The sequence below is a fragment of the Acinetobacter sp. CAU_H_S139_7 genome (assembly GCF_058599305.1).
Map to the genome: position 1 here is coordinate 2,595,219 of NZ_CM178651.1, position 230,686 is coordinate 2,825,904.

The window sequence follows — 230,686 nt, forward strand, 5'->3', positions numbered from 1 at the left end:
CTCGCTTCATATAAATGGGCTGCGTTAAAACCCCAGCGTTGGCAAAATGGCTATTTCATTGGTTTAGTACTCATCAGTACCAGTCTCATTGGGATTTTAAAATCACAATCCGCACATGCCTGTCCATGGGACATGACTCTAGCCACGACACATGATTTCTTTTGGGACTTATCCGCCAGCGCAGGACATTGTTTTCCTGGAGGACATGCTGCGACAGGTTTTGCGCTCTTTGTGGGATATTTCGTATACCGTCTAAATGAACCCAAACGGGCGTGGTTTTATTTGCTTGCTGCCCTAGTTCTAGGCTTTGTAATGGGTTGGGCGCAAATGATGCGGGGTACACATTTCCTCAGTCACAATTTATGGACGGCATGGGTGATTTGGCTGGTCAATGTACTGGCATATGCGCTGTGTTATAAGCAATTTACACTGTCCAGCCCAAATCAAGCCGAAACTACAGCTTAAAGATCACTTGAACTTGTAAGCCGCCCAATCCTGTACTTTGTCCAAAGTGCAGTTTGGCGCCAATTTTTTCCGCGGCTTTATCGACAATGGATAAGCCCAGTCCACTGCCGACTTCCAGATGATGATGTACGCGATAGAAACGTTTTAAAATATGATCATAAAGTTCTGGTGCAATGCCCGGCCCACTGTCTTCAATTTGAACAATCGCTTGTTGATCTTGCTGATAAATAGAGACATTAATCACGCCCTGTTCAGGGGTATATTTAATCGCATTATCCAAGAGATTATAAACAATCGAATGTAAGGCTGAACTTTGAGTTTCTATCCAAAGTGCTTCATGCTGTTCTAAGCCCAAATCAATGTTTTTCGCTAGCGCCAGCTCCATCAGTTGCTCCATACATTCAACCGCTACATCACTTAGCCCTAGTCTTTGTGTAGGTTCTAAACTCGGTACAGAAGCATCCTGTTTTGCCAAATTGAGCAGTTGTGACACCAAATGTTGAGTCCGAATTAAGCCTAAACTTAGGTTTTTTAAGGCTTGGTGTTCAGGAAATTCATGCAGCAAAATTTTCATTTGCAAATTCAGTGCTGTAATGGGGGTTCTGAGCTCATGCGCGGCATCGGCAATGAATTGCTTTTGTTCTTGTTGCGACAGCGAAATTCGTTCAAATAAACGATTCATTTCATTAATGGTCGGAAGAATTTCCAGTGGATAACCATCGGGCCGAATCTCACTTAGTTCATAGGGTTCACGCTGTGCAAGTTCCGCTTTAAACTCATCTAAGGGTTTTAGACTACGCCCAATAATCCAACTCAGTCCCCATAAAGCCAAAGGCATAAACAGTAAATATGGAATCAACATATTGGCCGCCAGCTCTAAAGCCAGTTTTTGTCTTACACTGCGCTGCTGGCTGACTTGAATCTGGTACTTCTCTGTTGGCAGCACATAGGTATTCCATAAGCCTTGTGCTGTGTGATGGGTATAAAATCCAGCTTTTTTAACAGGTTGTATTAATAAATCAAACTCATGTTGCCGTTGTTCAGGCAGTCCATACGACCAGACATCTACAAATAAATCTTCTTCGTGATAGTGTCTGTCCGCTTCAAACTCGCTCTTAATTGGAGCGGGATCATGCGCTGCAACACGCTCAGCCAAATTACGCATTTGTGCATCGAGTATCTCATTGGTCTCTTCAAGTGCAATGCGATATGCTGCAATCACCAACAAACAGCCCATCACAATACTAAATAAAGAGGTATAGGTAATCAGTTGACGCTTTAAGGAAACAGGAGTCGACTTCGCCATCGTTATGCTTCAACCTGCCCCAAACGATAGCCTAAACCTCGAATGGTACGGATAAAGTCTTTGCCAAGTTTGGCACGCAAATGGTGAATATAAACTTCAATGGTATTGCTGTTAATTTCCGAGTCAAGGTCATAGAGCTTTTCTTCCAAATTGGTTTTGGAAAAAATTTTATTGGGATGACTGACCAGAGGAATTAAAATAGCCCATTCTCGGTTCGATAAATCAATGGTCTGCCCTTTGTACTTGGCTAAGTGCAAATCTTCATCTAACTCTAGACCTGCATAACTCAAAGTCTGGCTTTGCTTTTGCTGTTTTAACGCGCCACTACGACGTAATAGTGCATGAATACGTGCCAGTAACTCATCAAACTCATAAGGCTTAATTAAGTAATCATCCGCGCCTTGGTTTAAACCATCGACTCGGTTTTGTAACTGATCTCTCGCTGAAATAATCAGCACAGGCAAAGTCGGATAAAGCGAGCGTATATTTTTTAGAACCTGCATCCCATCCATCATCGGTAGTCCCAAATCCAACAACACCACATCAAATGGATATTGTTGCAATTGCTTTAAACCATCAAAACCATTGTTGACCCACACCACATCAAACTGCTGATAACGCAGCAGCGTTTGTGTGGACTCAGCAATCATAAAATCATCTTCAATAATCAATATTTTTGACATGGTCTAAGCGCTCGCTTTGGTCGCAGTGCAGTGTTCTAACATATTATTTTTTGAATCAATCACCATACTTTTTACCCCAAGTAAACTCAATAAGCTTGGGAACAAATGATCTTGGCTTAATTCTTGGCTTTTTTGTTGTCCTAAGCAAGCGATTTGTTGCGGATTCTGCTTTTGCCATGTTTCTGAAAACCACATCAGCATCGGTACGTGGGTCTGTTGGCTTGGTGCAATGGCATAAGGTGAACCATGTAAATACAGCCCGTGCTCACCAGTCGACTCACCATGGTCAGATAAATACCAAAAACCTGTTTCAAAATTTGAGCTTTGCTTCAATACACCAATCAGTTGACTCAACACATGGTCGGTATAAACAATGGAATTGTCATAACTATTTTTCAGCTGTTCAGGTGTACAGGCTTGAATGGCATTGGTTTCGCACATCGGTTGGAAAGGCTGAAACTTAGGCGTTGAACGCTTATAGTAAGCTGGTCCATGACTGCCCATTTGGTGTAACACAATTAAACGTGGCGTTTTATCATCAGCCGCAATACCAGCCATATAGGCTTTTAAGCTATCCACCAAAATTTCATCGGTACATTCGCCATCGGCTGAACACCATTTTTTCTGTATCGGTTCTGGAATTTTATACTGCTCAACCCGATCACAAACGCCTTTACAGCCAGAGTTATTGTCAATCCATGTCACTTTGTAACCAGCACGCTGTGCAAGATCTAATAAACCTTCACGGTGGTGCGCTAACTGTGCATCATAGTTTTCACGTGGCATGCCTGAAAACATACAAGGCACAGAAACCGCAGTGGCTGTCCCGCAAGAACTGACTTGATTAAAGTTGATGACATTGAGTTTTTCCAGCTCAGGATTGGTCTTTTTCGCATAGCCATTTAAAGAAAAACTTTCTGCACGTGCCGTTTCACCGACCACCAAAACCATCAATTTCGGCAAGTTTTGCTGTCCGACTTGCTTCACCAAATGAGCATCTTCACCATAAGTCACCAACGGTAAATGCTGCTGTGGTCGATTCTTTTTATAATACGACAGGGTTGAACTGATCGCATTTTGCGGTGAAATCATCCCTTTGAGATCACGATGCTCACGGAAAATCGCGGCATAATCAACAAAGAAAATAAACAACATGCCTGCAATCAGTAAAATAGAAACTGCACTACCGAACAGCTTGTGCAATAACACGGTTTTAAAAGGATCACGGCGGATTTTGACCTTAAATAAAACCACTAAAGGTAGTACCACCATCGCCCCAATCCACAGCACAAGACGCCATGACAACAAGTCGCGCACTTCATTTCCATCGGTTTGCATCATGTTTTGGATCTGATCTGGTGTGATCGAAACGCCTAAACTGTTGACAAAATAGGCACTCATTCCACCAATGATGATCAATAACGCAGCCAACCCTTTAGCCATCGGTCGCCACTGTAACAGTTGAAAAACCAAATGATAAAAAGCCAACACCACCAAAACAGTAGCGCCGATAAAGGCATACGCTTTAAAACCATGATACGGTGTAAGCAACTGAACTTGCTTATAGAACATCACGTTTAAAACCACGGCTAACCACAGCGCCAAATAGATGTTAAAGCGCGAAAGTGAAACTTCTTTAAAAATAGACTGCAAATTGAACATTTTAAATCATGTCTTGCTGAGCGGATGCCCCAATGTAGTTTTCTAAACTTAAAACTCGCTTAAATAAAAAAAGCGCTGTGGCCGAATATATAAAGTCATACCGATCAGTTAAGCAATCAGATGCCCTTTTTGAGCCGCCCAATATTATTTGATATACGTAAGCGTCATCCGCAACCTGCATGTCCATTTAAAAGGAATGTTTTTGCAAAATGATCATTTAAATGCAGAAAAGCAAAAGATTTTGCGGATGACAAATGTTTTTGGTTCTATTGGCTACGTAAAAGAACGGACGAGCTCCAAATATTGAATTTTAAAATACGAAGATTCCATCGTAAACGACAAAAAATTAAGGAGCTTTTATAAAACTCCTTAACTGATTCACATTAATCTTTAGAGACTTTGCCCTTTCTATCACTTAAACCTTAAAATTTGTACTCGATGCCCGTACCTACTACAGGTTGTTTGGTTTCAAATGATGCTTGTTCAAGCGTCAAAATCCCTGCGTAACCATAAGCTTTAACTTGCTTGGTAAAGGCATAATCAACACCTGCAATAAACTGCTGTGCATCAAAGTCTTCTTTAGATGTTTTAAAACTGGTTGAGTTTTGACTGTACTGCGCTTTCACTGTCCAAGCTTTGGCAGTCGGTAAGTTATATTCAGCCCCAACCAACCAGCCTTGTGCGTTGTCTATGGCAGCCGCGGCAGCATCATTGCCTTGTACATCCGCCACTTCAGAAGTTTGATATAAGGCTTTCAATGCCAAACCATTATTGAGATTTACTCGACCAATAGCACGCAAGGTATCTGCTGCGGCAAAAGCACTGCCTGCTACCCCGCCAGTCACTTCAGGCGCTGACGCATTTAAAGTGCCACGCCCTGCAAAGGTTGACGGAATGGCCTTATCATAACCAACCCCTGCAACAAACTTTTTACTGTCATAGACTACTGATGCTGACCAAGCATCGCCCAGACCACGCCCTGCAACTTTTGCCCCGCCTTTAGATTTTTCAATACCACCAGCTTCACCTGTTGCTAACAGTGCCGCAGCTTTCAGTTTACCTGCGCCCACTCCCCAAGCAGGTGTTTCATAGACCAGCACATTATCAACTCGGTTTTCACCCGTGAAAATCCCCGCCACATCGGCTTTGTTGGCCACATAGTTATTAAAGGTATCTACCACTGAAGACAGTTGTTTAACGGGGGTATCAATTTTACCGACTTTCAATGTTCCCAATTTCTGGTCTTGTAAGCCTACGAGTAAATTACGCGGAACGAAAGTATCGGTGCTACCGCCATTGTCTACATAAAAGGTAAATTCAGCTTGGTATAGTGCATTTAAGCGATCTGTCAGCTTCTCTTCGCCTTTTAACCCCAAAAAGGAGTTGTTAGAATTCAACTCGACCACATCGCGGTCTTTATTTGGCGAAGCATTGTCTTCAGGTAAATAATCGGCCGTGACATCAATTTCACCATAAAAACTAGGTGCTGCGAATGTTACCCCTGCCACTAAACTTAAAGCGATTGCGGCTGCAATTTGTGTTTTCATTATCAAAATATCCTACGGTAAATTTGTTACAAATATTACCGTTCAGACATATATGACAGAACAATTAAAAAATTATTTAGTTATATTTTTTAATTGTTTACGTCACTATTTAGCACTTTTTATGATTTATTTATGAATGAATTATGAAAGGTTTGAATGCATCGCAATGCCACGCCATTTGAAGATAAACCACAGGCTCAACATCGCAATGACTACAATCATACACAGATAATTAAAATAGCCGAGCCAATCTCCCAATAGACCGCTCACACTATACAAACCGCCACTGACCGTGGCCATCAGCGCCACTTGAAAAGTAAAGTCCGTGCCTGCCAGATGTTTGCGACTGTATTGCATTACTAGGGTGAGCATAACCACCAACAGCATCGATGAAGTCATATCTTCAAAGGCATTGATCAGATAAATCAGCCACGGCTGAATACTGTGCTGGTTTTCATATTGAAAGGCTAACCATGTATAAGCCCCCAGACTGAATATTTTTAGCACCGAATACAGTACTAAAGCCGTGGCACGGCGAATCAACTTCAAACTATAGCCCGCAAGTCCTGCGCCTATTAAGGCGGCACATGCACCCAACATGGTGACATAAAGCCCTATCTGAGAAAAACTCAGACCCAAATCGACCATTAAAGGCTTCAAAAGTGGCCCTGCTAAACCATCAGCAATTTTAAAGCTCAATAGCACTGCTAACCATGCTGCAAGCAAAGGACTCTGGACAAAATAAGCCAAATAGTTTTTGATCTGCTGGAGATTAAAAGGTGTGGTCTGAGCTTCTGAAACAGCTCGATGCTTTGGCTCTGGATAAATTAAAATCGGCAGCGTGTTTATAAAGACCATTGCCGCCAGCATCAAAAAAGTGCTCTGCCAGCTCAGCCAATCTAATGCCCACAAGATTGCACCACCACCAACAATAAAACCCAGACGCGATCCAATCACCTGAAAGGTATTGCCCCAGTGCTGTTGTTCCCCTTTTAGAATATTGACCGCCAATCCATCGGTTGCAATATCTTGTGTTGCCCCGAGCAAATTCATACTCAGGAGGCCCACAAAGAAAGCCCATAAATAAATAGGTTGATTTAATCCATCAATCGGGAGGAAAGATAGTCCGATCAGCACCAGCACCGTAAGAAACTGCAATGGAATAATCCAACTACGATAGTGGCCCAAACGGGTGATCCCAAAACGATCTAACACAGGTGCCCAAAACACTTTGATCGACCACGGCAACATCAGCAGTCCGAAGCCCCCAATCTGTGCCAATGACACACCCTGTGCTCTTAAAATGACAGGCAAGGCATGGGTCATAAACCCAACGGGTAAGCCTTGCGCCCAATACAATGAAAACAGCAAAATATATACATTGCGAGTCTGTAGCATGCTGTTCCTATATACATGGATTGGTCAAAATGTTCATCTGAGATCGCTATCCCTTCACTTTTTTTGCCAATGAATTCAAGCCGATCAGTGCTTATGATGAGATCATATACATCTTGGTCGATTGAGTATAATAACAATGAACCAATATTTTCCAGAGCTACCAGATCAAGTTCCAAGTCGTAACTCATCTGCATTCACTCGCGCTATTTTTAAGCAGCTTTATTTGGCGCAAGGTTGGCGCTTTGTTGGCAAATTTCCCAATCTACCTAAAGCGGTAGCAATTATTTCACCGCATACCTCAAATATCGATGCATGGCATGGCTTTACGGCTCTATTGGGCTTAGGCCTGCAAATCACCATTTTTGGCAAGAACAGTTTGTTTCATACCCCACTGAAACCGTTACTTGAGTGGATTGGCGTCATTCCAGTCAATCGTACCCATGCTCAAGGGTTAACCCAAAATATTATCGATATTATTCACAGCAAAGAAAAAATTTGGGTCGGGATGGCACCTGAGGGCACACGTAAGCAAGCCGAATCCATCCGTAGTGGCTTTTATCGCATTGCGTATGGTGCACAGATTCCGATTGTGATGTTTTCTTTTGACTATGCGCAAAAAACTATCCACTGCTTGGGTGTGTTTCATCCTACTGGGGATTTTGAGCAAGACCTAGAACATATTTTAGATCTGTATATCGGCAAATTTTCAGCGAAAAACCCAAAATGGTTGGCCAAGCCTTTACAAAAACGCTTAAAAAATAGCTAGTAAATCAAGATCGAATCTGCTGAGATGTGCACCATTATTTGTTTTGCGTTTTAGTACTTTTGACCATGAATTTTGCTCGTTTATCTCTGATTGGTGCTCTCACACTGACTATGGCAGGATGTGATCTTGCATCAAAGAAAACACCAACAACAACTCCCATTCAAGCTCGTGAACCTGTGATTGCGATTGCACTCGGCGGTGGCGGTGCCAAAGGTTTTGCACACATTGGGGTGCTTAAAGTTTTAGAGTCACATGGTATTAAACCTAAAATTGTCACGGGAACCAGTGCGGGAAGTTTTGTGGGCAGTATCTATGCCAGTGGTAAAACGCCTTTCCAGCTTCAGCAAATTGCCTTGACCTTAAAAGAATCGGACATTCGAGACTTAACCCTCAACTCCCAAGGGTTTGTTCAAGGTCAAAAGCTACAAGACTATGTCAACAAACACGTCGGCAACAAACCAATTCAACAGTTCCCTATCCGCTTTGCTGCGGTGGCGACCCGTCTTGACACTGGACGTAAGGCCGACTTTATCAAAGGCAATGCGGGCCAAGCAGTACGTGCTTCATGCAGTATTCCGAACGTTTTTGTCCCTGCGGTGATTGGTCGAACCAAGTATGTCGATGGCGGTCTGGTCAGCCCAATTCCAGTCAAAACAGCCAAGGACATGGGCGCGGATATTGTGATCGCGATTGATATTTCAGCTCGTCCTGTCGGCAACAAACCCCTCAATATGTGGGGCTTGCTCGACCAGACCATTAATATTATGGGGCAGCAAAGCATCAATGAAGAATTGAGCCAAGCGACTGTGGTGATTCAACCCAAAGTCGGACACTTGGGCACTTTGGACTTAAAATCCAGCAATCAATCTATTTTAGAAGGTGAAAAAGCCGCGCAGCTCAAAATTAAATCGATCGAAAAAGCCATTGTCGATTTTAAAAAGACCCCTGCTGCCTTTAAACCAGTCCCTAAAGCCAAATTCTAAAAAATTTGATTTTTAATATTCAAAGACTTATTCATCTGCTAAATTGATATAGATGCTTCTGCATCTATATCCCTATAACGAATATATGAGTAGATGTATGGAATTTGCTTTTGAACCTTGGCACTGGTTTGTATTGGGCGTTCTGTTAATGTTATCAGAGCTGATTCTGCCTGCTTTTGCCGCATTGTGGTTCGGTATTGCGGCCATTATGGTCGGTATTCTGTACTGGATGTTCCCCATGATGGGTGTTACCACGCAGTTTGTGACGTGGATTATTTTGTCGATTTTATGCACTTTACTTTGGTTTAAATTTATTAAACCGCTTTCGACTGACAAAACCAAGGCAGGACTATCTCGCGAAGCAACCATCGGTCAAATTGGCATGGTGATTCAAGCGAGTCCTGAAAATGAACACATTCGCGTTCGCTTCCCCATTCCAGTACTCGGTTCAGATGAATGGAACTGTCGCACTTTAGATAAAGTCCACGTCGGCGACCGAGTGCGTGTCGTTGAAATACTGGGCAATGATTTAATGGTCAAAGCACATCTCTCAACCAACGAAAATAGATAAAAGTGAGTTAAGCATATGTCTGGTGGATTTATTGTCGTTTTAGCAATTTTGGCTTTTGCCGCTGTCACCATTTTTAAAGGTGTCCGTATTGTTCCACAAGGTTATAAATGGATCGTGCAACGTCTGGGTAAATACCATACCACGTTGAATCCAGGTCTCAACTTTGTGATTCCTTATGTCGATGAAGTGGCTTATAAAGTGACGACCAAAGACATTGTATTAGACATTCCCTCTCAAGAAGTGATTACCCGCGATAATGCCGTTTTGCTCATGAATGCAGTGGCCTATATCAACATCACCACGCCTGTAAATGCCGTCTATGGGATTGAAAACTATACATGGGCCATTCAAAACTTAGTGCAAACGTCACTACGTTCAATCGTTGGTGAAATGGATCTTGATGATGCGCTATCGTCTCGTGATCACATTAAAGCCAAACTTAAAGCAGCCATTTCGGATGATATTTCAGACTGGGGCATTACCCTCAAAACCGTTGAAATTCAAGATATTCAACCCTCTTCAACCATGCAAGCAGCAATGGAAGCGCAAGCGGCAGCTGAACGTCAACGTCGTGCGACCGTGACCAAAGCCGATGGTGAAAAACAAGCAGCGATTTTAGAGGCAGACGGCCGTTTAGAAGCGTCTCGTCGTGATGCAGAAGCACAAGTGGTCTTAGCGGAGTCTTCTCAGCGTGCCATTGAAATGGTCACTTCGGCTGTGGGCGACAAGGAAATTCCTGTGGCTTACTTGTTGGGCGAACAATATGTCAAAGCGATGCAAGACATGTCTAAATCGAACAATGCTAAAACAGTGGTGTTGCCAGCCGATATTTTAAGTACCATCCGTGGTGTTATGGGACGTAAAGACATCTAACTGATGTGTGGTTTGATTGAATGAAGACAGCTTTCGAGCTGTCTTTTTTATTGTGGTTGAGGAAAAACTCAAGCCTCTAAGGAACAAGCATTAAAAAAGAGGACACGCTATGTCCTCTTTTTTTTAATCTAAACACTGAAACTTAGCTTTGGCGAGCCAATAAAAACTGTGAAATCTGATACAGTTCTGCTGCCGCATCAGTTTGGAAATAAGCCAAAGCAGCAAAGGCTTGATCATGCAAAGTTTTGGCATACTCTTGTGCAGCGCCTAGCCCCATCAAGGCTGGATAAGTCGATTTTTCGACTTGCTCATCCTTCCCTGCGGTTTTACCCAGTACATCTGTATTTGAAATGATATCTAAAATATCGTCTTGCACCTGAAAAGCCAAACCAATTGCCTGTGCATATTCGCGTAACTTTGGAATCGCTTGATCGCAACCGTCAAATACAGTCACCGCGGCCATCATCACCGCAGCAGAAATCAATGCACCCGTTTTATTTCGGTGGATATTTTCAAGTGCAGCCTGATCGACGCGTTTACCTTCGGCTTGTAGGTCGAGGACTTGTCCACACACCATTTTAGAGCTCGCTGTCGCTAAAATTTGCATCTGCTTCAGTACAATACCCTGATCAACCACTGGGCCAGCATCAAACAGTCGACTACCTAAAATTTCAAACGCCATGGACTGCAAGATATCTCCCGCAAGCAAAGCAGTATCTTCACCATAAGCCACGTGACAGGTCGGCTGACCACGACGCAAAAGATCATTGTCCATACACGGCAAATCATCATGTGCCAAGGAGTAACAATGAATCAGTTCCACAGCCACAGCGGCACGGCGCACGGCAGCGGCATTATTGTTTGGATTTAAATGTGCCGTGGCATAGCACAGCGCAGGACGCACACGTTTGCCACCTAACATGACCGCATGATGCACGGCACTCTGTAACGGTTCCGGAATTGAAAAAGCATCAAGTGCCGTCAATAAATCATCGTGAATACGTTGTTGAGCCTGTTGGAGTGCATTTGCTGATACGTCGGTTAGTGCTGACACATTCGCCTCGAATAACAATAGGATAAATTAATCTGGTGCTCAGTTTGACTGAGTCGATCATTTGAAGTGATCTGTTGGCATGATACTGCTTTCTGCCCGCTTTCTCTATGCCGAAAGTACAAACAAGGCGCAGTATTCTATTAATTTTTGCAGACGAGGTGATAAGAATGACTTTTCTACTATTTCAAGCAGCCATTACACAAGCAATCAAGCCCTAAAATTCACCTCTCATGCTCTTAGTTATTTTTAGCCTTCTTATCACAGACCTAGAGTTGACATAAAAAAGCCTCTACAGAAAGAGGCTTTTTACATAGCGTTAATCCAAGCTTTCCGCTGGAATACGCACCCAACCCTCCATCAACACGCGAGCACTACGGCTCATGACAGCTTTTTTCACTGCCCACTGACCCTTTTCTTGTATCGCTTGCGCTCCCACACGTAAGGTCCCTGAAGGATGACCAAAACGAACGGCTTCACGTGCTCCACCACCCGCGGCCAAATTGACCAAGGTTCCTGGTATCGCTGCTGCGGTACCAATGGCAACAGCTGCTGTCCCCATCATCGCATGGTGTAATTTACCCATAGAAAGGGCACGAACCAATAAATCGGTGTCTTGCTCTGTAATGGTTTTACCACTCGACGAGACATATTGTTTTGGCTTAGAAACAAAAGCAATTTTAGGCGTGTGTTGACGACTGGCAGCTTCAGAAATATCTTGAATCAGCCCCATCTGTTTTGCACCATAGGCACGAATGGTTTCAAAACGTGCTAAAGCTTTGGCATCGCCATTAATTGCGTCTTGTAATTCACTCCCCGTGTAGCCAATGTCTTCTGCATTTAAGAAAATGGTCGGAATACCTGCATTGATAAACGTTGCTTGAAAGCGACCAATCTCTGGAACCTCTAAAGTGTCAACCAAATTCCCTGTTGGGAACATGGCACCACCATCTTCACCATCATCGGCTGGATCTAAAAATTCAATTTGCACTTCTGCAGCTGGGAACGTCACGCCATCAAGTTCAAAATCACCTGTTTCTTGAACTTGGCCCTGCGTAATAGGTACGTGTGCAATAATGGTTTTTTGAATATTCACCTGCCAAATGCGGACTGTGCAGATGCCATTTTCTGGAATACGTGCAGCATCGACCAAACCATTTGAAATCGCAAATGAACCTACTGCCGCAGTTAAGTTGCCACAGTTTCCGCTCCAGTCGACAAAAGGCTGATCAATCGACACTTGTCCAAACAAATAATCGACATCATGTTCGGGCTGTTGGCTCTTCGCTAAAATCACCGTTTTACTGGTACTCGATGTTGCACCACCCATGCCATCAATCTGCTTTGCATAAGGATCAGGGCTACCAATTACACGGAGCAATAACTGATCTCGAACGCGTCCAGCCTGTTGCGCAGCTTCTGGGAGGTCATCTAATTTAAAGAATACGCCCTTACTGGTCCCTCCACGCATATACGTTGCTGGAATTTTGATTTGCGGTGCAAAACTCATTTTTATTGAATCCTTCATATTTATCATTGTGTTAAGTCAAGCATGCTGATTTAACTTTGGTTCATCATACCTTTTTTCAATATCCATGCGTAACGTACAGGACTTTAGTCTAAGTAAGTATAAAAAAAAACCATTTGTGAACGTCCGGTTTCCAAATAAAATTCCCGATTTTATAATTTAAATAAAATTAATATATTGATTCGTATGTTTTTTATTTACAACTTATTACATATTATTTTTCATATGAATAATAACTTTTTTTCATGAATTTTGAGCTACTATGCGATTTCTTCGCGATCTATTACAATCGGAAACACTTATCCATTGTCGGGCTGAAATAACTTGAATAAAGAGTCGTCTCAACTTCAGCGTGGCTTAAAGAACCGTCATATTCAATTGATTGCCATGGGCGGCGCAATTGGTACTGGCTTATTTTTAGGTTCCGCACATGTGATTGAATCTGCTGGCCCATCCATTATTTTGGGCTATGCAATTGGCGGTTTAATTGCGTTTCTAATCATGCGTCAACTCGGGGAAATGATCGTTGAAGAACCTGTAGCCGGTTCTTTTAGTCATTTTGCAAACAAATACTGGGGCAAATTTGCAGGCTTTCTTGCAGGCTGGAACTACTGGATTCTATATGTTCTAGTAGCCATGACCGAGCTGACCGCTGTTGCGAAGTATATCAACTACTGGTGGCCTCATATTCCTGCATGGGCATCGGTTCTCACCTTCTTTGTGATCATTACCTTAGTCAATTTAGGTAATGTGAAATTTTACGGTGAATCAGAGTTCTGGTTAGCTATCATCAAAGTCACAGCCGTCGTCGCCATGATTGTATTTGGTCTTTATCTTTTGGCTACGGCAGGCGCAGATTCCACGGCTTCATTCAGCAACCTTTGGTCTCATGGCGGCTTCTTCCCGCATGGCGTTGAAGGTCTATTCTATATGCTTGCCTTCCTCATGTTTGCCTTTGGCGGTATTGAATTGATTGGTATGGCTGCAGCAGAAGCTGATAATCCACAAAAATCAATTCCTAAAGCAATCAACCAAGTGGTATTCCGTATCCTCATTTTCTATGTGGGTTCATTAACCATTTTGTTATCGCTTGTACCTTGGAATGAATTACAACTTGGCGGCTTAGATAAGAGCCCATTTGTAATGATCTTCAGTCAATTAGGTATTGGTTGGGCTGCACATTTACTGAATTTTATTATCTTGACTGCAGCACTTTCTGTATATAACAGCGGTATGTATGCTAACAGCCGCATGCTGTTTGGTTTAGCACAGCAAGGTAATGCACCTAAAATATTCAGTAAAACCAATAAGCAAGGTGTGCCAATTCCAGCAGTCTTGTTCTCTGCTTTACTGATTTTCGGTTGTGTACTGTTGAACTATTTTGCGCCAGAAGATGCACTCAGCAACTTAATTTACATCGTTGTTGGCGCTTTGGTATTGAACTGGGCCATGATCAGCTTAACTCATCTTCAATTTATGAAGGCCATGAAAAGCGAAGCGAAAAAACCCTTATTTCCTGCACTTTGGTCGCCTTTCAGTAACTACCTTGTTCTTGGATTTATCGCTGTAGTGCTTTACATCATGTGGACACAAGGTTTAAGCGGCGCTGTGATTATGATCCCCGTCTGGATCGTATTAATGTTCGTTCTATACAAAATTCTGTTTAGAAAAGCATAAAATTTTCATTTTTAAATAGTTATTGTTTCGGCAATAACTATTTTTTTTGATTAAAATCAGCTACATTAACCGCACTTTTGCGCTCTTAGCTTAACTGGATAGAGCAGTTGCCTCCTAAGCGACCGACGTGGGTTCGAGTCCCGCAGAGCGTACCATTTTATGGTTGTTTTCAACCTCTCTAAGCCTAATCATAAACACTAAAAATTCGATTTATCACACTGTGATACTAATAATCCCCTTCAATATTGGACGCTGATTCAACAGCCGCTCAAACTGATGCAAAAAATTCAGCGTGAAGAAACTCGCTCGTGGCGCCACCTACATCTGGATTTTCAAGTCAGGTTTTAGTAAGTCAAACTGTTCTTGATATTTTACAATTAATTTTCGTGCTCAAATCAATTGCTTGGCTGTTTCATTTTCAAATAGCTGTTCTCAATAGATGCACTGAATGAGCCAAATTTCATACCCAATTTTTCCTTTCTATTTTAGTCCTATAACACAGATTTCATCCTGAAATCTTGGTATAACAAAGCCCCCATATTTTAAAAAATATTTTATGAATAATATTAATTTAATTTATAGGTTAATCATTTACCAATTTTATTTATTGCGTAATTAAATTACGTATTGAATAATAATTTAGATCAAGTATGATGAATTAAAACTTCTACACTTGCTCACTCAACATTGAGAATGCTGCTGAACAAGTGCCCCATGTCAGACAAACGGATTTGTCTCTCTCGCTCTAGAATTGTAGCGACCAGTCCGTTAGCTCTGAAAGGAATCGTTAAAAAGATAAGCAATAGGATTGCTTAAAAAAGAAATGAGGACGTTGTATGAATGAATTAGCCAACCCATTAGAATTGTGTGGATTCGAATTTATTGAGTTTGTTTCTAAAGATGGTCAGCTAGATGCGGTGTTTGAAACCATTGGGTTCAGCAAAGTGGCAAAGCATAAGTCTAAAAATGCGTATTTATGGCGTCAGGGCAAAATTAATATCATTCTTAATTATCAGCCTGAATCGTATGCAGCTTATTTCTATAAAGAACACGGCCCTTCTGCCTGTGCAATGGGTTTCCGTACCAAGAATGCGGCAAAGGCATTTAAAAAGGCAATAGAAATTGGTGCAGAACCAATTTACAACCAAGTTGGCCCGATGGAGCTGAATATCCCAGCAATTAAAGGGATTGGCGGCTCTCCTATTTTCCTCGTCGATTGTGACATTTACCAAAATGACTTCATTTTCTTTGATGATGTACCCTCTCATCCTGTCGGCACAGGTTTATATGAAATCGACCATTTGACCCACAATGTGTATAAAGGCCGTATGCAGTATTGGTCTGATTTCTATGAAAAGATTTTTAACTTCCAAGAAATTCGCTACTTCGATATTAAAGGTGAATATACTGGCCTGACGTCCAAGGCACTCACGGCGCCAGATGGCAAAATCCGTATTCCGCTCAATGAAGATTCGGATAAAGGAAATGGTCAGATTGCCGAATTCCTCAATGAGTTTAACGGTGAAGGCATTCAGCATATTGCCTTCATTTGTGATGACCTGATTAGCACTTGGGACAAGTTAAAAGCTTTAGGTGCCAAGTTCATGACACCTCCGCCCAATACCTATTATGAAATGCTAGATGAGCGTTTGCCTAACCACGGTGAACCTGCTGATGAACTACAAAAACGGGGCATTTTGCTGGATGGCAATACTAAAGACGGTAATAAACGCCTCTTATTGCAAATTTTCTCCCAAAATATGCTAGGCCCTGTCTTCTTTGAATTTATTCAACGTAAAGATGACGATGGTTTTGGTGAAGGCAACTTTAAAGCGCTATTTGAGTCGATTGAACGCGATCAAATTAAACGTGGCGTTTTAGATGTATCTAAAGCTTAAACGACTTCTAAAATTTCCCTGTACATATAGTTTTATGTACAGGGAAATTTAACTTTTGCGCAAAAATTATACTCGTAAAATTAAAGTCTGCTCCGATGACAATATAAAAATAAGTACACACATCATCATGGATCAGGGCTTTATCTCACATGGATGAAGAATAAAAATGCAGCACATTGAACAAGGAAACCTGAAAAAAGGTTTAAGTAATCGTCATATTCAGCTCATCGCCCTCGGTGGTTCTATCGGCACAGGGCTCTTCCTCGGCATTTCACAAACCATCAAACTCGCAGGACCTTCTGTTATTTTAGGCTATGCCATCGCAGGTCTTATTGCCTTTCTCATGATGCGCCAGCTCGGTGAAATGATTGTGCATGAACCCGTGAGTGGTTCTTTTAGTCATTTTGCTTATAAATACTGGGGCAAATTTGCGGGATTTATGTCTGGCTGGAATTATTGGGTACTGAATATTTTAGTGTGTATGGCTGAACTCAGTGCTGTCGGCCTCTATATCCATTACTGGTGGCCTGATATTCCAACGTGGGTTTCTGCTTTGGGTTTCTTTATTTTTATTAATGTCATTAATTTACTGCACGTGAAATTATTTGGTGAAATGGAATTTTGGTTAGCTATCATTAAGGTTGTGGCAATTATTGCCATGATTGCTTTTGGTAGTTACTTGCTGGCTAGCGGTAGTGGTCATAGCCAGTCTAGCTTACAAAATTTATGGCAGCTCGGTGGCTTCTTCCCCAATGGTATTACAGGTTTAGTGATGGCTATGGCCATGATTATGTTTGCTTTCGGTGGAATTGAGCTGGTAGGTATTGCAGCAGCAGAGACAGATAACCCTCAGAAAACCCTCCCAAAAGCCGTCAATCAAATTGTTTACCGCGTCTTGTTATTTTATATCTTAAGCCTAGTCGTAATTTTGTCGCTTTATCCATGGAATATGATGGCTGAAGGCGGTAGTCCTTTTGTATTAATTTTCGACTCTTTAGGCAGCCAAACCGTGGCCGCTGTTTTGAATTTTGTGGTTTTGACCGCGGCTGTTTCTGTCTATAACAGCACCAATTACTGTACCAGCCGAATGCTGCTTGGTCTGGCACAACAAGGCAATGCTCCAAAATTTTTAAGCAAAATTAATCCGCGTGGTATTCCTGTAAATGCCATTATGGTTTCAGCTTTCTTTACTTTAATATGTGTTCTGATTAACTATTTATTTCCTGAAAAAGCATTTAACTTACTCATGATGCTGGTCGTAGCGGCTATTGTGATTAACTGGGTCGTGATTTCTTATACACATTTAAAGTTTAAAAAAGCCATGAATCGCATGCAGGTAAAAACTCACTTTCCAAGTGTGGCCTATCCATTTACCAATTATTTATGTATTGCCTTCATGGCGAGTATTCTGCTCATTATGAGTCGTAGCCCAGATATGCAAATTGCAGTTCTCATGATTCCAGTCTGGATTGCAATTTTACTGACGGCTTATCTCTTTAAACGGAAGCAAGAAGATCATGTTGCGTTGCTTGAAAAAAGTAAAATCACTTCCTTACCAGAAGCGTAATATCGTATTTATCATATTAGGATGTATTCATGTTTCAACATATTGATGCCTATGCAGGTGACCCGATTCTTTCTCTGATGGAGGAATTCAGCAAAGATACGCGCCAGAATAAGGTCAATCTCAGTATCGGACTTTATTATAATGAAGATAATATCGTGCCACAGCTACAGTCGGTTCAAAAAGCCTATACTCATTTAATTCCTGACTATGACAAAGTCCGAGTCTATTTGCCTATGGATGGACTCAAGAGCTTTAATCAGGCTGCACAAGAACTCATTTTCGGTCAGGCTAGCCCTGCTCGTCAGCAAGGGCGTGTCGTCACCATTCAGACTTTGGGTGGTTCTGGTGCACTCAAAGTAGGTGCAGACTTCTTAAACAAATACTTTCCGCAGTCCGAGATCTGGGTCAGTCAACCGACTTGGGAAAACCATATTGCGATCTTTAATGGTGCTGGTGTTCAAACCCATTTCTATCCGTATTATGATGCGGACACCCATGCCGTAAATCTAACTGCGATGCTAGATACCTTAAAACAGCTGCCTACTCAAAGTATCGTACTACTGCATCCTTGCTGTCATAACCCGACAGGTGCAGATTTAGCACCTCATGAATGGGATCAAGTGATTGAGGTTCTAAAAGCAAATGACTTGATTCCTTTCTTGGACATGGCCTATCAAGGCTTTGGTCAAGGCTTGGAGCAAGATGCTTATGCGATACATGCGCTAGATCGGTCTGGTATGAACTTTATTGTCAGCCATTCTTTTTCCAAGATCTTTTCCTTATATGGTGAGCGCGTTGGTAGCTTGAACTTTGTCTGCGATGACGCAAACATTGCCCAAAATGTATTGGGCCAGCTTAAAGCGACAGTCCGTCGCATTTATTCTAGCCCAGCAGCTAACGGTGCGTTATTGGTGAGTCAGGTATTAAATGACACAGCATTGTCTCAGCTATGGCAGTCTGAATTAGAAGAAATGCGTCAGCGCATTTTACTGATGCGTCGCTTACTTGAAGACAAACTCAGTCAAGCGCTACCAGATATGGACTTTAGCTATCTGACCCAGCAACAAGGCATGTTTAGTTATACGGGCTTAAGTGCAGAACAGGTCGATTTGCTGAAACACGATTATGGTATTTATTTAGTCCGCAGCGGCCGTATGTGTACTGCTGGCCTAAATTTAAACAATATTGATTATGTGGCTGAGTCGATGGCGACTGTGCTTAAAGCGGCAAGCTCCGCTGAGTCTGTGCTTGCTTAAAAATATATCATGTTCACTTAGGCTTCTCACTCTAGGGTTAGAAGCCTTTTTTATCGTTATTTTTCAGAACTTGAATCAAGGCAACCTAAGTCTACGGGTTTAAGCGTCACTGTCTATTTCCTAATTTCCCCTTTTCCTTTAGACAGCGTGGCAGAAAATGAAATATTTATACTGTCTAGCACGACCGCATCCCATAAAAAAATCCACCAAAGGGCGGATTTAAAACTTAATTCATCTTTTCAATGCAATCGACGCTTTTATATGGCAGCAGCTGGACAAAATAAAGCATCGATCTGTCGCTGTACGCCAAGTACATAATCAATTGCTTGCTGCATTTGCCCTTCGGGTAACTGATCTTCTGTGCCAATACAAGTAATGACATGATCCAGTTGCTGCGTGAAATTAAAGACTGGAATACTAATCGCATTGATCCCAGCCATCATATCTCCTGTGACTGAAGCATAACCTTGACTCAGGATTTTCGCTTTCAGCTCTAAAAAATCTTCCCAATTTGCAGGATACTGCTCTGACTTAACGCTACTTTCCCATTCTTTTTCCAATAATGGCTTGATGATGTGCTCAGACTGATAGCTGGCATGCAAGCGCCCTGTCGCAGATTTCAGCAGCGGCATGCGTGAACCGACTCGGGTAATAATATTAAAGACATGGTTAGATTCTAGAGACTGAACCACGACCGCGCCATCGGCAAACCATTTACTGACATGAATACTGCAATTCAGATGTTGCTGAATGTCCTGAATATAACGCTGGCTTAATTCCAGCATATCTGTTCGTTTGAGTGCATTCACCCCAAAAGCATGTGCACGCTCACCTAAACTATAACGCCCATCCGTTAATTGCTGAGCATAGCCTTTACGAATCAAGCTCACCACATAACGGTGTACTTTGGCCGGATGCATGGATAAAACTTCGGACAGCTCTTTTAACATCATCGGTGCATTATGTGCAGTTAATGCATCTAATACGGTTAATCCAACTTCCAGAGACTGAACCCCTCCCTGTATTTTTTCTTCCTCAACACTCATCGCTTTACCCTGCATAGCTGCATTAGTTGTCATAACTCCATTGGTGAATTGTACTACTTAAATCAAAAATGTGAGCCATCTAAACCTGACTCTCTCATTCAGAGTAGTATAGCTCAATAATTTACACTATTCATAAATAAATTATTTATTGCGTAATTTTAAAATATAAGTATGATTCTATCTAGAACTTAAATTTTCCACGGAAAGGATCAATATCCATGAGCAAACGCTTGAAGTCATTTGTTGAAATTGCTGCACATTCAGATTTCCCGCTAGAAAACCTGCCTTATGGCATTTTTAGTAAAAAACACAATTCGCAGCCTCGTGCTGGCGTAGCACTGGGAGAATGGGTAATTGATCTGGCGGTACTGGAAGCGCATGGTTATTGCAAAGTGGCAGATGGTAAACTGCTCTTTAATCAGCCGACACTGAATTTGTTTATTGAATCAGGTCAAGCCAATTGGTCTAAGGTCCGCGCTGAATTACAAGTTTTGTTGTCCGCAGATAATCCTGAACTTCGTGATAATCAGACCCTGCGTGATCAGGTTTTCTTCAAACAATCAGACGTTAAAATGCATATGCCTGTAAACATCTCAGGCTATACCGATTTCTATTCGTCTAAAGAACATGCCACCAATGTCGGTTGCATGTTCCGTGACCCGAAAAATGCGCTGCTGCCCAACTGGTCAGAACTCCCTGTTGGTTATAACGGTCGTGCCAGCTCGGTCATTGTGAGTGGTACAGACATTGTCCGTCCATCAGGACAAATCAAGCTGCCAGATTCAGAACGTCCCGTATTTTCTGCTTGCCGTAAACTCGACTTTGAACTTGAAACTGGTTTTATCGTAGGCAAGGCAAGTCAGCTGGGTCAACCTGTTCCAATTGAAAACGCTTGGGATCATATTTTCGGTATGGTGCTGTTTAATGACTGGTCTGCTCGTGACTTGCAGCAATGGGAATATGTGCCACTTGGTCCGTTTAATGCCAAAACTTTTGCGTCGTCTATTTCACCTTGGATTGTGACGCTGGAAGCACTTGAGCCATTTAAAACCAGTTCGCCTGAACAAGAGCCAAAACCTTTGGCTTATCTGTGTGAAGACAACAGCAGCAACAGCTATGACATTCATCTTTCGGTTGAAATTCAGCCTGAGAATGACGAAAAAAGTGATGTGATCTGCAAAACCAACTTTAAATATATGTACTGGTCCATGGCTCAGCAGCTGACACATCATACGATTGCGGGCTGTAACTTGCAGGTCGGTGATTTGATGGGTTCAGGGACCATTTCAGGGCCAACTCCAGATTCTTATGGTTCATTGCTCGAAATCACTTGGAATGCCACCAAACCTTTAACGCTATCAAATGGCGAACAGCGTAACTTCATTCAAGACGGCGATACCGTCATTATGAAAGGCTATTGCGAAAAAGATGATTTGCGTATTGGCTTTGGTGAAGTCAGCGGCAAAATTCTGCCAGCAGTGGATTTTGGTTTTACCCAATAATTGCAGACCAGGATGTTGCCCATGAAACTGTATACCTATTTTCGTAGTTCTGCGGCTTACCGAGTTCGTATTGGCCTGAATTTAAAAGGTCTGACTGCTGAACATGTACCTGTGCACTTAGTCAATAATGGTGGTGAACATCATAGTGAAAGCTACCGTCAAATCAATCCTAGTGAGCTGGTGCCCACATGGGCAGAGCAAGATTTTGTCTTGACCCAATCGCTAAGTATTCTTGAATATTTAGAAGAAAAATTCCCAGACATGGCCCTGCTCCCTCAAGACTTGCAGCAGCGTGCTTTGATCCGTGCATTTAGTTTGAGTATTGCCTGCGATATCCATCCACTCAACAACCTACGGGTACTTCAGTACCTGACGGGTACATTTGAAATAAGTGATGAGCAGAAAACAGCTTGGTATAAACACTGGGTTTTAATGGGCTTTAAAGCCCTTGAAGCACAACTGGAACAGTCAAATGGCAAATTCTGTTTTGGCAATCAGCCGACCCTAGCGGATTGCTGCCTGATTCCACAAGTCTATAACGCTCTACGTTTTAATCTTGATTTATCCGATTATCCAAAAATTTGTTCGATCTATACCCATTGCAACAGTTTAGAGGCCTTTCAACACGCTGCACCTGAAATGCAACCTGAAGCAGCTTAAGTTTTTTATAAGGATATAAAAATGACCATTCAAATTGAAAAAATTCACCACGTGGCCTACCGTTGTAAAGATGCCAAAGAAACGGTGGAATGGTACAAAAAAAATCTAAATATGGATTTCATTCTCGCCTTTGCTGAAGACCTTGTCCCTTCAACCAAAGCCTTTGATCCCTATATGCACCTCTTCCTAGATGCAGGAAACGGCAATGTGCTGGCTTTCTTTGAACTACCAACCCAGCCTGAAATGGGCCGTGATGAAAACACCCCAAAATGGGTGCAGCACATTGCACTCAAAGTCAAAGACCGTCAGGCACTGATTGATGCGAAAGAACACCTAGAAGCCAATGGTATAGAGGTCTTGGGCATTACCAATCATGGTATTTTCCACTCAATTTATTTCTTTGATCCAAATGGCCATCGTTTGGAACTGGCCTATGACGATGAAAAAGCGCCACAAAAGATTGCCATGATTACTGAACAAATGAAATATGACATGCTGGAAGAATGGAGCAAAACCAAACGCGCACCGCAGCATACGCATTTCCTACATGCAGATGAATTAAGCCAAAACTCTCGTACCGGCAAAGTAGACGCTTAAATCTGGCAATTTGATTTGTGCTGATGGTGAATGCCTTAGAGGCAACTTCAACGATGATAAAAAAACGCAAAGCAGCTTCGGCTGCTTTTCTGATTTCAATAGATAGGTTTTCTTATTTTAATTAGCTACTTAGAGTAGCTTGAATCTCCTATCAATCATCAATAATTGCTTTCCATTTGCTTCACGGCGAATTCTATTTCCGTCCTCCTCCGTATCGAATCAAATCGAATTGTTCATGCATGAAACCTGTCTATGCATCCCTTTAAACTTATACGTTTTAGCTAGTCAAGTAGGCAGCAATTTCATCAGCCGCAGCTCTTGCTGTTCTGGACACTCCAATTAAAGTCGCCGATGCCATGCCTGTCCACTCACCATAGCCAACCAACCATAAATTATTTACTTTCATTGAACGCCCATTATGGACAGCAACCGTTTGATCAGGTTCTACCACATCAAGACTTCTTAAATGATTCAGTGAAGCTTTGAACCCTGTACACCAAATCACAGCATCTACGGCTTGTGTTGTACCATCCGCCCAAACAACTGAATGTTCTTCAAATGCATTAAACGGTTCTCGGCTATGTAATACGCCACGTTCACGGGCCTCTTTGACAGTGTCTATCATGACAATATCACCCAGACCACCAACAGGCTGATTGATCACTTTACCTTCCTGTTGGGCTTTTAAACGCTCCGTTGCCCGAAGAAACAAGACCCGCCCATCAACATCATCCGATAAAAATTGAGGTGGTGTTACTGTGACCCAAGTGGTATCTGCAACTTTTGAGACTTCAGCAAGAATTTGTGCACCAGAGTTGCCACCTCCAACCACGATCACTTTTTTATTGATGAAAGGCTCTGGATTTACGTAATGAGCTGAATGTATTTGTATCCCTTCAAATCGCTCATGTCCTTCATAATGTGGAATATAAGGTTGACTCCATGTTCCTGTAGCACTGACCACCGCTTTAGCTCGCCAATATTGTTCGCCAGCATACACATCTAAATAGTCATCTTTTTGTTCAATATGATCGACATGGACTGGCCGAATGGTCGGAAATTGATAGCGTTGCTCGTATGCCAACAAATACTCGATCACTTCATTTCGCGTTGGGTAGGTGTGTTCAGTCGTTGGCATCATCCAACCCGACAACGAACTCCATGTATGCGGTGAAAAAAGATGTAGCGACTGCCAAGCATGCAGCCATGCACCGCCCGCCTGCGATTGATCATCTAAAATCACAAATGGAACTTTTTTACGTTTGAGAAAATAAGCTGTAGCAAGTGCCGACTGACCACCACCAATAATAACCACATCGACTTGTGCTTGTAGTTGTGCCAAAGCATCTCTCCTCTTGATTATAGTGAAGCCATATTCATAATTAAAAAAGCCCAGTCTATTCAACAAACTAAGTGACTTTTAAAAACTGATCAAATCTGTAATTGGACTTTTCAATTACACAAGCTACTTTTCAACATCTTTGATCATCTAGAGTTTATAAACTCCGTTGATTGACACGCTTAGATAATTCTTCTGCCGACTCTTTTCGCTCTGAATAGCGGTCTGTAAGGTACTGACTTTGCCCACGCGTCAGTAGCGTGAATTTATACAGCTCCTCCATAACATCGACAATTCGATCATAAAAGGCTGAAGGTTTCATTCGTCCATCTTCTTCAAACTCTAAAAAAGCTTTAGGAATAGAGGATTGATTTGGGGTGGTGATCATGCGCATCCAACGGCCTAAAATACGCATTTGATTGACGCTATTAAAAGACTGCGACCCCCCACTCACCTGCATCAAGGCCAACGTCTTGCCTTGTGTTGCTCGAATCGCACCGCCAGCCAATGGAATCCAATCAATTTGCGATTTGAAAATTGAACTCATTGAGCCATGACGCTCAGGCGAGCACCACACCATACCTTCTGACCAAGCGAGTAAATCATGCAACTCTTTAACCTTTGGATGTTCAGTGTCCGCATCTTCAGGTAAAGGCAGCCCTTTAGGATGAAAGATTTTAACTTCTGCACCAAACTGCTCTAAGATACGACCAGCTTCCATCACCGCCAATCGGCTGTATGAACGCTCACGGTTAGAACCATAGAGCAGTAAAATACGGGGTGGATGATCTAGCGCTTTGGCCTGTACCTTTTCTAAAGTCGGTTGATCCAAAAGATTCATATCTACATTTGGGAGAGTCATAGAAATTACACCTCTTCTTTAAAAAACTTTTTTCTAAGCCACAAAGACACACTGACTAAAGCAATCAACACTGGTACTTCAACCAATGGGCCGATCACCGTGGTAAATGCGACTGGTGAAGCTAAACCAAAGGTCGCAATCGCTACGGCCAGCGCCAATTCAAAGTTATTCCCCGCAGCAGTAAAAGAAATGGCTGTGGTTTTAGGATAATCGTTCCCCATCCATTTGCTCATGAAGAAGCTGATGAAGAACATCACGATAAAGTAAATCGTCAATGGAATCGCAATACGCAAGACATCGAGTGGCAAGCTCACTACATCGTTTCCTTTAAGGCTAAACATCGCCACAATCGTAAACAATAAAGCCAGCAAACTCAGTGGGCTAATCTTGGGTAAAAAGGTATTTTGATACCAAGCCAAACCTTTAGCACGAACCAAAATAAATCGGGTCATAAAGCCAAGAAAAAATGGAATCCCTAAATACACCAATACCGCATGGGTAATGGTCCAGAAATCGACATTGATCACCTGTCCTGCAATACCGAAATAAGGCGGTAAAAAGGTCAAGAAGAGCCAAGCATAAGTACTGAAGAATAAAATCTGGAAGATACTGTTAAAGGCCACCAATGCAGCAACATATTGGTTATCCCCACAGGCCAAACCGTTCCACACCAAGACCATCGCAATACAGCGTGCTAAACCAATCAAGATCAAGCCGGTCATATATTCAGGATAGCTATGTAAAAAAATGATGGCTAAGGCAAACATCAAAACAGGTGCAATAAGCCAGTTTTGTACCAAAGACAAAGTTAAGGTTTTTTTGTCTTTAAACACTTGTGGTAGCGCGGCATAATCCACTTTTGCCAAAGGTGGATACATCATCAAAATCAAACCTATCGCAATTGGAATATTGACGGAATCCACACTCATTTTATCCAATGCCACTGAGGCTTGTGGAAAGAACACACCGATCGCAATTCCCAACCCCATCGCAATGAAAATCCATAGCGTGAGGTTACGATCTAAAAATGACAGTCTTTGTTGAGCCATGATGTTCTCATTCAATATCTGAGATGTGATTGATTGCAGCAATCAATTCAGGACGAGACATGTGCGCTGTATCGAGTGCTAACAATGCATCTAAACGACGATTGACATGGTCTACAGTCACTTGGAATGCTTTGAGCTTCTCTTCTTTCGGCAAGTCTAAATGCGAAGGATCAGCCAAGCCCCAATGTGCCTTGATTGCTCCGCCTAAATACAGTGGACACGCTTCTTGCGCTGCCGAATCACAGACCGTAATCACCACGTCAGGTTGATATTGTTCACAATCATCAATGGTTTTACTCCACAAACCATCTGTTGAAAGACCCAAATTTTCTAATGTTTCAATGGTCAATGGATGTACTTGCCCTGATGGCTTACTACCTGCACTGTATGCTTTCCAACCCTCTGGGGCACGACTATTAAACAGCACTTCTGACAGGATGCTACGACAACTATTTCCAGTACACAAAAAAAGGAATTTCATATTGTTCTACTCGCAATAACTATTGATTTGTTGAAATGATGGAGCAACTTTTGGCTGTAAATCAGCATTTTTAAGGGTGTTAAGTACGTCTACGCACCAAGTGGGTAAATTGGGATTGAGACTGTAATAGACCCATTGCCCTTGACGTCGATCTTGTAAAAGACCAGAAGAGCGTAATAAGGCTAAATGCCGTGAAATCTTGGGTTGGCTCAACTCTAATTTTTCAGTCAAATCACAAACACATTGTTCATTATTTCCAAGAACCAACATGACGATGTTGAATCGCGTTTCATCAGCCAAACATTTAAAGAAATTGATTTGATCCATATTTTTTTACTCACTCAAATATATGGATATATCAATATTCACATATATCCATGAAATTTTTATTTCAATCGCTGCCCATTTGCATCCAGTACTTGTTCACCATCTTCTTTAGTGAAAGCACCCTTTTGTGGGAGTGGCAGAATTTCTAAAACCAATTCTGACGGACGACTTAAACGAGTTCCTAACTCAGTCACTACAAATGGACGGTTAATCAAAATTGGATGCTGCAGCATAAAATCTAAAAGCTGTTCATCCGTCCAGTCCTCACGGCCCAACTCGAGATCACGATAAGGATCAACATTCTTACGAATCGCTTCTCTCACCGTTAAACCTGCATCCGCGATCATTTGAATTAGTTCATTTTTAGATGGAGGTGTTACAAGGTACTCAATCACTTCAGGTTCAATATTGGCATTACGAATTAATGCCAATGTATTACGTGATGTACCACATTCAGGGTTATGATAAATCTTAACTTTTGGAGTAGCAGTCATTTGCTCAAACTCAATCGAATCTTTGAATATATTTATATACGAATAAACATATATATGCAATTCCATATTTAAAGAACGAAAAATGATCTTTTTTGAATATATAGTGATCGAATGAGCATGTTAAAATTAGATAAAATCCAAGATTTAGAGGTCAAACTATGGAAACAGTCATGATTACTTTGATCTTAGTTATTATTTTGATTTTACTAGTCATATTTTATAAAAAGAAAAAATAAACTATAGCTTTTGGGTTTACGGATAGACTCAGTAATGTCCCCCAATTACTCATTAATCGGTAAAAAGGTAAGACAGCTTTTCGCTCTCTTCTTACTTAGGAATTTCTGAATTATAGCCCATAAAATCAGCAACGCCCTCTAACGCTGTCATACAGCGTTAGAGGGATAATGATCTCAAGATTGTATTGCTTCGGATGTCAAATTTGCCTTATTAAGCACCATCACCAGCCCAAACCATATCCACTTTTTTAAGCATTGCTTAATGCACTAACTAAATCACCAGTACCCTTCAAGTCAGACACCTGTCCGTCCAAAGGCTGACTAAACTGGATTCGCTGAATCTTTGCTGCACGCTCTGCGGAGAACACAGGGATTTGACTCATCGCAAATTCAGACAGAGCGGTAATGGTCAGTGAGGGATTCACACCTAAATTTCCCGGCACAATTGAACCATCTAATACGCGTAAATTTTGATAACCAAAGACTTGACCGGTGAAGTCTACAACGCCATTCGACTTATCATTACCCATCGCAACACCACTCATAATATGTGCTGTCGTTGGCGTTCCCAGTAGAATTTCAGTAAGTGCAGAACCTGGCTCTCCACCCAACTTTTGTGCAATCATTTTAGTGGCTTCTTCAGCCGCAGGGAATGAAACGGTGAGTGGTGTGTCTCCTTCTTTTTGCACGGCAGTAATACTATTCTGGAACAGTCGATACCACTTTCTACGCCATTCAAAATGAATAAACGCTTCAGACTTTTGCATTACCAATAAAATAATAGAGTCTTTGGCTTTACCCTTATAACGCAGTACTTTAAAGGTTTTTAAGGGATGCAACAGTGTATTAAAAACAAACTTCATAAAGCGCATAAAGCCCTGACCAGTCACCATCGGCACATATGGAATATAAATCCATGAAGCATCTGCACCTTCAGGGAAACGTGTGACCTCGATATTGGTATCTGCATCGACCGAAATAAAAGAGCTGATTGCCACCCCATCATCCAGTTTTTTTCCTGTGTTGTTTACTGTGGTTAGGGTTTCCGAATTCGTCCGAACTTCCTGTCCCAGCAATGAAGAAATATTGGGTAAAGTTTTATGCTGATCACGCATTTTTAACAACATCGGTACCGTACCCATCACCCCTGCAGATAACACTACCCCACGACTGTGCAAACGATACTGACGAACTTGTTTCCCAAGGGTTTCTTTGACTATTACTTCGTAACCTGCGCTACCATCTTCACTCAGTGGTTTAATTTTCACCACTTCTGAACTTGGACGAATTTCAACGCCATTACGCTCAGCAAAATACAGGTAATTTTTCATCAGGGTATTTTTGGCATTATTACGACAGCCCAACATACAACTGCCACAATAAATACAGGAGTTACGATCTGGTCCATCTCCATTGAAATACGGATCTTTCGCTACTTGTCCTTCTTGACCAGCTACTTGAGAAAAGAAGACCCCCGTATTCACCGTTTTAAATGAATTTGCATATCCAATTTCACTCGCAACTTCTTTTAACGTGTCGTCTGCAATATTGGTATAAGTATTATTCGCTGTACCTAACATGCGTTGAGCGAGACCATAAAACGGTTTTAAGGTTTCTTTCCAGTCTTTACGAATCTTGGTCCACGCCTCGGACTCAAAAACAGCATCAGGTGGAATTAAATGTACATTGGCATAAATTTGTGAGCCCCCACCAACGCCTACCCCGTGCAAAATGGTGGTTTTACTGGTGAAAGTAAATTGCATCGTACCTCTGAATCCCAGTTCAGGACGCCACAAATAGTTTTTGGTGTCTAAATTGGTGGTTGGAAAATCCTTATCTTCACGGCGTAAGCCTTTCTCCAAAATCAGGACTTTATAGCCTTTTTCACTAAGGCGTAAAGCACTGACCGATCCACCAAAGCCTGAGCCAATCACAATTTGATCATAATCAAAATCTTTATTATTCATCCTATTAACTCCTTTAATAGTTTTATTTTTCTGTTTTTAAATTTAAGCGCTTATGACTTCATCCGAATCAATAAATTCAACAGCCAATTGGCAAATTTTCCGTAAGGCGGCGCGAGAAACTTCAAGCTTGAAAAACCCGCCTGATAAAACACAGGACGCATTTTGGAAAAAGTCAAAAAGCCTTCATAGCCATGATAGTGCCCCATCCCGCTGGCACCGACTCCACCAAATGGTAAGTCATGCTGCCCGACATGAAATAAGGCATCATTGACCGAAACCCCGCCCGACATAACTCTGCTGATATAAAATTCGACTAAGCTTTTGTTATTGCTAAATGGATAAAAGGCCAATGGACGATCACGCTGAACAATATAGTCAACAACATCTTCAGGCTTTTGGTAGGTTTTGACCATCAAGATCGGGCCAAAGGTTTCACGCGTATCAATTTCCATCTCATCATTACTGTTCAACACCAAAGTCAGTGGAAATTTTCGTGTCGCAGCATCAGGCTCTTGCTGATTTAAATTAATTAAACTAGCCCCTTTGGCTTCAGCATCTGCCAAGCTATGTACTAAGCGCTGAAATGCACGCTCATCAATCACAGAAGTATAATCTTTGCTATGAATATCAGGCACATGTTCCTGCACCCAAACTGATGCCGCTTGAATAAACGCTTGTAACCTCGACTCATGTACAAATAAATAATCGACATTGGTACAAATTTGCCCCGCATTAAACTGTTTCACAAACATAATGCGTTCTACAGCTTTCTCAATAGGGTATTCAGGGTCAATCACCGCAGGAGATTTACCACCCAGTTCCAGAGTCACAGGGGTTAAGTTTTGTGCTGCAGCAGCCATGACTTTACGCCCTGTCGCACCAGAACCAGTAAACATCAGGTGGTCAAACGGCAATTTTGAAAATGCGATACCCACTTCACCAGTCTCATCGAAAATCTGTAATTTTTCCGCTTTAAAATATTTGGGGCTTAACTCAATCAGCAATTCAGCCAAATGTCTTGAATTTTCAGACATTTTAACCATAGCCGTATTTCCCGCAGCAAACACGGCTGACAACTGTGAAAACATCAAATTGATGGGGAAATTCCACGGCACAATAATTCCAATCACCCCCAGCGGCTGCGGAATCACACGGTTTTTTGCACCAAAATACAGGCTATGATCGACATGACGCTTTTGTACTTTGGTCCATTGCTTCAAATGTTTGATGCTGCCGTTAATATCATCTGTGACCGTAATAATTTCTGCCAGTAAGGTTTCATGACGTGAACGATTGCCATAATCTCGATTCAGGGCTTCAATAATTGCTTCACGGTGATCGTTAATCAGTGCTTTTAAATTCAGTAAATGTTGCTTACGTTGCGCAATCGTTTCAATGCCTTGTTGATGAAAGCTTTTGCGCTGCAATTGAAAACAATCGTGTAATGTCTGTTCTATCACTGTTTGCTCGATATGAGGCTGAACCGTAAGTTGCATATGCTTTTCCTTTCACGGCTAAAAATGGTGATTCAATACTTCTTTTCTATGTTGATTGAGACAATCTCTTATCCTACTTTAACAAATGACTTGAATTATGCTTGACTTTTTAGGACACTAAATTGATCTTTTAGGACAACACGGAATGTTGTAATGGGAAGTTATATTCGTGCAGCCAGCCTCGGCGGTTTTGAAGACTTAGTCCGTAGTTATGGCGTAAACCCTATAGAAATCTTGAAAGAGATCGGGATTTTACCTGCTTTACTCCGTGATCCAGATTCATTTATTCATTATGATCATTATTTAAATTTATTGGAAAAAGCGGCCTTAGCTTGTCAGGATGATTGCTTCGGTTTAAAACTCGGTGCACTCCAAAATATTAGCACAATCGGTTTGATTGGCGTCTATATGTCCCGACAAATGACCATACTTGAAGCCTTAAGCGTGGCGCAAAAATATGTCTATTTACATGCTGAAGGCATTGTCTTCCACGTCTCGCAACATAATGCTCTGCTCTGTAAGCTGAACTTTGTGCGTTTAAGTGAATACAACACCGATGTACCACAAAAATCACAACTGGCCATTTGCCTTGTCGCGAATATTTTAAAAGATTTGATTGGCCCGCAGTGGCATGCAGAAAAAATTTGCTTCAAGCAAAAAGCACCACAAAAAGGTGCTCAAACTTTCCAAGCACATTTTTCATGTCAGGTAGAGTTTGAAACCGATGAAGATGCACTTTATTTTCCTGCAAGCTTTTTAAGCTATAAACCCTATAATTTTAATGAAGATGCCATCAATCAGCTGATCGTACAGCAGCTTGAAACACAAAGCAGCACCAAAACTGAAGACAATACCGCACTGATAGAGAGTTCAGTCCGCATGCTGATGGCGACAGGAGACTGCAGCATTGAAAATATCGCACTCTGTATGGGCATGCATCCGAAAAAGCTTCAGCGCGCTTTAAAAATGCAAGGAACAAGCTATCGAGATATACTCGAAAATGTCCGAAAAAAAGAAGCACTGCGTATGCTTGATGCAGGCAATGTGAATTTGACGGATATTGCTCTACAGTTGGGCTATGCAGAGTTATCTATTTTTAGTCGCAACTTTAAAAGTTGGTTTGGCGTTCCTCCAACCGAGTTAAGAGACAAAAGTCGAAGCCATATTGTATGACTTCTGGTTTTGCTACTTTGTTCAATAATGAGCATACCTCTGAGTTTCAAGATCAAACCAAATGGCAATATTTCCACGATTAATGAGAACTCGGTTATATGAGGAGCAATTGCTTGTACGGTCAATTTTAGGTGCTGGCTTCTTCATTCGGAAATTATATTGCTAAAGATGGCTTTAAGAATAGGTTTGTACAACAAAGCCCATCCTTCTAATCATTTATGGTTCACAGTAGAGCGATAGCGAACTAAAACTCTAAATTTTTTAATAAATTATGCTTTTAACGGTATAACAAAACTACAGCTTAATTTAAGTCAAGATTGAGTGCTGATTACACCGCTTAATAACCACCTGTATTCATTCATCTATATTTAAAACTAAAGATTTTTGTTCTTAACATTTGTTTCAGCTTTTATATATTTTTTATAACACAACGCAATATAACCGCAACAATTATCATTGTCGCTGTAGACAATATTAATCATGTAAAAAACAATAACTTGATCTTCTAAATAAAAATAATCGATAAATGATCTACGAAATATAATTTTGTATTATAAATACAGTAAAGAAAAAAGTGATACGAATCACAAAAAGGATTTATTTTTACGCTTAATTGAGTAAATTTTAACCAAAAAATAAATTTTATATTTCAAATTATATATTTATATTTTTCATTAACTTAAGTTGAAAAAAAGTGTTTTTTTAGTGTAAAAACTCTATTGCGATCACTTTTTGAACTGATTAGTTATGTCTAGAGCATTTACTCTTATTTTAATTGTGCTATTTTTGTGACACGGAGTAACAAATGATTTCGGTTAACCGACTTCTCCAAAAGCCAAAAAACATAAACACAAAATGAGCAATAAACATTTGCATTTGCACCTCAAGGAAAGACGTAGAATGAAATTAAAGACATTAACGACAGCAATGATTTTAGCAACTGTACCAATGACGGGGGCATTTGCCGCTGCTCTAGATCGTTCAGGTCAGTCAATCTCTGCATTCTTGCAACCTGGTAATTACTTTGAAGCAGGTATTTCTGTATTAGATCCAGATGTATCTGGGAAGGCTATTTCAACTGCTGGTGGCGGCAATCTTTCTGACATGGGAGATGATTACTACTTCCCCTCAGCTGCTCTTAAATTACAAGTAACAGACCACTTCTCATTTGGTTTGATCTATGACCAACCATTTGGTGCTGATGCTGCATACTCAACAAGTGACCCACTTGTTGGTCTCAATACAGGTTTGTTACACTTAAACGGTGAAGCAACTGAAGTAGAAGTTGACACTCAAAGTTTGTCTATGATTTTTGGTTTCCAGCCAAATGAAAATTTCAACATTTATGCTGGTCCTGTTTATCAAACAATTAAAGGTAATGTTCAATTACGTGGTGCGGCATATGGTTCAGCTAACGGCCTTGGCTTATATAATGCTGATTTAGATGAAGATGGTGCAGTTGGCTGGTTAGCTGGCTTTGCTTATCAAATTCCTGAAATTGCTTTAAAAACATCTATCACTTATCGCTCTGAAATTGACCACAAAGCATCTGCTCGCGAATATGGTCAAAGTAACGTATTAGCATTTGTTGGCAGTAGCCCTGTTTACGATGTAGCAACAGATGCAAATATTACAACTCCCCAATCTGTTAACCTTGATTTCCAAACAGGGATCATGGCAAATACAGTTGCCTTTGCAAATGTACGTTGGGTGAATTGGAAAGACTTTTCTATTGACCTAAAACAATTCGGAACTGTTGCAGATACTCTAGGTGCGCTAGGCCAGACTCCAGACAACCCAAATGGCTTTGATATTGTTGGTTATACTGATGACCAATGGTCAGCAAACGTAGGTGTAGGCCGTAAATTTAATGATCTATGGGCAGGTAATGTCTCAGTAGGTTGGGATTCTGGTGCAGGTAATCCTATATCAACTCTTGGCCCAACTGAAGGTTACTGGAATGTTGGCTTAGGACTTCAATATAGTCCAACACCTGCAACCTTTATCGCTGGTGGTGTTAAATACTTCTGGTTAGGCGATGCAAAAGCGCAAGTCGCATCTAACTTTGGATCAGATACTTATGTTGCAGAATTTAATGACAATGATGCTTTAGCTTATGGCTTAAAAATCGGTTACAAGTTCTAATTACTAATACTGAAAAAACCATCTGCAAAGATGGTTTTTTCATTTTCAACAATGACACCTACGCTCTTTTTTATACACTTGTGATTCATTTGAGCAACAAATAAACACTTAAACATTTTGCATAATATTCAATCAGCCACTCAGCATTTAAAAATAAATCCATATAAATCATAAAATTAATATTTTTTTTTAGTGTTTTTACTCTACACAAGTATATTTTTTAACTTTTCAGTTCATTTTACAACCGTAGTTGAGCATTTACTCTTTTTGTATTTATGTTACTTTTCGTGCCAATCACTTACATAAAGCTACAACAAGGAATGTTCCCTATGAAGCTTACAGCTCTTCGCTCGGCTATTTTGCTCAGCTTAATCCCAACAACTTCTGTCATAGCTGGCGGTCTAGATCGATCTGGGCAATCAATGTCTGCTTTTTTTCAATCGGGCAACTATGCTGAAGCTGGTTTTACAGTAATTGATCCAACTGTAGAAGGTACCTCTACAGTTGTTAAAGATGAAAAAATCAGTGATATGGGAGGTGATTACTACTTCCCTTCTGCAGCGATTAAAATACAGCCAACCGATAATATTTCACTAGGATTATTATATGATCAGCCTTTCGGTGCTGATGCAACCTACTCATCAACAGCAGGTACATTTGGTAATGGTACGGAAGGAACTTCTGTTGAAGTTGATACTCATAATCTAACTGCGCTGATTGGTTACCAACCCAACCAAAACTGGAATTTTTATGCAGGCCCCGTATATCAAACAGTTGAAGGAAAAGTTTCATTACGTGGCGCCGCATACGGTGGTACTCGTCTATTAGGTGGCTACGACATAGATCTCAAAGAAGATGATGCTTTCGGTTGGATTGCAGGTGCCGCATACTCTATTCCTGAAATTGCACTTAGAGCTGCTATCACTTATCGCTCTGAAATTAAACATGAACTTGATACTTCAGAAACATTTGCCCTAGGTGCTGTTGTTCGTCCCAACTCAAACACAGAAGTTGTTACACCTCAGTCTGTAAACATTGATTTGCAATCAGGTGTCGCTAAAGATACCTTAGCTTTTGCAAATATTCGCTGGGTACATTGGGATCAATTTGCAGTTAAGCCAACATATTTAGCTGCTGCAACACAAGCTGCAAGAGGTAAAGCACAAAATCTAATCGACTATTCAGATGATCAGTGGTCTATTACAACAGGTCTTTCTCATAAGTTTAATGATAAATGGGCTGGTTCAGCTTCTGTTGGTTATGACTCTGGAGCAGGTAACCCTGTTACGACACTTGGCCCTGTAGAAGGAAACTGGAGTATTGGATTAGGCGCTCAATATAGCCCTGCACAAAGCTATTTCATTGCTGCTGGCGTACGTTACCTATGGTTAGGTGATGCAGATGCACAAACAGGTGGGAATGTTGTTGGTAGCTTTGAAGATAACAGCGCCCTTGCATATGGTATGAAAATTGGCTATCGCTTTTAATTAATCTATGTTAACTAACATTGAATTCAATGAAAAATGGCGCTAATTGCGCCATTTTTTATTATTTTAAAATCAATATATTAAGCAGGAATATCACGAACTGAAGCATTACGAATTGCCTCTTTTAAAGCTGCATAACCATGAATTGCAGGGAATTGTGGGAACTCTTTAATCACGTTTTCTGGTGCATCAAACAAAAAACCTTTATCCGCTTCACCCAGCATAGTGGTGTCATTATAAGAATCACCTGCGGCAATCACACGGTAATTTAGTCCATGCAATGCTTTAACTGCTTCACGTTTTTGGTCAGGTTGGCGCAGCTTATAGGTTGTAATCATACCCTTTTCATCAGTCTCTAACTTATGACAAAAAATCGTTGGCCAGCCCAGCTGTTTCATTAATGGGTGCGCAAACTCATAGAAAGTGTCTGACAAAATAATCAGCTGAAAATGTGTACGTAACCATTCAACAAATTCTTTTGCGCCTGGAAATGGGCCCATCTCAGCAATGACTTCTTGAATATCATTTAAACCTAAACCATGTTCTTTTAATATATTCAAACGCTGCGTCATGAGCACATCATAATCAGGAATATCACGTGTGGTTGCTTCAAGCGCTTTAATGCCTGTTTTTTTAGCAAAGTTAATCCAAATCTCTGGAACTAACACCCCTTCTAGATCAAGGCAAACAACTTCCATGAATACTCCCTTTTATTTACGTGGAAAAATTTTGAACTATCATAGCTTAATATTTGTCTAATGCATTGCTGTTTTTTAAATCTATTTTTTTCATAAGCATTTATTTTTTAGTGATAAGTGGCTTATTTCAACTCTATTAAAATACACAGCAAATAACGTAATATAGGTCTTGTTAGATTCCAAGCCTATTGCCAGGATACTCATGACAACCATTCCAACTATTGATCTTGTTGATGCTCTCGCAGCTGAATATGCAGACAAATCACCAAGTGAAATTTTAGCACTCGCACTAAATCAAGCTGGCGAAATTGCCATCTCGTTTTCAGGTGCAGAAGATGTCGTACTTATTGATATGGCTGCTAACTTAGGTAAACCCTTTCGTGTCTTTAGCTTAGACACAGGACGTTTACATGCAGAAACCTATCAATTTATCGAAACTGTGCGTAATCACTACAACATTAATATCGAAATTTGCTTCCCAGAAGCAGATGCCGTTCAACAACTGGTCAATGAAAAAGGTTTATTCAGCTTTTATCAAGATGATCATAAAGAGTGTTGTGGTATCCGTAAAGTTGAGCCTTTACGTAAAAAATTAGCGACTTTAGATGGTTGGATTACGGGTCAACGTAAAGACCAAAGCCCAGGCACACGAACTGAGATTCCAGTTGTTCAAGCAGATGAAGGCTTTTCAGGCGTAGGCAAACAATTGATTAAATACAATCCTCTTACCAACTGGTCCAGTGCCGATGTGTGGAGCTACATTCGCATGATGGAAGTGCCTTATAACCCATTACATGAACGCGGTTTTATTTCTATTGGCTGTGAACCATGTACACGTCCAGTGTTACCAAATCAACATGAACGTGAAGGACGTTGGTGGTGGGAGGAAGCGACACACAAAGAATGTGGCCTGCATGCAGGTAATTTGAAAAAGTAAAGACCAAAACCACTGCAAAGCAGTGGTTTTTCGCAACCAATGGATACACACAAAGCGCTCCCATTGGTAAAATAAATCGATATACTAGATTTTGTTCTATAATTCTAACAAGATTGCTCATATAGGAGCGGTCAGATATTGCAGGGAGGCAATCCAGACTATGCGTCCATTACATCCGATTGACTTTATTTTTTTATCGCTTGAAAAACGGCAACAACCCATGCATGTGGGTGGATTATTCTTATTCCAAATCCCTGAAAATGCACCTGCCGGCTTCATTCAAAATTTAGTTGCAGATATTCGTAACTCCAAATCCATTCCTATTCCTCCATTTAACAACAAACTCAATGGTTTGTTTTGGGATGAAGATGAAGAGTTTGATCTTGATCATCATTTTCGTCATATCGCACTCCCACAACCGGGGCGTATTCTTGAACTACTCACCTATATTTCACAGGAACACAGTAGTTTAATTGATCGCGCTAAACCATTATGGACCTGTCATATTATTGAAGGGATTGAAGGGAATCGTTTTGCGATGTACTTCAAAATTCACCATGCGATGGTGGATGGTATTGCGGGTATGCGTTTGGTGGAAAAATCATTATCACAAGATCCAAATGCAAAGAGTATTGTGCCACCTTGGTGTGTTGAAGGCCCTCGTGCGAAGCGTTTAAAAGAACCGAATGTTAGCCGCTTTAAGAAAATAATGAATGGCGTAATGGGCCAGCTTGGGTCAACACCACGTGTCATGTATGAATTGTCACAAACCGTCATGAAAGATATGGGACGTAATCCTGATTATGTTTCAAGCTTCCAAGCACCCAGCTCTATTCTGAACCAGCGGGTTAGCTCCTCCCGCCGTTTTGCAGCACAGTCTTTTGAGTTTGACCGTTTACGTCATATTTCTAAAAGTTTGGGTGTCACGATTAATGACATCGTACTGGCGATTTGTTCAGGTGCCTTGCGTGAATATTTATTGTCCCAAGACGCACTTCCTAAAAAGCCTTTAATTGCCATGGTACCTGCCTCTGTTCGCGATGATGATTCGTCTATGTCGAATCGTATCACCATGATTCTGGCAAATTTAGGCACGCATAAAGAAGATCCACTAGAGCGCCTCGCAATTGTTCGTCGTAGTGTGCAAAATGCCAAAGAAAAGTTCAAACGCATGAACTCAAACCAAATTTTGAACTATAGTGCGTTTGTTTATAGTGCTGCTGGTCTCAATATTGCCTCAGGCTTACTGCCTAAGCGCCAAGCGTTTAATCTGGTAATTTCGAATGTTCCTGGCCCACGTGAACCATTGTATTGGAACGGGGCACGACTCGATGCGCTATACCCTGCCTCAATCATTTTAGATGGTCAGGCACTCAACATCACCATGACCAGTTATTTAGATAAACTTGAAGTTGGTTTGACGGCTTGTCGAAATGCGCTGCCGAAGATGCAGAATCTACTCACACACTTAGAAGAAGAGATTCAACGCTTTGAAGCGATTGTGGGCGTCGAAGGCCCAAAGTTGCAAGCGGTCAGTTGATGCCGCAAAACGAATCAGAAATACAAGAATAATCAATAAAACTAAGGGGCTTCGATAAGCCCCTTAGTTTTTAATGCTACGACATTGTTTTAATAATTGATGACACGCAGTACGAATCATGGCAGTTGTAATTTGTACTTCTTTACCCTGATCATCCACAATATACGCATTATGTGTTACTTTCGTATCTAATAAATGTTTCAAACTAGGTTGAATAATTGCTTCTCTAACACCCATATCACACCTCATTTGCTAAACCTATTTGGGAGAATAAGCTTTGGCTATTTCCGTGTTTCTAGTATTAAAAATCTAAGATCGAAAGTAAAATTTCAGTTGTAACAACTATTTAACCATATATTGTTACAATTTCAGCTCAGAATGATATCGTATTGCTCTTGCGTATATAAATTTTCCACCTGAAATTTAATCACACGACCAATGAAATGCTCTAAATCCGCGACTGCTGGCGCTTCCGCGGTTAACAAGCGGTCAATCACCGAAGGGTGCGCAACGACAGTAAAGCCAGTCTGAGATTGATACGCACGTGTATATCTCATGATTTCTCGAAAGATTTCGTAACATACAGACTCAGCTGTTTTCACATAACCCCGTCCCTGACAGGTCGGACAAGATTCACATAATAAGTGCTCTAATGATTCACGCGTACGTTTACGCGTCATCTCGACCAAACCTAACTCAGAAACCTGTGTAATTTTGGTTTTTGCATGGTCTTGCTCAAGCATTCGTTCAAACTGAGTCATGACCTCAGTTCGATGCTCCTGCTCTTGCATGTCAATAAAGTCGATAATAATAATACCGCCTAAATTACGTAGTCTCAGCTGGCGCGCAATGACCTGTGTCGCTTCCATATTGGTTTTAAACACAGTATCTTCTAAAGAGCGGCCACCCACATATGACCCTGTATTGACATCGATAGTCGTCATAGCTTCAGTCTGGTCTATCATCAAATAACCGCCAGACTTCAACGCAACACGCGTCTGTAGAGCTCTTTGAATGTCTTCTTCGACATTATACAAGTCAAAAATTGGGCGCTCACCCGGATAGTGAATGAGACGTTCTTTGATATTAGGGACAAATTCTTCTACGAACTCTTGGAGCTTGCCATGTATTTCACGCGAGTCGACTGAAATTTTAGCGGTCTTTTCACTCGCAAGATCGCGAATAATGCGTTGGGGTAAAGGCAGTTCTTCAAAAATTAACGATGGCACCGCAATACTGATTTGCTTGCGCTGAATAAATTCCCAAAGTTTTGCCAAATAAGCCATATCTTGTGCAATAGCAGCTTCCGCAATCCCATCAGCAGCTGTACGAACAATCACTGAACCCGGAAGTTTATGTTCCGCTTGAATACGCTCAATCATCGAACGTAAACGATCACGTTCAGCTTCAGACTCAATGCGTTGAGACACACCCGTATGATTGCCATAAGGCATCATCACTAAGTAGCGCGAAGGAATAGAAAGGTCGGTTGAAAGCCGAGCCCCTTTGGTTCCCAGCATGTCTTTCATGACTTGAACAGTAAGAATTTGTCCCGGCTGTAAGAGCTCAAAAACATTGGGGGTGGGTTGATTACGTGACCAAACCATATCATTAATATGTAAAAAAGCAGTTCGTGACAGCCCAATATCGACAAAAGCAGCCTGCATTCCCGGAAGAACACGCACCACTTTACCTTTATAAATATTGCCCACTAAACCACGTTTCACCGTACGCTCAATAAATAATTCATTGACCGTGCCGTTTTCAATTAACGCGACGCGACATTCCATAGGCGTGACGTTAATTAATAACTCGTCAGACATAACAAACTCAAAACATTATAAAAAATCTTTTGAGACAGTTAATTTAGTGCCTTAACTGCCTGTAATAACTGTACCGTTTCATGCAACGGTAGCCCCACGACATTGCTATAGCTTCCCTCTATGCGTGGAATATAACGTGCTGCAATGCCTTGTATGGCGTAGGCTCCTGCCTTGCCAAGAGGTTCAGATGTGGCCCAATATGCTTCCATATCATTCGGGCTCAAATGCTGAAATTCGACTTCAGTACGAACTACTATACTTGAAATTTGCGTATTTGTACGAACACAAACCGCAGTATATACATCATGCTTGCGCCCAGAAATTTTTCCCCACATTTCAAATGCATGCTGCTTAGATTCAGGTTTACCTAAAATCTCTTGATCGACTCCTAAACTGGTATCGGCAGCAATCACAATTGCATCAGGATATTGAAGCTGTACTGCCTCAGCTTTGGCACATGCCAGTCGTTCCACATAATGAGCTACCGACTCGCCTGCTTGTACAGATTCATCAATATCTGGACTATAGATATCAAAGACTAGACCGAGCTGCTCAAGCAGCTCACGGCGACGCGGCGAACTGGACGCTAAAATTAAACGCGCCATTTCTTCAACATGAAATAGACCATCGGGAAAGTCAGCACACTACTCAACAGCGGTTGCCAATGACGTGCAAGGGAAAACTGTGCCCCAATCATAATTTGTGCGATCCACGTAATAAACAAATGCGCGACCACAGCCAAGGTGGTGATGACCCAAATATTGGCAAAGGTCATAATCCGACGTTCACGCGTTAAAAAACGGGACACAAAAGTAATCAGAACAAAACTGAGTGCATTTAGGCCCAAAGGTGCATCGAGTAGTAAATCGGTGAAAATCCCAACTGCAAAGGCAAACCAAATCCCGCTCCATGTCGGCTGGCACAGCACCCAAAAAAGCATCACCATCATCATAAACAATGGACGCCAACCAGAGAGCGCATAAGACAAGGGATAAACCATCAACACTGAAGCAATGATCACCGAAAAAATGATTGGAAATAACGGGTCACGCTTTTTGGCAGCACGAAATTTAGCGATCGGCATGCGGTTGCTCCATCGCTAAAGAATCGGAAAATAAGACAACGACATGATGCCCGCCCGCTAACTGCGCAGCAGGAACAACATCAATTTGAGCAAACTCGCCTGAATTATGACGACTGATTTTTGAAATGGTGCCCACCAGATAACCTGCTGGAAAATGCTCACCTAAACCGGAGCTGTACACTTTTTCACCCACTTTAATTTCGGCACTGGTCGGCACGTATTCCATTTTCAAATGACCCAAATCTCCAGTCCCTGAAACAATGGCACGCATTCCAGATCGCTCCAAGCGAACCGAAAGAGAATGTTCTTTATCTGAAAGCAACATGACGCGACTACTATGCGGATAGACATTGATAATCTGTCCCATAATCCCTTTGTCATCGAGCACGGTTTGCCCGACTTTTAACTGACTGTTGGCACCACGGTTTACCACAATAATATGACGCAATGGATCAGCATCTGTCCCAATGACTTCTGCAATCTCCATACGACCATCGATGATCAACGGGGTATCTAACAGACCGCGTAAACGCGTATTTTCCGCAGATAATTCAGATAATTTTTGTAAACGCACCTGCGCCTGCAATAACTCAGCTTGCATCGCGGTATTTTCACGGCGCAATTGAGCTTCAGACTTGGTTTGTTGATTCAGCCACTCTCGCGATAACACGGGATAACTTGCTACGGCATAAATTGGATTATAAGCGGCGTACAAGACATCTCTTGCAGGTTGAATCACATGCGGCATGCGCCAGTTAAAAAACAGCACGACCAAACATGTGATCACTGCAATGATAAATGAGCGAAAAGATGGCGGTTGTCTGGAAAACAGATTTGTTTGCACCCGCCGATTCCTTTATTAGCCTACAAATAACATGTCGTGATTTGGATTATCGAAGAATTCTAAAACTTTACCACCACCACGAGTGACGCAAGTTAGAGGATCTTCTGCAACCACTACAGGTAAGCCTGTTTCTTGCGCAAGAAGTTTATCGAGGTTACGCAGTAATGCACCACCACCTGTCAACACTATACCGCGCTCAGCGATGTCTGAAGACAGCTCAGGAGGCGTTTGCTCAAGTGCAGATTTCACAGCTGAAACAATACTTTGTAAAGGATCAGAAATCGCTTGAGTAATTTCGTCCGAAGTCACAGTGATCGCACGTGGCACACCTTCAGCAAGGTTACGGCCGCGAACTTCAATTTCAAGTGCTTTGGCATTGGCTTCTGGTAAAGCCATACCCACTTCTTTCTTGATAATTTCAGCAGTAGTTTCACCAATCACGCAACCATGTGCTTTACGTACGTAGTTAATGATTTGTTCATCAAATACATCACCACCAATACGTAGTGAGTCAGCATAGACACAACCTTGCAGCGAAATAATCGCAATTTCAGTTGTACCGCCACCAACATCGACCACCATAGAGCCGCATGCTTGTTCAACTGGCATACCGGCACCAATTGCAGCAGCCATTGGTTCTTCAATCAAACGAACATCACGCGCGCCTGCATTAAATACAGCTTCACGAATAGCACGACGCTCAACCAAAGTTGATTTGCAAGGCACACACACCACAACACGAGGTGCAGGTGGGAACAGACGTTTTTCATGTACTTTACCAATAAATTGGTTCAGCATGGTTTCAGTCACTTCAAAATCGGCAATCACACCATCCTTCATTGGACGAATGGCAGAGATATTTGCAGGTGTACGGCCCAGCATTTGCTTTGCATCAAGACCTACCGCGGCAACGATTTTTTGTGAACCACTGTGACGAATCGCCACAACTGTCGGTTCATTTAATATAATGCCTCGTCCTGGTGCATAAATAAGTGTATTTGCTGTACCTAAATCAATGGCTAGATCGGGCGAAAACAAGCCAATTAGTCTTTTTAGAATCACGGAGACGTTCTCGATTAAACTTTATGTGGACGCAAGGTGGCAACTTTAACTAAATGTGATGATTTGAACAAGTCAATCGCTTATTATAACGCACGATATTTTGAAATTTTTTAATACTGACTCAGGTGATGTTATGTCTACATCGGATGCACAGCATTCTGCAGATTTAAATGCACAAACAGTTTCAGCAATCGCCAATCTTGCTCGATTGTCGCTAGATGATACGCAATCTGCTGAATATGCTCAAAGTCTAAATAAAATTTTAGGCATGATGGAAACCTTAAAAGGCATCGACACCGATGGTGTTGAGCCGCTTAAAAGCCCATTTGATCACCCACAACCCTTACGTGAAGATGTGGTTTCAGAAACCAATCATCGTGATGAATATCAAGCCATTGCACCGCAAGTGCAAGACGGTTTGTACCTAGTTCCTCGCGTGATTGAATAATTTCTATTCAGTTAAACCATTATTTTGTAAAAATTAACGTAAAGACATTTCTCATGACAGATTTACATCGCTTATCGATTCGTGAACTCTCTGAGGGTTTAGCTGGGGCTAAATTTTCATCTCGCGAACTGACTGAACATTATTTAAAGCGCATTGCAAAACTGGATACACAAGTTAAATCTTATGTAACCGTGACTGCAGAACAAGCGCTTGCACAAGCCGATGCTGCCGATGCTGCAATTAAAGCAGGCACAGCAACCGCATTGACAGGTGTGCCAATTGCACACAAAGACATTTTTTGCACCCAAGGCATTAAAACCACTGCGGGCTCAAAAATGTTGGATAACTTTATCTCTCCTTACGACGCTACCGTTGTAGCGAAAGGTAAAGCCGCTGGTCTAGTCACTTTAGGTAAAGTGAACATGGACGAATTTGCAATGGGTTCAACCTCTGAGAATTCATTCTACGGCGCTACAGCAAACCCTTGGAACTTAGGTCATGTACCAGGTGGTTCTTCAGGTGGGTCTGCGGCAGCGGTTGCAGCGGACCTTGCTCCATTTGCCACAGGTACAGACACAGGTGGTTCAATTCGCCAACCTGCATCGTTCTGTGGCTTAACGGGTCTTAAGCCAACTTATGGCCGTGTCTCGCGCTTCGGTATGATTGCGTATGCATCATCGCTGGATCAAGGCGGGCCAATGGCACGTTCGGCTGAAGACTGTGCCTACCTCATGAATGTGATGGCAGGTCATGACGCAAAAGACTCAACATCCGTTGAAAAAGACGTTGATGACTATGTGGCGAACCTAAATGGCACAGCGGTTCAAGGTCTACGTATTGGTATTCCAAAGCAATACTTCAATGTCGCTGGTTTAGACGCAGACGTAAAAGCACGCGTTGAAGAATCATTGAAAAAGTTAGAAGACATGGGCGCGACCTTGGTTGAGATTGATCTCAACATGACTGAAGCTTATGTTCCGACCTATTACTTGATTGCGCCTGCTGAAGCATCATCAAACTTGTCTCGTTACGATGGCGTACGTTATGGCTACCGTGCAGAGAACCCTGTTGACCTGATGGACTTATACAAACGTTCACGTTCTGAAGGTTTTGGTGCAGAAGTGCAACGTCGTATCTTGATTGGTACGTATGCGTTGTCTGCAGGTTACTACGATGCGTACTACGTGAAAGCTCAAAAAGTCCGTCGTCTGATTCAACAAGACTTCTTAAAAGCGTTTGAATCGGTTGATGTGATTGCTGCACCTGCTGCTCCAACCACGGCTTATAAAATTGGTGCGAACCTGTCTCCAGTCGAAATGTACTTGGGCGACATTTACACCATCGCAGTTAACCTTGCGGGTCTTCCTGCGATTAACGCACCTGTTGGTTTTGACAAAGACAACTTACCTGTGGGCTTACAGCTGATTGGTAACTATTGGTCAGAATCTCAACTGTTGTCTGTGGTACATCAGTACCAACAAGCGACGGATTGGCATACGAAACGTGCGGCAATTGCTGAGGAGAATGCATAATGGCTCAAGCTCAAAAGAAACCAAAATCGTTATTGATTGATGGTTGGGAAGTCGTTATTGGGATCGAGATTCACACTCAGTTGGCGACCCAATCTAAAATCTTCTCAGGTTCTTCGACTGAATTTGGTCAAGATCCAAACACGCAAGCCAGCCTAGTTGACTTGGCCATGCCGGGTGTACTGCCTGTATTGAATAAAGAAGTGGTCGATTTAGCCATTCGCTTTGGTTTGGGTATTGATGCTTACATTGACCAAGCGTCTGTGTTTGCACGTAAAAACTACTTCTACCCAGACTCTCCAAAAGGCTACCAAATCAGCCAGATGGATAACCCGATTGTGGGCTTGGGTCATATCGACATTCAACTTGAAGATGGTACGGTAAAGCGCATTGGCGTAACGCGTGCCCACCTTGAGGAAGATGCAGGTAAATCGATCCATGACCAGTTTGAAGGTATGTCAGGCATCGACTTAAACCGTGCAGGTACACCTTTACTTGAAATCGTGTCTGAACCTGATATGCGTTCGGTTGAAGAAGCGGTGGCTTATATCAAATCGATTCACACTTTAGTGCGTTGGTTGGGTATTTCTGACGGTAACATGGCGGAAGGTTCATTCCGTGCCGACTGTAACGTGTCGTTGCGCCGTCCGGGTCAACCGTTCGGTACACGTTGCGAGTTGAAAAACCTCAACTCATTCCGTTTCATTGAACAAGCGATCAATGTTGAAATTGAACGCCAAATGGAAATTTTGGAATGGGACGGCACGATTGACCAAGAAACGCGTCTATTCGACCCAGTGAAGATGGAAACACGTTCGATGCGTTCGAAAGAAGAAGCGAACGACTATCGCTACTTCCCAGACCCTGATTTGCTGCCTGTGATTATTTCAGATGCGCAAATTGAAACAGCTCGTGCTGCGTTGCCTGAACTTCCTGCGGCACGTCGTGAGCGTTTCGTAGCGGACTTTGGTATCACTGAGTACGATGCGCATGTGTTGACGCTGACCCGTGAAATGTCTGACTTTTATGAAGTGGTTGTAGCTGCTGCTGGCGGCGCTGCACAAGGTAAAGTGTCTGCAAACTGGGTGATGGGCGAATTCTCTGGTGCTTTAAACAAAGCAGGCTTAGAACTCGCAGACTCTCCTGTTTCTGCTGAAAAGCTTGGCGGCATGGTTGCACGTATCGTGGATAACACCATTAGCGGCAAGATTGCGAAGCAAGTATTCGGCTTTATGTGGGATGAAGGCAAAACTGCGGACGAAATTATTGCAGAAAAAGGCTTGAAGCAGGAAACTGATACAGGCGCGATTGAAGCGATTATTAAAGACGTTCTTGCTGCTAACGAGAAGATGGTTGAAGAGTTTAAATCTGGTAAAGAGAAAGCTTTCAATGGTCTTGTTGGTCAAGTAATGAAAGCGTCTAAGGGTAAAGCCAATCCTGCTCAAGTGAATGAATTAATGAAGAAGTTGATTGGTTGATTTATTCGCTAATCAATTGATTTCGTGTTATAAAAACCTCGCTTAATGCGGGGTTTCTTATGAATCAGACTATTGCATATATATCTACAACTTCATCCTATCTAAAAGAAATAATCGATAAAAAGAGCTTAAGGATTTTTGCTGCTGACTTAATACTTTCTAATGCATCAACCGAACTTCAAATTTTTTATAAAATATTAGATAGTGAAAAACTATCTTGGTTAACTCATATCCCCTTTATAATTACAAATGAATTAGGCGACATCTATTTATGTAAATTGAAAAATGCCCTATATGAAAAAGAAAATTCAATTATAGAATTTTATTTTATAAATACCCAAAAAAAGATTTATTCAAAAAATGATATTATCGAATTAGATTCACTAAATAGATTTAGAAGAGATGAAAGCGATATACTTATTCAAATTGTCACCTTAGATAAAGAAAATATTTATATTAATCATATAAAAAAATTATAGTGATGATTTTTTGTATTTCAATCCCGAACTATTCAGGAAAATAATAGAATATTCCAATGAAACTGAGAAAGAAAGCGTAACAGATTTAGAATCTTTCTTTAGAAAAATGATTAAACTAATAAATATTGAAAATCCAGATTTCAATGAAAGATTTTTTAGAGGGCATTCTTCATTAACGTATAGGTTAGAACCTTCAAATTTTAGATTTTATAATAGATCTCTTGCGAAAGTCATTATTGCAAGTTTATCCGGTTTACGAGTGCAGCAATTAAGTTAATGCGTAAACCGAATCTTTTCCGTCTATTTCGATAGCGTTCACTTAATATTCTAAATGTTTTCAATTGACTATTAATGTGTTCGATCACAACTCGTATTTTTCCAATCATTTTATTGTACCTTTTCTCAACATCAAATAAGGGTAAATTCTTCTTTTTCTTTATTGGCATCAATAATTTAAAGCCATCTTGCTCTAATCCGTAGTACCCTAAATCGGTCATAACATATTCACAATGTTTGAATTTCTTAACCGTTTTTCTTGCCAATTTAATATCATGCTGACTGCCATTCGATATATCTAGCCCTATGATTTGTTTGCTGTTCGGATGATAGATCACTTGTGCTTTTAGCGTATGTTTCTTCTTTTTACCACTGTAGAACTTACTCTGATTTTTTTTTCGGACGTTCTATTGAACATTCTGTCGCATCAATAATGACCCAGTTAAAGTGTTCGTCTGCTGTGGTAATGCTTCGTTTTGGCAGAGTAAAACGTCTTGATTTCATCAATGCATCTTCAACCTTTTTAATGGTTCGATTCACATTACTTTCAGCGATATGGTAATTTGCCGCTAATTCCAGTTGAGTGCTGTAGTTCCGTAAGTAATTGAGAGTTAATAACAACTGATCCTCTATATCTAAAGTATGAGGACGACCTGATTTCTTTTTGAGTGATTCTGCTTTTTCTAAAACCTCTACCATTTCAGTAAAAACTTGTCGAGGTACGCCAACCAAGCGTTTGAATTCAGAATCTGAAAAACGATTTAATTTCTGATATCTCATGAAATTTATATTGAGGTGGTTTTTACTTTCGCAAGAGATCTAATGGGAAAAGAGTTTATCTACATAATGAAGATAAACTTTATAGAGAATTAATTATAAATGAACCCCTCCCATTTAATGACGATAAAAATGCTCTAGAAATTTTGACTAGAATGCAACATTTTGGTTTATATACTAGATTATTGGATATAACTTCTAATCCGTTAACTGCTTTATTTTTTGCTTGTCAGAATAAACATGGTGAAGATGGAGAAGTAATTATTATTAGACCAAACAAAAAAAATATTAAATATTATGACTCTGATACGGTTAGTTGTATAACAAATATTGCTAAACTTAATATAAATGACAAAAATAGCCTTACTTCTTTTTTGCTTAAAAAACCATTTCCTAACAAGCTAAATTATAGCCTAACTTCTCATAAAAAATTCTTACATTTTATTAAAGAGGAAAAACCCTATTTTCAAAATTTAGTTAAACCAAGCGATTTAAACCGTGTTATATGCATTAAAAGCAAACTTAACAATAAACGTATCTTAGCTCAAACTGGAGCATTTTTGTTATTTGGTCTAAAAGCTAAAATGAATGAAAGATCAGATTCAGACTATCAAATTCATAGAATTAGAATCGCTGGTTCTGCTAAATCGAAAATTTTAAAAGACCTAGATCTTATAAATATTAATCTTAGAACAATTTACCCTACTTTAGAAAACACTGCAAAATACTTGCAAGACAAATACAAATGAATATCAAAAAAGTATCCTCTATTACTAAACTTGAAGACTTAGGACGTATCCAACTTTCAAAGTCTTTCATCATGCGCGACTTCCTCTATAGCGAAATCGCCAATTGGTACGGTGTGCCTAACTTTCCAGACTATCCAGAAATTGCCGTTTGTACAGGCATAAAACTCTGCGAAGAATTGCTTGAACCACTTCAAGAAAAATTTGGTCGTGTCACCATTCGATCTGCATATCGTTCTCCAAAAGTGAATCAACTCGGCAATGAAAAAGGACATAACTGCGCTAGCAACGAGAAAAACTTTGCCAGTCATATTTGGGACTATCCTGACGAAAAAGGCTACGGTGCAACGGCGTGTATTGTCATTCCTGCATTTCTAGAACTTTATAAGAAAGACCAAAGCAATTGGCAACAACTTGCTTATTGGATTCATAACCAGCTGAACTATAACCATCTACAATTTTTCCCAAAACTATGTGCTTTCAACATCGGTTGGCATGAACAACCTACTCGGGAAATTTATAGCTATATCCAGCCTAAAGGCTATTTATTACGTGGCGAAGCAGTGAATAGCGAGTTTGAGAAGTTTTATCCTGATTTATTGTAATCCCCCCCTAAATCCCCCTTTTCCAAAGGGGGACTTGCCACGTCATCAATTGGATACGCATAATTCCCTCTCCTTTGGCAAAGGAGAGGGCTAGGGAGAGGATTTTTACTCTGCCCACCATCTATTATTTTAAAACATTAACCAATTTTAAAAATACCGAAGGACAAAAATGAAAACAGTCATCCTCACACTTTCTACCCTAGCCTCCCTCAGCACCACCACATTTGCAGAAACCAAACCCAATGTTCCAGCTAAAGAAGCAAGCCAAATCTTTAAAGCCGCAGGCTTCACAAAAACAAAACATGGCTGGGAAGGTAACTGCGACACAGGTGAAATCACCACCTATAAAGACCTCAATGGTGACGGTCTAAAAGACGCAGTTATTTCAGACTACAGCACCATGTGCTATGGCAACACAGGTGTCGGTTACCACATCATTTCTCAGCAAAAAGCTGGAACATGGAAACTCATTTTTGAAAACATGGGCATCCCTACTTTTCTACAAACCAAAGGAAAAGACGGCTGGCCAGATATTGAAAATGGCGGCCCAGGATTTTGTGTTGCTGTTTACCGCTGGAATGGTCAAAAATATGATGTCAACCGTTATGAATATCAGGGCAAAGCCTGCACATTAGACTATTAACACCTCAGCATAGTAAATTTCATATCAATGAATATATAAACTGATTGATTTATCATGCTTTTCTATACAGTTAAAACGCCTCAATTACTTGGGGCTTTTTTTATAAAAATGACCTCAGTTATACGACTAAAGAGCGCTGAATGACTTAAAAATGACATCTGAACTGTGCTAATTTAGATCAAAATTGAACATAAATATGTACAAACAATAAAGAGGGTTTAAAGATGTCTAAACAAATTTTAATGCTCGTAGGTGACTATGCTGAAGACTATGAAACCATGGTGCCTTTTCAGTTTCTAACAGGTCTCGGTTATACCGTACACGCGGTCTGCCCCGATAAAAATGAAGGTGAAAGCATCGCAACAGCCATTCATGACTTTGAAGGCGAGCAAACTTATAGTGAAAAACGCGGTCATAACTTTGCCATTAATTACAACTTTGAAGCGGTACAGACTGCGGACTATGTCGGTTTAGTCATTCCCGGTGGTCGTGCGCCCGAATATTTACGCATGAATGAACGTATACTTGAAATCGTACGTGAGTTTGATACTGCGAAAAAACCAATTGCAGCAGTTTGTCATGGTGCACAAATTCTTGCGGCAGCCGATGTACTCAAAGGTCGTACTTGTTCCGCTTACCCTGCATGCGCAGCCGAGGTGAAACTAGCAGGCGGGACTTATGCAGACATTGATGTGACGAAAGCTGTAACCGATGGACACTTGATCACAGCGCCAGCTTGGCCTGCCCACCCTGCTTGGATGGCGCAGTTTATTCAAGCTTTAGGGGCGACTGTAACGATTTAATTGTGTTGTTCCTCAAGTGAATCTTTTATGGCATGGTTTATCATCTTTTTAGATTCAAAAATAAAAAAGCTCCTTCGATTCAAGGAGCTTTTTTAATGACTTTTTTATAACATTAATGCTTTCGATTCAGTTTATAAATCGCTCTCACTATTCATAATCTTCAAAGACCGAACTACCTCGTCACACCCAACTTATTCCAAATTTCTGGAGTTAAAAAAGTCGTAACCAATTTATTCAAATCCACATAACGCAGTACGCCTTGCAACTGCCCTTTCACTTCAGGGTTCTTTAAAATTTCCCCACCCGTAATCTGTCCAAGTTCCTGAAAACTATCTCCAACCGCTTGTATACCTTCAGCTTGAATCACTGCTTTGGTCTGCGCTGAACATTGCTCCACCAAAATGCGTTGTAAGACCTGTGCTAAGTTTTTATCTAGCTGTGTACGCTGTGCATCGGTGACATTGCTATACACCTTCAGATCAGGATGTGCAGCCAGTGCCGCAAACGTCCACTGCAACACAGTGGTTTTATCTGTTGCTGTCGTTGACTTCACCAAACAATTACTCAGTTGGTCGACTGTAGTACTAGCCGTAGCAACTTGGACTGAACCACACAATGCTACTGCCAAAACAGCATGATGAAAAAGAACAGAAGATCGACCACGTAAAACGCTTAAAACAGGCTGTGACATAAACTCAACTCCAATCAACAATTGCATTCTTTGTATCACAAAGCCCGTCTATCAGCCTGTTATGGAACTGTAAAATTACCGCCTAGTTGGAGAAAATTAAATCGCTCCATTCAAGCGATTTCCCTATCCAACTCAGCAGTTTCAAATGCAGTGAGCTGTGGGTGTATGGTCGGGCATGCATTCCAAAACCAATAAAAATAACCTTTAGGATCAAGCAAAGTATGCATATGAATCGTAGACTGACTACTTTCGCCCTTCCAACACGCTAAAGCAGCATTACGGTTATTATGTAAATCAATAAATTCAGGAGCGACTTGCTTCGGCATTTCAGGAACATAAAGTGCGTCACCATGTTCCACCCACAAGTCAGCCAAGTAAATTTTTCGGTCTTTTGGAAAATATCGTCCTGCTGAAATCACCAACGGCAAATGATTGAGATCGGTCGAAGCAAACACATGCGGAAAGTCATGATGCTCTAAGTCTGTGACGACAAAGGGGTATAAGGTTTTCGTGGCTAGATTGATTTGAGTTGGGTCATAAGGGAAAAAATGACCCGCCAACATGCCATCATGATATTTAATTTGAGACAACTTTTTCTGCGTAGCCTGCACCTTTATCGCCTGTCCAGCTTTCACCAAAGTCATACCAAAGGCGGCAGCTGTTTCAGGCGTGGCTTTGAGTGGCATAAACTCAAAAGAGTTTCCCGCGAATGCTAACTGAGTCTGCTCTCCCCAATGGGTTTGGATCGTTGCTATTTCTTTGGGTACATCATAAACATGGCCCCTACTCATATGGGCGTTGGTTGAGGATGCTTGGATCAGCTCAATAGCATCTGATACATCGGCTAAATACTTGGGTGTTCCGCCATTGTTGTAAAAATAAGGCTGAGCTGAAATATCAACGTCTATTTCTTGCACGGTCTGATCCAGCAAAGGCGCAGTAAAATAGGTGGCTGGTGTTTGGACATTACTCATGATGTTATTCCTTTGGTTGAGGTGCTCACATGAAGTTGGGTCGCAAACAGCCGAAAATCTTACTTCATTTGCTTGAGCATATTTTTAGCACCTGTGTGGTTATGGTTTTTGGCTAAGTTCTGCAAAACATATTTTGCCTGCCCTTTCGGGTTGGAAAAACGACTGCTATAACTTGGAATACCCGTTAAACAACGTGCAACTAATATGCCCGATTCGGTATAGACATTTGAGGCATCCGACCCCGGCAAACGACCATAGTTATATGCGCGTTGTGCACTGTTACAGGCAGCGACTTGGTTGCGCCCACTGTTAATATCACGGCGTGCAGCCACATACAGTTTGGCCTGTTGCTGCTGCGGTGTTTCTACAGCTTTGGCGACTTTAGGTGGTACTTCCACTTTGTTTTCTTTTTTAGGCTCTACTTCTTTTTTGCTTTCTTCCTCTTTCTTCACCTCTGCCTTGATCGCAGGTGCCTTCGTCACCGCTTTTTTGCTTGGTGTAATAGGTGCCATACTCCGTGGTGCTGGCTCAGTCAGTACTTTGCTTTGTAAATTAACCACACGAGTATCATTTGAGTTAGGCAGTTTACGTTCAGACAATGCCTCAATGCTCACCGACCACTGCTCGCCATTATTGAGCTGGCAACGAAAAGCACCCGTACCCTGTTTTAAACTGTTATAGGTGCGAAGTAATTTTTTCGCCCACAGATCTTTCACTAAGCTAAAACTACTTTTTTGTGTCTGACTAAAACGGCCACCATGTGCTTGGCAATACTGACTGAACATGCTCCGTGGATATAGTGCTTCGATATCTTTTTCATTTTTTACGCCTACCGTGTGATACACGTATTCTTTGCTGTTTTTATCGGTATCATTAATTTTTCGTTCTACGATTAGTTCTTGTGGTGATGCAATATTTGTAAAAGCTGTTTGTGCTATATTTCCCAGACTGGTACAGCCCTGCAACACACTCACCAAAACCCCAAATACACATAAAATTTTATAATTCACTACGACTTTACTCTTAAACACCCGCATAAAAACATTAGCGGAAAGCACATAAAATAACAAACTTAAATAACTGTTTTTATTATTTATTTTAGCTTGACGCACACATCATTCTGCTTTGCTTTATGACAACCTCAACAACATTTCATCAATTTAATTTGACCCATATAACAAAAGTTACAGACAAGATGATGCTTGAGCACATAAAAAACCTGCCGTGAAAGGCAGGTGAGATACATCAAAAATATTTAGTCATCCAAAGTCGATTCAAAAGCTTTTAGACGCTTATAAATTGAGAGCAGTTCGATAATGGTTGGCCATGATGCAATCAAATACTGAAATGACTCCCTAACTTTGCCAAAAACATTTGCGATTTGCATCATCAAACCTAAGGTAATCGCACCCGCAGCAATACTTGGAAATAAAACAAATAAACCATAAATATTATCGAGTTGCATATACCAAATACGCACTAAGTTAAAATAAGCATAGTGGAAATATAGGCGAAAATAGTTAAGACGTACTTTGCTAAACAGCTCTTTTAAACTCACTGGATCAGCACGTTCAGCATGATCTTCGCCATACACCAACTCTTTACGGTAAGCCGCTTCTACTTTTTGATTGTTAAATTCTAAACCTGGTAATTTAGCACCGACGACCATTAGCACGACTGTACCAAACACCGCCCAACCTACTGCTGCCCAAACCAATGCATGCGGAATTTCACCTACCACAGGCAAAGCTTTGACATGCACAGATAAGCTAAATAACACTGGTAAAAATGCAATGAGGGTCATTAACGCTTCAACCAAGTTTACCCCCAAACTTTCAGTGGTTTTGGCAAAGCGCATGGTGTCTTCTTGAATACGCTGTGATGCCCCCTCAATGTGTCGTAGTTTTTCCCAATGCTCAGTGTAATATTCATTCATTGCAGTACGCCAACGGAACACATAATGGCTGACGAAAAATAAATTTAGCACCATTAAAGTCACGGCCACCATTGCCACATACAAAAAGGTCAGGACACCTGTATAAAGGGTGTTGACGTCTCCGCCCCCATTACTCAACATTTCTTGGATTAAGTCATAAAAAGGGTTATACCAAGCATTTACAACGACACTGACCTGTACACCAAACCAAATGTTAAACAAGATGAATGCTGATCCCCATACCGACCAACGCTGCCATTTATTGTCAGAAAAAAAACGCCAAAATAAGGCAAACAAGCAGGTCGAAACAAAGAACCACAAATAAAACCATAAAAAAGCGGGCGACCAAAAACGGCTTACTCCAATGACTAAATCAGCTTCAGCATAACCTGCAGGAAAGCCAATCCAACTACCCCATCCACTGCCACCCGAATACCATAAAGAAAGATTGACAATAAACCACACAATCAATGAGATAAAAAACCATCTAGGGTTTGGGAAAAATGACTTAAACATGAACGATCTATATCCCTTTTATATTTCAGGTATGCAATCCGTGCATACTAATCCTTATTTCTTAATTTAGTACAATCGCATTACAGCAAGTTTGTACACTTTACTTATCCTTATTGGGTTATACGTTATTTGATTTGTATGCCTCTTCACAAGAGCTCAGGACATTATTTTCCGACTTGATCAGTCACAGCACAATCAAAATAAATTATTTCAATAACTTATAAAAATAAGAACGGGCTTTCCCAGATTTAAAATAATATTTTATTGTTTATAACTTTTGGGTTTCAAACTAAAAAATTGCTTAGGATTTAAAGCGAATACACTAATGGTATTTCTATGACAACGATACGATTACTTGTTGATTTTATGTATAAAAGAATGAAGTTTGCACATTTTAAAATGACTTCATGCTACTATCTTTTCATTAAAAACTATTGGATCTATGACATGGAAACCCTAGTACTTGAACTGATCAAACCACTCACACTGACAAAAGAAGACTTTCCACCCATTAATTTTGAAGAAGGCACTGTGCTCAAAGTTCTCATGAAAACACCTACAGGTTACTTGGTAACAGCGGACTCTCGTTTTAATTTTACGGTGTCTTTTGATGATGAAAATCAAGTGTGGCAGAAGCTGTAATTTGCAATGCTCTTTAATAAAAGAATAATCCATTCAATAAGATAAAAATAAAAATCCATCTTTTTTTATTGATTTAAAACTGATTATTTTTATTAAAATTTAGTTTTTTATACCCAATCAGCAAATGAATACCGTGCTGAGAGTTCTCTGTACCTATTGATTTTGTGATTTCTGGGGCTCATTTGTATCGTCGTTATGCATCCATTTTATCCTTAATCTCTTGATTTAATTGATCTACATTAAATCCTTCATCCTTGTTAAGTAAAACTTTGAACTATAAATCAGAAAAAGAGAAAGGATTTGAAAATCTTCAGTCTATAACTCTATATTTACCGAGTCATTCACCAAGCTCACCACTTATTTAAACCTAGGTCTTTCTGCAAAACTTCTCGCTATAAAAAAGCCTCAGATACGAACATCCAAGGCTTTTCAATTTTTAAACGTGTGCTGAGCTAAGTTATTGCGCGGTATAACCACCATCCATCACCACGGCTTGACCCGTTACACCACCCGCCTTATCACTGGCAAGGAAGATTGCATAATCCGCAATTTCTTCGACACTGAGTAAGCGTTTTTGCGGCACCATCGCCAAAATCACATCTTCTAATGCACTTTGTTCACTGACATTTCGGGTTTTAGCCAAGTCATGAATTTGACCGCGTACCAACGGCGTATCGACATAGCCTGGACACAGAGCATTCACAGTGATGCCATCGCGCGCGCACTCTAAAGCCGCAACTTTGGTCAAACCAATCACACCATGCTTAGCACTGTTATAACCAGCCTTTCCAGCAAATCCAATCAGACTGTTAATCGAAGCCATATTAATCACGCGACCAAACTGCTGTGCTTTCATGATTGGAAATGCGTACTTAATGCCAATGAACGACCCCACCAACATGACATTAATCAACTTTTGATAGACTGCAGTTGGAAAGTCTTCAATCACTGCAACATGCTGAAAACCCGCATTATTGATGAGGATGTCCAACCGCCCATAGGTTTTCTGAGTCAGTTCAATCGCTGTTTTATATGCCTCTTCATCGGTCACATCGCAAGGCGCAGACAATGCTTCAAAGCCTTGCTTTTGAAGTGCCGCCACCGTTTCAGCACACTTCTCTGCATTCATATCAGAAATGACAACTTTTGCACCTTCACTGGCAAATTTCTTTGCAATTTCATGTCCAATACCACTCGCTGAACCTGTAATAAATGCAACTTTATCTTTTAACAGTTGACTCATGATGTACTCCGTTGTCTTCTTTTTTCATTCCAAAGTCTTAAACAATACCAAACCAAGTAAAGGCAGCAATGGCAACAAATACCGCGATGGTTTTAATAATGGTGATGGCAAAAATGTCTTTATACGATTGTTTATGGGTTAAACCTGTGACTGCAAGCAAGGTAATCACGGCACCGTTATGCGGTAAGGTATCCATACCACCAGATGCCATCGCAACAATACGATGCATCACTTCGGGTGGAATCCCCATGACTAGAATCGCAGCATTGTATTGATCAGCCATCGCACTTAAAGCGATACTCATACCGCCAGAGGCTGAACCTGTCACGCCTGCCAATACTGTCGTGGTGACCGCACCATTGACCAGTGGATTGGTAAAGGTATTGCCCAATGCATGACTAATGATCGCAAAGCCCGGTAAAGCCGCAATGATCGCACCAAAACCATATTCAGATGCGGTATTCATCACTGCAAGTAAAGACCCGCCAATACTGGCATTAACGCCATCTTTGAAGCCCGTATAGACACGACGGAAATCAAATGAAATTGCCGCGATAATACCCACAATTAAGGCTAAACCCACGGCCCAAATGGCAGAAGTTTTGGCAACATCGACAGTGTAAGCTGCAAGTCCAATGGCATTGAAATCAAAACCGTTTGGATACCATTCTTTAATTGCAGTGGATAAATACTTATTGGTCACGGCAACTAAAATAAGAGGTACAAAAGCCAACCATTGACGCGCGGTAGAACCATTCGAGGTTGTATCTAAGTTTTGCTTCAGTTGTTGTTGCTCGGCTTCTGTCAGCTCAATACCTGTGGCATAACCGTCGCCATTTCGAGCAGCTACACGGCGACGCCATTCTAAATAGCTCAAACCTGTAACAAGAACAAATACACCACCAATCAAACCAAGAAACGGTGCTGCATAAATGTCTGTACCAAAAAAGGTCGTCGGTATAACGTTTTGAATTTGCGGGGTTCCCGGCAAGGCATCCATGGTAAACGTAAATGCACCAAGGGCAATGGTTCCCGGAATCAAACGCTTTGGAATGTTGGCTTGTCTAAAGAGTTGATTTGCAAATGGATAAACTGCAAAGACCACCACAAAGAGACTGACACCGCTATAGGTTAAAATCGCCCCTAAAAGCACAACGGTTAACATTGCATTTTTAGAACCAATCAAATTCACAATGGTTTTGGCAATGGATTCGGCAATCCCTGACATTTCAACCACTTTACCGAAAATGGCACCGAGTAAAAACACCAAGAAATAATCTTTAATAAACCCAACCATTTTGGGCATAAATACGCCTGAATAAAAAGGCAAAACGTTAGCAGGGTTAATCAGTAAAACCGCCAACAGGGCACAAATCGGTGCCATAAGAATGACAGAAAAACCTCTGTAGGCTGTATACATCAGTAGCCCAAGAGACAATAAAATTACACCCAAATCCCACATATTTTTTACTCCATCCTTAAAGAAAATATGTCTTGATGTGCTGTGATATTAATGGCGAATGATGTCAAATCTAGTTGAGTCACAGTGCAATCAGCCTGTGTAGAAAGACCGAATACGCATTCATAGACCGTCTATTTCCCTCATGACGAGATGTCTATTTGCACTCTGATCTATGTACTATATTTATCCATCAGAGCATTAATATTTCAGCTTATGGGTCAGACTATAATGCATATAAACCCATGCATTGTTTGAAAATAATCATTGAGTAAGAAGAAAAATTGATTAATATCCAAACCCTAGTAAGACTGATAAAACTAATTGCATCAAGTTAAAGGTAAAATTTCACAATCGCACGAAATGACTATTTTTTATATTTTTCATTCAGTTAAAACATATTTTTACAGACTATCATGCTCTTCGACTTATACTTCTTTGACGACTTGATAAAAATGCATCCACTTCCATCACTTGATCTGTTTTGACCGTCTGTTGTATTTTTCATGTAAACCATTTGAGAACAACACGTTCATTTTCATTCAACATCGTGTTGCATCATTGCTCAGGGAAGCTCATGACACTCAAACAATTAAAAGCCTTTTTGGTCCTTGCACGTACGCTTAATTATGCCAATGCAGCCAATGAACTGTGTCTGAGCCAATCCGCTCTCAGCTTAAGTATTAAAACATTAGAAGAAGAACTCGGTGGAAAACTGTTTAAACGCAACACGCGTCGGGTAGAAATCACCCTTGAAGGTCAGTCCCTCATTCCCTATGCCAAAAAGCTCTTGGCCAACTGGGAGGATATGGAAAAAGATGTCAAACAGCGCTTTAAACTCAACCGTGGCACTTTAAATATTGCCTCAATGCCCTTCGCCACTCATGCGGTACTCCCCGAAGTGATGCATGATTTTGCACAGCAGCACCCCAACATCAGTTTTTCAATCCATGACATCACCAATGAAAAAATCATTGAAAAGGTTCAAGAAGGCATTTTTGAGATTGGCATTTGTTTTGAACCCAAGGCCAATGACCAACTGATTTTTCAGCCTATATTCAATGAAGATTTTTTAGCTCTCTTGCCCAAACACCACGTCTTAGCCAAACAAAAAAGCGTGACATGGCTTGAACTCTGCTCTTGTCCATTTGTGACCTTACAAAACCCCTCGATTATTCGCCATGTGATTGAGGAACACTGTGCTGCGCATCAAGTGGTGTTGGATTTAAAAGTCGAATGCCACCAGATCAGTTCCCTTTCACACTTTGTCGCCTACGGCATGGGCGTCAGTGCTATTCCACGACATTTCCAAAAATTCATCGACCTTGAAAAAAATGTGTTGGTTGAAATTGAGGACAACCAAGCGCAACTCGCGGTGGGCATTATTTATAAGAAAGATTATGAACTGTCTAACATGTCGTCTCAATTTATTGAAACCACACTTTGGCATCATTTCTAAGCTAAGTTCTCTCCCCCTTCTCTAAGCGAAACTGAAGCTAAACCTTGATAGTTCAAAATAAGCAGTACGATTATTTGCATAGCTTTGGCTATTCTTTTATCTATTTTTCTTCGTAAATATTCTGCATTAATGAGTTTTTCTTATTATACGTTAGAAAGATTCAATTTCTAAAAAGTGCAGCGCAATGCTAAAAAAATAACAAGCAAGGAAGATCAGGAAATAAAAGATGAATAAAGTCGTCGCAAATGCAGCCGAAGCATTGGCTGATGTGGTTGCCAATAATCAAACCGTTGCCGTGGGTGGTTTTGGCCTCTGTGGTATTCCAGAAGCATTAATTGATGCCTTAAAAGATACAGGTGTCACAGGTTTAACCTGTATTTCGAATAATGCAGGTGTGGATGGCTTTGGTTTAGGTAAATTATTAGAAACCAAACAAATTAAAAAAATGATTGCCTCTTATGTCGGTGAAAACAAAGAGTTTGAGCGTCAGTATCTCAATGGTGAACTTGAAGTTGAGCTCACCCCGCAAGGTACACTCGCAGAAAAACTACGTTCAGGCGGCGCAGGTATTCCTGCATTTTTCACCCAAACTGGTGTAGGCACCCTCATTGCCGAAGGCAAAGAAGTCCGCGACTTTGATGGTCGTCCGCATATTTTAGAAATGTCCCTTACTGCGGACATTGCTTTAGTGAAAGCCTACAAGGCTGATAAAGCGGGCAACTTGGTATTCCGTAAAACAGCACGTAACTTTAACCCTGACTGTGCCATGGCAGGCAAATTCACCATTGCCGAAGTTGAACAAGTGGTTGAAATTGGTGAAATTGATCCAGATGACATCCATTTACCGGGTATCTACATCAACCGTGTTGTGCTAAATGCCACCCCCCAAAAGCAGATCGAACAACTGACCATTAAAGCAGAGGAAGCTTAATCATGGCTTGGACACGTAATGAAATGGCGCAGCGTGCTGCCCTTGAACTCGAAGATGGTTTTTATGTCAACTTAGGTATTGGCTTGCCGACTTTAGTGGCCAATTATCTGCCAGAAGGGATCAATGTTTGGTTACAGTCAGAAAATGGCTTGCTCGGTATTGATGAGTTTCCAACCCATGATGCAGTCGATGCAGACTTGATTAATGCAGGAAAACAAACCGTCACCGCACGTAAAGGTGCTGCATTTTTCTCAAGCTCAGAATCTTTTGCCATGATTCGGGGTGGTCATGTCAATATTGCTATTTTAGGCGCAATGGAAGTCTCTGAAACAGGCGACTTGGCAAACTGGATGATTCCGGGTAAAAAAGTCAAAGGCATGGGCGGTGCAATGGACTTGGTCTCTGGTGTACAAAAAGTTGTGGTTCTGATGGAACACTGCGCCAAAGATGGCACGCCAAAAATCGTGCCCCAATGTACCCTACCACTCACGGGTAAAGCTGTTGTCAGCCGTATCATTACTGACTTAGGCGTGATGGATATCACTGCTGAAGGTATAAAACTGGTTGAACTGGCACGCGATGTGAACCTAGAACAAATCCAAAAAATGACTGGATTAGAACTCATCATCAATGACTTTAAAGCCGCTTAGTACAAAACGACATCATTCAAAGCAGCTTCGGCTGCTTTCTTATTGGGCTCAATCAAAAAGATTTTCAGTTAGAAAGAGACTTCTTTATAGCCTTTGAATCAAGCATAAAAACCATCATCAGCTTGATTAAGAGTATCTTTATACTCCCGAATTTAGCGAATGATGACTCCCGCGCACATCTTTTCAACCCAAATACCTGATGAAAAACCAAACCGCTCGGCTACTATATTTGCACTCCACATTCAGAGGTTTCCATGTCACAACAAGATTATGAAAATGGTTTAAAAGTTCGCACAGAAGTCATGGGCGAATCTTTTGTTAAACGTGCTCAGGACAATACTGTACCTTTCACCCAACCTTTGCAGGACTGGATTAATGAACATGCTTGGGGCTCAACATGGCAACGTGAAGGTGTCTTACCACGTAAATATCGCTCGTTAATTACCATTGCATTTTTGACGGCACAAAAAAGTCCAACTGAGCTGAAAGGTCACGTTCGTGGTGCGTTGAATAACGGTGCAACGGTTGAAGAAATTCAAGAAGTCCTTTTACACAGTTTGCCTTATTGCGGCGCACCTGCGACTCAAGAGGCGTTCCGCGCTGCGCTGGAAGTGATTCAGGAATATCAAAGCCATTCATAAATAGATTATGCGCCATACAAAAGCGTTTTTTGCAGTCGCATGGCGCGATTCATCTGGTTTGGCTATGCAGCATTTTTCCCTAGCCAAACCATTTCCATTAAAAGGCTTTGGTTACACTCATGCCAACGCTAAAGTTTCGACCATCGGCAGGTTCAAAGAAGCGACTATTGCTGTCATTCACAATCACTGAGCCAACATAGTTACGGTCAAACAAGTTATCGACTCGGGCATAGCTGTTTACTTTCCAGTCACGGTTTACCCATAAGTAGCCGACATTTGCAGCTACAACGGTATAACTTGGCGCAGTATCCGAATTGATATCATCGACATAAATTTTATCCATATAGCGTGCTTCTAAGCCAGCTTGAAAGCCCTGTTCAGGTTGCCATGCAATACGGGTAAACACTTGGTTTTTGGCAATTCCGGGAATCTTATTTCCTTTATTAATGGCTTTCGCATAAGGTTTCGTTGAATCCTTTGGATTCGCTATTTCTGCTGTATAACTATCAAATTCAGCATCAATATAACTAAAGCTCGATTGTATGTTGAGTTCTTTCCAAATCGTTTGTTGCCATGAAAGCTCTAAACCTTGTCGTGTGGTTTGATCTGCATTACGAAAAGTCGCACGACCATCACGTGTTCCCGCTGTCACTATATCGTTTTCTGTATCTGTCTGGAAAATAGCAAAAGTGAAGAGCCCGAATGGATTCTGCGACTTTAGACCCAGCTCATAGTTATCACTACTTGCTGCTTTTAACGCAAAATTTATACCCGATTTCGTAGGATCAGTGTTATAAGCCATTTCAGTAAAGGTTGGTGTTTCAAAGCCTTTGCCATAACTGGCATAGGTATAAAGTTCCGGTAAAATTTCCCAGCCTAAAGCCACAGAAGGCAATAATTTTTGATAATCCGTTGAACCACTGTCATCACCATTGCCAGCGACAATGTAATGATCATCTGACTCATAATGCACATTACTATAGCGTAAGCCTGTATCAAGATGCCACGTGGGTAAGAACTGCCATGAGGCTTGTACATACGGATCTAAATTCCACAGGGTATTATTTTCATTACGGCGTAAATCACCTTTAACACCATAAGATTCTTTACCATTTACCATTACAAAATTATTATAGCCTTGACGGTCTTCATCCATATTGTCTAATGCAATACCAGCACTAAATGTAGTATTCGGTAATAATTCTTTACCTGTCCAACGGAAATCAGCACCATAATAATTACGCTCGAAATCAATCACAGCACCGGCATGAGTAGGTAGCTTCTGGGAGGTAGCTCCATTAGGAATTGCCTGATATTGAGTGACTTGGCGGTTGCCTAAATATGCCATGGCATAGAGTTCATTTTTATCATTAATCGGTTTAAACCAAGTCACACCTGTTTGAGTTTGTTCAATATCTTTGCGCGCGTTAAACCCCATATTTTTTACATAAGGAGCGATTTGTTTTGGGTTTGCTTGCCAATCCTTACGCTCTAACCCCATTGGGTCATCGGCATGGATTTTGACATAGTTGGTAACCCAGTTGATTTTACTGCCATCCTCTAAGTTCCACGTCAGTTTGGCATTATTCAGTACTTTTTGTGCTGCACTATGGTCTCGAAAACCATCGGTATCAAAATAAGAGGAACTAATCACATAAGCGGGTTGATTGGCCTGTTCAGAACCCCCTTGTAATTGGATATTGGCTTGTTGCTTATGATGGCTGCCTGCATTTAGACCCACTTGAATTGAGTCTTTCCCTTGTCCTTCTTTGCTCTCAGCTAAAATGGTTCCACCTGATGAGTTACCATATAAAGATGAAAATGGCCCTGTCAGCACTTCGATGTGATCCAAACTATTGAGGTCAATATTGGAACTTTGCCCTTGACCATCAGGCATGGTCGCAGGAATACCATCGACATACATCCGAATGCCACGCACGCCAAAAGTTGAACGAGCGCCAAAGCCACGCATCGAAATCTGTAAGTCTTGCGCATAGTTTTCACGGTTATTAATTTGTAAGCCTGCAACCCCTTGTAAAACTTCGGATAGGTTCACATTGGCATTGTTTTGTACTGTAGCCGCTTGGACTTTTTGAATAGATGCAGAAGTCGATAACAACTCGCTATCGGTATGTACCGCTTGGACAGTGATAATAGGAAGTTGATATTCTGTCGTTTCTGCATAAGCATGCATAGATTGTAAAATAACCGCAGTCAATAAGGCTTGTTTAAAAGGCGCAGGCATCAAATAAGTTAATCGCACAATATTTCCTTGCTTGTTATTACCATAAAAATAGGAAGCCTATCATCTCGACAGGCTTCCCATACAATAAAACGTTTTAATCGGCTAAGCTATACGCAACCACATAATCGCCATGATCAGGCGACTGACGTGCCCCACCCGCGGAAATGACCACATATTGCTTGCCTGTTTTTGGAGAAATATAGCTCATTGGTGTACCTTGGCTACCTACGGGTAAACGCGCTTTCCATAACTCTTCACCATTAGATGAATTGAAGGCACGCAAGTAGAAGTCTTGTGTTGCAGCAAAGAACACTAAACCACCTTGAGTCGCCATTGGGCCACCAATGGTTGGCATACCAATCGGCGCTTTTAAGCCCATTTTAATGCCCATTGGACCAGTATCTTCAACCGTACCTAAAGGCACCTGCCAAGCCACTTGACGGGTTTTCATATCAATTGCCGTCATAGTTCCGAAAGGTGGTTTTTGACATGGAATACCTAATACCGACATAAAGCGGTTTTTATTCACTTTATACGGTGTACCTTTCATTGGCACTGCGCCCATACCTGTGTTGACCTTCTCTCCACCACTGGCTTCAAGTTTTAAATCTTCAGGCGTTTGTTTAATCAGCTGAATCCACAGACCTAAGCGCATGTCGTTGACAAAAATATAACGATGCGTTGGGTCAAATGCGATACTGCCCCAGTTCATCCCACCCAGCGAACCCGGAAAACTTAAAGATATATCAGAACCCGGTGCTGTAAAGAGACCGTCATAACGCATCGATTTAAAGTTAATACGACACATCAACTGGTCAAATGGCGTTGCGCCCCACATGTCCGATTCAGTCAAAGTTTGATTGCCAATCTGTGGCATTTCAACTGAACGTGGCTGAGTTGCACTGTATTGCTCATCAGGAATATCTGCAGCTTTGACAGGTTGCTCAATGACTTTGGTTAAAGGCTTGCCTGTCACACGGTCGAGTACAAAGAACTGACCTGACTTGGTGCCAATGACAACAGCAGGTTTGGTTTGCCCATTTTGCATTGGAAAATCGACCAAGCTTGGCTGCATGGGTAAATCGAAGTCCCAGAGGTCATTGTGAACGGTTTGATAAACCCACTTTTCTTGACCTGTGGTTGCATCCAAAGCCAAAACAGAAGAATTGTACTTATGGTCTACAGGTTGACGATTTCCGCCCCAGACATCGACTGACGAACTCCCCATCGGTAAAAACACCGTGTTCATTTGCGGGTCGTAGGACATTGCCGCCCAAGAGTTTGCCGAGCTACGTTTATAGATTTCACCGGCTTTGTTGCACAAACCTATCTGTAAAGGGTTTTTCAGCGATATAATTTTCAAATGAAGAAGCCTACACACAAAATCTACCGCACAACCAATTGGCCCGCATATAACCGAGCACTCATGAGTCGCGGAAATATTGCCATTTGGTTTGATCCTGCTACGCAATGGTATGCGCCATCAAAAGGCAAACAAGGGCGAAATCAAACCTACTCCGACGCAGCCATCCAATGCTGCTTAATGATTAAATCCTTATTCCGTCTGTCTTTACGTATGGTCACTGGCTTTGTGCAAAGTCTGATTAAACTTTGCGGATTAAATTGGATAGCTCCAGATTACACCACGCTTTGTAGAAGACAAAAGCATATTGATATTGTAATCAGCTACCAAAAAAGTAGCGATGGGCTGCATCTACTCATGGACTCTACAGGCATGAAGTTTCTAGGTGAGGGCGAATGGAAACGCAAGAAACATGGACCTGAATATCGTCGCCAATGGCGTAAACTTCATATTGGTATAGATGCTAAAACCCTACAAATACGAGCAGTTCAGCTTACAACCAATAATGTCAGTGATTCACAGGTGCTTGGTGATTTACTTAATCAGATTCCACAAGATGAGCGGATTGACTCTGTTTATACCGATGGAGCTTATGACACCAAGCAATGCCGTCAGGTCATTGCAGATCGGCAAGGGCATGCGGTGATTCCACCTAGAAAAAATGCGAAACAATGGAAAGATACAAAGAGTAGCTCGCTAGAGCGAAATGAATTACTTCGAACAATTAAACGTTTAGGCAGGACACTATGGAAAAAATGGTCAGGCTATCATCGGCGAAGTTTGGTTGAAACTAAGATGCATTGCATCAAATTATTAGGAGATAAACTCAGTGCAAGGAGTTTTGATAGCCAAGTGAATGAAATCCATGCACGTGTAGCAGTCCTTAACAGATTTACGGAATTAGGTCGACCACTTACCCAAGTTACGCCTTAAATTTAGCTCAATTAGGGGCGCTTTGCATTTCCAATCTTTGTGCAACAAAGCCCATCGAAAATGGCATTATTGTCCCCACAGATTGGTGGGCAATTGTGTTTAACCCATCCTTCCCCTACCGATTTGCCCATATGGCAGCAGCGGCCTTCCTAGTCTCATCACTTTTGGTGGTTGGCACCGCCGCATGGCATTTACTGAAAGGTCGTCGTGATGAGTTGGTGAAAAAGTCTTTTTCTATGGGTTTATGGATGGTACTGGTCACGTCTTGCCTACAAGTTGTGATTGGGGACAACCACGGTTTAAATACCTTAAAACATCAACCTGCAAAATTGGCAGCCATTGAGGGTCATTGGGAAACCAATCGTGATCATGGCATGCCTTTATTACTGTTCGCTTTACCGAATATGGAAACAGAGTCGAATGATTTTGAGATTGGTATTCCCAATCTGGGCAGTTTGATTCTGACGCATTCCCTAGAGGGTCAGGTCACTGGTTTAAAAGACTTCGCAGCTGAAGACCGTCCGAATGCACTGATTGTGTTTTGGAGTTTCCGAGTCATGGTCGGCTTGGGCATGTTAATGGTTTTACTCTCATTAACAGCACTGTGGCTACGTAAAAAAGGCTCTCTATACGAAAGCAGTTGGTTTCATAAATTTGCCATCATTATGGGACCTACAGGTTATATCGCGCTCCTAGCAGGTTGGGTCACTACAGAAGTTGGCCGTCAGCCTTGGGTCGTGTATGGCGTCATTCGGACTAAAGACGGTTTATCGCATACAGTCACCGCAGATCAAGTCGGCTTGAGCCTGATTATTTTTGTTCTGGTCTATACCGTCGTCTTTGGCGCGGGAATTTACTACATGCTGCGCTTGATCAAATTAGGCCCTGCTTTTTCTACGCCTTTAGATGCCGTGCAAGATACTGGTCCGGGGCATTTTAAAACCCCTTTACGTCCACTCAGTGCTGTTGAAGAATCTATCGATACCACTGATCCTTCTGCTCAAAATAGTAAGGAGAAACCACATGATTGATCTCGCTTTGGTTTGGGTTGGTATCATCGGGCTCGGGGTACTCATCTATGTGGTTATGGATGGTTTCGACTTAGGCATTGGCATTCTGTTTCCCTTTATGAACGGAACGCAAGAACGTGATGTGATGATGAATACCGTCGCGCCCGTTTGGGACGGTAATGAAACATGGATGGTCCTGGGTGGTGCTGGCTTATTCGCTGCATTTCCTTTGGTCTATTCAACCGTTTTATCGGCACTGTATTTACCCATTATCTTTATGGTGGTTGCCTTGATTTTCCGCGGCGTAGCGTTCGAGTTTCGCTTCAAAGCCACGCGCACCAAATACCTCTGGGATCTCGCGTTTATCTGGGGCTCTATCTTATCGAGCTTTTTCCAAGGCGTGATTTTAGGGGCTTATATCCAAGGTATTCAGACCACCAATGGTATTTACAGCGGTGGTGGATGGGACTGGTTCACGCCATTTACATGTTTTACCGGTCTAGGTGTCGTGGTGATGTATGCCACTTTAGGCTGTGGCTGGCTCATTTGGAAAACCGAAAAAGAGATACAGCAACGGATGTTTCATCTCATGCCTCGGCTGATTATTGCTTTACTCATTATCTTCGGTGCCGTGAGTTTATATACGCCGCTGACCCATCCTGAAATTGCACAGCGTTGGTTCTCTCTGCCGAATCTATACTATTTTAGCCCAGTGCCAATTTTAGTCTTACTGTTTGTTGGCGTGATTCTATCTGCGTGCAAAAAGCAGTATGAACTAAAACCATTTATCTATACTTTGGCCTTAGTCTTTTTGGCTTTTACTGGCTTCGTCATCAGCTTATGGCCCAATATTATTCCGCCATCGGTCACTATTTGGCAGGCCGCTGCACCTGAGTCAAGTTTGAAGTTTACTTTGGTGGGAGCTGCAATTTTAATTCCAATCATCATTGCCTATACCTTCTTGTCCTATTGGGTGTTCCGTGACAAAGTACGTATAGGGGATCAGGGTTATCATTAATTGAGGAGATAGACATGAAAAAATTTGTTGATCGACTCAGCCCACGATTATGGTTTATTTTATTGTGGTGCTTTGGCTTTATTTCTCTCGCACTGATTGCGGGTTTCTTTAAGCTGTTGCTGAGTTTTGCTTACTAAAGCCAGCCAAACTTTTTTTATGAATTAGGCACGGGACTTTCAATACATGTCCTGTGCCTTTTAATTGCAGCGAACCCATATGTATAAATCAGAAAAACTTGCGCTCAGCCTGAAACATTTGATTGAAAGTGGTTTTTGGAAAGCCAACGATAAACTACCTTCACTCCGTCAACAAGCTGAAACATCGGGTTTTAGCTTAATGACGGTGATGAATGCCTATCAAGAACTCGAAGCGCAAGGGCTGATTTATTCACAAGAAAAACTCGGTTACTTTGTGACAGGCGATGCGCGCTCAGAAAACAACTCCAATAGTGTCATCCTCAACGAAAAAATTGAAATCAACTCTAAAATTTTCAGATACTTAAAATCGATCCAATCTGAAAAAATGGTTCCCTTTGGCATTGCCTTTCCCAATAGTCAACTACTCTACTCTGCCAAGCTGATGCAAACGTTGGGACAACGTGCCAAACACCGTCTCAGTTATGAACAGATGCCAAGTTTACCTCCGGGGAACTTTGAACTGCGAAAACTGATTGCGCAGCGCTACTGCATGCAAGGGATCCCAACAGACCCGTCCGATATCGTAATTACTTCGGGCGGTTTGGATGCTTTAAACCTCTCCTTACAAGCCATGACCCAACCCGGCGACTACATTTTACTCCAAAAAACAATATTTTATGGCGCTTGGCAAGCGGCTGAACATCTGGGTTTGAAAGTCATTAGTATTCCTGAACATGAAGAACATGGTATTGACCTTGAGGCGTTTAAAGATGCAATTGAACGTTATCCAATTAAAGTCTGTTTGCTGATGCTCAACAGTCACAACCCTATTGGTTTTACGGTCAGTGATGACATCAAATACCAACTGGCAAAGCTACTGCACGAACGCGATATTTATTTAATTGAAGACGATGTGTATGAAGAGCTTTATTTTGATCATAAAAAACCGCTGTCGATGAAATACTTTGATCAGAAAAATTTGGTTTTACACTGCTCTTCTTTTTCAAAAACTTTAGGTGCGGGTTTTCGGATTGGTTGGGTCTATGCGGGTAAGTTTTCAGAGCATATTCAGCATCTACAGCTGATGAGCACGCTTTCCGTCAACTCGTTTATTCAAAATGCTTTGGTCGATTATTTATCTCATCGACACTATGAAAAGCACTTAAAAACCTTACGCACCACCTTAAAGCGCCTCAAAAATCAGTATTACACTTATTTATCTGAACATTTGTCTGAAGATTATCAAATTCATTATTATCCATCGGGCTATTTTTTATGGATTACCTTGCCTGAGCAGATCAATGGCAATTTAATTTATGAGCAGCTCTTAGAGAAAAATATCAGCATTGCGCCCGGCTCATTATTTTATCAAACGGACAATGTCCCACATCATATTCGAATCAATTGTTCATTTGAAATCAATGAACGTATTCAAAATGCCTTAGATGCCTTGATCCAATGTATTTACCCAGAAGCCTTTGAGTAAAAGTTGAATGCTTTAAATCCAAACTGATTTAAAGCATCTTTTTATTTGAAGAGACCCACTCCCTCACACTGCAAATATCACCATCCCAGAGATAAAATGACATGATCAGATCTGATCATGTCATTTCTCTCAAGCTAGGTATAGGATTTCTCAGCACTCATATTCTGAAAATAGGTGCGATAGATATAGACACAGCCAAGTGAAAAGCCAGCCATCAGGCCGGATGCAACAGGTAAATGCATCACACTGTCTTGTGGAAAGACAAAAACCAAAAATGGAAAGGCATATACCGCAGGAATGCGCATATCAAAGAGCTTGAGCAAAAGAAACATCAAGGGCATATATATGAGGGTGAGCAAGATCCAATCTTGAATCCACAACTGCATAAACACGGCCATTGAAATCGACAGTGTCAACACAGCAACCTGCTTAAGATACATTTTCAACGAATACATCATCATATTTAATGATTCATAGACCACCACTGTAATCGGCGGAATCAGTGCCATCGCTTCAATCTTGAAAATAGCGGCGAGTGCAAAACCAATTAAAGTAATACTGGCATATACACCTATTTTTCGTCGATCAAAATTGCCTTTTCTTTCTATGCCTTGGTGCAGTTTAAAGAACACAACGCCCAACATTAGGATAAAACTAGTGGCAAAAATCGAAATCAAAAACGATATTTCATAGGCTTGGGTCACAATCGGCAAGAAACCCGTGGCCAGTGCGGGCGGTAATATATAGTTAAACATCCGCATCATGAGCAACATAGCACAGAGAACCAAAACCAGTTTGAACAAATATGAAATTGGCATTAAGTTAATACAGAACCCGATAACAGCAGTCAGACTCGGTAAAATAAAAATTTTATCTGGCTGATTCAGCCACTGTTTATCTCGATAGACCCATAGTCCAACGGCCATCGCCGCTATTTCAGGCAGAATAATTTCACGATCATTCAGTCCATAGGCAGCCGCCACCATAAGACCTATAAAGACAAAGGCCGCGAGATAACTTTTGGGGTTTAAGAGTGCCTTTGCATGTGACATAGGATTCATATTCGATTCCTTATTGATTTAAAACGATATAAAGCCAAGTAAATACTTCGTCACTGCAATCAGCGATGGGGCAAATAGCACCATAATGATTCCTGAAATAATCATCGAGAGACTGGCAATGACGCCTTCCAATTCATGCCGCTGTCTTGCCCGAACTATGCCCATAGCATGTGCGGCATTACCCAGTGCTGCGCCTGAAGCAAAGTGATTTTTATATTTGATCCAAAGCAAGAGGAGGTCTCCCAACAACATACCGACCAAACCTGTAATCACGGTAAATAGCGGAATCAGGCTGATAGAGCCCCCCACTTTTTCGGTAAGCACCAAAGCGAAAGGAATCGAAATGGAACGCGCCAACAGGCTATTTTTAACGATGTCATCAAAATCCAATAGGCTCGCCAAAAACCAACTGCTGAAAATACCCACCAACATGGCGAGGCTAGAACTGAAGAGCAACACTTTAAAATGTTGCTGAATCATGCGGCGATAACGAAAAACAGGAATAGCAAAAGCCACTGTGATTGGACCGAGCATGGCCACCAAATATTGGGTATAAAAGTAATAGTCTTGGAACTGATGCTGTAAAAGAAAGATCAGTACGATGCTCAAGCTAGGAACAACAATAATGGGGGATAAATAGATTTTTTGTGTTCGAACAAAGAGCCTCTTTGCCATGAAATAGCACAGCACGGTCCAAACCAAGTAAAAAATTCCCCAGAATTCAGTCATTCTGATCTTCCAGTTTTGGTTCTTGATTTAGCTCTGGCTGCTTTAACAACAACCGCACGCTATATACAGAAACCATCATCACTAAAGCGGTGCTGATTAAAATCACTAGCAGAATTTTCCAACCACTGGTGATCAATAAATCCTGATATTGAATCACACCGACCACAGGCGGAATGAAAAACAGCAGCAGTTCCGCCAGTAACAGATCTGCACCGCGTTCAACGTAGGCTAATTTCAACCACTTCATTTCAAGTAAGAACAACAGCAGAAAAAAACCTAACACCCCTGATGCCACAGGCAAATTCAACAACTTTTGTAAGACATAAGCACAGCTCCAAACGGCCAAAATGGTCATGATTTGGTAGCTCGCAGTTTTTAACTTCTTCAGCCGAGTTCGGTCATGCAACATCTCAATTTATGTCCGCATATGCCCGCGCTTTAAACGGCTGGATCGAAACACGTTTGTAAGTTTCTAAAAAAGATTCATGTGCTAAACGTAGATCCAGATAAGTATTTAGAATTTCTTCGAGCACATCGGGAATATCTTCTGCAGGAAATGATGGTCCTAAAATATCACCGATGGATGCATCATGATCTGAGTTACCGCCTAAACTAATTTGGTAATATTCAGCGCCTTTTTTATCGACACCTAGAATGCCAATATTGCCGACATGGTGGTGTCCACACGCATTCATACAGCCTGAAATGTTCAGATCAAGCTTGCCTAAATGATATAAAGCATCCAAATCATCAAAACGGCGAGCAATTGCTTCATACACCGGAATGGATTTGGCATTTGCCAAGGAGCAAAAGTCGCCACCCGGACAGCAAATCATGTCAGTCAGAAAGCCAATATGCGCACGAGCCAAATTGCCACGATCTAAGACTTGCCACAGTTCAAACAGATCCTTTTGGCGTACGTCAGTTAAGGCAATATTTTGCTCATGCGTGGTTCGCAGCTCACCAAAGGTATATTGGTCAGCCAAATCTGAAATTAAACGCATTTCATCGGAAGTCATATCCCCCGGTGCTACACCCGCCCGTTTTAAGCTGATCGTAACGATGCGGTAGCCCGCGACTTTATGTGCATGGGTATTGATATTGAACCAGTGTTTAAACTTCGGATACTGTTGGAACAAAGCCTCAAAATTTTCCGCATCTAAAGGTTCATAGGCAAATGGTCGAAATACTGCATCCATTTGCGCTAAAACACTGGGCTGAACTTTGAGCAGTGTTTGAGTATGTGCAAACTCAGCTTCCACTTTTTCCGCAAAGCCCGCTGGAGTGAGGGCTTTCACTAAAATTTTAATACGCGCTTTGTATTTATTATCACGGCGACCATGCAAGTTATATACGCGCATGATGGCATCTAAATAGGCAATTAAATCTTCACGGGCTAAAAATGGCTTAATGACATGTCCCGCTAAAGGGGTGCGTCCAAGACCGCCGCCGACTTTAATTTGATAACCCAACTCCCCCGCTTCATTTTCCACCAGATAAACACCAACATCATGGAAAGTTGTGGCAGCACGGTCTTGTTCAGGGTGTGCACAGACCGCAATTTTAAATTTACGCGGAAGGAATGAAAACTCTGGATGGAAAGTACTCCACTGGCGAATTAGTTCACAGGTGGGACGTGGGTCTTTGAGCTCCCCTGCAACTACACCTGCATACTGGTCTGTGGTGGTGTTTCGAATACAGTTGCCACTGGTCTGAATAGAATGTATGTGTACCGTAGCGAGTTCCTGCAAAATATCAGGAACATCTTCAAGTTGCGGCCAATTCAATTGAATATTTTGACGCGTAGAAATATGCGCATAACCACGGTCATACTTCTGTGCAACCTCAGCCACCTTCCGCAGTTGTGCTGAGTTCATTAAGCCATAAGGCACTGCCAAACGTAGCATTGGAGCATAGCGTTGAACATATAAACCATTTTGTAAGCGTAAGGGACGATATTCTTCTTCAGTCAGTTTTCCCTCTAAATAACGCTGGGTTTGGTCGCGAAACTGTGCGACACGTTCATTTAATAAATTTTGATCAAAGTCTGTATATAAAAACATGGGGATGACCTAGGTATATGCATCAATATGAAAGAAAAGCTGTTTTGAATGGCGCATTAAAAACGTAAATTAGGCAAAAAAAGTCGCCTGCTTTCGGGACACGCCATGTTGTAGACAGGTCTGCATATACTCGGCATAGACCGATAACTTTTCATAAATATGCTCGGCATAGAACATATCTTCAACTAGCTGAATCGCTTGCTGCTGGTTATAACTGCCATAACTCAACAGTAACTGCGCATTCAATGTGGCGAATTTTTCACATAAATCGATATATTGCTGATCTTTGTTTTTAAAGAACAATTTCCGCATATTCCATTCCCTACTGTCGATGATGGCATCTTGTGGATGGGTAGAAATATAATTAATTTTGACTTTAAAAAACTGTTCCAGCTCCGCAAGTTTTTGTGTATTGAGCGCTAATGATGTCACCAAAAAAATCTGAGAGACATCAGTTCGACATAGTGCTTTGATCAATGAAAAATAGAAAAAATCGACATCATTAAATACGCTATCACTCAAATCTAAATAAACATTGAGAGCCTCAAGCATATCATCTATTTTTAGGTTTTGTTTTTGCTCTGCTTGATAGTAACGATTGAGGATATTGAGTACGGTTGGCGTTGCAGGGCTGCTATAAATCACAGGATGGTTCAAATTTGCCAAGATAAAAGGCGCAAATAAAAATGCGACCTCCGCGTGTTCTGCTTGAATGGCAGACTGCACAATATACTGAACTTTAGCGCTTGAAAAATCACGTAAAACTTTAGCACGCAGCAAAGTCGCTTCTAAGTTTAAATACTGCTGCGCAAGTAGATGTTGCAGTTGGTCTGAAAGACCCTGCCCCTCAACCAATTCAGAAATTGTATTTAGTTGCTGTGTTATAAACATTACGCCACCATCAAGATTGTGATCCCTTCTTGAGTCAAATTTTCAGCTAGTTTGGTGTGAATGAGTAGCTACAGTAAGGCTTGAAAAAACTATAACAGCGTGCCTCCTTCTCAAGTTTTACGGGTACAAAGCCATCAAAATTAGAAAATAAATTCGCTATTTAAATAGAAGCCAATCCCCTCATGGCGTTATTTTGAGTGCCTAAAAATTCAGAAACTACTTTTCTCTTTTCCTATTTCAAGCAGCCCCTTTAGCCATTGAATATAAGGTGGAATCTAGAAAGGAGAATAAAAGTTATGGCTGACACGACACCTCTAAAGTTGTTTTGATCCGTTCTAACACAACGGTGGTTTTAAACCATTGCACATTAGCATTATGATGAAAAAGCTGATCACATAAGGCTTGAAACCGACTCATACTTGGCACCAAGAGTACCAACATAAAATCCGCCTCACCTGTTACGTAATAGGACTGCTGTATTTCAGGAATTGAAAAAACTTGCTTTCAACTCGTCGAGGTCTGTCACGTGGGTTTGGTTGACGCGAACCTCGACAAAAATTGTAATCACTTGTCCCAATTTGTCTGGATCAAGCACCGCGGTATTACCAATAATATAGCCACTGTCTCTTAATTTTTGAATGCGACGTTGTACTGAGGCCGTTGATAAATGCACTAAATCTGCCAATTCTCGAAGTGGTGTTAAGCAATCTTTTTGCAGATGCTCCAATAAAGCGAAATCAAATTTATCCAATTGCATGAGCAGCCTCCTACGAGAAATTTTCTCATTCAAACGGCTTTGTTGCACAAACATTCAAAAGCTAAACTTCTTCCAAGTTATCTAAATTTAAGTGGCAACTTGGGTGTGAGGTCGGCCTAAATCTGTAAATTTATTTAATACGGCCACACGTGCATGAATCTCATTGACTTGGCTTTGAAAGTTTCTCGCACGGAGTTTATCGCCTAATAATTTGATGCAATGCATCTTGGTTTCTATCAGACTTCTGCGATGATAGCCTGACCAATTTTTCCATATTGTTCTCCCTAAACGTTTAACTGTTCGAAGTAATTCATTTCGCTCTAGCGAGCTGGTCTTTGTATCTTTCCAAGGTTTCGCATTTTTTCTTGGCGGAATCACCGCATGTGCTTGTCGGTCTGCAATTACTTGACGGCATTGCTTGGTGTCATAAGCCCCATCAGTATAGACAGAGTCAATCTGCTCATCTTGTGGAATCTGATCGAGTAAATCACCAAGCACTTGTGAATCACTCACATTATTTGTAGTGAGTTGAATAGCGCGTATTTGAAGGGTTTCAGCATCTATACCAATATGAAGTTTACGCCATTGGCGACGATATTCAGGTTGGTGTTTCTTACGCTTCCATTCACCTTCGCCTAGAAACTTTAAGCCAGTAGAATCGACGAGTAGCTGGAGACCATTACTGCTTTTTTGATAGTTAATTGCAATATCAATATGCTTTTGTCTTCTACAAATGGTTGAATAATCCGGTGCTGTCCAATCTAATCTACAAAGATGAATGAGACTTTGCACAAAGCCAGTGACCATGCGTAAAGAAAGACGAAATAAGGATTTGATCATTAAACAGCATTGGATGGCTGTATCTGAATAAGTTTGATTTCGACCATGTTTACCTTTGGGTTGAGCGTACCATTGCGTCTTGGGATCAAGCCAAATTGAGAGATTTCCTCGATTTATTAATGCACTGTTATAAGAAGACCAATTGGTTGTACGATAGATTTTAGGTGTGGGCTTATTCATTTGAGAATTATATTGTGGAATAAGCCTTTAGAGATAGGTTTGTGCAACAAAGCCCTTAAATAGTGGTAATTCCTTATCTTTAAAATAGAGAACGCCCGATGAAATTCATTAGGCGTTTAATTTAAATAAGTGTCAGCTTATTTTATAACTAGCTGTACTTGACAATCACGATTCTTTTTCTAAATTGCCTTTAAAAAATCAATCTTGCTATTTTTGTCCTTTCACACCATTTTGTTCAATTTGTACTGCGGCTTGCCAGCTAGGTAGTTGGCTTAAACCTGCTACATAACGTTGGATATGGGGATAATTTTCACCTTGTCCCATATGATAAACTAAAGCATGTAGTCCAAAGCCCATCATAAAGTCAGCACCGGTTAAACGGTCTGCCACTAGAAATTCTTTATCTTTTAAATATTCATTTAAATGGCCAAATACTTTATCGAACTCAACTTGAGTATAATTTTCTAGAAATACCAACTTCGTGCCCTGCTTGGTTTCTATCGTATTAAACGTTTTTAACAAAAATGGCAGCATGGCAGAGCTTTCTGAGAAATGAATCCACTGTAGATAATCGACATAGGTAGGTTCATCCATATCTGGTGCTAAATGCGGCGCAAGTTTCTGAATTAATAACTCAACGATTGCGCCTGACTCTGCAATAACTTTGCCATCCCATTCCAATACTGGAGATTTCCCTAAAGGATGGATGGTTTTTAAAGATTCAGGGGCCAAATGCGTGCTTGAGTCACGATAATAGCGTTTCAGCTCATAGGGCTGCTTGATTTCTTCAAGTAACCACAAAATGCGAAAAGAACGTGATTGATCTAAATGATGTAGTGTAATCATGATAATTCCTATTTTTTTAAAGTTTTACAACCACTTTGCCAAAGTTTTCGCCTTTCAACATACCATTGAAAGCATTGATCGTGTTATCCAAGCCTTGCACCATATGCTCTTTATATTTGATTTTTCCTTCTTTCAACCATTCAGACATTTGCTGATTAAATTGCGGATACTGACTTCCATAATCATCAAAAATAATAAAGCCTTGCATGCGAATACGCTTTCTTAAAAGGGTAGAAATAAAGCCTGGTAAACGGTCTGGCCCTTGTGCCTGTTCGGTGGCGTTATACTGGGAAACCACACCACACACCGGTACACGTGCCGCAGAGTTAAGCAATGGCCAGACTGCATCAAACACTTTACCCCCCACATTCTCATAATAAATATCAATACCGTTGGGAACTGCTTGTTGTAATTGCTCTGCAAAATTTTCATCATGGTGATTAATACAAGCATCGAAGCCGAGTTGTTCTACTGCATAACGGCATTTTTCAGCCCCGCCTGCGACACCAACCACGCGACAGCCTTTAATTTTCCCAATCTGTCCAACCGTAGCACCTACTGGACCAGTTGCCGCAGCAACTACCAAAGTTTCATCGGCTTTAGGCTGACCAATGTCCAACAACCCCATATAAGCAGTAAAGCCCGGCATCCCCAAAATACCCAATGCCCAAGATGGATGTTCAGGCTGCATACCTAAGCTTTGACATGCAGTCCCATCAGAAATTGCGTAGCCCTGCCAACCATTTCCAGAAAGAACCCACTCACCTTCTTTGAATTTTGGGTTTTTAGAGGCCACCACTTGACTGACTGTTCCACCGACCATCACTTCGCCAATTTCAACCGGTGCTGCATATGAAGGAGCATCACTCATGCGACCACGCATATAAGGATCGAGTGACAAGTAAATGGTTTTTAACAATATCTCGCCTTGTTTAAGTTCATTGAGCTCAACTTGCTCAATACGAAAATCGCTGTGTTTTGGCTCACCCACTGGCCGTTTAGCTAAAACGATGCGTTGATTAATAACTGTTCTCACACATATAACTCCATGTTTTATTTAAAAGTATTTCTCTTCACAATCAAAATTATGATTAAAATTTCTTTACATCCATTGTAGATGAGTTATAATAAAAAACAATACGACTGGTCTATTTTTTTACAATAGAGTAAATAATTAATATGAAGCCTACTCCTATTAAAAAGTCTGAAGCGAAGCGCTTACACATTCTTAACACCAGTTCAGACCTGATTTTGCATAAAGGTTTTACCGGTGTAGGATTACAGGAAATTTTACAGAGCTGTGAGATCCCCAAAGGCTCGTTTTATCATTATTTCCAATCCAAGGAAGCTTTCGGATGTGAATTGGTACAGCATTATGTAGATAATTATCAAGTCCGTTTAAATGATGTATGGCGTAGCGATAAATCCCCTTATCAAAAGCTGATTGAGTATTTTAATTTATGGATAGAAGATCCTGAAACACAGTGTGGTTGGGCGGATAGCTGTTTAATTGTGAAACTTGCCGCAGAAGTTGCCGATCTATCTGAAGATATGCGCTCCATTATGTCCGCTGGCGTCGATGATGTAATCGAACGTATTGCTGGTTTAATTGATTTGGGTAAACAGGATCAGTCTATCCAAGCAGATACTGAGGCCTCGACGTTGGCACAAGTACTTTACCAAATGTGGTTAGGTGCAGCATTACTGAGTAAGTTGCAAAAAGATAAAACACCATTACATCAAGCTCTGAGAGCAACTAAATTTCTATTAAAAAGTGAAGATTCATAAAAATTAAATATCAACTACATAATTAATAATTCATGATAGCAGTCCAATGATTACCTATTATTGTGTTGCTATTAGATCAATTTACAATCCATGAGTATAGCGCACAATGAATTCTCCTTCTAAAGGCCTCATGACTCGTATTTTAGTTGGTTATTTAGGCTTATATCCCACACTATTACTGGTACTCACTTTATTAAAGCCAATTACTGAGCATCAAAGTTTCCCGATGATGGTGTTGATTGAAGTCATAGTATTAGTGCCAGTAACGCAACTAATTTCTTTCCCACTGGCAGGTTGGCTCATTACACAGCTAAAAAATTTTAAGAATTTGTTTTAAGAAGAAGTTATGCTGGCAACAGCAATCCTAAGTCCTTATTTTGCCAACCACAAAGGTTGGCAAAATAACTCACTTAGTCAATATTAATCTGCGTAAGCTGGATAATCAATATAGCCTTTTTCCGTCCCACCATACATAGTGCTTGCATCTACTGCATTCAATGGCCAGCCATTGGCGATGCGATCGGGTAAATCTGGATTCGCAATAAATGGGCGTCCAAATGCAATTAAATCGGCCAGTCCTGCCTCTAAAATTCGAGTCCCTCTTTCTGCCGTATATCGACCTGCATAAATAATCCGACCACTGAAAGTGTCTCTGACATCTCTACGAAAATCATGAGGAAGTTCTGGTGCATTATCCCAATCAGCTTCTGCAATCGATAAATAGGCAATCCCAACTTCTTCAAGTATTTTTATGGCTTCAATATAAGTCGCATGTGGATCATCTTCAACCAACCCCATGTAAACACGATCTTCCTCTGTACTTTCAAATAGCGGGGCAAAACGCACTCCTAAACGATCTGCACCAACCACCTCAGCAACTGCCTCTACTACTTCACGTAAAAAACGCAAACGATTGTTTAATGATCCACCATATTCATCTTCACGGTGGTTACTATGTGCAGAGATAAATTGATTTACCAAATAACCATTTGCACAATGAATTTCAACCCCATCAAAACCAGCAGCCAATGCATTACGCGCTGCTTGAGCATAGAGTTGCACTAATTCTTTAACTTCTGCATTGCTTAAAGCACGTGGCATGGAAGGATCAGCCAAGGCCCCTGCATTGGGCCCGGTCTCAATAAAGACTTTAACATTACTATCAGCCCTAATAGCCGAGGGCGCGACTGGTGATGCATGATCGGGTTGCAAAGATGTATGTGAAACACGCCCAACATGCCAAAGTTGTGCAAAAATAATGCCTCCTTTAGCATGCACTGCTTCCGTCACTTTACGCCATCCAGCAATCTGTTCAGAGCTGTAAATACCGGGCGTCCAAGCATAGCCTTGACCACGGGGCTCGATTTGCGTACCTTCGGTGACCATAAATCCTGCACCGGCACGCTGTTGATAATAGGTTGCCATTAATTCATTTGGAATATTCCCTGGCTGACTACTGCGCGACCGCGTTAAGGGTGGCAATACAATACGGTTTTGCAAAACATAAGGGCCTAAGCTTAAGTTCTGAAAAAGTTTGCTGTCTTTCATTTCATTGTATCCAAGTAATCATGACTTAATTGATCTAAATTAAAAAAATACCCTTCCTTCCTGTATATAGAAAAAATAAAGGAAGGAAAGCTATTCACTCAGGCCCTTCACCATTAAATGAGGGTTATTTTGCTTATTGCGCCAGTTGCTCAGAGTCAGAAGTTTTATTCACTGCTAAGCACCACAACAGACACTAGCTACTCTTTATTTCAACAATTGAAGTAATGCTGAGGCAGTTGCAGCAGAAGATGCTGGATTTTGTCCAGTAACCAGCAAGCCATCTACTTGAACATATACTTGCCAATCATCCACTTTAGAATAATGACCACCGTTTTCTTTAAGCATGTCTTCGACTAAAAATGGTACAATTTCAGTCAAACCTACAGCGGCCTCCTCAGTATTAGTGAAACCAGTCACTAATTTACCGCTAACTAAAGGCGCTCCATTACTCGCTTTCACATGACGAAGAACACCTGGGGCATGACACACTGCTGCAACAGGTTTGCCAGACTGAATCGCCTGTTCAATCAGAGAAATTGAAATCGGATCTTCTGCTAAATCCCACAATGGGCCATGCCCGCCTGGATAAAACACCGCATCATAATCAGCTACAGAGATTTCGCTAAGTTTATGCGTCTGTGCCAATGCTTGCATTGCAGTTGGATCAGCTTCAAAACGATGAGTGGTTTCAGTTTGCGCATCGGCTAAATTACTTTTCGGATCTAGTGGGGGCTGCCCACCTTGAGGCGATGCCAGCGTAACTTCAGCACCAGAGTCAATAAAGGTGTAATACGGTGCAGCAAGTTCCTCTAGCCAGAAACCTGTTTTCTTACCAGTATTGCCAAGTTGATCATGTGAGGTTAAAACGATTAAAATTTTCATGTTATTTCTCTGATAATTTTTAGGATTGGGAAACATCGTTGCATGATCACACCTATGTGGGATGACCATGACAGATACTCTTGTTTAGAGGCTCGTCTCGAGAATTTGGCGACTGATCTCTAATGAAACATTTTTATGTTCGCCTAGCTGGGTCAGATTATGTGATTCGAGTTGCGTAATGATGATCTCAATATCTGTCGCCCCCAATTGATAATTGCTAAGACGAGTCGGCAATCCAAGTTGCTCAAAGAAGGCTCGAGTACGAGCAATAGCAGTATCAATACGTTGTTCTTCATCACCTTCGACAATCTGCCAGACTTGAGCTGCATACTGTAGTAATTTTTCTCGCTTCTCTTGACGACGCACTTGTAGATTGGCCGGCAACACAATGGCCAAGGTACGAGCATGATCAATACCATATAAAGCCGTGAGCTCATGTCCAATCAAATGGGTTGACCAATCTTGTGGTACACCAGCTCCAATTAGCCCATTCAGTGCCATGCTAGCAGCCCACATCAAATTCGCACGCGTGTCATAATCTGCTGAATCTTCCAAGATTTTTGGTCCAATCTCAATCAGAGTTTGCAATAGACCTTCGGCAAAACGATCTTGTACTTGTGCATTGACAGGGTAAGTTAAGTACTGTTCCATGACATGAATAAATGCATCAACCACGCCATTTGCTAACTGGCGCGTCGGCAAGCTAAAAGTTTTATTCGGATCCAGTATGGAAAATTGCGGAAAAACATAGGGGCTGCTAAATGACAATTTGGCTTGGGTCGATTTTCTGGTGACTACCCCACCACTATTCATTTCTGAACCAGTTGCCGGAAGGGTGAGTACACTCGCAAAAGGCAAAGCTTGGGTAATTTTATTACCATGGGTTTCTAAAATCTCCCATGTATCCCCTGTATAATTGACTGCTGCTGCAATAAATTTAGTACCGTCAATTACCGATCCACCACCGACAGCCATCAAGAAATCAATCTTTTGTTCACGAATCAGCTCTACAGCTTTCATGAGGGTTTCATAACTCGGATTCGGCTCAATTCCGCCAAATTCATGAATTTCTCTTGCACCTAATGCTTCACGCACTTCAGCTAAAGTACCATTCTTACGTGCACTTTCACCACCAAACAACATTAATACTTTTGCTTCTGTAGGCACATAGTCATTGATTTTAACTATTGTATCGCCACCAAAAATAATGCGGGTCGGATTATAAAAGTTAAAATTCAGCATATTTTTATCCTAGGATGATCAGTTAATTGATTTGAAAAACCACCGTTATTCATCAAATAAACTTTAAAAAATTGGACAACACTGCGGCTTTTGACTGCACCATGTGCTAACTATACATAAAAATAGACCAGTCGTCTATTTTTTTAAAAAAATTATTTCAGCTTGCCAACTTGAGTGATGGTTAAACACATTCAGGGTTGTTCTATACCACTTTGATTATTGATGTATTTTCACGAGCGATTGTTGGATGAAAGGTATCAACACGAATGACTACTGACATGGTCGTGAACGCATTGGCTAAAACAGTGAATGACTTATACAAAACAGAGGTGATTGAATATTTAAAAGCAGATTGGCACGGTTTAGCAGATGTACAAATGCAGCGCTAAATTAGATAGATTGGTTCAATGTAAAGCATGTACATAGGTGCATTCGTTTATTTACCCTGTTTTGGATATTGACCCATGTAAATGGTGAGATTAAGCCATTAAATAAGTAGCCCAACTTGAATAAAAAGCCTCTGACAAACCTCACAGGGTTGAAGTGCTGCCTTTCATTCAAAATTTCAGGCAGCACCCTCATACATTTAAGCGTCGGTATGAGCTGGTAGTTTACTCGCCAAAACATCTACTTTTTCAATAGACGGTGGCTCTGAAAATAGCTCATCGGCCTGAGCCATCAAAGCAGCTGCAACCTTGCCAGATAAATGTGCTTGGCGACCTGCCTCATCAGGAAATGCATCAAATATACCAAATGTTGTAGGTCCAAGACGTAGGCCAAACCACGCAACTGTCGCGGGTTCTTCCATTACAATAGGTAAACCGGCTTTAAGGAAAGCTTCCACTTCGTCTTCTTTACCTGGTTTAGCTTCAAGGCGGACATATAAAGCTGTTTTAAGCATGACTAAAACTCCACAATTGATTAAAATTAAAACTCATACTGACATTGCTAATGTATGCATGTCAGAAAGTTTTGTTGTACAAAGGTTAAAAACAATTTTCCATAGCAGAGCCAAAATTTGGATGTTTATTTCGACATAATGCTATGAATTTATTCAAGTTAAGATCATTAACATTTGAATCAAAAAATCAAGATATGAGATGATTAAATTCAATCTTAGTTATATAAGGATCAATTGATTCGTCCTTAGATTTATAAGCTGACCTCTTCATCTGGAAATTATATTGCTCAAGAAGCATTCAAGAACAACATTGCACATCCTCATATCTATGAAAGTTATTTAGCTAGGAATTTGCTGTGAAACTCTATATGTTTCTCTATAAAGCTCGCAATGAAGTAATAGCTATGGTCATACCCTTCTCTTAGGTTAAGTGTAAGAGGATATTCTTGTTCCAAACACATATCACTAAGAAGCTTAGGTCTTAACTGTTCTTCAAGAAAATCATCAGCTGTTCCCTGGTCGACTAAAATAGGTAAATGAACTTCAGCGTTTTTGATTAATTCAATCGCATCATAGCTTTTCCATAAAGTTTCGGTTTCACCTAGGTAGTGTGTGAAAGCCTTTTTCCCCCAAGGTACTTGGCTAGGTGCAACAATTGGTGCAAAAGCAGAAATACTTTTATACAGCTCAGGGTTTTTTAAACCAATGACTAATGCACCATGACCACCCATGCTATGACCCATAATACTTTGGACTTGATTGGTCGGAAAATTCAGGTCAATCAGATTTCTGAGTTCTTCCACAATATAATCATACATTTTGAAATGCTGTGACCAGGGTGCTTGTGTTGCATTCACATAGAATCCTGCGCCTTGGCCTAAATCATAATCTGCATGATCTGGTACATCCTCTCCACGTGGGCTGGTATCTGGTGCAACAACAATGACTTTATGTTCAGCCGCATACTTTTGTGCTCCGGCTTTAGTAATAAAGTTCTGTTCGTTGCAAGTCAGTCCTGATAACCAATATAAAACTGGCAACCGCTCATCTTTGTCATGAGGTGGCAGATATATTGAGAATTTCATTGAACAGTTTAATGCTATTGACTGATGGCGATACACTTCTTGCGATCCACCAAAAGAAGCATGTTTCTCAATTATTTCCATAATCAATTACCTATGTTGAGCAAGACTTCATGAGAAATCGAGTAAACAAAGAGTCCGACATTCTCCACAGAGAATAGTCATAAAGATTTAAAATGTAGGCAGGTTTGTTGAACCTATACATGATGGATACATAGATAGATCTATTTTACAGATGATGTGCCTTTTTAGAGGATTCCATGCATGTTAATCATGATTCACATGCATGGAAAAGTATAAGGTCTGACGGAATTATTCGTAATGAATTACAGTACGAATTGACTTACCTTCATGCATTAGATCAAAGGCTTCATTGATCTGATCCAAGCCCATGGTGTGTGTCACAAATGGTTCTAATTGAATTTTACCTTTCATGGCATCTTCAACCATTCCTGGAAGTTGCGTACGACCTTTTACGCCACCAAAGGCAGAACCTAACCATTTACGACCAGTAACCAGTTGGAATGGACGGGTAGAGATTTCTTGACCTGCGCCAGCTACACCAATAATTACGGATTGTCCCCAGCCACGGTGTGCACTTTCAAGGGCCGCACGCATTACATTCACGTTACCAATACATTCAAATGAATGATCTACACCCCAGCCAGTCATTTCGACAATGACTTGCTGGATTGGTTTGTCGTAGTCTTTAGGGTTCAAGAAGTCCGTTGCACCAAACTCTTTTGCCAGCGCAAATTTATCTGGATTCATGTCAACCACAATAATACGCCCTGCTTTAGCTTGACGTGCGGCTTGTACGACTGCCAGACCAATACCACCTAAACCAAAGACCGCAACACTATCACCTTCTTGTACTTTAGCCGTGTTGTGTACTGCACCGATACCCGTTGTGACACCACAACCTAGTAAGCAGACATGTTCGTGATTGGCTTCAGGATTGATTTTAGCCAATGATACTTCTGCCACTACCGTGTATTCACTGAACGTTGAGCAGCCCATATAGTGGTAAATCGGTTGACCATTGTAGGAAAAACGAGTGGTGCCATCTGGCATTACACCCCTACCTTGAGTTTCACGAACGGAAATACACAAGTTCGATTTTCCAGATTTACAGAATACGCACTCGCCACATTCAGCAGTGTAAAGTGGAATTACATGATCACCTGGTTTGACGCTAGTCACGCCTTCACCCACCTCAACTACAACACCAGCACCTTCATGCCCGAGAATAGCGGGAAAAACACCTTCAGGATCATCGCCAGATAAAGTAAATGCGTCTGTATGACACACACCGGTATGGGAGATCTTGATTAATACTTCACCTTTCTTCGGTGGTGCAACATCAACTTCAACAATTTGAAGAGGTTGACCAGGACCAAACGCAACGGCAGCACGTGACTTCATGGAATAATTCCTTATACAGATCTATTTTAAATATGATTTTAGAATTTTGGCGATTTCAGCCAATTCTTCTTTTCGTTGTTGTTCTGTGGTTTCACCTGATACTAAAGTGTCCTTTAAATGAACCTCTAACATCTCATTCATTAAACCATTAATAGCACCACGCACAGAGCATATTTGTTGCAGAATTGCACCACATTCCACATTGTCTTCTAACGCTTTTTCAATCGCTTGTGTCTGACCTTTGATCCTTCTGACGCGTAGAAGAATCTTTTTTTTGTCTTCAACCTGATTAGGCATCAGACCTCCTTATTTGCTAGCTTTTATACTATAGTACCCCATAGTATAAAAAAAGCATTTTTTTTATAAATCGAAAATCAAAAAGCTCTTTAGCGAAAATTTTCTATCCCTGTTTTTTAGTTTTTTTTAAATTAACATCGTAGAGCTGATGCTAAAGTCACAAAGAATGGGACTTTTAGCTCCCATTTTTTATTTTGGCTCATGTTCTTTGTGATGCTGTGACCTTTTAGAATTATGTTTCAAATTTTAGCCACTTTGTAGATATTTTGAACGTTTCAAGCCTTGAAAATACTACCGACAGTTTAGATTAAACTGCCTTTACAGACTGTACTAGAATATTTTTAGTGAGCGGATAATATTTATTATTCATTATTTAGGAATTATCAAATCCTATAAATATCATTTATAGGATTAATTTACTTTGGTACTGTGCATACCATCCCCCAGTTAAGAATAAGGAATAACTATGAATAAGATGATGAATGCTCTTATCTTAGAAAATTTTGGTGATCATGAATTTAAACGTGTAGAACTCCCTATACCTCAACCTGAGGCTGGGCAAGTTCTAGTACGTATTCATGCTAGTGGTGTAAACCCTATTGATTATAAAATTCGTCTTGGTGAAGCACCATATGCTATGCCAGAGCTTCCTGCCGTGTTGGGAACAGATATGGCTGGGGTTGTCACTGCTGTTGGTGAAGGTGTCACCCACTTCAACGTCGGAGATGAAGTTTACGGTCTGATTGGTGGCGTTCGTGGTCTTCAAGGATCTTTAGCAGAATATGTTGTAGCAGATGCTGATCTGATCGCATTAAAGCCACGGAATATCTCTATGCGCGAGGCAGCAGTACTACCATTGACGTTCCTCACCGCTTGGGAAGGTTTAGTGGATCATGCGAAGGTCCAACCAGGTCAAACTGTACTGGTTCAGGGTGGTGCTGGTGGCGTTGGTTATATGGTGGTTCAGCTTGCAAAAGCACTTGATGCAAATGTTTGGGCGACTGGTCGTACAGCTGATCAATCACTGATTTCAGAACTCGGTGCAACACCTCTCGATTACACAACAGCATCTTCCGATGACATTATTGCTGCAAGCCCTGAGGGTCAAGGTTTTAACATTGTTTACGACACTGTGGGTGGTCCAGTACTCGAAGCTTCACTTTCCATGACAACTCACTATGGCCACATTACCAGCTGTGCTGCATTTGGTAATCATCATTTAGCGAGTTCATCTCTACGGTGTGCCACACTGTCTGGCGTATTCGTCCTATTGCCGATGTTAACAGGCAATCGCCGTTCTCATCATGGTGATGTCCTTAAGATCGCTACTCGTCTCGTTGAGGAAGGTAAACTGCGTGCTATTGTTGATCCTCGTCATTTTACACTAGACCAAGCGATTGAGGCTCATGATGCTGTTCAAGATCGCTCTGCCAATATTAAGGTAGTTATTGATGTCATTTAACTCACTTCAGGCCAAGACTTGGCGCTTCAATTCTATTGGAGATACAGATGTTCTGACATTAGAAACACTTCCTGTGGCTTTACCAGCCGCAGGAGAAGTTCTAATCCAGATGAAAACGATCGGACTCAACCGGGCTGATGTAATGTTTCGGCGTGGTACTTATATTCAAAAGGCAGTATTCCCCTCTCGTCTGGGATATGAGGGAGCAGGCGTAGTTCTGGCGATAGGTGAAGGTGTACGCCAATTTTCTCCAGGAGATGCAGTATCGATTCTTCCGACTGACAATCTAGCCAAATATGGGACATATGCGGACAAGCTTCTGATTCCAGAAACTTTTTTAGTTCACAAACCCGATAGTTTAAGTTGGGAAGAAGCTTCTTCAATCTGGATGCAGTATTTGACGGCTTGGGGTGGTGTAATCCATGCTGGTGGAGTTTCGAAAGGAAAAACGATCTTGATCACAGCAGCTTCAAGTAGTGTAGGATTAGCTGCGATACAGATAGCTGAAGCAGCGGGTGCTAAGGTCATTGCAAGTACACAAACGATAGAGAAAAAGCAACGTTTACTAGATCTCGGTGTTAAAGATGTTATAGCCAGTGAAGATGAACCAGATTTGTATGAGGCGCTTGTTTCACGTTTGGGTGGAGAATATCTTGATGTCGCCTTCGATGCTGTAGGAGGGCCACATATTGAACAGATTGCAAAAGCGATGTCTGTGGGAGGAACTATGGTTATGCATGGTGCACTTAGCCCGGAGATCACACCATTTCCTCTTAAAGTTGCATTACGCAAGAGCTTAACCATGCGAGGTTTTTTGTTCCTTGAGGTTCTCCATGATCCTGTTCTAAGGGAGCAAGCCAGACGATTTATTCTTAGCAGTATAGGTGCAGGATATCTTCGTCCAGTGATCGACTGTTGCTTTAACTTTGAGGACATGCATGACGCTCAGCGCTATCTTGAATCAAATCAGCAAATAGGAAAAATTGTAGTTACGCTAAATACATGATGGTCTTATTTGATTTCTACTTTCTAGAAAAAAGGTTAGTTCCATCTGATTCAGGTTTCTATATGGCCCAGCACTTCCGCTAAGTAATCAAACAATGCTCGGATTCGCAAAGGTGTCGGGCCCCGCTGTGGACGATATAAATACAGGCGCCAAACGGGAGAGGTTTCCTCATGAAGTATCTGAATGAGCTTACCACTCCTAAGCCACGGCAAAACTAGAAATCCAGGCATGTGTCCGAATCCGACTCCAGCGAGAATAGCTTGAAATTCAGCTTCAAGATCATCTGTAATAAAACGGGGCTTTGATGGCGTAAAGCTTCGACTTTCGGTGAATGTCCATGGCCAGTAACGCCCTGTTTTATGATCGACTAGTGCTGTTAGAGGGTATTTATCAAGGTCAATAATTTTTTTTGGCATTCCAACCTTATCAATTAACTCTGGCGTACCCACAGAATAAAAGTTCACTTTAGCCAATTCCCTTGCCACATATCGATTGTCCGGCAAAAATCCAAATCTGATCCCGATATCTATCCGCTCATCGATCACATCCGAGTGTGAATCTGTTAGCACACAATCCACGACAATATCTGGGTAACGTGTGGCAAATTCTGCTAGTGCAGGTACTACCAATTTACGCCCTAACACTGACGAAACAGTAAGACGGACAGTCCCACGCATTTCATCTCGTTTTTCCTTGGTGTCTTTTACAAGCAGAGCATCAATGGATCCCACCGCAAAACGTGCTTGCTTTGCCAAACGCTCACCATCAGCAGTAATTTTAATTTGTCGAGTACTCCTGTAGAACAGAATCTCTCCGCGCTGCTCTTCTAGCTCTTTTATTGCCCGTGTCACTAGCTGCGGGGAAATACCGAGCTGAGTGGCTGCCTCTTTAAAATTTCGAGACTCTGCTGCGACACAAAAGATACGCATCATTTCCAATTTGTTCTGCATGTCCAATCCTGTGGTCTGGTAATTATTCCGTAAATAGGAATTCTGAAAGATAATATTATTCATTTATTATACCTATCAAGGCTGTAATACTTAATCCATCAAATATGATTGACAGATAGGTTGAAGGGCACTTGTATGAATAATATAGAAAATAAAGTTATTGTTATCACTGGTGCAAGTAGTAGTTTAGGTGAAGCTACTGCTCGCTTACTTGCTAAAAAAGGTGCAAAGGTTGTACTTGGTGCTAGACGTACTGAAAAATTAGAGGCTATTGTTCACGACATTCGTGCTGAAGGTGGTCAAGCTGAATTTATTGGTATGGATATAACCAAACCACATGAAGTACAAGCACTTATTGAAAAGGCATTAAGCGCATTTGGTCAAATCGATGTATTGGTAAACAATGCTGGATTAATGTCTATTGCACCATTAAGTGAGCTAAAAGTTGATGAATGGGATCGTATGATCGACATTAATATCAAAGGTGTTCTTTATGGTATAGCAGCTACCCTACCTGTTTTCCAAAAACAAAACTTTGGACACTTTATTAATCTCGCATCTGTTGCAGGGATAAAAGTATTTAGTCCAGGAGGTACTGTTTATAGCGGTACTAAGTTTGCTGTAAGAGCCATCTCTGAAGGACTTCGTCATGAAGTTGGGGGAACAATTAGAACGACTACTATTGAGCCTGGTGCAATTGAGTCAGAACTAAAATTCGGTTCTTCTCATAAAGAAAGTTCAGAGTTTGTTACTGATTTCTACAAACAAGCCATACCAGCTGACTCAGTCGCTCGAGCAATTGCTTATGCAATTGAACAGCCTGCGGATGTAGATATTAATGAAATTGTTTTACGCCCAACGAGCCAAGAGTTTTAATTATTGAATAACAAAAAATGGGAGCACCTCGCTCCCATTTTTACTATATTTTTAAAGTTAAGGACAAATCTATGAAAGCCGTATCGTATGTTATCAATAACCATGATGATTTTAAAAATTCATTGGTAGATATTGAAAAAGCGAAGCCTACGCTTAAGGAGCGTGATGTACTGGTAAAAGTTCAGGCAATCTCTGTGAATCCAGTTGATACCAAAGTGAGAAAAAATTCGTCTGAAGCAAATAATCGTATTTTAGGTTGGGATGCCGTTGGGGAAATTATTGAAGTTGACTCAAAAGTTACCTCGTTTAAAGTAGGAGATTCTGTTTGGTATGCTGGCGATTTAACCCGAGATGGTAGTAATGCTGAGTTTCAAGCAGTCGATGAACGAATTATCAGTCTTAAACCAATTACAGTATCTAATGCAGAAGCAGCAGCATTGCCATTAACTGCAATAACGGCATGGGAAATGCTGTTTGATCGGTTTCAAATTTCAGAAACAGAAGTTGGCAGTATTTTAATTATTGGTGGTGCAGGCGGTGTAGGGTCAATCGCTATCCAACTCCTAAAAGTAAAAACAAATCTGACCGTTATAGCAACAGCTTCACGTGAAGAAACGAAATCTTGGGTGGAATCACTTGGTGCCGACCATGTCATTGATCATAGCAAAGATTTAAATGCACAAATCGAGACACTAGGTATTGAAAAACCAAAATACGTATTCTCTACAAATCATACAGAAACATATACCAAGCAAATAGTTTCTCTGATTGCACCACAAGGCAAGCTTGGATTGATCGATGATCCACAAACATTTGATATTATGCCGTTTAAGACTAAATCTATTTCTATCCATTGGGAGTTGATGTTCACTCGTTCAATGTATGAAACCGATGATATTGAAAACCAGGGTGATCTGTTGCAACAGGTTGCCCAATTAGTTGACCAGCAAAAAATTAGAAGTACCCTCAACCAAAATCTAGGCAAAATTAACGCTTCAAACTTGGAGAAGGCGCATAAGTTGCTTGAATCAGGCAAGTCAAAAGGCAAAATTGTACTAGAAAACTTCTAAAACAAATTAAAGGTGAAATAATGACTATTTCAGTAATTGCGAACTTTAAGGCAAAGTCAGATCAAAAAGAGACTTTAGAAGCGCTTTTAAAAAGTGTAATAGAGCCTACGCTTCACGAAGAAGGATGCTTGAAATATGAGCTTTATATTAGCGAAAATGACTCGAGTAGATATTTCTTCTTAGAAGAATGGCGTAGCAGGGAGGATTTAGATATCCATATAGCGTCTGATTATATTCAAAGTTTATTTGGTAATATCCAATCGCTCATTGAATCAAGTGATATTATAGAAATCAAAAAAATATAGCTGTATTCGGACATTATGATGAAGTATTCTTCAAAGTAACATAGGAACTTAGAAAGCCAACATAAAAATAGGAGCTCTAAGCTCCTATTTTTTCTGTTTTTTTTCATTTTCAGGGCTTTGTTGCACAAAGATTTGAAATGCAAAGCGCCCCTAATTGAGCCAAATTTAAGGCGTAACTTGGGTAAGTGGTCGACCTAATTCCGTAAATCTGTTAAGGACTGCTACACGTGCATGGATCTCATTCACTTGGCTATCAAAACTCCTTGCACTGAGTTTATCTCCTAATAATTTGATGCAATGCATCTTAGTTTCAACCAAACTTCGCCGATGATAGCCTGACCATTTTTTCCATAGTGTCCTGCCTAAACGTTTAATTGTTCGAAGTAATTCATTTCGCTCTAGCGAGCTACTCTTTGTATCTTTCCATGGTTTCGCATTTTTTCTAGGTGGAATCACCGCATGCGCTTGCCGATCTGCAATGACCTGACGGCATTGCTTGGTGTCATAAGCTCCATCGGTATAAACAGAGTCAATCCGCTCATCTTGTGGAATCTGATTAAGTAAATCACCAAGCACCTGTGAATCACTGACATTATTGGTTGTAAGCTGAACTGCTCGTATTTGTAGGGTTTTAGCATCTATACCAATATGAAGTTTACGCCATTGGCGACGATATTCAGGTCCATGTTTCTTGCGTTTCCATTCGCCCTCACCTAGAAACTTCATGCCTGTAGAGTCCATGAGTAGATGCAGCCCATCGCTACTTTTTTGGTAGCTGATTACAATATCAATATGCTTTTGTCTTCTACAAAGCGTGGTGTAATCTGGAGCTATCCAATTTAATCCGCAAAGTTTAATCAGACTTTGCACAAAGCCAGTGACCATACGTAAAGACAGACGGAATAAGGATTTAATCATTAAGCAGCATTGGATGGCTGCGTCGGAGTAGGTTTGATTTCGCCCTTGTTTGCCTTTTGATGGCGCATACCATTGCGTAGCAGGATCAAACCAAATGGCAATATTTCCGCGACTAATGAGTGCTCGGTTATATGCGGGCCAATTGGTTGTACGATAAATTTTAGGTGTAGGCTTATTCATTTGAAAATTATATTGTGGAATAAACCTTAGATATAGGTTTGTGTAACAAAGCCGAGCTCAAATGAGACCCCATATTTAACATGGTCAAAATATTAGCTAAACGATCAGCTAATCGCTCATGAGTAGAACTATTTTGTTTCATCAATCAATAAGCAAATTTATGTGGGTGCATGGACAGATTGTGTCATCGTTATCAATCTTTTAATCTTATTTATTAAAAATTTTAAATGTTGTTTAAATTTCATTTTATTTCATTAAATAATACAAATTCTCATCTTTGCTGATGGGGTGGCGTGAATTGAACTCAAATCCTAAGCTATTGATTTAGTGAATTATAAAGTCAATAGCATTTTACCTATACCCATTTTTTACCCAAATTAGATTTAGTGCATTGAATCACAAAAATAATCTTGTTCAAATCCAACTAAAGGATTTGAAATGGTGTACTCATTATACCATCTTTATAGCTCAACCAAAATATTATAATATAACGTTACATTTTTGATATTTATTTTTTGATGTATTATTCAGAAAGACACATTCAGGGTTAAAGTTATGTTTGAAATTATTGATGATTTAAAGAAAAAATTAGATCAATATCGCCCTTTATCTCCTGCAATTGTAAAAAATTTACAAGAAGATCTTATTGTCCGCTGGACCTATCTTTCAAATGCCATAGAAGGTAATACTCTTACACTATTGGCTTCACCCGATTGAACGTGCAGCCAAAGTACATGCGGATTTTGTGGGTATCCATCCATTCATTGATGGCAATGGTCGCACATCACGTCTTTTGATGAATCTGGAACTGCTTAAAGCAGGCTATCCACCCTGTGTGATTACTGTAGAAAATCGTTTAGCTTACTATGAAGCATTGGATCAATGGATGGCTTCTGGAAAGACTGAAGCATTTATTCGGTTAGTTTCAGAGGCGGTACAAGACGGATTTAAACCGTATCAAGTTGTTTTAGGAATATAGAACTATACTAACTTACATTTTTCTTCATTTATCTTTGCTTAAGACATTTTTGTTTATTCGGCCGGGATAGTGTGCGCACAGAAAAAAATTAAACCTTTGTTTATTAAAACATTTACAACCAACCTACTTCATTGTACCGCGAAAAGTTAGCAGGCTAAAAAATATTAATGGCAATGTATCTACATTACAGCTGTTAATGAACCTCAAGCTGCTGAATTCTGAATATCCACCTTGTATCATCAGTGTTGATAATCGATTGGCTTACTATAAAGCTTTAGATTATGGATGGCTTGTGGAAAACGAAGCTTTTGCATATTTTTATAAAAAATTCTAACCTCAATAAAATTATTCTTAATAATATTTCACATAAAATTCACTATTAAATACCTATACTTGAATTGGAAGTAAAACGCTGAAATTTAGAACCACAAAAATTTAGCAAGTGCTTTTAAGGTAAATTTAGTAATTTTACCAATTATAAATTTATATAGGTGTATTCTTCAATGGCTATAGAATTTGTTTCCAAATCAAAGTTACCTACAGCGTTTGGTGATTTTGAAATTATGGCATTTCAAGACCAAAGTACTGGTGAAGAACATATCGCTCTTGCCAAAGACATGGATACTATTTCTAATCAACCTGTACTCGTCAGAATTCATTCAGAATGTTTAACAGGTGATGCTTTTGCTTCACTGAAATGTGACTGTGGCCCCCAATTACATTCAACCATGAAAATGATTAATGACGCTGGTCAAGGTGTGATTTTATACCTTCGCCAAGAAGGTCGTGGCATAGGATTAACCAATAAAATTCGAGCCTATGCACTCCAAGATCAAGGACATGACACTCTCGATGCCAACTTATTATTAAATTTACCAGCAGATGCTCGTAAATATGACATGTGTACTATTATGTTAGATTATTTAAAAATAAAGAATGTAAAACTCATTACAAATAATCCGTTTAAAATTAAATCTTTAACTGATTTAGGAATTAACGTTGTTGAACGTATTCCTTTAAGAGTTGGTTTAAATATTTTCAACAAAGCTTATTTAGAGACTAAGCAAAAACGTATGTCACATCTGTATGATAATAGTGATTTTTAAAAATCGATTACTTTCAATAAAAAAATTTACACTCAAAGTTCCATCTCCTTTATGGGAGAAGGTTTTATCACTTATATTTCTTAATAAATTGACTTTTTAGATTCTCAAATAAAATACAACAAAGATTGTGTGATTCATAGACATCATTTCAATATAATTGGTGTCTATGAACAGAGAAATTCAACAAAGACTCGTATGGGTTAAATTATTTGAAGAGACCAATGATGCTGGCCTAGTCTGTCGGAGATGTGGCATTTCTAGACCAACATTACGCAAGTGATGGAAACGATATTCTGAGCAAGGTATTGATGGATTAAGTAGTCAGAGTAAACGCCCATTAAAATCTCCAAATACTAAAATCAATGCTGAGCTAGAGGCCTTAATATTGGAAATGCGCTCGGCTAGGAATCTGGGTGCTCGACGTTTGCAAACAGAATTGATGAGGCTGCACGGAGTCTCGTTGTCCTTAGCGACTATCCATAAAGTACTATCCACCCATCAAGTCAAACCGATTAAAAAATTCCGTCGTAAAGTAGATTTCATTCGTTATGAACGCCCATTACCAGGCGATAGAATTCAAATGGATACCTGTAAATTGGGTCCTGGGCTAATCAGTACACATCTATCGATGACTGCACACGATATCGCGTTTTAAGGATATATAAACGCCGAACAGCGGCGAATACGCTCGACTTTTTAGACTGCGTAATTGAAGAAATGCCTTTTCCCATACAGCGAATACAGACCGATCGTGGGCGGGAATTTTTTGCTGAAAAAGTACAGAAAAAATTGATGCAGCATGGAATCAAATTTAGGCCAAATAAACCAGGTTCACCTCATTTGAATGGCAAGGTAGAGCGTTCTCAAAAGACTGATAAATCTGAGTTCTACGCTACTGTCGATATTAATTCTGAAGATATCCAAGACAAGCTAGCCGAATGGCAGCATTACTATAACTGGATGAGACCACATTCAGCTTTGAAAGGGCTTTGTTGCACAAACCTATCTGTAAAGGGTTTTTCAGCGATATAATTTTCAAATGAAGAAGCCTACACACAAAATCTACCGCACAACCAATTGGCCCGCATATAACCGAGCACTCATGAGTCGCGGAAATATTGCCATTTGGTTTGATCCTGCTACGCAATGGTATGCGCCATCAAAAGGCAAACAAGGGCGAAATCAAACCTACTCCGACGCAGCCATCCAATGCTGCTTAATGATTAAATCCTTATTCCGTCTGTCTTTACGTATGGTCACTGGCTTTGTGCAAAGTCTGATTAAACTTTGCGGATTAAATTGGATAGCTCCAGATTACACCACGCTTTGTAGAAGACAAAAGCATATTGATATTGTAATCAGCTACCAAAAAAGTAGCGATGGGCTGCATCTACTCATGGACTCTACAGGCATGAAGTTTCTAGGTGAGGGCGAATGGAAACGCAAGAAACATGGACCTGAATATCGTCGCCAATGGCGTAAACTTCATATTGGTATAGATGCTAAAACCCTACAAATACGAGCAGTTCAGCTTACAACCAATAATGTCAGTGATTCACAGGTGCTTGGTGATTTACTTAATCAGATTCCACAAGATGAGCGGATTGACTCTGTTTATACCGATGGAGCTTATGACACCAAGCAATGCCGTCAGGTCATTGCAGATCGGCAAGGGCATGCGGTGATTCCACCTAGAAAAAATGCGAAACAATGGAAAGATACAAAGAGTAGCTCGCTAGAGCGAAATGAATTACTTCGAACAATTAAACGTTTAGGCAGGACACTATGGAAAAAATGGTCAGGCTATCATCGGCGAAGTTTGGTTGAAACTAAGATGCATTGCATCAAATTATTAGGAGATAAACTCAGTGCAAGGAGTTTTGATAGCCAAGTGAATGAAATCCATGCACGTGTAGCAGTCCTTAACAGATTTACGGAATTAGGTCGACCACTTACCCAAGTTACGCCTTAAATTTAGCTCAATTAGGGGCGCTTTGCATTTCAAATCTTTGTGCAACAAAGCCCTCTAAACGCCAGAAAATTTTTATAAAAAAGGAACCTCATCAGTTCCTTTAAATTCATATCAATGACTTAAATCCAAATACCAAATCGTTTCACCCCAAGCATTATTTGGAATCTCGGGCATCACATCACCTTGGTTAAAATGACGTTTATCCATGTTGTTTGCTGGGCTATACCATTCACCAGATTGAGGGCATATTTCACCTGCAAAACAACGTAAACGCTTGTCACCATCCTCAGCATTACCTTGTTGATCTAAAGGCGTATATTGGCTTCGAGCATAATCAACCAAGTCTTTTGGATAATAAGGTTTATCCCGATAACTACTATCATCTATTCTCAATACAACGGTAACTGCCGCTGCTTCAAGCGACCAATAGCCTGGAAATTGACTACTCTTATGCCGATCATGATAAGGCTCTCGTTTACTGGCTCCATACCATTCATCCAAATACTGTGACATCAGTTTTGGTCTGTCTTCTTCTTTGGCTGAAAAGACTTTATCTAATTTTCGATAAGGCAACTGTCTTAAATAAATATTCGAAATATCTCGCTCTGGTAACCAAGGTGATACCAACTTATCTAATAGGGCATCTTGTTCGTCATTTTCATAAGCCAAAATATCCATGATCGTTGGCAAATGTTCAGGTTGAGCAAACAAAATAGAAAAACAGACTAACTGTAGAGCTTCCCAATATTCATCCGTAATTAACTCTAAATGTGGAACTAAATGACCATCACACTCGCTACTTTGATGAAAGTCTAAATGACAAGATTCTGCTTGTTTAAGAGCATAAAGAACATTTGGAAAGTATTCAGATAATCCCTTTGCAGAAACACCTGCCGAATAACTAAAGAATATAAGTTCCAAAGAAGCTTCAAAAAAATAATTAGATGATAGGTAAATTGCACCTTTCGGTTTATCTTTTAAAAGTTCTTTGTCGTTGAGTCTCTCTCCAATTGTTTGGACGGACTCTAAAGCTTGATTTATAACATATTCATAATCTTTATATTTTTGATATGGTTCTCTTTTTTGTATTTTCCAATCACTTTCATTCAGTAATCTAATCATCAAAGTTATTCCATCGTTGCTATATCTGACAGTAAAATTATTGGTTGTTTTAAATTTTTTCGTTTACTTTTGGAACAATCATACCCTTGGTTAGAGAGCCTTTATTTTATATAAAAGGAACATCTTAAGTTCCTTATAGCTCACATCAATGACTTAAATCCAAAGACCAAATCGTTCCCATCACATATATTGACTGTGAATTTTGGCATATTCTTCTGTCCAGTTTAAAAGATATAGGGAAAGCTCTTAAATAAATGCAATATCCTCGCCTTAAGAATATTGCAATGACATAAAATTTAAGGCATCTTTTAATCTTTGATGCCCAACAGCCTCATTTTACTGGATTTAGCATTTTTCTTATATTTTTGAAAACCGTCAGTTATTGAATAAATGCCATTTAAAAATTCATCAAAACTTTCCTTATAATCTAGTTCTGTTAAATAATTATCTCTAAAATTTTCATGAACTAATAAATATTGATTAGATCACTATTCCCAATCAATATTTAAATCACTTATTTGGTTATTCAACTCTTTTACTCCGGCAACATTTCATTTAGTAAAAGTAAAAAACCATCCAAACTTAAATGGCTTTTCTAAAATGATTAAATTATTTTTCACCATCCCAATACCAATAGACCTCTCCCCAATCTAGTTCTGAAAAGGTTGGAAGAATATCACCTTGTTTGAAATATTGTCGTAAATCAGGTCGTGCTGGTGTTTTCCAATAACCATTCCGTGGATATAACTCTCCACCTTTCACTTTAAGTTTTTCTTCTTCCAATGATAAGTTGCTAACCTTACTGACTCGTTTCCCTTCAGGCCAACTGCTGTCTTTATCAAAACGGGCAATCCATTGGGGAGAGCTTTCTATATCAAATCGTGGATTAGGGTCATCATCCCATGCATCTAACGTAGTTAGCTTCAAGTCATTACAACGTATTGGTTTTATCAGGTCATTTGCCCTCACCAATAAATCTGGAATACCCTCTTCAACAGGATAAAGTGACAGCTCCCCAAGTTGAATCCAAAGACTGAATTTTTCAGGATCTGTTGCATCTAGCAATTTGGTGATCTCTATCCGTGGATCATCTAGTTTTAAGCGGATTTTCTCCTCGCTTAAACCTAATTTATCGATCCAATAGGGAGATAATAAAAAACACCAAGTTGGGGTGCGAATTCCTGCGGCTAATGAAGGTGTATAGATAAAGCCATCCAAACCATCATGGGAGTGATTCATATTAGGATGATCTATATCCAGCCCATAAAAGTAATCACTAAAAATACGTTCTGCTGTTTCAAACTCAGGCGAAACAATATTAAAGTTTGTCGAATTTCCAATTTCATAGCCACTATAAGCTTGTATCGGATTAAGTTTAATTAAACAATGTTGAACAAACTGATACCATTTTGACTTATGTTCTCTATACCATTTTTCACCAAATGACAGCTTTAATGTCGTATACCTACTATTATTGTTATCTGAAAATTGAGCACAGAAAACCCAACGGGCACTTTGATTAGGAGAATTCCCTGTAGTTGCTGCTATAAAATATACAGGATACCTCTTAAAACTTTGGTGCATTTCATTGATTAACTCTTTATGAGAAGGCTTCCATTTATTGGCATTTTTCCAGACACCTGTATCCCGATAGCGTCGCTTAAATGGCTTATCAATTATTTTATTTTCAAAATCTTCATAAACGTCAATTGCTTTATTAGCAACCTCCTCCACTTTATCATCCTGATGATAAATGTAAAAAGTAATATATGGAGCTATGCCAAACTCTTCTTGTTCATAGCCATAGATATGGTCACTATCTTTTTTAAATTCTGCTATATAGTCAACGACTTCTTCTTCGCTTAAAAATAATTTATCATCATGTATTGCATCACTCATCGTCTTGTACCACTTCCTTTCGACTTCTTTAGCTTCTGCTGTTGTGATTGATCCTTGGGACTCACATCTTCTAGATAACGGAATGATGACCATTTAAAACCTTCGCCTTGGTATTCTATGGACTTGATCCCTACGAGTTTTTTGGTATCAGGCAACTTACCGACTTGATCAAATTTGGTTGAGCTACGTTGTGCCTCATAAATCCATCCAGCCACAAATAATCTATCTATGGTGATCTCATCAAGCAATTTACTCCGCCATATTTATTAGATAATTTAGCCGTTATAAAAAACCATCCAAGTGAGGATAGCTTTTCTCAAATGATTCCAATTAATCTTCACCGTCAAACTGCCAGTACACATCCCCCCAATCACTTTCAAAATCAGGAAAAATGTCACCTTTATTAAAAATCTTCTTGATTTTTTTTTGCTGTAGTGTACCAATAGCCTGATTGAGGGCAATGCTCCCGACCCCGAACATTATTTGTGAATTGATGATCAATAGGATCGTTAAGTGGATGTGTAATTCTCTCCCATACTTCTCCATTGAATCGAATCAATTTTTTATAAGAAAGAACCCATAGAATACCTTCTTTTTCCTCTATAGACGTAATTCCTTTAATATCTTTAATGGCATCAACTAATTGATAAATTCCTTCTGCATATATATATAGGCCATCTTCTGATGCAATATATAACTTATCTTTATAGTAAGCGGTAGAATAGAAAGTAGAGTTGATACTTATATTTTTTAGATTTTTAAAACCATCTTTAAAATTACCCTTTATTAAAGTTCCATACGCTCCTGAAATTATAATGTTCTCTTTATCTGGGCATATTGTAATTCCATATAAAGGGGAAGGAGTTATTCTTTCAATAACATTCCAAGATGATCCATTATAATGGGATATGAAACCTTCATTTTTTTTATACCACAAATATAAATATCATTAGAATTAAATCCATTTATATCATAAAGATTAATATCAAAGCTCAACTCCAAATCCATATTTAATTCATCTGTTTTTGGAATATTTAATACTTCTTCAGAAAAACCTATTCCTAATGCTCTCCAATCCTCATTATGATTCACATAAATTTGAGATCCATCGCCACAAACATACAACAAATTATCTATAACTCTAATTCTATTGAATTGCCCTTGGATTTTGGAATCATCAATCTCGCGAATTTTTTGTAGTCGATTTTTATTTTCTTGAAAGATGCATAAGTCACCATCTTGCTCAAGTGCAAGCAAAGAAGATACCCCTGAATTTTCAAAAAAGGCTACGGAAATAACTTTCCAACCATCTAAATCTATACCTACCCATTCATTAGATTGGTGTTTATATATGAATGTTTTTGAAAAGAGATCCCAAGTATCTAAGCTATCAAGATTAGAAGTCAGATAAAAATTTGATTGGCTTATAGCACAACCAGTAACAAATGTTATTGATGAATTATTCATTTAGCTTAATCTCGAAGTCATTCACTTAATAGGTGATCCAAAAACATTGGGAGGTAGTGTCCTAGCAGTGTTACCCCTTACATCTACTCGTACTCGATAAGTAGGAGCTAATCCTTTTGCCTGATGATAAACACGCAATTGAGTAGCTAGACTTACTGCACTGCATTATCTAACTTCAAGGTGTCTATAAAATTGGTTACTATTCAATGGTAACGTTCTGTAGAGACTGCCTAAACTATCAACAAACTACTCTCTACCCGCCCAATACCAATAGACCTCTCCCCAATCTAGTTCTGAAAAGGTTGGAAGAATATCACCTTGTTTAAAGTATTGTCGTGAATCAGGTCGTGCTGGAGTTTGCCAATAGCCAGTTCGTGGACATGACTCTCCACCTTTCACTTTGAGCGCCTCTTCCTCTAACGATAATCCATTCACCTTATTGATTCGTTTTCCTTCAGGCCAACTGCTGTCTTCATCAAAACGACGCATCCATGCAATACCCTCTTCGTAACTCAGATGCTCATTTGGATCATCATCCCATTGTGCATAACCGACCAGTTTCAGCTCATCACAACGTATCGGCTTAATTAAAGCATTGGCATAAACAGGCAAAACAGGCACACCGTCTTCAACAGGATACATGGAGAGTTCCCCAAGTCGAATCCATAATCCTGTTTGATTTTCTGGATACTCGATTTCCTTAATTTCAACTTCTTTAAAGCGGTTAAAGTAAGCTTTGATCTCTTCGGCAGTTTTATCTAATTTTGTAATCCAATATGGATCCAGTAAAAAGCTCCAGACAGGTGTTCGAATGCCAGAGCCTAATTTTCGTTCATTGATATAACCATCAGGGTCATCATGAGTATTACTGCCATTAAAACTCGGATGATCAATATCAACTCCATAGAAAGCTTGAGTAACAATCTTTTCTAAACTGTTAATTTCATAACTACCTAAATGCAAAGACGCGGCTTGAGCTATCTCAAATCCACTGTAGGTATGACGAGGCTTTAATTTATCAATACAACGTTCAACAAACTGATTCCACTTCTCTTTATTATCCTGACTTGCAATATACCAAGCATACCTAAAGTTCATTTTTAAGACACTATATGTATCAGTATATGGCGTTACTCTAAAATAATATGCCCATACTGCTGAGCTAATTTCTGTATCATCTGAGGCTGTTGCAGCAAATGATAAAAAATCATCTCTAGCATATTGTTTTTGGCAAGTTTGCTCTAAATCTGCCAATAACATTTGAGCATTTTCAGATTTAACAAATATATCTTTAACAGGATGTTTGAAAGAAATCCATTCTTCATTTTTGATTTGGTTAAACTCATTAAAGATTTCAATGAACTTATTAATCAGTTGTGGGGCTTCTTCTGCTGAGTGATAAACATAAAAAGAAACATAGGGTCCAATACCGTATACATCCCCCCCTTCGTCACCAATTACCCAGAGTTTATCCGTTGCTTTAATCTTTTCAATCCATTCAGCTTGGTCTGCTTCGCTTACAAAAGGTTCAACCGTACTCATTATCGCCCACCTCCAGCAGACTTCTTGGTTCCTGTTTTTTCATTCGGTTTTTTCTTACCTTCTTCTAAGGCGATATCTTCAGGGTATCGAAACAAAGAAATATAGCCACCTTCATGTACGCCCTTACCCGAATAGTTGTTATGTTTGCCATACTTTTTCTCCTTTGCCTTTTTACACGCCTCTAATAATCGATCATATTGGTTAAACTGCTTATCTTTAATCGAATCCCCCTGAAACTTGATTTCTACAATCGCAAAAAGATTTGTTTTTGAGATCGGTTCCAAACGAGATTCTGCAATAACTAGATCGGCAGCTTTGGTCGGACTGCGTTGTGCCTCATAAATCCATCCAGCCACAAATAATCTATCTATGGTGATCTTATCGAGCAATTTACTCCGCCATATTTTTTAGATAATTTAGTCATTATAAAAAACCATCCAAATAAGGATGGTTTTTTATAAAATGATTAAATTATTTTTCACCATTCCAATACCAATACACTTCCCCCCAATCGAGCTCGATAAGTGCAGGAACAATCTCACCTTGTTTAAAGTATTGTCGTGAATCTGGTTGTGCTGTTGTTCTCCAATAACCTGTTTTAATACAGGCTTCTCCACCCTTAACTTTCATTCGTTCTAATTGTTGATCATCTAAAACTACTTTTGACTGTGTTCGAGCAAAATCAACCAAATCTTTTGGATAGAACTGATGTTCACGATATGACGTATCATCTATATCCAGCAACCACGTTACCGCTGCTGCTTCCCATGACCAATAGCCATAGTAACCTCTTCCTGATCTTAAATCAGTTTGAGGATGCTGATCATAATAAGGCTCTCGGCGGCTCGCCTCATACCAATCTTCTAAATATTGCAGCATTAAAGCTGGACGCTGTTCAGGTGAAGCATTAAACACGTTAATCAGCTTACGATAAGGCAAATGTCGTCTTGCTTCATCTGGTGGAGTTCCACGATCTGCAACAAATGGAGCAACTAAACGTTCAATTAATCCATCTTTTTCCTGTCCTTCAGGTGTTGCTTCTACATAGTCAATGATTGGCATAATCCGATCCATCTGGTCTGCATAGCCAGTCAACAGCCCAAAACAAATCAGACGTAAAGCAATATACCAATAGTCTTCTGTTCCCAAACTAATATGCCAAACAAATCGTCCATCAGCATCAGGACTTAAATTATATAAATGGCTTGCTTCTGCGTACTCTTCTGTCCAATGAAGTAGATATGGATATATTTCTTTTAAAAACTCAAGACTTCCGCCTGCCGAATACTGTAAAGACATTAAATTTAAGACATCGTTTAAACGCTGATGACCTGCCGCAATATAGCCACCATATTTTTTTTCATTTTTATAATTACTAAAACCATCCGTTACGGAATATATCCCATTCACAAATGTATCAAATCTTTTGCTATACATTTTTTGTTCAAGCAAATTATCTCTAAATAAAGCAGGGTCTTTTATTTCTAAACTTAACCACTTTTGCCAATCTATTGTCTGCTCATTTACTTGTATGGACATTTATTAACGCTCCAGCATGTCATTCGGTAAAAGTAAAAAAACCATCCGAAAGAGGATGGCTTTTCTAAAATGATTAAATTATTTTTCACCATCCCAATACCAATAGACCTCTCCCCAGTCTAGTTCTGAAAAGGTTGGAAGAATATCACCTTCTTCAAAATACTGTCGTAAATCCGGTCGTGCTGGAGTTTGCCAATAGCCTGTTTGTGGGCATGGCTCTCCACCTTTCACTTTAAGTTTTTCTTCTTCCAATGATAGGTTACTAACCTTATTGACTCGTTTGCCTTCAGGCCAACTGCTGTCTTTATCAAAACGGGCAATCCATTGGGGAGAGCTTTCTATATCAAATCGTGGATTAGGGTCATCATCCCATGCATCTAACGTAGTTAGCTTCAAGTCATTACAACGTATTGGTTTTATCAGGTCATTTGCCCTCACCAATAAATCTGGAATACCCTCTTCAACAGGATAAAGTGACAGCTCCCCAAGTTGAATCCAAAGACTGAATTTTTCAGGATCTGTTGCATCTAGCAATTTGGTGATCTCTATCCGTGGATCATCTAGTTTTAAGCGGATTTTCTCCTCGCTTAAACCTAATTTATCGATCCAATAGGGAGATAATAAAAAACACCAAGTTGGGGTGCGAATTCCTGCGGCTAATGAAGGTGTATAGATAAAGCCATCCAAACCATCATGGGAGTGATTCATATTAGGATGATCTATATCCAGCCCATAAAAGTAATCACTAAAAATACGTTCTGCTGTTTCAAACTCAGGCGAAACAATATTAAAGTTTGTCGAATTTCCAATTTCATAGCCACTATAAGCTTGTATCGGATTAAGTTTAATTAAACAATGTTGAACAAACTGATACCATTTTGACTTATGTTCTCTATACCATTTTTCACCAAATGACAGCTTTAATGTCGTATACCTACTATTATTGTTATCTGAAAATTGAGCACAGAAAACCCAACGGGCACTTTGATTAGGAGAATTCCCTGTAGTTGCTGCTATAAAATATACAGGATACCTCTTAAAACTTTGGTGCATTTCATTGATTAACTCTTTATGAGAAGGCTTCCATTTATTGGCATTTTTCCAGACACCTGTATCCCGATAGCGTCGCTTAAATGGCTTATCAATTATTTTATTTTCAAAATCTTCATAAATATTGATAATTTTATTGGCAATTTCCTCTACTTCATTATCCTGATGGTAAATATAAAATGTGATGTAGGGACAAATGCCAAACTCTTCTTGTTCGTACCCATAAGTGTGATAACTATCTTTTTTAAACTCTGCTATATAGTCAGTCACTTCATCTTGACTTAAAAATAACTCTTCGTCATTCATTATATTTTACCCTTTCCTTTTGACTTCTTTGGCTGTTGCTGTTGTGGTTGATCCTTAGGACTTACATCTTCAGGATAACGAAACAGTGACAACTTAAAGCCCTCACTTGCCGTTATCTTGCTGGTTTTCTTTTCTGCAGCACATTGCTTTTTTAAATCGTCATAAGCCTTAAATTGCTTATCATCAATTCGATCACCTTGAAACTTGATTTCAACTAATGCAAAAATATTGGTCAGAGTTAAAGGTTCACCACGATACTCAGGAATAATAATATCAGCACCAATTGTATTCTTTCCTTTATAGGGCATCGGCCAGAATGGATTGATATCAGAACCTGTACGCTTGATTCGTGTTTTCCCCTCTAATAAAGGTGCAAGGTACTTCTTCGTTTTAACATCATAACCAAAACAGACTTCAGCTTTTAATGGACTTTTCCATTTGACAATTTCATCCATGAATTCAAACATAAAATTTACAGCAAGTTGTTTCAGTCTCACAATGATATATTCATCAACATTTGCTCCTGCCAGTTCTTGAGCACTCATTTTTAGAAGCTTTGCAACAACATCCACTTTACTTTTAGGAACTATATCCTTTAACTTTTTCCCTTTCTGCTTTCTCAACTGAATCATAGGTAGTTGTTCTGCTTTTTCACAAACCTGACTTATGATTGAACGAAATGGTGTCTTTTGTTTGATTGCAGCAGTAATCACATTACTTTTTGTCTGGGGTCTCCCAGATGCAGCTTTGGTATTGTTACTTTGCTTATCACCAGTAGTTAATGTCGTTAGTAAGACCTTTTCTTTTTCCTTATCAATTTTATCTGAAATCTCTTGACCAAGATTTTTCATGATTTTTTTAATTTCTTCTTTAGCCTTTTTAATGTTGTCCTGATAGTTTTTCACCTCACCATAAGCATTAGAAGCTGTACGGTATATTTCATATGCTGTTATTGCATAACCTGCCAATTTAACAACGACAATAATAGCTGGAAGCATCGTTACTCTCCATCCAACTCAGATTCTAGTTTTTTTGATTTTTCTTCTAATTTTGCTTCCCAATTTTCAGTCAATCGCTCGCTTTCTCTCATCACCGATTTATATCCAATAATTCTTTCTCTAGTTTCCGTAACAACCTGCTCTGTAAATCCGTACTCATCTGTAATACCTTCTTTCATTAAATTATTCTGATTATCAGAAATAAAGTACTTATATCCTTTAAAATTTCGACCATCTGCTTTAAATAGTTGATATTGCGCTGAGTAAGGTGACTGAGCAAATTCTAGTTTAGGTAATTGGGGCAAATTAGGTGAAACCTCTCCCCCGCTCATAAACTTATGTTGCCCCGCCTTAACCTCAAACTTTCCACTCGTTGTTGCAAAGACTCCAGAACTATTAATCTTAAGTTCCGAACCATCAGCGATTAATTTAATTTCTTTAGGGCTGGTAATGTAAATGGCATCTTCAGTTGAAATGATCTGTACACCTTTACGTGCTATCAAATCAGCCCCATCTGCTTGAGCCTGTATTTCAACTTTGCCTTTACCTGCATAGAATTTCGCACCGTCCTGTGCTGCAAACAAACTGATTTTACTTTGTGCATGTGCAAGTAAATTCTTTTGGGTACTAAAATTAATACTGCCCCCTGCACTATGACCAATTTGACCATCTGCTGAAAGGTGAACATCTTCATTTGTAGTCAGAGCAATCGAATGGGGGGAGGTCAATATCATTAAAGCTTGTTTAAATGCTTTTGCCTTCGCCTCACTTTCTTGTTCAATTTGTTCAATAAACTCTTTTAGATTATCCAGTATTTCTAATGGATCGGTTTGTTGATTTTTAGCAATATCACTTAAAGCTTTACTGTTCGTCTGACTATCTTCTAGTTGTTTCTTGGCAATTTCAGCATCTAGATGCTCACCTTTGGCTTGATCTTGTTTATACGTGGAAACAAGTAAGCCTTGCCCAGCACGGACGGCCCCCCACTGGTCAGTACGCAGTTCAAAACCTTCACCTCGTCCATCACTTGTGTCCGTTTCTTTAGGATGACTCAGATTCCCTAAATTCAGTTGTGTCGCACCATGACTGCTTTGTAGTTGGGTACTGATCTGACCCGTCGTGTCATCAAAGCGTAGTTGCCCGAAGCCCTCTCCTTGGTACTCTTTTGATCGAATCCCTGCCAGTTTTTTCGTATCAGGCAGTTTGCCTGTATTGTCAAACTTGCTTGGATGACGTTGTGCTTCATGGATGCGCCCCACGACAAAGGGTCTGTCGATATTGCCATCAAAGAAGTCGATAACCACGATTTCACCAATACGCGGTAAGAAGCGTGCACCATAACCTTCACCTGCCCAAGGTGTGAGCACATCAACCCAAGCAGAATCTGTGTCATTGTCATTTGAACCTGCACCGCCATCGTGAGTATTGTCTTCACTACGCGTGAACAGGAAACGGACTTTAATACGCCCCCATTCATCCACGTGAATTTCTTCACCACTTGGTCCAACCACTTTCGCGCGTTGTGGTGATGCAATAGGGCGTTGTCGCAGCGGATTGTACTCTGGAACAATGCAGATATTACGTCGTTGTAAAACAAGGTGATTGGCTTGGCGTTCGTCTTTATTATTTGTTGTAATTTCAGCCTGTTGCCAATTGGTTTGTTTCAGCAAAGCTGTGATTTGATCGGTCAAATCTTTAGGTAAATTATTCTGATTATAGAATTTTTTAGATGTGATTAAGAATTCTTTGTCTGAACCACTATGCTGATCAATTTCAGGGTGTTCGTTGAGTTCAAACCAGTAACCCACTTGTGCATCTCGTACGGTCGAGGTAGCCATAAATTGCTTGGCTTGTAAGTCGTAATAGTGACCAAGATGTTGATTAAACTTTTCAATCTGACTATTGCCTGATTTGGTCGTTCCATCTTCACCTTTAAGGTCTTGTATCCATGCAGGTGAAAAATGCCACGCCTGCTCTAAACCTAGACTGGCGTTGTCTTGATTATCACTATGACTATGTTTGCTTTGAACTGAACCCGCACCTTCTTCTACTTCTAAAGTGTTTGCTTGCCAATGCTGAATATGCACAGATGTTGGTTGTATAGAACGCTGCCCGACCAAATTTGTAATCGAATCACTGCTTTCTACAGCACTGCTACGATGGAAGCGAATATTCTGGCGCTCTAAACTTTGATATTGGGCGTTGTCATCAATCAGTCTAAGTTTTTGCGGCTGAATGGGTTCACTTGAACTGGACACTTTGAGCTGAGACTCATCAATAAGCCAGTTAATCCCCTCTGAAGAGAGCAGCCTTTGAATAAATTCACTATCCAATTCATTCGCTTGCATAATGAATGGGCGCACATCATATTCTTTACTTAAACCACTTTTATCCAAAATCAAACTTGAAGCAAATAAGGGACTACGTTGCTGCCACTCGGCAAAAATGGTTTGAACCACATCAACAACAGACTTCGCCATGAAAACTCTAGAGTTACGTCGATGCTTCCATAAGGCTGTCGGGTCTTCCACGGTTAAACGGTATATGGTTAAAGCGCCATCGCTTGCCCCCACATCCGCCTTAGTGATGATGCCTGAAATACGATTGAGTTCTGATTTATCAGTGACAATATCGACAGCCACCTGACTACCAATAAATTGCTTTAACGGAATATGAGCGGAGGTAGATAAGCAAAGGAGCTGTAACTCTATACCTGCATTCAGTTCATGTGTTCCATCTATGCGCTGAAGGAATACTTGTTCGTTGAGCGAAGTATTGCTGAACTGAATATGAATGGCACGTTTTTGTGCACAAAGTCCAAGTTGCTCTATTGCAGCATAAATATTATTGGGCATCGTTATTATTAAATTTTAAGTTGTGGCTGATTGTACAAAAGTCTCAAAAAATTTCTTTAATTTTTTGTAACTTTAATAAAATTTTTAAATTTCAGAACCTTTTTTTCAATAAATGACCGATCCATCTGTAAGTTTCTATTTTTCTAGTTTTGATATTATCCCAGTCATATTCAGCTTAACCCAATTCATTCCTTTATCCGCCATAGAAGTATTAAAATTTTATTTTCTTCAAACTGGTTTGCAATTTACTCAAACTTCGTTTAACCCGTTAACAATTACAGCCTTCTACATAACCCGCAATTCTTGAAGCTGTTGCTTATCAGGATAATATAGGCCTCTCCCACATAGATAAAGTAAGCTATTCACGCCAATAGCTTACAAATAGAAGCAATTGACCTGCTACCGACAGAGAGTTTAGATCATCATCTTATGCAGGATAAATGTAAGTTAAGTACATCAATTATTATTCGAAAAAAAGACCTTGATATTTACATCTTAGTATTTGAATTAGGATCCAGCCAGCTTATGTATATCAATATATGGCATAGAATTAATTACACAGGAAAGATGAGAAAAGCTGAATGAAAAATGATAAAAATAATAGATCTCTTGCGAAAGTCATTATTGCAAGTTTATCCGGTTTACGAGTGCAGCAATTAAGTTAATGCGTAAACCGAATCTTTTCCGTCTATTTCGATAGCGTTCACTTAATATTCTAAATGTTTTCAATTGACTATTAATGTGTTCGATCACAACTCGTATTTTTCCAATCATTTTATTGTACCTTTTCTCAACATCAAATAAGGGTAAATTCTTCTTTTTCTTTATTGGCATCAATAATTTAAAGCCATCTTGCTCTAATCCGTAGTACCCTAAATCGGTCATAACATATTCACAATGTTTGAATTTCTTAACCGTTTTTCTTGCCAATTTAATATCATGCTGACTGCCATTCGATATATCTAGCCCTATGATTTGTTTGCTGTTCGGATGATAGATCACTTGTGCTTTTAGCGTATGTTTCTTCTTTTTACCACTGTAGAACTTACTCTGATTTTTTTTTCGGACGTTCTATTGAACATTCTGTCGCATCAATAATGACCCAGTTAAAGTGTTCGTCTGCTGTGGTAATGCTTCGTTTTGGCAGAGTAAAACGTCTTGATTTCATCAATGCATCTTCAACCTTTTTAATGGTTCGATTCACATTACTTTCAGCGATATGGTAATTTGCCGCTAATTCCAGTTGAGTGCTGTAGTTCCGTAAGTAATTGAGAGTTAATAACAACTGATCCTCTATATCTAAAGTATGAGGACGACCTGATTTCTTTTTGAGTGATTCTGCTTTTTCTAAAACCTCTACCATTTCAGTAAAAACTTGTCGAGGTACGCCAACCAAGCGTTTGAATTCAGAATCTGAAAAACGATTTAATTTCTGATATCTCATGAAATTTATATTGAGGTGGTTTTTACTTTCGCAAGAGATCTAATAGTTTATATTATAAGTTATACGTATGATTTATTGATTATCTCTGCAAATTTCAACGGTTATATTGGTCACGAATTAAATAAAACTTGCAACTTTCCAGATTTGGTATAGCTCAAATACATTCACTTATACATAAAAATTAAAAACTGAGTGTGTATATTTTATTTGAATCATCCTATTTTATAATATGTTTTAACCTCAATTCTTTTGGCTTTAATTCACATAAAAAACGTATATGATTTAAACCCTATTTTTAAATAGTTTAACGTCAAACTACCCAAGGCTTGATCATAAAAAGCACCATTAGCTCCCCTATGCACTTATTTTGGTGCAACTCTAAAAACACTTAGAACCACTCAATTAAACCAAATTTACAGTCTCAACCAATGATTTATAACAATTATAACCAAAGATAAATCAAATTGATTAGATTGGCATAGATTCTGCATTTTTGTATTCCATCATGTATACAAGTTGGAATGCAAAAAAATGAGTCAGAACAAATGCATTGGCTGGACACTTCAAGAATGGCAAACCGCTTATCTTAACCAAGATATTCATCTTGAAGATTTAATCGACTATGTAGCGCAATTACCACAACCTGATCATGCATGGATTTCAATTGCTACAACAGAAATACTTTCCCAACAAATTGAAGTCTTAAAGCAAAAAGCAGATCAAGCCACAGACCTCAGCAAAGAATTACCTTTATACGGTATTCCGTTTGCAGTTAAAGATAACATCGACGTTGCTAGTTTTGTCACCACGGCCGCATGCAAGGCCCTGACAACTGTTGCTACACAAGATGCAGAAACCATTCGCCTGCTTAAAAATGCAGGGGCAATAGTTGTGGGAAAAACCAATTTAGACCAATTCGCAACTGGTCTCGTAGGGACACGCTCTCCCTTTGGTGCAGTCAGTAACACGTTTAATGCTGACTATGTCAGTGGTGGCTCTAGCTCTGGTTCAGCCAGTGTTGTTGCTCGTGGCTTGGTGCCCTTTGCACTCGGAACAGATACTGCAGGCTCTGGCCGTGTTCCTGCTGCATTTAACAATATTATTGGACTAAAACCCACCAAAGGTCGTTTTTCAAATCGTGGTCTACTCCCAGCCTGTAAAAGTTTGGACTGTATTTCGATTTTTGCTTTAACGGTAACAGACGCCGACACCATTGCCCAAATGGTAGAACACTACGATGCGCTAGATAGCTATTCACGCCAGCATCCAAAGACTGCACCTGTGAAACTCTCGACTAAGCCACATTTTGCTATTCCCCAAAAACTGGAATTCTTTGGAGATGACCAAGCTAAATATGCCTTCCAACTGGCTGTAGAACAGTTAAAAGTTCTCGGTGCTGAAATTACTGAAATTGATTTTTCAGCGTTTGAACAGTTGGCAGCCCAACTCTATCAAGGCTCATGGGTGGCAGAACGTACAGCGGCGGTTGCCGAGTTGTTGGCGCAGCAGCCTGAGGTTTTCGATCCGACAGTGCGTGCAATCATTCAAAAAGGTCATGATTTTAGTGCAATTGATGCCTATAACGCGGAGTACTTAAAGCAAGACTTAAGCCGAAAAATTCAAGACACTTTGGCCCAATTTGATGCATTGATTGTTCCCACCTCCCCAACCATTCATACCCTTGCGGAAATGGAACAGTCACCGATTAGCCTGAACTCTGAGTTTGGGACTTATACCAATTTTACTAACCTCGCCGATTTAAGTGCTCTCGCCCTGCCCGCAGGTTTCCGCACTGACGGTTTACCTTTCGGCATCAGCCTAATTGCACCTGCATGGTATGACCAAGCTCTGATTGAATTCGGAAAAATTTGGCAGATGCATTTGAACTTAAAGCTGGGGGCTTTAGACCGCTATGCACCCATTCCAAAGCTACAGAACTCAGTCTCTCCACATCATATCCGTGTTGCGGTGGTTGGGGCACACCTGACTGGAATGCCGCTGAACTTCCAATTGCTCACCCGTGATGCTGTGCTTGTGGAAACCACGCATACCGCTGAGCACTATGCCCTGTTTGCCCTGAATGGCGCGATCCCGCCTAAACCCGGTCTAGCCCGAGTCGATGAACACGGTCAGCAGATCATTGTTGAACTGTGGGATGTACCGACCGCTCGCTTTGGCGAATTTGTCGCAGAGATTCCGACACCACTGGGCATGGGCAATGTCGAACTGGCAGACGGTCGATGGGTGAAAGGTTTCATTTGTGAACCTTATGGCTTAAACGATGCCGAAAACATCAGTCACTTTGGCGGTTGGCGCACCTATATCCAGCACCGTAACAATTCAAAAGTAGAACAAGCTTAGTCAAATTTAGGAATTATAAAATGTTTAAAACTGTATTGATTGCAAACCGTGGCGAAATTGCCGTACGTGCAATTCGCACTTTAAAAAAACTGGGGATGACCAGTGTAGCGGTATATTCAGACAGTGATCGTTACGCACAACATGTCAAAGACGCGGACATTGCCATTGCTCTAGACGGCTTAAAACCATCCGACACTTATTTAAGCATTGAAAAATTGATTCAAGCCGCTCAAAAAACGGGGGCTGAAGCTATTTTCCCCGGCTATGGCTTTTTATCAGAAAGTGCTGAATTTGCAGAGGCTTGTGAGAAAAATAATATTGCCTTTATGGGGCCAACCGCGACACAAATTTTAGAGTTTGGTTTAAAACACCGTGCACGTGAACTAGCTGCCGCTGCACAGGTGCCTATGACACCGGGTACAGGCTTACTTGAAAGCTTAGATGAGGCAATTTCTGCGGCTACAGAGATTGGTTACCCCATCATGCTGAAAAGCACCGCAGGCGGCGGTGGCATTGGTCTTACCCGCTGTGATAATGAACAAGCCTTAGTTGAAGCTTATGAAAGCGTCAAACGTTTAGGTGCACAATTTTTTAAAGATTCGGGCGTATTTTTAGAACGTTTTATTGACCGTGCGCGTCATGTCGAAGTTCAGATTTTTGGTGATGGTCAAGGTCAAGTGGTTGCATTAGGCGAACGCGACTGTTCATTGCAACGTCGTAACCAAAAGGTTGTGGAAGAAACCCCTGCTGCTCATCTGCCCGAAGCCACACGTCAAAAACTACACCAAGCAGCAGTTGAACTCGGCAAATCTGTCAATTACCGCAGCGCAGGTACGGTCGAATTTATTTATGATGCTGCACGCGATGAATTTTACTTCCTTGAGGTCAATACCCGACTACAAGTGGAACATCCTGTCACTGAGATGGTGACGGGTTTAGACCTGATTGAATGCATGCTTAAAGTTGCTGCGGGCGATGCACTGGATTGGACGGCACTTAGCAACATCCAACCGCAAGGTGCGGCGATTGAAGTGCGTATTTATGCAGAAGATCCAGTTAAAAACTTCCAACCTAGCCCGGGTGTACTGACCGAAGTTGTATTTCCAGACAATTGTCGTGTTGATACATGGGTTTCAACAGGAACAGAAATTTCGCAATATTTTGACCCGATGATTGCCAAAATCATCGTACATGCGGACACCCGTGCACAAGCCATTGAGCAACTAAAAAATGTACTCTCTCAAACTCGTTTAAATGGCATCAGCACCAATTTAGACTATGCACATAGCGTGATCTCTGATGAACGCTTTGCACAAATGCAAATCTGGACGCGTTTGCTAGACGACTTTGACTACGTACCGAATGTGATTGAAGTACTCCAAGCTGGCACGCAAAGCTCAATTCAGGACTTTCCAGGACGTGTTGGCTATTGGGATATTGGTGTACCACCATCGGGTCCTATGGATGACTATGCTTTTCAATTGGCCAATCAAATTGTGGGGAATGATGCTAGCGCAGCAGGTTTCGAGTTCACCCTGCAAGGCCCAAGTCTCAAGTTCCACCAAGACACTGTGATTGCACTGACAGGTGCACCATGCCCTGCGCAACTCGACGATAAGCCCGTGGACTTTTGGCAACCGATTCACATTTGCGCAGGTCAAGTACTCAGCTTAGGACAGGTCGAGTCTGGTTGTCGTAGCTATTTAGCAGTGCGTCATGGGCTCGATGTCCCCCTATATTTGGGCAGTCGTTCTACTTTTGCTTTAGGTAACTTTGGCGGGCATGCAGGACGTGTGCTTCGTGCAGGTGACATGATCAAACTCGTCAATACAGCCCATCCAAATAGCGACACCCCTTTAGCCCCGCAAGAACCACAAGCTCTATCTCCTGCACTGATTCCAAGCTATGGCAAAGAGTGGAAAATTGGGGTGCTGTATGGACCACATGGTGCACCTGACTTCTTTAAACCCGAATATATTGAAGAGTTTTTTGCATCTGAATGGACCGTACACTTTAACTCCAACCGTCTAGGCATCCGACTGTCAGGGCCAACACCAAGCTGGGCACGTGAAAATGGCGGTGAGGCAGGACTTCACCCATCGAATGTCCATGACTGTGAATATGCCATTGGTGCAATTAACTTCACAGGCGACTTTCCTGTCATTCTCGCCAAAGATGGGCCAAGCCTGGGGGGCTTCGTTTGCCCTGTAACCATTGCCAAAGCTGAACTTTGGAAAGTGGGTCAGCTTAAAGCCGATGATAAAATCAGCTTTTATCCTTTAACTGTTGAACAAGCCAATGCCTTAGAACAACAACAAATTGAACGGATCGAAAACTTTGCCCACGCAGCACTTAATTCTGAGCCACCAAGCAGTGACATTCCACCATTCGCAATTCTTGCCAGCTTAGAGGCAACTGATGTGTCCCCACGCACGGTATACCGCCAAGCGGGTGACAGCTATATTCTACTGGAGTACGGTGACAACGTTTTAGACTTGGCGCTACGCTTACGCGTTCATCAGCTCATGCAACTCATTCGCGCAGCCAATATTAAAGGCATATTGGAACTGTCGCCTGGTGTACGTTCGCTGCAAATCAAATACGATGGACTCACGCTTCCACAGCATCAATTGATCGAATTTCTACTCAAGCTTGAACAGCAAATGGGAGATTTAAGCCAAATTAAGATCCCTTCACGGATCATTCATCTCCCAATGGCATTTGAAGACAGTGCAACTTTAGGTGCTGTTGAACGCTATCAAGAAAGTGTCTGTGCCAAAGCACCTTGGCTACCAAACAATGTCGATTTTATTCAACGCATAAATGGTTTAGACAGCCGAGAGCAAGTCAAAGAAATTATTTTCAATGCCAATTACCTCATTTTAGGCCTTGGTGATGTTTATCTCACCGCCCCATGTGCAGTGCCGATTGACCCACGCCATCGTCTCTTAAGCTCAAAATACAACCCTGCACGTACTTTTACCGCTGAAGGTACCGTAGGCATTGGCGGCATGTATATGTGTATCTACGGCATGGACTCTCCGGGAGGCTACCAACTAGTCGGGCGCACCCTCCCCATTTGGAATAAATTTAAAAAGAACAAACAGTTTGGTGACAAAGAATGGTTCTTAAACTTCTTTGATCAAATCAAATACTTCCCCGTATCAGAGTCAGAGTTAGAGCAATGGCGTGCCGACTTTGAAAATGGTCAAGCGCAAATTCAAATTGAAGACACTGAATTTGACTATGCAGCGTATTTACAACTGCTTGAAGATGAAAAAGACAGCATTGCCGAGTTTAGAGCACAGCAACAACACGCTTTTAGCGCTGAAGTCGGCTTATGGAAAGAAAGTATTGATCATCAAGAACATCTGATTGCAGAAATACCTGATGAGACCGACTACAGCGCCTATGCAGCGCTACATGCTTCGATGACCGGTAATATTTGGAAAATATTAGTGGAACAAGGTCAGATTGTGAAAAAAGGGGAGACCATTGCTATCATTGAAGCCATGAAAATGGAATTACCGGTGTACGCTGCGGATGATGGTACTGTCAAAGCCATTATTTGTCGGGCTGGACAAACCGTTCATAGCGGTGAGCCTTTGGTTTATATGGAATAACACATGCCCAATATGACACGTGCAGGTTCAAGTTCAGACAATTTGTCTGAACTGGTTTACCAGCAAATAAAAAACGATATTTTTGATTTCAAATTGATGCCGGGTGAACGTTTTACAGAATCCGAAATCGCCTTGAACTATCAGGTCAGCCGCACGCCTGCGCGGCAGGCGCTATATCGATTGCAACAAGAAGGCTATGTAGAGGTGGCATTTCGTAGTGGCTGGACTGTCCGTCCGTTGAACTTGCAATACTACGATGAGCTGTATGAGCTACGCATCATGATTGAGCAGTACGCAATTCGAAAGTTATGCAGCAGTGCATCTCAGCCATCGAAGGAAATAAAACACCTACACAAAATTTGGATGGTTGCACCTGAGCAGTATCTGTCAAGTTTAAAAGCCATGGCGAAAATTGATGAAGATTTTCACTGTGCATTGGTTCGTGCCATTGGCAATCAAGAAATGATCAAAATTCACCAAGAAGTCAGTGAAAAAATTCGCATTATTCGTCGCCTCGATTTTTCAAAAATGGATCGAATTGAAGCCACCTATGCTGAGCATCAAGCCATTTTGAATTATATAGCACAGCAACAGACGGAGCTTGCCGTTGAAAAGATCAGCGCTCACATTCAACAAAGTCGAGATGAAGTAAAAAAAATTACCTTAGGTATGCTCAGTCAGCATGCTGTTGTGAAAGCAAGTCGCTAAGCACTCGATCAACATTCCACTCTCAAATAAAAAAGGCGCCTCATGCGCCTTTTCTTAAACCTTTGGACTTAAGCAGGAATACGCAGCACTTGGCCTGGGAAAATATCATCTGCATCTTTCAACAACGGACGGTTGGCCTCAAAAATTTTATTGTATTGGTTGGCATCACCATAAAATGCTTTGGAAATTTTCGATAGATTATCACCTGATTTAACCGTGTAAAATTTACTTTCAGGTTCAGGGCTAGCCACAGTCAGTTGATCATCGACTTGAGCCACATGGTCAATATTACCGACAGCTAAAACAATCTTCTCTTTATCGGCTTGGGTCTGGACCTGCCCTTTTATGGTTGCCAAATCCGTGGTGGAATTATAGCTGACTGAAAGTCCTGTCACAGGTAAGCCCAATGCTTTGATATGACCCAATAACTTGTTGGCAATTTCTTGAGCGGATGGCTCTGTCGGCGTAGTTGGTACGGCTTGAGGCTCGGCTGCTGCTGTGTTTTTCTTACCAATGCCTTTAACAAAATCAAAAAGACCCATGTGTATGCTCCATCTTGTTATATCAATGTTGTTATATTCAGTGCTCAAAAATGAGACACTCTTTTTTATACCGAATAAAGACAGCAAATTTGGTAGCGAATAGTCCATTTAGAGTAAAACTTTGTAAGTTGCAAAATAAACTTAAATATTTGAATGCAATGTTTCACCTTTTAAATAGCATAAAAAAAGCCACCCTTATCGGGTGGCTTTTCCATTCAGCAAAGCTGAAACAATATGTATTAACCTAGTTTCTTAGAAACATAGTCAATCGCAGATTGTACAGTTGTGATTTCGTTAGAATCTTCATCTGGGATTGTGATGTCAAAGTCGTTTTCGAAAGACATAACAAGCTCAACAAGGTCTAAAGAGTCAGCACCTAAGTCATCCATGAAAGATGCTTCGTTTTTGATTTCTTCAGCCTTAAGACCAAGTTGTTCTGCAACTGCTTGCTTGATGCGTTGTTCGATATCGCTCACAGGAATTCTCCTCATTGCTTGTGGCGTTTTTAATGCCGTTAGTTTAATTGAATCTTTAAAATTTTGAAAGTTTATCCATCAGCCAATTAGCTCATGTATAGACCACCATTTACATGCATTACCGTACCAGTAATGTAATTTGCTTTGTCTGATGCCAAGAAGCTCACCGCATTTGCAATATCTTGTGGATCACCTAGACGGTTCAAGGCCACTTGATCGCTCATTTTTTTACGGATGTCTTCGCTTAATTGCTCAGTCATTTCTGTTGCAATAAAACCAGGCGCCACTGAGTTTACAGTGATTTGACGGCTGCCCATTTCTTTTGCAAGGCTACGGCTAAATGCTTCAATACCAGCTTTCGCGGCTGAATAGTTGGCCTGACCTGGGTTGGCAAAATGCGCAACCACAGAACTAATATTAATAATTCGTCCAAAACGCGCTTTGGTCATACCCTTTAAAACGCGTTTCGACAAACGGTAAACTGCTTTTAAATGGATATTTAAAATGTCATCCCAGTCATCTTCTGACATACGAAGTAACAAATTATCTTTGGTAATTCCAGCATTGTTCACCAAAACCAACACAGGGCCATAGTTTTGTTCAATGTCAGTTACAAGCGCATCAATGGCAGCACCATCACGAACATCGAGTACTTTACCTGCACCGTGTTCACCGAAGCTTACAGCAAGTTTTTCTGCACCTGACTCAGATGTCGCAGTACCCACAACAAAATAACCGTCTTGAATAAGTTGCTGAGCGATGGCAGCACCAATCCCTCGACTTGCACCTGTCACGAGTGCAATTTTGCGTTCCTGTGTCATGCAATTTTTCCTTCAGCCACTAAAATGGCATTGAGTGCATCTTCCAAGCGCGATTTACTATCGAGTGGAAATGCTTTTTCAATATTAGGTAGACGTTTTGCCAAGTTTGCCAAAACATTGCCTGGACCACACTCTGCAACATATTGGATCCCTTGATCCTGAATAAACTGCATGGTTTTGGTCCACTGTACAGACTCATATAACTGAGCGGTAAGTGCTTGGCGGACTTGTGCTACATCTGTAGCAATTTCCGCGCCCACATTTTGTATTACAGGTATGCTAGGCAGCTCAATGGCAGTTTGTTCCAAAGCTTCTGCGAACTGTTCTGCAGCAGGCTTCATCAATGAACAATGCGATGGAACAGAAACTGGGAGTGCAATCGCTTTGCCGCTGTTTTCTTTGGCTAAAGCCATGACTGCTTCAACTGCTGCCTTTTCACCAGCAATCACCACTTGACCCTGAGCATTGTAGTTAGCCGCTTCAACTGAACCTTCAGCTTGACTCGAAACTTGTTGGCATAAAGCAACAACTTGCGCATCATCTAAACCTAAGATTGCTGCCATTGCACCCTTACCTTGAGGTACAGCACTTTGCATTAACTTACCACGCAAGTTTACCAGCTTGACTGCATCGCCTAAGCTTAGGCTTCCTGCTGCAACCAACGCACTGTATTCACCAAGTGAGTGTCCCGCCAAATACTTTGGTGCAACACCACCAAGTTCTAACCATACACGCCACAAAGCAATGCTGGCAGTTAACAATACCGGTTGGGTAAATTCAGTTTGGTCTAAACCTTCACCAGATTGTGCAATGTGCCACAAATCGAATCCAACCGCTTTAGAGGCTTCTGCAAATGTTGCTTCAACACTGGCAAATTGTTCTGCCAATTCAGCCAACATGCCAACCTTTTGTGAACCCTGACCAGGAAATACAAAAGCTGTTTTTGTTGCCTGAGCGACTTGATCAAGTTGTTTCGCAGACATAAAAAAGTCCTTTCTTGTCTTTGCTCTCGTTTATGGAGCGAAAATTTAACACTTAATTTAGGTCGATGTAATTGCCAAATACAACAAAAACAGCAGCGATAAAAATTCGACAACAAAAAAAGGGAGCTTTACGCTCCCCTTTTTTCGACTAAGCTTTAAGCTTAATGCTTCGACAATTATTCAGCAGATGCTTTAGCGAATAATTGACGACCACGGTAGATACCATCTTTAGATACGTGGTGACGACGGTGAATCTCGCCAGTAGCTTGGTCTACAGTTAATGCATTCTCGGTTAAAGCGTCATGTGAACGGCGCATGTCACGGCGAGAGCGACTTTTACGGTTTTGCTGAACGGCCATGATGGCTCCTTACAAATCGAAAAATATGGATCAGAACAAATTCAGTTGTCTTATACGGAAGAGTATAACACAAAAATTAGTTAAGTTTACCCTTCAAACTTGCCAAAACATCAAACGGATTATCCCGCTTTTCTTCAACAAGTTCTTCAACGGCAGGTTGGTGCTTATGTTCACAAGCGTCATGCTTAGCAGACAAAGGCATCAACAATAACAATTCATCTTCTATCAGAGACAGTAAATCAGCCGTCGCAGGCGCATCATAGCTACCTTTCGTCGTTGCTTCACTTTCACCTAAGACGATGAAATCAGCATCCTCATCCAAGCGCTCTATCAGTGACTCATCATCCACTAGAGCTAGATGAAAATCTGAAACGAGTTCAATGTTTACCGTGCCTAAACAGCGCTGGCATTCCATTGGAACGTTCGTTTCAACGTGACCATCTAGCCATACAATACGATGATACGCATCCATTGATAGCTTACAGTCTATGTTAATCAATTGATCATCAATTGATCCAACAGCTTCACGGGCTATACGAGCAAAGCGAGACAATGGCAGTGTTCCTGACCATGTAAAGCCTTGTTCGGCCCATTTAAACGGCTCAATCTGTGCCGGAAAGGTATTTGCTGACATAATTAAGGCGGCAATTCTACAAATTCATCAGTACTCTGTCAAAGATTAAGATACAATTTTGTACTTATTTAGACAGACCATTTGGGTAACTTAAGTCATGCATCTGTTGCAGCCGCAAACAGAAGTGAGTATTTCATCACTTGTGAGCACAATTTCAACTGTCGATTCTGACATTTCAAACCGCCAAGTGCAACTCTCGACGTGGGAGAATTTGTGTACAGAAGCAGAACAGGTTGATTGGCTTATCTTACACTTTAATCGTTGGTTTTCCCACCTGAATGTCAACTTGGTTAAAGGTGACTTTGAACCTGAATATTTTCCCGCTACAGAAAGCACCCCTGCGCGTATCCAATTTGCCCATGGTTTTTTTAATAGTGCCTTACATGAAATCAGCCATTGGAGCATCGCAGGAGACCAACGCCGTCTACTCCCCGACTTAGGCTACTGGTATGCACCCGATGGTCGTACGGCTGAGCAACAAGCTTTATTTGAGCAGGTTGAAATTAAACCGCAAGCCATTGAATGGTTATTTGCCACAGCTTTTGGTCGGAAGTTCCGTGTTTCCTTAGACAATCTGACTGGTGAAGGTGGTGACGGCAACCGCTTCAAAGACCATGTTTTCGCTCAAGTTCAGGCTTATTTTTCAGGCCAAGCTCAATTACCACGTGATGCGAAACACTTCATTGACTGTATTTGCCTATGTACTCGTGCTGGCAAAACATTACAGAGCGATGAATTTCAAAGAGAAATGCTCGACTAAATTTCACACGATTCACATTTTGGTCATTGAACATCACCGAGATAAAGCGCGATAATGTTGAAAAAACCATCAGGAGATAAAAACGATGCTTCATTTAAGAGTCCATCCTGATAACCCTCAAGCACGCTCAATCAGCCAAGCAGTAGAACGGATTCGTGCAGGCGATGTGGTGGTATACCCGACCGATGCCGCTTATGCCATTGGCTGCCAGATTGGGAATAAAAATGCCATGGAGCGGATTGCTCAAATTCGTGGCCTTGGGGCCAAACATCAATATGCCATCATTTGCGCGGATCTTTCCGATATTGCCACTTATGCCAAAGTGGACAATGCTATGTATCGTTTACTGAAAAATAATACACCAGCCGTGACGACGTTCATTTTGCCTGCAACCAGTGAAGTTCCCAAACGCTTGATGCATCCGAAGAAAAAAACTATTGGTTTACGTATTCCAAGTAACCCAGTGTGCCAAATGTTACTCAAAGAGTTAGGCGAGCCGCTACTAACCAGTACATTAATCCTGCCGAATCAAGAAGAACCGCTGGATGATCCCTATGACATTGAAATGCAACTGTCAAAACGAATTGATGTGTTTATCGACAGCGGGCTGGGCACATTAAGCACCACCAGTATTGTCGATTTATCAGGTGATCACCCTGAAGTGATTCGCCGTGGACTTGGTGATGTCAGCGCATTTGAGTGATGCGCTGCATTTATTCGCTAGGGAAACTAAATCTCACATTCTCAAGAGATCAACATGACCCTGTTTACGGTTTTGCTCAATCTGAATCAATTTCCCGAGCAACATAGTTTATATGTGCAGCGTCCTTGGACGCTTGAGTCCGAGACTTTGGTGCAAAGCCCGAGTTCAATCAACTGCATTATGCGGGAAGAGAATCTGTACAGCTATTTCCTCCCGATCTCGACCATCCAACAATATTTCAAATTCCTCGAACCCAAAAATCTCTGCCTACAAGACAGCTGTCAGCGCATCATTGAATTTGCGCTACAAGCACCTGAGTAAATCTTTTCTTTGGCGTCAACTGACATTAACTTGAGCTTCAGCTACTCTCTTCACTCATTCAAACCATCTATCAAATAAAAGCGTTGCCCTCACTATTCTAATCTCAATAAATCTGTATCGCCCATTTACCTATCTGCAGCAAATCGATTATTTTGCAAACTACAGGACTATGCCCTAAGTGTGCCAAGTTCTCTCAAACCCACCCCATTTCTGCAAATTTAGCTACGACATCAGTGGATAAAAAGCATCACACAAATAAATACTCTATATTTATTTACAGCTTTTTTTGTTATTTGGTCGGTGAAATCATGTATTCACACCGCAATTTGTTTTACACTAAGCCCTATTAAAATTATGTATTTTTTAAATCACCTCTACTTTTTCTCCTAAGTACTGATTCGAAAAAACATAATCATGCCTTTGAAAATTCGCGTGGCCAATAACTGTAATGAATCAATCCGTCCATAATGCCATGGAAGATCTTCCACAAATCCGTGTTATGGATGAGTGGCATGACTCCATCCCCGAGGATTTATATATTCCTCCAGCTGCATTTGAAATTCTTTTAGAGCATTTTGAAGGACCACTCGACTTTCTGATTTACCTGATTCAAAAAAACGGCTTCGACTTATTACAGTTAGATATTGCCCCTATTGCAGCGCAATACCTGTCTTATATGGATGCCATGAAGTCGCTGAACATTGAGCTGACAGCAGACTATATGGTGATGGCCGCGCTATTGGCTGATTTAAAGTCACGTTTGCTGTTGCCCAAAGCACCCAATGCAATCCAAATTGAAAAAGACCCAAAACAAGAGCTGATTGACCGTTTAGAAACTTATCTCCGTATTAAACAAGCGGCTGAACGCTTGGGGCAAATGCCTATATTAGAGCGAGACACCTTCTCAACCAATGTCAGCTTAGGCCAAACTCTAGACAATAATCACGGTCATGATGTGCAACAGCTGCGTGATGCACTGTTCTGCGTGTTTAACCGACCTGAGCCGATTACCCACCAAATTGCACAAGAACCTGTTTTACTTGAAGAGCGCATGGCTTTTATTGAAAGCAAAGTCGCTTCAGGTGAAGTTTTAATTTTTGAATCTTTGCTGCGTCCCATTCAAGGTCGGATGGGCATGGTCGTGACGTTTATGGCCATTTTAGAGTTAACCCGTCAGCAACGTATTCAAATTGTAAGTTCAGGTGTTGAAGCACCGCTTTCGATACAAGGAGTCAAAAAATAATGTTAGAACAAACCGCTCCTGTAACGAACGAAGATAACTTGCATGAAGTGTTGATGCAATTAGAAGCGATTATTTTTGCCAGTGATGCACCTGTTTCACTTGCACGATTGAAAGAATCGTTCCAAAATCAATATAGCAAACAAGATTTACGCCAGTTTTTACAACAACTTGCCATGCTACAGCATGGTCGTTCGATTGAACTGATTGAAACTGCTCAAGGTTTTCGTTTTCAAGTTCGAGCAAAATACCGTCAAATCGTTGCGCAAACGTGGCCAGAGCGACCAACTCGCCTCTCGCCATCGCTACTCGAAATGTTGGCCGTGGTTGCTTATCATCAACCCGTCACTCGAGCAGATATAGAACAAATTCGAGGAGTCTCAAATAACAGTCAACTGTTACGCACGTTATTTGATTGGAACTGGATTAAAGAGTCCGGTTTTCGTGAACTCCCAGGAAGACCTGCGTTGTTAGTTACGACGCCCCAATTTTTAAATGCATTTGGCCTAAATTCTTTAGGTCAGTTGCCTCCCCTGCAGGATGCCAAGGAAGCTTTTATGGCGCTCGATGCGAATGCACCGAAGTCGTAAATAGGTGAACTGTTGATGATAATTTCTAAGGTTATGCTGTCATGAGTGAAAAGTTGCAAAAGGTACTCGCACGAGTTGGTTTGGGTTCTCGCCGTTATATGGAAGAAGTCATTGCCGCTGGTCGTGTGAGTGTCAACGGCCAAGTTGCCCAAGTAGGCGAACGTATTGAACCAGGTGATGAGCTTCGCATCGATGGTCGTAAAGTATCGTTCCAAATTGAAGATGAAATTCGTCGTCGTGTTCTGATTTACTATAAACCAGAAGGCGAAATTTGTTCACGTAGTGATCCTGAGTCACGTCCAACTGTATTTGAGCAATTGCCTGCAATCGCGAATGATCGTTGGGTGATGGTGGGTCGTCTGGATATTAACTCAACAGGTTTACTACTATTTACAAACGATGGTGAGTTGGCGAATCGCCTGATGCACCCATCGAATGAAATCGAACGTGAATATGCTGTGCGTGTTATGGGTGAAGTAACCCCGCAAATTAAAAACAACATGCTCAAAGGTGTGGTGTTAGATGATGGCCCGGCTAAGTTCGAATCATTCTCTGAAATTGGCGGTGAAGGGATTAACCGTTGGTTCCAAGTGGTGGTAAAAGAAGGTCGTAACCGCGAAGTACGCCGTATTTTTGAATCACAAGGTTTAAAAGTTAGCCGTCTACTCCGTACACGTTACGGCACAGTTATTTTACCGCGTGAACTACGTACAGGCCGCTGGATGGAGCTAGACAAAAACGACATCGACAACTTAACCAAAGCGGTTGAGCTAAAACCACGTCAAGGTACTGGTTTGTACGGCATGGCAAAACGTCGTACTGAACGTATGCAAGAAAAACCAATGGCTGCGCGTCGTGGTGGTTTCTTACGTCAACAGCGCCGTGACAATGAAGATGAAAGCCAACAACAAGCGAAGCCAGCCTTCAACCGTGAACGCCGTGAAAATCCAAATGGTCATAGCCAGCGTCGTCAAGACAATGCTCAAACAGGCTATGGTCAACGTGAACAACGTCAAGGCAACACTGGATCTGCACAACGTGAACCACGCCAAAACTCAGGCTATGCACAACGTGACAGCCGTCCAGAGAACTTTGGCAACAAAGGCACCTATGGTCAACGCGACGCGCGTGATGAAAATGCGCCACGTAAACCTTTTGGAAATAAAGGCTTTAAAAAGTTTTAATTTTTAAAGTCAAAATTTGAGCCACTTTCGAGTGGCTCTTTTTATATGTGTTTACGATGCACAATAAGCCTTCTTTCTGTTCTAGATCAGAAAAAAACTGCAAGCTCCTCATAAAAAACGCCCAACCTATTGAGCGTTTTTATTCCCCCGCCAACAGCAGCCCATTCATGACACACTTTGCGGAATAGCACTAAGTAAACGTTTGGTATATTCGTGCTGTGGCGACTGGTACAAATCATCTGAATTGGCTATTTCCACCAAATCACCATGATTCAAAACCATGATTTGATCTGAAATATATTTCACTACAGACAAGTCATGTGAAATAAAGATATAACTCAGTCCAAATTCATCCTGTAAATCTTGCAGCAAATTCAGTACTTGAGCTTGTACCGAAACATCCAAGGCCGAAACCGACTCATCACAAATCAAAATTTCAGGTTTTAAGGTTAAGCAGCGCGCAATGGCAATACGTTGACGCTGTCCACCTGAAAACTCATGTGGATAACGATAAAAAGCCTGTGCAGGTAAGCTCACGCGTTCTAACAAGTCCAAAGCCATCTGTTTGCGTTCAGCATCATTCTTCCCGACCCCATGCACCTGCATCGGTTCCATCAAAATCTGCCCAACAGTAAAGCGTGGATTCAGTGATGCATAGGGATTTTGGAAAATAATTTGAATCTTGCGTTGATACTGAGCAAACTCTTTTTCTGTCATCGACAGCAAATCGCGTCCTTGAAACAAAGCTTTACCACCTGTTGCCTCCTGTAACCGCATGAGTAACAACCCAATCGTGGTTTTCCCCGAACCAGACTCACCCACCAAGCCCAAAGTCTTGCCTTTTGCCAGTTGAAAACTCACGCCTTTGACCGCTTGAAACTCCTCTTTGCCAAATAATCCTTTACGACTATAAAATGACTTTTTAAGGTCACGCACATCTAAAATGATCTCTTCTTGGCCAGTTAAGCCGCGAGATCTTTGTTGAAGTGACTCGACATCGATGGTATGCGTTTCAATATAGTCATCATCCTTTTGCTGCATGAAATCACTGATCATCGGCAAACGCAGGGGACGTTTAGATAGTTGCGGACGGCAGTGCAACAACGCTTTGGTATAGACATCTTGAGGACGTTCAAGTACAGCTTTAACCCAGCCTTGTTCACGAATTTGACCATGCCGCATCACAATTACCTGATCGGCAATTTCCCCGACTAAAGCCAAATCATGGGTAATAAACAGCATCGACATTTGATGCTTCTTCCGCAACGACTCCAGCAAATCTAAAATTTGCTTTTGAATGGTGACATCCAGCGCTGTCGTCGGTTCATCGGCAATCAATAGTTTGGGTTTACACGCAATTGCCATAGCAATCATGACCCGCTGCTGCTGACCACCCGACAACTGCCCTGGATAAGCATCAATCTTGGTTTCAGCAGATGGAATCCCAACTTCTATCAACAGTTCCAAAGCACGTGCACGCGCCTGCTTACGACTCATGCCCAAATGTAACTGCAAAATTTCTGCAATTTGTGAACCTACCGTAAACACAGGATTTAAGGATGACATCGGTTCCTGAAAAATCATGGCAATATCTTTGCCGCACTTTTTCCGCATTTCACGGCGCGGTAAGTCGAGTAGGTTTTTCCCCTCAAACAGAATTTTACTGTCCAAAGAAATTTGACTACTTTCAGGAGGCAATAGTCCCATGGTCGCTAGCGATGTGACCGACTTCCCACTGCCTGACTCCCCAACCAAGGCCACAGTGGTATTCACTGGAATACTAAAACTGATGCCTTTGACCGCTTCAATGTACTGCTTTTCTTCATTTTTAAAGCTGACACGCAAGTTTTCCACCTGAAGTAAGGTTGGCGCTGTCATATGATTAAGTTCAGACATTCTCATGCTCCTATTTCAGTTTCGGGTCTAATGCATCACGCAGTGCATCGGTAAACATTGAAAATGCAGTGACCAGAACAGCCATCGCTACCGAAGCAGCCGCTAACTGCCACCACTTACCTAAAATCAACTCACTTTGAGCCTCATTCAGCATACTGCCCCATGACACCACACCGACAGGGACACCAAAACCAAGGAAGCTCAAAATCACTTCTGACTTAATAAAGGCCACCACCAATATTGACATTTGAACCAGTGCGATATGACTGACATTGGGAAATATATGCACAAAGATGCGTCGGCTATGACTCACTCCAATCGCTTTTGCCGCCAGCACATATTCCCGCGAAGTATGCTTCATATATTCGGCACGAATTAAACGATATACTCCCGTCCACCCCGTTAAACCCAAAATCAAAACAATCGATAAAACGCCTTTTTGTTGTAGTACTGCGGCAATCGCTAAAACCAAGAGCAAATAAGGAATCGAAGTGAAAATGTTATAAAACCAGTTCAAGACATCATCGACCCAGCCACCAAAGTAGCCCGAAATTGCACCTAGAACGGTACCAATCACCACAGCAAGAAAAGCTGCGACTAAGCCAACAATAATTGATGTTTCTGCACCTTTAATGGTTTTCAGTAAAATACTTTGTCCCCATTTGTCGGCACCTAAAATCAGGCTTTGCTTGAGTTCCGCTTGTTGATCTAGTAAATGACCATCCAGCGCTTGGTCAATCGCTTTCATATCTTCGGCTAAAGGATCAACAACCCCATAGTAATCAATAGCCCCCCCCACACCCTGTTCAGCAGCAATTTCTGCGTTGAGCTCACGAATCACATCTTTTAAAGGATCAACAGGGTTTTCTGGCACAGCCGCTTCGACTTTTCGTGTTTCACTTTGCGTAGCAGGTATCGCTGCTGCACCGATAAACGTAGGCGGTGCATAACTCACCGCAACTTCTTTATTCCAGTTTTTTGCAATCAATCCTGTAGATGACAGGACTAACAGCACCAAATAAAACAGTACGATTAGGAGAGAAAACATGGCGATTCGATCGCGTTTTAAACGGTGCATGGCGAGTTGCCATAGTCCTGTAGACGCTGTTGTAGGTTCAGCAGTATCTGGTTTTCTTTTAGTGAGAACACTGAGCATAATTCACCTACTTCAACTGTACGCGTGGATCGACCCATTTATAAATCAAATCGGCAATCAAGTTGAAAAACATCGTTGCGAGGGCAACGTACACGGTAATGGCTTTAATCACAGGAAAATCACTGCGCTCTACTGCAATAATCACTTCACGACCAATGCCCGGAATACCAAAGAAGCGCTCAATCAAAAATGCACCAATCAGCAAAGCAGGTAAACTTGCCATCACGTCTGTAATAATCGGGATTGAGGCATTACGTAGCACATGCACACCTAAAATGCGGCGTTCACCAAGCCCTTTGGCACGTGCAGTACGAACATAGTCTTGATTGACTTCATCCAAAACAAAACTACGATACAAGCGTAAAGTCGGGGCAATACTGACCACCAACATGATCAGAATAGGCAATAAAGCATACTTAAACAGGTTTTCACTAAAGCTATCGCTCCAGCCTTGGACTGGAAACCAGCTCAGCTGATAGGCAAAGACATACTGAAAAACAATGATATACACCAAGATACTGATCGACATGCCAATCGTACACAGCATCATCACCATACGATCCGTTAAACTGCCGCGCACGGCTGCTACCGCCAAAGCCAACACAATAGAAATGATGGTTTGTAAGATCGTCAGTGGAATGAGCAAAGTCAGTGAAGGCCCGAGTCGTGTCGTGATGATTTGCGATACTGACTCCCCTGTACTCCAACTCAGCCCATAATCAAAAGTCAGAATCTGTTTGATGAAAATCCACAGTTGCACATAATAGGGCTGATCGACCCCAAGCTGCTGTCGGATATTTTCAATCTGTTCAGGGTTCGACATTTTCCCTGCCAAAATATAGGCAGGGTCGCCACCAACCCAGTTAAACAAGAAAAAAATCAGCAACACCACTCCAAGCATGGTCGGGATCATTTGCCAAATTCGACGAATAATATATGCCAGCATAAAAATGCCCCTTATTTCACCCGTTGACCGGTAATTTCATCGAAAAAGGCTTTGTTATCAGGTTCACGACCCAAAAAGTCTTTGACCAATGCTTTGGCAGGTTTTTGACCACCTTGGGACAAAATAGTTTGACGATAGTGCTGTCCCACTTCAGGGTTATTTAAGTTATCACCAAAGGCTGAAAGCATGTCCAACGCCATCACTTCTGACCACATATAACCGTAATACCCGACTTGATAACCGCCCATGATGTGACCAAACTGCCCCGGAAACTCGGTGGTTGGAACATAGCCCAAGGCCGTTGCCCCTTCCATTTTTTCCCAAACCTTTAAGGGCTGAACCTCTCGTGCATCACTACCATGCAGCGCCATGTCATACTGTGCATACAACGTCTGACGTGCATAATGTAAACCACGCCCATAGCTATGCACGGCATTGAGTTTAGTAATCAACGCATCATCCACGCGTGGGCAGTCAGGTTTACAGTAATCTGCCACCTTTGACAAAGTCTCTTTACGTCGTGCCCATTCCTCATACATTTGTGACGGCGCTTCGACAAAGTCCCGTTCAACTGAAGTTCCTGACTGAGATGAAAAGCGTGTGTTGGATAAAATGCCATGCAACGCATGACCAAACTCATGTACAAAAGTTTCTAACTCATCGCTATTTAAACCATTGCGGTTAAAGTTAGTGACCAGTGCTGAAATCGGTTTGCGTCCAGTTAGGCTACTGCCGCCATAAACGCCCCACACAGCAGCATGTCCATATTTACCTTTACGTGGAAATTTATCCATATATAAGCCGCCGAGCAGTTGCCCAGTTTTGGCATCGGTCACATCGTAATATTCCACTTCATCTTGCCAAACCTCGACTTTGGCAGGCTTAAACTTGATGCCATACAGGTTTTCAGAAATAGCAAATAGCCAGTCTTGCGAGGCTTGCGTTGGGAAATACTGACGTAGCTGTTCTTGGTCGACCTGATACTTGGCTTTGCGTAATTTTTCACTCCAATATGCTTCGCTCCAACGCTCAATACTGGCTTGCTCAACAGGGATATTCAAACTTTGCGCTTTAAACTCGCGTAGAGTTTGGACTTCCTTTTTCTCTAGGGGTGCCACGGTAGCATGTAAATCCGCCAAGAATTTATTCACGGTTTCAGGCGTTTTCGCCATCCGGCTTTGCAGTACCCACTCGGCATAACTGGACTTACCAAACAGTTTGGCTAACTCATAACGTAAGTCCATGGCTTGCTTCAGCAGCATTAGATTTTTCTCACCGCCACGTCGGGTAAATGCAATTTGATAACGCTTACGTGCATCATCGTTATCTGCCAACTCCATAAACGGACGATAATCGGGATACTCAAACCCTAACAGATAATTACCCTTGTCATTTTTCTTTAAGCCGTCGATATAACTTTGTGGCAGGCCTTTTAGCTCATCAGGGCTAAATTCGAGTTTTTCAGGATTATCACGGACATTACGCGCATACTCTTGTTCAATTTTTGCCAGTTCATCAAAAATCGCTTTTAAGCGTGCTTGTTTATCCGCTGAAAGCTGTATCCCTGTTTTTTCAAAGCCCTCCAAAATATCTTCACGGAACTTGGCTTCAATCGGATCAGCAATTTTTATTTTCTTAATTTGTTGATATAGCTTTGGATTCTGATACACATCGGTTTGGAATTGGCTAATTTTAATTTCACAGTCTTCAGCCGCTTTACGCAGTGCTTCATCAGGGTCAACATTGCTATACAGACCTATCGGGCCGTAAAAATCTTCAAATGATGCAAAAATACGATCCCATTCAGCCAATACGGGCGCTGCTGTCGTTTCGTTTTTAAGGGGCTTATTTTCAAACGTTTTAAGTTGCTTTTTCACATCTGCAATTTTGGCATTACACATTGCAGGGATGTCTTTAGCTTGAAAGTTGGGTAATGTTTGGCGCGGTGCCGTTTCCGCCAAAGCCATCTGACTCATCCCTAGGCCCAACATGCACAATGCAGTGAATTTAAAATGTTGCTTTTTCATCATGACTCCAGTTTTGTTTAATTTCTATTTCTTCAAATCAATATCGATATACATCCACTCTGCAGGCAGTATGGGATGCTTTTTAAAACCAATCACACGCGGTTGTGCCAAGATATTGCGGTAACGCGCCCCAATCACCTGCACAGGCATATACACTTCCAGCAGGCGTGACATTTTGGCGTAGATTGCATCACGCTCTGGGCTTGGTGTCATCTTTTGGGCTTGTTCATATAGGCGGTCATATTCAGGAATTTTGACGCAGCCATTGTTGGTGATCTTGATGTTTTTGCCATAAAACAGCTGCATAAAGTTATCTGCATCTGGGTAGTCTGCAATCCATGCTGATGCTTTAAACATGGTTTTACATTGTTTTTCTAATTTCAAAGCCTCAGCAAAAGGCATCGCCTTGGTGGTCATTCTGATTTTGATACTGTCTAAAGTTTTCTTCCAAAACTCGGCCTGTTGTTGACTGCGTAAATTATTGCCCGAAAGCGTCATCTCAATCACCAAAGGTTTCCCATTCGGCTGAGTACGCCAACCATCCGCAGCTACTTTATAGTGATAACGATCTAACAATAAATTTGCCGCTTTGACTGAGTAAGGAATACTGCTTCGATAATTGGGGTCGTAGCCCACCACACCATTTGGAATCGGTGCTTGCAGTTTTTGCGAATCGCCTTTTTGTAAAATATTGATGTAGTTATCGGCTGAAAACGCCATCGCCATGGCACGGCGCAGGGCGATTTTATCTTTACTCAAACCACCAACGACTGGGTTTTGCATATTCCAATAATGATAGTCAATCGAAGGATCGGTAATCCGTGACAGCTGTACACCTTTCTTAACCAATTCAGGTTTTAACTTTCCATCTTGCAAGGCTTGAACCGTCAGCTCACCATCTAAGGCAAACAAATCCACTTCATCTTTAATAAAGGACAACCAGCGTGATTGCCCCTCTTCCATTACCTGAATATCAATCTCGCCAATTTGCGGCATCTTTTTGCCTTGCATGGCTTTGACGATCTTTTGATCCTCAGGCGTACTGGCCTTAAAGTTCCAAACAAAATTTCGGAAATCAGGATTGGCCTTTAAAATAATCCGCGAACCCGGCGTCCATCGACTGAGCATGTATGGCCCAGTGCCTATTGGATGCCCCATGACAAAACCTGCTTTGTCACGATATTTTTCAATGACTTCCCGTGCAACTGCACCTGCAGGCTGATGTGCAAGCAGCATTGGAAAGTTCTGATCGGGACTGGTCAGGCGAATGACCAAGGTATAACGATCTGGTGTTTGTAAACCAGCGACAGATTGGTCGTAATTAAATTTCCCCGTTTTCTGCGCCTGTTTCAGCAAAGCCTCCATCCCTAAGATTCGCCCATCGAGCAGCCAACTGTTGGGTGAACGCAAACTCGGATCCAGTAAACGCTTAAAGGTATACACATAATCAGCCGAGGTCAGCTCACGCTTTTTACCTTTAAACACTGGGTCAACAGCAAAATAAATCCCCTTTTGCAAACGAATGGTGTAGGTCAATCCATCCGCACTCACCTCGGGTAAAGCCGCAGCTGTTCGTGGCACCAATTTCGCAGGTGAGGCCAAATAATCGTAGGTAAACAACGTTTCAAAAATCGAACCATTGACATGGGCCGAGTACAAGTCATGCACGCCCGCAGGGTCAAAGCCTGTTTCAGCCACAGGAAAAACATAACGTAAAACTTTTTTCGGGTCGGCAGGGCTTTGCGCAAAACTGGAAACTGAACTACTCAGCAGAATGCTGCCTGCCAAAATTCCCAAACCCCATCGTTTCAATTTCTGATTTAGATCTCTCATTATGTTCTACATCTCAATTATTTTTTTATGGGCTGAATATCCAAATACTGCCAATTGGTATTCATCATCGGATGTGCTTTAAAACCCTGAACTTGTGGATGTAACAACCAATTTCGAACACGACTGTTATGAATAATCCATGGGTTATCGGCCTCAATTTGACGACTGAGTTTTTCATAAAATGGCAAACGCTGAGGCGGTGGGAGTGCCATTGCTTGTGTATAAAGTGCATCATAGGCTTTGGACTGATAGCAACTGAGATTGCCCTGCGCCGAATTGGGCCCATACAGCAGCTGAGCAAAGTTTTCCCCTTCAGGATAGTCTGCAATCCAAGCCCCGCCCCAAATCATATATTTACATTGCATCGCTGCTTTTAAATTGTCAGCAAAGTTACTCACCACAAAGTCGGCACGCAGACCAATCGCATCTAAATTTTTCTTCCATAGTTCAGATTGAATCACCGAACTGGAACTGTTTTCAGTCATAAACTTAAGCGTTAAAGACTGACCATTCGGTAGCCGACGATAACCATCTACACCCTTTTTATAACCGAAACGATCCAGTAATTTATTCGCCAAGAGCGGGTTATAGGCCACACTACTCCGGTAGTTGGGATTAAAGCCTTGTACCCCCTCAGGCAGCAACATCTCCGACTTCACCGCCTGCCCTTTATACAGTTGTTTAATGGCTTCTGCTTGGTTGTAGGCCAGACTAATCGCACGTCTTAATGCAACTTTTTCAAGCCCAAAACCACCCACTGTAGGGTCTTGCATATTAAACATGGTATAGGTGATTTCAACGTCTTTATTGGGAAAATGTTGAATGCCTTGCTTGACCAGTTCAGGTTTGAGTTGTTTGCCATTTAAAGCCTGTGGTACCGCATTGGAAGTCAGTTTGTCAAAATCGAGTTGGCCTGATTTGAACGCGAGCCAGCGAGACTGTTCTTCTTCAATAATACTGACGCTGACTTTGCCAATTTGCGGCATTTTTTTGCCTTGCATCTCCTTGACCAGACGGTTGTCCCAATTCGAACCTGTAGATTTAAAGTTCCATGTAAAACCACGATATTTCGGGTTGGCCACCAGTTCAATACGACTCCGCGGTACATATTTACTCAGTTGATAAGGCCCTGTCCCCACTGGATGCTGCGCAATTCGATCCCCATAAAACTCTACCACTTCCCGCGCTGTTCCGCTAAATGTGGCATAAGCTAAGATATATGGGAAATTATAGTCAGCACGGGTTAATGTGATTTGTAATGTGTATTTATCGAGGGCTTTTAAACCCGGAATCGCGGCATCGTAATTAAACTGACCTGTTTTCTTGGCTTGAGCAACAGCAGCTTCGCCACCGACAATTTTGCCCTCAATAAATGAATAGGTCGGTGAGCGGTTTTTCGGATCCATAATCCGCATCATGGAATAAATATAATCCTGCGCCACCAACTCTCGCGACTTGCCTTTGAAGGCAGTGTCATCGCTAAAATAAATATTGGACTGAATTTTAAAGGTATAGACTTTGCCCTCTTGTTCTATTTTTGGCATCGACACTGCTGTGTTTGGAACCAATTGAGCGGGGTGTGCCAAATAATCGTATTTTAAAAGCGGTTCAAAAATGGCTTGGGCAATACTGCCACTATAAAAATTATAGGTTTTAACCGTATCAAAACCATCATCAGGCGCTTCATAAGCGATATTTAATACTTTGTTTGGATCTGCAGGCGACTTTGCATAGGCAGAAAAGCCAAAACCCATCGCAAGGGATAAAGCAGCAAGCTTCAGTTTTTTTGAATTCAAGTTCATACCTATACACATCTTTTTTTTAAGCAAGGTGATCTCATGCCATCCATGTTCAATGTCAGTGTTTTATTTTTCAGACAACACTGACAAAAACTTAAAACATAAACCCATGTTTTATAAATTAAATTTTAATTATCAAAATTTAAAAAACGGTCATGGGCAAATATTCACCTCTGCAACAAAGCGAATATCATGCCACGCCTATTTTTTTATCATTCTAATTTAACATTTTGTAAGAAAAATATATGGATATTAATTAGTTATAAATCAGAGGCTCAACTCACATCGGAACATTTTGCCAATTAGTAGCTATTTTTAAACATTCAGTTTAAATAAACTATTGCACAGATTTAATACACCAATGCTTCAAATTCGAACATCACAAGAAATACAAAAAACCAAATAAAACATCACAACAATTTGTTTATTAAAGATAAATACTGTTAATTCAGTATAATTACAAATAAGATTTTGTATTAAAAATTCAAAAAATCACGACTCATTTTTGATCACTTATTATATGAATAATCATTTTATGATTATTTTTTAATCGATTTATAAGTAATTTTTTGCCATTTTAATTTTTTAAATTCTAGAAAAATGAAAACAAGTTACATAAATCCACACAAATAATAAAATAAAACAATATTTTCCAATAACTTAATTCACAGTCTTTTGTCTATCCCTGAAAGTTGGCATTTGCCTTGCACTCCCTCAGCACAGCAATACCGCTAAATATAGAAAAAGAAGGGTTGAATTTACGATGCAAAAAAACAAACTTGTTCGATCTATGGGGACCCCAACCATCAGCAAATCAATACTTAAACTAAGTACCCTGACTTTAAGTATGATGTGTTTGTCTTTAGCTCATGCAGAAGAAACCGAAAGCTCAGTCTCAGCAGAACCAACTAAAAAAGTTGCTAAAGTGACTGTCACTGGCTCCTCTATCAAAGGAGTTGCAGCTCAAAGTTCTTCACCCATTACGGTCATTAAAGTCGATGAAATTCTCAAACAAGGCGTTACTACCACTGAAGAAGCTTTATCTAAAATCACTGCCAACCAATCAAACTTTGTAACCGCTTCAAATGTTGGTACAAGCAGGACACAGGGTTCATCAGCAAATTTAAGAGGATTAGGTGCAAATAAAACATTGGTTTTACTCAATGGTCGGCGTTTAGCAGCGAATGCTTATGATAGTGGTGTCACAAACTTAAATATCATTCCACTTGCTATGCTTGATCGCATTGAGGTTTTAAGGGACGGTGCTTCTGCTGTCTACGGAACAGATGCCATTGGAGGCGTAGTCAACTTTATTACCAAAAAACAGTTCAATGGCTTAAATTTTAGTGCCGACTATCAAAAGCCTGAAGAAAAAGGTGGAGAACAACAAAGTTATTCAATTTTTGGAGGCTTTGGTGATTTAGAAGAAAATGGTTTTAATGCTTTTGGGGTAATTGATTATCGTCGCGGCGAAGATATCATGGCGCAAGATCGTAAAGCCAGCCGTCGCGGTGGTGTCTTACCCGAGTTAGGGGTTAATAGAACCAGTAGCGGATCATTTCCAGCTAATTTATATGATACAGCAACGGGTACATTTGGTAACCCTTATGCAAAAACAGGTTGCGGTAATAGCCCTCTCGTCTTCAGTAATGATGGTGTAACTTGTCGTTATAACAGTCAGGCTGTTATTGGTATCATCCCTCAAACAGAAGACATATCTGTAATGGGGCGTATCACTACAAAAATTAATGATAATTTTAATGCAATTGGTGAGTACGTCTACGCGCGAAGTGAAGTCACGACATCAGTTGCTCCAGACGTGTTCTTTGACTTACCCATGAATCCATCTAGTAAATATTATCCTGGCAAAGGAATTACGCCTGCAATGGATAATGTCAGCGGCCCTCTTGAGTTATATCTTCGTTCTCAAGCTGGTAACCGAGTTAGTAGTAGTGTGAATGATTCACATCGTATATTTGCAGGCCTAGAAGGGGATGCATATGGCTGGGATATTAACACCGGCGTAACCTATGCCCGTAGCAACGCAGCCGATAATATTTTAAGCGGTTATCTCAATTATGATAAAACAGCTGCGGCATTATTGAATGGCACACTCAATCCCTTTGGTGCACAAAGCGAGGTAGATGGCAATGTATGGAGTGATTTAAGTGTTACAGGGCAATATTTAGATGCCAAATTAGATTCAACCACTGTCGACTTTACCGCAAGCCGCCCAATTTATACTTTACCAGCAGGTGACGTAGGATTTGCTATCGGCGCAAGCTATCGCCGTGATGATTGGCAATCAAAAACGCTTGCAGAAATTGCAAGTGTTGCCCCAAGCACAGGCGTAGATCCCACAGAACCTGTCAATGAAGGTTCGCGCAATATTAAAGCTGTTTTCACCGAATTACACATTCCTTTGCATAAAACTTTAGAGGCTCAACTTGCAGCCCGATACGATGATTACAGCGATTTTGGTGACGCATTCAATCCAAAATTTTCTCTTCGTTGGGAACCACTTAAACAATTAATGTTCCGAACAAGCTATACAAAAGGATTTAGAGCACCAACCTTACAAGAAATGTATTCACCAAAATCGGTAACTAATACAGCAGCAACTTACAATGACCCTGTACTTTGCCCTGGAGGCGTACCTGCGACAGGATCGCTACCAGCACGTGATTGCGGTATGCAGTTTGATCGTCAGAATGGTGGTAATAAAGACCTTGAACCAGAAAAGTCTGACTCATTTACTGCTGGCATCGTCTTTGAACCTATTAAAAATCTTGTATTTACCTTAGATTATTTCGATATCAAAGTGAAGAATCAAATCACAACTATTTCTGAGACGGCCATTTTTGCTGACCCAGTAAAATATGCGGATAAATTTATCCGCAATGCTGATGGTTCTCTCAACTATATCAATACAACGAATCAAAACTTAGGTGGTATTAAAACTTCTGGTTTTGATGCAGGTATCGCTTGGCGTTCTCCAATGACAACTACTGGACAGTTTGGAGCGAGTATTGATGGCACTTATGTAACAGATTACCAATACCAAGAAAACAAAGGTATGCCTTGGATTGGCGTAGCAGGTAGTTACGCTGGCTTAGATTATCAAGCAATTGTTTTACGCTGGAAACATACCGCCAATTTAGACTGGCGCTATGAAAATTGGGCAATAAACTTACAACAAAATTTCTCTAAAGGCTACACAGATCAAAACTCAGGCGGCCAAGACCACAAAGTAAGCGATTACATAACCTACAACTTATCTGGTACTTATAAAGGTTTTAAAAATTTAGAGCTCACCATGGGGCTCAAGAATATGTTTGATGCTGAACCACCAGCGTCAAATGTACTAGATAACTTCCAAATGGGATACGACCCACGTTATGCAGATGCAGTAGGACGTACCTACTTCGCTCGTGGTACCTATAAATTCTAATACATCCTTACCACTACAACATGGTTTTCCCTCTGTTGTAGTGGCTCAAACTAACTCTTTAATTTAGAAAATTATTATTGTTTTGATCACAATTTAGCAACTTCATTTCTAGAGTTATGTACGGATCAAAGATTACATTTTAGGAGTAACTATGGGCACTACATTTGAAGATTTAGAAAAAAACTCCGCCAAAAAACTCACAGGTATTGGCGTTGTGATTTTCTTACATGTTCTTGTTGGCTTGGTGCTAATGGCGGGCTTGGCAAAAGATATTGTCAAACCCTCAACCGAACCTGTGGAATTGCTCATTCTGCAAGATATCAAGCCGCCTGAGCCTGAACCACCTAAAGAAGTTCCACCAGAGCCACCAAAAATGGTGGAAAAAGTAGCGCAGCAGCCTGACCCTAAACCTGTAGAAAAAGTAGTCCCAGTGCAAAAAACAGTTGCTACACCCGTCACTAAACCGACGATAAGCACGCCGACGCCAGTTGCATCATCGCCTTCTCCAAGCCCATCTCCAACCCCAACACCGACTGCCGCTGCTCCATCACCTGCACCCAAACCCACAGGTGTTACACGTGGAGTATCGGAAGGTGAAGCTGGATGTAAAGCACCAAGCTATCCACGCGAAGCAGAGATGAGTGGTATTTCAGGCACCGTACTGATTTCGGTCTTTGTCGATATCAATGGTAAGGCGCAAGAAGTCAAAGTGAAACGCTCAACAGGTGACCGTACTTTAGACCGAGCAGCAACGAAAGCGTATAGCTTGTGCACATTTAAACCTGCAATGAAAGATGGCGTAGCTCAAAGCGCTTGGTTCGACATCCCATACGAATTTGTTCTCGAATAATTGAAAAAGATCAGCCGACATTAGGAGTTACACAATGCAAAATTTAAAAAACTTTACCGCAGCAAGCCTACTTGGAATGAGCACATTACTTCCTCTACAAGCTATTTTCGCAGAGGAAACCGCTGCGCCCACTACAGCACTAACTACACCAGTCACTGCGACTGAGAAAGCAGCAACACCTGTTCCCCCACCCTTAGCTGAGAAAGCACCGTCTGCTTCAGAAAAAGTACATAACCCTTATGGCTTAGAAGCAATGTGGAAAGAAGGTGATCTGGTGTCGAAAGTGACGCTGTTTATTTTGGTGATTATGTCGATTGGGACATGGTACATCATCATCACCAAGTGCTTACAGCAAGGCAAAATTCGCAAACAAGGCCAACATGCCGATAAAAACTTTTGGGAAGCAACCTCTCTCGATACTGCAACTGAAGGTTTAGATGATGCCAGTGTGTATCGCTTTATTGCTGAAAAAGGCATTAAATCCACAAAAAATCATGGTGGAACATTATTAGAGCGTATCGACTTTAATACTTGGGTCACTATCTCGATTCAACGCGCCATCGACAAAATTCACAGCCATTTAAGTGGTGGGCTAGCTTTTCTAGCAACTGTAGGTTCAACCGCACCTTTCGTGGGTTTATTCGGTACCGTTTGGGGCATTTACCATGCGTTAACCGCGATTGGGGTATCAGGTCAAGCATCTATTGATAAAGTCGCAGGCCCTGTGGGTGAAGCCTTAATTATGACTGCAATTGGTTTAGCCGTGGCTGTTCCAGCAGTGCTTGGTTACAACTGGTTAACCCGCCGGAATAAAGCCGTGATGGAAGAAGTTCGTACCTTCGGTTCAGACCTGCATGCTGTGTTGTTAAGTGGTGAAATCAGCACCAACAATCCTGTTAACCGTGACATGAAATAAGAACATGAGGAATCAGCCATGGGAATGACGGTAAATTCAAATGACAGCGATGATGATGTAATCGGAACCATTAATACCACACCATTGGTTGATATTATGTTGGTTTTGCTAATTATTTTTCTCATTACAGTGCCTGTTGCAGTTCATACCGTACCAGTCAATTTGCCTGAAGAAAAGAATGTGCCTTATGAAACAAAACCTGAAAATATTCAACTCGCAGTCAATAAAAATGGCGATATTTTCTGGAATGAAAGTTACATTGCCGACAAAGCCACTTTACTGGCACGACTACAAACAGAGGCACAAAAGAGACCTCAGCCCGATGTCCACATTCGTGGTGACCAGCTTACGCCATACGATGCGATTGACCATGTCATTACCACCACACAGCAAGCGGGGATTGGCAAAATTGCCTTTGTCACCACACCGCCCTCTTCACCTTAATCAAAGAAGGATTCAGCTATGGGTATGAATGTTGGTTCCAATCAAGATGATGAAGATGTCATGCTCGATGTCAACATGACGCCTTTGATTGATGTCATGTTGGTATTGCTGATTATGTTCATTATCACGATTCCATTGCCAAACAACGCCATTAATATCAACCTCCCGAATGGCACACCACCACCAGTTCAGGAAAAACCACCTGAAATCGTGGAACTACGCTTAGATGCTCAAGGCAAAATGTTTTGGAATGAACAAGCTGTGGAGTCTAAACAAGCGCTCGAAGCCTTGTTTCAAACCGTTGCTCAAAAAGCAGATCAAGACCAAATTAAACTCAAAGCTGACCGCGCAACGGAATATAAATACATTGCGATGGTCATGGCCGCAGCCCAACGCCTTGATGTGAAAAAAATTGGAGTCGTGAGTAATCAATAAATAAAACCGTCAAAAAAACCGCTGACAGCTTTTGCTGTTCGCGGTTTTTTTATTTTTTTAGGGACTCTGCGAATTACTTCAATACGGGGATGTCGATCCACAATGCTTGCGGAAAATGTGTCACCAAATAAGCTTTTAAATAGTTCGCTGTATCTTTAGAAATGAGTTCATCTTGTGACTCATCATTTAAGTTATAGGCTAAAGCGTAAAGCTCTAAACCACGGCTTTTCAGTGCTTCTAAACTTAAAATGGTATGGTTAATACTGCCCAAACGCCCCGAACTCACCAAAATGACAGGCAGTTGCTTGGCTGCAATATAGTCAATGCTAAGCAAATCTGTGGTTAAAGGCACCATCAAACCACCCGCACCTTCTAACAACACCACCTCATATTTTTCAGCCAGCTGCTGAGTAGCACGCTCGATTTTTGCAAAATCAATCTCACGACCATCAATTTTAGTCGCCAAATGTGGCGATGCAGGATAACTAAAAATTTCAGGCATGGTCAGCTTACTGTCATCTTCAGGAAACCAACCCATACCCATAATTTTACGGTGCTGTTCAATGTCTTCAGAAACATCAACATTACCCGTTTGCACTAACTTTTGGGTAATGGTTTTTTGGCCTTGTTCATTCCAAAGCTTGGCTAAGTAGCCCGTGGTATAGGTTTTCCCAATGCCTGTATCGATTCCACTGATAAAGTAAACTGATCCAGTCATGGCATTCTCCGTGCAATACAATAAATAGGGTGATAACTCAGGCGATAATGAATCTGCCCAGAGGTATCGAGTTGTGAAAACTGTTGATAATCTTGATAAAAGCGTTCGAGTGAGTGCTTGGTCCAACGGAAGCTCGATGCAGTTGCCGTGACACCTGTGGCTTTTAAGTGTTGTAGTATCTGTTTCGGTGTCGCAAAGTCTAAGCACTCAATTTGTTCAGACAAATGCAGAACTTCAAAACCTTGATTTTGCAATTTTTCCCGTAGTTGATCGAGGTTGACATAATCTAAGCCTTGCCCCGTTAAGGTCTTAATCTCTTGTAAATTCCGCTCACCAAAAGTGGAAAAACAAAACAGCCCTTGTGAAAGTAGACTGTCACTCGCTTTCTGGAAAACAGCACCAAGATCCGTCATCCACTGCAGCGCAGAGGTCGATACAATCAGTTCTAAATGAGCTGGAAAAACAAGCTGTTCAATATCGCCTAATAACCAGTCTATATTTGAATAGCCTTGAAAGTGCTGCTGTACCTCGGCATACAAGTCATTCAGTAAATAGTGCTGAATTTGGAAATCTTTCAGCAAAAAATGGCTTAAATTGCCTGAACCACAACCAATTTCAAACACCCGCTCAAATTGCGTTTTAGTGGCATAACATTGGATTAAATTAAAAAGCCGGCGTGCAATTTGTTTTTGCACAACCGCATGTTCACTGTAGCTTTGCCCTGCCTGAGCAAAGCGCAATGCGACTTGTGCTTTATCAATCTCTAAATTCTTCACGACTCACTCACAACAACTGAATCAACTGATCTAAATCAGTATGGCGAACTTGAGCGGTTAAGGAAATACGTAGTCTAGAACTATGCTGCGGCACAGTCGGCGGTCGTACAGGCATAATATAAAAACCTGCTTGTTGCAAAACTTTCGCCTTCTCCACCGTTTTGCTCGAATCACCGATGATCACAGGGACAATTTGAGACGTTGATGGACAATCAAAACCTTTGGCCTGAACCGCTTGCTGCAAGGTCTGACTGATACTGTGTAAATGCTGTCGCGTGGTGTTTAACTGCAAGACTTGTTGCAAGATAAAGTTACTCCACGCCATGCAAATCGGCGGTTGTGCCGTACTAAAAATCAATGGGCGCATCGTATTGATGAGATAGTCTCGAATCACAGGATGACAAATCAGATAACCACCAATTGAAGCCATGGCCTTACCCAAAGCACCAACTAAAAAGTCGATCTCATCAATCACTTGGTATTGCTCAGCACAGCCCAAGCCTTGCTCACCACGCACACCGATGCCATGTGCTTCGTCGACATAGAGCATGACTTTTTCAAACTGTTTTTTGATACGGACCAGTTCAGCCAAATCGGTTTCATCACCATCCATACTAAAAATGGACTCGGTCACCACAATGATTCGCTCAAAAGCATCATCGGTATGATACTTCTGCAAAAGTTGGGTTAAATGTACCAAGTCATTATGCCGATAACGTACCAACTTCGCTGTCGATAAACGAATACCATCAATCATGCTGGCATGAATTAATTTATCAGCCAGAATTAGGGTTTTACTGTCCGCTAACGCAGGTAAAATACCAATATTCATGTGATAGCCGCTGTTGAATACCAAAGCCGCTCGACCATGAAAAGCTTGACTCAGACTGCTCTCAAACTGTTCATATTCAGGAAAATTACCCGTTAATAAACGTGAAGAAGCTGAACTCATCCAGCGCTGCGCATTTGGTGTTTCATCGAAAAACTGTTCTCGTAATTCGATATTTGCAGCCAATCCTAGATAGTCATTCGATGCCAAATTCAACATCTCATGATCATTGATTCGAATCATCCGCCCTTGCTGCACATTGGACGTAAACCGGCGCAAATTGCCTTGCTGTTTAAGGATATCCAACTGCGCTGCAAAATGCTCTACATGCCTCATACAACAGGCTCCTGCATCTGCACCACCACTTCAACCAATTGCTCAAGCAAGGTCTTCAGTTCCTGTGAGGTAATCACATAAGGGGGCATCACATAAACCAGTTTTCCAAATGGTCGCACCCAAATACCACGGCGGACAAACTCCTGTTGTAAGGTCTTCATATCTACATTAAACGTCAGCTCAACCACACCGATGGCACCCAATACACGAACCTCGTGTACATATTCAAGTGACTGCAACGGGGTCAAAGCGGTACGAAGTTGTGTTTCAATGCGTTGAATATTGCTTTGCCAATCTCCTGAGATTAGGAGTTCTGTACTTTTCGCCGCCACCGCACACGCTAAGGGATTAGCCATAAACGTTGGGCCGTGCATAAATACACCCGCTTCGCCTCGACTGATGGTTTCAGCAATATGCTTCGTGGTTAAGGTTGCAGACAAAGTCATATAGCCGCCTGTCAAACCTTTACCCATACACATAATGTCAGGTTCGACCTGTGCATGCTCCCAAGCAAAGAGTTTCCCCGTACGCCCAAAACCCGTCGCAATTTCATCAAAAATCAGTAAAACGCTGTATTTTTCACAGAGCAATTTGGCCTGCCGTAAATACTCAGGATGATAAAAACGCATCCCTCCTGCACCCTGAACAATCGGCTCAATAATCAGCGCGGCGATACTTTCATGCTGTGTTGCTAAGGTGTTTTCAAGTTCACGGATATCATCCTGATTCCATGCTGCATCAAAGGCAACTTGCGGTGCAGGAACAAAAATACGATTGGGTAAACTTGAACCAAAAATTTGATGCATCCCTGTGACAGGATCACAGACCGACATCGCATTCCATGTATCACCGTGGTAGCCCGAACGCGGGGTGACAAAATTAGTTTTGTCTTGTTTCCCAAGCGAAGTCCAATACTGAACTGCCATTTTTAACGCCACTTCAACCGCAACAGAACCCGAGTCTGCATAGAAAATTTTATCTAAACTTGGTGGGGTGATTTGCAACAGTAATTTGCCCAGTTGAATGGCAGGATCATGGCTAAAACCACCAAACATAATATGCGACATGTTTTGCAGCTGATCTGTCACGGCCTGATTCAGTTCAGGGTGGTTATAGCCGTGTATGGTGCACCACCACGAAGACATCCCATCAATCAGCTGACGACCATCATCTAACTCAATGGTTGAACCAAAGGCTTTTTTAACTTTAAAGGTGGGGAGCGGATTGGTCATCGAGGTATAAGGATGCCAAATATGTTCCCGATCAAATGCTAAGTCATCCAACTCACCATCCAATTTGGCATTGATCTCAGTCATCCTTAACTCCATATCGACTACAGTTACAGCAAAATTTCAATTTGACTGATCTTAAACCTGCGCGCATCAAAAAGAAATTGCGATATTCGCCACTCAGCGAATTGTTTAATCCATTTTTTGTAAATATTGGCAGATTTTGTCAGTTACTTCATCGGCATGAAAAACTGGAAGCCCATGTGAACCACTTAAAAGCACCACATCTAAAAAATTTGCACCCAAAGCTTTTAAATTATCCAAGACTTTGTAGCTAACTAAAAAATCTTGTTTAGCCAGCAGGTGGAGTTGATGCCCCGTATAATTGTGTAAGATCTCAACCGTATTTAAATGCTCTAAACAATTGAGTCCCTGTTTTAACAGATCTAAAGACTGAGGCTGAATCAAACTTTGCAACTGCAAAAAATCTTGCTTGGTGGTTGCCGTCCCTTGGCATACCATAAATCCAAATTTCTTTAAGGTTGCAATCGCATCTGCTTCGAAGGATTGTTTAAAGCTTTTAAATGTCGCTGGACTCATCGCGGTTGGCCAGTTTTCATGCGCCACAAAGCACGGATTTGAAGCCAGAGTAATTAATACTTTTTGCTGTTGATACTGCTGTTCAACAGCATCGATCAATAAAGTCGCCAGTTGCCCCCCCAAAGACCAACCGATAATGACATCAAAATCTTTGGCTTGTTCAGCATGTTGCTGCAACGCCTGTGTATCCAATCCATTAAAAATATTGATCAGCTCAACCGAATGGCCTTTATGCTGCAAAGCATGAGACAAAGGTTGCAGTAACTTGGTCCCACCACCCCAGCCCGTGATGAGTAAAATACGTTGATTCAATGCAGACTCTAAAACTGTAAATTTCAAACAGTATAAAACCTCAGACTCCGTTGCAAAGCAAGCCCTTTGAATGAACAGTAAATTTAAATAAATAATTCAGATTTAGACACCAGAATCTCAGCACTTTAGTGCCTTAAAATTTGCTAAGATCAATGAAATACATTTCTGGACAGCCTACACAATGAAAATAATGCAAATGGCAACGATTAGCTTAATTTCGCTAGGTAGTTTCTGTGCCATCAGTAGCGCCACTTATGCAGCACCGGCTTTTTCAAGCGCTTCATCAGGCCAAAAACAATGGGTAGGCAAGCCCGCACCGAGTTTTAAGTTACAAGATCAAAATGCCAAATGGCATGAGCTCAAACAATATCAAGGCAAATGGGTGGTGTTATATTTTTATCCGAAGGATGACTCGCCGGGCTGCACCCAAGAAGCCAATCAGTTTAAAGCACTCTACCCACAATTTAGCAAAAATAATGCGGTGGTCTTAGGCGTGAGTTTGGACGATGTACAATCGCATCAAAAATTTTCTAAAAAGTTGGGACTGAATTTCCCTATTTTGGCTGATAACAATCATCAACTGGCAAATCAACTCGGCATCGTGCGGAACTTGGGCATCGCGAAAATTGCGAAACGTGAAACCTTTCTGATTGACCCACAAGGTACGGTAGTCTATCACTACAGCAGTGTGAATACCCAAACCCATGCAGGACAAGTATTAGCAGATATTCAAAAGTTCTCTAAAAAATAACCCATACAAAAAAGCCTTCGGACATTGATTCGAAGGCTTTTTGATTACTCAGTATGTAAATACACATGCCACCTTTACATAAAACTGGTAGCTGGCATCTCTTACATTTGAGACTGAATGTAGTTTTGCAGACCAATCAATTCAATTAAACGTAATTGTTTTTCTAACCAATAAGTATGGTCTTCTTCGGTATCTGACATTTGCTGACGTAACATATCACGGGTAATGTAATCACCCTTTTCTTCACACAATTTTACGCCTTGCGCTAATTTTTCACGTACATGATATTCAAGCTTTAAATCGGCTTTTAAGCATGAAACCACATCTTCACCAATTTCAACGTCATCACGTTGCATATTTGGTGTGCCTTCCAAAAACAAAACCCGGCGAATAATCGCATCTGCATGTTGTGCTTCTTCTTGCATTTCATGATCAATACGTTCAAAGATTTTGCTCAAACCCCAATCTTCATACATACGTGAATGAATGAGATATTGATCGCGTGCAGCCAATTCTCCACCGATCAACATATTTAAGTAGTCTACGACTTCAGGATTGCCACGCATTTCAAAATCTCCATTCTCTAATGCAACTATTATGGACACATTTAATTCACTTTGCAAAAGATAAATTATGTAAGTTTATGATTTTTATAAAATTAAAATGAGAAACATACGCATTTGCAGTATGAATCATCAAAATAATAGTTATAAAAGAAGCCTTTGCAAAACTTCATCCCTTTTGTAAAGGCTTTTTAGGCTTGAACAGCCCTGTGCGTCATTTTGTAACCATTAAAAATGCTTCTTATTTCAGCCTTGGAACGGTATTCATTCTTTCACTTGTTCTGAGCAACGGACCAAAGAGAACCCACTTCTGCGGACTGGACTCGGGCCTGAGCTTGGCGATAAAAACGGAAAAATAACCCAGCAAAAAGAATAGCAAAGACATCAACCCACCATAAAGAGGAAGAAGATGGCCATAGTCCAATCTCAGGTAAGAGCAGTGTTATAGCAGAAGTCAAAGGTATAAGCAGTAAAACAATCACAATAGATAACAGTAACGTTGGTAATGCTCGTGCTGCGCCCAGTACGAAGCTCAGCATTAAACTGAAGATAAAAATCGCATAATAGATATACATAAACCATGCATTGATACTGTGTAGCTCAGGACTAAGGACATAGGCCCAGCGTCCGATCAACATACTCATAACAATGCCAAAGACTGTTCCCAAACATGCGCCTATGGTTAAGTTTGCAATGAATTGCACATCTTTACGCTGTGCAGGTGGTGCTAAATTTGGATTTTTTTGTCGTTTCACTCGAGATTCAATCCATAGAATATTACCTGAGTAAAATAAAAATGCCCCGGCTAGACCCAAGGCCAAATACAACCAACGGGTAAAATCTCCGCCATAGTTACCAAAGTGCAAACTGAACATCGATCGAATCAGTTGATCTAGACCAGAACTCTGCGTATTTAAATTGGCTGTACTATAGGGTGCGGGCTGATAAGGATTGAAAAACATCACGTCGAAGTTATCACCGCGTAACATCTGATCTGGGCTATATAAACTGACGCGTGCCGATGCCTTGGCAGGTTGGTCTAGATTGTTAAAGCTTACAGACGAGACCTCATAGCCCTGTGCTTGTTGCTGTACCTGTAAGAGTATTTTTTCAACATCTAGCTGAGGCACCGGATCTGCAATCTGCACCGCAGCGGGACGTTCAAACAATGGTTTGCCTTTGGACACCAACTGCCCCAAGCCATCATAAAAGAGATCATGAAATGCAAAAACAATCACCGTCACACTAATCAAAATATGAAACGGTAAACTGGTAATGCCAATCACATTGTGCGCATCAAGCCAAAAGCGTTTTTTGTTCTTACCTTGCCGTATCGCAAAATAGTCTTTGACCAACGTCGGCAAGAGGATGATTAAACCTGTCATTAGCGCCAAAAAATATAAGACCGAAACCACACCCATCACATAAACACCGAGTGTATGATGCCCAAGCATCCCTGGAATGCCTGCCGTTTCGTGCAGTTGTTCAATCAACCAACCCAGTTTAGATAAGTTTTCTTGTTCAACCTGTAAAGTCCCATCTGGTTTCAGTGTTGCTAACATCGCGCTTTGATCGGTATCAAAGGCATGATCATCATGTACTTGACTTTGCACAGGTTGCCACTGAATCGGGGCATAATGAAACTCTTTGGATTTTAAATTGATCTGAAAGCTTTTTTGAGCTGCAGGATAGTGCTGCTGTACCTGTGACACCAGATCGTTGTACTGATGGAATTCAACCGTATTTAAACTTTGTTGCGGTGGCGTTGCCCACTTACTCAAATCATGCTGAAACATACTCAGCCCACCTGCAAAAAAGCAAATGAACAAGAGAATGCCTGCACAAATCCCCACCCATGTATGTAACTCTTTGGCCAGTCGGAGAATATCTGTACGTATCTTCATGCCCTATTACCCTCTGAACCAAAACACAAGTGTGTAAGCCACGAAATTGAAAAACAGATAAATCACAATGGACTGCCAACCGCGTGGAATAAAATAGGCCACGAAAAAGAGCGGTAGCCAAATCCACGGAATCGACCACATACCTAATTGTGGTGCAAGGCTATGATACTCAGATTGCAGTCCCCACATCGTGATTAATGCAGCTAAAGCGAAAGCTAGGCTGAGTCCAAGAACTGCGCCCGCAAAGCTTTTCGTCCACCAGTCAGGTTGTATCTTTTGATCGCGTAGCAACGTCATGCGTCAAAGCCCCATGTAATAAAGGAATAAATGGTAGTGCTGACCACAACACCAATGGAACCAGTAACCACATCAACACCGCCACCAGTTTTGGTAATACCGCCAGTAAAAGAACCAATGCCAAAATAAAAGCAAACCACCCGACCCAACGATACTTTTTCGCCACAGCCTGTTTAAGAACCGTTTGATTAGGATGGGTCAAATACAGCAGTACACAACCACCGCAGCACAGGAATAAACCGAGAAATTTCATCATTGCGTTCAACTTAAATGAGACAGCATTCAGACATAAAAAAGCCCACTGCATCGCAATGGGCTGATCATAAAAATTAGAAATCGAAAGTGACGCCAAGTTTATAGGTACGTGCACCACCAACCGTTGCATAGTAAGAGTTGAACACACCTTCCCAATATTTTTTATTAGTCACGTTATCGACATTGGCTAGGAAAGTCGTGTTTACACCACCCAGTTTTGTTTTATAGCGCGCACCAACATCAAGAATAGTATAGTCAGGAAGTTTATAGGTATTCAAACTATCTAAATATTGTTCACTAACATAGTTAGCCCGAGCATTAACATTTAAACCATCTACCACAGGTACGGCATAATCCAAGCCTAATGAGGCAGTAAAGTCTGGCACACCATAAATCGTATTGCCTGAAATATCAGTGGTGCTTGTAGAACCTTTTGTATATTCAGCATCAATATAAGCCATGCTTCCCAGTAGATTTAAGTCCTCAGTCAAATTCCCTGAGAAGGACCATTCAATACCACGTGATCGACTTTCCCCACCGTCTTCAGTGATCTGTGTATTACCATTAACCGCTGTCGCCAAAGCTGTTGTGATCAGAGTCGGTTTTTCAATTTGATAAAGTGCCAAGCTATTTAACCAAGAACCAGCTTGATACTTTGTCCCCACTTCATATTGCTTCGTTTCGTAAGGCTTAAACAGTTTTCCTTCATTCACATCCGCGGTAGAAGTTACTGAGTCTGCTTTTGATAAACCTTCAACATAACTTGCATACAAAGATAAATTTTCTCCAAACGGTTTGATTACGATGCCTAAACTTGGTGAAACTTTATCTTCACTGTATTTTGTATTCGTACTGGTAATCACATCTGTTGTATAGTTTCGCGAATGACTGGTACTGTCTACATTCATATCTTGATAACGTAGACCTAAAATCAACTGTAATTTATCATCCAGCATCGACATTTGGTCGGTTAAAGTGTAGCTAACATATTCATTGTCTGCTGTAGGTAAAACCTCTGGTGTACCAACAGGCATTGCCCCACCTGAACTCGGGTTGTATAAGTTTGTGGGAAAAGTTACAGGCTTTGTACCTTGACCTGCTTGCGCATCTATTTGATTTTTTAAATAATCTGCACGTAAACCCACAGTATGCGAAATAAAACCTGTATTAAAAGCACCTTCTAAACCAAGATTGGCTGCGGTGTTATTTTGTTTCATATTCACATTATAATATTGTGAGTTAGCATCACCTGCGTCATTGGTCACAATCATACGTGTACCAAAAATATGTCCACTATATTCTTGCTCACTAAAACCAATACCAGCAATGGCTTTTAAATTATCTAGCAGTTTATATTCACCTGACACCGCTACATATTTAGCTTCCTGCTGACCTTGTAAATGCGGGAAATAGTTATTTTTACCATCAGGTGCATCCAACACTTTACCTAAACTGGCAAATGACACCATTGCAGGAGAACCGCCATCTCGTTTATCACGAGTCACATAAGCATCTAAATTTGCTTTGGCTTTATCTGTGGTCCAGTCTAGACCAATCACGGCTGAAACACTCTCGTCTTCCATACCATCAACGACATGCTCGCCCTGACCATAGTTGGCAGAAACACGCGCCCCATATTCTTGATCCGTGCCAAAACGTCGTGCCACATCAAAACCAGACTTGTAAAAACCATCGGTATCATAATTTGCAGAAACACGAGTTAACTCTCTATCGGCACGTTTAGTATTGGCAATCACAACGCCCCCTTGCCCGCCACCATAAGGAGATACCCCGACAACTAACGCACTTGGCCCTTTTAGAACTGTTACCGAGCTGAGAATATCAGTACTAACTCGCCCTGTTGGTGCCATACCATACAAGCCATTGATATTATTATCTTCCCACGTGCTATTAAAGCCACGAATATTGAAGTTTTCGTTTAAATGACCGCTGTTTGTGGTGGTCCGAATGCTCGGATCTATCTTCAAGACATCCATAATGGACTGGGCATGTGCATCCTGAATGGCCTGTTCACTATAACTACGAATAGTAAACGGCGTATCCATCACATCTTTTTCGCCTAGAATGTTTAAAGTGACTTTACGCTTAAGTTTCCCCGTCACATCTGTTTCTTGTGAGTCGGCTTTTACAACGATCGTTGGTAATGACTGAGCACTTTCCTCTGCAAAAGCAAGCTGTAAACAGCCTCCACCCATCATCAAAAGCCCAACAGAGCTTGCAAGAATTTTCTTAGAGAAGGCTTTCATTTTAAACAACACTTATTTTTAATGATAATCATTATTATATGTAAAATAATTATCATTAATTATCGTATTTTATCATTTGACTTATCTATTTGATCTAAAATACAAATTTAAGATTACTGCTAAAAAATACGTTTTTCTCGCTCATTTTCAATACAGTTTCGGGCAATATTATAAAATGACGCATAAGTCAGACACCTGTTCAACCCATAGGCAAAGACTTTCATGGCATTCACGTTTACACTAAGCCAATACTTAAAACAACAATGGGTAATCTATGACAAACTTAGCAACACAAGCACCGGTACTGGTTACAGGTGCATCGGGTTATATTGCCAGTTGGGTGATTCAAAAATTATTAACCCAAGGCTATAACGTTCATGCCACTGTACGTGACTTGAACAAAACCCAAAGCTTCGCGCATTTATCTAAAATTGCAGACAGCAGTGCTGGAACACTGAAACTCTTTAAAGCCAATTTGCTCGAGCCAAATTCCTTTAAAGAAGCGATGCAAGGCTGTGAAATTGTCTTCCATATGGCCTCTCCTTTCGTCGTTACTAACTATAAAGATGCAGTGAAAGACATCATTGAACCTGCTGTTTTGGGCACAGAAAATGTCTTAAACACCGTGAATGAAACTGAGTCCGTTAAACGCGTCATTGTCACTTCGAGTATTGCGTCGACCTATGGCGATGCCATTGATATTTTAAAAACAGACCACAATACTTTTAATGAAAGTCACTGGAACACCAGCAGTTCTGAGACCCATCAGCCTTATCCATATTCTAAAGTAATGGCTGAGCGTAAAGCTTGGGAAATGGCTGAGGCACAAGATCGTTGGCAGTTGGTATGCATTAACCCTGCGTTGGTCTTTGGTCGTTCATTGACACCAAATACACAGTCAGGCTCAATTGAGGTCTTACAACAGTTTACCAATGGTTTGACTTTAGCTGGTGTCCCACCTATGTGGAATGGTGTGGTCGATGTTCAAGATGTTGCTGAAGCACACTTACAAGCAGCATTCAACCTAGAAGCAACGGGTCGTTACATCGTAAGTGGTGGAACTTTAAGTCTGCTTGAAATCGGTCAATTGCTTAAAGCACATTTTGGTTGGAAGTTTCCATTTCCACGAAATGAACTGCCCAAAGCAGCCTTTAAGGTGATTGGTCCATTCATTGGTTTTAGCCGCGAGTTTGTTGAGCTGAATATGGGTTATCCAATTTATTTTGATGCGAACAAGAGCCAAAAAGAATTGGGTTTAGAGTACCGAGATGTCAAAGAAAGCCTCGTTGAGCACTTCCAACAATTGCTCGATGACGGTGTCATTAAGCAATATATTCCCTGAAATAAACAACCTAAGTTTGACTTAAATATTCCTCCAGCTCATTGAAAAGCAATGATCTTGGCGGAGTCTTATCAAGTTCTCACCCCATTTCATCATTAGCCTGCAGCTGGCCCTACTTTTGTTTCGGCAAAAGTAGGCAAAACCATTGTCATCTGCAAAACCTGTTCTCTTTTTGATGTATCAGAAATATGTCGCAGAAACATTATCTTACTTACACCACGCAGGTTGCAGATGACGTGCCCAAGTATCATATTTCTGATTTAACCTGAGTCAACAATCTAAACGTCTAATTGACCATAATCTTTCATCAGTTGAATAAACTCAGCTTCGTTGATCACAGCAATCCCAAGCTTCTCCGCTTTATCCAGCTTTGAACCTGCTTTTTCACCTGCAACAACACACTTGGTTTTACTCGACACACTACCACTGACACGTGCGCCCAGTGCTTGCAAGAGCTGTGTTGCTTCATCACGCCCCATCGTACTGAGTGTACCCGTCACGACCCAACTTTCTCCATTTAGAGGTTGGCGACTTGGTGCCACAGGTGCGTCCCAGTGAATACCTGCCGCCAATAATCGGTCTAAAACTTCAAGATTATGTGGTGCTTGGAAAAAGTCGACAATCCACTCCGCCGTGATATCCCCCACATCTGGAGTTTTCTTTAAAGCTTCAATGTCTGCAACACGTAGCGCATCTAAAGTTTGGAAAGTATTGGCCAACATACGTGCTGTGGTTTCACCCACTCCACGAATCCCCAGTGCATAAATAAATGCAGCCAAAGTGGTTTTCTTACTATTTTCAATCGAATCAATCAAGTTCTGAACGGACTTCTCACCCATTTTTTCAATGGTTAATAGCTTTTCTCGGTGCTCATGTAGGTGATAAATATCAGCCACATCTTTAAGCAGATCAAGATGTAACAGTGATTCGACCCAACGATCCCCCAAACCTTCAATATCAAGAGCTTTACGTGATACAAAGTGGCGAATCGCCTCAATACGCTGTGCGGCACAATACAAACCACCTGAGCAACGTGCTAAAGCTTCACCTTCGGGCATCACCACTGGCGATTCACACACGGGACATTGGCTCGGGAGTTCAACTTCAGTCGCATCGACAGGACGGAATTCAGGCCACACTTTTTCCACTTTGGGAATCACATCACCACTACGGTAAACACTGACAGTATCGCCAATTCGCACATCTAAACGGTGAATTTCCCCAATATTATGCAAGGTCACATTTGAAACGGTCACGCCGCCCACAGCAACAGGATTCAAACGCGCCACAGGGGTCAATGTACCTGTACGCCCCACTTGCCAGTCAATATTTTCAACCGTGGTGAGCGCAGCCACCGCAGGGAATTTATAAGCCGTTGCCCAACGCGGTTCACGACTTAAAAAACCGAGCTGTTGCTGTTGTTTGAGACTGTTGACCTTAATCACCATGCCGTCAATTTCCACACTCAATTGTGGTCGTTCCGCATTGATTTGCTCATAAACAGCTTGAACTTCTTGAATACTATCGCAGACAAAATGACGCTCACCAACTGCAAAACCAAACTGTTGCAACCACGCTAGACTTTCCGACATGGTGCTTTGACCATGATTTGGTTCACACTGCGCAATACCATAAGCATAAAATGCAAGTGGACGCGAAGCCGCAATATTCGGGTCTAACTGACGTAGACTTCCAGCTGCGGCATTACGTGGGTTGGCAAAAGTCTTCTCACCTTTGGCTTCGTTTTCTGCATTGAGCTTTTCAAAGCCTGCTTTAGGCATCAAAACTTCACCACGAACTTCCAGTAGCGTAGGTACTTCGCCCTGATCTGTACTCAACACCTTCGGCAAGTTACGAATGGTTTTGACGTTTTGGGTAATGTCTTCCCCTGTCTCACCATCACCACGCGTTACCCCACGCACCAGCACGCCATGTTCATACCACAGTGAAATCGCAAGACCATCAAACTTCAGCTCGACATCATATTGAATCGTTTGATTCGGCAAACGTTCTTCTGCACGGCGTGCAAAGGCAAAGAGTTCTTCTTGATTAAACACATTACCTAAGGACAGCATCGGTACCACATGCGTCACGCTAGTAAACTTCGCCAAAGGTTTACCACCGACTTTATTGATCGGGCTGTCTGGCTGAATACACTCAGGGTATTGTTCTTCTAAAGCTTTCAGTTGATGAAAGAGCTGATCATATTCACTGTCTAAAATGGTCGGCTGATCCATCACATAATAAGCATGATTATGCTGTGCCAAAATTTGGATCAGTTGACGCATTTGCGCAACGACAGTCGAAGGTTGAGTCATAATTTCACCATAAAAAAGGGCGGTCTTTGTTCCGCCCTAAAAATTGTATTTCTACTGTCTATTATAGAAATCGTTACCGCTGCTTTCAATCAGATTAAGCATCGATTGCTTGTCCAGCACGGTAATCAATCGCCAAGTGGCGCCAATGCTCACGCAGTTGTGGCGTGAACTCTTGGTTATTTTGATCATAAACCGTTCCATCGATTTCACGGGCAATTAAACGTGAAATACTGTCCATGGTGTCAAAGGCATTTTGCACGTCACGGTGTGGTAAGGCCAAGAAAAATGCCAAGCCTTTAATTGGATCGGTCGACAGATTTTCCAAGTCAAAACCATCCATGCCTGTATCAGTAATTTGCAACACAGAGAACAGTAACTTGGTTCCATCTTCGTTATAACGATGGAAACAAGACATTTCGCCAAAACGTAAACCATACTTCATTAAAACTTTTAAAGTTTTCTCACCAGACAATGCACGACGTTCAGGATAAACATTCAGGGCTATAAACGACTCTGCTGTGGCTAAGGCACTTTCATCATCGACAATTTTTTGCTCATACAAATGTGCATCTAAAATGCTGCTTTCATCGTCAAACTCTGAAATTTCAGCTTTTTCGACGTTGGCATTTAAACTAAATTCAACTTTATCCGCTTTTGCTTGGTCATCAACAAGTGAGGAGCTTGCACTTTCAGTCGTTAATTCCGTTGCATCAACTACCGCATTCTCAGGAGCGACTGAGTCTACTGCTTTATTTTCTACCTCAGCTGATGCATCCAAACTTGGTTCAGTACTGCTGCTTTCGAGCACACTGTCTGCATCCAAAGCTTTCGGTTCGGCTTTTTCAGGCAGTGTCTCTTCTACAGAACTTTCGTTTAAAGTCGGCTCTTTACGTTCAACCTCTTCAACTGATACCGTTTGCAGTTGATCACGTACGTGACGCGGGATAATAGGTTTTTGACTGTCAGCATCAATATGCAATGCGGACTCAAGTGAAGGCGCTGCATCTGCCGGCTTTCGAAAAATCATTCGAACCCCAAACAGCATAATGATCACTGCTATGACGATACCAATAATTGTTGTGTATTCCATCTTATTAGGCCTCCGCGACTAAACCGTATTCTTTTGCCTGTTCTAAATTTACAGTCACTAACTTTGATGTTCCCGGTTCAGGCATCGTAACACCTAACAAGTCGGTCGCCATCGTCATTGCGAGTTTATTATGGGTAATGTAAATGAATTGCACCTGTTCAGAAAGCTCTTTTACAAGATTACAAAATCTTCCCACGTTCGCATCATCCAAAGGTGCATCTACTTCATCCAAAACACAAAATGGCGATGGGTTGAGGCGGAAAATCGCAAACACCAAGGCCAATGCCGTCAGGGCTTTTTCTCCCCCTGAAAGTAACGCCAAAGAGCTATTGCGTTTGCCTGGCGGACGGGCCATGAGTTTAACCCCAGACTGCCAGTCATCTTCCAAAGTCAGACTCGCTTCTCCACCATTGAAAACTTTCGGGAACAGATCTTGTAGTTCGGTATTAACCCGATCAAAAGTGCTCATGAACAGTTTACGGGTTTCTTGGTCAATACTTTTCATTGCAGCACGCAACTGCTCAACGGTATTTTCCAAATCTTGAATTTGATGGCTCAACTCTTCAAAACGTTTAGACACTTCTTCATATTCTTCTGAAGCCGCCAAATTGACTGCGCCCAATTTCTCAAACTGCTGCTGTGCTTTTTCCAAAATCTGTTGATGGCTACTAATATCAATACTCAAACCCTCAATAGCTTCAACATTCATCTCTTTCAGCTGTTCAGAATAATGTTGTAAGTCTGACTTTGCCGCTTGCCACGCCAAACGTTTCTCTTCTAACTGGGTTCTCAGCTTTTCATCTTGTTGTTGCTGTTGATGACGGTGTTCGGTCAAACTTTGCTGGCGCTCTTGCACTGCATTCAGTTCAACTTGCCATTCAGACCATGTCTTTTGCAGCTTTTCAGTGATCTGTGCTTGTTCGCTAAACTGGCTTTCCAAGGCCGGCAGCTCAAGTTGTACAGGGTCAATAAACTTTTTGGCCTGCTCCATCTGTGACAATATTTGCTGATACTGCGCTTTTAAGAAAGTACTGTCTTTCTCTAACAGTTCAATCTGCTGTGTGGTTTGCACCGCCTGACGACGCACCATTTCAAGTGCTTGCCAAACCTGCTGTGCCTGCTGCTGGCTATCATCCAGTTGCTCAGTCAAAGACTCTACTTGGAACTGCATGGTTTTGTAGTTTGGCAAATTTTGCTCTAGCTTAATATTCAATGCATGCAGATCAATCTCTAGATCATCTTTTTGCATGGCATCTTCTTCAAGCTGACTGTCTAGCTGCGCCAGTTGATTGGCCAATTGTTGCTTTTGCACTTCAAAGGCTTGGTTGGTACTTTGCACTTTGGCAATATTCAAATCAATCTGCTGCGTCGCTTGAACTTCTTTTTTCAACAGTTGTTGATCCGCTTTTAACTGCTCATCCACCGCTTGGACTTGAGTACGAAGCTCTGTGGTTTTCGTTTCAAGCTGAGTCAGAAGTCCCGTTTTTTCAGCAAGGGTCTGTTCAATTTCATCTAAACGAATCCGATGGCTTAGCGCACCCTGTCCAGCTTGGCTTGCTTCGTCATAATCCAAACCAATCACCCAGTCCACGCCGACATGGTAACCGTCTAAACTCAGAAGAGACTGACCATCTTTCAATTGCTTTTGCAGCGCTAGGGCTTGTTTTAAGTTGGTGGTCACACCCACCTGCTGCCACAAAGAGGATTGTGGCGATTCAATCCAACTGGCTAGGCTATCGCAACCTGCAATTTCGATCAGCTCAACATGCGGCTGAGGCGTTAACTGACGTGCAACCGCATCGGTGAAAGCATCGCTGTTGTCCAAACAATGCGCTGAAAGCCATTTGGCTAAGAATTTTTCGACCAGCGCGGCATGGGTTTTAGCCGCATCTTTAAGCTGCAGCACATGCATCAACTGTGGATGATCACTATTTTTTAAGGCACTGACTTTGACCAACAACTGCTTGAGATGCTTCTGCTCGGCACTTAAGACCTGTATATCTGCTTTGTGCTGATTCAACTCAGTTTGAGCAGCTTGATGTTGGATACGTAAATCATCCAGCTGCAACTGCACCTCAATGATACTTTGCTCACGTTGTAACTGCTGTGCCTCGGCGTCTTGCTTGGCATGTAACAATTGATCTATCGCATCCAACTGGCTTTGGTTTTGAATTTGCGCCGCTTGCTGCTCTAAAATCTGCTTTTGCTGCTCAAAGCGTAAAATGTTTTTGGCCAACTGTTCACTTTGCGCCGACATTTGCGTTTTTTGTTGCTGCTGTTTTTCAACCAAACTTTTGACTTGTTCAAACTGTTGAAGCAGCTGTTGCTGCTGTACTTTTAAATCCGTTAAACCTTGGCTTTGTTGTTGGTTTTGACTTTCTTGCTGTTGTAACTGTTCAGTATGAAGCTCATTTTGTTCGTGCAAACTTTCCAGTTGTAACTCGATCAACTGCATACGCTCTTTGGTTTGCATCTTCTGCTGTTCAAGCTGTGCCAAAGTAGTAGTATTTTGCTGGAACAAGCTCTGCTTTTGTTCCAAAGTCATTTTCAACTCAGCCAGCTTTTTCTCTGCGTGTTGCCACTCACTCTGTAGTGGCGTGGACTGCTGAATCAGGCGTTGAAATAGTTCACTGGTCGAAGTCAAATCATGCTCTAAAGTGGTTAGCTCTGAACGCACCAGCTTGAACTGATCACCCAAATCATTCATGTGCAGCGTATATTCTTGCTGTAAACGGCTGCTTTGTTCGCATTGAAAAGATAAAACTTCGACTTTAATGGTGCGAATTTGGCTTTCCAGTGTTTTGTACTGAATCGCGGTTTCAGCCTGACGTTTTAAAGTTTTTAACTGTGATCTTAATTCAGAGGCAATATCTTCTAAACGCGATAAATTTTGCGTGGTGTGATCCAAATGCAATAAAGTTTCGCGGCGACGTGCTTGATAACGAGAAACCCCTGCGGCTTCCTCAATAAAAACTCGCATTTCTTCAGGTTTTGCATCGACCAAACGGTTGATCATGCCCTGTTCAATAATCGAATAAGAACGTGGCCCTAAACCTGTGCCCAAGAAAATATCGGTAATGTCCCGACGACGGCATTTGGTGCCATTTAAAAAGTATTCAGACTTACCATCTCGGTTGACCTGACGTTTAACCGCCAGTTCGGTATAGGCATTATAGCTACCACCCAACTTGCCATAAGTGTTGTCAAAACGCAGTTCTACACTCGCGACACTCACGGGTTTGCGCTTTGCCGTACCGGTAAAAATGACATCCTGCATACTACCACCACGCAGTTGACGAGCACTGGATTCGCCCATGACCCAACGAATAGCATCGATCACATTGGATTTACCACAACCGTTCGGCCCAACCACTGCTGTGCGGTTATCTTTAAAGTGTAACGTGGTGCTGTCGGCAAAAGATTTGAAGCCGGAAAGTTTTAAACTGCTTAAACGCATAATGTCCTGACTAACGTCGTGAGCGTCTCGCCCACGCAAGTTCAATTTGTTTCATTCGGGTCAGAGATTCCAACACCAAGTTACGTAAGTGTCGACAAAAATCTTCCATAAATAAAGTAGCTTGTTGTGATTTTCTGATTAAAACCGCATCAGTCACCAGTTTAAATAAATCATAAGATTCTTGTAACTCTCTACGTGAGGTATTTAAGGTTAAAAAATAGCTCCGACGTATCGAGGGCAACAGTTCTTGGTAAAACTTCATTAGATAGGCATTTCCCACCATTTCATGCTGACGCGCCAATCCTTCAAAAATTAAATCATAAAATTTTTCGATACTGCCTTGTTTCAGCTGATTCCCCAACTCATCCAATAGCAACTGTAAACGTTCCGCTTCATAGCTGCGCCATGTTTCCGCAATGCGTTGCACAATTTGCCCCAACAGCAGACTGCTGGTGTCAAACAAGGCACGTACTTGCTGAGCCGACATTTCAGAAACGATGGCACCGCGGCGCGGGTAGATTTCAATCAGATGTGTGCGTTCAAGCAGTAACAAGGCCTCACGCACCGAGCCGCGACTCACATCCAGTTCAGCGGCAATACGTAATTCTTGTATGCGCTCACCTTCGACCAACTCACCGCGAATGATTTGTTCACTGATGTGTTTGGCAATTTGTTCGGACAAACTCTCTGTATCATGTGCTTGCATACTGTTCCTAACTTGTTTTTATAAGATGCAATCCATGGTCTTTAGTGACCTATTTTTAGGTTTTACCCGATCTTAAACGCTAAACACTATGTCATTGTCTAACAATTTTACCGTCTATAATGCCAATCAACAGCAACGCACACAACATTGTCAAAGAAATTAAGAACTAAAACCTTGATAAATAAAATATAAACCGACCACCACCAACAAACCAGCAAAACACTTTTTCAACATCGCAGGCGATAAAAGATGCGCCACTTTTGCCCCAAATTTCGCGGTAATAAAACTCATGACCGCAATCCCGAAAAAGGCATAGACATGAATATAACCAATGGTATTCGGTACATTTACTTCAGCTTGGTGCCCAAACCACATAAAACCTAAAGCTCCAGCCACTGCAATTGGTAAGCCACAAGCCGCAGACGTCGCTACTGCTTTTTGCATAACCACACCATGACGGTTTAAGTATGGCACCGTCAAACTTCCCCCACCAATACCAAAGATCGCAGAAGCTACACCAATGCCAGCACCGACAAATAACTGTTTGCCTGTAGAGGGCAACTGACGCGATGGATCGACCTCAACATGTGCGCCACTAAACATTTTGTACGCCACCCACACCGCAAAAAAACCGATCAGCAGTTGTAAGCCATGTCCTGACATATAGTCTGCAATGCCTGCGCCTAAAAAAGCGCCCATAACTAAACCTGGGGCCAAATTGCGAAATACAGACCACAACACTGCCCCGCGTTTATGATGTGCACTCACTGAACTCATTGACGTGACAATGATGGTCGCCAGTGATGTGCCAACCGCCATATGCATAATGACACTCGGGTCATAGTTCAGGTGAGTAAACACCACATATAAAATCGGGATGATAATGAGTCCACCACCAACCCCAAATAGCCCCGCAGCAAAACCAGCGATTGCGCCAATCAGTAAATATATGATTAACTCCATGATCATTTTTCACTTTTCTCAGATTCATATGGATTTAGAGACACGCCAATTACAACAGCTTCTCGCTGAAGCACAGCAACTTCCTGAAGTTTTATTGCTCAAGCCAGTTACCACATCCACCAATGATGATGTGCGTGAAATTGCGCAAAAAGGGATTCAGAGCATTTTGGTCTGCAGTACACGACAAACTCAAGGTCGTGGACAGCGTCAACGACAATGGGTTTCTCCTGAAGGAAACATCTATTTAAGCACATTGCTACAGACCAAAACACCTATAGATGGGCGCTTGGCTTTAGAAATTGCGTTAAATATCTTGCAAATGCCGAGTTTACAAGGCCTTGCTCTGCAAGTGAAATGGCCGAATGACCTTTACAGTGCTCAAGGTAAATGGGGCGGAATTTTAGTTGAACCACTGTCAAGCCACCAAGCTATTATTGGGGTAGGCATCAACATCAACCAAGTCGAAGATACCCAGCTCGATCAAGCCACCAGCTCACTTGAACAGCTGGGTTTAGCCCAACCAGATCGCATTAGTTTAATGGCAGAACTGTATCTGGCAATTCAACAAGCAGGCCTATGGTTCACCCATAACAGTGCGAATTTGGCTTCTCGTTTCAATCATTACGCAGCCTTTATGCAGCAACAGGTTGAATTTGAACATATGAAAGGTCTGTCTCAAGGCCTATTCTTAGGCATTCAAGATGATGGTGCGGTACAAATTCAGACCACCAATGGTGTTGAAAATTTTTATCAAGGCCGTTTACGCCCAATGATCCCTGTTTAAATGATTGAGCATCATCATGAAAAATTTATGGTTAGATATTGGTAATACTCGTCTGAAGTATTGGATTACGCAGGAAGATCAAATTTTGGAACAAGGGGCTGAGTTACATTTACAGTCCCCTGCCGATTTGCTTTTAGGTCTAATTCAGCATTTTAAAAACTTAAATATTCAACAGATTGGCGTTTCTTCGGTTCAGGATAAAAAAAATAATGACCGAATCCGTAAATTATTAAAAAGTTTAAATGTACCGATCACCTTTGCCCAAGTACAGGCCAACTATGCAGGCTTACAATGTGGCTATGAACAGCCTGAACAACTCGGAATTGACCGTTGGCTGCAAGTGTTGGCAGTCGCACGTGATCCTGAGCAGAACTATTGTGTGATTAGCTGTGGTACGGCGCTGACCATCGACTTGGCGGATGGTTTGCAGCATTTGGGCGGCTATATTTTACCAAATCTCTACTTACAACGAGACTCGCTGATCCAAAACACCAAAGGCATTAAAATCCCAGATGCCGCTTTTGATGAACTGGGGCCTGGTCGTAATACCATCGACGCAGTACATCATGGGATTTTGCTCGGTTTGGTCAGCACCATTGAAAAAGTCTTGCAACAGTCTCCACGCCAACTGATTTTAACTGGCGGTGATGCGCCTGTATTTGCGCGTTATTTGGCAGAGTATGCACCATGCATTGAAAATGATTTATTACTTAAAGGGCTACAATATTATATTCAGCATCAACCCTGAGCCACCGCCTGTTGTTGTAAAAGGGGTTTTAAGGTATTAAGCAGTAGCTCAAATTCAGCATAGCCATTTTCCCGCATAAAATGCCCTGCACGTTTCACTTCCAATACCTCTGCACTCAAGAAGTGCCCAAAGGTAAGCGCCAAAGGCGGTGGAACATAGGGGTCATTATTGGAAAACATCACCACACGTGAAGCGATGTGAGAGTGGAGTATACCGCTGTCCAACTTTGCTTGCGCAATAAAGCCACTTAACTCAGGTAAGCTTTTTAACGCCGCTTTAAAGCCCGCAATACAAAAAATTGCTTTGATTCGGCGTTCACGCAGTTTACTACTGAGATAATGTAAAGTCGCTAAATGTTTAGTCCCAGATTTTAATGGTGCAATATTCTCAGATAAATGGAAGGAAGCACTATGGGACAAGTTCTACACAGCAGCGCCACAACGACACAGGCAGTGCGTCGAGCAATACAAAATAGTCAAGAGAGCTTAAGAACGCTAGCCAAGCGTTACGGCATCAATCAAAAGACCGTCGCAAAATGGAAGAAACGTACTTCAGTAGATGATCTTACAACCGGCCCAAAGAATCCTCGCTCAAGCGTGTTATCGCCTGAAGATGAGGCGGCAATTGTTGCTTTTCGAAAACGCACTTTGTTGCCGCTAGACGATTGCCTTTATGCATTGCAGCCGAGTATTCCTTATCTGACACGCTCGTCGTTACACCGCTGCTTACAGCGGCATGGTATTTCACGACTGCCTGAGGTACAAGGTGATCGCCCTGTCAGGAAGCGCTTCAAGAGCTACCCCATTGGTTACTTTCATATCGACATCGCTGAGATGCAAACAGCACAGGGTAAGCTTTATCTCTTCGTTGCCATTGATCGCACTTCCAAGTTTGCGTTCACTGAATTGCATACTAAAGCCAGTAAGATGGCAGCCGCGGAGTTCATGCGCAATCTGGTTAAGGCTGTGCCCTATAGAATCCATACGGTGCTAACAGATAACGGCATCCAGTTCACGAACCGCACCTGTGATCGCTACGCCTCTGAGCACATCTTTGATCGGGTTTGTACTGAATGTGGCATTGAACATCGTCTTACCAAGGTTAAGCATCCATGGACCAATGGACAGGTCGAGAGGATGAACCGAACGATTAAAGAAGCTACTGTCAAACGGTTCCATTACGACGATCACACTCAGCTATGCATTCACCTTGCTGATTTTATTGCTGCATACAACTTCGGCCGCAGACTCAAAACACTCAGGGGCCTGACTCCCTACGAATTCATCTGCAAACAGTGGACAGATGAACCTGAACTTTTTAAAATTGATCCGATCCATCAAATGCCGGGACTAAACAGCTAGACACCCCAAACTATGTGCAATGATGATGGTGTTTTCATCCAAAGTGGTCATTTGCAGGGCCAAAGCCTGTTGCCATTCTTCGAAATGTGGTGCATCACTATGCGGGAGCACTAAACGTTTTACTTCAGCATGCAGATCCATCTGACTGAGTTTTTGACTTAGCCACGGAAACCAATGGTCATTGGGCGATGCTTGATAGCCATGCACAATATAGATATGTTGTTTTGATCCATTCATTTTCAACTTCTTATTATAATGTTTGAAAAGAATAAATTTTACGCAACTTTCAAGCCATAAACAGTGCGTTTTTGTTATTGATTGAGGGTATTGAAAATACACATAATATTTTCCATGACTCACAAAACAACAGAAAAAAAAGGCGCTCAACGCGCCTTTTTCTGAAATGGTAAGAAGCAGATTACTTCTTATCGTTGCCACCAAATAATGGTCCCATTCCGCCGCCACCACCAAACTGTTTTTGCATACCGCTTAATGATTTCATCATTTTTGCCATACCCGATGGATTGGCAAATTTCTTCATCATTTTAGCCATTTGCGCATGTTGTTTAATCAACTTATTGACTTCAACGACATCCATACCACAGCCTGCTGCAATGCGCTTTTTACGGCTTGGGTTCATCAGATCTGGATTGCGGCGCTCTTTGATGGTCATCGATTGGATAATCGCTTCCATCTTTTTCACTTGCTTTTCAGGGTTCGCTTGCGCCAATGCATCTTGAATCCCTGCATTGCTCATGCCAGGCAACTTATCCAAGAAACCCATCATGCCACCCATTTTATTCATTTGCTCAAACTGCATTAGCATATCTTCAAAGTTGAAGCTGCCACCTTTTTGCAGTTTTTTCGCCATTTTTTCGGCTTTTTCTTTGTCGACTTTACGTTCAAGCTCTTCGACCAAAGAAAGTACATCACCCATACCCAAGATACGCTGTGCAACACGTTCAGGATGGAATGGCTCTAAGGCATCGAGCTTTTCGCCCATACCTAAGAATTTGATTGGCTTACCTGTGATTGCACGTACTGAAAGCGCCGCACCACCGCGCGCATCACCATCAGTTTTGGTCAGAATCACACCCGTTAATGGCAGTGCATCATTGAAGGCTTTGGCTGTATTTGCCGCATCCTGACCGGTCATTGCATCGACCACGAACAAAGTTTCAGTTGGCTTAATCGCCGCGTGAAGTTCTTTGATCTCGTCCATCATTTCATCGTCTACGTGTAGACGACCTGCAGTATCAACAATCAAGACATCCGCAAACTGAATTTTGGCTTGTTCAATTGCACGCGTTGCAATGGTAATTGGTTTTTCGTCTGCACTCGATTCAAAGAAAATCGCGCCAACTTCACCTGCAACGGTTTGTAGCTGTTTAATTGCTGCTGGACGGTAAACGTCGGCAGATACCATCGCTACTTTTTTCTTTTGGCGTTCTTGTAAGAAGCGAGCAAGTTTTGCAGCCGTTGTTGTTTTACCTGCACCTTGTAAGCCCGCGAGTAGGACTACAACAGGAGGTTTTGCTGCAAGATCAAGGCTTTCATTTGCCTCGCCCATCATTTTCGTTAATTCGTCATGCACGATTTTAACAAATGCTTGGCCTGGCGATAATTGAGTCATGACTTCTTGACCCAACGCCTCTTCCTTAACTTTCGCGATAAATTCACGAGTTACAGGAAGTGCAACATCGGCTTCAAGAAGTGCCATACGTACTTCACGTAGGGTATCTTTAATATTGTCTTCGGTTAGCTGCCCAGAGCCAGTAACATTTCTTAAACTCTGCGTGAGTCGTTCCGTTAAGGTATCAAACATTGCAAAATCCGCTTAAAATTGCTAGTTGCAAAAAAATCTTTCTTAAAATAGAAAATTTATGCATAGAATGCTATAGGATACTGTAGTTCGCACCGAATTTATATAAATGAATATTCATCATCCTGAAAAAGGTTTGACATGATTAGCCTGCCCTTGGTTTACACCATCTTAGCATTAGTCGCTTATACCACCTCTTTTTGGTATTTGTTTCTCAAATTAATGGCTAAACGTGATCCAAACCATTGGTTTATTGGCATTATTTTAGGCTTAGGCTTATTACTGCATGCAACTGTTTTATACCATGACATGCTCACGCCGATGGGGGTGAATTATGACGTTTTTGTCTTAATGTCATTTACATCAGGGCTCATGCTGTTACTTAGTCTACTCTATAGCACTTATCGTCCAATTCTAGCTTTGAACCTGATTGGCATTCCTGTGGCCGCTACAGGACTCATTTTAGGTTTTGCCTTTAGCCAGTCTACCCAATTTATTGAACAGCGCTCATTGGGTTTAGATATTCATATTATTTTATCGCTGTCGGCCTATGCGGTGCTACTCATGGCAACCATACAAGCCGTGATTTTATGGTTCCAAGATCGTGAGTTAAAGAACAAACAAAAGAAACGCTTTTGGGTCAACTTACTGCCCTCTTTTCAAGCCATGGAGTCTTTACTGTTTGACTTGATTAAAACGGGTTTTCTTTTACTGACCGTAGCGTTGGTGTTTGGTTTCTTTACCATCGATAATTTTTTTGCCCAACATCTGGCACATAAAACCGCTTTTAGTATTATTTCTTGGTTTGTGTATGGATCTTTACTCATCGGACATTACCGTTTTGGTTGGCGCGGTCAAAAAGCGATTCGTTTTACCTTAATTGGATTCTTCTTGTTGGCTGTCGGTTTTATCGGATCTAAGTTTGTATTGGAAATGATTTTAGGTCGATAAAGTCTTTTGTTTAGTTCGCTTTATTAAAGATACAGAGCTCTACTCACAAAGTAGATGTGCAACTTGATAACCCAATAGAAAAGCCCAGCTTGACCAAGCTGGGCTTTTTAGTAAACCTCAATATTTTGATTTAGAATAAATTATCGAGTGTATTTCGTATTATGTAAATTTTAGAAAAACTTAAATACTTTTTACTGTGTTGAATACATTGTATGCCACTTTTATCTAATTTATTTTCTATAATAAATCCTTATCACTTCCCTATGTAGCACTATAGAGGTTATGCAGATTATTCTTAATCTAATGCGTAATATCCATAATTTAAAACCCATCCATAAAAAAGAAGCTTGTCTTTTTATCCAGTTGAAATTCAAATCAATTCTCTGGTAATTCATTTTCTTTAATAGATTCTTCTCTTGAAGCTAAAGCATTCTTACTAGAAATAAATTGTGAAATTTGAAATGCCATACCCATCACTGCACAAAACACACCAAGCAGACTCAAGCCCAAAGCTCGTTTCACAACAAGATGATCAGTAGCCGCAGAGTCAAATGACATTCCAAAAAATATTACAAACATAAGTGGTGTTAAGAACAACATAAGGAGGCTAAATCGCGACCAGAAGGTTGCACGAACTACATCTCCACATAAATCAATCAATAAGTTTTTTAAAACAGTTGTAATCACAAAAGTAGTAGCGCTACTCACCAGTAATGCAATACTAATTTCAATAATAAAACGTGTTAAAACATCCATTGCAGTCCCCTCACTATCATTATTTAATTTTATTATCTACTCAAAAGAAAAAGAGCCTACACTCCGTGTCTCATTAAGAATACAAGCAGTGATTTAACATCAATCTCTTATACGAACTCTAAATATTCAAAGCTATATCACTCTACAGCCTTTCCAAAGGCAGCTCCACTAAAAACGTATAACGCCACTGTGAGCCTCAACTTTGCACTCCTAAAAGCCTAAATAACCCAATCGTGCGGGTTGTACTCACACCTACAGGAAGCTTCGACTCGTGTATGCTGAAGTTCCCTAACCAATAGCATTGATCGATAAACCTTAAGTACATAAGAAAGATAACAAAATGGATCATTTTTTATCCACCTGCTATACTTGTTAAAATTATTACACCTCCCTTGTTCTATTTTAGAGTAACGCCAATGAAGTAAGTCTTATTTTCCGTCAAATCTAATTTATTTGTTTTCTGACGTGCAAAATAAACTTATTTACTGCTCTATATCTCTATAAAAATTTATTTTGTATGTCCTGTATAAAGGAGTCTTCAATGACCCAACAGGCCTGTACTATAAAAAACCTCAGCGTTCAATTTGCTCATGAACCGCTTTTTCAGCATTTAAATTTTGAATTGCCCGCTACCCAATGTTCAGTTTTGATTGGACGTAATGGTCAAGGTAAATCAGTATTAATGTCCCTACTCACTCAAGCGCACAGACCCAATTATGCGAGTGGCGAAGTGATTTGGCAGATGCCATTTGCTTACTTAAGTCAGCTTGAACGTTTAAATAATTGCACACTTGCCGAGGCGCTTGACGTTTCAGACCTCTATGCCAGTTTTCAGCGTATTGAACAATCGACTGCGAGCTTTGAGGACTATGATCGTGTTGAACACGCATGGCATCAACCCACTGAATGGTTGAAATTGCTAGAAAGTGCCAACTTACCTACAGATCTATCTAGCTCGGTTTCTCAACTGAGTGAAGGTCAGAAAACCAAACTGGCACTGTGCCGCCTATTTTTACAAACTGAGCATTATTTACTTCTTGATGAGCCCAGTAATCACTTAGACCATGCAAGTCGTGCGTGGTTAAGTCAAAAAATCCTTCAACACCCTGCTGGCTGTTTAGTCATTAGCCACGACCGCACATTGTTAAATCAAATCTCCAATACCTATGTTTTAAATGATTTTGGCTTGCAACACTTCCGTTGCAACTATGCCGAGTATCAGTCACAAGCAGAGCAACACCAGCAGGCACTACAACACAATATCTCGCAAGAGAAACGCGAACTAAAACAATTACAAGTCCAACAGCATGAGCAGCGCATGAAAGCTCAGAAAAGGCAAAAGTCTGGGCAGAAATTACGAAGCTCTGGTTCTCAAGCCAAAATCCTACTCGACTTTAAGAAAGAACGTGCGAGTCAAACCTTATCGGGAGTCGCGCAGCAACAACTTCGCCAAAAGGAACAAGCGCAAGATGAGCTCAAAAACAAACAGCAGCAACTAGAACAGATTAAGCCACAAAAGTTTGATTTCCATTTTCAACCTAAACAAACAGGTGAAATTCTTCGTTTAAAAGCAGTGGGTTTAGCAGCACTTTCTATCTCGCCTATTTCTTTCGCCTTACACAACGGAGAAAAAGTCCAACTGCGGGGCCAAAATGGTTCAGGTAAGTCGACTCTACTTCGTGCCATTCAAAATCATAGTCATGTTCAATCGGGAGACATTTTTAAGCGTGGAGCATCGTTATATTTAGATCAAAACTTTAACCTACTGAATCCAGAACTGAATGCGGTACACAATTTACAATTATTGAATCCGTCTTTGTCCGATGAGGAGTGTCGGAATCAATTGGGGCAACTTCGAATTCGACGAGATAAGGCTCTGCTTCCCATCTCACTACTCAGTGGCGGTGAACAACTCAAAGTCGCTTTACTTTGTATCAGTCTCGCAGCACAGCCTGTGGACTTACTGCTACTGGATGAACCCGAAAATCATCTCGACATCGACTCAAGACAACTGTTGGCACAGGCTATTCGCGATTTTACAGGGGCGGTTATTTTAGTTTCACATGATGACGCCTTTGTCGAGGAGACACAGATTCAAAACTATTTCGATTTAACCCAAACGCATTAGACTAGACAGCGTGATCGGATTTGCGTATAACACCGTTTTTCTATTTGACTGGTGACACCGCTGTGAAACTCATTCTTGCACCAATGGAAGGCTTAACCGACCCAATCATGCGTGATGTGCTCACGTCTGTAGGTAGCTTCGACTGGTGTGTGACCGAGTTTATCCGTGTGACCAATTCGGTCTTACCCGATCATATTTACCACCAGTATTGCCCAGAATTACTCAATGGCGGAAAAACGGCGGCAGGAACACCCGTGCATGTGCAGTTTTTGGGCAATGACCCTGAAATGCTGGCTGCCAATGCCATCCGTGCGGTGAAACTCGGTGCACCCGCCATTGATATGAACTTTGGCTGTCCAGCCAAAACCGTGAACCGTCACCGTGGTGGCTCTGTACTCTTAGATGAGCCAGAAGTAGTGCATGAACTGGTCAAAGCCGTGCGTGATGCGGTTCCTGCACATATTCCTGTTTCTGCGAAAATGCGCTTAGGCTATATGGACCGACATTTTATGTTGGACAATGCTCATGCCATTGAAGATGCCGGTGCGGCTTGGGTTACGGTGCATGCACGTACCAAAGCCGATGGTTATACTCCACCCGCTTTTTGGGATCAGCTCCGCCCGATTCGTGAAGCATTAAAGATCAATGTGATTGCCAATGGCGAAATTTGGAACAATGCAGACGCGAAACAGTGTCGCTTAGAATCTGGCTGTGAAGATTTGATGATTGGACGGGGTGCCGTGACCACACCCGATTTGACCCAATGTATTCGTCAAAATATCGACACACCTTTGCTGACATGGAATGAGCTACTGACCTTACAAATCCGTTTTTTAAACGGCGGCTATAAAAAAGAAATGAATATGGTCGGACGTTATAAGCAGTGGTTGGGCATGATGTCTAAACACTATCCTGAAGCCAAAGCCCTCTGGGATGAAGTCAAACGTATCAAGCCACTGGATGACATTATTCTCAAACTAAATACAAGCGCGACCTAATCCGTTCGCGCAACGATCGCGACATAAGTCGGTAAGTTCCATGCACCACCCGCAAAGCCTTTACATTGCTGCGATTGTGCCTGATAGCTGAGAACAAAAGCCTTTCCATTCCAAGCCCACTCGGAACGAATATCGCAGTCAGCAATGCCCCGCCCTTTTTGCTCTGAGAAAATTTGCGCCTCACTAAAACTTGAGCCTGATGTGGTAACTTGCTGCTGAATTTTTTGTAAGGCTTTGTCCATGACCCAGTAGCCTAGACCTTCATTGTATGCCCCACGCCAACATGGTACTTGAACCACCACTTGTTCCGCATTCAGCGGATAGACTGAAACCCGATCATCCTCAAAAAACCGCGCCTTATAGAGATTTGGACAGTCTTGTTCATCTGTTTTTGCTTTTAACTTTTTAAAGAGTTGATGGGCATTTTTACTGTCCACGGCAAAGTGGCTGGCAACCGCAGGTCGGTATCCTGTAATGCCAATTTTAGGGATGGCTTTGGGCTGTAAAACATTTTGCTCAGACTGATTGCCTTTTTGATATACCGCATTTGGTGTATTTACACGTTTTTGTATATCATCCATTTTGAGCAAAACTGCATTTGCCCCAGCAGTTGAAATTTGCCATTGCTGTGCTTGGGTCGTGAGACGAATATCTTCCGCACCCACCAAAGCTTTTAGCAACTGCGCACTTTGAGCACTGGACAGTTTCGCAGTACTTTTCTTAGCATCAATGGTCAGGCTACCTAGAGATGTTCCCCCTACATTTAAACTGGCTTCAGTATCCTGTGTAAACTCCTCAGCCACTTGAATTTGGCTGAGTACCGCACTGCCTGCACCTGCGGGACGAGAAATCAGCAATGAAACTGGATGACCAAACTGAGCATCACTTTGATACCCCACCGCGCGGCACATACCCGTATTATCACAGGCAAGCTCCCAGTCTTTATACATAAAATAGTTGCCCGTTTCAGCATGAGCCCACTGGCTCAAGGCACTCATCAGCAACACACCAATAATGGGACTATTTCGTTTTATGGTCTGATTATTCAACATATGCGCTCACTCCACTTCAGAGGAATCTTAATCTTGCACTCAAAAACTTCGACTTTGCACGATACCTATATAATTTAAACAATCTTCAACGCGAATCCGTTGTACTTTCGACAGCTGATCAAGATCAAACCAAGCATAGGCCGTATGTTCATCACTGAGCCTGATCTCAGCAGATGCAGCCAAATGGCATCTAAAAATAAAGGCATGCGAGGTCACTGCCGAATGAAAGTACACCCCCGATAAATAATCGATCTTAACCTGACAACCGAGTTCTTCTTGGCACTCACGTAGTAAAGCCTGATGAATGGTTTCCCCCATATCCAAGGCTCCACCGGGTAGCCCCCAAGCCTGATCAGCATAATTGGCTTTCAGTAATAAAACCTGTCCTGCGTCATTGGTCAGCACCGCATGAGAGCTTAGCCGGTAAAAGTCTTGAAATGCCATAGATACCTTATTCTTAAGTTGTTCATATTGTCTCATTAAAAACATAGCCCCGCAGAACGGAGGTGGCTCAACCTGTACCCAATCTAAAGCTTTAATCGAGCTCAGTCTGGAAAATGAATCGGCTTTGACATTTTAGTTTCAAAGTCCACAGGCACCGAAATATGCTGATGGGCAACCAACCACTCACCTGCCATTTTTTGAAAACATAGCGTAGTTCTGCACCAAGGAATCTCTGGAGTTGCAACGCCACTGGCATGATCCAATTTAGAATAACAATGTAAAAAAGCTAACCCATCACGACTAAAAATATTGATGTTACGCCTGAACACTTTGATTTCCCCCTGAAAAAATGGGGCATATCGTCTCCACAATTCTTGATAGGCTTGCACGCCTTGTAGCTCAAACCCAATATCAAACAAGCTGACATCACTCTGACAAAGACGAATGATATTTTGTACATCCATTTTACAAATGGCATCATCCCATTGTTTGAGTTTGAAGATAATTTCATGCCCTGCATGCTCATCTCCAACTAATCGAAAATCCACATCACACTCCCACACTACAAATCAAACCGCATAAAAAAACGCGTGCGCCATCCATAGCAAACACGCGGTTTTCTTTAATTCTTAAAACAAGCAAAATATGTAATCTGATCTTAAGCCGTCAAATCCTTAATCGTGGTACTTGAACCATTGTTTTTGACCGATTCAATGCCTTTATCTCGGGATTGCTCACTGGCATAAAACTGACTGGTACCAATAATCTGATGATTGGCAGCCTTTAAGTTAAAATAAGGTTTGCCATTTTTGGCTTCTAAGCGTTCATAACGCGTATCATCGGGGCTATTTTTTTGCACCGACTCAATTCCATTATGTGCTGACGCTTTTGCTTTATACAGTTCACTGGTCAAAATGACCTCGCCATTTCCCGCTTTTAAAACAAAGCGATATTGGCCATCATTTGCCTGACTTACTTCGTACCATCCTGACATAAGCTCACCTATTGTTATTTTAAAGTGATTGAAGATCCACCAAAACTGAATAAAAAATCATCCAATTTCATAAAATATAAATGACTTCTTTTATAAAAAAAAGTGCATTTACTACCAGCCCAGATTTTATTTTTTTAAAATAACAGCGCTATATGAATAACGCATGACAGCCTCAAACCGTTTAAATGACACGCAATATCGGCCCAATAAACAGTTTGGCACTCTTCCTAATTTTATGCTTTTAATACCAATTTGCTATAACTGCTTTTTGGCATTTCAATAATTTCTACACAAATTTGTACCGTTAAATCCTGAGGAGCGGTAAAGTTTTGCTGCAAGGTTTTAAGTAATTGGCTCGAAATGGCACACTTGGTGGCTTCATCTCGTCCGCTTAATAAAGACACTTTGGCATGCAAATAAGCCTGCGCATCGCCTTCTACCCCAATCACAAAATCTGACTGTCGAATAGCACGACTTTTGATGTCATTGCCCGATTGTACAAACTGACCATCCAGCAAAGCTTGGTTTAACGCCAGTAACATCGGCTTAACTTCAAGGGTGTCGATATTATCTGAATATTCAAGGTGGATATGTGGCATAACGTATTCTTCAACAGTTTTTATCTTTATAGCATGCTGTGCTAGTGTTTCAACGCTTAATGTCTTTTCAAAATGGCTAAAAAACAAAAACGGAGTCCAATTGACTCCGTTTTAATCTCGAACTACAAACTCAGCGGATTAGGCTTTTTTCACATACTCAGACTTTAGTTTCATCGCACCGACACCGTCAATCTTACAGTCAATGTCATGACCATCTGCGGCATCTGGCAGTAAACGAATATTTTTCACTTTGGTTCCGACTTTCACCACCGATGACGAACCTTTAATTTTTAAATCTTTAATCACCGTTACCGTGTCTCCGTCAGCAAGTGAGTTGCCGTTGGCATCTTTGATTGCTACCACTTCTTCAGTTGCTTCTCCCTCTTTCCATTCGTTTGAACATTCAGGGCAGATCAGCAAGTCACCATCTTCATAGGTATATTCGGACTGGCATTTTGGGCAGTTGGGTAAAGACATAAAAACCTCAAAAATAAAAAAATAAGCAATTCACATTGCTCAAAGCGCCAATATAGCATTTTTCAGATGAAAACGATGCGAAACACCTATTTATTTTAAGCCTTTAACTTTGTCACAGGATGGATCAAATAAAGCCTAGGAAAATATAAATTTTCCCTGTAATAGCATCAGCTCAACTCTTATTTTTGTTCCAAGCACTGCTTCAAAATCACCACATGGTTATGCTGTTCTTCTTTGGCTGCGGTGAGTAAAGTGATCCGCTCACGTACTGCCAGTTGGCGCAAATCATTCAACTCGGCGGGATGTGCTTCCAGTTCTTTCATATAACGGACTTTAAACTCATCCCAGTGTGCCACCATGTCTTGGTGATACCATTTCCGTAGTTCATTGGATGGCGTGAGAATTTTTGGCCATTCATCTATTTTTGCCTCAAGTTTTGAGACCCCTCGTGGCCACAACCGATCAACCAAGACCCGTTTGCCATCCTCGGCCTCGGCAGGTGCATAAATTCGCTTCATGCGTATTGGCATGCAGAACTCCTTTTATTCTTTTGTGCAACTTATTCAATTGTTCAACGATGACGAAGCATTATTCATCGGGAATGTCTGGATTCACTAAAAAAGCCAAGAGTTGCAATGACTCCTGCCAACCCAGATAACAGCCATCAACAGGAATCACATCAGGTAAACCAGACTGCGTAATATGGACCTCAGTACCGACAGATACTTCTTTAAACTCAACACGCACTTCAATTTTTCCTGCTAGTTCAGGTACATCGAACTCATCGGTATAGCGCAATAAACTATTTTCAACGATTTCATGATAAGTACCATGAAATGAATGCTGCATGCCTGTACTGAAGTTAGTAAAAAACATACGATATTGACCACCTTCACGCAAATCAAACTGATCTACATGTGCGGTAAAGCCATGTGGTGCCATCCACTTCACTAAAGCATCTGCAGTGGTAAAAGCACGATAGACGCGCTCGACGGGCGCACTAAATACGCGGTGTAATTGAACACTATTTGACATGATTTTTCTCGTTCTTTTCAAATATTCAGATTTAGTTTAAAACGCTCAAACCCACATACTGTATTTTTTTGTGCATCTTTTTTAAATAGCCAAACTCGGCCCGCTGGCTTTTCTACCCACCAATAAAAAAAAGCATGTTTTTCAACATGCTTTAAATTTGACCATTTTTTTTAAGCCTGACCTTGCTCATAATCCTCATCATCTTCGTCGTCATAGACATAGGCCATACAGCCCCAGCCATCATATTCGCCACCAAACTGTTCTGCAATTTTAGTAAACCATTGTTCTAAGTCAACAATGTCTGAATACTCAGGTTCCATATACACGTAAATGGTAATAATCCACTCAGATACGTCGCTTTCTTCATCGACAAACAAAGTGATTTTTTGCTCTTCTTGTAATAAATACAACGCACACTTTTCTGCTTGTGACTGCTCTTGAAAGGCAATCGAATATTCTATTTCATGCGGTTCAGATAGGTCGTCGCCATCCTCAGCCATTTGCCAAAGTACATTTCCGTTATCATCATCTGGATATAATTCATAATCACGTGTCATGCGTATGTCCTTGTTATCTTTTTAGCCAATATATCGTTGGCAAGTGACAAAATAGTGACTTCAACATAGCATATTTTGCTCATTTTTATAGCAGTTACATCTGATTTTTCGAAGGTTGTTTGGACTTTATTTCACGCAGACTTTGCCGTGTTATTGTAAAACCCGATGTTCAACTAAAATCTCCGCTTGAAACTGTAAATCACTGCTTTTTAGGCTTTCTAATAAGGCCGCAAATTTGAGTTCTTCTAGGCGTAAAGCCAAATAACTGTCTTGTATACGAGTATGACCAAAGGCCGTACCATAGTGATTGATAAGGGTAAAATCATCCTGCAAAGCTTGAATCAAAAGGCCAAGATTGTCTTTGCTCACACGTTGCAAATAAAAATCTGCTTTCGTATTAAATAACTGTGAAACCAAGACCATCATCGATAGTCGTCGATGTTCATCCATAAAAGCACAGATCACAACGTCATTTTGCTCAACCGCACGAATCACCTGTTGCCGGATTTTCAATAAATGGCCGGCCGCATCCGTTTTCCCATAGCCTTCGATGAGTTCATCTAATAACTGCTCCGAAGGCAGTTGATAACTTTGGCTGTAGGTTTCAATTTTATGGTGTAAGGCCTTTGATATTTCAGCCAGATGTTGTCGTTCTTCAGCCATGTGAAAAAAAGCACCCAGTTTTTCTCTGGCGCGCTGCATAGTAACTTCTTTGACTTTACATTCATATTCCGTTAAGAAGTGATGTACTTTTTCAATGCGCTGCCGACACTGTTTGAGCATTTGTTCAGCATCAAATTTGACCGTTTCAGCAAATAATTCAACTTGGTTGTGCCGTTCAATAACATAGTGTTCGACATCAATAATTTCTTGGTAAGGACTCAAAGTTTCGTTACGTTGCCTGAGTGTTCCAAGCTCAATTCTTAAACTGGTCAGCCGATGTTGTAATTCACTTTGCTGCTGTTCATAAACCTCTAAACTGTTTCGATTACGTTCTAAATTACTTTCTAAGGATTCAATCTTCTTTTTTTGGGCAAGACTGTGTATTTTTTGCCCGCATATAACAGCACACAGCAGGACAAGAATGACAGCGAGTACATAAAGCATGGCCTATCTCCCTAAGGGAATGTCATTTTTATTTTAAAGACTCAGCTGTAAGAATACATGAAACTCAAACAGTAAGCCTTGGAACAGACAAACATATTTTCATTCAATTTCAATCAGTCATGACGATGGCCAAAAAGCCAAACTCAAATGTTAATTTCAACAAAGATAAGCACACTGGATAAAAGTGCACTTACACAACTTACGCTAACGGTTTTTTAAACTGCCCGATATCCCAAATTTTAAGTATTTCTCAAAATATAGGAAAAGTGTGACACAGTTAGAATGGCACACTTCCATGAATCGCGACCGCTTTCCCACTTAAAGGCTGCTGAAAGGCGAGAAAACTGGCATGTAAAGCCATACGTTTTAATGGACTCCGTGTCGGCTCAGGGTGATACAACTTATCCCCTGTAATTGGATGCCCAATATATTGCATATGCACACGGAGCTGATGCGAACGACCTGTAATCGGAGTCAATAAAACTCGCGTAATATCGGTCTCAGTATCATAGCTAAGCGCTTGATAAAGCGTTTTTGCAGGCTTACCCAGTTCAAAATGCACAATCTGCCGTGGTCGATTTTCCCAGTCTGTAATCAGTGGTACTTCAACACTGCCTTCGGCATCCAACTGGCCTTGAACTAAAGCAATATAGTGTTTGTCCACCGTGCGGGCTTGGAACATTTTACTGACAGCGACTTCGGCATCGCGGTGCTTGGCAAACATTAAAATCCCCGAGGTCGCCATATCTAAACGATGGGTAATTTTGGCATGCGGATACTGCGCTAAAACCCTTAAATAGGCACTGTCTTGGTGTTCTGGTAAACGTCCTGGCACAGACAACAAGCCCGCAGGCTTTTCAATCACCACCAAATCATCGTCTTCATAAACGATCACCAAGTCTTCTTGGGGCGGTGTATAAATAAAGTTGTCATTTAGAGCCATGGGAATAACAGCATACAAAAGCGAGCGCGAAAAATAGCAAGCTGTGTTTCTGCTGTCAATCATTCACAAAATATGGAAAACAGCCTGAATCCTAGGCGTCCATCACTCCATATAAGCCAGCTTTTTAGCAGCGCTGATTAGATTGAACGCCTAAAATAAAATGATGTAAGTGAAACTACAACAGCAGGATTTTTCGGTTTTTGCGGGAAATATTAAAATTTATTTTTTTTTGATTTATTTTTTTTTGATTTATCTTTTATTCGAGTTCAAATTTTTTAGGGTGTCTGGGAAAACATGTTGTTTACTTCAACTATCATAACTTTGTAAGTGATGATCTTATAGCCTATAAACTTTTGATTTATAGCGTCCTAAGCCGAATCAAGACCTTTTGGGTAAGTACTACTCACGCGTTTTGCGCCACTGGTAGCATGCTACTCTTTTCGATCCCGTCACACCCTTGAGATATAATTTAACAATCCAAGGGCGGGATTGTTTCCCGAAGATAAAGTCTTTTTGGCTATTTTTGGAAAAAAATCTTGGCTTTCAGGTTATCTAAAAAATATTTTCCCAAATGCAGCGTATTTATGATTTTTTTCTCACATAACAGCGCTTTTCTCAGGATTTTATTTCTTTACTGCATCACAGATGAGAAAATCAACTTCCTGCACAGACCTGCATCAGCTAAATGAGATTCCCACAGGTATCATCAAAGACTGCAACTTTGACTTTTCCTGCCCGCATCGGTTCAGTGGTAAAGCGTACCCCTAAGTTTTTGAGTCGTTCATATTCCGCATCAAGATCCTCCACTTGAAAAGAAGTATAGGGAATTAGATCTGCTTTGATCGCAGCTTTAAACGGCTGTGCCGCAGGATGTGCATCAGGCTCCAGTAGCAGTTCAACACCATCTGGACTTTCGGGTGAAACCAAGGTCAGCCAACGATAATCCCCCACAGGTACATCATGTTTGACTTTAAAACCGAGTTTTTCTGTATAAAACTGACAGGCTTTTTCTTGGCTATCGACCATGATGCTGGTGACATATATTTTCATTGTTGTTCCATATTTTTATCAGACTTTTAATGGTTATAGCAGAACTCAAAGCGTTCCAATGTTATCAAATCGCAATTTTTTTAAAGCCGTTTTCGCAAACCAAAGCGCCAATTTGTTTGGTCACAGTTAGAGCAAATATTTGGATAAATTCGGGGCAATATAGACGTTTAAAATGGAAGAAAATATTTGAATGGACGTGTCTTTTATCGTGTTGTTTTTATCATGTGGTTTCTAGGGATCAGGAGATAACTTCAACGGTTAAAACTGGGTAAGTTCTAAACTTTTGCCTATAAATGGATAATCTATAGCGTCCTAAGCTGAATCGAGACCTTGTGGGTAAGTACGACGCTGATCTGATAGATAACGAGTCGCAAACTACTCTTTTCGATTCCTGTGCCCTTAAACGCTATATTAAGCAAATTGGTGCGGGATGAATTTCCGAAGATTAGCTAATTTCAAGCGATGATGAAAAATATTTCCATAAATAAAACCAGACTTGATAAAAATATTCATAACGACAGTTGAATCATCTATTTCATCGCATAAAAATGAACTTCTATCATTTTTTACACCATCATTTCAGAACGCTTAAGTCCTCATATAGCCTTGCAACCATGTTGCAATAAACCACCATAAACTGATCGCAGACATACCACAGAGTAAATTGGCAAGCACCTTTTGCATATTGCTGAGCTGAGACAGATAGATTTTTCGGTTAATTACATACGCAACCACAGCTAAGGCTCCACCGATTGCACCACCAATCATCACTAAAAACAAAGGCCAACCTGCCATCAAATGAGCAGCTGTACTCAGCTTAGGTTTCTCTGCAGCACTCAAGAGCAGTTCTTTATTTTCCATCGCTTTCCCCTATACATAATCCAAGCAGTCATGTGACTGATGCCTCAGACTCACGTCACTCATAAAAGTGCATTTTGAGATATAAGTTAGCAAAAACTAAGCCAACACTATTCAAGACTCAGATCATCGATGTCCTGAATTTTGCTCAAATACAGCGGAGCAACACTCACTTTGCTCCATATTTCTTTAAATTTAGGGTCGCTATCCGAGTCTTTGTTGAGATTTTCTCTGACCAGCTTCTTAGCCGTGAGAAAATTGACACTGGTTTCACTGTTCACATAAGGGCCAAAATTATCGGAGCTGTCATAGCCAATCAAGCGCATATCACGCCCCTCTAAACGAAACTGATAGGCCCAATATCCATAACGGCCATGGGCATAATGTAGTTTTAACAGGCCTTTTTCGATAGAGGGCACCAACTCAGGCGCAAAGTACACACCGCCATCTTCATTTTCTGAAGAAAACAGTGACAGGTTCTGAACGACTTTTTGGTAGTACCCTTTGGTATTCAACAGCACAATCACACCACGGCGGTTGCGATCTAGTTTTCCACGGTATTCATCGGTGACCCATTGTTTCGGATCTGTACCTTTGACGATTAAAACCACATCTTTTAAGCCATCTTTGTTTAAATCCCCTTGCACGACCTCATACACCGTATATTTTGCGGGAAGGTAAGCTTGGTATTGGTTGGTGGCTTTGTGTCGCTGAATATCCGCTGCGCTTAAGTTTTCAGCACAGAGATTGGTGGATATACCCAACATTGCAGCGAACATTAGAGAAGTGAGAATGAACTGTTTTTTCATAGTTTTGTTAATTTTTTAAATAAAGTAGGTAAAAGAGCACACTAATAAATGCTTCATTTTTGGCATCTGTGCTGAAGCTTAGCATTTAACAGAAGTCTATTTGTAGAATGTTCTACAATTAAAAACAGATGACTGTATCCATGTCATATTTTGATTGCTGCCGTTGAAAACTTTCGGCTAAAGTGGCGAAAGACCATTCAAATACGCTTCATCATGAAAACCAAAACTGCCCTGCTGATGCTGTGCCTTGCGCTTTCCCTCAGTGCATGCAAAGTGTTAAAAACACATATCGTTAAAGTCACCAGCTCAACTGAAACACAGCCAAATGAAGTATTGTTAAAAACCACCAAAGGCTATGTGTACTTATCGACACAGAACATGACGGAAAAACAAAAGCACATCCTAAAAAATCTGCGCCCTTTTCAGTGTTTGGAAATTAAAACACCTGAACAGTTTGCTATGCAAAACCGAGCAGTACGATTTTCTGACTTTAAAATTCGCGCTTTAGTTGAAGCTGACCGAGAGTGTCGAAAAATTAAGGTCACGACCCGAATTGAAATTCATTAATGTTGTAATGCTTAAAAATAGAGCATCCATATCCAACAATGAAAAGCTCTGCATAAATTGCAGAGCTTTTTTGCTTTTGGCTATTTGAAACAACACTTGTCACAGCCTTCGACTTTTTCTCTGGGCCAGTTCATTCTTGCCCGTTTATAAGCCAGCTCGTAATTGGCAAAATAACCAATCAGAATTTGATCCTCCGAGCTGGGAAGTCGGCACAGCCTAAGGATGCATTATGAATATGATGGATGCCTTTTTCACTAGGGTGTTCATTTACAATAAATTTTATCATTTACAGTTCCCCGAATAATTTTTATAAAGTTCAACTACAAACAAAACCATAAAAAAAGTATGTATTTATAAAATTAAACGGATAGCGTATGAAAATCAATCATTATTTTAAAAGTGAAACTGACCTCTAAGCCATATCAAGTTAAAAGGATTGATGTCCACTAACCAAAAAATTAGCCACGCTATCTTTAAATTTAAAGACCCAACAACACCATAAGAAAACTGCTGAAACTATAAAGGTGTGCTGATACTTTCTTGTTTTTTACGTTTAAACCAACGTACGGCCCAGATCGCCAAAATAATGCCTACAATCACCACCAAGACAGGAACCAGTAGTGAAAGCACGGACAGTAAAACGGCACCGACCCACTCCACTGTAGACACCAGTGGGTTGGTGACCCCGCCTGTCGTCGCGGTTGAAATCCCTCGAACGGCAACGGTACTCATTTGCACGGCGCCTGCTGTTCCTCCACCCACAATGATTGCCGCGGCCCAACTGGCAAACTGTGACATTTCCCCGCTGATAACCGCCATAGTAGTGAGTGTTCCTGCGACCATCGCGGCTGGCGTTGCAATGGTGTCTAAAGCGTTGTCGACCCATGGTATGTAATAGGCTGCAATTTCACAGACAGTTGCAATGGCTAAGGCAATACACACCGATGGCATACTTAACCATTCAAAACCTTGCATTGGTTCGAACCATCCCATAATAGATGCAAGGCTCATGACCAAGAGTGGGACAAAGACACGAAAGCCACAGGCCGCACTTAAGCCAATACCGATACAAAGTCCTAATATGGTTTCCATGTGCTTTTCCTGTGTGGCCTAAGTTGGGATGTTTTTATCTTTTTTATAACTTAGCAAAAAGCCCTATCGGGTGATAGGGCTTTTCTTTAAAACAGTGGGTAACTGTTAAATCTTTGGCTTAGGCATTCTTATTGTTAAATTGATTGCCTTGGCATTTGGTACACGGGGGTAAACGATCTGTACCAATTTCTAAGTAGACGCGGTGTCCGCATTGAACACAAAAATAGAAGCCTGTTCCAGGTTTTTCGCCAGCAGTAACCATTTTTGTTCTCCATATGTTTAGAAAATGGTCTTACTAGTATATGCATTTTATGATGAATGTCTATTGATCATTTCGACAAATGATGATGGCATTTGGGCAAGAAATGATTTCCATAGAAAATCTAAACGTCTTACAAGGTGTTAGATGTCCAATTTTCAATTGTGGTCAACCGAATGGATGATTTAACTATGATCGTCTACATTCCCAATAGAAACTTAATGTAATTCCCAATTATAGAAAACATCATACTCCCCATCATATTTTTGAATCCTGTTGTGTATTTCCTTTGAAATAGCTTCTTTTATAATTTCAAGATTTTTGGGAGAAAATGAAAAAACTCTTTCTACTACAATTTTCGCATTCTTTACTGAAAATCTATTTTTCTTTAAAATTTCATTAAAATCGCCTATCACCGTAAAAATCATACCTATAATATGCGTCCCCAAATGACATATAACAACTGAAATATGTGCAACTTTGGAGATTTCAAATTTATGTTCCACATCTATTTCCAATTTGATATCTAATAAATCAGACTTTGTTATTAATGTATAAAACTGTTCAATTTCTTTTCTAAAATAATATAAGTCCTTTAAAGATACTTTTATTTCCTCAGAAACATTAGCATATTCACAAATTTGGCTAGCCTTCTCTAACAATTCATTAAAAATAGTTAACTCTCGTTTAATATACTTACTGGTTAAAGTAAATGATAACAACTCAAAACCTTCTAAATCCAACTCAAATATAGCTATTTGTTTATCCCTACTTAATAAACAAATTAATGAAACTGCATCTTTAAGCTTTCCAAGTTTTAACTTTTGGTCATCACCCAAAGAAAAAGTATAATGAGCTTTACCTACATATGGTTCACAGGCTATATCAAAAAAATCTCCAACTATCCTAAATTTTGCATATTTTCGAAAATCATGAAAATTAAATGGAGGTGTGTAAAACTCAATATCAAACATCAATCCTGATGATAGATGATCTTCTTTAAATCTGACTTTTCCTTTTTTAGGAGTAGACATTCCTATACGTAATTTTGCATTAGATAATTTAAATTCTGATTTTTTTGAAGGAATTCCAAACCGCTCTTCAATACTAGTTAGATTTTCAACATCTAACTCCTCCTCCAATCCCAAAGAAACATCAATAATATTTCTAATTCCAGCTTCACCATTAACGGAAAATTGTATTTTTCCATAACCCTCTTCAAAACCACAGTTTTCTAAAAACTTGGATTTTTCTCTTATATATTTTGAATAATCATCTCCTATATATTTTAATAAATCTGCTTTCAAACTATGACCATTTAATTTTTCTATTTCCATTTTCTCATCGTAATGTAGGGTCATTGTTCTTTTATTTAAATTATTATCTTTATCACTTTGTTCAATTTCATGAACCCGTTTAAGAATTGAATAAATAATTTCATGGTTTAAATGTAATAAAAATGCTTTCTGGACTTGGCTTTGTCCATCGAACTCTAAAAAGCAATAAAAAGTTGGCATTGGAGAAGTAGCCATTTGTCTTAAGTTAGAAATTGTAATTGCAAGTTTTCTATCTTTTTTATCTGTTGCCTTTACTTGAACCTTACATTCAAATGCAGATTTATGCAGTTGTTGGGGAGACAAATTATTAGATATAGGAAATTGTAAATAGAAATCCCAACCAGTTTTATCAATCATAGAGGGGTTTGCAACCAAGCCAACTTGAGCACACCACATTGAAAAAGTACTTTCCCCTAGTTGTCCTAAATCTCGCATATATCCCCGATATAAATAATAAGACCCCACTTAACAGTAGGGTCTTTTTACAACAATTTCAATGACTTTAATCTCCCCTAGCCCCTCTTTAACAAGAGGGGGAACTCCCTCCTTTTTCAAAGGTGAGGAATATATTCCGTAAGGGGAGGATTTAAAGAATTAAATCACGCCACATTCCCTTCCAAGAAATCCTGTGCAAAACGTTGCAATACACCACCCGCTTCATATACAGACACTTCTTCTTCAGTATCTAGGCGACAAGTTACAGGTACTTCAACGATTTCACTCTTGCCTTCATCCGTCGCACGCTCAATGACTAAAGTTAACGTCGAACGCGGCGCAATATTACCAATCACGCTATATAGCTCAGTACCATCTAAACCTAAAGTTTTACGGTCAGTCCCCGCTTTAAACTCAAGCGGTAACACCCCCATACCGACTAAATTGGTACGGTGAATACGCTCAAAACCTTCCGCCACAATCGCTTCAACACCAGCAAGACGCACACCTTTTGCAGCCCAGTCACGGCTAGAACCCTGACCATAGTCCTTACCAGCAATAATGATGAGTGGTTGCTTACGATTCATATAAGTTTCAATCGCTTCCCACATACGCATTACTTCGCCTTCAGGCTCAACACGTGCTTTCGAACCTTGTTTAATCGTACCGTCAGAACGAACCACCATTTCATTAAACAATTTCGGATTGGCAAAGGTCGCACGTTGTGCAGTCAAATGGTCACCACGATGGGTTGCATAGGAGTTAAAGTCTTCCTCGGGCACACCCATTTTATGTAGGTATTCGCCTGCTGCCGAATCCATCATAATTGCATTCGATGGTGACAAATGATCTGTGGTGATGTTGTCAGGCAAGATTGCAAGCGGACGCATATTTGCCAGTGTACGAGGTGCAGCCAAAGCCCCTTCCCAGTACGGCGGACGACGGATATAGGTACTTTGTGGACGCCAGTCATACAAAGGACTTGCAGCTTTCTCTGTGACACCCAAGTCAAACATTGGAATGTAGACTTTACGGAACTGTTCAGGTTTCACTGCTTCTTTGACCAAAGCATCGATTTCTTCATCAGAAGGCCAAATGTCTTTCAGGTAAATTGGATGACCGTCTTTGTCGTTTCCTAATGCATCTTTTTCGATGTCAAAACGAATGGTTCCTGCAATCGCATACGCTACAACCAGCGGAGGAGATGCCAAGAACGCTTGTTTTGCATAAGGATGGATACGACCATCGAAGTTACGGTTACCCGAAAGTACCGCTGTTGCATACAAGTCACGATCAATAATTTCTTGTTGCAGTTTAGGGTCTAAAGCACCTGACATACCGTTACATGTCGTACATGCATACGCCACGATACCAAAACCTAATTTTTCTAAGTCATCCAATACCCCTGCTTCTTCAAGGTATAAAGCCGCCGCTTTAGAACCCGGTGCAAAAGAGGATTTCACCCACGGTTTACGCGTTAAACCCAATTCATTGGCTTTACGTGCCAACAAACCTGCGGCAACGGTATTTCGTGGATTAGATGTATTGGTACAAGAAGTAATGGCTGCAATGATCACCGCACCATCTGGCATTAAACCATCGGTACGCTGTTCAACCACACCTGCAATGCCTTTGGCTTTTAAGTCGCTGGTTGATACACGTGCATGTGGATTCGATGGCCCTGCAATATTACGCGTTACAGTCGATAAATCAAAACGCAGTACACGCGGATATTCTGCTTGTTTCATCTCCGATGCCCAAAGACCAACTTCTTTGGCATAAGTTTCTACAAGTTTGATTTGATCTGCTTCACGACCTGTCAGGGTTAAATAATCAATCGTGTTTTGGTCAATATAGAACATTGCCGCAGTTGCGCCATATTCAGGTGTCATATTGGAAATCGTGGCACGATCCCCCACAGACATGCTGTCTGCACCTTCACCGAAGAACTCAAGGTAAGCACCGACTACACGTTCTTTACGTAAGAATTCAGTCAATGCTAAAACGATATCGGTTGCAGTGATCCCCGCTTGACGTTGTCCAACAAATTCAACCCCGATAATGTCTGGAAGACGCATCCAAGAAGCACGACCGAGCATTACATTTTCAGCTTCTAAACCACCCACACCAATTGAGATCACACCGAGCGCATCGGTATGCGGCGTATGTGAGTCTGTACCGACGCAAGTATCTGGAAATGCTACGCCTTCACGACTTTGTACCACTGGAGACATTTTCTCCAAGTTGATTTGGTGCATGATGCCATTCCCCGCAGGAATCACATCAACATTTTCAAAGGCTGTTTTGGTCCATTCAATGAAGTGGAAACGGTCTTCGTTACGGCGGTCTTCAATGGCGCGATTTTTCTCAAAGGCATCTGGATCAAAACCACCGTATTCCACAGCTAAAGAGTGATCGACAATCAACTGTGTAGGCACAACTGGATTCACTTTAGATGGGTCACCGCCTTGATCTGCAATGGCATCACGTAAACCTGCAAGGTCAACCAATGCCGTTTGTCCAAGAATGTCATGGCACACCACACGCGCAGGATACCAAGGGAAATCGTGATCTTGTTTTGAGAAAATCAGTTCTTTTAGTGACTGCTCCAAAATGGCAGGATCACAACGACGCACTAACTGTTCAGCCAATACCTTTGAAGTGTATGGAAGTTTTGCATAAGCGCCTGGCTGAATCTGTTCAACGGCTTCTCGCACATCAAAGTATTCTAGCTGGGTGCCTTGCAGTGGTTTGCGGTGATTATTGTTCATAGCGTTCCTGCCTTTGGTGTTTCATTTTTCTTCACTGTCTTTACTAGACAATTCATCTTTGTCTGATAGGCATACTACACTGTCGAAAACCCATTTCCCAAATCTTTTATATTTCATAAACTTAGACATAAAAATAGGGGTTTTTGAAATATTTAGTTACATTAACTTTTAAATATTTACTCTAAATATGATTTTTTCTGAAAAATAGCGGAAAATAGCCCTAATTCTTTAGTATTAGATTTTAAGGTAGGCGAGCAATTCATGAGCGATCTAGCTTTCTCCTCTTTCACTTTAATTGGTGTAGATGCACTCAAATTTTTACAAGGCCAAGTGACGGTCAACGTTGAAGCTTTGGCTGAAAATACAACGCAATATACCGCCATTTGTGACTTGAAAGGTCGTATCCACTTTGGTTTGTGGCTGACAAAACGTAACCCTGAGCATTTTGAAATTGTCACCACTCAAGACCAGTCGGAAGAATTTGCTAAGCACATTAAAAAGTTTGGTGCTTTCTCTAAAATGAAACTTGAACCTACGGGTTCAGTTTTTCCAACCTTCACGCAAGACCGCACCACCTTTTCTGCTGAGCCTACCGATATTGCTGCATGGCAAGTGCAAGCCATTACTCATGGTGAAGCGTTTATCGACCAAGCCATTGAGCATGTGTTTCAACCCCAAGAGCTTCGTTTACACCAACGTGAAGGCGTGCACTATGACAAAGGGTGTTACTTGGGTCAGGAAGTGATTGCACGTTTATGGTTTAAAGCCAAACCCAAAGCATGGTTGCATTTAATTCAGGGTACAGGCAGTGCACCTGCGCAAGCTGAACAGTTGAATAAAGGTATTCAAGTGGTGAATAGCGCTGCGATTGATGGCGGTTATATCGCGTTGGTGGTGGCACGTCCTGAGTCTTTGACCGAACTGGATGTGACAGTTTTAGACTTACCAGAACGCTTAAATGGTGATGTGGCAAGACCGCAGTAAGTTTATATTTTTTAAAATGTTGTGATAAATTAGCTCCTAGATTTAGGGGCTTTTTAATGACTGAAAAATTATACTATTGGGCTGAAAATTTAGAAAACTATAGTTCAGACAATGAACAGGACTATGATCAAGTTATAGAAATAAAACGGCTAAACTTTTTTATTGGTAAAAATAATGCGGGAAAAAGTCGTTTTTTGAGAAATTTATTTAAATCACTTAATTCACAAACTTTTTATCAATCTGAACTGTTCTTAAAATTATGTAAAATAGATAAAAAATTAAATGATGATATTTACAACCAAACTAGAAAAAACCCAAATTATGAGTATTTTTCAAATACTTTCAATGACTTAAAAAATAACCTCACTATCAGTAGAAGAAATCAGGCTGTTCAGCAATTCAGTCATATTCTACAATATCTTTCCAATTTAGGTGTCTTAAACTTACTTGTTAGCAACAATAATGCGCCTCAAGCGAAAGAACTTTTTACAAATCAGATTACAAACACCTCTACTGTAAACTTTGATCTAGAAAAATTTTATATTCCAATTCTAAGAGGTATGCGCCCTGTCACTGAAATAGAAAATAAACAACCGTATATAGAAAGAGCTCAAAAAGACTACTTTTCTAATAGCCAAAAATTTAATTCAAAAAACATCATTACAGGTGAATGTTTATATCATGAACTAAAAACGCACTTACTTGGTGAACCAGAGCAACGTGAAATCATTAAAAATTATGAAGAAAAACTCAGCCAATATTTTTTTGATAATGAAACTGTATCCTTAATTCCAAAACATGACCAAGATGTTGTAAATATTAAAATTGGAAGCGACAAACAATTCCCTATTTCAGAACTCGGCGATGGCTTACAACAAGTCATTATTTTAACTTATGAAGCTTTTATCAAAAAAGATGAAACCCATGCTTTCTTTATAGAAGAGCCTGAACTGCATATGCATGCGGGCATGGTTCGTCAGCTCATGAATTTCTATCTAAACGAAACCAATCATTATTATTTTTTTACCACACATTCCAACCATCTTTTAGATATGGCAGATGAATCAGATCAAGTCATCATCCAAAAATTCGTAAAACAACCAAAAGAGAATCCTAAAGATGGCTTTGATTTTAAAATTTATCGTTGTGACCGAGACCGTGATCTACTGGCCTCTCTTGGTGTAAAACCATCTTCGGTTTATTTAGCTAACTGCACCATTTGGGTCGAAGGTATTACAGATCGTTTATATATCACTAAATATATGGAAAAATATTTAGTTGAATTAAAAAATTCAGATGAAGAGCTTTATAAAAAATACCGCCGTTTTATGCCTAATTATCACTATACATTTGTTGAATATGCAGGAAGTAACCTAGTTCATTGGGACTTTAGTGATGAATTTACTGATCACTTAAATGATCAAGGTATGAATGCTTTACTCACTACAAGCAGTGTACTTCTCATTGCAGATGGTGACATTCAAGGGAAAGGCAATCGTGTCGAGCAATTAACTGAATCATTAGGTAAGCAATTTTATCTTCTGCCTTGTAAAGAAACTGAAAATACTCTGCCTGCTAATATTATTCATTACGCATGTAATATTAAATTTTCAGGCTTAGAAATTGCATTAAGTAGCAATCTTGAGTTAAGTAAAATTCTAAAAAATTATTTATCAATGGATGGTATGCAAACTAATACCAAAGATGGCTTTGACATAACACAGTTATTAAGTGATCAAAATTACTTCCATGCGAAAGACGGAATCGGAAAAATTATAGATTCTAAAATTAAAATTGGAAATCCAAGAACATCAGATGACAAGCCTAAAAAATGTTTTGCAGATGCTTCAGGAACAATTAAAGATAAGCTAAAATTCTGTCGTCTAATTTTAACACTAATGGATCATGTCGAATGGACACTTACAGATTCAGCTAAAGAGCTTTGTAAGACCATTTTTGAACATATTGATGAAAGTAATAACGCAAAACTATAGCCACTCACTTAGCCAAAGTTTAAAACACTTTGGCTTTTTTTATAACTATTCTTTCCTCTTCACATAATAAACCACACCACTCTTATCATCTGAAAGATAAAAGGAATTTGCATCTATACGGTAAATATCCGCAGGTCGACCATTCACCTTATTCCCCACTAAAAAACCATCCATAAAGGTTTCAAGTTTTTGCCCTTTACGCATAATCACAATTTTATAGCCATGACCAATCGTGGCATCCGTAGAACCATGCAGAGCCACTAAAAAAGAATTTTTAATGGTGTCATCCGTATTTGGATGATCAAAATAGTCAAAGCCAAGTGCAGACGAATGCGATGGGAAATAGGCATAAGGAGGCGGTACATTTTTACATCCTGCTGGACGTTTAAATTTTGGGTCTGCAAAAATTTTACCATTCGACGAATAGCAAGATGGCCAACCATAATCTGCATCACGTTTGAGTGCATAAAAAGTTTCATCAGGTTTATGTTTACCCAAATGATCCGCACCTTGATTGGTGGCAAATAAGAATTTACCCACCCATTTCAAACCGACAGCATTGCGTAAGCCTGTGGCATAAATCTTTTGTTCCGAACCATCGGGATTCATTTCTAAAACTGTCGCTCGAACTTTTTCTTTTTCAACGCAAGCATTACAACTTGAGCCGACTGAAACATAAATTTTACCATTCCCACCCACAGCAATGGTTCGCGTTAGATGCCAGCCCCCATATTTATAACTTAAACCATAATCAGGAAAAGTCGCTAAAACTTCGGTTTTGTCCGTGGGTTTAATTTCACCTTGGGTGAATTTTCGTCGGGTGAACTGATGCGTTTCAGCTAAATACAACCAATCCTGTCCTGAAGAATCGGTATAAAACTGGACTGAATTTGGATTCTTCAAACCCGTCATATAAGGAATTATTTTACCGAATTTCCCCGTTTCAGCATTCCACTCATCCAAAATATAAACGATGCCTTTTTTATTGTCGGTCAAATCGTGCATATCCGTGACAAACATTCTACCGTCAGGTGCTTTGCTAAAAAAACGAACACGTTTTAAACCCTCAGCCGCAGGAATGATGTCGTAATTTGCTGGAAGGTTTAGAGAAAAGCGCTTCCCATTTTTCAAGTTAATTTGATGAGGCACAAGTTTTGGCTGCCCAGCTAAAACTGCCATTGAGCCAACTAAACATATGAATAAGATTGAGAATATTTTTATCATTTTAGAGATGTCTCGATTCATCTTATGAAAAGTAACCTTCTTTTTTATATGATATAACTTGAATGATGAGCACACAGTCAAACGCTTTTGCTAAAAAAGCGTATAATCTATTCATATACAAATTATTATTTTATATTATCTTTTAGCCTGACCACTGCAAGTATCTTTGCAGTGGTTAAAGCCATTCACACTCATTCTTCGGGTATAAACAAAACATAAAAAATATTGCTTTAGAAGTCTATAGCAAGCATCAGTTCTTGGATAAAAGGCTCATCCAAGGACTTAAACTATTTTTAGAGCCTTATTTAATAGTTCACTCATTTACAATGAAGATTAAATATCAAAAATCATGAAACAACTTATTCATGTCTTTGCAGAGATAGTCTTTAAATGAAAAGTCTCGTGCATGTTTAGCATCAAATTTTGCGGTCACACCGTCTTTTTCAAAGATATATACACGGTCATCTTTGCTCACTAAAAACTCACCACCCAATTTCATCAATAAGGCATCAATTTTTTCACCATCTGGAATCGACTCATCGGCCAAAACTTTTAAATAATTTCGCTTAATTGACTTAATAAACATGCTGAACTCACTACTCATTTTCAGCGTTATTTAAACAGAATCTAAGCCAGAATCCTAATAAATCCCAAAGCTCATCCGCTACAAATACCAATAACACGTTTCAGACTTTTCCACTGCATAGCACGCGGGTTGTATTGGAAAAAGATATACCGATCAACACAATCAACGAAAATTTGTAAGACCAAGACACAATTCAGATATTTACATTCACACAATTCAACTTATGATGTGAAATGACTCAAAACAAATACACACATAGATGGACTTATGTGTAAGAAAAAGGTTTATAAAACATGAAGAAAATCGTACTTGCAAGCTTAATTGCACTCTCTAGCCAGCTTGCACTTGCAGCCACCACTCAAGATACCATTAACCCCGAATTTGCCAAGATTGAAGAAATGGTTAAAGCCAACAATATGGCGGGAGCATATCAAGCGTTAGAAAAACTGGCAAAGTCTGGCAACCCACAAGCCATGTACAACTTGGCTTATTTGACTCAGACTGGCCAAGGCACAGCGAAGAATGAGAAGAAAGCCATTCAGCTCTATCAAGACGCTGCAAATAAAGGCTACCCTGTTGCGCATTATGTGCTTGCGAAAAACTATGTCACTGGTACTTTAGGCTTGCCTCAAGACATCAACAAAGCCAAACAACACTTTGAAGCATCATCAAAACTAGGCTTTGATGATGCGACTGTTGAATATGCCGTGCTGTTATTTTCTGAAAATAAACCAGAATCTGAAAAGTTAGCCCTTAAGAAACTTGAGCCTTTGGTGAAAAAAGGCAACTATCAAGCCATTCATGCACAAGCCCTGTACGACATCAGTACAGGCTTTAAAAACAAACAAGAAGCGCCGATTCAAAAAGGCCTCAACAGCATTCAAGACTTAGCCAAAAAAGGCTATATTCCTGCCCTAATGGCCGTAGGCAATATGTTTGCTAATGGCAATATCATTCCGCAGAACTTGCCTGAAGCGAAGAAAATTTTCACCGCTTTAGCCAAGGAAAATGTGCCACAAGCGAAAGAATCATTAGCGCAGGTTGAAACTATGATGGCGAATCAAGCTAAGTCCCCTGCAACAGCAGCAGTCAAAAAATAAATCGCTTCTTCAAAAAATACTCTCAATTGAGAGTATTTTTTTCACCACCAAAGACCAATCAAGACACTGACCACCACAAAACTCAATAGCGTGCTAATCATCAGTGGAGTGAGTGCTTTTTCATTCAAACCATACACTTGCCCAAAAATTCCAAACAGAGAGGGCATCGGTAAAGCTGCAATCAAGGTCCCTGCATAAATCATCTTTGGGTCCAATTCAGTCAAATAGGTCAGCCCTAAATAAACCAATAGTGGCATACAAATATTTTTAGACACCACCAGATAAACGGTTTGTAAGTTAAACGATTGAATGGTTAGCCCCACCATTCCCCCACCAATAATAAAGAGCGCTAAAGGTGCAGCAGTCAGGCCTAGCATCGCAAAGACTTGGTCGATTAAATGTGGAATTTGAAGTTCGAAAATCGCACAACCCATACCAATCATCACCGACAAAAACAGTGGATTTTTAAGTAGCGTGAGAAATGTAGTTTTTAAAATGGAGGCTAAATTGGCTTGTCTTTGTCGCCCTATTTCTGCCAGAGTGAGCATCAGCGGTACAAGAAATACACTTTCAATGATCACCACCAATGAAATATAAATCATTGCTTCGCTTCCCATCAGCAGCGTCAAAATCGCTGCTCCCAATAACCCCGTATTGGACATGGATGCACCCAGTGAAAAAACTGCGGCGTGGGTAAAGTGATTTTTAAACAGCTTTTGACCTAAAATAAAAGCCGTAATAAATAAGCCAAAGGTCACAGCTGCATAAACATAAAAATAAGAGGGATACCAAATTTCATGCAAATCTTTTGAAGCTAAGGCGTGCAATAATAAAGCAGGTAACGCAATTTTGATGACAAAAGCACTGATTGCAGTCATTTGCTCTTTAGCGAGCAACTGGATTTTGACAGAGGCAAAACCAAGGAAGAGCAGGAAAAATACTGGAAAAATTACCGAAAAAATCATTCAAGCTGTTCCTTTTCCAGATGATGTAAGTAAAGACCTATCCTAGGATACACCTTTACTCAGTTGAAATATTTTTAAAGCCCAATGGCGAAGCAAAATGCTTATGCGATTAGAACGCAGAAAACAAATCTTTGATCCCATGTGGCTGACACCGTAAATACTGCGGTGCGATAGAGACTTTCCCACCCAGTTCTGCGGCTGCATGCCACGGCCATCTTGGGTCATACAACATGGCGCGCGCCAGACCAATTGCATCGGCTTCTTGCGCTTCTAAAATATGTTCAGCCTGTTTGGCTTCTGTAATCAATCCCACCGCAATGACTGGAATTTTCACCGCTTGCTTCACCGCGTGGGCAAAAGGCACTTGATACTTGGCCTTAATCTGAATGTCTTGTTCCACATGCAAGCCACCACTTGAGACATGAATATAAGCCGCCCCGAGTTGCTCCAACGCTTTCGATAGCCCCACTGTTGAATCAATATCCCAACTTTCTGTTGCGGTCGATTCCATCCAATCAGTTGCAGATAAACGTATACCCACGGGATAGTTTTCAGGAACAGCTTGTTTAATGGCTTGGAATACTTCTAAAGTAAATCGAATGCGGTTTTCAAAACTTCCGCCATATTCATCGGTACGTTGGTTCGACAGCGGTGACATGAACTGATGCAACAAATAACCATGGGCTGCATGTAGTTCGATCAGCTCAAAACCTGCATCTACAGCGCGTACTGCTGCACTGGCAAAGTCATCGATGATGTCTTGCATCTCCGCCACACTCAAAGCATGTGGTGCGTGCTCTTCGGGCTTAAAGGGCACATCACTGGCAGACACCGTTTGCCAACCATGGGGTTCATTCGGTTTGATCTGACCTTTTCCCGACCACGGTCGATCGGTCGATGCTTTACGCCCTGCATGTGCCAGTTGAATGGCAAAAGGCATTGGAGAGAGTGTTTTGACTTTTCTGAGCAAGGCTTTCATTTGCGCACGTTGCAAATCATTCCACAGTCCTAAGTCCGCAAAACTGATCCGTCCTACCGCTTGTACGGCTGTCGCTTCAACAATACATAAGCCCGCACCTGACAAAGCATAATTGGCCCATTGTTGCTCATGCCAATAGCTCAACTCACCCGCATCATTGGCTGAATATTGGCACATCGGCGCAATCACGATTTTATTTGTTAAGTTTAGATCCCCAAATTGAATGGGTTGAAATAATAATGGCATCACAGCTCTCCCTGTACTCACTATGATCTATAACAAATAAAGCACCTTGCATTCAACGCTAAAAGTGCAAATCTGCTGTCAAACCTTTGCACTTTTATGGCTATCCATTTAGAAAATAATGCGGCTTCCGAGCCCCAAGACCAGTGCATTATCCACCACATGGCTTGAACCTGAGTTGATCACATATTGGATGTTGGGACGTAACATTAACCACGGCGTAGCGTTATAGCTATAGTTCAATTCAATATTGTATTCTGCGCTCGCATCATACTGTTCTTTACCCGCAGTGAATCGCTCATTCAGATGTACACGATTCACTCCAAAACCTAAAATATCCGTTGTATGCTGTTCAAATACCCCAATATATTTCAGCCCCACTTGTTGTGAGTTGTCTACTTTATTGGTGATGCGGTCATGCCATGTAAAGTTAGCAAAACTATGCAAACCTTGGCGCCCTGCACCCGTTGAAGTCAGTTGTTGTTCGATGGCAACCCATCCTGCAAATGTCCGGTCTTCGCCAACCACACCTTTGCCATAAGCCACGTCATATTGGTTATTTGGATCATCTGCGGTGTTATATATCCCACCAACCCGATAGCTCCCCGCCAAACCATTGAACAGTGCTTTCGGTGTCCAAATCACTTCCACAGGAATAGTCACACCATCGGCATGCTCTGTGTCTAAGCTCCAACCTTGTCCTTCTGCTTTGCCATTGCCATTATCTGGATTGAATTCATAAACACCCACTTGAGTTGCCACTTCAGGGGTCAGTTGATACTTAATACGACCACCCCATTGTGAAACCGGCGTATTCATCCAGATATTACCCTGCCATTTCCCCATTTGCGCGGCACAAAAGGCATTACTGACAAAATCACAGGCCATCACATCAAAATCAGAACCCAAACCCAGTCGCCCAACTTTGACACTGAGCCCTTGTTCTTTAAAACGTTTTTCAATTGAAAGCTCTGACAAACGGCTGTCTTGGTTTCCACGACCATAAGTGGCTTGTACATTGGCTAATTGCGGTGCAGAAGGATCTTGCAAATCGCGAATTGAGGTACTTTGTCCTTGACGCGCAGTCGCAACAAAACGAACGGTGACCCCTTCCCAGCCCGCTAGCTTCTCTAAATCAAATTGTGTACCTAGCCAAAACTGTGAAGCGGTATTTGGACTTGCACCTGCATTATGCCCGCCATCCGCCAAATAGTTGGTATCTGTTAAAGCATTGGCTTCAAACTTAATGCCTTTTTGCGCCAATTCAGTTCGTTTTCCCTGCCAGTCACCAAACAAATACTGACCATGTACATCTAACATCTGCTCCGCATGACTCACTGTCGCCCAGGCACACATTGCTGTTGCAAATAAAGAGAAAGAAAACTGTCGCATAAAACCTAAGCCCCAAACTAAAATGAAGAACAATTCATTTCATTTAAATGAAAATTTTAATGAAAAGTACATAATTTTTAAACAAAGATCTCAGCAAAATTTTTATCATTAATTCAAAAAAAGTTATCAATATCGTCCACAGCTATAAACAGAAGATTGGATTTGGGTGCTTCATGGCAGTTTTCACTCGATTCGAGAATGTAATTTGAGGAGGAGGATTCCTAATCACAGCACACAATCCCACACTTTAGCTTTGTACAAAGCTGCTAAAGGCAAGCCTCTGACTGAAATCACTTGCAATCTTGCGTGTACACCGCAATATTAGCCTCAAGTTTTATCAGCTCATGTTGCCATGCCAGAATTACCCGAAGTTGAAACCACCAAAGCCAGTTTAGCGCCGTTATTAGATCAGCAAGTGCTCAGTGTTGAAGTTCGCCAGTCGAGCCTGCGCTGGCCAATTCCCGCCGATCTCAACAAACTGGTGGGACAGCGTTTAATTCAACTCAAACGCCGTTCTAAATACATTTTGGCCGTTTTTGAACAAGACACGATGCTTTGGCATTTGGGCATGTCAGGGAGTTTCCGTATTTGTGAGGTCGGTGAAACGCTGCGTAAACACGATCATTTGATTATTCGTTTTGAAGATGTCGAGCTACGCTATCATGACCCGCGCCGCTTCGGCTGTATTTTATGGATGGATGAATATTCGCAAACCAAGTTAATCGATACCCTTGGGCCTGAACCGCTGAGTGCTGATTTTAACGCTGAATATTTAAGCCAAAAGTTAAAAAACAAACAGGTCGGCATAAAAGTTGCAATCATGGATAATCATGTGGTGGTTGGTGTCGGAAATATCTATGCCACAGAGAGTTTGTTTAATTTGGGCATTCACCCTGCGCAAGTGGCGTCTAGTTTAACACCCAGCCAAATTGAAAAATTGGTGGTCGAGATTAAACGTATTTTGCAGCAGGCCATCGATTTAGGTGGTTCTACCCTGCGGGACTATTCCAATGCGATGGGTGAAAATGGTTACTTTCAACAAACCTTATTGGCTTATGGTCGAGCAGGTGAAATGTGTGTGAACTGCGAAACCACGCTTGAAAACATCAAACTAGGACAGCGTGCTTCTGTATTTTGTCCCGAATGCCAACCGCTGAAAAAAGTGCAACCTAAGCCCAAAGCCACAGCTCGAGGAAAAACCAAATGAAAACTGCCATTGTTCGTCATATTTTGGTCAAAGACAAAGACCTCGCTGAACAACTGAAAAAGAAAATCCACGATGGCGCCGATTTCGCCAAAATTGCCAAGCAATATTCCACCTGTAATTCAGCTAAGCGCGGTGGTGAACTGGGTGAAGTCAAAAAAGGCCAACTGGTGCCTGTGATTGATAAATTGGTCTTTAGTGCTGCTGAAAAAGTACTACATGGTCCCATCAAGAGCCAATTTGGTTTTCATTTACTAGAAATTAAATTCCGTATGGATTTTTAAAAAGTTACCCAGTGTGTGATGTGTTTAAGTCTAAGCACATCACAAACACGGTATTTGATTAAGCCTCTTTCATCTCATATGTCCAAGCATCAACACGTTCGCCAGATTCCAACGTCCCTTGTACCCTCACCCGTTGATACTGTATCCCTTCAAACTCATCCAACGCATCCCAATGTTCGGTTAATTTCTCACTGCTAAAAAAATATCCTTCAACCGCTGCTGCTTGCGGATCTAAAACAATGGCGAATAAGCCTTTGTCGGGTCCCCAATCCAAAATATGCACCACGCCATGCACATAACCTTTTTGCCATGTTCCACCTATGCACTCTAAAAGATGGGCATTTTCATGATTTGGACGAAGTGTCCCGTAGACAAATAATTGGTTCATTCGGCATCCCCATAGCTATTCAATCAGCGCGCATCATAAAGTCAAAATTGTACAAAAACCAGTCTTTGGATAAGTCTCAGACATAAAAAACGGCACTTGATGTGCCGTTTTATTTTAACCATTCGATTACTGACGTTTTTTCAATTCATCACGAATTTCACGTAGCAACTCGATATCTTCTGGCGTTGCTGCTGGTTCTGGCGCTGCTTCTTCTTGTTTACGGCGCATACGATTAATCATTTTCACCATTAAGAACACCACCCATGCCAAAATGATGAAGTTAATTAAAATCGTAAGGAAGTTACCATAAGTCAGGACGTTCACCCCAGCTTTGGTCAACTCATCTAAAGACTGTAAATTGTTTGGGTTATCCCCTAAAACAAAGAATTTCTGTGTGAAATCTACACCACCACCAGTCACAACCGTGATCAATGGCATGATGATGTCTTTCACCAATGAATCGACAATTTTACCAAATGCCCCCCCGATGATCACACCGACAGCCAAATCAATCATGTTGCCTTTTACCGCAAATTCGCGGAATTCTTGAACAATACTCATCTAAATCTCCAGTTATTTTTTGACTTTAATTTATGTGACGAAGTATACATTAATTTTATAGCTTCATTTCCATGTAATTTACTCGGAAATCATCTGCTTTTATATATTGGTTTGCTAATTTTAAACAAAAAAATGCCATCAATAAATTGATGGCATTTTTAAATGTTGCGGCCCCGCATGGGGCAACATCATTTTTAAAACTTATTTACCAGAACGGTTACGTTTACGTTCGTTTTCAGTCAAGTAACGCTTACGGATACGGATTGACTTAGGTGTTACTTCAACTAATTCATCATCTTCAATGAATTCAAGCGCTTGTTCAAGCGTATATTCAACAGCTGGAACAAGAGTCAACGCATCATCAGTACCAGAAGCACGTACGTTTGTTAACTGTTTTGCTTTAGTTGGGTTAACTGTCATGTCATCTGAACGAGAGTTAATACCAATGATCATACCTTCGTAAACTTCTAACTGAGGTTTAGCAAATAGACGACCACGGTCCTGCAATGTGAACAATGCATAGCCAAGGCAAGTACCTTGAACCATAGAAATCAACACACCGTTTTGACGTTTCGCAACAGTACCTTGTTTCATTGGACCGTAATGCGAGAAGCTTGATGTCATGATCCCTGTACCAGAAGTCATGGTCAAGAATTCTGAACGGAAGCCAATTAAACCACGTGAAGGAACAGTTGCTTCAATACGGATACGGCCTTTACCGTCAACTTCCATATTCGTCATTTCGCCTTTACGGTGACCCATTTGTTCCATTACAGAACCTTGGTGCTGTTCTTCAACGTCAAATGTTACGTTTTCGTATGGCTCTTGCTTTTCGCCATCAACTTCTTTCAAGATTACTTGTGGACGAGATACGCCCATCTCGAAGCCTTCACGACGCATGTTTTCAATCAGAACTGAAAGGTGAAGTTCACCACGACCAGAAACTTTGAAACGGTCTGGACTGTCAGTGTCTTCAACACGTAACGCTACGTTATGAATTAATTCGCGGTCTAAACGCTCACGGATGTTACGTGAAGTTACGAATTTACCTTCTTTACCAGCAAACGGTGAGTTGTTTACTTGGAAAGTCATCGTTACTGTAGGCTCATCTACAGACAATGGTGGTAAAGCTTCAACATTTTTCGGATCACAGATTGTGTCAGAGATATGAAGTTCATCAATACCTGTGATACATACGATATCGCCTGCTTGAGCAGAATCAACATCAACACGTTCTAAACCGTGGTAACCCATGATTTTTAAGATACGACCGTTACGAGTCTTACCTTCTTTATCAATTACAGTAACTTGAGTGTTCAGACCAACTGAACCACGTTGAATACGACCAACACCGATAACACCTACGAAGCTGTTATAGTCAAGTGAAGAAATCTGCATTTGGAATGGACCATCAACATCAACTGCTGGTGGCTCAACAATGTCTACAATTGTTTGGAACAATGGAGTCATATCTTCAGCAAGTTCTTCTGGAGATGGACCAGCAACACCACGAAGACCTGAAGCGTAAACAACTGGGAAGTCTAACTGTTCGTCAGAACCACCAAGGTTATCAAACAAATCAAATACTTGGTCAATAACCCAATCTGGACGCGCGCTTGGCTTGTCGACTTTGTTGATAATTACGATTGGCTTCAAACCACGTGCGAACGCTTTTTGCGTTACGAAACGAGTTTGTGGCATTGGGCCTTCTTGAGAGTCAACAAGAAGAAGTACACAGTCAACCATCGACATTACACGTTCAACTTCACCACCGAAGTCCGCGTGTCCTGGGGTGTCGACGATGTTAATACGGTATTCTGTATTGGTACGTGCATCTAACCATTTGATTGCAGTGTTTTTTGCAAGAATGGTAATACCACGTTCACTTTCAATCGCGCCTGAATCCATGACACGCTCAATCTCGCCTGCACGATCGCCAAGTGCACCTGATTGCTGTAAAAGTTTGTCTACTAGAGTGGTTTTACCGTGGTCAACGTGCGCAATGATGGCAATGTTGCGGAGAGTTTTGATATCTGACATGTAAATTCGATACGCCTAAAGTTTGAGGGCAAATTATACAGAAAAATAATAGAATTTAGTAGTGACAGTTTATTGACAGACTCATTTTTTTTGATAAGTGGTGTGTAATTAATTTTGTAAAGCTGTGTAAAGCGATTAGAATAGCGCCACCTTGCTAACACCCTTTGACATATGTCTGATCAGAAACTCTCTCCCAATCAAACAGATCAACTCGATTTGGTCTATGGTTTAAACGACCGCCCTCGCCCAATCATTGCTTTTCTTGCTGCCTTTCAACATCTCCTTGCAATTATTGTCCCAATTGTTACTCCGGGCTTACTCATCTGTCTAGCGCTTGGTGTGTCGAAAGAAGACACCAACATGATTTTATCCATGTCTTTGGTCATTTCAGGGATTGCAACCTTCTTACAATGTAAAAAAGTTGGACCTTTCGGTGCAGGTTTATTGATTGTTCAGGGCACCAGTTTTAACTTTATCGGCCCGATTATTGGAATTGGCTCTGCCATGGTTGCTGCAGGTACTCCAGTAGAATCCGTCATGGCTGCAATTTTTGGTGTGGTAATCGCAGGTTCATTTATTGAAATGGGCGTCTCACGTATTCTGCCTTGGGTGAAAATGCTCATTACCCCATTGGTCACAGGCATTGTAGTGTTATTGATTGGTTTGACTCTCATTAAAGAAGGTCTGATCAGCATGGGTGGTGGCTATCAAGCCATGTCAAACAATACCTTTGCCAATCCAGACAACTTAATCATGTCGTGTACAGTGCTAGCACTGATCATTATATTGAACCGTATTCGTATTACTTGGGTGAAAAGCTCGGCTATTTTAATCGCACTGATTGTCGGTTATGTATTGGCAGGGTTTATGGGGCATCTCGACTTTTCCGGTCTTCAGGATGCACCTCTGGTTCAAATTCCAACCCCAATGCACTTTGGTTTAGACTTCTCTTGGAGTTTATTTATTCCAATGGCCTTTATTTACCTTGTGACCTCTTTAGAAGCAATTGGTGATATTACTGCGACTTCAAAACTTTCCAACCAGCCCGTGGATGGTGCAACATGGATGGAGCGTATTAAAGGCGGTGTCTTGGTGAATGGTGCAAACTCTTTCCTTGCGGGTATTTTCAACACCTTCCCTAGCTCGGTCTTTGCACAAAACAATGGCGTAATTCAACTCACTGGCGTTGGGAGCCGTTATGTCGGCATCTGGATTGCCGCATTATTAGTGATTCTGGGTTTACTCCCTGCTGTTGCAGGGGTGATTCAGGCAGTCCCTCAAGCTGTTTTAGGTGGTGCTGTGATGGTGATGTTCGGAGCTGTAGCAGCTTCTGGAATTAACATTCTGTCAGGTATTCATCTTGACCGCCGCGCACTACTGATTATTGCCATTTCATTGGCGCTTGGCTTGGGTGTTGCACAAGTTCCACAAATTTTGGAACATTTACCTGAATTATTCCGTAACATCTTTAGCTCGGGTGTTGCGACAGGTGGTATTGCAGCCTTGTTATTAAATATTATTCTTCCTGAAACGAAGAAATAATTGTTCATTTCAGTATGCACTTTGCCCAGCACTGTCTGGGCATCGTTTTTACAATGGAGTATATAAAATGGATCCACGAAGTGAAGTTGTTCTTCGCCAGCAAGAATTTCTCTCTGGTTCAGTTTTACTGGTCAATGCACCGTGTGACGAATTAAACACACAGCTAATTGGTACTGTAGAACCACATTTTTGGACATGGAATTTTAACGAATTACAATATTTCCAAAACCAACAAAGTGATGTGCATTTTGGTACAGATTTACCTGATGTCGCTTTTGATCAAGCCATCGTGTTTGTTCCAAAGTCAAAAGAACTACTCAATTATGTCCTACACCAACTGGTGAGTCGTTTGGCCGTAGGCGCATCGATCTTTTTAGTCGGTGAAAAGAAAGGCGGTGTAGAACGCGCGTCTAAACAGCTGCAACCTTTTGGTAAAACCCTCAAATTAGACAGCGCTCGACATTGTCAAATGTGGCAGTTAGTCACCGAAAAAACCGTAACGGCAAAACCTTTGGCTGATTGGGCACAACTCTATACAGTGCCAACCCCGAAAGGTGAATTACAGATTTGCGCATTACCGGGTGTGTTTAGTCAAAATCGTCTAGACGTGGGCACAGCTGTGTTATTGCCTCACCTTTCACAGGTCACTTCTGGAAAAATTGCAGACTTTGGCTGTGGTGCAGGCGTGATCAGTGCTTATTTGGCCAAGTTAAATCCGAAAAATCGCATTTTTGCACTGGATGTCGATGCCTTTGCACTCGCTTCAACAAAAATGACTTTTGAGAAAAATAACCTTTTACCAGAACAACTTGAGATTAAAGCGGTACACGGAATTGAGGATGCTCCTCTGTTTTTACACGCAATCGTCAGCAATCCCCCATTCCATCAAGGCATTCATACAGATTACAATGCCAGCGAAAATTTATGCAAAACATCCCGTCGCCATCTTAAATCGGATGGCGAGTTGTGGATTGTTGCCAACCGCTTTCTGAATTATCCATTACTCATTGAGCAAAGTTTTGGCCAATGTACAACCAAAGCCGATCAACAAGGCTTTAAAGTGCTGTTTGCCAGCACACAAAAGAAATCTTAAGGAACAATGATGAGCGAAACGACTCAACCAGCTCAACTCAAGCGGAAGCTTGGAGCTCGCCATCTGAATATGATCGCCATTGGTGGTTCAATTGGTACAGGTTTATTCCTTGCCTCAGGTGCAACCATTGCAAATGCTGGCCCTGGCGGGGCGTTATTGGCCTACTGCTTAATTGGTGTGATGATTTACTTTCTCATGACCAGTCTGGGTGAGTTGGCAACACACAACCCAACATCGGGTGCATTTTTCACCTATGGCACCAAGTATGTTGAAGGCGGTTTTGGTTTCGCCCTTGGCTGGAACTATTGGTATAACTGGGCCATTACGGTTGCATTTGAATTGGTTGCAGTCCAATTCATCATGAAATTCTGGTTTCCCGACCTGCCCGGTTTCTACTGGAGTGCTCTCTTCTTAGCTGTTGTCTTTGGGATCAATGCACTGACAGTCAAAGGCTTTGGTGAAAGTGAGTTCTTCTTCTCCTTGGTTAAAGTCCTTGCCATCATTGTGTTTATCATCATTGGTATTTTCATGATTGCTAAAATCATGATGACGCCAGGTGTCGCAACTTTTGCCAACTGGACCAAAGGTGAAGCACCCTTCGTTGGTGGTTTATCTGCACTGATTGGTGTAGCAATGATTGCAGGGTTCTCGTTTCAAGGTACCGAAATGGTCGGTGTTGCTGCAGGTGAATCGAAAGATCCACAAAAGACGATCCCGATTGCCATCAAACAGATTTTTTGGCGCATTTTACTGTTTTATGTGGTGTGTATTTTCATTATCGGCACACTCATTTCATATGATGATCCACTTCTATTACAAGCAGCTTCATCAGAGAATATTGCACTCTCGCCATTTACCCTCCTCTATGAAAAAGCTGGATTTGCCTTTGCTGCCAGCGTAATGAATGCCGTAATTTTAACCGCAATTCTATCAGCAGGTAACTCAGGGATGTATTCATCGACGCGTATGTTGTTCAATATGGCTCAAAATGGCAGTGCACCTAAAGTGTTTGCCAAATTAGACCCACGCGGCGTACCCATGAATGCGCTTTATGCAACAACAGCAATTGCTGCACTTTGCTTCTTAACCACCTTCATTGGCGAAGAACAGGTCTTTAATTGGCTGCTCAACATGTCGGGTATGTGTGGCTTTATTGTTTGGTTAGGGATTGCTGTTTCACACTATCGTTTCCGTAAAGGCTATGTTGCCCAAGGGCATAAGGTTGAAGACTTAGCATATCGTGCAAAATTCTTCCCCTTTGCACCGTGGTTTGCCTTTATCCTGTGTGCGATTGTTGTTTTAGGTCAAAACTACCAAGCGGTACTTGATGGCGAATGGCTCTCCGTTTTATCGACCTATATCGGTATTTTCTTATTCTTGGCGATTTGGCTAGGCTATAAATGGAAATACAAAACTAAACTGGTTTCATACCAAGAAATGGATGTCAGTCCAATGAATCCTGATCGCGAATAAAATCCATTCATAATAAAAGACAGCCTTCGGGCTGTTTTTTTATTTTCTTCATTTATTCATTTACTTAAACCATAACCTTTCAATCATGCACACATCCATCAACAGCATGGTTCAACTCTTGAAGTTACATAGAATCGATAGTTATGACTTGGATCCATCCTAGAATTAGTGAATATTCTGTAACCAGCATCGGCTCACTTGCGCGATGAACAATTTACATACTTGGGCAGTAAAAAGGACATACTTGATTTAGCTCCCTATTCGCACAGCTATAACTAAATATTACGGTTCATTGAGTACTGATCTCTATCTAATTCTTAGCCCCTAGATATCAAGCCAGAAATATTATCTCATTGGCAAAATAAATCCTTATAAAGCTAAATAACTAGAAATATCCATTCATTCTAAAGACAAAATTATTATCGATGTCGTGAAGCATGAGTAATAGAAATCCCCCTTTTCATTCTTCTTATATTCATCCTCTAAAATTAAATACTTCTAACTGTATTTAATATCCTATACGTAACTAACCATGACCACCGTAAACCTTAAAGGCTCTTGCATTGAGCTCAAGTTTATTTTCAACGACACGAGTTAACATAAATTTCATTGGTTTAGACATAAAAAAACGACTCCGAAGAGTCGTTTTTTAGTTAAAACTCAGATTATTGAGCTTGAACTGTACGGCTGCCAGAAATTGTCGCGAATACACGACGGTTCATAGCACGGCCTTCTTTAGTGTTGTTGTCAGCAATCGGTTGGTCCCAAGCGAAACCTTGAGTAGACAAACGAGCTGGGTCAACGTTGTATTCGTTTACTAGAGACGATTTAACAGAGTTAGCACGAGCTAAAGATAAACGTTCGTTCAATGCACGTGGACCAGTGTTGTCTGTGTGACCTTCGATGCGAGCAGTAGCGTTTGGATATTCAACTAACTTCTCAGCAACTTTAGCGATTTCTGGCTTGTATTGGTCTTTGATGTTTGATTTGTTTGTATCAAAGAACACACGAAGTTCCATGTTAAGGTCTTCAGTTAACTCTTGTGGTTGAACTGGAGCAACTGGCTCAACTGGAGCAACTTCTACTACTGGAGCAGCAGGTTTCAAGTGACCACCAAGAACTACGTTAAGACCAGCAAGTGCTGTGTAGTTCCAGAAATCTTCATCGATGTTGTAAGTAGCACGAGCTTCAGTACGTAGAGACAAAGCATCGTTCAAGCGCCAGAAAGCACCGAAACCAGCATTACCTAAAGTACCTTCTTCGTCTTTAGCAATACCATCGATGTCATATTTGTAGTGACCAGCACCTAAAAGTACGTATGGCTTGATTTTGCTGTCGTAGTTTTTAGTGATCAAATCAGAAGTAGCATAGAAGTTACCGTTGATTTGAGTTTGCTTATATTCAGCACCAGCAGCAAGACCGTCTACATCACCTTTAACTTGGTTGTATTCAGCTTCGAAACCTAACCAAGGAGTCAATTCAACACCAAGTGCAGCGCCAACGAATAAATCGTCTTGAATTTCAGGAGCAGAAGTTAAATGGTCAACACCGTTGTTGTGTTGACTATCTTGCCAAGTGTAACCAAGCATTAATGGAGTAACAGTTACGCCCGCGTTTGCAGCAGCTAAAGGAGCAGCTACGAGCATTGCTAATGCAATACGACTCATTTTCATGGATTTATCCTCCAGAGATAACAATTGTTTTTCAAGCTAAGCTTAAAATTATTTAACCATTCTGAGATAGGCTTTTTTATACCCCAGTTTTATTTTTAAGCTATTCGCAATGAATCATACAAACACTTTATTTTTTTTCCAAGTGCTTGATAACTTTAATCAAGTAAATTATTGACAAAATTACTTACAATTTCCGTTGTAATTCGGTAATTTTTTACTCAATTTTTACTTGCGAATAGCTTATTTTCACTTGTCTTACATTTTAACAGCTTTTTAAACAAGTTGAGTACTACTAATTATGTATAAAATTTGTTTGATAAACAAAGCTTTAATAAATAAAAAATAGCCCACAACAATAAAACTGGATAACCATATGTTTTTTATAAATAAAAAAGGGTTCACATTATTTGAACTCATGATCACTATTAGCATTATTCTGATCATTTGTACAATCGCACTTCCTCACTTTCATCAGTATATGGCCTCACAAGAGCGAAGCAAAACACTGAATACATTACGAAATAGTATTCAGGCAGCCAAAAATATGGCTAACCTGCAACGTCAAAATATCACCATTTGCCCAAGTCAAGACCTTATTCAATGCCAAAATCATCAATGGAACACAGGTTTTATTGTATTTATCGATAATAATAAAAATCGACGAGTAGATACCAATGAAACGATTATTCGGACAGAACAACAACAGCTTAAATATGGCAATCTTGATTGGCGTGGCACACTCAACCTTCCATCATTAAGCTTTAAAGCTGAAAATGGCCTCCCCCTTGGCTCAAATGGAACCTTCTATTACTGCTCTATACAAAGTCAGGATCACTTTAAACTGGTCATGAGCAAAATGGGGCAGATCCGAACAGAACTCATCAATACTTGTAACTAGACCCATGAGTCCATAATCACGTTTTCAGCTTTTCTCGCTAGCAAATTTGCATATACTGCTTAAGTTTCCAACAAAACGCATAAGTGATTCGGAGAAGAAAATGACAGACATCGTAATTGTGAATGGTGCTCGTACGGCAATGGGCGGTTTTCAAGGCAGTTTAGCCAGTGTAACCGCGCCTGAACTCGGTGCTGTGACGATTAAAGAAGCGATTGCTCGTGCTGGCCTACACGCAAACGATGTAGAAGAAGTAATCATGGGTTGTGTTCTACCTGCGGGATTAAAGCAAGGTCCAGCGCGTCAAGCGATGCGCCAAGCAGGTTTACCTGATTCAACAGGTGCTGTGACCATCAATAAATTATGTGGTTCTGGCATGAAAGCGGTAATGCAAGCTGCGGATATGATCAAAGCTGGTTCAGCAAATATCGTGGTTGCAGGTGGCATGGAGTCGATGACCAATGCTCCTTATATTTTAACCAAAGCGCGTGCGGGCTACCGTATGGGACATGGCGATGTCAAAGACCACATGTTCCTTGATGGCTTAGAAGATGCAGAAACAGGTCGACTGATGGGTTCTTTTGCACAAGATATGGCCAATACCCGTGGCTATACGCGTGAGCAAATGGATGCATTCGCGATTCGCTCTTTAGAGCGCGCACAAACAGCGGTCAACGAAGGTTACTTTGCAGATGAAATCGTGCCTGTGACAGTATCAACCCGTAAAGGTGATGTGGTTGTAGATAAAGATGAGCAACCGTTCAATGCCAATATTGCAAAAATTCCAAGCCTTCGCCCTGCTTTTGCTAAAGATGGTACCATCACTGCGGCAAATGCAAGCTCAATCTCGGATGGTGCATCCGCACTGGTTTTAACTTCAGCAGAAAATGCATCGAACAAAGGTTTAGCACCATTAGCGAAAATTGTGGCTTATGCATCGAACTCACAACATCCATCAGAGTTCACTATTGCACCAGTCGGTGCAATTGAAAAAGTGCTTAAGAAAACAGGTTGGAATGCGCAAGACGTAGACCTTTGGGAAATCAATGAAGCTTTTGCGATGGTGACTATGTGTCCAATCGATGACTTCAAACTTGATCCAGCAAAAGTGAACATCAATGGTGGGGCTTGCGCACTGGGTCACCCTGTCGGTTCAACCGGTTCACGTATTATCCTCACTTTAATTCATGCGCTTAAACGCACAGGTGGTAAAAAAGGGATTGCGGCACTATGCATCGGCGGTGGTGAAGCGACCGCTGTAGCGATTGAATTACTTTAAGATGCAAGTAACCCTCTTTTATTGACATATTTTATACAATAAAAGATTGGATGATTAGCTGATATAAAAGCGACATTTATGAAAATCCCTCGACTGCGAGGGATTTTTTATTACAAGATTGTATTAGGGTCGATCTTAACGACTCGTTAAAATAACGACGAAAAAAACAACAAGGATAAGACAATGCAACTGAATCACTATAGTCAAATCATTATAAAACAAATACAAATAAGTCGATGAATTATTTAGAGCTTTCTTATAATAATGTATGGATAATAAAGTAGTTTGACTATACCTCAACTTTGATGGTCAAACCGAAGCCGCATTTAATTTTTACAAATCTGTGTTTGGTGGAGAGTTCGCAACGTTCATGCGTTATGGAGACTTACCTTCAGATGAAAGTTCAGTTACCCTTTCCGACGCTGACCAACAAAAAATCATGCATGTTTCGCTTCCCATCAATGCCAGCACGATTCTGATGGCTTCGGATACCAATGATCAGTTTTGTGCCCAAACCAATACTGTTTTTACTGTAGGCAACAACCACTATATTTCGATTAACTTAGATGCCCATGAACAAGCCGATGCTAAACGCTTATTTGATGCGCTTTCAGTCAATGGAAAAATAGAGATGCCATTAGAGAAAACCTTTTGGGGCGCACTTTATGGTGCATTTACTGATCAGTTTAGAATTAAATGGATGGTGAATTGCCAATTACAAGAAGGATAAAAGCGTCTTTTTTTTAAACATCAATATTTGAAAATTGCGCAATAATAGTGAGCCCCACGGTAATAAAACCAATACCGAGCCATCCAGCCAAATCAATATTCTGTCCTAAGAATGTTTTAGCAAGGAGTGCTGTGGCAATGACACCAATGCCAGACCACAGCACATATAAAATTCCCGCTTGCATAAATTTTAAGGCATAGGCGGCACACGCAAAAGAAATCATGTAAAGCACCAGTGCAATACCTTGATCCAATTTATTGACCAAGCCATTACCTTTTGCGGAATAAAAAGTCGAAAGCACATCTGTAGCAATAGCAATGAGTAGCCAAATGACACCAGGATTAATTTTTGCAAAAAGTGCCATCATGTCCAATCTACCTGCTTCTTTTTCTTCAATTTGTGCATCAAAAATGCTGCGTATAAATACAAAAAAGCTGAACCGAAGTCCAGCTTTTTATTCACTTGAAAATTTAAGCGCCTGTTTGATAACTGGCTTGAGCAACGGCTGTTGATGCTTGATACGGATTTCTAAAATCATTTAAACCCGCAGCAGCTTCAAGAATGTCTTTACCTTCTTTAATAACAAAGGTATCAAAGCCTGAACGTTTCATGTAGTTCAAGACATCTTTAAACACATCACCTGTTGCGCGTAGTTCGCCTTGGAAACCTTGGCGACGTAATAGTGCTGCAAATGAATAGCCACGACCATCGTTAAAGCCCGCAAAATCAATAAAGATGGCATCTAACTGATCTAAAGGGAACTCATGCGTTTCAGGAGAAGCATCGACTGTAACAAGGAGTGCTTTTTTACCTGAAACTTGAGCCAATTGATCTAACTGCTCAACCGTTAAAACCACATCACCTTGCGGTAAAACACCATCTTCACCAATCACTTGATAAGTATTGTCTGCAATCGAGCCATGTTTAGAGAGGACTTGTAGTGCTGTATTAAGCATATGCACGCTCCTTAAAGGGTTGAATGCCTACACGGCGATAAGTATCGATGAATTCTTCACCCTCAGCACGAAGGTCAAGATAAGTATTTAAAATTTCTTCAACGATGTCTGGCACAACTTCAGCTGCAAATGAAGGGCCTAAAATGTCACCAATTGAAGCATCATGATCGGCATTACCACCCAAAGTGATTTGGTAGAATTCAGCGCCTTTTTTGTCTACACCTAAAATACCAATGTTGCCCACATGGTGATGACCACATGCATTCATACAACCTGAAATATTCAGATCCAGTTTGCCAAGGTTATAAATGGTATCTAAGTCATCAAAACGGCGTGAAATCGCTTCTGAAATAGGAATCGATTTCGCATTTGCCAGTGAACAGAAGTCACCGCCTGGGCAGCAGATAATGTCGGTTAAGAAACCAATGTGCGCACGCGCTAGATTGTTTTTCTCAAGAATAGTCCACAGTTCAAATAAATCCTTCTGTGGCACATCTACCAAAGAAATATTTTGCTCATGCGTGGTCCGCAGTTCGCCAAAGGTGTATTTGTCTGCAAGGTCTGCAATCAAATTCATCTCTTCAGTGGTCATGTCACCCGGTGCAATACCCGTACGTTTCAACGAAATCGTTACAATACGGTAGCCCTTCACTTTATGCGCATTGGTATTGATATTGAACCACTGTTTGAATTTCGGATGTGCAGCAAACTGTTCAGAAAAATCTTCATCTGCATAATCTTGATAATCAAACGGTATAAATTCTTCGTCTAATTTCTGCAAAATTTCAGGCTGAATTTTTAAAGTTTTAATGGTGTGCGCAAACTCAGCTTCGACTTTTTCAGCAAAGACTTGAGGCGTCAACGCTTTCACCAAAATCTTAATACGTGCTTTGTATTTGTTATCACGGCGACCGTGTAAGTTATAAACACGCAGTACGGCTTCTAAGTAAGCAATCAGGTCTTCACGTGGCAAGAAGTCACGAATGAAACTACCAATCACAGGGGTACGACCTAAGCCGCCACCGACTTTAATTTTATAGCCAATTTCGCCCGCTTCATTTTTAACGATATACACCCCAATATCATGGAATGAGGTTGCTGCACGATCAGTTTCTTCAAGTGCTGATACCGCAATCTTGAACTTACGTGGCAAGAAGGCAAACTCTGGGTGGAAGGTTGACCATTGACGGATCAATTCACACGTTGGACGTGGGTCAGCCACTTCACCAGCAACCACACCTGCATATTGGTCTGTGGTGGTGTTACGAATACAGTTACCTGAAGTTTGGATCGCATGCATTTGTACCGAAGCTAGCTCTTGAAGCATGTCTGGAACATTTTCTAGCGCAGGCCAGTTAAACTGAATATTCTGACGCGTTGAAACGTGTGCATAACCACGGTCAAACTCAGTTGCAAGTTGTGCAACTTTGCGCAATTGCGTTGAGTTCATTAAGCCATAAGGCACAGCAATACGTAACATTGGCGCATAGCGTTGTACATAGAGACCGTTTTGAAGACGTAATGGGCGGTACTCATCTTCAGTGAGTTTTCCAGCTAAATAACGTTCCGTTTGGTCACGGAACTGTGCAACACGTTCATTGATCAGTTGCTGATCGAAATCAGTATATAAATACATGGCGTACAGCTAGTAGTTTCATTATAACGGCTGACAGCATAACGAGATTTAAACTATCAACAAAATGCGTTTTTTACATATTTCATAGCTGTTTTATTGATAAGGATAAGTAGATGTACTGTTTGTCCCTAATCCTAAAGGTTTTTTCTGATTAAAGTATTTTTTATTAGATACTTATACATTATTCAGCTAACTCCGTTCAGCCTATCACATGCACACTAACCAATGCATTGCTACCGCATAAATTTTAAACTCTGCTTATCTGGGTAGATCCCAATTTTTCTATTTCTTCCTCGTTCTCACTTTACCCTTTTAAACCGACTGCACATAAAAATAGCCTGACGAATCAGGCTATTTGAAAGTTTAAATGACTACTGAAGATTATTTTGCATCGGGTAAGGCATATGCCACCAAAGCATCTCCCATCTTGGTCCCAAATGAACCATGACCACCCGCCATAATGACCACATACTGTTTGCCATTGGCTTCATAGGTCATTGGTGTTGCTTGACCACCCGCAGGTAGACGACCTTTCCAAAGCTCATCACCATTGGTCACGTTGATGGCACGGATATAATTATCCTGCGTACCACCGACAAACATCACATTACCCGCAGTTGAGATTGAACCACCAAGCATAGGAACCCCCATTTTAAATGGTGGTAATTGAATTCCTGGTAAGCTATCACGGATCGTACCAATGCGACGCTTCCATGCAACTTCATGGGTATTTAAATCTACACCCGCCACAAAGCCCCAAGCAGGCTGTTTACATGGCAAACCAAATGGAGATAAGAACGCACTGATTTCTACACCGTAAGGCACACCATACATCGGTTGTACACCTGCTTCAGTGCCTGCACCTTTGGCTGTTTTCGGACGGTTTGGATCGGCTGGAATGAGTCGAGATACAAACGGTAAACCGATTGGATTCATCACCGCAATTTGACGATCAGGGTTAACGGACATACCACCCCATTCAAATACACCCAAGTTGCCTGGGAAAACCAAAGTTCCATTTTCTGAAGGCGGGGTATAAATACCGTCATAATTCAGTTTGTGGAAAGATACACGGCACATCAACTGGTCAAACATGGTTGCGCCCCACATTTGCTTATCTGTCAATTTCTCTTTTGGCGCAAGGTCAAAGTCTGAGAAAGGTTGTGTCGCAGAGTAACGCTCACCTTTGGTTTGCGGCCCACGTTTCACTGTTTGTGGTACAGGTTTTTCCGTAATTGGAACAATGGCTGCACCAGTACGACGGTCTAGAACAAAAGCATTACCCGTTTTCGTTAACACGTAAATGGCAGGAACCATTTTGCCCGACTTGTCTTTAATGTCAGTCAATGTCGGTTGTGATGGTACATCCATATCCCACAAATCATGATGCGTGGTTTGGAAATTCCACACCAACTTACCTGTTGAGGCATTCAGTGCCAGCATTGAGTTGGCATAACGCTCATGCAACTCGGTACGGTTACCGCCCCAAATATCTGGCGTACCCACACCCGTTGGAATGTAAACCATATCCAAAGCTGCATCATAGGCTAATGGTGCCCAAGCATTCGGTGAGTTTTGAACATACTTTTGACCTGGAGCTGGAATCGCGTTCGGATCTTCTGCACCTGTGTCAAAGACCCACAACAATGCACCAGTATTCACATCATAACCACGGATCACACCTGAAGGTTCTTCAGTTGAATAGTTATCTGTGGTTGAACCCGCAATAATAATCGTCGTTCCTGTGACCACAGGTGGCGACGTTGGGATATAACCGCCTGGATAAGGGAACGGCATATCTTTTTGTAAATCGACTTCACCATTTTTACCAAAGTCAGTACAACGCTCACCAGTATCAGCGTTGATGGCAACTAAACGGCCATCATTCACAGGTAGGATTACTTTACGTGGACATAGCTCAGACGATGATTTTTTATGCTGCAAGCTGGCTTCAAAACCAGCCGTATTGTTCGCATCATAATAAGACACGCCACGACAGGTTAAGTGCTGAAAAGTATTGTCCGCTTTAAGTTTCGGATCAAAAGTCCATTTCGCCTTACCTGTAGCAGGGTCAAGTGCAACAAGTTTTTGGTGCGTGGTACAGATATACATATTGTCCCCAACTTTAATTGGGGTGACCTGATTGGTGGTTTCACCAGAGTCATTTTCTGTTTTAAAGTCGCCTGTGTTATAGGTCCAAGCGACTTTTAAATCTTTAACATTCTCAGAATTAATTTGCGTTAAAGGAGAATAGCGCAAGCCCGATTGAGTACGGCCATATGCAGGCCAGTCGCCATCAGCAACACCTGGAATGGACTGCGCGGTTGCAGGCTGCTTGCTGCTTAGTTCACCTCGAATTTCTTGAGGGTCATTAAATACAGCATAGATCATCACTGCAATAGTAATTGCCAGTGAACCTGTTAAAACCAGTTTTGCACTTTTAGCGTTGTCAAAACCGCGTGTAACCGCTGGAATGAGTAGCCATAAGCCAAATAAACCAAGGATATCTAAACGTGGTGCCAAGGCAAAGAAGTCTGAACCCACTTCCCATAAGCCCCAAATCACCGTACCCAAGACCAGCAACGCATAAACGATTAATGCCGTACTTTTTAATTTTTGCAGTAGAACTGCAGTCGCGATGAAGAGTAAACCTGCAATGATGTAGTACCAAGACCCACCAAGCACTGCAAGATAAATCCCTCCTATCAGCAGGACTAAACCAAAGATCACAGCAATCACAGCTGTAAAAGTTTTAAGCCCTGAACCTGAAGACGGAGTACTCATATTGACCACCTTTTTCTTAGATTCTGTTAAAAGCTCATATCGTTTTAATATCGATATGAGCACCTAGACAGTTTTTAGATTTTAAGTATCTGTCCAAACGACTTATTTCGAACAGTTTTATGCTTTGAACAACCGTTAAAAGTATTTATCAACCTTGCTGGACAAATACTTATCGATCTAGAAACTAAAATGCGGTCTGGAATTTAATTCCGCCGACCCATGCATTTTCACCATTTTTATACGCGCCTACATGGTGGATATATTGGATATTGGGACGAATGGTTAACCAGTTAGCTGCATGTATACCGTAGTAAATCTCGGCATCATATTCTTCACTTTGTAAGCCACGGGCATCGACGCTGTTATTGGCAATATTCGCGTCATTGACATCATCATTGATATTAATACGGGCTAAGCCAATCGCGATTTCGTCTTGAGGGCGAGCATCAAAAGCGCCTTTATAGACCAAACCAATATTCTGCATGTCGCGAACCGTATTGGTATCTGAATCATGTAGCGTGAGATTCACAAAACCTGTTAAACCGCGCGCAGCATCACCGTGATGTGCTGTGAGTTGCTGCTTGGCAACGACCCAGCCGCCTTGTTTATGTGAGGTTTGCTGTGAGTTTTGAATGTCTGCGGCATCTGCCGAACTGTAGTAATAACCTGCACGATATTCGCCGGGTAATTTATTTATACCTACAGCAGGTTGCCACACCACTTCAGCAGGAATAATGACCCCCTGCGAACCGTCAGTACTTAAGTTCCAGCCTTTGCCACGTTCTAAGTTTTCAGGGTTATATTCATACACCCCGACTTGTGCATACAGGTCTGGCCGAAGATTATATTTGACTCGTGCAGCCCATTGGCTGACAGGCCAGTTGTACCACTGGTCACCGACCCAGTTACCAACTTGAGAGCCACAGAGCGCAAGGTTTTGGAAATCACAGTCAAAACTGTTGAAGTCTTCACCTTCACCAAAACGACCGACTTTGATGTCTAACTTTTGATCCATGAACTTTTTCTTAATCCACAAATCGGTTAAACGCCACGTTTGACCACGTCCCCACACTTCTTGAGTGGAACTTAAATGTCCCTCTAAAGCATCGGATGTCTGAGAAAGTGAACGACCATTGCGTTGGGTAATGGTGATTTGAGCCTCAGTATCCTGCCAGCCCAAAATCTTGTCTAAATCGAAGTGCGTACCAAATGCAAACTGGTCTGCATATTCGGTACCGTGACTTGAAGAATGCGAGGCATCGAGCAACGTTGCCATTTCACCCGTATAGCCAAAGCTAAAGTCGTAGCCTTTTTGCTGCAATGCACTGCGCTGACCATTCCAGTCACCCAGCATCCAAGGGCTTTCTGCCTCAAAGGCATTTGCAGCATACACACTTTGAAAGCAGCAACTAAGTACTAAGAGACCGAGATTAAAACACCAACTTCTTTTACATTTATTCATAATTGGTGACCTTTCTTACAAAATTACAACTAATCGATATGATACGCTTTATTTGTATAAAAACCCATTTTATGACGTTTTGTTGTTTTAAATCTATTCAAATTATCGTTATATGATATTTACAAGGAATCAAAACCGAGTGGTTTGCCTATAAATTCATATCTTATTTTTGAACGTGAAAACTTAATTGGACAAGCTAATTGTTGTTCGCTTTTTGTACTCCCCTCTTGTAAAGGTACAGAAACCACCCATGCACGATCTTTGGCCAACTGCGAATCGAGTGCTTCATCCAACTTAAATACAGGCTCAACGCAGACATCTTGCTGCTGAAAAATTGCATTCCACGTGGCAAAATCTTGGGTTTTAATTTTGTCTTTTATTGCTTGTTTCACCACCTGACGGTCTTCGGTTGCCAGTGAGGCTCCTTTTTCAGCCACAATCGGCAATTCTAAAATCTGGGCCAACCCTTGTAAAAACTGTGGCTCTAAACTCCCAATTGATAAATAACGCCCATCTTGGGTTTCATAATAGTCATAAAAAGTCGCACCATTGAGATAGCTTTGCTCGGGCCCTTGTTTTTCCTGTCCTGCTAAGCTCGCAGCTGCGGCCATGCTACTGAGCCCCACCACACAGTCGGTCATAGAAATATCAATATACTGCCCCAAACCACTCCGCTGCCTTTCAATTATTGCCGCTAAAATTCCAATCACGCTATGCAAAGAGCCTCCAGCAATATCCGCAATTTGAATCCCCATTGGTGGTGGTCCACTGTGCTGTCGGCCACTATGTCCCGCGATCCCTGACAAAGCCACATAATTGATATCATGCCCTGCTTTATTCTGATACCCCCCTGTTTGCCCATAACCCGTAATGGAACAATAGATCAAGCGTGGATTAATTTCAGATAAGGTCTGATAGTCGAGTCCCAATCTTTGCATCACACCTGGACGGAATTGTTCAATCACAATGTCATAGTCTGAAATTTTCGATTTGATCAGTTCAATATTGGCAGGATCTTTCAAATCCAATGCCACTGCATGCTTATTTCGGTTGAGATAACTATGTGCAGTGGCCTGTCCATTGGCATAAGGTGGCATTAAACGGATCAGATCTGGGCGGGTTGGAGACTCGATGTGGATCACTTCTGCACCTAGGTCTGCTAAGTACATTGTTGCAAAAGGTCCGGGCAAAAGTGTAGAAAAATCGAGAACTTTCAATCCTTTCAATGCCATATCCATGTTTATTTTCTCTTTTTATGTTGATTTTTTAGCTATTTTAGAAATATAAAAGCAACAAAACAATGTCATGTTCAGCCATTTACCTTGATCATTTCGGCAATTTAACATGTAAAAAGGCAAAAAACTTTAGTGTAAATTGCCTAAAATACTTTTTTTAGCGTCATTTAGGTCAAACGCAAGTGAATATAAAAGAGACTGAAGGATTAAATATGAGCCGCGATACCATTAGTATCCATTTCGTCAATGCGGCTTTAACTGGCGTAAAACGTCTCGGCATGGATGTCGAAACATTACTTTCTCACGTAGGGATTGAGGCAGAACTACTGCGTCAACCTAAAGCCCGTATTTCTCCAGAACAATATACTCGCTTCGTTAAAATGTTATGGATGGTGACCCAAGACGAACATGTTGGCTTCGATAAGCAACCACGTCGTTTAGGTACGTTTGCCATCATGTGTCAGCTGATTATTCATGCCAAAACCTTAGGTGATGCTTTAGAACTGTCTTCACAGTTTTATAAATTGTTTGGTGACGAGTGGTCGGTGACATTAGAGCGCGACAAACATGAAGCTCGTCTTGTTCCTCAGATTCCGAAATCGATGGACCCAGATCACTTCATTACCGAAAGTATGCTAATGATTTGGCATGGTCTCGCATCTTGGTTGATTGAACGTCGTTTACCGCTAGAACGTGTGCACTTTGGGTATGAACGTCCAACCCATGCAGATGAGTACGATGCTCTGTTCTTCGCACCTGTGATGCAGTTCGACATGCCGCGTACCGAAATCACTTTTGCGGCAGATTATTTGGACTTACCAATTCGTCAAAATGAAGAAACGTTAGAAGAGTTCTTAAAATCCGCGCCTGCACAGTTGCTGGTGAAATTTAAAAACACCAACTCACTTACTTCACGTATTCGTGATGTATTGAAGAGTCAAATTGGTGAGGAAATGCCAACTCTGAATGATGTGGCTTCTATGCTGTATTTATCTCCACAAACGTTGCGTCGCCGCTTAGCTGCTGAAGGTAAAAGTTACCAAGGCGTGAAAGATGCATTACGTCGTGATGCTGCAATCCACCTACTATTGAACCCAGGTTTGACTTTAGAAGATGTGGCACAGCAAGTGGGCTTTAGTGAAACCAGTACATTCCACCGTGCATTTAAGAAATGGACAGGAGTGACACCAGGTCTATATCGTCAACTACACGGCTATCACTAATTTTTTAGTTTGACGACGGTTCGGCACATTGCTAAACCCAAGATTTCGATCTTGGGTTTTTTTATGCCCCAATCTTCAGTCTATTGGCAAAAAGACTCATCTGACCTGACCCGTTCTAGTCATTGCAACACAGCCATTAATTTGTACACTCGAAATACATAACAACTTAAAAGTCATAAAAAGGAACAGCTATGAGCGAGGCTTATATTATTGACGCCATTCGCACACCACGCGGAAAAGGAAAGAAAGATGGTTCACTGCATGAAGTGAAACCGATTACGCTATTGACCACATTGTTGAATGAATTGAAAGATCGTCATCATTTAGATACTTCTAAAGTAGATGATATTGTCTTGGGTTGTGTCACGCCTATTGCAGACCAAGGTGGTGATATTGCTAAAACTGCGGCAATCGCAGCGGGTTGGGATAATGATGTTGCAGGTGTGCAAATTAACCGTTTTTGTGCATCAGGTTTAGAAGCGGTCAATATGGCTGCGCAAAAAGTACGTTCAGGTTGGGAAGACATTGTTGTTGCAGGTGGTGTTGAGTCAATGTCACGTATTGCAATGGGTTCAGATGGTGGCCCGTGGGCATTAGACCCTGAAACCAATTTAAAATCACACTTCGTTCCGCAAGGGATTGGTGCAGATTTAATTGCAACATTGGATGGTTATACGCGTTCAGATGTCGACGCATTTGCTGCAAATTCGCAACGTAAAGCGGCAGCTGCGCAAGCTGCGGGTTATTTTAATCAATCTGTGGTTGCTATTAAAGACAAAGCTGGCGTGACCATTTTAGATCAAGATGAATTTATCAAACCAACTACTACAGCTGAAGGTTTGGCAAAACTCAATCCAAGTTTTGAAATGATGGGTGCAATGGGTTTTGATGCGATTGCATTACAACAATATCCAGAAGCGCAAAAAATTAACCATGTACATCACGCAGGAAACTCATCGGGTATTGTCGATGGAGCAGCACTTGTATTACTTGCTTCTGAGAAAGCGGTCAAAGAACAAGGTTTAAAACCACGTGCCAAAGTATTGGCGACCGCTTTGGTGGGTTCAGATCCAACCATTATGCTGACAGGGCCTGCGCCTGCTGCGCGTAAAGCATTGGCAAAAGCTGGTTTAACGATTGATGATATTGATCTATTTGAAGTCAATGAAGCATTTGCATCAGTGGTGATGCGTTTTATGACGGAATTAAAAGTTCCTGCTGAGAAAGTCAATGTGAATGGTGGCGCAATTGCGATGGGGCATCCATTGGGTGCGACGGGTGCGATGATTCTCGGAACTTTACTGGATGAGTTAGAACGCCAAGGTAAAAAGCGTGGCTTGGCAACATTATGTGTAGGTGGTGGCATGGGTATTGCGACCATTATTGAGTTGGTATAAGGAGAATAATAATGAGCGCAATTCAATATTTAAAAAATGACGATGGCATTATTATTCTGACTTTAGATTCTCCGAATCAATCAGCAAACACTATGAATGCAGATTTTCGTGTAGCTTTGGAAAATATTGTTTCTAAACTGAAATCTGAAACTTCTATTACAGGTATTATTTTTCGTTCAGCGAAAAAAACTTTCTTTGCAGGCGGCGATTTGGATGAGTTGATTCAAGCTCGTTTGGAAGATGCCACTCCATTTTTTGAAATGATTCAGAAAATGAAAGCAGAGTTTCGCTATATCGAAACTCTAGGTGTTCCTGTCGTTGCAGCATTGAATGGTACAGCTTTAGGTGGTGGTTGGGAAATCGCTTTAGGTTGTCATGCACGTATTGCATTGAATGATCCTAAAACGAAGTTTGGTTTGCCTGAAGTGACTTTAGGTCTACTGCCGGGTGGTGGTGGTATCGTACGTATGGTACGCCTTTTAGGCTTACAAAATGCTTTTCCATTCTTAATGGAAGGTAAGCAGTTTGGTGTGGATAAAGCAAAATCTCTCGGTTTAATTCAAGACATTGCGGAAACACCTGAAGAGTTGATGGATAAAGCCATCGCTTGGGTAAAAGAACATCCAAAGTCGCAACAACCGTTTGATGTAAAAGGTTATAAAATTCCGGGTGGTGATCCTAAAACACCTGCGGTTGCGCAAATGCTGGCGATTGCTCCAGCGATGCTCCGTGATAAAACTAAAGGTTGCTATCCTGCACCTGAAGCGATCATGGCGGCAGCGGTTGAAGGTGCGCAAGTCGATGTTGATACAGCGCTGACTATTGAATCACGTTACTTTACTTATCTTGCCACAGGTCAAGTTTCAAAAAACATGATCGGTACTTTTTGGCATGGGCTGAATGCTATTAAAGCAGGTGCAAGCCGTCCTAAAGATGTTGCAAAATGGCAAGCAAGCAAAGTCGGTGTACTTGGCGCAGGGATGATGGGTGCAGGCATTGCTTACTCGACAGCAATCAAAGGAGTTCCTGTTGTACTGAAAGATGTTTCTGTAGAAAATGCAGAAAAAGGCAAAGCCTATAGCCAAAAGTTACTGGATAAAAAAGTATCGCAAGGTCGTATGACGGCTGAAAAACGTGATCAGGTTTTAAGCTTGATTACTGCAACAGCATCTGCGGAAGATTTAAAAGGCTGTGATTTAATTATCGAAGCTGTATTTGAAAATCAAGAACTCAAAGCGAAAGTCACTCAAGAAGCTGAAGCATTCCTTATCGATGGCGGCGTGATGGCTTCAAATACTTCGACATTACCAATTACTGGTTTGGCAAATGCATCGAAAGATCAAGCAAACTTCATTGGTCTGCATTTCTTTAGTCCAGTCGATAAAATGCAATTGGTTGAAATCATTAAAGGTAAAAACACCTCTGCTGAAACTCTGGCAAAAGCATATGATTATGTACAGCAAATTGGCAAAATTCCGATTGTTGTCAATGACAGCCGTGGCTTCTTCACCAGTCGTGTATTTGGTACTTTTGTTCAAGAAGGTTTACGTTTACTGCATGAAGGTGTACATCCAGCTCGTATTGAAATGGCAGCACTCAAAGCAGGTATGCCCGTTGGCCCATTAGCCATTCAAGATGAAGTTGCGTTGACGCTTTCTGAGCATGTTGCCAATGAAACCCGTAAGGCGCTTCAAGCTGAAGGTAAAGATTTACCTCGTTCAGGTGCAGATGATGTGATTCAAACCATGATTCATACTTTTGACCGTAAAGGTAAAGCTGCTGGTGCAGGTTTCTATGATTATCCAGAAGGGGGTAAAAAGCATCTTTGGGAAGGTTTGAGCCATTGGAAGAAAGATGTAGATATTTCTGAACAAGAAATGATTGACCGCTTCTTGTTTGTACAATCTCTAGATACATTGCGTTGTTATGAAGAAAATGTTCTTGAATCTGTGATTGATGCCAATATTGGTTCGATCTTTGGGATTGGTTTTGCGCCGTGGACAGGGGGTGCAATTCAGTTTTTAAATCAATATGGTTTAGACCAAGCTGTACAACGTGCCAATGAACTTGAAGCGAAATACGGTGAGCGTTTCAAAGCACCGCAACGTCTGGTTGAATCGGTGTCATCGGGTCAGATTCGCTAAAACTTCAATCTTAAAAAAGGGATCTGCTGATCCCTTTTTTGCGCTCTCAGCACACAACAAAATTAACCTGCTGATTCAGCATCTAATTTTGACTTATTTTAGTGCATTCTTTTCAAGCCCGATGCAGTTTTTTGTGTTATAAAGTTACATAGTTTTAGATTTATTTTTATTCAATTGGGCTGTTGCACATGACTGACAATACTTCTCCTGAAAAATCACCATGGGGTTGGAAAGCACTGATTATTGCTTTCATTTTAAGTGGAATTTTCTTAGGTATCTTCTACCTTGCGATCACCAATGAGCCTGACTATATGCCAAGTCAGCAAACGCAGCAAAACTCTCAGCAACATGCCTTTAAAAATGCGCCTGCGATGTCTGAAGAAGCCATGGCCAAAGCACAAGCGGATAAAGATGCGCGCGAAGCAAGAGCTCAAGCAGCTTCTGAAGATACCACAGAACATGCAACCGCTGATGAGCACGGTATGAGTGCCGATGAACATGCGAAAATGTCAACTGAACATGGTCACTAATATGCTGTGACTAATAAAAAAGCCCTGAAAGATCAGGGCTTTTTTATGGATGATAAACGCATATGGATATGTGGAATACCACAATCCAAATACTCCTCACCCTCTTGCATAAAGCCCAAAGCCTGATAAAACGCTTGCGCATGCACTTGAGAGGATAAGACTAAAAATGGATGCTGTTGCTGTTGCGCATATGCAATTACCGCCTGCATCAGAACTTTGCCTACGCCCAAACCACGATGTGACTTCAAAACTGCAACACGACCAATACTATGATTTTGCAAAAGTCGTGCGGTGGCGATGGCTTGATCTTGCTCATAGACCACAAAATGAACTGAGATTTCATCTTGCTCATCCCATTCATCTTTAGCAGCAATGTTTTGCTCTTGAATAAAGACCTGCTCACGAATCATTTTCGCAGCCTGTTGCAACTCATCCCATGTTCCGTGCGTAATTCTCAAGCTTGGCATTTTCGTTTCCCTATAAATCATCTCTATATTGGTCATTGCACTAAAAAGTGATGTTCAGATCAGCATTTACAGCCTACATCTTGCTGATCCCATTGATTATTCAACAGCAATTCCAGTGAATGCTTTTGAATACCATACATCTCTTTCAAGGCTTGAATTTGTGCCAAGACAGCAACATCGGGCGCTTGATAATCCTTACGCTTGGTTGCCAAAATCATTTTATTCTTGCTGGTATGCTCAAGTGCTACAAACTCAAACACTTTGGTTTCATAGCCATAGGCTTTGAGTAACAAGGCACGAATAGTATCGGTCAGCATTTCAGCTTGCTGTCCCGCATGAATACCAAACTGCAACATCGGTTGCAACACGAGTGGAGCTTTCAGTTGCGGGCGTAATTCTTTATGACAACACGGCGCGCACATGATCATTTCAGCATTTAAACGAATGCCGGTATGAATCGCAAAGTCAGTCGCGACATCGCACGCATGCAGCGCAATCATCACATCGAGGCGTTCAGGTTGGTACGTCCGAACATCACCCTGAAAAAAATCAAGTTGCTGAAAATCCGACTTGTTCGCAACCTCCTGACAGAATTCCACCATCTTGTTGTTTAGCTCCACCCCTGTCACAAAAGGGTTCAGATCTTGCTTCAGCAAATAATCATACAAAGCAAAAGTTAAATAGCCTTTTCCTGAACCAAAATCGACCACGCGTAGTTGTTCAGGCAGTTGAATATGACTTAGTGCCCCTGAGAAAATTTCGACAAACTTATTAATTTGCTTCCACTTACGCGCCATACTGGGAATGATGTGCGCTTTTGCATCGGTAATACCAAGCGGCTGTAAGAAATAACTGTCTTGATCCACAAAACGCTGTTTGACACGGTCATGGCCTTGCTGCTCTACAGCTTTGGTCACCGTTTTATGTTTACTTTGCGTCAGCATTGCTTTCTTCTTGTTCTTCTTCAGTTGCCACTCTTGTTCAATTGTCAGCAGATTGGCTTGTTTACACTGCGCCAAAAGTGCAGTTACCGTTTCAAGTGCTATGTCTAATGAATAATTTTTGGTGACATCTTGGGTTTTATGACGATATAAACAGCTCAATACAGGCTGTCCTTGCAACATGACGACTCGAAAAGTCATCTTCTCGAGTTGCTCTAGTTCACCCTGATATTGACTCAGAATCATCCGATCAAAACTTTGAGATTCAAGCGCTTGCTGAAAGGCCTGAAGGAATTGCTGCTCTTGTGCAGAGGACGATACCGAAACGGTCATAATAGAAACCAAAAAAAGAATTGCGATTAAATTTTAAAGCGTCTTACGCTAAATGCAAATTTGAATTACGATACAGTTGTATATTTTATAAAAATGCACACGACTTATGAGCACTCACCCTGTTGTCAACTACGATCCTGCTGAAGAAAGAATCAATTTCATTAGCCATGCTATTGGTGCAGCTCTTGCACTCATAGCAGGTATTTTATTGATTATCAAAGGGTCTTACTTAGAAACAGCGCAGTGGATCGGGCTATCGGTCTATGCTTTGAGCCTATTTTTATTATTTGCCGCATCAAGCTTGTATCATTTTGCCGAATCTCCAGAGCGTCGCGGCTGGTATAAAAAATTAGATCACACTGCCATTTATTATCTGATTGCAGGTACCTACACTCCATTTTTGTCTATCGCACTGCCCACGCAAAAAGCCCATTACCTACTCATTGCACTTTGGGTGATTGCACTCATTGGTACACTATTCAAGTTAGTTTTCATTCATCGCTTTGAAAAATTTTCACTGATTGCTTATCTGCTTATGGGTTGGCTGGCTGTACTGGTAATGGATGATATGCAACGCTTTTTATCTAAACCAGCTTTGACTTTTTTAATCATTGGTGGACTTTCCTATACCATCGGTGCATTGTTTTATGCGCTAAAAAAGGTAAGATATACGCACGCTATCTGGCATATTTTTGTATTGATTGGTGCAGGATCACATTTCCTGTCCATCTATCTTTACGTCATATAACCCGCGCACACTACATTTTTTAGTAACCCTAATTCCGTAGTCTGCCCGAGGAACATTCGTATTTTTTTAAAAAATTACGCCTTTTTTAAAAAGATGACGCTTTTAAAACTCAGTTCGACTATTTTTTAAGTGTAAGGTCTACCATGGCGTCATTAAATACTGCTGTTGCAGAACAACAGCAGCCTGTAAACTCAAAATTTCGCGTACTTACAGCCAGTCTCGTAGGTACCACAATCGAATTCTTCGATTTTTATATTTATGCGACTGCTGCAGTCATCATTTTTCCGTATTTGTTCTTTCCAGCAAGTACCGACCCGATGACCGCTACAATTCAGTCATTAGCAACCTTTGCGATTGCCTTTATTGCACGCCCGATTGGTGCTGCACTGTTTGGACATTTAGGTGATCGTATCGGCCGAAAGGCGACCTTGGTTGCAGCTTTGCTGACCATGGGACTTTCAACCGTGTGTATCGGCTTATTACCCACCTATGCACAAATTGGAATTGCCGCGCCATTACTGCTTGCGCTGTGTCGTTTAGGTCAAGGACTCGGCTTAGGTGGTGAATGGTCGGGTGCTGTATTGCTTGCCACGGAAAATGCACCTGAAGGTAAACGTGCTTGGTATGGCATGTTTCCCCAACTGGGCGCGCCGATTGGCTTTATCTTAGCAACTGGTTCATTCTTAACGCTGGGTCATTTTATGACTGAAGAAGCGTTCATGACTTGGGGCTGGCGTATTCCCTTTATCTCAAGTGCTTTACTGGTGATTGTAGGTCTGTGGATTCGTTTACAACTCCATGAAACCCCCGCGTTCCAGAAAGTTTTAGACAAGCAAAAAGAAGTTAACATTCCATTTAAAGAAGTGATCACCAAGCACTGGGGCATGTTGATTTTAGGTACCATTGCAGCCATCTGCACTTTTGTGGTGTTCTACCTCACAACCGTATTCGCTTTACAATGGGGTACCAAACAGCTCGGTTACACCCGTGAACAGTTCTTACAACTTCAACTGGTCGCAACCCTCTGCTTTGCTGCATTCATCCCCTTGTCGGCGGTTTTTGCGGAAAAATTTGGTCGTAAAACCACCTCTATTGCAGTCTGTATTGCTGCGGCATTATTTGGTTTAGTATTCTCAAGCATGTTGGAATCAGGCAATACCCTTGTTGTGTTCTTGTTCCTGTGTATTGGTTTATCCATCATGGGTTTAACCTATGGACCAATTGGTACTGTGCTCTCTGAAATTTTTCCAATATCCGTTCGTTATACAGGTTCAGCACTAACCTTTAACCTTGCGGGGATCTTTGGGGCTTCATTTGCACCTCTCATTGCCACCAAGCTTGCAACCACCTATGGTTTACACGCAGTAGGTTACTACCTCACAGCGGCATCGCTTCTGTCTTTATGTGCGTTCTTAATGATTCGTGAAACCAAAAATGATGATGTAAATAATCAAATTTAACCCTGAATTTGATGCCTAAAAACCAGCACAATGATGCTGGTTTTTTTTATACCAATGCGTTCACAAACGCTACAAAAACCATATTTAAAATCTGTCGTTTTACTTCAAAAATAGAGAGAGATACAGATGAATAGGACCGAAAAATGGATGAAAAAATACAACAACTCACCAATGAACAACTCCTTGATGTCATCGTATTAGTTGAAGAAAATAAAATTATTCAAGCCATTCAATACATCGCCACACATACCGCTTTTCAA

General features: G+C 41.2%; 208 protein-coding genes, 1 tRNA gene and 11 pseudogenes (2 of these 220 only partly in view). 89 read left to right on the plus strand and 131 right to left on the minus strand.

The annotated features are described in order from the left end of the window. Positions 1 to 465, plus strand: the 3' portion of a protein-coding gene (locus AC4MC0_RS12685) for a phosphatase PAP2 family protein (protein ID WP_279698946.1). It extends 246 nt beyond the left edge of the window; the window shows 465 of its 711 coding nt (coding positions 247-711); its start codon lies off the left edge, out of view; it ends in the stop codon at positions 463 to 465. On the opposite strand, the gene AC4MC0_RS12690 is transcribed toward AC4MC0_RS12685, so the two are convergent. The 5 genes from AC4MC0_RS12690 to AC4MC0_RS12710 all read right to left on the minus strand — a co-directional run bounded on the left by AC4MC0_RS12690 (position 455) and on the right by AC4MC0_RS12710 (position 7,061). Beyond that, complete coding sequence (locus tag AC4MC0_RS12690) at positions 455 to 1,771, minus strand: ATP-binding protein (protein WP_279676748.1); 1,317 nt, start codon at positions 1,769 to 1,771, stop codon at positions 455 to 457. The two genes, AC4MC0_RS12685 and AC4MC0_RS12690, sit on opposite strands and share 11 nt — an antisense overlap. A 2-nt stretch (positions 1,772 to 1,773) precedes the next feature. Continuing rightward, complete coding sequence (locus tag AC4MC0_RS12695) at positions 1,774 to 2,454, minus strand: response regulator transcription factor (protein WP_004981249.1); 681 nt, start codon at positions 2,452 to 2,454, stop codon at positions 1,774 to 1,776. Positions 2,455 to 2,457: 3 nt separating this feature from the next. Beyond that, complete coding sequence (locus AC4MC0_RS12700; RefSeq protein ID WP_335996985.1) at positions 2,458 to 4,116, minus strand: phosphoethanolamine transferase; 1,659 nt, start codon at positions 4,114 to 4,116, stop codon at positions 2,458 to 2,460. Between the two features lie 422 nt (positions 4,117 to 4,538). Then, positions 4,539 to 5,663, minus strand: coding sequence for a porin (locus tag AC4MC0_RS12705; RefSeq protein ID WP_335996984.1), 1,125 nt, complete (start codon positions 5,661 to 5,663; stop codon positions 4,539 to 4,541). Between the two features lie 141 nt (positions 5,664 to 5,804). After that, on the minus strand, positions 5,805 to 7,061 hold the full coding sequence (locus AC4MC0_RS12710) for an MFS transporter (protein ID WP_278345202.1): 1,257 nt from the start codon (positions 7,059 to 7,061) through the stop codon (positions 5,805 to 5,807). Positions 7,062 to 7,197: 136 nt separating this feature from the next. On the opposite strand from AC4MC0_RS12710, the gene AC4MC0_RS12715 reads away from it, so the two are divergent. The 4 genes from AC4MC0_RS12715 to AC4MC0_RS12730 all read left to right on the plus strand — a co-directional run bounded on the left by AC4MC0_RS12715 (position 7,198) and on the right by AC4MC0_RS12730 (position 10,254). After that, entirely contained in the window at positions 7,198 to 7,827 is a 630-nt protein-coding gene (locus AC4MC0_RS12715) for a 1-acyl-sn-glycerol-3-phosphate acyltransferase (RefSeq protein ID WP_333655573.1), read from the plus strand. Between the two features lie 65 nt (positions 7,828 to 7,892). Continuing rightward, on the plus strand, positions 7,893 to 8,810 hold the full coding sequence (locus AC4MC0_RS12720) for a patatin-like phospholipase family protein (RefSeq protein ID WP_335996983.1): 918 nt from the start codon (positions 7,893 to 7,895) through the stop codon (positions 8,808 to 8,810). A 97-nt stretch (positions 8,811 to 8,907) separates the two neighbouring features. Further along, positions 8,908 to 9,381 (plus strand): NfeD family protein, encoded by a 474-nt coding sequence (locus tag AC4MC0_RS12725; protein ID WP_004981271.1) that lies wholly within the window; start codon positions 8,908 to 8,910, stop codon positions 9,379 to 9,381. Positions 9,382 to 9,396: 15 nt separating this feature from the next. Beyond that, positions 9,397 to 10,254: an SPFH domain-containing protein gene (locus AC4MC0_RS12730; protein WP_004981272.1), complete on the plus strand. Its 858-nt coding sequence runs from the start codon at positions 9,397 to 9,399 to the stop codon at positions 10,252 to 10,254. A gap of 142 nt (positions 10,255 to 10,396) precedes the next feature. Here the strand turns inward: AC4MC0_RS12730 and AC4MC0_RS12735 are convergent, their stop codons facing one another. Further along, entirely contained in the window at positions 10,397 to 11,308 is a 912-nt protein-coding gene (locus AC4MC0_RS12735; protein ID WP_278345206.1) for a polyprenyl synthetase family protein, read from the minus strand. A gap of 316 nt (positions 11,309 to 11,624) precedes the next feature. After that, entirely contained in the window at positions 11,625 to 12,815 is a 1,191-nt protein-coding gene (prpF, locus tag AC4MC0_RS12740) for a 2-methylaconitate cis-trans isomerase PrpF (protein ID WP_201704052.1), read from the minus strand. 342 nt (positions 12,816 to 13,157) lie between these two features. Here prpF and AC4MC0_RS12745 point away from each other — a divergent pair, with 342 nt between their 5' ends. The 5 genes from AC4MC0_RS12745 to AC4MC0_RS12765 all read left to right on the plus strand — a co-directional run bounded on the left by AC4MC0_RS12745 (position 13,158) and on the right by AC4MC0_RS12765 (position 19,231). Then, positions 13,158 to 14,510 (plus strand): amino acid permease, encoded by a 1,353-nt coding sequence (locus AC4MC0_RS12745; RefSeq protein ID WP_004981282.1) that lies wholly within the window; start codon positions 13,158 to 13,160, stop codon positions 14,508 to 14,510. A 79-nt stretch (positions 14,511 to 14,589) separates the two neighbouring features. Beyond that, positions 14,590 to 14,665: transfer RNA gene (locus AC4MC0_RS12750), tRNA-Arg, on the plus strand. Positions 14,666 to 15,346: 681 nt separating this feature from the next. Continuing rightward, positions 15,347 to 16,408 (plus strand): 4-hydroxyphenylpyruvate dioxygenase, encoded by a 1,062-nt coding sequence (gene hppD, locus AC4MC0_RS12755; RefSeq protein WP_062034383.1) that lies wholly within the window; start codon positions 15,347 to 15,349, stop codon positions 16,406 to 16,408. A 166-nt stretch (positions 16,409 to 16,574) separates the two neighbouring features. Next, positions 16,575 to 17,975, plus strand: coding sequence for an amino acid permease (locus tag AC4MC0_RS12760; RefSeq protein ID WP_004981288.1), 1,401 nt, complete (start codon positions 16,575 to 16,577; stop codon positions 17,973 to 17,975). A 29-nt stretch (positions 17,976 to 18,004) separates the two neighbouring features. Next, positions 18,005 to 19,231 (plus strand): amino acid aminotransferase, encoded by a 1,227-nt coding sequence (locus AC4MC0_RS12765; RefSeq protein ID WP_278345209.1) that lies wholly within the window; start codon positions 18,005 to 18,007, stop codon positions 19,229 to 19,231. A 257-nt stretch (positions 19,232 to 19,488) separates the two neighbouring features. Here AC4MC0_RS12765 and AC4MC0_RS12770 read toward each other — a convergent pair whose 3' ends face one another. Then, positions 19,489 to 20,310, minus strand: coding sequence for an IclR family transcriptional regulator (locus AC4MC0_RS12770; protein WP_335996973.1), 822 nt, complete (start codon positions 20,308 to 20,310; stop codon positions 19,489 to 19,491). A gap of 185 nt (positions 20,311 to 20,495) precedes the next feature. Here AC4MC0_RS12770 and fahA point away from each other — a divergent pair, with 185 nt between their 5' ends. Genes fahA through AC4MC0_RS12785 form a run of 3 tightly spaced genes read left to right on the plus strand, consistent with a single transcriptional unit; the run spans position 20,496 to position 23,036 of the window. Then, positions 20,496 to 21,779 (plus strand): fumarylacetoacetase, encoded by a 1,284-nt coding sequence (fahA, locus tag AC4MC0_RS12775; protein WP_335996971.1) that lies wholly within the window; start codon positions 20,496 to 20,498, stop codon positions 21,777 to 21,779. A gap of 21 nt (positions 21,780 to 21,800) precedes the next feature. Next, complete coding sequence (maiA, locus tag AC4MC0_RS12780; RefSeq protein ID WP_005005957.1) at positions 21,801 to 22,439, plus strand: maleylacetoacetate isomerase; 639 nt, start codon at positions 21,801 to 21,803, stop codon at positions 22,437 to 22,439. A 21-nt stretch (positions 22,440 to 22,460) separates the two neighbouring features. Then, positions 22,461 to 23,036: a VOC family protein gene (locus AC4MC0_RS12785; protein ID WP_335996969.1), complete on the plus strand. Its 576-nt coding sequence runs from the start codon at positions 22,461 to 22,463 to the stop codon at positions 23,034 to 23,036. 277 nt (positions 23,037 to 23,313) lie between these two features. Here the strand turns inward: AC4MC0_RS12785 and AC4MC0_RS12790 are convergent, their stop codons facing one another. From AC4MC0_RS12790 to AC4MC0_RS12825, 8 genes are all read right to left on the minus strand, one after another. Continuing rightward, complete coding sequence (locus tag AC4MC0_RS12790) at positions 23,314 to 24,378, minus strand: ArsO family NAD(P)H-dependent flavin-containing monooxygenase (protein WP_126035681.1); 1,065 nt, start codon at positions 24,376 to 24,378, stop codon at positions 23,314 to 23,316. Between the two features lie 154 nt (positions 24,379 to 24,532). Further along, positions 24,533 to 25,237, minus strand: coding sequence for an arsenical resistance protein ArsH (arsH, locus tag AC4MC0_RS12795; protein WP_278345214.1), 705 nt, complete (start codon positions 25,235 to 25,237; stop codon positions 24,533 to 24,535). Between the two features lie 5 nt (positions 25,238 to 25,242). Further along, complete coding sequence (gene arsB, locus AC4MC0_RS12800) at positions 25,243 to 26,286, minus strand: ACR3 family arsenite efflux transporter (RefSeq protein ID WP_278345215.1); 1,044 nt, start codon at positions 26,284 to 26,286, stop codon at positions 25,243 to 25,245. A gap of 7 nt (positions 26,287 to 26,293) precedes the next feature. Next, entirely contained in the window at positions 26,294 to 26,767 is a 474-nt protein-coding gene (locus tag AC4MC0_RS12805; RefSeq protein WP_004723198.1) for an arsenate reductase ArsC, read from the minus strand. 6 nt (positions 26,768 to 26,773) lie between these two features. Further along, a complete protein-coding gene (locus tag AC4MC0_RS12810; RefSeq protein WP_035268429.1) occupies positions 26,774 to 27,094 on the minus strand; it encodes a metalloregulator ArsR/SmtB family transcription factor in 321 nt (106 codons plus the stop codon). A 59-nt stretch (positions 27,095 to 27,153) separates the two neighbouring features. Beyond that, positions 27,154 to 27,588 (minus strand): arsenate reductase (glutaredoxin), encoded by a 435-nt coding sequence (gene arsC, locus AC4MC0_RS12815; RefSeq protein ID WP_195728750.1) that lies wholly within the window; start codon positions 27,586 to 27,588, stop codon positions 27,154 to 27,156. A gap of 484 nt (positions 27,589 to 28,072) precedes the next feature. Next, complete coding sequence (locus AC4MC0_RS12820; RefSeq protein WP_335996960.1) at positions 28,073 to 29,791, minus strand: GMC oxidoreductase; 1,719 nt, start codon at positions 29,789 to 29,791, stop codon at positions 28,073 to 28,075. Positions 29,792 to 29,841: 50 nt separating this feature from the next. Beyond that, complete coding sequence (locus tag AC4MC0_RS12825) at positions 29,842 to 31,287, minus strand: coniferyl aldehyde dehydrogenase (RefSeq protein WP_005399985.1); 1,446 nt, start codon at positions 31,285 to 31,287, stop codon at positions 29,842 to 29,844. 153 nt (positions 31,288 to 31,440) lie between these two features. Here AC4MC0_RS12825 and AC4MC0_RS12830 point away from each other — a divergent pair, with 153 nt between their 5' ends. Beyond that, entirely contained in the window at positions 31,441 to 32,460 is a 1,020-nt protein-coding gene (locus tag AC4MC0_RS12830; protein WP_005399986.1) for an AraC family transcriptional regulator, read from the plus strand. Between the two features lie 30 nt (positions 32,461 to 32,490). Here AC4MC0_RS12830 and AC4MC0_RS12835 read toward each other — a convergent pair. Beyond that, a pseudogene (locus AC4MC0_RS12835) lies at positions 32,491 to 32,607 on the minus strand (IS5/IS1182 family transposase); the annotation flags it as partial. 753 nt (positions 32,608 to 33,360) lie between these two features. Here AC4MC0_RS12835 and AC4MC0_RS12840 point away from each other — a divergent pair. Continuing rightward, positions 33,361 to 34,605, plus strand: a complete 1,245-nt coding sequence (locus AC4MC0_RS12840) for an OmpP1/FadL family transporter (protein ID WP_010326172.1) — start codon at positions 33,361 to 33,363, stop codon at positions 34,603 to 34,605. Between the two features lie 329 nt (positions 34,606 to 34,934). Next, positions 34,935 to 36,092, plus strand: coding sequence for an OmpP1/FadL family transporter (locus AC4MC0_RS12845; RefSeq protein ID WP_029574964.1), 1,158 nt, complete (start codon positions 34,935 to 34,937; stop codon positions 36,090 to 36,092). Between the two features lie 80 nt (positions 36,093 to 36,172). Here the strand turns inward: AC4MC0_RS12845 and thrH are convergent, their stop codons facing one another. Beyond that, positions 36,173 to 36,790 (minus strand): bifunctional phosphoserine phosphatase/homoserine phosphotransferase ThrH, encoded by a 618-nt coding sequence (gene thrH / locus AC4MC0_RS12850; RefSeq protein WP_005399989.1) that lies wholly within the window; start codon positions 36,788 to 36,790, stop codon positions 36,173 to 36,175. 202 nt (positions 36,791 to 36,992) lie between these two features. On the opposite strand from thrH, the gene AC4MC0_RS12855 reads away from it, so the two are divergent. After that, positions 36,993 to 37,727 (plus strand): phosphoadenylyl-sulfate reductase, encoded by a 735-nt coding sequence (locus AC4MC0_RS12855; RefSeq protein WP_279699711.1) that lies wholly within the window; start codon positions 36,993 to 36,995, stop codon positions 37,725 to 37,727. A gap of 160 nt (positions 37,728 to 37,887) precedes the next feature. Further along, on the plus strand, positions 37,888 to 39,267 hold the full coding sequence (locus AC4MC0_RS12860; protein WP_178928424.1) for a WS/DGAT/MGAT family O-acyltransferase: 1,380 nt from the start codon (positions 37,888 to 37,890) through the stop codon (positions 39,265 to 39,267). Positions 39,268 to 39,330: 63 nt separating this feature from the next. On the opposite strand, the gene AC4MC0_RS12865 is transcribed toward AC4MC0_RS12860, so the two are convergent. The 6 genes from AC4MC0_RS12865 to AC4MC0_RS12890 all read right to left on the minus strand — a co-directional run bounded on the left by AC4MC0_RS12865 (position 39,331) and on the right by AC4MC0_RS12890 (position 44,080). Then, the gene (locus AC4MC0_RS12865) at positions 39,331 to 39,504 is read right to left on the minus strand and encodes a PA1571 family protein (protein ID WP_004981331.1); all 174 of its coding nucleotides are present in this window, start codon (positions 39,502 to 39,504) and stop codon (positions 39,331 to 39,333) included. Between the two features lie 131 nt (positions 39,505 to 39,635). Further along, entirely contained in the window at positions 39,636 to 41,090 is a 1,455-nt protein-coding gene (gene rng, locus AC4MC0_RS12870; protein WP_004981336.1) for a ribonuclease G, read from the minus strand. Positions 41,091 to 41,128: 38 nt separating this feature from the next. After that, positions 41,129 to 41,695, minus strand: a complete 567-nt coding sequence (locus AC4MC0_RS12875; RefSeq protein WP_335996947.1) for a Maf family nucleotide pyrophosphatase — start codon at positions 41,693 to 41,695, stop codon at positions 41,129 to 41,131. Continuing rightward, positions 41,683 to 42,174: a rod shape-determining protein MreD gene (gene mreD, locus AC4MC0_RS12880; RefSeq protein ID WP_262471299.1), complete on the minus strand. Its 492-nt coding sequence runs from the start codon at positions 42,172 to 42,174 to the stop codon at positions 41,683 to 41,685. The genes AC4MC0_RS12875 and mreD overlap by 13 nt, the downstream gene beginning before the upstream one ends. After that, entirely contained in the window at positions 42,161 to 43,018 is an 858-nt protein-coding gene (gene mreC / locus AC4MC0_RS12885) for a rod shape-determining protein MreC (RefSeq protein WP_004694667.1), read from the minus strand. The genes mreD and mreC overlap by 14 nt, the downstream gene beginning before the upstream one ends. Positions 43,019 to 43,033: 15 nt before the next feature. Continuing rightward, complete coding sequence (locus AC4MC0_RS12890; protein ID WP_320157446.1) at positions 43,034 to 44,080, minus strand: rod shape-determining protein; 1,047 nt, start codon at positions 44,078 to 44,080, stop codon at positions 43,034 to 43,036. 133 nt (positions 44,081 to 44,213) lie between these two features. On the opposite strand from AC4MC0_RS12890, the gene gatC reads away from it, so the two are divergent. The 4 genes from gatC to AC4MC0_RS12910 are packed head-to-tail and all read left to right on the plus strand — an operon-like array spanning position 44,214 to position 48,014. After that, complete coding sequence (gene gatC, locus AC4MC0_RS12895) at positions 44,214 to 44,528, plus strand: Asp-tRNA(Asn)/Glu-tRNA(Gln) amidotransferase subunit GatC (protein WP_004694671.1); 315 nt, start codon at positions 44,214 to 44,216, stop codon at positions 44,526 to 44,528. Positions 44,529 to 44,581: 53 nt separating this feature from the next. Further along, entirely contained in the window at positions 44,582 to 46,060 is a 1,479-nt protein-coding gene (gatA, locus tag AC4MC0_RS12900; protein ID WP_004981342.1) for an Asp-tRNA(Asn)/Glu-tRNA(Gln) amidotransferase subunit GatA, read from the plus strand. Beyond that, positions 46,060 to 47,535, plus strand: coding sequence for an Asp-tRNA(Asn)/Glu-tRNA(Gln) amidotransferase subunit GatB (gene gatB, locus AC4MC0_RS12905; protein ID WP_278345222.1), 1,476 nt, complete (start codon positions 46,060 to 46,062; stop codon positions 47,533 to 47,535). The genes gatA and gatB overlap by 1 nt, the downstream gene beginning before the upstream one ends. Before the next feature lie 59 nt (positions 47,536 to 47,594). Continuing rightward, a complete protein-coding gene (locus tag AC4MC0_RS12910) occupies positions 47,595 to 48,014 on the plus strand; it encodes a hypothetical protein (RefSeq protein ID WP_335996934.1) in 420 nt (139 codons plus the stop codon). Positions 48,015 to 48,247: 233 nt separating this feature from the next. Here AC4MC0_RS12910 and AC4MC0_RS12915 read toward each other — a convergent pair. Beyond that, positions 48,248 to 49,070, minus strand: a protein-coding gene (locus AC4MC0_RS12915) for an IS5 family transposase (RefSeq protein ID WP_087554504.1) whose coding sequence is annotated in 2 segments (ribosomal slippage) — positions 48,248 to 48,688 and positions 48,690 to 49,070 — 822 coding nt in all. Because the reading frame shifts where the segments join, the coding sequence is not laid out codon by codon here. A 95-nt stretch (positions 49,071 to 49,165) separates the two neighbouring features. On the opposite strand from AC4MC0_RS12915, the gene AC4MC0_RS12920 reads away from it, so the two are divergent. From AC4MC0_RS12920 to AC4MC0_RS12935, 4 genes are all read left to right on the plus strand, one after another. Next, positions 49,166 to 49,816, plus strand: a complete 651-nt coding sequence (locus AC4MC0_RS12920; RefSeq protein ID WP_278345382.1) for an FRG domain-containing protein — start codon at positions 49,166 to 49,168, stop codon at positions 49,814 to 49,816. Beyond that, positions 49,813 to 50,418, plus strand: coding sequence for a hypothetical protein (locus tag AC4MC0_RS12925; RefSeq protein WP_278345380.1), 606 nt, complete (start codon positions 49,813 to 49,815; stop codon positions 50,416 to 50,418). The genes AC4MC0_RS12920 and AC4MC0_RS12925 overlap by 4 nt, the downstream gene beginning before the upstream one ends. Positions 50,419 to 50,587: 169 nt before the next feature. Then, positions 50,588 to 51,061, plus strand: a complete 474-nt coding sequence (locus AC4MC0_RS12930) for a hypothetical protein (protein WP_278345379.1) — start codon at positions 50,588 to 50,590, stop codon at positions 51,059 to 51,061. Between the two features lie 224 nt (positions 51,062 to 51,285). Continuing rightward, entirely contained in the window at positions 51,286 to 51,864 is a 579-nt protein-coding gene (locus tag AC4MC0_RS12935) for a DJ-1/PfpI family protein (protein ID WP_278345378.1), read from the plus strand. A gap of 172 nt (positions 51,865 to 52,036) precedes the next feature. On the opposite strand, the gene AC4MC0_RS12940 is transcribed toward AC4MC0_RS12935, so the two are convergent. From AC4MC0_RS12940 to sbmA, 4 genes are all read right to left on the minus strand, one after another. Continuing rightward, a complete protein-coding gene (locus AC4MC0_RS12940) occupies positions 52,037 to 52,555 on the minus strand; it encodes a hypothetical protein (RefSeq protein WP_278345377.1) in 519 nt (172 codons plus the stop codon). 110 nt (positions 52,556 to 52,665) lie between these two features. Then, positions 52,666 to 53,529: a hypothetical protein gene (locus AC4MC0_RS12945; RefSeq protein WP_278345376.1), complete on the minus strand. Its 864-nt coding sequence runs from the start codon at positions 53,527 to 53,529 to the stop codon at positions 52,666 to 52,668. A gap of 59 nt (positions 53,530 to 53,588) precedes the next feature. Continuing rightward, positions 53,589 to 54,641 carry a hypothetical protein gene (locus tag AC4MC0_RS12950; protein ID WP_336000582.1) on the minus strand — a complete coding sequence of 351 codons (1,053 nt, stop codon included), beginning with the start codon at positions 54,639 to 54,641 and terminating at the stop codon, positions 53,589 to 53,591. 143 nt (positions 54,642 to 54,784) lie between these two features. Continuing rightward, entirely contained in the window at positions 54,785 to 55,981 is a 1,197-nt protein-coding gene (gene sbmA / locus AC4MC0_RS12955) for a peptide antibiotic transporter SbmA (protein WP_336000580.1), read from the minus strand. 447 nt (positions 55,982 to 56,428) lie between these two features. On the opposite strand from sbmA, the gene AC4MC0_RS12960 reads away from it, so the two are divergent. Further along, on the plus strand, positions 56,429 to 56,623 hold the full coding sequence (locus AC4MC0_RS12960) for a hypothetical protein (RefSeq protein ID WP_004694700.1): 195 nt from the start codon (positions 56,429 to 56,431) through the stop codon (positions 56,621 to 56,623). A gap of 457 nt (positions 56,624 to 57,080) precedes the next feature. Here AC4MC0_RS12960 and AC4MC0_RS12965 read toward each other — a convergent pair whose 3' ends face one another. After that, positions 57,081 to 57,866, minus strand: a complete 786-nt coding sequence (locus AC4MC0_RS12965) for a 3-hydroxybutyrate dehydrogenase (protein WP_278345373.1) — start codon at positions 57,864 to 57,866, stop codon at positions 57,081 to 57,083. A gap of 37 nt (positions 57,867 to 57,903) precedes the next feature. Beyond that, entirely contained in the window at positions 57,904 to 59,328 is a 1,425-nt protein-coding gene (locus AC4MC0_RS12970; protein WP_184118964.1) for a GntP family permease, read from the minus strand. 574 nt (positions 59,329 to 59,902) lie between these two features. On the opposite strand from AC4MC0_RS12970, the gene AC4MC0_RS12975 reads away from it, so the two are divergent. From AC4MC0_RS12975 to AC4MC0_RS12990, 4 genes are all read left to right on the plus strand, one after another. After that, positions 59,903 to 60,784 carry a LysR family transcriptional regulator gene (locus tag AC4MC0_RS12975; RefSeq protein ID WP_218288130.1) on the plus strand — a complete coding sequence of 294 codons (882 nt, stop codon included), beginning with the start codon at positions 59,903 to 59,905 and terminating at the stop codon, positions 60,782 to 60,784. 226 nt (positions 60,785 to 61,010) lie between these two features. Continuing rightward, positions 61,011 to 61,715, plus strand: a complete 705-nt coding sequence (locus AC4MC0_RS12980; RefSeq protein ID WP_336000573.1) for a CoA transferase subunit A — start codon at positions 61,011 to 61,013, stop codon at positions 61,713 to 61,715. Between the two features lie 2 nt (positions 61,716 to 61,717). Next, on the plus strand, positions 61,718 to 62,365 hold the full coding sequence (locus AC4MC0_RS12985) for a CoA transferase subunit B (RefSeq protein WP_279044107.1): 648 nt from the start codon (positions 61,718 to 61,720) through the stop codon (positions 62,363 to 62,365). Between the two features lie 254 nt (positions 62,366 to 62,619). Continuing rightward, positions 62,620 to 63,006, plus strand: coding sequence for a carboxymuconolactone decarboxylase family protein (locus tag AC4MC0_RS12990; protein WP_058869076.1), 387 nt, complete (start codon positions 62,620 to 62,622; stop codon positions 63,004 to 63,006). Between the two features lie 97 nt (positions 63,007 to 63,103). On the opposite strand, the gene AC4MC0_RS12995 is transcribed toward AC4MC0_RS12990, so the two are convergent. Both AC4MC0_RS12995 and AC4MC0_RS13000 read right to left on the minus strand, forming a co-directional pair. Then, positions 63,104 to 65,269, minus strand: a complete 2,166-nt coding sequence (locus AC4MC0_RS12995; RefSeq protein ID WP_418655280.1) for a TonB-dependent receptor domain-containing protein — start codon at positions 65,267 to 65,269, stop codon at positions 63,104 to 63,106. 76 nt (positions 65,270 to 65,345) lie between these two features. Next, positions 65,346 to 66,566, minus strand: a pseudogene (locus tag AC4MC0_RS13000) (outer membrane protein assembly factor BamB family protein); the annotation flags it as partial. 48 nt (positions 66,567 to 66,614) lie between these two features. Between AC4MC0_RS13000 and AC4MC0_RS13005 the strand changes: the two are divergent. From AC4MC0_RS13005 to AC4MC0_RS13025, 5 genes and pseudogenes are all read left to right on the plus strand, one after another. After that, positions 66,615 to 67,547 carry an IS5 family transposase gene (locus tag AC4MC0_RS13005; RefSeq protein ID WP_114392660.1) on the plus strand — a complete coding sequence of 311 codons (933 nt, stop codon included), beginning with the start codon at positions 66,615 to 66,617 and terminating at the stop codon, positions 67,545 to 67,547. Positions 67,548 to 67,600: 53 nt separating this feature from the next. Beyond that, a pseudogene (locus tag AC4MC0_RS13010) lies at positions 67,601 to 68,578 on the plus strand (cytochrome ubiquinol oxidase subunit I); the annotation flags it as partial. Next, a complete protein-coding gene (gene cydB / locus AC4MC0_RS13015) occupies positions 68,571 to 69,575 on the plus strand; it encodes a cytochrome d ubiquinol oxidase subunit II (protein ID WP_491887121.1) in 1,005 nt (334 codons plus the stop codon). The pseudogene AC4MC0_RS13010 and the gene cydB, both read left to right, overlap by 8 nt. A gap of 14 nt (positions 69,576 to 69,589) precedes the next feature. Next, entirely contained in the window at positions 69,590 to 69,712 is a 123-nt protein-coding gene (locus AC4MC0_RS13020; protein WP_004694789.1) for a hypothetical protein, read from the plus strand. A 79-nt stretch (positions 69,713 to 69,791) separates the two neighbouring features. Beyond that, positions 69,792 to 71,198, plus strand: a complete 1,407-nt coding sequence (locus tag AC4MC0_RS13025; RefSeq protein WP_491887122.1) for an aminotransferase-like domain-containing protein — start codon at positions 69,792 to 69,794, stop codon at positions 71,196 to 71,198. A gap of 134 nt (positions 71,199 to 71,332) precedes the next feature. Here AC4MC0_RS13025 and AC4MC0_RS13030 read toward each other — a convergent pair whose 3' ends face one another. The 9 genes and pseudogenes from AC4MC0_RS13030 to curA all read right to left on the minus strand — a co-directional run bounded on the left by AC4MC0_RS13030 (position 71,333) and on the right by curA (position 79,601). Beyond that, positions 71,333 to 72,259, minus strand: coding sequence for a hypothetical protein (locus tag AC4MC0_RS13030; protein WP_078426044.1), 927 nt, complete (start codon positions 72,257 to 72,259; stop codon positions 71,333 to 71,335). 18 nt (positions 72,260 to 72,277) lie between these two features. After that, positions 72,278 to 72,988, minus strand: coding sequence for an LrgB family protein (locus tag AC4MC0_RS13035; protein ID WP_078426045.1), 711 nt, complete (start codon positions 72,986 to 72,988; stop codon positions 72,278 to 72,280). Next, entirely contained in the window at positions 72,981 to 73,397 is a 417-nt protein-coding gene (locus AC4MC0_RS13040; protein ID WP_078426046.1) for a CidA/LrgA family protein, read from the minus strand. Before AC4MC0_RS13040 ends, AC4MC0_RS13035 begins: the two co-directional genes overlap by 8 nt. A 1-nt stretch (position 73,398) precedes the next feature. Beyond that, entirely contained in the window at positions 73,399 to 75,051 is a 1,653-nt protein-coding gene (locus tag AC4MC0_RS13045; RefSeq protein ID WP_336000762.1) for a nitrite/sulfite reductase, read from the minus strand. Between the two features lie 69 nt (positions 75,052 to 75,120). Beyond that, positions 75,121 to 75,942, minus strand: a complete 822-nt coding sequence (locus AC4MC0_RS13050; protein ID WP_336000759.1) for a hypothetical protein — start codon at positions 75,940 to 75,942, stop codon at positions 75,121 to 75,123. Positions 75,943 to 76,236: 294 nt separating this feature from the next. Beyond that, a pseudogene (locus AC4MC0_RS13055) lies at positions 76,237 to 76,699 on the minus strand (Lrp/AsnC family transcriptional regulator). Positions 76,700 to 76,786: 87 nt separating this feature from the next. Beyond that, on the minus strand, positions 76,787 to 77,719 hold the full coding sequence (locus tag AC4MC0_RS13060) for an IS5-like element ISAha1 family transposase (RefSeq protein WP_336000917.1): 933 nt from the start codon (positions 77,717 to 77,719) through the stop codon (positions 76,787 to 76,789). Positions 77,720 to 77,926: 207 nt separating this feature from the next. After that, positions 77,927 to 78,565, minus strand: coding sequence for a glutathione S-transferase family protein (locus AC4MC0_RS13065; protein WP_336000463.1), 639 nt, complete (start codon positions 78,563 to 78,565; stop codon positions 77,927 to 77,929). A 16-nt stretch (positions 78,566 to 78,581) separates the two neighbouring features. Further along, complete coding sequence (curA, locus tag AC4MC0_RS13070; protein ID WP_336000461.1) at positions 78,582 to 79,601, minus strand: NADPH-dependent curcumin/dihydrocurcumin reductase; 1,020 nt, start codon at positions 79,599 to 79,601, stop codon at positions 78,582 to 78,584. A 143-nt stretch (positions 79,602 to 79,744) separates the two neighbouring features. On the opposite strand from curA, the gene AC4MC0_RS13075 reads away from it, so the two are divergent. Together AC4MC0_RS13075 and AC4MC0_RS13080 are read left to right on the plus strand one after the other, a co-directional pair. Further along, positions 79,745 to 80,353, plus strand: a complete 609-nt coding sequence (locus tag AC4MC0_RS13075) for a TetR/AcrR family transcriptional regulator (protein WP_114837648.1) — start codon at positions 79,745 to 79,747, stop codon at positions 80,351 to 80,353. A gap of 106 nt (positions 80,354 to 80,459) precedes the next feature. After that, on the plus strand, positions 80,460 to 80,690 hold the full coding sequence (locus AC4MC0_RS13080; RefSeq protein ID WP_005400049.1) for a hypothetical protein: 231 nt from the start codon (positions 80,460 to 80,462) through the stop codon (positions 80,688 to 80,690). An 83-nt stretch (positions 80,691 to 80,773) separates the two neighbouring features. Here the strand turns inward: AC4MC0_RS13080 and AC4MC0_RS13085 are convergent, their stop codons facing one another. The 3 genes from AC4MC0_RS13085 to AC4MC0_RS13095 form a co-directional block, all read right to left on the minus strand. Then, complete coding sequence (locus AC4MC0_RS13085) at positions 80,774 to 81,901, minus strand: alkene reductase (protein WP_336000457.1); 1,128 nt, start codon at positions 81,899 to 81,901, stop codon at positions 80,774 to 80,776. Positions 81,902 to 82,105: 204 nt separating this feature from the next. Next, positions 82,106 to 82,783 (minus strand): type 1 glutamine amidotransferase domain-containing protein, encoded by a 678-nt coding sequence (locus AC4MC0_RS13090; protein ID WP_004915316.1) that lies wholly within the window; start codon positions 82,781 to 82,783, stop codon positions 82,106 to 82,108. Between the two features lie 84 nt (positions 82,784 to 82,867). Continuing rightward, on the minus strand, positions 82,868 to 84,025 hold the full coding sequence (locus AC4MC0_RS13095; protein WP_336000453.1) for an iron-containing alcohol dehydrogenase: 1,158 nt from the start codon (positions 84,023 to 84,025) through the stop codon (positions 82,868 to 82,870). A gap of 185 nt (positions 84,026 to 84,210) precedes the next feature. Between AC4MC0_RS13095 and AC4MC0_RS13100 the strand changes: the two are divergent. After that, positions 84,211 to 84,524 (plus strand): annotated as a pseudogene (locus tag AC4MC0_RS13100) (IS3 family transposase); the annotation flags it as partial. 87 nt (positions 84,525 to 84,611) lie between these two features. Here AC4MC0_RS13100 and AC4MC0_RS13105 read toward each other — a convergent pair. The 4 genes from AC4MC0_RS13105 to AC4MC0_RS13120 form a co-directional block, all read right to left on the minus strand. Then, positions 84,612 to 84,926: a putative quinol monooxygenase gene (locus AC4MC0_RS13105; protein WP_004812141.1), complete on the minus strand. Its 315-nt coding sequence runs from the start codon at positions 84,924 to 84,926 to the stop codon at positions 84,612 to 84,614. Positions 84,927 to 85,261: 335 nt separating this feature from the next. Continuing rightward, positions 85,262 to 86,092, minus strand: a complete 831-nt coding sequence (gene fghA / locus AC4MC0_RS13110; RefSeq protein ID WP_336000448.1) for an S-formylglutathione hydrolase — start codon at positions 86,090 to 86,092, stop codon at positions 85,262 to 85,264. A gap of 228 nt (positions 86,093 to 86,320) precedes the next feature. Beyond that, positions 86,321 to 87,433 carry an S-(hydroxymethyl)glutathione dehydrogenase/class III alcohol dehydrogenase gene (locus tag AC4MC0_RS13115; protein ID WP_000842149.1) on the minus strand — a complete coding sequence of 371 codons (1,113 nt, stop codon included), beginning with the start codon at positions 87,431 to 87,433 and terminating at the stop codon, positions 86,321 to 86,323. A 21-nt stretch (positions 87,434 to 87,454) separates the two neighbouring features. Beyond that, entirely contained in the window at positions 87,455 to 87,730 is a 276-nt protein-coding gene (locus AC4MC0_RS13120; RefSeq protein WP_001133625.1) for a metal/formaldehyde-sensitive transcriptional repressor, read from the minus strand. Positions 87,731 to 88,196: 466 nt separating this feature from the next. Between AC4MC0_RS13120 and AC4MC0_RS13125 the strand changes: the two genes are divergently transcribed. Further along, positions 88,197 to 89,192, plus strand: a complete 996-nt coding sequence (locus AC4MC0_RS13125; RefSeq protein WP_159373113.1) for a zinc-dependent alcohol dehydrogenase family protein — start codon at positions 88,197 to 88,199, stop codon at positions 89,190 to 89,192. After that, positions 89,182 to 90,198 carry a zinc-dependent alcohol dehydrogenase family protein gene (locus AC4MC0_RS13130; protein WP_159373112.1) on the plus strand — a complete coding sequence of 339 codons (1,017 nt, stop codon included), beginning with the start codon at positions 89,182 to 89,184 and terminating at the stop codon, positions 90,196 to 90,198. Before AC4MC0_RS13125 ends, AC4MC0_RS13130 begins: the two co-directional genes overlap by 11 nt. 50 nt (positions 90,199 to 90,248) lie before the next feature. On the opposite strand, the gene AC4MC0_RS13135 is transcribed toward AC4MC0_RS13130, so the two are convergent. Continuing rightward, positions 90,249 to 91,148 (minus strand): LysR family transcriptional regulator, encoded by a 900-nt coding sequence (locus AC4MC0_RS13135; RefSeq protein WP_336000466.1) that lies wholly within the window; start codon positions 91,146 to 91,148, stop codon positions 90,249 to 90,251. A 135-nt stretch (positions 91,149 to 91,283) separates the two neighbouring features. Here AC4MC0_RS13135 and AC4MC0_RS13140 point away from each other — a divergent pair, with 135 nt between their 5' ends. The 3 genes from AC4MC0_RS13140 to AC4MC0_RS13150 all read left to right on the plus strand — a co-directional run bounded on the left by AC4MC0_RS13140 (position 91,284) and on the right by AC4MC0_RS13150 (position 93,399). After that, positions 91,284 to 92,024 (plus strand): SDR family oxidoreductase, encoded by a 741-nt coding sequence (locus AC4MC0_RS13140; protein WP_336000442.1) that lies wholly within the window; start codon positions 91,284 to 91,286, stop codon positions 92,022 to 92,024. A 71-nt stretch (positions 92,025 to 92,095) separates the two neighbouring features. Then, a complete protein-coding gene (locus tag AC4MC0_RS13145; RefSeq protein ID WP_336000440.1) occupies positions 92,096 to 93,094 on the plus strand; it encodes a zinc-binding alcohol dehydrogenase family protein in 999 nt (332 codons plus the stop codon). A 20-nt stretch (positions 93,095 to 93,114) separates the two neighbouring features. Continuing rightward, on the plus strand, positions 93,115 to 93,399 hold the full coding sequence (locus AC4MC0_RS13150) for a putative quinol monooxygenase (RefSeq protein ID WP_336000438.1): 285 nt from the start codon (positions 93,115 to 93,117) through the stop codon (positions 93,397 to 93,399). Positions 93,400 to 93,564: 165 nt separating this feature from the next. Here the strand turns inward: AC4MC0_RS13150 and AC4MC0_RS13155 are convergent, their stop codons facing one another. Both AC4MC0_RS13155 and AC4MC0_RS13160 read right to left on the minus strand, forming a co-directional pair. Continuing rightward, on the minus strand, positions 93,565 to 94,497 hold the full coding sequence (locus tag AC4MC0_RS13155; protein WP_491887123.1) for an IS5 family transposase: 933 nt from the start codon (positions 94,495 to 94,497) through the stop codon (positions 93,565 to 93,567). Positions 94,498 to 94,540: 43 nt separating this feature from the next. Beyond that, positions 94,541 to 94,639 (minus strand): annotated as a pseudogene (locus AC4MC0_RS13160) (helix-turn-helix transcriptional regulator); the annotation flags it as partial. 413 nt (positions 94,640 to 95,052) lie between these two features. Between AC4MC0_RS13160 and AC4MC0_RS13165 the strand changes: the two are divergent. The 4 genes and pseudogenes from AC4MC0_RS13165 to AC4MC0_RS13180 all read left to right on the plus strand — a co-directional run bounded on the left by AC4MC0_RS13165 (position 95,053) and on the right by AC4MC0_RS13180 (position 98,554). Then, positions 95,053 to 95,476: pseudogene (locus AC4MC0_RS13165) on the plus strand (Fic family protein). A 503-nt stretch (positions 95,477 to 95,979) separates the two neighbouring features. Further along, complete coding sequence (gene ribA / locus AC4MC0_RS13170; protein ID WP_336000434.1) at positions 95,980 to 96,582, plus strand: GTP cyclohydrolase II; 603 nt, start codon at positions 95,980 to 95,982, stop codon at positions 96,580 to 96,582. 166 nt (positions 96,583 to 96,748) lie between these two features. After that, positions 96,749 to 97,569: pseudogene (locus tag AC4MC0_RS13175) on the plus strand (IS481 family transposase); the annotation flags it as partial. A 52-nt stretch (positions 97,570 to 97,621) separates the two neighbouring features. After that, positions 97,622 to 98,554 (plus strand): IS5 family transposase, encoded by a 933-nt coding sequence (locus AC4MC0_RS13180; RefSeq protein ID WP_114392660.1) that lies wholly within the window; start codon positions 97,622 to 97,624, stop codon positions 98,552 to 98,554. 111 nt (positions 98,555 to 98,665) lie between these two features. On the opposite strand, the gene AC4MC0_RS13185 is transcribed toward AC4MC0_RS13180, so the two are convergent. The 12 genes and pseudogenes from AC4MC0_RS13185 to AC4MC0_RS13240 form a co-directional block, all read right to left on the minus strand. Then, positions 98,666 to 99,673, minus strand: coding sequence for a PoNe immunity protein domain-containing protein (locus AC4MC0_RS13185; RefSeq protein ID WP_336000834.1), 1,008 nt, complete (start codon positions 99,671 to 99,673; stop codon positions 98,666 to 98,668). Positions 99,674 to 100,285: 612 nt separating this feature from the next. Then, positions 100,286 to 101,563, minus strand: a complete 1,278-nt coding sequence (locus AC4MC0_RS13190; RefSeq protein WP_491887517.1) for a type VI immunity family protein — start codon at positions 101,561 to 101,563, stop codon at positions 100,286 to 100,288. A gap of 92 nt (positions 101,564 to 101,655) precedes the next feature. Further along, positions 101,656 to 101,805 (minus strand): annotated as a pseudogene (locus tag AC4MC0_RS13195) (hypothetical protein); the annotation flags it as partial. Between the two features lie 173 nt (positions 101,806 to 101,978). After that, on the minus strand, positions 101,979 to 102,512 hold the full coding sequence (locus tag AC4MC0_RS13200) for a hypothetical protein (protein ID WP_491882347.1): 534 nt from the start codon (positions 102,510 to 102,512) through the stop codon (positions 101,979 to 101,981). Next, the gene (locus tag AC4MC0_RS13205; RefSeq protein ID WP_491887124.1) at positions 102,440 to 103,042 is read right to left on the minus strand and encodes a hypothetical protein; all 603 of its coding nucleotides are present in this window, start codon (positions 103,040 to 103,042) and stop codon (positions 102,440 to 102,442) included. Before AC4MC0_RS13205 ends, AC4MC0_RS13200 begins: the two co-directional genes overlap by 73 nt. A 246-nt stretch (positions 103,043 to 103,288) precedes the next feature. Continuing rightward, positions 103,289 to 104,584 carry a type VI immunity family protein gene (locus AC4MC0_RS13210; protein WP_491882345.1) on the minus strand — a complete coding sequence of 432 codons (1,296 nt, stop codon included), beginning with the start codon at positions 104,582 to 104,584 and terminating at the stop codon, positions 103,289 to 103,291. After that, positions 104,584 to 104,940 (minus strand): hypothetical protein, encoded by a 357-nt coding sequence (locus AC4MC0_RS13215; protein WP_491887125.1) that lies wholly within the window; start codon positions 104,938 to 104,940, stop codon positions 104,584 to 104,586. Before AC4MC0_RS13215 ends, AC4MC0_RS13210 begins: the two co-directional genes overlap by 1 nt. Positions 104,941 to 105,055: 115 nt before the next feature. Continuing rightward, positions 105,056 to 106,123, minus strand: a complete 1,068-nt coding sequence (locus AC4MC0_RS13220; protein ID WP_491887126.1) for a PoNe immunity protein domain-containing protein — start codon at positions 106,121 to 106,123, stop codon at positions 105,056 to 105,058. Positions 106,124 to 106,201: 78 nt separating this feature from the next. Then, positions 106,202 to 107,479, minus strand: a complete 1,278-nt coding sequence (locus AC4MC0_RS13225; protein WP_491887127.1) for a type VI immunity family protein — start codon at positions 107,477 to 107,479, stop codon at positions 106,202 to 106,204. Continuing rightward, a complete protein-coding gene (locus AC4MC0_RS13230) occupies positions 107,479 to 108,477 on the minus strand; it encodes a hypothetical protein (protein WP_078426824.1) in 999 nt (332 codons plus the stop codon). Before AC4MC0_RS13230 ends, AC4MC0_RS13225 begins: the two co-directional genes overlap by 1 nt. A 2-nt stretch (positions 108,478 to 108,479) precedes the next feature. After that, the gene (locus AC4MC0_RS13235; RefSeq protein ID WP_336000829.1) at positions 108,480 to 111,332 is read right to left on the minus strand and encodes a type VI secretion system Vgr family protein; all 2,853 of its coding nucleotides are present in this window, start codon (positions 111,330 to 111,332) and stop codon (positions 108,480 to 108,482) included. Between the two features lie 621 nt (positions 111,333 to 111,953). Further along, positions 111,954 to 112,776 (minus strand): IS5 family transposase gene (locus AC4MC0_RS13240; protein WP_087554504.1). Its coding sequence is split into 2 segments (ribosomal slippage): positions 111,954 to 112,394 and positions 112,396 to 112,776, totalling 822 coding nucleotides; the frame shifts between segments, so codons are not numbered across the junction. A gap of 531 nt (positions 112,777 to 113,307) precedes the next feature. Between AC4MC0_RS13240 and atzF the strand changes: the two genes are divergently transcribed. From atzF to AC4MC0_RS13255, 3 genes are read left to right on the plus strand one after another with little or no spacing between them, the layout of a single operon-like run. Beyond that, on the plus strand, positions 113,308 to 115,137 hold the full coding sequence (gene atzF / locus AC4MC0_RS13245; RefSeq protein WP_333641453.1) for an allophanate hydrolase: 1,830 nt from the start codon (positions 113,308 to 113,310) through the stop codon (positions 115,135 to 115,137). A gap of 20 nt (positions 115,138 to 115,157) precedes the next feature. Then, positions 115,158 to 118,760, plus strand: a complete 3,603-nt coding sequence (uca, locus tag AC4MC0_RS13250; protein WP_335999148.1) for an urea carboxylase — start codon at positions 115,158 to 115,160, stop codon at positions 118,758 to 118,760. Positions 118,761 to 118,763: 3 nt separating this feature from the next. Next, positions 118,764 to 119,468, plus strand: a complete 705-nt coding sequence (locus AC4MC0_RS13255; RefSeq protein WP_335999150.1) for a GntR family transcriptional regulator — start codon at positions 118,764 to 118,766, stop codon at positions 119,466 to 119,468. Between the two features lie 68 nt (positions 119,469 to 119,536). On the opposite strand, the gene lysM is transcribed toward AC4MC0_RS13255, so the two are convergent. From lysM to AC4MC0_RS13285, 6 genes are all read right to left on the minus strand, one after another. Then, entirely contained in the window at positions 119,537 to 120,010 is a 474-nt protein-coding gene (gene lysM, locus AC4MC0_RS13260; protein WP_126037668.1) for a peptidoglycan-binding protein LysM, read from the minus strand. 239 nt (positions 120,011 to 120,249) lie between these two features. After that, positions 120,250 to 120,486 (minus strand): acyl carrier protein, encoded by a 237-nt coding sequence (acpP, locus tag AC4MC0_RS13265; protein WP_004695351.1) that lies wholly within the window; start codon positions 120,484 to 120,486, stop codon positions 120,250 to 120,252. 86 nt (positions 120,487 to 120,572) lie between these two features. Further along, positions 120,573 to 121,307 carry a 3-oxoacyl-ACP reductase FabG gene (gene fabG / locus AC4MC0_RS13270; RefSeq protein ID WP_062034057.1) on the minus strand — a complete coding sequence of 245 codons (735 nt, stop codon included), beginning with the start codon at positions 121,305 to 121,307 and terminating at the stop codon, positions 120,573 to 120,575. Continuing rightward, positions 121,304 to 122,290 (minus strand): ACP S-malonyltransferase, encoded by a 987-nt coding sequence (fabD, locus tag AC4MC0_RS13275; RefSeq protein ID WP_062034056.1) that lies wholly within the window; start codon positions 122,288 to 122,290, stop codon positions 121,304 to 121,306. Before fabD ends, fabG begins: the two co-directional genes overlap by 4 nt. Before the next feature lie 176 nt (positions 122,291 to 122,466). Next, positions 122,467 to 122,649, minus strand: coding sequence for a 50S ribosomal protein L32 (gene rpmF / locus AC4MC0_RS13280; protein WP_004695348.1), 183 nt, complete (start codon positions 122,647 to 122,649; stop codon positions 122,467 to 122,469). 76 nt (positions 122,650 to 122,725) lie between these two features. Then, complete coding sequence (locus tag AC4MC0_RS13285; protein WP_004982945.1) at positions 122,726 to 123,283, minus strand: YceD family protein; 558 nt, start codon at positions 123,281 to 123,283, stop codon at positions 122,726 to 122,728. 97 nt (positions 123,284 to 123,380) lie between these two features. Here AC4MC0_RS13285 and AC4MC0_RS13290 point away from each other — a divergent pair, with 97 nt between their 5' ends. The 6 genes from AC4MC0_RS13290 (at position 123,381) to rluB (ending at position 128,081) form a co-directional block, all read left to right on the plus strand. Continuing rightward, the gene (locus tag AC4MC0_RS13290; protein ID WP_333641442.1) at positions 123,381 to 124,043 is read left to right on the plus strand and encodes an elongation factor P hydroxylase; all 663 of its coding nucleotides are present in this window, start codon (positions 123,381 to 123,383) and stop codon (positions 124,041 to 124,043) included. A gap of 85 nt (positions 124,044 to 124,128) precedes the next feature. Next, a complete protein-coding gene (locus tag AC4MC0_RS13295; protein WP_004695345.1) occupies positions 124,129 to 124,746 on the plus strand; it encodes an L-threonylcarbamoyladenylate synthase in 618 nt (205 codons plus the stop codon). 54 nt (positions 124,747 to 124,800) lie between these two features. Next, complete coding sequence (locus tag AC4MC0_RS13300) at positions 124,801 to 125,067, plus strand: hypothetical protein (protein ID WP_279739255.1); 267 nt, start codon at positions 124,801 to 124,803, stop codon at positions 125,065 to 125,067. Positions 125,068 to 125,515: 448 nt separating this feature from the next. Continuing rightward, complete coding sequence (locus AC4MC0_RS13305; protein WP_335999159.1) at positions 125,516 to 126,310, plus strand: segregation and condensation protein A; 795 nt, start codon at positions 125,516 to 125,518, stop codon at positions 126,308 to 126,310. Further along, complete coding sequence (gene scpB, locus AC4MC0_RS13310; protein ID WP_010327370.1) at positions 126,310 to 126,897, plus strand: SMC-Scp complex subunit ScpB; 588 nt, start codon at positions 126,310 to 126,312, stop codon at positions 126,895 to 126,897. Before AC4MC0_RS13305 ends, scpB begins: the two co-directional genes overlap by 1 nt. A 41-nt stretch (positions 126,898 to 126,938) precedes the next feature. Continuing rightward, a complete protein-coding gene (gene rluB, locus AC4MC0_RS13315; RefSeq protein ID WP_418655268.1) occupies positions 126,939 to 128,081 on the plus strand; it encodes a 23S rRNA pseudouridine(2605) synthase RluB in 1,143 nt (380 codons plus the stop codon). 165 nt (positions 128,082 to 128,246) lie between these two features. On the opposite strand, the gene AC4MC0_RS13320 is transcribed toward rluB, so the two are convergent. Genes AC4MC0_RS13320 through AC4MC0_RS13345 form a run of 6 tightly spaced genes read right to left on the minus strand, consistent with a single transcriptional unit; the run spans position 128,247 to position 137,741 of the window. Next, the gene (locus tag AC4MC0_RS13320; protein WP_335999162.1) at positions 128,247 to 129,977 is read right to left on the minus strand and encodes an ABC transporter ATP-binding protein; all 1,731 of its coding nucleotides are present in this window, start codon (positions 129,975 to 129,977) and stop codon (positions 128,247 to 128,249) included. A gap of 10 nt (positions 129,978 to 129,987) precedes the next feature. Continuing rightward, a complete protein-coding gene (locus AC4MC0_RS13325; RefSeq protein WP_335999164.1) occupies positions 129,988 to 131,133 on the minus strand; it encodes an ABC transporter permease in 1,146 nt (381 codons plus the stop codon). 7 nt (positions 131,134 to 131,140) lie between these two features. After that, a complete protein-coding gene (locus AC4MC0_RS13330) occupies positions 131,141 to 132,079 on the minus strand; it encodes an ABC transporter permease (RefSeq protein WP_335999166.1) in 939 nt (312 codons plus the stop codon). Between the two features lie 11 nt (positions 132,080 to 132,090). Continuing rightward, entirely contained in the window at positions 132,091 to 134,106 is a 2,016-nt protein-coding gene (locus tag AC4MC0_RS13335) for a M3 family metallopeptidase (RefSeq protein WP_491887128.1), read from the minus strand. Positions 134,107 to 134,130: 24 nt separating this feature from the next. Next, positions 134,131 to 135,939: an ABC transporter substrate-binding protein gene (locus AC4MC0_RS13340; protein ID WP_335999170.1), complete on the minus strand. Its 1,809-nt coding sequence runs from the start codon at positions 135,937 to 135,939 to the stop codon at positions 134,131 to 134,133. Positions 135,940 to 135,956: 17 nt separating this feature from the next. Then, a complete protein-coding gene (locus AC4MC0_RS13345; protein WP_491887129.1) occupies positions 135,957 to 137,741 on the minus strand; it encodes an ABC transporter substrate-binding protein in 1,785 nt (594 codons plus the stop codon). Positions 137,742 to 138,501: 760 nt separating this feature from the next. Here AC4MC0_RS13345 and AC4MC0_RS13350 point away from each other — a divergent pair. From AC4MC0_RS13350 to AC4MC0_RS13370, 5 genes are all read left to right on the plus strand, one after another. Beyond that, complete coding sequence (locus AC4MC0_RS13350) at positions 138,502 to 141,189, plus strand: TonB-dependent receptor (protein ID WP_171355045.1); 2,688 nt, start codon at positions 138,502 to 138,504, stop codon at positions 141,187 to 141,189. A gap of 151 nt (positions 141,190 to 141,340) precedes the next feature. Beyond that, on the plus strand, positions 141,341 to 142,039 hold the full coding sequence (locus AC4MC0_RS13355) for an energy transducer TonB (RefSeq protein WP_335999175.1): 699 nt from the start codon (positions 141,341 to 141,343) through the stop codon (positions 142,037 to 142,039). Positions 142,040 to 142,073: 34 nt separating this feature from the next. Continuing rightward, positions 142,074 to 142,955 (plus strand): MotA/TolQ/ExbB proton channel family protein, encoded by an 882-nt coding sequence (locus tag AC4MC0_RS13360; RefSeq protein ID WP_335999177.1) that lies wholly within the window; start codon positions 142,074 to 142,076, stop codon positions 142,953 to 142,955. Positions 142,956 to 142,973: 18 nt separating this feature from the next. Continuing rightward, positions 142,974 to 143,399, plus strand: a complete 426-nt coding sequence (locus AC4MC0_RS13365) for an ExbD/TolR family protein (RefSeq protein WP_335999179.1) — start codon at positions 142,974 to 142,976, stop codon at positions 143,397 to 143,399. An 18-nt stretch (positions 143,400 to 143,417) separates the two neighbouring features. Further along, the gene (locus AC4MC0_RS13370; protein WP_004695313.1) at positions 143,418 to 143,834 is read left to right on the plus strand and encodes an ExbD/TolR family protein; all 417 of its coding nucleotides are present in this window, start codon (positions 143,418 to 143,420) and stop codon (positions 143,832 to 143,834) included. Positions 143,835 to 143,907: 73 nt separating this feature from the next. Here AC4MC0_RS13370 and bioD read toward each other — a convergent pair whose 3' ends face one another. The 5 genes from bioD to AC4MC0_RS13395 form a co-directional block, all read right to left on the minus strand. After that, positions 143,908 to 144,552 (minus strand): dethiobiotin synthase, encoded by a 645-nt coding sequence (gene bioD, locus AC4MC0_RS13375; RefSeq protein WP_335999181.1) that lies wholly within the window; start codon positions 144,550 to 144,552, stop codon positions 143,908 to 143,910. After that, positions 144,549 to 145,328 (minus strand): malonyl-ACP O-methyltransferase BioC, encoded by a 780-nt coding sequence (bioC, locus tag AC4MC0_RS13380; protein WP_335999183.1) that lies wholly within the window; start codon positions 145,326 to 145,328, stop codon positions 144,549 to 144,551. Before bioC ends, bioD begins: the two co-directional genes overlap by 4 nt. Positions 145,329 to 145,335: 7 nt before the next feature. Next, positions 145,336 to 146,493 (minus strand): 8-amino-7-oxononanoate synthase, encoded by a 1,158-nt coding sequence (locus tag AC4MC0_RS13385; RefSeq protein WP_335999185.1) that lies wholly within the window; start codon positions 146,491 to 146,493, stop codon positions 145,336 to 145,338. Continuing rightward, positions 146,490 to 147,809: an adenosylmethionine--8-amino-7-oxononanoate transaminase gene (gene bioA / locus AC4MC0_RS13390; protein WP_335999187.1), complete on the minus strand. Its 1,320-nt coding sequence runs from the start codon at positions 147,807 to 147,809 to the stop codon at positions 146,490 to 146,492. Before bioA ends, AC4MC0_RS13385 begins: the two co-directional genes overlap by 4 nt. Before the next feature lie 105 nt (positions 147,810 to 147,914). Further along, positions 147,915 to 148,661 carry an alpha/beta hydrolase family protein gene (locus AC4MC0_RS13395; RefSeq protein WP_335999189.1) on the minus strand — a complete coding sequence of 249 codons (747 nt, stop codon included), beginning with the start codon at positions 148,659 to 148,661 and terminating at the stop codon, positions 147,915 to 147,917. 154 nt (positions 148,662 to 148,815) lie between these two features. Here AC4MC0_RS13395 and AC4MC0_RS13400 point away from each other — a divergent pair, with 154 nt between their 5' ends. Beyond that, positions 148,816 to 149,385, plus strand: coding sequence for a peroxiredoxin (locus AC4MC0_RS13400; RefSeq protein WP_335999191.1), 570 nt, complete (start codon positions 148,816 to 148,818; stop codon positions 149,383 to 149,385). A gap of 101 nt (positions 149,386 to 149,486) precedes the next feature. Here AC4MC0_RS13400 and ftn read toward each other — a convergent pair whose 3' ends face one another. The 5 genes from ftn to AC4MC0_RS13425 all read right to left on the minus strand — a co-directional run bounded on the left by ftn (position 149,487) and on the right by AC4MC0_RS13425 (position 154,671). After that, positions 149,487 to 149,951 (minus strand): heteropolymeric bacterioferritin subunit Ftn, encoded by a 465-nt coding sequence (gene ftn / locus AC4MC0_RS13405; RefSeq protein ID WP_004695301.1) that lies wholly within the window; start codon positions 149,949 to 149,951, stop codon positions 149,487 to 149,489. 269 nt (positions 149,952 to 150,220) lie between these two features. Continuing rightward, positions 150,221 to 151,852 carry a PepSY-associated TM helix domain-containing protein gene (locus AC4MC0_RS13410; RefSeq protein WP_335999193.1) on the minus strand — a complete coding sequence of 544 codons (1,632 nt, stop codon included), beginning with the start codon at positions 151,850 to 151,852 and terminating at the stop codon, positions 150,221 to 150,223. Positions 151,853 to 151,858: 6 nt separating this feature from the next. Then, positions 151,859 to 152,149 (minus strand): hypothetical protein, encoded by a 291-nt coding sequence (locus AC4MC0_RS13415; protein ID WP_005400300.1) that lies wholly within the window; start codon positions 152,147 to 152,149, stop codon positions 151,859 to 151,861. Further along, positions 152,115 to 152,405 (minus strand): hypothetical protein, encoded by a 291-nt coding sequence (locus tag AC4MC0_RS13420; RefSeq protein WP_335999196.1) that lies wholly within the window; start codon positions 152,403 to 152,405, stop codon positions 152,115 to 152,117. The genes AC4MC0_RS13415 and AC4MC0_RS13420 overlap by 35 nt, the downstream gene beginning before the upstream one ends. Before the next feature lie 73 nt (positions 152,406 to 152,478). Further along, entirely contained in the window at positions 152,479 to 154,671 is a 2,193-nt protein-coding gene (locus tag AC4MC0_RS13425) for a TonB-dependent receptor (RefSeq protein WP_335999198.1), read from the minus strand. A gap of 274 nt (positions 154,672 to 154,945) precedes the next feature. Between AC4MC0_RS13425 and AC4MC0_RS13430 the strand changes: the two genes are divergently transcribed. Then, positions 154,946 to 156,013 carry an SDR family oxidoreductase gene (locus AC4MC0_RS13430; protein ID WP_335999200.1) on the plus strand — a complete coding sequence of 356 codons (1,068 nt, stop codon included), beginning with the start codon at positions 154,946 to 154,948 and terminating at the stop codon, positions 156,011 to 156,013. Between the two features lie 278 nt (positions 156,014 to 156,291). Here the strand turns inward: AC4MC0_RS13430 and ligA are convergent, their stop codons facing one another. The 5 genes from ligA to AC4MC0_RS13455 form a co-directional block, all read right to left on the minus strand. Continuing rightward, positions 156,292 to 158,331 (minus strand): NAD-dependent DNA ligase LigA, encoded by a 2,040-nt coding sequence (ligA, locus tag AC4MC0_RS13435; protein WP_335999202.1) that lies wholly within the window; start codon positions 158,329 to 158,331, stop codon positions 156,292 to 156,294. Positions 158,332 to 158,425: 94 nt separating this feature from the next. Beyond that, the gene (locus AC4MC0_RS13440; protein ID WP_335999204.1) at positions 158,426 to 159,421 is read right to left on the minus strand and encodes a cell division protein ZipA C-terminal FtsZ-binding domain-containing protein; all 996 of its coding nucleotides are present in this window, start codon (positions 159,419 to 159,421) and stop codon (positions 158,426 to 158,428) included. A gap of 4 nt (positions 159,422 to 159,425) precedes the next feature. Continuing rightward, the gene (gene smc, locus AC4MC0_RS13445) at positions 159,426 to 162,878 is read right to left on the minus strand and encodes a chromosome segregation protein SMC (protein ID WP_335999206.1); all 3,453 of its coding nucleotides are present in this window, start codon (positions 162,876 to 162,878) and stop codon (positions 159,426 to 159,428) included. Between the two features lie 10 nt (positions 162,879 to 162,888). Then, positions 162,889 to 163,584, minus strand: a complete 696-nt coding sequence (locus AC4MC0_RS13450; RefSeq protein WP_004983028.1) for a GntR family transcriptional regulator — start codon at positions 163,582 to 163,584, stop codon at positions 162,889 to 162,891. A 159-nt stretch (positions 163,585 to 163,743) separates the two neighbouring features. Beyond that, positions 163,744 to 164,547 carry a sulfite exporter TauE/SafE family protein gene (locus tag AC4MC0_RS13455; protein WP_279739220.1) on the minus strand — a complete coding sequence of 268 codons (804 nt, stop codon included), beginning with the start codon at positions 164,545 to 164,547 and terminating at the stop codon, positions 163,744 to 163,746. A gap of 28 nt (positions 164,548 to 164,575) precedes the next feature. On the opposite strand from AC4MC0_RS13455, the gene AC4MC0_RS13460 reads away from it, so the two are divergent. After that, entirely contained in the window at positions 164,576 to 165,331 is a 756-nt protein-coding gene (locus tag AC4MC0_RS13460; protein ID WP_332476722.1) for a biotin--[acetyl-CoA-carboxylase] ligase, read from the plus strand. Positions 165,332 to 165,347: 16 nt separating this feature from the next. Then, entirely contained in the window at positions 165,348 to 166,079 is a 732-nt protein-coding gene (locus tag AC4MC0_RS13465) for a type III pantothenate kinase (protein ID WP_335999209.1), read from the plus strand. On the opposite strand, the gene AC4MC0_RS13470 is transcribed toward AC4MC0_RS13465, so the two are convergent. Beyond that, entirely contained in the window at positions 166,070 to 166,498 is a 429-nt protein-coding gene (locus tag AC4MC0_RS13470; RefSeq protein WP_491887130.1) for an alpha/beta hydrolase, read from the minus strand. The genes AC4MC0_RS13465 and AC4MC0_RS13470 overlap by 10 nt on opposite strands. Between AC4MC0_RS13470 and AC4MC0_RS13475 the strand changes: the two genes are divergently transcribed. Then, on the plus strand, positions 166,490 to 167,440 hold the full coding sequence (locus tag AC4MC0_RS13475) for an IS481 family transposase (protein ID WP_031952572.1): 951 nt from the start codon (positions 166,490 to 166,492) through the stop codon (positions 167,438 to 167,440). The two genes, AC4MC0_RS13470 and AC4MC0_RS13475, sit on opposite strands and share 9 nt — an antisense overlap. Here the strand turns inward: AC4MC0_RS13475 and AC4MC0_RS13480 are convergent. Both AC4MC0_RS13480 and ffh read right to left on the minus strand, forming a co-directional pair. Next, positions 167,429 to 167,677 (minus strand): RBBP9/YdeN family alpha/beta hydrolase, encoded by a 249-nt coding sequence (locus AC4MC0_RS13480; RefSeq protein ID WP_491887131.1) that lies wholly within the window; start codon positions 167,675 to 167,677, stop codon positions 167,429 to 167,431. The two genes, AC4MC0_RS13475 and AC4MC0_RS13480, sit on opposite strands and share 12 nt — an antisense overlap. A gap of 181 nt (positions 167,678 to 167,858) precedes the next feature. After that, positions 167,859 to 169,265, minus strand: coding sequence for a signal recognition particle protein (gene ffh / locus AC4MC0_RS13485; protein WP_010327404.1), 1,407 nt, complete (start codon positions 169,263 to 169,265; stop codon positions 167,859 to 167,861). 138 nt (positions 169,266 to 169,403) lie between these two features. On the opposite strand from ffh, the gene AC4MC0_RS13490 reads away from it, so the two are divergent. Continuing rightward, positions 169,404 to 170,213: a cytochrome C assembly family protein gene (locus AC4MC0_RS13490; RefSeq protein ID WP_004695246.1), complete on the plus strand. Its 810-nt coding sequence runs from the start codon at positions 169,404 to 169,406 to the stop codon at positions 170,211 to 170,213. Between the two features lie 375 nt (positions 170,214 to 170,588). On the opposite strand, the gene AC4MC0_RS13495 is transcribed toward AC4MC0_RS13490, so the two are convergent. Then, on the minus strand, positions 170,589 to 170,969 hold the full coding sequence (locus AC4MC0_RS13495) for a hypothetical protein (RefSeq protein ID WP_004695240.1): 381 nt from the start codon (positions 170,967 to 170,969) through the stop codon (positions 170,589 to 170,591). A 541-nt stretch (positions 170,970 to 171,510) separates the two neighbouring features. Here AC4MC0_RS13495 and AC4MC0_RS13500 point away from each other — a divergent pair. Together AC4MC0_RS13500 and AC4MC0_RS13505 are read left to right on the plus strand one after the other, a co-directional pair. Next, the gene (locus tag AC4MC0_RS13500; protein ID WP_335998766.1) at positions 171,511 to 173,097 is read left to right on the plus strand and encodes an ATP-binding cassette domain-containing protein; all 1,587 of its coding nucleotides are present in this window, start codon (positions 171,511 to 171,513) and stop codon (positions 173,095 to 173,097) included. 62 nt (positions 173,098 to 173,159) lie between these two features. Further along, positions 173,160 to 174,095 carry a tRNA dihydrouridine synthase gene (locus AC4MC0_RS13505; RefSeq protein WP_287166435.1) on the plus strand — a complete coding sequence of 312 codons (936 nt, stop codon included), beginning with the start codon at positions 173,160 to 173,162 and terminating at the stop codon, positions 174,093 to 174,095. On the opposite strand, the gene AC4MC0_RS13510 is transcribed toward AC4MC0_RS13505, so the two are convergent. The 14 genes from AC4MC0_RS13510 to AC4MC0_RS13575 form a co-directional block, all read right to left on the minus strand. Next, the gene (locus AC4MC0_RS13510) at positions 174,092 to 175,147 is read right to left on the minus strand and encodes a DUF1176 domain-containing protein (protein ID WP_335998770.1); all 1,056 of its coding nucleotides are present in this window, start codon (positions 175,145 to 175,147) and stop codon (positions 174,092 to 174,094) included. The two genes, AC4MC0_RS13505 and AC4MC0_RS13510, sit on opposite strands and share 4 nt — an antisense overlap. Before the next feature lie 39 nt (positions 175,148 to 175,186). Further along, on the minus strand, positions 175,187 to 175,591 hold the full coding sequence (locus AC4MC0_RS13515) for an NUDIX hydrolase (RefSeq protein ID WP_335998772.1): 405 nt from the start codon (positions 175,589 to 175,591) through the stop codon (positions 175,187 to 175,189). 101 nt (positions 175,592 to 175,692) lie between these two features. Beyond that, positions 175,693 to 176,139, minus strand: coding sequence for a YybH family protein (locus AC4MC0_RS13520; RefSeq protein ID WP_335998775.1), 447 nt, complete (start codon positions 176,137 to 176,139; stop codon positions 175,693 to 175,695). 110 nt (positions 176,140 to 176,249) lie between these two features. Beyond that, positions 176,250 to 176,585 (minus strand): YegP family protein, encoded by a 336-nt coding sequence (locus tag AC4MC0_RS13525; protein ID WP_335998777.1) that lies wholly within the window; start codon positions 176,583 to 176,585, stop codon positions 176,250 to 176,252. Positions 176,586 to 176,818: 233 nt separating this feature from the next. Further along, positions 176,819 to 177,184 carry a 5-carboxymethyl-2-hydroxymuconate Delta-isomerase gene (locus AC4MC0_RS13530; protein ID WP_005400282.1) on the minus strand — a complete coding sequence of 122 codons (366 nt, stop codon included), beginning with the start codon at positions 177,182 to 177,184 and terminating at the stop codon, positions 176,819 to 176,821. A 138-nt stretch (positions 177,185 to 177,322) separates the two neighbouring features. Further along, entirely contained in the window at positions 177,323 to 177,661 is a 339-nt protein-coding gene (locus AC4MC0_RS13535; protein WP_279043392.1) for a zinc ribbon domain-containing protein YjdM, read from the minus strand. Between the two features lie 179 nt (positions 177,662 to 177,840). Next, positions 177,841 to 178,191: a DUF488 domain-containing protein gene (locus AC4MC0_RS13540; RefSeq protein ID WP_335998780.1), complete on the minus strand. Its 351-nt coding sequence runs from the start codon at positions 178,189 to 178,191 to the stop codon at positions 177,841 to 177,843. 58 nt (positions 178,192 to 178,249) lie between these two features. Further along, the gene (locus AC4MC0_RS13545) at positions 178,250 to 178,696 is read right to left on the minus strand and encodes an SRPBCC family protein (RefSeq protein ID WP_010327413.1); all 447 of its coding nucleotides are present in this window, start codon (positions 178,694 to 178,696) and stop codon (positions 178,250 to 178,252) included. A gap of 170 nt (positions 178,697 to 178,866) precedes the next feature. Further along, a complete protein-coding gene (locus tag AC4MC0_RS13550; protein ID WP_004695219.1) occupies positions 178,867 to 179,253 on the minus strand; it encodes a ribonuclease E inhibitor RraB in 387 nt (128 codons plus the stop codon). 150 nt (positions 179,254 to 179,403) lie between these two features. Continuing rightward, complete coding sequence (locus AC4MC0_RS13555; RefSeq protein WP_335998783.1) at positions 179,404 to 180,360, minus strand: SNIPE associated domain-containing protein; 957 nt, start codon at positions 180,358 to 180,360, stop codon at positions 179,404 to 179,406. A gap of 277 nt (positions 180,361 to 180,637) precedes the next feature. Continuing rightward, the gene (locus AC4MC0_RS13560; RefSeq protein WP_062034114.1) at positions 180,638 to 181,303 is read right to left on the minus strand and encodes an RluA family pseudouridine synthase; all 666 of its coding nucleotides are present in this window, start codon (positions 181,301 to 181,303) and stop codon (positions 180,638 to 180,640) included. Positions 181,304 to 181,984: 681 nt separating this feature from the next. After that, positions 181,985 to 182,353 carry a VOC family protein gene (locus AC4MC0_RS13565; RefSeq protein WP_335998786.1) on the minus strand — a complete coding sequence of 123 codons (369 nt, stop codon included), beginning with the start codon at positions 182,351 to 182,353 and terminating at the stop codon, positions 181,985 to 181,987. A gap of 588 nt (positions 182,354 to 182,941) precedes the next feature. After that, the gene (locus AC4MC0_RS13570; RefSeq protein ID WP_125274690.1) at positions 182,942 to 183,214 is read right to left on the minus strand and encodes a hypothetical protein; all 273 of its coding nucleotides are present in this window, start codon (positions 183,212 to 183,214) and stop codon (positions 182,942 to 182,944) included. Between the two features lie 107 nt (positions 183,215 to 183,321). Beyond that, positions 183,322 to 184,020, minus strand: a complete 699-nt coding sequence (locus AC4MC0_RS13575) for a hypothetical protein (protein ID WP_335998789.1) — start codon at positions 184,018 to 184,020, stop codon at positions 183,322 to 183,324. Between the two features lie 213 nt (positions 184,021 to 184,233). Between AC4MC0_RS13575 and AC4MC0_RS13580 the strand changes: the two genes are divergently transcribed. Beyond that, positions 184,234 to 184,587, plus strand: a complete 354-nt coding sequence (locus AC4MC0_RS13580) for a hypothetical protein (RefSeq protein ID WP_005400273.1) — start codon at positions 184,234 to 184,236, stop codon at positions 184,585 to 184,587. An 80-nt stretch (positions 184,588 to 184,667) separates the two neighbouring features. On the opposite strand, the pseudogene AC4MC0_RS13585 reads toward AC4MC0_RS13580, so the two are convergent. The 5 genes and pseudogenes from AC4MC0_RS13585 to acnD all read right to left on the minus strand — a co-directional run bounded on the left by AC4MC0_RS13585 (position 184,668) and on the right by acnD (position 190,481). Then, positions 184,668 to 184,873, minus strand: a pseudogene (locus AC4MC0_RS13585) (hypothetical protein). 230 nt (positions 184,874 to 185,103) lie between these two features. After that, positions 185,104 to 185,679: a DUF4126 domain-containing protein gene (locus AC4MC0_RS13590; protein WP_078389050.1), complete on the minus strand. Its 576-nt coding sequence runs from the start codon at positions 185,677 to 185,679 to the stop codon at positions 185,104 to 185,106. A 118-nt stretch (positions 185,680 to 185,797) separates the two neighbouring features. Continuing rightward, positions 185,798 to 185,941: a zinc ribbon-containing protein gene (locus AC4MC0_RS13595; protein ID WP_004695201.1), complete on the minus strand. Its 144-nt coding sequence runs from the start codon at positions 185,939 to 185,941 to the stop codon at positions 185,798 to 185,800. A gap of 215 nt (positions 185,942 to 186,156) precedes the next feature. Further along, positions 186,157 to 187,710, minus strand: a complete 1,554-nt coding sequence (locus AC4MC0_RS13600) for a DUF4365 domain-containing protein (RefSeq protein WP_335998794.1) — start codon at positions 187,708 to 187,710, stop codon at positions 186,157 to 186,159. Between the two features lie 164 nt (positions 187,711 to 187,874). Continuing rightward, the gene (acnD, locus tag AC4MC0_RS13605; protein ID WP_335998796.1) at positions 187,875 to 190,481 is read right to left on the minus strand and encodes a Fe/S-dependent 2-methylisocitrate dehydratase AcnD; all 2,607 of its coding nucleotides are present in this window, start codon (positions 190,479 to 190,481) and stop codon (positions 187,875 to 187,877) included. Positions 190,482 to 190,742: 261 nt separating this feature from the next. Between acnD and ygfZ the strand changes: the two genes are divergently transcribed. Both ygfZ and AC4MC0_RS13615 read left to right on the plus strand, forming a co-directional pair. Next, complete coding sequence (ygfZ, locus tag AC4MC0_RS13610) at positions 190,743 to 191,465, plus strand: CAF17-like 4Fe-4S cluster assembly/insertion protein YgfZ (RefSeq protein WP_335998798.1); 723 nt, start codon at positions 190,743 to 190,745, stop codon at positions 191,463 to 191,465. A gap of 56 nt (positions 191,466 to 191,521) precedes the next feature. Then, on the plus strand, positions 191,522 to 193,459 hold the full coding sequence (locus tag AC4MC0_RS13615; RefSeq protein WP_125280295.1) for an AAA family ATPase: 1,938 nt from the start codon (positions 191,522 to 191,524) through the stop codon (positions 193,457 to 193,459). A gap of 45 nt (positions 193,460 to 193,504) precedes the next feature. Here the strand turns inward: AC4MC0_RS13615 and AC4MC0_RS13620 are convergent, their stop codons facing one another. Together AC4MC0_RS13620 and AC4MC0_RS13625 are read right to left on the minus strand one after the other, a co-directional pair. Beyond that, positions 193,505 to 194,683 carry a PQQ-dependent sugar dehydrogenase gene (locus tag AC4MC0_RS13620; protein WP_335998801.1) on the minus strand — a complete coding sequence of 393 codons (1,179 nt, stop codon included), beginning with the start codon at positions 194,681 to 194,683 and terminating at the stop codon, positions 193,505 to 193,507. A gap of 340 nt (positions 194,684 to 195,023) precedes the next feature. After that, the gene (locus AC4MC0_RS13625; RefSeq protein WP_004695190.1) at positions 195,024 to 195,269 is read right to left on the minus strand and encodes a hypothetical protein; all 246 of its coding nucleotides are present in this window, start codon (positions 195,267 to 195,269) and stop codon (positions 195,024 to 195,026) included. A gap of 293 nt (positions 195,270 to 195,562) precedes the next feature. On the opposite strand from AC4MC0_RS13625, the gene AC4MC0_RS13630 reads away from it, so the two are divergent. Then, on the plus strand, positions 195,563 to 196,369 hold the full coding sequence (locus tag AC4MC0_RS13630; protein WP_201702569.1) for a tetratricopeptide repeat protein: 807 nt from the start codon (positions 195,563 to 195,565) through the stop codon (positions 196,367 to 196,369). Positions 196,370 to 196,410: 41 nt separating this feature from the next. On the opposite strand, the gene AC4MC0_RS13635 is transcribed toward AC4MC0_RS13630, so the two are convergent. The 3 genes from AC4MC0_RS13635 to AC4MC0_RS13645 form a co-directional block, all read right to left on the minus strand. Beyond that, positions 196,411 to 197,334, minus strand: coding sequence for an AEC family transporter (locus AC4MC0_RS13635; RefSeq protein ID WP_335998805.1), 924 nt, complete (start codon positions 197,332 to 197,334; stop codon positions 196,411 to 196,413). Positions 197,335 to 197,443: 109 nt separating this feature from the next. After that, positions 197,444 to 198,559 carry an NADH:flavin oxidoreductase/NADH oxidase gene (locus tag AC4MC0_RS13640; protein ID WP_335998807.1) on the minus strand — a complete coding sequence of 372 codons (1,116 nt, stop codon included), beginning with the start codon at positions 198,557 to 198,559 and terminating at the stop codon, positions 197,444 to 197,446. Positions 198,560 to 198,667: 108 nt separating this feature from the next. After that, positions 198,668 to 199,948 (minus strand): carbohydrate porin, encoded by a 1,281-nt coding sequence (locus tag AC4MC0_RS13645; RefSeq protein ID WP_335998809.1) that lies wholly within the window; start codon positions 199,946 to 199,948, stop codon positions 198,668 to 198,670. A 352-nt stretch (positions 199,949 to 200,300) separates the two neighbouring features. Between AC4MC0_RS13645 and mutM the strand changes: the two genes are divergently transcribed. Continuing rightward, a complete protein-coding gene (gene mutM, locus AC4MC0_RS13650) occupies positions 200,301 to 201,155 on the plus strand; it encodes a bifunctional DNA-formamidopyrimidine glycosylase/DNA-(apurinic or apyrimidinic site) lyase (RefSeq protein WP_335998811.1) in 855 nt (284 codons plus the stop codon). Further along, positions 201,152 to 201,436, plus strand: coding sequence for a peptidylprolyl isomerase (locus AC4MC0_RS13655; protein ID WP_004695176.1), 285 nt, complete (start codon positions 201,152 to 201,154; stop codon positions 201,434 to 201,436). Before mutM ends, AC4MC0_RS13655 begins: the two co-directional genes overlap by 4 nt. A 58-nt stretch (positions 201,437 to 201,494) precedes the next feature. Here the strand turns inward: AC4MC0_RS13655 and AC4MC0_RS13660 are convergent, their stop codons facing one another. From AC4MC0_RS13660 to typA, 3 genes are all read right to left on the minus strand, one after another. Beyond that, positions 201,495 to 201,824 (minus strand): gamma-glutamylcyclotransferase family protein, encoded by a 330-nt coding sequence (locus AC4MC0_RS13660; protein WP_335998813.1) that lies wholly within the window; start codon positions 201,822 to 201,824, stop codon positions 201,495 to 201,497. Positions 201,825 to 201,950: 126 nt separating this feature from the next. Then, positions 201,951 to 202,385 (minus strand): large conductance mechanosensitive channel protein MscL, encoded by a 435-nt coding sequence (mscL, locus tag AC4MC0_RS13665; protein WP_004695171.1) that lies wholly within the window; start codon positions 202,383 to 202,385, stop codon positions 201,951 to 201,953. Between the two features lie 201 nt (positions 202,386 to 202,586). Continuing rightward, positions 202,587 to 204,425 (minus strand): translational GTPase TypA, encoded by a 1,839-nt coding sequence (typA, locus tag AC4MC0_RS13670; RefSeq protein WP_004695169.1) that lies wholly within the window; start codon positions 204,423 to 204,425, stop codon positions 202,587 to 202,589. Between the two features lie 171 nt (positions 204,426 to 204,596). Here typA and AC4MC0_RS13675 point away from each other — a divergent pair, with 171 nt between their 5' ends. From AC4MC0_RS13675 to AC4MC0_RS13685, 3 genes are all read left to right on the plus strand, one after another. Continuing rightward, the gene (locus AC4MC0_RS13675; protein WP_335998816.1) at positions 204,597 to 205,967 is read left to right on the plus strand and encodes a uracil-xanthine permease family protein; all 1,371 of its coding nucleotides are present in this window, start codon (positions 204,597 to 204,599) and stop codon (positions 205,965 to 205,967) included. A gap of 67 nt (positions 205,968 to 206,034) precedes the next feature. Next, positions 206,035 to 207,060: a methyltransferase gene (locus AC4MC0_RS13680; RefSeq protein ID WP_004983119.1), complete on the plus strand. Its 1,026-nt coding sequence runs from the start codon at positions 206,035 to 206,037 to the stop codon at positions 207,058 to 207,060. A 9-nt stretch (positions 207,061 to 207,069) separates the two neighbouring features. Beyond that, complete coding sequence (locus tag AC4MC0_RS13685) at positions 207,070 to 208,533, plus strand: amino acid permease (RefSeq protein ID WP_005400253.1); 1,464 nt, start codon at positions 207,070 to 207,072, stop codon at positions 208,531 to 208,533. A gap of 665 nt (positions 208,534 to 209,198) precedes the next feature. Here AC4MC0_RS13685 and omp38 read toward each other — a convergent pair. Then, positions 209,199 to 210,206 carry an outer membrane protein Omp38 gene (gene omp38 / locus AC4MC0_RS13690; RefSeq protein ID WP_126037838.1) on the minus strand — a complete coding sequence of 336 codons (1,008 nt, stop codon included), beginning with the start codon at positions 210,204 to 210,206 and terminating at the stop codon, positions 209,199 to 209,201. A gap of 373 nt (positions 210,207 to 210,579) precedes the next feature. Here omp38 and AC4MC0_RS13695 point away from each other — a divergent pair, with 373 nt between their 5' ends. The 3 genes and pseudogenes from AC4MC0_RS13695 to AC4MC0_RS13705 form a co-directional block, all read left to right on the plus strand. Beyond that, on the plus strand, positions 210,580 to 211,104 hold the full coding sequence (locus AC4MC0_RS13695) for a GspH/FimT family pseudopilin (protein ID WP_201702556.1): 525 nt from the start codon (positions 210,580 to 210,582) through the stop codon (positions 211,102 to 211,104). Positions 211,105 to 211,204: 100 nt separating this feature from the next. Then, positions 211,205 to 212,380: a thiolase family protein gene (locus AC4MC0_RS13700; protein ID WP_279688370.1), complete on the plus strand. Its 1,176-nt coding sequence runs from the start codon at positions 211,205 to 211,207 to the stop codon at positions 212,378 to 212,380. Between the two features lie 292 nt (positions 212,381 to 212,672). Beyond that, positions 212,673 to 213,110, plus strand: a pseudogene (locus tag AC4MC0_RS13705) (VOC family protein); the annotation flags it as partial. Between the two features lie 13 nt (positions 213,111 to 213,123). Here AC4MC0_RS13705 and AC4MC0_RS13710 read toward each other — a convergent pair. The 6 genes from AC4MC0_RS13710 to AC4MC0_RS13735 all read right to left on the minus strand — a co-directional run bounded on the left by AC4MC0_RS13710 (position 213,124) and on the right by AC4MC0_RS13735 (position 221,186). After that, complete coding sequence (locus tag AC4MC0_RS13710; RefSeq protein WP_087528269.1) at positions 213,124 to 213,477, minus strand: DMT family transporter; 354 nt, start codon at positions 213,475 to 213,477, stop codon at positions 213,124 to 213,126. A gap of 103 nt (positions 213,478 to 213,580) precedes the next feature. After that, positions 213,581 to 214,066, minus strand: coding sequence for a DUF934 domain-containing protein (locus AC4MC0_RS13715; RefSeq protein ID WP_335998824.1), 486 nt, complete (start codon positions 214,064 to 214,066; stop codon positions 213,581 to 213,583). Then, positions 214,059 to 215,702: a nitrite/sulfite reductase gene (locus AC4MC0_RS13720; RefSeq protein WP_279669700.1), complete on the minus strand. Its 1,644-nt coding sequence runs from the start codon at positions 215,700 to 215,702 to the stop codon at positions 214,059 to 214,061. Before AC4MC0_RS13720 ends, AC4MC0_RS13715 begins: the two co-directional genes overlap by 8 nt. A 381-nt stretch (positions 215,703 to 216,083) precedes the next feature. Then, entirely contained in the window at positions 216,084 to 218,486 is a 2,403-nt protein-coding gene (locus AC4MC0_RS13725; protein WP_335998828.1) for a glucose/quinate/shikimate family membrane-bound PQQ-dependent dehydrogenase, read from the minus strand. Between the two features lie 184 nt (positions 218,487 to 218,670). Then, positions 218,671 to 219,948 carry a carbohydrate porin gene (locus AC4MC0_RS13730; RefSeq protein ID WP_335998830.1) on the minus strand — a complete coding sequence of 426 codons (1,278 nt, stop codon included), beginning with the start codon at positions 219,946 to 219,948 and terminating at the stop codon, positions 218,671 to 218,673. Between the two features lie 119 nt (positions 219,949 to 220,067). Beyond that, positions 220,068 to 221,186 carry a CaiB/BaiF CoA transferase family protein gene (locus AC4MC0_RS13735; RefSeq protein WP_335998832.1) on the minus strand — a complete coding sequence of 373 codons (1,119 nt, stop codon included), beginning with the start codon at positions 221,184 to 221,186 and terminating at the stop codon, positions 220,068 to 220,070. Positions 221,187 to 221,395: 209 nt separating this feature from the next. On the opposite strand from AC4MC0_RS13735, the gene AC4MC0_RS13740 reads away from it, so the two are divergent. The 4 genes from AC4MC0_RS13740 to AC4MC0_RS13755 all read left to right on the plus strand — a co-directional run bounded on the left by AC4MC0_RS13740 (position 221,396) and on the right by AC4MC0_RS13755 (position 226,477). After that, a complete protein-coding gene (locus AC4MC0_RS13740; protein WP_491887132.1) occupies positions 221,396 to 222,406 on the plus strand; it encodes an AraC family transcriptional regulator in 1,011 nt (336 codons plus the stop codon). Between the two features lie 191 nt (positions 222,407 to 222,597). Next, positions 222,598 to 223,803, plus strand: coding sequence for an acetyl-CoA C-acetyltransferase (locus AC4MC0_RS13745; protein WP_335998834.1), 1,206 nt, complete (start codon positions 222,598 to 222,600; stop codon positions 223,801 to 223,803). 11 nt (positions 223,804 to 223,814) lie between these two features. After that, complete coding sequence (locus AC4MC0_RS13750) at positions 223,815 to 225,947, plus strand: 3-hydroxyacyl-CoA dehydrogenase NAD-binding domain-containing protein (protein WP_335998836.1); 2,133 nt, start codon at positions 223,815 to 223,817, stop codon at positions 225,945 to 225,947. A gap of 188 nt (positions 225,948 to 226,135) precedes the next feature. Next, complete coding sequence (locus tag AC4MC0_RS13755) at positions 226,136 to 226,477, plus strand: hypothetical protein (RefSeq protein WP_335998838.1); 342 nt, start codon at positions 226,136 to 226,138, stop codon at positions 226,475 to 226,477. Between the two features lie 32 nt (positions 226,478 to 226,509). Here AC4MC0_RS13755 and AC4MC0_RS13760 read toward each other — a convergent pair whose 3' ends face one another. Together AC4MC0_RS13760 and AC4MC0_RS13765 are read right to left on the minus strand one after the other, a co-directional pair. Next, positions 226,510 to 226,944 carry a GNAT family N-acetyltransferase gene (locus AC4MC0_RS13760; RefSeq protein WP_335998840.1) on the minus strand — a complete coding sequence of 145 codons (435 nt, stop codon included), beginning with the start codon at positions 226,942 to 226,944 and terminating at the stop codon, positions 226,510 to 226,512. A 59-nt stretch (positions 226,945 to 227,003) separates the two neighbouring features. Then, positions 227,004 to 228,218 carry a class I SAM-dependent methyltransferase gene (locus AC4MC0_RS13765; RefSeq protein WP_335998842.1) on the minus strand — a complete coding sequence of 405 codons (1,215 nt, stop codon included), beginning with the start codon at positions 228,216 to 228,218 and terminating at the stop codon, positions 227,004 to 227,006. 106 nt (positions 228,219 to 228,324) lie between these two features. Between AC4MC0_RS13765 and trhA the strand changes: the two genes are divergently transcribed. From trhA to AC4MC0_RS13780, 3 genes are all read left to right on the plus strand, one after another. Continuing rightward, complete coding sequence (trhA, locus tag AC4MC0_RS13770; RefSeq protein WP_335998844.1) at positions 228,325 to 228,966, plus strand: PAQR family membrane homeostasis protein TrhA; 642 nt, start codon at positions 228,325 to 228,327, stop codon at positions 228,964 to 228,966. 143 nt (positions 228,967 to 229,109) lie between these two features. Further along, complete coding sequence (locus AC4MC0_RS13775) at positions 229,110 to 230,426, plus strand: MFS transporter (protein WP_078389023.1); 1,317 nt, start codon at positions 229,110 to 229,112, stop codon at positions 230,424 to 230,426. 143 nt (positions 230,427 to 230,569) lie between these two features. Beyond that, a protein-coding gene (locus AC4MC0_RS13780; RefSeq protein ID WP_114837564.1) for a hypothetical protein crosses the window boundary here: on the plus strand, positions 230,570 to 230,686 show its 5' end (the start). 306 nt of this gene lie beyond the right edge of the window; only the first 117 of its 423 coding nucleotides appear in the window; its start codon is at positions 230,570 to 230,572; its stop codon lies beyond the right edge, outside the window.

Excerpts from the sequence above, each read along its gene's own strand:
- AC4MC0_RS12690 (WP_279676748.1), bottom strand. The coding sequence starts at position 1,771 with ATGGCGAAGTCGACTCCTGTTTCCTTAAAGCGTCAACTGATTACCTAT.
- AC4MC0_RS12695 (WP_004981249.1), bottom strand. The coding sequence starts at position 2,454 with ATGTCAAAAATATTGATTATTGAAGATGATTTTATGATTGCTGAGTCC.
- AC4MC0_RS12700 (WP_335996985.1), bottom strand. The coding sequence starts at position 4,116 with ATGTTCAATTTGCAGTCTATTTTTAAAGAAGTTTCACTTTCGCGCTTT.
- AC4MC0_RS12705 (WP_335996984.1), bottom strand. The coding sequence starts at position 5,663 with ATGAAAACACAAATTGCAGCCGCAATCGCTTTAAGTTTAGTGGCAGGG.
- AC4MC0_RS12710 (WP_278345202.1), bottom strand. The coding sequence starts at position 7,061 with ATGCTACAGACTCGCAATGTATATATTTTGCTGTTTTCATTGTATTGG.
- AC4MC0_RS12715 (WP_333655573.1), top strand. The coding sequence starts at position 7,198 with ATGAACCAATATTTTCCAGAGCTACCAGATCAAGTTCCAAGTCGTAAC.
- AC4MC0_RS12720 (WP_335996983.1), top strand. The coding sequence starts at position 7,893 with ATGAATTTTGCTCGTTTATCTCTGATTGGTGCTCTCACACTGACTATG.
- AC4MC0_RS12725 (WP_004981271.1), top strand. The coding sequence starts at position 8,908 with ATGGAATTTGCTTTTGAACCTTGGCACTGGTTTGTATTGGGCGTTCTG.
- AC4MC0_RS12730 (WP_004981272.1), top strand. The coding sequence starts at position 9,397 with ATGTCTGGTGGATTTATTGTCGTTTTAGCAATTTTGGCTTTTGCCGCT.
- prpF (WP_201704052.1), bottom strand. The coding sequence starts at position 12,815 with ATGAGTTTTGCACCGCAAATCAAAATTCCAGCAACGTATATGCGTGGA.
- hppD (WP_062034383.1), top strand. The coding sequence starts at position 15,347 with ATGAATGAATTAGCCAACCCATTAGAATTGTGTGGATTCGAATTTATT.
- AC4MC0_RS12760 (WP_004981288.1), top strand. The coding sequence starts at position 16,575 with ATGCAGCACATTGAACAAGGAAACCTGAAAAAAGGTTTAAGTAATCGT.
- AC4MC0_RS12765 (WP_278345209.1), top strand. The coding sequence starts at position 18,005 with ATGTTTCAACATATTGATGCCTATGCAGGTGACCCGATTCTTTCTCTG.
- AC4MC0_RS12770 (WP_335996973.1), bottom strand. The coding sequence starts at position 20,310 with ATGACAACTAATGCAGCTATGCAGGGTAAAGCGATGAGTGTTGAGGAA.
- fahA (WP_335996971.1), top strand. The coding sequence starts at position 20,496 with ATGAGCAAACGCTTGAAGTCATTTGTTGAAATTGCTGCACATTCAGAT.
- maiA (WP_005005957.1), top strand. The coding sequence starts at position 21,801 with ATGAAACTGTATACCTATTTTCGTAGTTCTGCGGCTTACCGAGTTCGT.
- AC4MC0_RS12785 (WP_335996969.1), top strand. The coding sequence starts at position 22,461 with ATGACCATTCAAATTGAAAAAATTCACCACGTGGCCTACCGTTGTAAA.
- arsH (WP_278345214.1), bottom strand. The coding sequence starts at position 25,237 with ATGACTCTCCCAAATGTAGATATGAATCTTTTGGATCAACCGACTTTA.
- arsB (WP_278345215.1), bottom strand. The coding sequence starts at position 26,286 with ATGGCTCAACAAAGACTGTCATTTTTAGATCGTAACCTCACGCTATGG.
- AC4MC0_RS12805 (WP_004723198.1), bottom strand. The coding sequence starts at position 26,767 with ATGAAATTCCTTTTTTTGTGTACTGGAAATAGTTGTCGTAGCATCCTG.
- AC4MC0_RS12810 (WP_035268429.1), bottom strand. The coding sequence starts at position 27,094 with ATGGATCAAATCAATTTCTTTAAATGTTTGGCTGATGAAACGCGATTC.
- arsC (WP_195728750.1), bottom strand. The coding sequence starts at position 27,588 with ATGACTGCTACTCCAAAAGTTAAGATTTATCATAACCCTGAATGTGGT.
- AC4MC0_RS12820 (WP_335996960.1), bottom strand. The coding sequence starts at position 29,791 with ATGAATAATAAAGATTTTGATTATGATCAAATTGTGATTGGCTCAGGC.
- AC4MC0_RS12825 (WP_005399985.1), bottom strand. The coding sequence starts at position 31,287 with ATGCAACTTACGGTTCAGCCTCATATCGAGCAAACAGTGATAGAACAG.
- AC4MC0_RS12830 (WP_005399986.1), top strand. The coding sequence starts at position 31,441 with ATGGGAAGTTATATTCGTGCAGCCAGCCTCGGCGGTTTTGAAGACTTA.
- AC4MC0_RS12840 (WP_010326172.1), top strand. The coding sequence starts at position 33,361 with ATGAAATTAAAGACATTAACGACAGCAATGATTTTAGCAACTGTACCA.
- AC4MC0_RS12845 (WP_029574964.1), top strand. The coding sequence starts at position 34,935 with ATGAAGCTTACAGCTCTTCGCTCGGCTATTTTGCTCAGCTTAATCCCA.
- thrH (WP_005399989.1), bottom strand. The coding sequence starts at position 36,790 with ATGGAAGTTGTTTGCCTTGATCTAGAAGGGGTGTTAGTTCCAGAGATT.
- AC4MC0_RS12855 (WP_279699711.1), top strand. The coding sequence starts at position 36,993 with ATGACAACCATTCCAACTATTGATCTTGTTGATGCTCTCGCAGCTGAA.
- AC4MC0_RS12860 (WP_178928424.1), top strand. The coding sequence starts at position 37,888 with ATGCGTCCATTACATCCGATTGACTTTATTTTTTTATCGCTTGAAAAA.
- AC4MC0_RS12865 (WP_004981331.1), bottom strand. The coding sequence starts at position 39,504 with ATGGGTGTTAGAGAAGCAATTATTCAACCTAGTTTGAAACATTTATTA.
- rng (WP_004981336.1), bottom strand. The coding sequence starts at position 41,090 with ATGTCTGACGAGTTATTAATTAACGTCACGCCTATGGAATGTCGCGTC.
- AC4MC0_RS12875 (WP_335996947.1), bottom strand. The coding sequence starts at position 41,695 with ATGGCGCGTTTAATTTTAGCGTCCAGTTCGCCGCGTCGCCGTGAGCTG.
- mreD (WP_262471299.1), bottom strand. The coding sequence starts at position 42,174 with ATGCCGATCGCTAAATTTCGTGCTGCCAAAAAGCGTGACCCGTTATTT.
- gatC (WP_004694671.1), top strand. The coding sequence starts at position 44,214 with ATGTCTACATCGGATGCACAGCATTCTGCAGATTTAAATGCACAAACA.
- gatA (WP_004981342.1), top strand. The coding sequence starts at position 44,582 with ATGACAGATTTACATCGCTTATCGATTCGTGAACTCTCTGAGGGTTTA.
- gatB (WP_278345222.1), top strand. The coding sequence starts at position 46,060 with ATGGCTCAAGCTCAAAAGAAACCAAAATCGTTATTGATTGATGGTTGG.
- AC4MC0_RS12910 (WP_335996934.1), top strand. The coding sequence starts at position 47,595 with ATGAATCAGACTATTGCATATATATCTACAACTTCATCCTATCTAAAA.
- AC4MC0_RS12925 (WP_278345380.1), top strand. The coding sequence starts at position 49,813 with ATGAATATCAAAAAAGTATCCTCTATTACTAAACTTGAAGACTTAGGA.
- AC4MC0_RS12930 (WP_278345379.1), top strand. The coding sequence starts at position 50,588 with ATGAAAACAGTCATCCTCACACTTTCTACCCTAGCCTCCCTCAGCACC.
- AC4MC0_RS12935 (WP_278345378.1), top strand. The coding sequence starts at position 51,286 with ATGTCTAAACAAATTTTAATGCTCGTAGGTGACTATGCTGAAGACTAT.
- AC4MC0_RS12940 (WP_278345377.1), bottom strand. The coding sequence starts at position 52,555 with ATGTCACAGCCTGTTTTAAGCGTTTTACGTGGTCGATCTTCTGTTCTT.
- AC4MC0_RS12945 (WP_278345376.1), bottom strand. The coding sequence starts at position 53,529 with ATGAGTAATGTCCAAACACCAGCCACCTATTTTACTGCGCCTTTGCTG.
- sbmA (WP_336000580.1), bottom strand. The coding sequence starts at position 55,981 with ATGTTTAAGTCATTTTTCCCAAACCCTAGATGGTTTTTTATCTCATTG.
- AC4MC0_RS12960 (WP_004694700.1), top strand. The coding sequence starts at position 56,429 with ATGGAAACCCTAGTACTTGAACTGATCAAACCACTCACACTGACAAAA.
- AC4MC0_RS12965 (WP_278345373.1), bottom strand. The coding sequence starts at position 57,866 with ATGAGTCAACTGTTAAAAGATAAAGTTGCATTTATTACAGGTTCAGCG.
- AC4MC0_RS12970 (WP_184118964.1), bottom strand. The coding sequence starts at position 59,328 with ATGTGGGATTTGGGTGTAATTTTATTGTCTCTTGGGCTACTGATGTAT.
- AC4MC0_RS12975 (WP_218288130.1), top strand. The coding sequence starts at position 59,903 with ATGACACTCAAACAATTAAAAGCCTTTTTGGTCCTTGCACGTACGCTT.
- AC4MC0_RS12980 (WP_336000573.1), top strand. The coding sequence starts at position 61,011 with ATGAATAAAGTCGTCGCAAATGCAGCCGAAGCATTGGCTGATGTGGTT.
- AC4MC0_RS12985 (WP_279044107.1), top strand. The coding sequence starts at position 61,718 with ATGGCTTGGACACGTAATGAAATGGCGCAGCGTGCTGCCCTTGAACTC.
- AC4MC0_RS12990 (WP_058869076.1), top strand. The coding sequence starts at position 62,620 with ATGTCACAACAAGATTATGAAAATGGTTTAAAAGTTCGCACAGAAGTC.
- AC4MC0_RS13005 (WP_114392660.1), top strand. The coding sequence starts at position 66,615 with ATGAAGAAGCCTACACACAAAATCTACCGCACAACCAATTGGCCCGCA.
- cydB (WP_491887121.1), top strand. The coding sequence starts at position 68,571 with ATGATTGATCTCGCTTTGGTTTGGGTTGGTATCATCGGGCTCGGGGTA.
- AC4MC0_RS13020 (WP_004694789.1), top strand. The coding sequence starts at position 69,590 with ATGAAAAAATTTGTTGATCGACTCAGCCCACGATTATGGTTTATTTTA.
- AC4MC0_RS13025 (WP_491887122.1), top strand. The coding sequence starts at position 69,792 with ATGTATAAATCAGAAAAACTTGCGCTCAGCCTGAAACATTTGATTGAA.
- AC4MC0_RS13030 (WP_078426044.1), bottom strand. The coding sequence starts at position 72,259 with ATGAATCCTATGTCACATGCAAAGGCACTCTTAAACCCCAAAAGTTAT.
- AC4MC0_RS13035 (WP_078426045.1), bottom strand. The coding sequence starts at position 72,988 with ATGACTGAATTCTGGGGAATTTTTTACTTGGTTTGGACCGTGCTGTGC.
- AC4MC0_RS13040 (WP_078426046.1), bottom strand. The coding sequence starts at position 73,397 with ATGTTGCATGACCGAACTCGGCTGAAGAAGTTAAAAACTGCGAGCTAC.
- AC4MC0_RS13045 (WP_336000762.1), bottom strand. The coding sequence starts at position 75,051 with ATGTTTTTATATACAGACTTTGATCAAAATTTATTAAATGAACGTGTC.
- AC4MC0_RS13050 (WP_336000759.1), bottom strand. The coding sequence starts at position 75,942 with ATGTTTATAACACAGCAACTAAATACAATTTCTGAATTGGTTGAGGGG.
- AC4MC0_RS13060 (WP_336000917.1), bottom strand. The coding sequence starts at position 77,719 with ATGAATAAGCCCACACCTAAAATCTATCGTACAACCAATTGGTCTTCT.
- AC4MC0_RS13065 (WP_336000463.1), bottom strand. The coding sequence starts at position 78,565 with ATGATTACACTACATCATTTAGATCAATCACGTTCTTTTCGCATTTTG.
- AC4MC0_RS13075 (WP_114837648.1), top strand. The coding sequence starts at position 79,745 with ATGAAGCCTACTCCTATTAAAAAGTCTGAAGCGAAGCGCTTACACATT.
- AC4MC0_RS13080 (WP_005400049.1), top strand. The coding sequence starts at position 80,460 with ATGAATTCTCCTTCTAAAGGCCTCATGACTCGTATTTTAGTTGGTTAT.
- AC4MC0_RS13085 (WP_336000457.1), bottom strand. The coding sequence starts at position 81,901 with ATGAAAGACAGCAAACTTTTTCAGAACTTAAGCTTAGGCCCTTATGTT.
- AC4MC0_RS13090 (WP_004915316.1), bottom strand. The coding sequence starts at position 82,783 with ATGAAAATTTTAATCGTTTTAACCTCACATGATCAACTTGGCAATACT.
- AC4MC0_RS13095 (WP_336000453.1), bottom strand. The coding sequence starts at position 84,025 with ATGCTGAATTTTAACTTTTATAATCCGACCCGCATTATTTTTGGTGGC.
- AC4MC0_RS13105 (WP_004812141.1), bottom strand. The coding sequence starts at position 84,926 with ATGCTTAAAACAGCTTTATATGTCCGCCTTGAAGCTAAACCAGGTAAA.
- fghA (WP_336000448.1), bottom strand. The coding sequence starts at position 86,092 with ATGGAAATAATTGAGAAACATGCTTCTTTTGGTGGATCGCAAGAAGTG.
- AC4MC0_RS13115 (WP_000842149.1), bottom strand. The coding sequence starts at position 87,433 with ATGAAGTCACGTGCTGCCGTTGCGTTTGGTCCTGGTCAACCTCTTCAA.
- AC4MC0_RS13120 (WP_001133625.1), bottom strand. The coding sequence starts at position 87,730 with ATGCCTAATCAGGTTGAAGACAAAAAAAAGATTCTTCTACGCGTCAGA.
- AC4MC0_RS13125 (WP_159373113.1), top strand. The coding sequence starts at position 88,197 with ATGAATAAGATGATGAATGCTCTTATCTTAGAAAATTTTGGTGATCAT.
- AC4MC0_RS13130 (WP_159373112.1), top strand. The coding sequence starts at position 89,182 with ATGTCATTTAACTCACTTCAGGCCAAGACTTGGCGCTTCAATTCTATT.
- AC4MC0_RS13135 (WP_336000466.1), bottom strand. The coding sequence starts at position 91,148 with ATGCAGAACAAATTGGAAATGATGCGTATCTTTTGTGTCGCAGCAGAG.
- AC4MC0_RS13140 (WP_336000442.1), top strand. The coding sequence starts at position 91,284 with ATGAATAATATAGAAAATAAAGTTATTGTTATCACTGGTGCAAGTAGT.
- AC4MC0_RS13145 (WP_336000440.1), top strand. The coding sequence starts at position 92,096 with ATGAAAGCCGTATCGTATGTTATCAATAACCATGATGATTTTAAAAAT.
- AC4MC0_RS13150 (WP_336000438.1), top strand. The coding sequence starts at position 93,115 with ATGACTATTTCAGTAATTGCGAACTTTAAGGCAAAGTCAGATCAAAAA.
- AC4MC0_RS13155 (WP_491887123.1), bottom strand. The coding sequence starts at position 94,497 with ATGAATAAGCCTACACCTAAAATTTATCGTACAACCAATTGGCCCGCA.
- ribA (WP_336000434.1), top strand. The coding sequence starts at position 95,980 with ATGGCTATAGAATTTGTTTCCAAATCAAAGTTACCTACAGCGTTTGGT.
- AC4MC0_RS13180 (WP_114392660.1), top strand. The coding sequence starts at position 97,622 with ATGAAGAAGCCTACACACAAAATCTACCGCACAACCAATTGGCCCGCA.
- AC4MC0_RS13205 (WP_491887124.1), bottom strand. The coding sequence starts at position 103,042 with ATGAATAATTCATCAATAACATTTGTTACTGGTTGTGCTATAAGCCAA.
- AC4MC0_RS13210 (WP_491882345.1), bottom strand. The coding sequence starts at position 104,584 with ATGAGTACGGTTGAACCTTTTGTAAGCGAAGCAGACCAAGCTGAATGG.
- AC4MC0_RS13220 (WP_491887126.1), bottom strand. The coding sequence starts at position 106,123 with ATGTCCATACAAGTAAATGAGCAGACAATAGATTGGCAAAAGTGGTTA.
- AC4MC0_RS13225 (WP_491887127.1), bottom strand. The coding sequence starts at position 107,479 with ATGAATGACGAAGAGTTATTTTTAAGTCAAGATGAAGTGACTGACTAT.
- AC4MC0_RS13230 (WP_078426824.1), bottom strand. The coding sequence starts at position 108,477 with ATGCTTCCAGCTATTATTGTCGTTGTTAAATTGGCAGGTTATGCAATA.
- AC4MC0_RS13235 (WP_336000829.1), bottom strand. The coding sequence starts at position 111,332 with ATGCCCAATAATATTTATGCTGCAATAGAGCAACTTGGACTTTGTGCA.
- atzF (WP_333641453.1), top strand. The coding sequence starts at position 113,308 with ATGAGTCAGAACAAATGCATTGGCTGGACACTTCAAGAATGGCAAACC.
- uca (WP_335999148.1), top strand. The coding sequence starts at position 115,158 with ATGTTTAAAACTGTATTGATTGCAAACCGTGGCGAAATTGCCGTACGT.
- AC4MC0_RS13255 (WP_335999150.1), top strand. The coding sequence starts at position 118,764 with ATGCCCAATATGACACGTGCAGGTTCAAGTTCAGACAATTTGTCTGAA.
- lysM (WP_126037668.1), bottom strand. The coding sequence starts at position 120,010 with ATGGGTCTTTTTGATTTTGTTAAAGGCATTGGTAAGAAAAACACAGCA.
- fabG (WP_062034057.1), bottom strand. The coding sequence starts at position 121,307 with ATGACACAGGAACGCAAAATTGCACTCGTGACAGGTGCAAGTCGAGGG.
- fabD (WP_062034056.1), bottom strand. The coding sequence starts at position 122,290 with ATGTCTGCGAAACAACTTGATCAAGTCGCTCAGGCAACAAAAACAGCT.
- rpmF (WP_004695348.1), bottom strand. The coding sequence starts at position 122,649 with ATGGCCGTTCAGCAAAACCGTAAAAGTCGCTCTCGCCGTGACATGCGC.
- AC4MC0_RS13285 (WP_004982945.1), bottom strand. The coding sequence starts at position 123,283 with ATGTCAGCAAATACCTTTCCGGCACAGATTGAGCCGTTTAAATGGGCC.
- AC4MC0_RS13290 (WP_333641442.1), top strand. The coding sequence starts at position 123,381 with ATGCATCTGTTGCAGCCGCAAACAGAAGTGAGTATTTCATCACTTGTG.
- AC4MC0_RS13295 (WP_004695345.1), top strand. The coding sequence starts at position 124,129 with ATGCTTCATTTAAGAGTCCATCCTGATAACCCTCAAGCACGCTCAATC.
- AC4MC0_RS13300 (WP_279739255.1), top strand. The coding sequence starts at position 124,801 with ATGACCCTGTTTACGGTTTTGCTCAATCTGAATCAATTTCCCGAGCAA.
- AC4MC0_RS13305 (WP_335999159.1), top strand. The coding sequence starts at position 125,516 with ATGAATCAATCCGTCCATAATGCCATGGAAGATCTTCCACAAATCCGT.
- scpB (WP_010327370.1), top strand. The coding sequence starts at position 126,310 with ATGTTAGAACAAACCGCTCCTGTAACGAACGAAGATAACTTGCATGAA.
- rluB (WP_418655268.1), top strand. The coding sequence starts at position 126,939 with ATGAGTGAAAAGTTGCAAAAGGTACTCGCACGAGTTGGTTTGGGTTCT.
- AC4MC0_RS13320 (WP_335999162.1), bottom strand. The coding sequence starts at position 129,977 with ATGTCTGAACTTAATCATATGACAGCGCCAACCTTACTTCAGGTGGAA.
- AC4MC0_RS13325 (WP_335999164.1), bottom strand. The coding sequence starts at position 131,133 with ATGCTCAGTGTTCTCACTAAAAGAAAACCAGATACTGCTGAACCTACA.
- AC4MC0_RS13330 (WP_335999166.1), bottom strand. The coding sequence starts at position 132,079 with ATGCTGGCATATATTATTCGTCGAATTTGGCAAATGATCCCGACCATG.
- AC4MC0_RS13335 (WP_491887128.1), bottom strand. The coding sequence starts at position 134,106 with ATGAAAAAGCAACATTTTAAATTCACTGCATTGTGCATGTTGGGCCTA.
- AC4MC0_RS13340 (WP_335999170.1), bottom strand. The coding sequence starts at position 135,939 with ATGAGAGATCTAAATCAGAAATTGAAACGATGGGGTTTGGGAATTTTG.
- AC4MC0_RS13345 (WP_491887129.1), bottom strand. The coding sequence starts at position 137,741 with ATGAACTTGAATTCAAAAAAACTGAAGCTTGCTGCTTTATCCCTTGCG.
- AC4MC0_RS13350 (WP_171355045.1), top strand. The coding sequence starts at position 138,502 with ATGCAAAAAAACAAACTTGTTCGATCTATGGGGACCCCAACCATCAGC.
- AC4MC0_RS13355 (WP_335999175.1), top strand. The coding sequence starts at position 141,341 with ATGGGCACTACATTTGAAGATTTAGAAAAAAACTCCGCCAAAAAACTC.
- AC4MC0_RS13360 (WP_335999177.1), top strand. The coding sequence starts at position 142,074 with ATGCAAAATTTAAAAAACTTTACCGCAGCAAGCCTACTTGGAATGAGC.
- AC4MC0_RS13365 (WP_335999179.1), top strand. The coding sequence starts at position 142,974 with ATGGGAATGACGGTAAATTCAAATGACAGCGATGATGATGTAATCGGA.
- AC4MC0_RS13370 (WP_004695313.1), top strand. The coding sequence starts at position 143,418 with ATGGGTATGAATGTTGGTTCCAATCAAGATGATGAAGATGTCATGCTC.
- bioD (WP_335999181.1), bottom strand. The coding sequence starts at position 144,552 with ATGACTGGATCAGTTTACTTTATCAGTGGAATCGATACAGGCATTGGG.
- AC4MC0_RS13385 (WP_335999185.1), bottom strand. The coding sequence starts at position 146,493 with ATGAGGCATGTAGAGCATTTTGCAGCGCAGTTGGATATCCTTAAACAG.
- bioA (WP_335999187.1), bottom strand. The coding sequence starts at position 147,809 with ATGACTGAGATCAATGCCAAATTGGATGGTGAGTTGGATGACTTAGCA.
- AC4MC0_RS13400 (WP_335999191.1), top strand. The coding sequence starts at position 148,816 with ATGAAAATAATGCAAATGGCAACGATTAGCTTAATTTCGCTAGGTAGT.
- ftn (WP_004695301.1), bottom strand. The coding sequence starts at position 149,951 with ATGCGTGGCAATCCTGAAGTCGTAGACTACTTAAATATGTTGATCGGT.
- AC4MC0_RS13410 (WP_335999193.1), bottom strand. The coding sequence starts at position 151,852 with ATGAAGATACGTACAGATATTCTCCGACTGGCCAAAGAGTTACATACA.
- AC4MC0_RS13415 (WP_005400300.1), bottom strand. The coding sequence starts at position 152,149 with ATGACGTTGCTACGCGATCAAAAGATACAACCTGACTGGTGGACGAAA.
- AC4MC0_RS13420 (WP_335999196.1), bottom strand. The coding sequence starts at position 152,405 with ATGATGAAATTTCTCGGTTTATTCCTGTGCTGCGGTGGTTGTGTACTG.
- AC4MC0_RS13425 (WP_335999198.1), bottom strand. The coding sequence starts at position 154,671 with ATGAAAGCCTTCTCTAAGAAAATTCTTGCAAGCTCTGTTGGGCTTTTG.
- AC4MC0_RS13430 (WP_335999200.1), top strand. The coding sequence starts at position 154,946 with ATGACAAACTTAGCAACACAAGCACCGGTACTGGTTACAGGTGCATCG.
- ligA (WP_335999202.1), bottom strand. The coding sequence starts at position 158,331 with ATGACTCAACCTTCGACTGTCGTTGCGCAAATGCGTCAACTGATCCAA.
- AC4MC0_RS13440 (WP_335999204.1), bottom strand. The coding sequence starts at position 159,421 with ATGGAATACACAACAATTATTGGTATCGTCATAGCAGTGATCATTATG.
- smc (WP_335999206.1), bottom strand. The coding sequence starts at position 162,878 with ATGCGTTTAAGCAGTTTAAAACTTTCCGGCTTCAAATCTTTTGCCGAC.
- AC4MC0_RS13450 (WP_004983028.1), bottom strand. The coding sequence starts at position 163,584 with ATGCAAGCACATGATACAGAGAGTTTGTCCGAACAAATTGCCAAACAC.
- AC4MC0_RS13455 (WP_279739220.1), bottom strand. The coding sequence starts at position 164,547 with ATGGAGTTAATCATATATTTACTGATTGGCGCAATCGCTGGTTTTGCT.
- AC4MC0_RS13460 (WP_332476722.1), top strand. The coding sequence starts at position 164,576 with ATGGATTTAGAGACACGCCAATTACAACAGCTTCTCGCTGAAGCACAG.
- AC4MC0_RS13465 (WP_335999209.1), top strand. The coding sequence starts at position 165,348 with ATGAAAAATTTATGGTTAGATATTGGTAATACTCGTCTGAAGTATTGG.
- AC4MC0_RS13475 (WP_031952572.1), top strand. The coding sequence starts at position 166,490 with ATGGGACAAGTTCTACACAGCAGCGCCACAACGACACAGGCAGTGCGT.
- AC4MC0_RS13480 (WP_491887131.1), bottom strand. The coding sequence starts at position 167,677 with ATGAATGGATCAAAACAACATATCTATATTGTGCATGGCTATCAAGCA.
- ffh (WP_010327404.1), bottom strand. The coding sequence starts at position 169,265 with ATGTTTGATACCTTAACGGAACGACTCACGCAGAGTTTAAGAAATGTT.
- AC4MC0_RS13490 (WP_004695246.1), top strand. The coding sequence starts at position 169,404 with ATGATTAGCCTGCCCTTGGTTTACACCATCTTAGCATTAGTCGCTTAT.
- AC4MC0_RS13495 (WP_004695240.1), bottom strand. The coding sequence starts at position 170,969 with ATGGATGTTTTAACACGTTTTATTATTGAAATTAGTATTGCATTACTG.
- AC4MC0_RS13500 (WP_335998766.1), top strand. The coding sequence starts at position 171,511 with ATGACCCAACAGGCCTGTACTATAAAAAACCTCAGCGTTCAATTTGCT.
- AC4MC0_RS13510 (WP_335998770.1), bottom strand. The coding sequence starts at position 175,147 with ATGTTGAATAATCAGACCATAAAACGAAATAGTCCCATTATTGGTGTG.
- AC4MC0_RS13515 (WP_335998772.1), bottom strand. The coding sequence starts at position 175,591 with ATGGCATTTCAAGACTTTTACCGGCTAAGCTCTCATGCGGTGCTGACC.
- AC4MC0_RS13525 (WP_335998777.1), bottom strand. The coding sequence starts at position 176,585 with ATGTCAGGATGGTACGAAGTAAGTCAGGCAAATGATGGCCAATATCGC.
- AC4MC0_RS13530 (WP_005400282.1), bottom strand. The coding sequence starts at position 177,184 with ATGCCACATATCCACCTTGAATATTCAGATAATATCGACACCCTTGAA.
- AC4MC0_RS13535 (WP_279043392.1), bottom strand. The coding sequence starts at position 177,661 with ATGTCTTTACCCAACTGCCCAAAATGCCAGTCCGAATATACCTATGAA.
- AC4MC0_RS13540 (WP_335998780.1), bottom strand. The coding sequence starts at position 178,191 with ATGCCAATACGCATGAAGCGAATTTATGCACCTGCCGAGGCCGAGGAT.
- AC4MC0_RS13545 (WP_010327413.1), bottom strand. The coding sequence starts at position 178,696 with ATGTCAAATAGTGTTCAATTACACCGCGTATTTAGTGCGCCCGTCGAG.
- AC4MC0_RS13550 (WP_004695219.1), bottom strand. The coding sequence starts at position 179,253 with ATGACACGTGATTATGAATTATATCCAGATGATGATAACGGAAATGTA.
- AC4MC0_RS13555 (WP_335998783.1), bottom strand. The coding sequence starts at position 180,360 with ATGCTTTATGTACTCGCTGTCATTCTTGTCCTGCTGTGTGCTGTTATA.
- AC4MC0_RS13560 (WP_062034114.1), bottom strand. The coding sequence starts at position 181,303 with ATGGCTCTAAATGACAACTTTATTTATACACCGCCCCAAGAAGACTTG.
- AC4MC0_RS13565 (WP_335998786.1), bottom strand. The coding sequence starts at position 182,353 with ATGAAAATATATGTCACCAGCATCATGGTCGATAGCCAAGAAAAAGCC.
- AC4MC0_RS13570 (WP_125274690.1), bottom strand. The coding sequence starts at position 183,214 with ATGGAAAATAAAGAACTGCTCTTGAGTGCTGCAGAGAAACCTAAGCTG.
- AC4MC0_RS13575 (WP_335998789.1), bottom strand. The coding sequence starts at position 184,020 with ATGAAAAAACAGTTCATTCTCACTTCTCTAATGTTCGCTGCAATGTTG.
- AC4MC0_RS13580 (WP_005400273.1), top strand. The coding sequence starts at position 184,234 with ATGAAAACCAAAACTGCCCTGCTGATGCTGTGCCTTGCGCTTTCCCTC.
- AC4MC0_RS13590 (WP_078389050.1), bottom strand. The coding sequence starts at position 185,679 with ATGGAAACCATATTAGGACTTTGTATCGGTATTGGCTTAAGTGCGGCC.
- AC4MC0_RS13595 (WP_004695201.1), bottom strand. The coding sequence starts at position 185,941 with ATGGTTACTGCTGGCGAAAAACCTGGAACAGGCTTCTATTTTTGTGTT.
- AC4MC0_RS13600 (WP_335998794.1), bottom strand. The coding sequence starts at position 187,710 with ATGCGAGATTTAGGACAACTAGGGGAAAGTACTTTTTCAATGTGGTGT.
- acnD (WP_335998796.1), bottom strand. The coding sequence starts at position 190,481 with ATGAACAATAATCACCGCAAACCACTGCAAGGCACCCAGCTAGAATAC.
- ygfZ (WP_335998798.1), top strand. The coding sequence starts at position 190,743 with ATGAGCGATCTAGCTTTCTCCTCTTTCACTTTAATTGGTGTAGATGCA.
- AC4MC0_RS13615 (WP_125280295.1), top strand. The coding sequence starts at position 191,522 with ATGACTGAAAAATTATACTATTGGGCTGAAAATTTAGAAAACTATAGT.
- AC4MC0_RS13620 (WP_335998801.1), bottom strand. The coding sequence starts at position 194,683 with ATGATAAAAATATTCTCAATCTTATTCATATGTTTAGTTGGCTCAATG.
- AC4MC0_RS13625 (WP_004695190.1), bottom strand. The coding sequence starts at position 195,269 with ATGTTTATTAAGTCAATTAAGCGAAATTATTTAAAAGTTTTGGCCGAT.
- AC4MC0_RS13630 (WP_201702569.1), top strand. The coding sequence starts at position 195,563 with ATGAAGAAAATCGTACTTGCAAGCTTAATTGCACTCTCTAGCCAGCTT.
- AC4MC0_RS13635 (WP_335998805.1), bottom strand. The coding sequence starts at position 197,334 with ATGATTTTTTCGGTAATTTTTCCAGTATTTTTCCTGCTCTTCCTTGGT.
- AC4MC0_RS13640 (WP_335998807.1), bottom strand. The coding sequence starts at position 198,559 with ATGCCATTATTATTTCAACCCATTCAATTTGGGGATCTAAACTTAACA.
- AC4MC0_RS13645 (WP_335998809.1), bottom strand. The coding sequence starts at position 199,948 with ATGCGACAGTTTTCTTTCTCTTTATTTGCAACAGCAATGTGTGCCTGG.
- mutM (WP_335998811.1), top strand. The coding sequence starts at position 200,301 with ATGCCAGAATTACCCGAAGTTGAAACCACCAAAGCCAGTTTAGCGCCG.
- AC4MC0_RS13655 (WP_004695176.1), top strand. The coding sequence starts at position 201,152 with ATGAAAACTGCCATTGTTCGTCATATTTTGGTCAAAGACAAAGACCTC.
- AC4MC0_RS13660 (WP_335998813.1), bottom strand. The coding sequence starts at position 201,824 with ATGAACCAATTATTTGTCTACGGGACACTTCGTCCAAATCATGAAAAT.
- mscL (WP_004695171.1), bottom strand. The coding sequence starts at position 202,385 with ATGAGTATTGTTCAAGAATTCCGCGAATTTGCGGTAAAAGGCAACATG.
- typA (WP_004695169.1), bottom strand. The coding sequence starts at position 204,425 with ATGTCAGATATCAAAACTCTCCGCAACATTGCCATCATTGCGCACGTT.
- AC4MC0_RS13675 (WP_335998816.1), top strand. The coding sequence starts at position 204,597 with ATGTCTGATCAGAAACTCTCTCCCAATCAAACAGATCAACTCGATTTG.
- AC4MC0_RS13680 (WP_004983119.1), top strand. The coding sequence starts at position 206,035 with ATGGATCCACGAAGTGAAGTTGTTCTTCGCCAGCAAGAATTTCTCTCT.
- AC4MC0_RS13685 (WP_005400253.1), top strand. The coding sequence starts at position 207,070 with ATGAGCGAAACGACTCAACCAGCTCAACTCAAGCGGAAGCTTGGAGCT.
- omp38 (WP_126037838.1), bottom strand. The coding sequence starts at position 210,206 with ATGAAAATGAGTCGTATTGCATTAGCAATGCTCGTAGCTGCTCCTTTA.
- AC4MC0_RS13695 (WP_201702556.1), top strand. The coding sequence starts at position 210,580 with ATGTTTTTTATAAATAAAAAAGGGTTCACATTATTTGAACTCATGATC.
- AC4MC0_RS13700 (WP_279688370.1), top strand. The coding sequence starts at position 211,205 with ATGACAGACATCGTAATTGTGAATGGTGCTCGTACGGCAATGGGCGGT.
- AC4MC0_RS13710 (WP_087528269.1), bottom strand. The coding sequence starts at position 213,477 with ATGATGGCACTTTTTGCAAAAATTAATCCTGGTGTCATTTGGCTACTC.
- AC4MC0_RS13715 (WP_335998824.1), bottom strand. The coding sequence starts at position 214,066 with ATGCTTAATACAGCACTACAAGTCCTCTCTAAACATGGCTCGATTGCA.
- AC4MC0_RS13720 (WP_279669700.1), bottom strand. The coding sequence starts at position 215,702 with ATGTATTTATATACTGATTTCGATCAGCAACTGATCAATGAACGTGTT.
- AC4MC0_RS13725 (WP_335998828.1), bottom strand. The coding sequence starts at position 218,486 with ATGAGTACTCCGTCTTCAGGTTCAGGGCTTAAAACTTTTACAGCTGTG.
- AC4MC0_RS13730 (WP_335998830.1), bottom strand. The coding sequence starts at position 219,948 with ATGAATAAATGTAAAAGAAGTTGGTGTTTTAATCTCGGTCTCTTAGTA.
- AC4MC0_RS13735 (WP_335998832.1), bottom strand. The coding sequence starts at position 221,186 with ATGGATATGGCATTGAAAGGATTGAAAGTTCTCGATTTTTCTACACTT.
- AC4MC0_RS13740 (WP_491887132.1), top strand. The coding sequence starts at position 221,396 with ATGAGCCGCGATACCATTAGTATCCATTTCGTCAATGCGGCTTTAACT.
- AC4MC0_RS13745 (WP_335998834.1), top strand. The coding sequence starts at position 222,598 with ATGAGCGAGGCTTATATTATTGACGCCATTCGCACACCACGCGGAAAA.
- AC4MC0_RS13750 (WP_335998836.1), top strand. The coding sequence starts at position 223,815 with ATGAGCGCAATTCAATATTTAAAAAATGACGATGGCATTATTATTCTG.
- AC4MC0_RS13755 (WP_335998838.1), top strand. The coding sequence starts at position 226,136 with ATGACTGACAATACTTCTCCTGAAAAATCACCATGGGGTTGGAAAGCA.
- AC4MC0_RS13760 (WP_335998840.1), bottom strand. The coding sequence starts at position 226,944 with ATGCCAAGCTTGAGAATTACGCACGGAACATGGGATGAGTTGCAACAG.
- AC4MC0_RS13765 (WP_335998842.1), bottom strand. The coding sequence starts at position 228,218 with ATGACCGTTTCGGTATCGTCCTCTGCACAAGAGCAGCAATTCCTTCAG.
- trhA (WP_335998844.1), top strand. The coding sequence starts at position 228,325 with ATGAGCACTCACCCTGTTGTCAACTACGATCCTGCTGAAGAAAGAATC.
- AC4MC0_RS13775 (WP_078389023.1), top strand. The coding sequence starts at position 229,110 with ATGGCGTCATTAAATACTGCTGTTGCAGAACAACAGCAGCCTGTAAAC.